This window comes from Spirosoma sp. KUDC1026, from assembly GCF_013375035.1.
GTDB lineage: Bacteria > Bacteroidota > Bacteroidia > Cytophagales > Spirosomataceae > Spirosoma.
This window is the reverse complement of the sequence record NZ_CP056032.1, coordinates 4,750,760-4,981,445: the sequence shown is the minus strand read 5'-3', so window position 1 is coordinate 4,981,445 and position 230,686 is coordinate 4,750,760. Positions and strand designations below refer to the sequence as shown.

At 53.1% G+C, this 230,686-nt stretch carries 195 protein-coding genes, 3 pseudogenes and 1 riboswitch (1 of these 199 only partly in view); of the genes and pseudogenes, 77 read left to right on the top strand and 121 right to left on the bottom strand.

Annotated features, from left to right (window positions below; genetic code table 11):
- The first annotated feature begins 22 nt into the window (after window positions 1-22).
- From HU175_RS20850 to HU175_RS20835, 4 genes are read left to right on the top strand one after another with little or no spacing between them, the layout of a single operon-like run.
- Window positions 23-370: a hypothetical protein gene (locus HU175_RS20850; protein WP_176568413.1), complete on the top strand. Its 348-nt coding sequence runs from the start codon at window positions 23-25 to the stop codon at window positions 368-370.
- A gap of 12 nt (window positions 371-382) precedes the next feature.
- The gene (locus HU175_RS20845) at window positions 383-676 is read left to right on the top strand and encodes a transposase (protein ID WP_176568412.1); all 294 of its coding nucleotides are present in this window, start codon (window positions 383-385) and stop codon (window positions 674-676) included.
- Window positions 677-720: 44 nt separating this feature from the next.
- Window positions 721-1,059 carry an IS3 family transposase gene (locus tag HU175_RS25140; RefSeq protein ID WP_176568411.1) on the top strand — a complete coding sequence of 113 codons (339 nt, stop codon included), beginning with the start codon at window positions 721-723 and terminating at the stop codon, window positions 1,057-1,059.
- Window positions 1,038-1,460, top strand: coding sequence for a DDE-type integrase/transposase/recombinase (locus tag HU175_RS20835; protein ID WP_176568410.1), 423 nt, complete (start codon window positions 1,038-1,040; stop codon window positions 1,458-1,460). The genes HU175_RS25140 and HU175_RS20835 overlap by 22 nt, the downstream gene beginning before the upstream one ends.
- On the opposite strand, the gene HU175_RS20830 is transcribed toward HU175_RS20835, so the two are convergent.
- On the bottom strand, window positions 1,440-2,327 hold the full coding sequence (locus HU175_RS20830) for an IS3 family transposase (RefSeq protein WP_176566243.1): 888 nt from the start codon (window positions 2,325-2,327) through the stop codon (window positions 1,440-1,442). The genes HU175_RS20835 and HU175_RS20830 overlap by 21 nt on opposite strands.
- 5 nt (window positions 2,328-2,332) lie before the next feature.
- The gene (locus HU175_RS20825) at window positions 2,333-2,644 is read right to left on the bottom strand and encodes a transposase (protein WP_176566244.1); all 312 of its coding nucleotides are present in this window, start codon (window positions 2,642-2,644) and stop codon (window positions 2,333-2,335) included.
- 67 nt (window positions 2,645-2,711) lie between these two features.
- Between HU175_RS20825 and HU175_RS20820 the strand changes: the two are divergent.
- A pseudogene (locus tag HU175_RS20820) lies at window positions 2,712-3,239 on the top strand (IS3 family transposase); the annotation flags it as partial.
- A 408-nt stretch (window positions 3,240-3,647) separates the two neighbouring features.
- Here HU175_RS20820 and HU175_RS20815 read toward each other — a convergent pair.
- Together HU175_RS20815 and HU175_RS20810 are read right to left on the bottom strand one after the other, a co-directional pair.
- On the bottom strand, window positions 3,648-4,790 hold the full coding sequence (locus HU175_RS20815) for an efflux RND transporter periplasmic adaptor subunit (protein WP_176568408.1): 1,143 nt from the start codon (window positions 4,788-4,790) through the stop codon (window positions 3,648-3,650).
- A complete protein-coding gene (locus HU175_RS20810) occupies window positions 4,771-8,079 on the bottom strand; it encodes an efflux RND transporter permease subunit (protein WP_176568407.1) in 3,309 nt (1,102 codons plus the stop codon). The genes HU175_RS20815 and HU175_RS20810 overlap by 20 nt, the downstream gene beginning before the upstream one ends.
- Window positions 8,080-8,452: 373 nt before the next feature.
- On the opposite strand from HU175_RS20810, the gene HU175_RS20805 reads away from it, so the two are divergent.
- A complete protein-coding gene (locus tag HU175_RS20805; RefSeq protein WP_218037009.1) occupies window positions 8,453-9,115 on the top strand; it encodes an NAD-dependent epimerase/dehydratase family protein in 663 nt (220 codons plus the stop codon).
- 121 nt (window positions 9,116-9,236) lie between these two features.
- Here the strand turns inward: HU175_RS20805 and HU175_RS20800 are convergent, their stop codons facing one another.
- Genes HU175_RS20800 through HU175_RS20790 form a run of 3 tightly spaced genes read right to left on the bottom strand, consistent with a single transcriptional unit; the run spans window position 9,237 to window position 15,104 of the window.
- The gene (locus tag HU175_RS20800) at window positions 9,237-10,370 is read right to left on the bottom strand and encodes an efflux RND transporter periplasmic adaptor subunit (protein WP_176568406.1); all 1,134 of its coding nucleotides are present in this window, start codon (window positions 10,368-10,370) and stop codon (window positions 9,237-9,239) included.
- Window positions 10,371-10,387: 17 nt separating this feature from the next.
- On the bottom strand, window positions 10,388-13,654 hold the full coding sequence (locus tag HU175_RS20795; protein ID WP_176568405.1) for an efflux RND transporter permease subunit: 3,267 nt from the start codon (window positions 13,652-13,654) through the stop codon (window positions 10,388-10,390).
- 10 nt (window positions 13,655-13,664) lie between these two features.
- Window positions 13,665-15,104: a TolC family protein gene (locus HU175_RS20790; protein WP_176568404.1), complete on the bottom strand. Its 1,440-nt coding sequence runs from the start codon at window positions 15,102-15,104 to the stop codon at window positions 13,665-13,667.
- 409 nt (window positions 15,105-15,513) lie between these two features.
- Here HU175_RS20790 and HU175_RS20785 point away from each other — a divergent pair, with 409 nt between their 5' ends.
- On the top strand, window positions 15,514-17,400 hold the full coding sequence (locus tag HU175_RS20785; protein ID WP_176568403.1) for a serine hydrolase domain-containing protein: 1,887 nt from the start codon (window positions 15,514-15,516) through the stop codon (window positions 17,398-17,400).
- Window positions 17,401-17,832: 432 nt separating this feature from the next.
- Here the strand turns inward: HU175_RS20785 and HU175_RS20780 are convergent, their stop codons facing one another.
- The 14 genes from HU175_RS20780 to thiM all read right to left on the bottom strand — a co-directional run bounded on the left by HU175_RS20780 (window position 17,833) and on the right by thiM (window position 29,420).
- Window positions 17,833-19,221, bottom strand: a complete 1,389-nt coding sequence (locus tag HU175_RS20780) for a sensor histidine kinase (RefSeq protein WP_176568402.1) — start codon at window positions 19,219-19,221, stop codon at window positions 17,833-17,835.
- A 2-nt stretch (window positions 19,222-19,223) separates the two neighbouring features.
- Window positions 19,224-19,898 carry a response regulator transcription factor gene (locus HU175_RS20775; protein WP_176568401.1) on the bottom strand — a complete coding sequence of 225 codons (675 nt, stop codon included), beginning with the start codon at window positions 19,896-19,898 and terminating at the stop codon, window positions 19,224-19,226.
- Between the two features lie 255 nt (window positions 19,899-20,153).
- A complete protein-coding gene (locus HU175_RS24890; RefSeq protein WP_228724438.1) occupies window positions 20,154-20,234 on the bottom strand; it encodes a DUF4180 domain-containing protein in 81 nt (26 codons plus the stop codon).
- Between the two features lie 258 nt (window positions 20,235-20,492).
- Window positions 20,493-21,080 carry a c-type cytochrome gene (locus HU175_RS20765; protein ID WP_176568400.1) on the bottom strand — a complete coding sequence of 196 codons (588 nt, stop codon included), beginning with the start codon at window positions 21,078-21,080 and terminating at the stop codon, window positions 20,493-20,495.
- Between the two features lie 81 nt (window positions 21,081-21,161).
- A complete protein-coding gene (locus HU175_RS20760) occupies window positions 21,162-21,644 on the bottom strand; it encodes a hypothetical protein (protein WP_176568399.1) in 483 nt (160 codons plus the stop codon).
- Between the two features lie 181 nt (window positions 21,645-21,825).
- Complete coding sequence (locus tag HU175_RS20755; protein ID WP_218037008.1) at window positions 21,826-22,353, bottom strand: GNAT family N-acetyltransferase; 528 nt, start codon at window positions 22,351-22,353, stop codon at window positions 21,826-21,828.
- A 261-nt stretch (window positions 22,354-22,614) separates the two neighbouring features.
- Window positions 22,615-22,872 (bottom strand): hypothetical protein, encoded by a 258-nt coding sequence (locus tag HU175_RS20750; protein ID WP_176568398.1) that lies wholly within the window; start codon window positions 22,870-22,872, stop codon window positions 22,615-22,617.
- Window positions 22,873-23,084: 212 nt separating this feature from the next.
- Complete coding sequence (locus HU175_RS20745; protein WP_176568397.1) at window positions 23,085-23,942, bottom strand: Rpn family recombination-promoting nuclease/putative transposase; 858 nt, start codon at window positions 23,940-23,942, stop codon at window positions 23,085-23,087.
- 322 nt (window positions 23,943-24,264) lie between these two features.
- Window positions 24,265-25,458 carry a retropepsin-like aspartic protease gene (locus HU175_RS20740; protein WP_176568396.1) on the bottom strand — a complete coding sequence of 398 codons (1,194 nt, stop codon included), beginning with the start codon at window positions 25,456-25,458 and terminating at the stop codon, window positions 24,265-24,267.
- A 365-nt stretch (window positions 25,459-25,823) separates the two neighbouring features.
- A complete protein-coding gene (locus HU175_RS20735; protein WP_176568395.1) occupies window positions 25,824-26,177 on the bottom strand; it encodes a hypothetical protein in 354 nt (117 codons plus the stop codon).
- A 343-nt stretch (window positions 26,178-26,520) separates the two neighbouring features.
- Complete coding sequence (tenA, locus tag HU175_RS20730; protein WP_176568394.1) at window positions 26,521-27,171, bottom strand: thiaminase II; 651 nt, start codon at window positions 27,169-27,171, stop codon at window positions 26,521-26,523.
- Window positions 27,172-27,179: 8 nt separating this feature from the next.
- The gene (thiD, locus tag HU175_RS20725; protein ID WP_176568393.1) at window positions 27,180-27,986 is read right to left on the bottom strand and encodes a bifunctional hydroxymethylpyrimidine kinase/phosphomethylpyrimidine kinase; all 807 of its coding nucleotides are present in this window, start codon (window positions 27,984-27,986) and stop codon (window positions 27,180-27,182) included.
- Window positions 27,946-28,617, bottom strand: a complete 672-nt coding sequence (gene thiE, locus HU175_RS20720) for a thiamine phosphate synthase (RefSeq protein ID WP_176568392.1) — start codon at window positions 28,615-28,617, stop codon at window positions 27,946-27,948. The genes thiD and thiE overlap by 41 nt, the downstream gene beginning before the upstream one ends.
- Entirely contained in the window at window positions 28,614-29,420 is an 807-nt protein-coding gene (thiM, locus tag HU175_RS20715) for a hydroxyethylthiazole kinase (RefSeq protein WP_176568391.1), read from the bottom strand. Before thiM ends, thiE begins: the two co-directional genes overlap by 4 nt.
- Before the next feature lie 65 nt (window positions 29,421-29,485).
- Window positions 29,486-29,587: riboswitch (TPP riboswitch) on the bottom strand.
- 89 nt (window positions 29,588-29,676) lie between these two features.
- On the opposite strand from thiM, the gene HU175_RS20710 reads away from it, so the two are divergent.
- Window positions 29,677-30,864, top strand: a complete 1,188-nt coding sequence (locus HU175_RS20710) for an ABC transporter substrate-binding protein (RefSeq protein ID WP_176568390.1) — start codon at window positions 29,677-29,679, stop codon at window positions 30,862-30,864.
- A gap of 126 nt (window positions 30,865-30,990) precedes the next feature.
- On the opposite strand, the gene HU175_RS20705 is transcribed toward HU175_RS20710, so the two are convergent.
- The 13 genes from HU175_RS20705 to modB form a co-directional block, all read right to left on the bottom strand.
- On the bottom strand, window positions 30,991-31,569 hold the full coding sequence (locus HU175_RS20705) for a nitroreductase (RefSeq protein WP_176568389.1): 579 nt from the start codon (window positions 31,567-31,569) through the stop codon (window positions 30,991-30,993).
- Between the two features lie 159 nt (window positions 31,570-31,728).
- Window positions 31,729-32,049, bottom strand: coding sequence for a quaternary ammonium compound efflux SMR transporter SugE (sugE, locus tag HU175_RS20700; RefSeq protein WP_176568388.1), 321 nt, complete (start codon window positions 32,047-32,049; stop codon window positions 31,729-31,731).
- A 170-nt stretch (window positions 32,050-32,219) separates the two neighbouring features.
- Window positions 32,220-32,909: a YdeI/OmpD-associated family protein gene (locus HU175_RS20695; protein ID WP_228724229.1), complete on the bottom strand. Its 690-nt coding sequence runs from the start codon at window positions 32,907-32,909 to the stop codon at window positions 32,220-32,222.
- A gap of 64 nt (window positions 32,910-32,973) precedes the next feature.
- Window positions 32,974-33,390 carry a DUF1761 domain-containing protein gene (locus tag HU175_RS20690; protein ID WP_176568387.1) on the bottom strand — a complete coding sequence of 139 codons (417 nt, stop codon included), beginning with the start codon at window positions 33,388-33,390 and terminating at the stop codon, window positions 32,974-32,976.
- An 80-nt stretch (window positions 33,391-33,470) separates the two neighbouring features.
- On the bottom strand, window positions 33,471-34,448 hold the full coding sequence (locus tag HU175_RS20685; RefSeq protein WP_176568386.1) for a helix-turn-helix transcriptional regulator: 978 nt from the start codon (window positions 34,446-34,448) through the stop codon (window positions 33,471-33,473).
- Window positions 34,449-34,664: 216 nt separating this feature from the next.
- Window positions 34,665-35,312, bottom strand: coding sequence for a cation transporter (locus HU175_RS20680; RefSeq protein WP_176568385.1), 648 nt, complete (start codon window positions 35,310-35,312; stop codon window positions 34,665-34,667).
- Between the two features lie 18 nt (window positions 35,313-35,330).
- Complete coding sequence (locus tag HU175_RS20675; protein ID WP_176568384.1) at window positions 35,331-37,523, bottom strand: TonB-dependent receptor; 2,193 nt, start codon at window positions 37,521-37,523, stop codon at window positions 35,331-35,333.
- Window positions 37,524-37,598: 75 nt separating this feature from the next.
- Window positions 37,599-37,913 (bottom strand): DUF6660 family protein, encoded by a 315-nt coding sequence (locus HU175_RS20670; RefSeq protein ID WP_176568383.1) that lies wholly within the window; start codon window positions 37,911-37,913, stop codon window positions 37,599-37,601.
- Window positions 37,914-38,201: 288 nt separating this feature from the next.
- Window positions 38,202-39,323 (bottom strand): glycoside hydrolase family 18 protein, encoded by a 1,122-nt coding sequence (locus HU175_RS20665; RefSeq protein WP_176568382.1) that lies wholly within the window; start codon window positions 39,321-39,323, stop codon window positions 38,202-38,204.
- Between the two features lie 111 nt (window positions 39,324-39,434).
- A complete protein-coding gene (locus HU175_RS20660) occupies window positions 39,435-41,453 on the bottom strand; it encodes a M13 family metallopeptidase (RefSeq protein ID WP_176568381.1) in 2,019 nt (672 codons plus the stop codon).
- 108 nt (window positions 41,454-41,561) lie between these two features.
- On the bottom strand, window positions 41,562-42,893 hold the full coding sequence (locus HU175_RS20655; RefSeq protein ID WP_176568380.1) for a chloride channel protein: 1,332 nt from the start codon (window positions 42,891-42,893) through the stop codon (window positions 41,562-41,564).
- Between the two features lie 11 nt (window positions 42,894-42,904).
- Window positions 42,905-43,714: an ATP-binding cassette domain-containing protein gene (locus HU175_RS20650; protein WP_176568379.1), complete on the bottom strand. Its 810-nt coding sequence runs from the start codon at window positions 43,712-43,714 to the stop codon at window positions 42,905-42,907.
- Entirely contained in the window at window positions 43,711-44,376 is a 666-nt protein-coding gene (modB, locus tag HU175_RS20645) for a molybdate ABC transporter permease subunit (RefSeq protein ID WP_176568378.1), read from the bottom strand. Before modB ends, HU175_RS20650 begins: the two co-directional genes overlap by 4 nt.
- 751 nt (window positions 44,377-45,127) lie before the next feature.
- On the opposite strand from modB, the gene HU175_RS20640 reads away from it, so the two are divergent.
- A complete protein-coding gene (locus HU175_RS20640) occupies window positions 45,128-45,928 on the top strand; it encodes an SDR family oxidoreductase (RefSeq protein WP_176568377.1) in 801 nt (266 codons plus the stop codon).
- A 28-nt stretch (window positions 45,929-45,956) separates the two neighbouring features.
- Here the strand turns inward: HU175_RS20640 and HU175_RS20635 are convergent, their stop codons facing one another.
- A complete protein-coding gene (locus tag HU175_RS20635; RefSeq protein ID WP_176568376.1) occupies window positions 45,957-46,403 on the bottom strand; it encodes a hypothetical protein in 447 nt (148 codons plus the stop codon).
- A 129-nt stretch (window positions 46,404-46,532) separates the two neighbouring features.
- Between HU175_RS20635 and HU175_RS20630 the strand changes: the two genes are divergently transcribed.
- Window positions 46,533-47,096, top strand: a complete 564-nt coding sequence (locus HU175_RS20630; protein ID WP_176568375.1) for a hypothetical protein — start codon at window positions 46,533-46,535, stop codon at window positions 47,094-47,096.
- A 217-nt stretch (window positions 47,097-47,313) separates the two neighbouring features.
- Here the strand turns inward: HU175_RS20630 and HU175_RS20625 are convergent, their stop codons facing one another.
- Both HU175_RS20625 and HU175_RS20620 read right to left on the bottom strand, forming a co-directional pair.
- Window positions 47,314-48,768 carry a RagB/SusD family nutrient uptake outer membrane protein gene (locus tag HU175_RS20625; RefSeq protein WP_176568374.1) on the bottom strand — a complete coding sequence of 485 codons (1,455 nt, stop codon included), beginning with the start codon at window positions 48,766-48,768 and terminating at the stop codon, window positions 47,314-47,316.
- Window positions 48,769-48,781: 13 nt separating this feature from the next.
- Window positions 48,782-51,982, bottom strand: a complete 3,201-nt coding sequence (locus HU175_RS20620; RefSeq protein WP_176568373.1) for a SusC/RagA family TonB-linked outer membrane protein — start codon at window positions 51,980-51,982, stop codon at window positions 48,782-48,784.
- A gap of 323 nt (window positions 51,983-52,305) precedes the next feature.
- Here HU175_RS20620 and HU175_RS20615 point away from each other — a divergent pair, with 323 nt between their 5' ends.
- Both HU175_RS20615 and HU175_RS20610 read left to right on the top strand, forming a co-directional pair.
- A complete protein-coding gene (locus tag HU175_RS20615) occupies window positions 52,306-52,704 on the top strand; it encodes a response regulator (RefSeq protein WP_176568372.1) in 399 nt (132 codons plus the stop codon).
- A 29-nt stretch (window positions 52,705-52,733) separates the two neighbouring features.
- On the top strand, window positions 52,734-53,270 hold the full coding sequence (locus HU175_RS20610; protein WP_176568371.1) for a GNAT family N-acetyltransferase: 537 nt from the start codon (window positions 52,734-52,736) through the stop codon (window positions 53,268-53,270).
- Here HU175_RS20610 and HU175_RS20605 read toward each other — a convergent pair.
- A complete protein-coding gene (locus HU175_RS20605) occupies window positions 53,267-53,890 on the bottom strand; it encodes a DUF2306 domain-containing protein (RefSeq protein WP_176568370.1) in 624 nt (207 codons plus the stop codon). The genes HU175_RS20610 and HU175_RS20605 overlap by 4 nt on opposite strands.
- 471 nt (window positions 53,891-54,361) lie before the next feature.
- Here HU175_RS20605 and HU175_RS20600 point away from each other — a divergent pair, with 471 nt between their 5' ends.
- Window positions 54,362-55,243, top strand: a complete 882-nt coding sequence (locus HU175_RS20600) for a cupin-like domain-containing protein (RefSeq protein ID WP_176568369.1) — start codon at window positions 54,362-54,364, stop codon at window positions 55,241-55,243.
- 82 nt (window positions 55,244-55,325) lie between these two features.
- Here HU175_RS20600 and HU175_RS20595 read toward each other — a convergent pair whose 3' ends face one another.
- The 3 genes from HU175_RS20595 to HU175_RS20585 form a co-directional block, all read right to left on the bottom strand.
- Window positions 55,326-56,126 (bottom strand): FkbM family methyltransferase, encoded by an 801-nt coding sequence (locus HU175_RS20595; RefSeq protein ID WP_176568368.1) that lies wholly within the window; start codon window positions 56,124-56,126, stop codon window positions 55,326-55,328.
- A gap of 158 nt (window positions 56,127-56,284) precedes the next feature.
- Window positions 56,285-57,430, bottom strand: a complete 1,146-nt coding sequence (locus tag HU175_RS20590; protein ID WP_176568367.1) for an FAD-dependent oxidoreductase — start codon at window positions 57,428-57,430, stop codon at window positions 56,285-56,287.
- A 21-nt stretch (window positions 57,431-57,451) separates the two neighbouring features.
- Entirely contained in the window at window positions 57,452-58,048 is a 597-nt protein-coding gene (locus HU175_RS20585; protein ID WP_176568366.1) for a TetR/AcrR family transcriptional regulator, read from the bottom strand.
- A 267-nt stretch (window positions 58,049-58,315) separates the two neighbouring features.
- Between HU175_RS20585 and HU175_RS20580 the strand changes: the two genes are divergently transcribed.
- Entirely contained in the window at window positions 58,316-60,658 is a 2,343-nt protein-coding gene (locus tag HU175_RS20580; protein WP_176568365.1) for a glycoside hydrolase family 3 protein, read from the top strand.
- 518 nt (window positions 60,659-61,176) lie between these two features.
- Here HU175_RS20580 and HU175_RS20575 read toward each other — a convergent pair.
- The gene (locus tag HU175_RS20575) at window positions 61,177-61,713 is read right to left on the bottom strand and encodes a DUF2911 domain-containing protein (protein ID WP_176568364.1); all 537 of its coding nucleotides are present in this window, start codon (window positions 61,711-61,713) and stop codon (window positions 61,177-61,179) included.
- A 100-nt stretch (window positions 61,714-61,813) separates the two neighbouring features.
- Window positions 61,814-61,981: a hypothetical protein gene (locus HU175_RS20570; protein ID WP_176568363.1), complete on the bottom strand. Its 168-nt coding sequence runs from the start codon at window positions 61,979-61,981 to the stop codon at window positions 61,814-61,816.
- Between the two features lie 211 nt (window positions 61,982-62,192).
- On the opposite strand from HU175_RS20570, the gene HU175_RS20565 reads away from it, so the two are divergent.
- A complete protein-coding gene (locus tag HU175_RS20565; RefSeq protein ID WP_176568362.1) occupies window positions 62,193-62,630 on the top strand; it encodes a hypothetical protein in 438 nt (145 codons plus the stop codon).
- 374 nt (window positions 62,631-63,004) lie between these two features.
- Here the strand turns inward: HU175_RS20565 and HU175_RS20560 are convergent, their stop codons facing one another.
- The 8 genes from HU175_RS20560 to HU175_RS20525 form a co-directional block, all read right to left on the bottom strand.
- Window positions 63,005-63,847, bottom strand: coding sequence for a ThuA domain-containing protein (locus tag HU175_RS20560; RefSeq protein ID WP_228724228.1), 843 nt, complete (start codon window positions 63,845-63,847; stop codon window positions 63,005-63,007).
- Between the two features lie 7 nt (window positions 63,848-63,854).
- Window positions 63,855-65,015, bottom strand: coding sequence for a Gfo/Idh/MocA family protein (locus HU175_RS20555; protein WP_176568361.1), 1,161 nt, complete (start codon window positions 65,013-65,015; stop codon window positions 63,855-63,857).
- Between the two features lie 113 nt (window positions 65,016-65,128).
- Window positions 65,129-66,547: a putative oxidoreductase C-terminal domain-containing protein gene (locus HU175_RS20550; protein WP_228724227.1), complete on the bottom strand. Its 1,419-nt coding sequence runs from the start codon at window positions 66,545-66,547 to the stop codon at window positions 65,129-65,131.
- Window positions 66,548-66,823: 276 nt separating this feature from the next.
- Window positions 66,824-68,242: a Gfo/Idh/MocA family protein gene (locus tag HU175_RS20545; RefSeq protein ID WP_176568360.1), complete on the bottom strand. Its 1,419-nt coding sequence runs from the start codon at window positions 68,240-68,242 to the stop codon at window positions 66,824-66,826.
- A gap of 116 nt (window positions 68,243-68,358) precedes the next feature.
- Window positions 68,359-68,856: a hypothetical protein gene (locus tag HU175_RS20540; RefSeq protein ID WP_176568359.1), complete on the bottom strand. Its 498-nt coding sequence runs from the start codon at window positions 68,854-68,856 to the stop codon at window positions 68,359-68,361.
- Window positions 68,857-68,992: 136 nt separating this feature from the next.
- Window positions 68,993-70,219, bottom strand: coding sequence for a mannonate dehydratase (gene uxuA, locus HU175_RS20535; RefSeq protein WP_176568358.1), 1,227 nt, complete (start codon window positions 70,217-70,219; stop codon window positions 68,993-68,995).
- Between the two features lie 14 nt (window positions 70,220-70,233).
- Window positions 70,234-71,337, bottom strand: a complete 1,104-nt coding sequence (locus tag HU175_RS20530; protein ID WP_228724226.1) for an aldose epimerase family protein — start codon at window positions 71,335-71,337, stop codon at window positions 70,234-70,236.
- Between the two features lie 241 nt (window positions 71,338-71,578).
- Window positions 71,579-72,562, bottom strand: coding sequence for a carboxypeptidase-like regulatory domain-containing protein (locus HU175_RS20525; RefSeq protein WP_176568356.1), 984 nt, complete (start codon window positions 72,560-72,562; stop codon window positions 71,579-71,581).
- Between the two features lie 233 nt (window positions 72,563-72,795).
- On the opposite strand from HU175_RS20525, the gene HU175_RS20520 reads away from it, so the two are divergent.
- On the top strand, window positions 72,796-74,193 hold the full coding sequence (locus tag HU175_RS20520) for a Gfo/Idh/MocA family protein (RefSeq protein ID WP_176568355.1): 1,398 nt from the start codon (window positions 72,796-72,798) through the stop codon (window positions 74,191-74,193).
- Between the two features lie 116 nt (window positions 74,194-74,309).
- Here HU175_RS20520 and HU175_RS20515 read toward each other — a convergent pair whose 3' ends face one another.
- Window positions 74,310-75,551, bottom strand: coding sequence for a DUF4249 domain-containing protein (locus HU175_RS20515; protein WP_176568354.1), 1,242 nt, complete (start codon window positions 75,549-75,551; stop codon window positions 74,310-74,312).
- A 17-nt stretch (window positions 75,552-75,568) separates the two neighbouring features.
- Window positions 75,569-77,965 (bottom strand): TonB-dependent receptor, encoded by a 2,397-nt coding sequence (locus HU175_RS20510; protein ID WP_176568353.1) that lies wholly within the window; start codon window positions 77,963-77,965, stop codon window positions 75,569-75,571.
- A gap of 283 nt (window positions 77,966-78,248) precedes the next feature.
- Between HU175_RS20510 and HU175_RS20505 the strand changes: the two genes are divergently transcribed.
- The 3 genes from HU175_RS20505 (at window position 78,249) to HU175_RS20495 (ending at window position 81,672) form a co-directional block, all read left to right on the top strand.
- On the top strand, window positions 78,249-79,130 hold the full coding sequence (locus tag HU175_RS20505) for an SMP-30/gluconolactonase/LRE family protein (RefSeq protein ID WP_228724225.1): 882 nt from the start codon (window positions 78,249-78,251) through the stop codon (window positions 79,128-79,130).
- Window positions 79,131-79,235: 105 nt separating this feature from the next.
- Window positions 79,236-80,759 (top strand): FAD/NAD(P)-binding protein, encoded by a 1,524-nt coding sequence (locus HU175_RS20500; protein ID WP_176568351.1) that lies wholly within the window; start codon window positions 79,236-79,238, stop codon window positions 80,757-80,759.
- Entirely contained in the window at window positions 80,743-81,672 is a 930-nt protein-coding gene (locus HU175_RS20495; RefSeq protein WP_176568350.1) for an AEC family transporter, read from the top strand. The genes HU175_RS20500 and HU175_RS20495 overlap by 17 nt, the downstream gene beginning before the upstream one ends.
- Window positions 81,673-81,682: 10 nt before the next feature.
- Here the strand turns inward: HU175_RS20495 and HU175_RS20490 are convergent, their stop codons facing one another.
- Window positions 81,683-81,952, bottom strand: a complete 270-nt coding sequence (locus HU175_RS20490; RefSeq protein ID WP_176568349.1) for a hypothetical protein — start codon at window positions 81,950-81,952, stop codon at window positions 81,683-81,685.
- Between the two features lie 257 nt (window positions 81,953-82,209).
- Between HU175_RS20490 and HU175_RS20485 the strand changes: the two genes are divergently transcribed.
- Window positions 82,210-83,160, top strand: a complete 951-nt coding sequence (locus HU175_RS20485) for a redoxin domain-containing protein (RefSeq protein ID WP_176568348.1) — start codon at window positions 82,210-82,212, stop codon at window positions 83,158-83,160.
- A gap of 78 nt (window positions 83,161-83,238) precedes the next feature.
- Window positions 83,239-83,934, top strand: a complete 696-nt coding sequence (locus tag HU175_RS20480) for a thioredoxin domain-containing protein (protein ID WP_176568347.1) — start codon at window positions 83,239-83,241, stop codon at window positions 83,932-83,934.
- A 123-nt stretch (window positions 83,935-84,057) separates the two neighbouring features.
- Here the strand turns inward: HU175_RS20480 and HU175_RS20475 are convergent, their stop codons facing one another.
- The 3 genes from HU175_RS20475 to HU175_RS20465 form a co-directional block, all read right to left on the bottom strand.
- Window positions 84,058-85,233, bottom strand: coding sequence for an MFS transporter (locus HU175_RS20475; protein WP_176568346.1), 1,176 nt, complete (start codon window positions 85,231-85,233; stop codon window positions 84,058-84,060).
- Window positions 85,234-85,342: 109 nt separating this feature from the next.
- On the bottom strand, window positions 85,343-86,218 hold the full coding sequence (locus tag HU175_RS20470) for a putative Ig domain-containing protein (protein WP_176568345.1): 876 nt from the start codon (window positions 86,216-86,218) through the stop codon (window positions 85,343-85,345).
- 276 nt (window positions 86,219-86,494) lie between these two features.
- Window positions 86,495-89,653: a putative Ig domain-containing protein gene (locus tag HU175_RS20465; RefSeq protein ID WP_176568344.1), complete on the bottom strand. Its 3,159-nt coding sequence runs from the start codon at window positions 89,651-89,653 to the stop codon at window positions 86,495-86,497.
- Window positions 89,654-89,931: 278 nt separating this feature from the next.
- On the opposite strand from HU175_RS20465, the gene HU175_RS20460 reads away from it, so the two are divergent.
- From HU175_RS20460 to HU175_RS20430, 7 genes are all read left to right on the top strand, one after another.
- Window positions 89,932-90,612, top strand: a complete 681-nt coding sequence (locus HU175_RS20460; RefSeq protein WP_176568343.1) for a sigma-70 family RNA polymerase sigma factor — start codon at window positions 89,932-89,934, stop codon at window positions 90,610-90,612.
- 24 nt (window positions 90,613-90,636) lie between these two features.
- The gene (locus HU175_RS20455) at window positions 90,637-91,656 is read left to right on the top strand and encodes a FecR family protein (RefSeq protein ID WP_176568342.1); all 1,020 of its coding nucleotides are present in this window, start codon (window positions 90,637-90,639) and stop codon (window positions 91,654-91,656) included.
- A complete protein-coding gene (locus tag HU175_RS20450) occupies window positions 91,653-95,120 on the top strand; it encodes a SusC/RagA family TonB-linked outer membrane protein (RefSeq protein WP_176568341.1) in 3,468 nt (1,155 codons plus the stop codon). Before HU175_RS20455 ends, HU175_RS20450 begins: the two co-directional genes overlap by 4 nt.
- 111 nt (window positions 95,121-95,231) lie before the next feature.
- Window positions 95,232-96,704 (top strand): RagB/SusD family nutrient uptake outer membrane protein, encoded by a 1,473-nt coding sequence (locus tag HU175_RS20445; protein ID WP_176568340.1) that lies wholly within the window; start codon window positions 95,232-95,234, stop codon window positions 96,702-96,704.
- Window positions 96,705-96,824: 120 nt separating this feature from the next.
- Window positions 96,825-97,547 (top strand): SGNH/GDSL hydrolase family protein, encoded by a 723-nt coding sequence (locus HU175_RS20440; protein WP_176568339.1) that lies wholly within the window; start codon window positions 96,825-96,827, stop codon window positions 97,545-97,547.
- Between the two features lie 12 nt (window positions 97,548-97,559).
- A complete protein-coding gene (locus HU175_RS20435; protein WP_228724224.1) occupies window positions 97,560-99,281 on the top strand; it encodes an FAD-dependent oxidoreductase in 1,722 nt (573 codons plus the stop codon).
- 232 nt (window positions 99,282-99,513) lie between these two features.
- A complete protein-coding gene (locus HU175_RS20430) occupies window positions 99,514-100,860 on the top strand; it encodes a transposase (RefSeq protein WP_176568338.1) in 1,347 nt (448 codons plus the stop codon).
- Between the two features lie 33 nt (window positions 100,861-100,893).
- Here HU175_RS20430 and HU175_RS20425 read toward each other — a convergent pair whose 3' ends face one another.
- Both HU175_RS20425 and HU175_RS20420 read right to left on the bottom strand, forming a co-directional pair.
- Window positions 100,894-101,427 carry a ferritin gene (locus HU175_RS20425; RefSeq protein WP_176568337.1) on the bottom strand — a complete coding sequence of 178 codons (534 nt, stop codon included), beginning with the start codon at window positions 101,425-101,427 and terminating at the stop codon, window positions 100,894-100,896.
- Between the two features lie 130 nt (window positions 101,428-101,557).
- Window positions 101,558-101,914 carry a DUF6686 family protein gene (locus tag HU175_RS20420; RefSeq protein ID WP_176568336.1) on the bottom strand — a complete coding sequence of 119 codons (357 nt, stop codon included), beginning with the start codon at window positions 101,912-101,914 and terminating at the stop codon, window positions 101,558-101,560.
- A 244-nt stretch (window positions 101,915-102,158) separates the two neighbouring features.
- Between HU175_RS20420 and HU175_RS20415 the strand changes: the two genes are divergently transcribed.
- On the top strand, window positions 102,159-103,985 hold the full coding sequence (locus HU175_RS20415; RefSeq protein ID WP_176568335.1) for a M61 family metallopeptidase: 1,827 nt from the start codon (window positions 102,159-102,161) through the stop codon (window positions 103,983-103,985).
- Window positions 103,986-104,008: 23 nt separating this feature from the next.
- Entirely contained in the window at window positions 104,009-104,803 is a 795-nt protein-coding gene (locus HU175_RS20410) for an SDR family NAD(P)-dependent oxidoreductase (protein WP_176568334.1), read from the top strand.
- Window positions 104,804-104,886: 83 nt separating this feature from the next.
- On the opposite strand, the gene HU175_RS20405 is transcribed toward HU175_RS20410, so the two are convergent.
- Entirely contained in the window at window positions 104,887-105,660 is a 774-nt protein-coding gene (locus tag HU175_RS20405) for an SGNH/GDSL hydrolase family protein (protein ID WP_176568333.1), read from the bottom strand.
- A gap of 397 nt (window positions 105,661-106,057) precedes the next feature.
- Between HU175_RS20405 and HU175_RS20400 the strand changes: the two genes are divergently transcribed.
- Window positions 106,058-108,622, top strand: a complete 2,565-nt coding sequence (locus HU175_RS20400) for a heme-binding protein (RefSeq protein WP_410528607.1) — start codon at window positions 106,058-106,060, stop codon at window positions 108,620-108,622.
- A gap of 88 nt (window positions 108,623-108,710) precedes the next feature.
- Here the strand turns inward: HU175_RS20400 and kbl are convergent, their stop codons facing one another.
- Window positions 108,711-109,919: a glycine C-acetyltransferase gene (gene kbl, locus HU175_RS20395; protein ID WP_176568332.1), complete on the bottom strand. Its 1,209-nt coding sequence runs from the start codon at window positions 109,917-109,919 to the stop codon at window positions 108,711-108,713.
- Between the two features lie 5 nt (window positions 109,920-109,924).
- The gene (locus HU175_RS20390; protein ID WP_176568331.1) at window positions 109,925-110,887 is read right to left on the bottom strand and encodes an NAD-dependent epimerase/dehydratase family protein; all 963 of its coding nucleotides are present in this window, start codon (window positions 110,885-110,887) and stop codon (window positions 109,925-109,927) included.
- Between the two features lie 445 nt (window positions 110,888-111,332).
- Between HU175_RS20390 and HU175_RS20385 the strand changes: the two genes are divergently transcribed.
- Window positions 111,333-111,593 (top strand): hypothetical protein, encoded by a 261-nt coding sequence (locus HU175_RS20385; RefSeq protein ID WP_176568330.1) that lies wholly within the window; start codon window positions 111,333-111,335, stop codon window positions 111,591-111,593.
- A 317-nt stretch (window positions 111,594-111,910) separates the two neighbouring features.
- On the opposite strand, the gene HU175_RS20380 is transcribed toward HU175_RS20385, so the two are convergent.
- The 7 genes from HU175_RS20380 to HU175_RS20350 all read right to left on the bottom strand — a co-directional run bounded on the left by HU175_RS20380 (window position 111,911) and on the right by HU175_RS20350 (window position 118,185).
- The gene (locus HU175_RS20380) at window positions 111,911-112,207 is read right to left on the bottom strand and encodes a nuclear transport factor 2 family protein (RefSeq protein WP_176568329.1); all 297 of its coding nucleotides are present in this window, start codon (window positions 112,205-112,207) and stop codon (window positions 111,911-111,913) included.
- A 70-nt stretch (window positions 112,208-112,277) separates the two neighbouring features.
- Complete coding sequence (locus tag HU175_RS20375) at window positions 112,278-113,015, bottom strand: SDR family oxidoreductase (RefSeq protein WP_176568328.1); 738 nt, start codon at window positions 113,013-113,015, stop codon at window positions 112,278-112,280.
- A gap of 71 nt (window positions 113,016-113,086) precedes the next feature.
- Window positions 113,087-113,965: a helix-turn-helix domain-containing protein gene (locus HU175_RS20370; protein WP_176568327.1), complete on the bottom strand. Its 879-nt coding sequence runs from the start codon at window positions 113,963-113,965 to the stop codon at window positions 113,087-113,089.
- Window positions 113,966-114,331: 366 nt separating this feature from the next.
- Complete coding sequence (locus tag HU175_RS20365) at window positions 114,332-115,486, bottom strand: serine hydrolase domain-containing protein (RefSeq protein ID WP_176568326.1); 1,155 nt, start codon at window positions 115,484-115,486, stop codon at window positions 114,332-114,334.
- A 182-nt stretch (window positions 115,487-115,668) separates the two neighbouring features.
- Window positions 115,669-116,448, bottom strand: a complete 780-nt coding sequence (locus tag HU175_RS20360; RefSeq protein ID WP_176568325.1) for a LytR/AlgR family response regulator transcription factor — start codon at window positions 116,446-116,448, stop codon at window positions 115,669-115,671.
- Window positions 116,449-116,560: 112 nt separating this feature from the next.
- A complete protein-coding gene (locus HU175_RS20355) occupies window positions 116,561-117,670 on the bottom strand; it encodes a sensor histidine kinase (RefSeq protein ID WP_176568324.1) in 1,110 nt (369 codons plus the stop codon).
- 158 nt (window positions 117,671-117,828) lie between these two features.
- Window positions 117,829-118,185, bottom strand: coding sequence for a T9SS type A sorting domain-containing protein (locus HU175_RS20350; protein WP_176568323.1), 357 nt, complete (start codon window positions 118,183-118,185; stop codon window positions 117,829-117,831).
- A gap of 286 nt (window positions 118,186-118,471) precedes the next feature.
- On the opposite strand from HU175_RS20350, the gene HU175_RS20345 reads away from it, so the two are divergent.
- Both HU175_RS20345 and HU175_RS20340 read left to right on the top strand, forming a co-directional pair.
- Window positions 118,472-119,851, top strand: coding sequence for a TlpA family protein disulfide reductase (locus HU175_RS20345; protein WP_176568322.1), 1,380 nt, complete (start codon window positions 118,472-118,474; stop codon window positions 119,849-119,851).
- Between the two features lie 78 nt (window positions 119,852-119,929).
- On the top strand, window positions 119,930-120,457 hold the full coding sequence (locus HU175_RS20340; RefSeq protein ID WP_228724437.1) for an Lrp/AsnC family transcriptional regulator: 528 nt from the start codon (window positions 119,930-119,932) through the stop codon (window positions 120,455-120,457).
- 8 nt (window positions 120,458-120,465) lie between these two features.
- Here HU175_RS20340 and HU175_RS20335 read toward each other — a convergent pair whose 3' ends face one another.
- A complete protein-coding gene (locus HU175_RS20335) occupies window positions 120,466-121,161 on the bottom strand; it encodes a trimeric intracellular cation channel family protein (RefSeq protein WP_317167760.1) in 696 nt (231 codons plus the stop codon).
- Window positions 121,162-121,281: 120 nt separating this feature from the next.
- Here HU175_RS20335 and HU175_RS20330 point away from each other — a divergent pair, with 120 nt between their 5' ends.
- Window positions 121,282-122,991 (top strand): amidohydrolase, encoded by a 1,710-nt coding sequence (locus HU175_RS20330; protein ID WP_176568321.1) that lies wholly within the window; start codon window positions 121,282-121,284, stop codon window positions 122,989-122,991.
- Window positions 122,992-123,247: 256 nt separating this feature from the next.
- Here HU175_RS20330 and HU175_RS20325 read toward each other — a convergent pair whose 3' ends face one another.
- Entirely contained in the window at window positions 123,248-124,930 is a 1,683-nt protein-coding gene (locus HU175_RS20325; protein ID WP_176568320.1) for a RagB/SusD family nutrient uptake outer membrane protein, read from the bottom strand.
- Window positions 124,931-124,952: 22 nt separating this feature from the next.
- Window positions 124,953-128,213 carry a SusC/RagA family TonB-linked outer membrane protein gene (locus HU175_RS20320; RefSeq protein WP_176568319.1) on the bottom strand — a complete coding sequence of 1,087 codons (3,261 nt, stop codon included), beginning with the start codon at window positions 128,211-128,213 and terminating at the stop codon, window positions 124,953-124,955.
- Window positions 128,214-128,517: 304 nt separating this feature from the next.
- On the opposite strand from HU175_RS20320, the gene HU175_RS20315 reads away from it, so the two are divergent.
- The 4 genes from HU175_RS20315 (at window position 128,518) to HU175_RS20300 (ending at window position 134,107) form a co-directional block, all read left to right on the top strand.
- A complete protein-coding gene (locus HU175_RS20315) occupies window positions 128,518-129,744 on the top strand; it encodes an FAD-dependent oxidoreductase (protein ID WP_176568318.1) in 1,227 nt (408 codons plus the stop codon).
- 224 nt (window positions 129,745-129,968) lie between these two features.
- The gene (locus tag HU175_RS20310) at window positions 129,969-131,735 is read left to right on the top strand and encodes a DUF885 family protein (protein ID WP_176568317.1); all 1,767 of its coding nucleotides are present in this window, start codon (window positions 129,969-129,971) and stop codon (window positions 131,733-131,735) included.
- 123 nt (window positions 131,736-131,858) lie between these two features.
- Window positions 131,859-132,989, top strand: coding sequence for an acetamidase/formamidase family protein (locus HU175_RS20305; protein ID WP_176568316.1), 1,131 nt, complete (start codon window positions 131,859-131,861; stop codon window positions 132,987-132,989).
- Between the two features lie 281 nt (window positions 132,990-133,270).
- The gene (locus tag HU175_RS20300) at window positions 133,271-134,107 is read left to right on the top strand and encodes an alpha/beta hydrolase (RefSeq protein ID WP_176568315.1); all 837 of its coding nucleotides are present in this window, start codon (window positions 133,271-133,273) and stop codon (window positions 134,105-134,107) included.
- A gap of 164 nt (window positions 134,108-134,271) precedes the next feature.
- Here the strand turns inward: HU175_RS20300 and HU175_RS20295 are convergent, their stop codons facing one another.
- The 3 genes from HU175_RS20295 to HU175_RS24990 all read right to left on the bottom strand — a co-directional run bounded on the left by HU175_RS20295 (window position 134,272) and on the right by HU175_RS24990 (window position 135,425).
- On the bottom strand, window positions 134,272-134,781 hold the full coding sequence (locus tag HU175_RS20295; protein ID WP_176568314.1) for a VOC family protein: 510 nt from the start codon (window positions 134,779-134,781) through the stop codon (window positions 134,272-134,274).
- A 29-nt stretch (window positions 134,782-134,810) separates the two neighbouring features.
- The gene (locus tag HU175_RS20290; protein ID WP_176568313.1) at window positions 134,811-135,188 is read right to left on the bottom strand and encodes a VOC family protein; all 378 of its coding nucleotides are present in this window, start codon (window positions 135,186-135,188) and stop codon (window positions 134,811-134,813) included.
- Between the two features lie 108 nt (window positions 135,189-135,296).
- Window positions 135,297-135,425 (bottom strand): hypothetical protein, encoded by a 129-nt coding sequence (locus HU175_RS24990; protein WP_255433056.1) that lies wholly within the window; start codon window positions 135,423-135,425, stop codon window positions 135,297-135,299.
- Window positions 135,426-136,004: 579 nt separating this feature from the next.
- Between HU175_RS24990 and HU175_RS20285 the strand changes: the two genes are divergently transcribed.
- Window positions 136,005-136,349, top strand: a complete 345-nt coding sequence (locus tag HU175_RS20285; RefSeq protein WP_228724223.1) for a hypothetical protein — start codon at window positions 136,005-136,007, stop codon at window positions 136,347-136,349.
- Window positions 136,350-136,526: 177 nt separating this feature from the next.
- Here HU175_RS20285 and HU175_RS20280 read toward each other — a convergent pair whose 3' ends face one another.
- Window positions 136,527-137,105, bottom strand: a complete 579-nt coding sequence (locus tag HU175_RS20280) for a YceI family protein (RefSeq protein WP_176568311.1) — start codon at window positions 137,103-137,105, stop codon at window positions 136,527-136,529.
- Window positions 137,106-137,249: 144 nt separating this feature from the next.
- Window positions 137,250-139,868 (bottom strand): TonB-dependent receptor domain-containing protein, encoded by a 2,619-nt coding sequence (locus tag HU175_RS20275; protein ID WP_176568310.1) that lies wholly within the window; start codon window positions 139,866-139,868, stop codon window positions 137,250-137,252.
- A gap of 251 nt (window positions 139,869-140,119) precedes the next feature.
- Between HU175_RS20275 and HU175_RS20270 the strand changes: the two genes are divergently transcribed.
- From HU175_RS20270 to HU175_RS20245, 6 genes are all read left to right on the top strand, one after another.
- The gene (locus tag HU175_RS20270) at window positions 140,120-141,184 is read left to right on the top strand and encodes a sensor histidine kinase (protein WP_176568309.1); all 1,065 of its coding nucleotides are present in this window, start codon (window positions 140,120-140,122) and stop codon (window positions 141,182-141,184) included.
- Window positions 141,181-141,939 carry a LytR/AlgR family response regulator transcription factor gene (locus tag HU175_RS20265; protein WP_176568308.1) on the top strand — a complete coding sequence of 253 codons (759 nt, stop codon included), beginning with the start codon at window positions 141,181-141,183 and terminating at the stop codon, window positions 141,937-141,939. The genes HU175_RS20270 and HU175_RS20265 overlap by 4 nt, the downstream gene beginning before the upstream one ends.
- 339 nt (window positions 141,940-142,278) lie before the next feature.
- Entirely contained in the window at window positions 142,279-142,647 is a 369-nt protein-coding gene (locus tag HU175_RS20260) for an endonuclease domain-containing protein (protein ID WP_176568307.1), read from the top strand.
- 492 nt (window positions 142,648-143,139) lie between these two features.
- The gene (locus tag HU175_RS20255; protein WP_176568306.1) at window positions 143,140-144,321 is read left to right on the top strand and encodes a glycosyltransferase family 2 protein; all 1,182 of its coding nucleotides are present in this window, start codon (window positions 143,140-143,142) and stop codon (window positions 144,319-144,321) included.
- On the top strand, window positions 144,314-144,964 hold the full coding sequence (locus HU175_RS20250) for a glycosyltransferase (protein ID WP_176568305.1): 651 nt from the start codon (window positions 144,314-144,316) through the stop codon (window positions 144,962-144,964). The genes HU175_RS20255 and HU175_RS20250 overlap by 8 nt, the downstream gene beginning before the upstream one ends.
- Before the next feature lie 270 nt (window positions 144,965-145,234).
- Complete coding sequence (locus HU175_RS20245) at window positions 145,235-146,464, top strand: glycosyltransferase family 4 protein (RefSeq protein ID WP_176568304.1); 1,230 nt, start codon at window positions 145,235-145,237, stop codon at window positions 146,462-146,464.
- A 12-nt stretch (window positions 146,465-146,476) separates the two neighbouring features.
- Here the strand turns inward: HU175_RS20245 and HU175_RS20240 are convergent, their stop codons facing one another.
- The 3 genes from HU175_RS20240 to HU175_RS20230 all read right to left on the bottom strand — a co-directional run bounded on the left by HU175_RS20240 (window position 146,477) and on the right by HU175_RS20230 (window position 151,340).
- Window positions 146,477-148,255, bottom strand: a complete 1,779-nt coding sequence (locus HU175_RS20240) for a tetratricopeptide repeat protein (RefSeq protein WP_176568303.1) — start codon at window positions 148,253-148,255, stop codon at window positions 146,477-146,479.
- A 114-nt stretch (window positions 148,256-148,369) separates the two neighbouring features.
- Entirely contained in the window at window positions 148,370-150,208 is a 1,839-nt protein-coding gene (locus HU175_RS20235; RefSeq protein ID WP_176568302.1) for an ABC transporter ATP-binding protein, read from the bottom strand.
- Window positions 150,195-151,340 (bottom strand): glycosyltransferase family 4 protein, encoded by a 1,146-nt coding sequence (locus tag HU175_RS20230; protein WP_176568301.1) that lies wholly within the window; start codon window positions 151,338-151,340, stop codon window positions 150,195-150,197. Before HU175_RS20230 ends, HU175_RS20235 begins: the two co-directional genes overlap by 14 nt.
- A 288-nt stretch (window positions 151,341-151,628) precedes the next feature.
- Between HU175_RS20230 and HU175_RS24985 the strand changes: the two genes are divergently transcribed.
- Both HU175_RS24985 and HU175_RS20225 read left to right on the top strand, forming a co-directional pair.
- Entirely contained in the window at window positions 151,629-151,751 is a 123-nt protein-coding gene (locus HU175_RS24985; RefSeq protein ID WP_255433055.1) for a hypothetical protein, read from the top strand.
- Between the two features lie 77 nt (window positions 151,752-151,828).
- Window positions 151,829-152,662 carry a glycosyltransferase family 4 protein gene (locus HU175_RS20225; RefSeq protein WP_176568300.1) on the top strand — a complete coding sequence of 278 codons (834 nt, stop codon included), beginning with the start codon at window positions 151,829-151,831 and terminating at the stop codon, window positions 152,660-152,662.
- A gap of 4 nt (window positions 152,663-152,666) precedes the next feature.
- Here the strand turns inward: HU175_RS20225 and HU175_RS20220 are convergent, their stop codons facing one another.
- Window positions 152,667-153,182: a hypothetical protein gene (locus tag HU175_RS20220; RefSeq protein WP_176568299.1), complete on the bottom strand. Its 516-nt coding sequence runs from the start codon at window positions 153,180-153,182 to the stop codon at window positions 152,667-152,669.
- A gap of 166 nt (window positions 153,183-153,348) precedes the next feature.
- Between HU175_RS20220 and HU175_RS20215 the strand changes: the two genes are divergently transcribed.
- Window positions 153,349-154,263 (top strand): ROK family protein, encoded by a 915-nt coding sequence (locus tag HU175_RS20215; RefSeq protein WP_176568298.1) that lies wholly within the window; start codon window positions 153,349-153,351, stop codon window positions 154,261-154,263.
- Window positions 154,264-154,412: 149 nt separating this feature from the next.
- A complete protein-coding gene (locus HU175_RS20210; protein ID WP_176568297.1) occupies window positions 154,413-154,979 on the top strand; it encodes an SIS domain-containing protein in 567 nt (188 codons plus the stop codon).
- Between the two features lie 83 nt (window positions 154,980-155,062).
- Here HU175_RS20210 and HU175_RS20205 read toward each other — a convergent pair whose 3' ends face one another.
- The 4 genes from HU175_RS20205 to HU175_RS20190 form a co-directional block, all read right to left on the bottom strand.
- Complete coding sequence (locus tag HU175_RS20205; protein WP_176568296.1) at window positions 155,063-156,418, bottom strand: GntP family permease; 1,356 nt, start codon at window positions 156,416-156,418, stop codon at window positions 155,063-155,065.
- A 5-nt stretch (window positions 156,419-156,423) separates the two neighbouring features.
- A complete protein-coding gene (locus HU175_RS20200) occupies window positions 156,424-157,755 on the bottom strand; it encodes a glycerate kinase (RefSeq protein ID WP_176568295.1) in 1,332 nt (443 codons plus the stop codon).
- Window positions 157,756-157,895: 140 nt separating this feature from the next.
- On the bottom strand, window positions 157,896-159,077 hold the full coding sequence (locus tag HU175_RS20195) for a DUF2235 domain-containing protein (RefSeq protein ID WP_176568294.1): 1,182 nt from the start codon (window positions 159,075-159,077) through the stop codon (window positions 157,896-157,898).
- A 142-nt stretch (window positions 159,078-159,219) separates the two neighbouring features.
- On the bottom strand, window positions 159,220-160,779 hold the full coding sequence (locus HU175_RS20190) for a M81 family metallopeptidase (protein ID WP_176568293.1): 1,560 nt from the start codon (window positions 160,777-160,779) through the stop codon (window positions 159,220-159,222).
- A 291-nt stretch (window positions 160,780-161,070) separates the two neighbouring features.
- On the opposite strand from HU175_RS20190, the gene HU175_RS20185 reads away from it, so the two are divergent.
- Window positions 161,071-162,672, top strand: coding sequence for a Na+/H+ antiporter (locus tag HU175_RS20185; RefSeq protein ID WP_176568292.1), 1,602 nt, complete (start codon window positions 161,071-161,073; stop codon window positions 162,670-162,672).
- Window positions 162,673-162,781: 109 nt separating this feature from the next.
- Here HU175_RS20185 and HU175_RS20180 read toward each other — a convergent pair whose 3' ends face one another.
- Together HU175_RS20180 and HU175_RS20175 are read right to left on the bottom strand one after the other, a co-directional pair.
- Window positions 162,782-163,195, bottom strand: coding sequence for a hypothetical protein (locus HU175_RS20180; protein WP_176568291.1), 414 nt, complete (start codon window positions 163,193-163,195; stop codon window positions 162,782-162,784).
- Window positions 163,196-163,281: 86 nt separating this feature from the next.
- On the bottom strand, window positions 163,282-163,998 hold the full coding sequence (locus tag HU175_RS20175) for an SDR family oxidoreductase (RefSeq protein ID WP_176569294.1): 717 nt from the start codon (window positions 163,996-163,998) through the stop codon (window positions 163,282-163,284).
- A gap of 192 nt (window positions 163,999-164,190) precedes the next feature.
- On the opposite strand from HU175_RS20175, the pseudogene HU175_RS20170 reads away from it, so the two are divergent.
- The 3 genes and pseudogenes from HU175_RS20170 (at window position 164,191) to HU175_RS20160 (ending at window position 167,118) form a co-directional block, all read left to right on the top strand.
- Window positions 164,191-165,812 (top strand): annotated as a pseudogene (locus HU175_RS20170) (NADP-dependent glyceraldehyde-3-phosphate dehydrogenase).
- Window positions 165,813-165,857: 45 nt separating this feature from the next.
- Entirely contained in the window at window positions 165,858-166,850 is a 993-nt protein-coding gene (locus tag HU175_RS20165) for an ABC transporter ATP-binding protein (RefSeq protein ID WP_176568290.1), read from the top strand.
- A gap of 58 nt (window positions 166,851-166,908) precedes the next feature.
- Entirely contained in the window at window positions 166,909-167,118 is a 210-nt protein-coding gene (locus tag HU175_RS20160; protein ID WP_176568289.1) for a hypothetical protein, read from the top strand.
- Window positions 167,119-167,203: 85 nt separating this feature from the next.
- On the opposite strand, the gene HU175_RS20155 is transcribed toward HU175_RS20160, so the two are convergent.
- The 9 genes from HU175_RS20155 to mnmA all read right to left on the bottom strand — a co-directional run bounded on the left by HU175_RS20155 (window position 167,204) and on the right by mnmA (window position 176,666).
- A complete protein-coding gene (locus HU175_RS20155) occupies window positions 167,204-168,166 on the bottom strand; it encodes an AAA family ATPase (protein WP_176568288.1) in 963 nt (320 codons plus the stop codon).
- Between the two features lie 84 nt (window positions 168,167-168,250).
- The gene (locus HU175_RS20150; protein WP_176568287.1) at window positions 168,251-169,633 is read right to left on the bottom strand and encodes a peptidylprolyl isomerase; all 1,383 of its coding nucleotides are present in this window, start codon (window positions 169,631-169,633) and stop codon (window positions 168,251-168,253) included.
- Between the two features lie 135 nt (window positions 169,634-169,768).
- A complete protein-coding gene (locus HU175_RS20145) occupies window positions 169,769-172,141 on the bottom strand; it encodes a peptidylprolyl isomerase (protein WP_176568286.1) in 2,373 nt (790 codons plus the stop codon).
- A 125-nt stretch (window positions 172,142-172,266) separates the two neighbouring features.
- Entirely contained in the window at window positions 172,267-172,974 is a 708-nt protein-coding gene (locus HU175_RS20140; RefSeq protein ID WP_176568285.1) for a hypothetical protein, read from the bottom strand.
- The gene (locus HU175_RS20135; RefSeq protein WP_176568284.1) at window positions 172,974-173,312 is read right to left on the bottom strand and encodes a n-acetylglutamate synthase; all 339 of its coding nucleotides are present in this window, start codon (window positions 173,310-173,312) and stop codon (window positions 172,974-172,976) included. Before HU175_RS20135 ends, HU175_RS20140 begins: the two co-directional genes overlap by 1 nt.
- 4 nt (window positions 173,313-173,316) lie before the next feature.
- Window positions 173,317-174,393 carry an agmatine/peptidylarginine deiminase gene (locus HU175_RS20130; RefSeq protein WP_176568283.1) on the bottom strand — a complete coding sequence of 359 codons (1,077 nt, stop codon included), beginning with the start codon at window positions 174,391-174,393 and terminating at the stop codon, window positions 173,317-173,319.
- 57 nt (window positions 174,394-174,450) lie between these two features.
- Window positions 174,451-175,122 carry an HAD family hydrolase gene (locus HU175_RS20125; protein WP_176568282.1) on the bottom strand — a complete coding sequence of 224 codons (672 nt, stop codon included), beginning with the start codon at window positions 175,120-175,122 and terminating at the stop codon, window positions 174,451-174,453.
- Between the two features lie 50 nt (window positions 175,123-175,172).
- Window positions 175,173-175,424 (bottom strand): hypothetical protein, encoded by a 252-nt coding sequence (locus HU175_RS20120; RefSeq protein ID WP_176568281.1) that lies wholly within the window; start codon window positions 175,422-175,424, stop codon window positions 175,173-175,175.
- Window positions 175,425-175,487: 63 nt separating this feature from the next.
- Complete coding sequence (gene mnmA / locus HU175_RS20115) at window positions 175,488-176,666, bottom strand: tRNA 2-thiouridine(34) synthase MnmA (protein WP_176568280.1); 1,179 nt, start codon at window positions 176,664-176,666, stop codon at window positions 175,488-175,490.
- Between the two features lie 192 nt (window positions 176,667-176,858).
- Between mnmA and HU175_RS20110 the strand changes: the two genes are divergently transcribed.
- From HU175_RS20110 to HU175_RS20100, 3 genes are all read left to right on the top strand, one after another.
- On the top strand, window positions 176,859-177,476 hold the full coding sequence (locus tag HU175_RS20110) for an N-(5'-phosphoribosyl)anthranilate isomerase (RefSeq protein WP_176568279.1): 618 nt from the start codon (window positions 176,859-176,861) through the stop codon (window positions 177,474-177,476).
- Between the two features lie 345 nt (window positions 177,477-177,821).
- Window positions 177,822-178,313 carry a PspC domain-containing protein gene (locus HU175_RS20105; RefSeq protein WP_176568278.1) on the top strand — a complete coding sequence of 164 codons (492 nt, stop codon included), beginning with the start codon at window positions 177,822-177,824 and terminating at the stop codon, window positions 178,311-178,313.
- 2 nt (window positions 178,314-178,315) lie between these two features.
- Window positions 178,316-179,350 carry a LiaI-LiaF-like domain-containing protein gene (locus tag HU175_RS20100; RefSeq protein WP_176568277.1) on the top strand — a complete coding sequence of 345 codons (1,035 nt, stop codon included), beginning with the start codon at window positions 178,316-178,318 and terminating at the stop codon, window positions 179,348-179,350.
- Between the two features lie 113 nt (window positions 179,351-179,463).
- Here the strand turns inward: HU175_RS20100 and HU175_RS20095 are convergent, their stop codons facing one another.
- The 10 genes from HU175_RS20095 to HU175_RS20050 form a co-directional block, all read right to left on the bottom strand.
- Window positions 179,464-179,919, bottom strand: a complete 456-nt coding sequence (locus tag HU175_RS20095; RefSeq protein WP_176568276.1) for a hypothetical protein — start codon at window positions 179,917-179,919, stop codon at window positions 179,464-179,466.
- 7 nt (window positions 179,920-179,926) lie between these two features.
- Complete coding sequence (locus tag HU175_RS20090; RefSeq protein ID WP_176568275.1) at window positions 179,927-180,391, bottom strand: hypothetical protein; 465 nt, start codon at window positions 180,389-180,391, stop codon at window positions 179,927-179,929.
- Between the two features lie 66 nt (window positions 180,392-180,457).
- Window positions 180,458-181,030 carry an RNA polymerase sigma factor gene (locus HU175_RS20085; RefSeq protein WP_176568274.1) on the bottom strand — a complete coding sequence of 191 codons (573 nt, stop codon included), beginning with the start codon at window positions 181,028-181,030 and terminating at the stop codon, window positions 180,458-180,460.
- Between the two features lie 79 nt (window positions 181,031-181,109).
- On the bottom strand, window positions 181,110-182,063 hold the full coding sequence (locus HU175_RS20080) for a transketolase family protein (RefSeq protein WP_176568273.1): 954 nt from the start codon (window positions 182,061-182,063) through the stop codon (window positions 181,110-181,112).
- 9 nt (window positions 182,064-182,072) lie between these two features.
- Window positions 182,073-182,642, bottom strand: coding sequence for a hypothetical protein (locus tag HU175_RS20075; protein ID WP_176568272.1), 570 nt, complete (start codon window positions 182,640-182,642; stop codon window positions 182,073-182,075).
- Window positions 182,639-183,565 (bottom strand): AAA family ATPase, encoded by a 927-nt coding sequence (locus HU175_RS20070; RefSeq protein WP_176568271.1) that lies wholly within the window; start codon window positions 183,563-183,565, stop codon window positions 182,639-182,641. The genes HU175_RS20075 and HU175_RS20070 overlap by 4 nt, the downstream gene beginning before the upstream one ends.
- 57 nt (window positions 183,566-183,622) lie before the next feature.
- Window positions 183,623-184,480 (bottom strand): transketolase, encoded by an 858-nt coding sequence (locus HU175_RS20065; RefSeq protein WP_176568270.1) that lies wholly within the window; start codon window positions 184,478-184,480, stop codon window positions 183,623-183,625.
- A 75-nt stretch (window positions 184,481-184,555) separates the two neighbouring features.
- Window positions 184,556-185,005, bottom strand: a complete 450-nt coding sequence (bcp, locus tag HU175_RS20060; RefSeq protein WP_176568269.1) for a thioredoxin-dependent thiol peroxidase — start codon at window positions 185,003-185,005, stop codon at window positions 184,556-184,558.
- Window positions 185,006-185,055: 50 nt separating this feature from the next.
- Window positions 185,056-187,149, bottom strand: coding sequence for a M23 family metallopeptidase (locus HU175_RS20055; RefSeq protein WP_410528568.1), 2,094 nt, complete (start codon window positions 187,147-187,149; stop codon window positions 185,056-185,058).
- 42 nt (window positions 187,150-187,191) lie between these two features.
- Window positions 187,192-187,803, bottom strand: coding sequence for a fumarylacetoacetate hydrolase family protein (locus HU175_RS20050; RefSeq protein ID WP_176568268.1), 612 nt, complete (start codon window positions 187,801-187,803; stop codon window positions 187,192-187,194).
- 207 nt (window positions 187,804-188,010) lie between these two features.
- On the opposite strand from HU175_RS20050, the gene HU175_RS20045 reads away from it, so the two are divergent.
- On the top strand, window positions 188,011-188,829 hold the full coding sequence (locus tag HU175_RS20045) for a M48 family metallopeptidase (RefSeq protein WP_176568267.1): 819 nt from the start codon (window positions 188,011-188,013) through the stop codon (window positions 188,827-188,829).
- 79 nt (window positions 188,830-188,908) lie between these two features.
- Here HU175_RS20045 and sucC read toward each other — a convergent pair whose 3' ends face one another.
- The gene (gene sucC / locus HU175_RS20040) at window positions 188,909-190,126 is read right to left on the bottom strand and encodes an ADP-forming succinate--CoA ligase subunit beta (protein ID WP_176568266.1); all 1,218 of its coding nucleotides are present in this window, start codon (window positions 190,124-190,126) and stop codon (window positions 188,909-188,911) included.
- A gap of 146 nt (window positions 190,127-190,272) precedes the next feature.
- Between sucC and HU175_RS20035 the strand changes: the two genes are divergently transcribed.
- Window positions 190,273-190,929: an ABC transporter ATP-binding protein gene (locus HU175_RS20035; protein WP_176568265.1), complete on the top strand. Its 657-nt coding sequence runs from the start codon at window positions 190,273-190,275 to the stop codon at window positions 190,927-190,929.
- A gap of 367 nt (window positions 190,930-191,296) precedes the next feature.
- Here the strand turns inward: HU175_RS20035 and groL are convergent, their stop codons facing one another.
- Both groL and groES read right to left on the bottom strand, forming a co-directional pair.
- Window positions 191,297-192,934: a chaperonin GroEL gene (gene groL, locus HU175_RS20030; RefSeq protein ID WP_176568264.1), complete on the bottom strand. Its 1,638-nt coding sequence runs from the start codon at window positions 192,932-192,934 to the stop codon at window positions 191,297-191,299.
- A gap of 102 nt (window positions 192,935-193,036) precedes the next feature.
- Window positions 193,037-193,333: a co-chaperone GroES gene (gene groES, locus HU175_RS20025; RefSeq protein WP_012925587.1), complete on the bottom strand. Its 297-nt coding sequence runs from the start codon at window positions 193,331-193,333 to the stop codon at window positions 193,037-193,039.
- A 247-nt stretch (window positions 193,334-193,580) separates the two neighbouring features.
- Between groES and HU175_RS20020 the strand changes: the two genes are divergently transcribed.
- Window positions 193,581-194,288: a hypothetical protein gene (locus tag HU175_RS20020; RefSeq protein WP_176568263.1), complete on the top strand. Its 708-nt coding sequence runs from the start codon at window positions 193,581-193,583 to the stop codon at window positions 194,286-194,288.
- Between the two features lie 65 nt (window positions 194,289-194,353).
- Here the strand turns inward: HU175_RS20020 and secG are convergent, their stop codons facing one another.
- The 7 genes from secG to HU175_RS19985 all read right to left on the bottom strand — a co-directional run bounded on the left by secG (window position 194,354) and on the right by HU175_RS19985 (window position 202,430).
- Window positions 194,354-194,773, bottom strand: coding sequence for a preprotein translocase subunit SecG (secG, locus tag HU175_RS20015; RefSeq protein WP_176568262.1), 420 nt, complete (start codon window positions 194,771-194,773; stop codon window positions 194,354-194,356).
- A 56-nt stretch (window positions 194,774-194,829) separates the two neighbouring features.
- Complete coding sequence (locus tag HU175_RS20010; RefSeq protein WP_176568261.1) at window positions 194,830-195,660, bottom strand: hypothetical protein; 831 nt, start codon at window positions 195,658-195,660, stop codon at window positions 194,830-194,832.
- Window positions 195,661-195,719: 59 nt separating this feature from the next.
- On the bottom strand, window positions 195,720-196,274 hold the full coding sequence (lptE, locus tag HU175_RS20005; RefSeq protein ID WP_176568260.1) for an LptE family protein: 555 nt from the start codon (window positions 196,272-196,274) through the stop codon (window positions 195,720-195,722).
- The gene (locus tag HU175_RS20000; protein WP_176568259.1) at window positions 196,264-197,616 is read right to left on the bottom strand and encodes a sigma-54 interaction domain-containing protein; all 1,353 of its coding nucleotides are present in this window, start codon (window positions 197,614-197,616) and stop codon (window positions 196,264-196,266) included. The genes lptE and HU175_RS20000 overlap by 11 nt, the downstream gene beginning before the upstream one ends.
- Before the next feature lie 5 nt (window positions 197,617-197,621).
- Window positions 197,622-198,065 (bottom strand): nucleotidyltransferase, encoded by a 444-nt coding sequence (locus HU175_RS19995; RefSeq protein WP_176568258.1) that lies wholly within the window; start codon window positions 198,063-198,065, stop codon window positions 197,622-197,624.
- Between the two features lie 170 nt (window positions 198,066-198,235).
- Entirely contained in the window at window positions 198,236-199,708 is a 1,473-nt protein-coding gene (miaB, locus tag HU175_RS19990; RefSeq protein WP_176568257.1) for a tRNA (N6-isopentenyl adenosine(37)-C2)-methylthiotransferase MiaB, read from the bottom strand.
- Between the two features lie 193 nt (window positions 199,709-199,901).
- Window positions 199,902-202,430 carry a BamA/TamA family outer membrane protein gene (locus tag HU175_RS19985; protein ID WP_176568256.1) on the bottom strand — a complete coding sequence of 843 codons (2,529 nt, stop codon included), beginning with the start codon at window positions 202,428-202,430 and terminating at the stop codon, window positions 199,902-199,904.
- Between the two features lie 56 nt (window positions 202,431-202,486).
- On the opposite strand from HU175_RS19985, the gene HU175_RS19980 reads away from it, so the two are divergent.
- The 17 genes and pseudogenes from HU175_RS19980 to HU175_RS19900 all read left to right on the top strand — a co-directional run bounded on the left by HU175_RS19980 (window position 202,487) and on the right by HU175_RS19900 (window position 225,340).
- Complete coding sequence (locus HU175_RS19980; protein WP_176568255.1) at window positions 202,487-203,242, top strand: TrmH family RNA methyltransferase; 756 nt, start codon at window positions 202,487-202,489, stop codon at window positions 203,240-203,242.
- Window positions 203,243-203,413: 171 nt separating this feature from the next.
- Window positions 203,414-204,019, top strand: coding sequence for an RNA polymerase sigma factor (locus HU175_RS19975; RefSeq protein ID WP_176568254.1), 606 nt, complete (start codon window positions 203,414-203,416; stop codon window positions 204,017-204,019).
- A gap of 226 nt (window positions 204,020-204,245) precedes the next feature.
- Complete coding sequence (locus HU175_RS19970) at window positions 204,246-205,382, top strand: FecR family protein (protein ID WP_176568253.1); 1,137 nt, start codon at window positions 204,246-204,248, stop codon at window positions 205,380-205,382.
- A 233-nt stretch (window positions 205,383-205,615) separates the two neighbouring features.
- Window positions 205,616-209,005, top strand: a complete 3,390-nt coding sequence (locus HU175_RS19965; RefSeq protein WP_228724222.1) for a SusC/RagA family TonB-linked outer membrane protein — start codon at window positions 205,616-205,618, stop codon at window positions 209,003-209,005.
- A 23-nt stretch (window positions 209,006-209,028) separates the two neighbouring features.
- The gene (locus HU175_RS19960; protein WP_176568251.1) at window positions 209,029-210,585 is read left to right on the top strand and encodes a SusD/RagB family nutrient-binding outer membrane lipoprotein; all 1,557 of its coding nucleotides are present in this window, start codon (window positions 209,029-209,031) and stop codon (window positions 210,583-210,585) included.
- Window positions 210,586-210,656: 71 nt separating this feature from the next.
- Window positions 210,657-211,112, top strand: a complete 456-nt coding sequence (locus HU175_RS19955; protein ID WP_176568250.1) for a RidA family protein — start codon at window positions 210,657-210,659, stop codon at window positions 211,110-211,112.
- 110 nt (window positions 211,113-211,222) lie between these two features.
- Complete coding sequence (locus HU175_RS19950) at window positions 211,223-212,449, top strand: aminotransferase class V-fold PLP-dependent enzyme (RefSeq protein WP_176568249.1); 1,227 nt, start codon at window positions 211,223-211,225, stop codon at window positions 212,447-212,449.
- A 56-nt stretch (window positions 212,450-212,505) separates the two neighbouring features.
- A pseudogene (locus HU175_RS19945) lies at window positions 212,506-213,752 on the top strand (amidohydrolase/deacetylase family metallohydrolase).
- Window positions 213,753-213,775: 23 nt separating this feature from the next.
- Window positions 213,776-215,566: a PQQ-dependent sugar dehydrogenase gene (locus tag HU175_RS19940; protein WP_176568248.1), complete on the top strand. Its 1,791-nt coding sequence runs from the start codon at window positions 213,776-213,778 to the stop codon at window positions 215,564-215,566.
- Window positions 215,567-215,589: 23 nt separating this feature from the next.
- Window positions 215,590-216,063, top strand: coding sequence for a RidA family protein (locus HU175_RS19935; protein WP_176568247.1), 474 nt, complete (start codon window positions 215,590-215,592; stop codon window positions 216,061-216,063).
- Between the two features lie 12 nt (window positions 216,064-216,075).
- Window positions 216,076-217,317 (top strand): aminotransferase class V-fold PLP-dependent enzyme, encoded by a 1,242-nt coding sequence (locus tag HU175_RS19930; RefSeq protein WP_176568246.1) that lies wholly within the window; start codon window positions 216,076-216,078, stop codon window positions 217,315-217,317.
- A gap of 103 nt (window positions 217,318-217,420) precedes the next feature.
- Entirely contained in the window at window positions 217,421-218,698 is a 1,278-nt protein-coding gene (locus HU175_RS19925) for an amidohydrolase/deacetylase family metallohydrolase (RefSeq protein ID WP_176568245.1), read from the top strand.
- A 418-nt stretch (window positions 218,699-219,116) separates the two neighbouring features.
- Entirely contained in the window at window positions 219,117-220,046 is a 930-nt protein-coding gene (locus HU175_RS19920) for an RraA family protein (protein WP_176568244.1), read from the top strand.
- Between the two features lie 34 nt (window positions 220,047-220,080).
- Window positions 220,081-221,187, top strand: a complete 1,107-nt coding sequence (locus tag HU175_RS19915) for a bile acid:sodium symporter family protein (RefSeq protein ID WP_176568243.1) — start codon at window positions 220,081-220,083, stop codon at window positions 221,185-221,187.
- 21 nt (window positions 221,188-221,208) lie between these two features.
- Entirely contained in the window at window positions 221,209-222,123 is a 915-nt protein-coding gene (locus tag HU175_RS19910; RefSeq protein WP_176568242.1) for an SMP-30/gluconolactonase/LRE family protein, read from the top strand.
- 27 nt (window positions 222,124-222,150) lie between these two features.
- Entirely contained in the window at window positions 222,151-224,001 is a 1,851-nt protein-coding gene (locus HU175_RS19905; protein WP_176568241.1) for a glycoside hydrolase family 9 protein, read from the top strand.
- 118 nt (window positions 224,002-224,119) lie between these two features.
- Window positions 224,120-225,340, top strand: a complete 1,221-nt coding sequence (locus HU175_RS19900) for a DUF5009 domain-containing protein (protein WP_176568240.1) — start codon at window positions 224,120-224,122, stop codon at window positions 225,338-225,340.
- A 77-nt stretch (window positions 225,341-225,417) separates the two neighbouring features.
- On the opposite strand, the gene HU175_RS19895 is transcribed toward HU175_RS19900, so the two are convergent.
- The 5 genes from HU175_RS19895 to HU175_RS19875 all read right to left on the bottom strand — a co-directional run.
- Entirely contained in the window at window positions 225,418-227,865 is a 2,448-nt protein-coding gene (locus HU175_RS19895) for a TonB-dependent receptor domain-containing protein (protein WP_176568239.1), read from the bottom strand.
- Window positions 227,866-228,013: 148 nt separating this feature from the next.
- The gene (locus HU175_RS19890; RefSeq protein ID WP_176568238.1) at window positions 228,014-228,712 is read right to left on the bottom strand and encodes a hypothetical protein; all 699 of its coding nucleotides are present in this window, start codon (window positions 228,710-228,712) and stop codon (window positions 228,014-228,016) included.
- A 33-nt stretch (window positions 228,713-228,745) separates the two neighbouring features.
- Window positions 228,746-229,513, bottom strand: a complete 768-nt coding sequence (locus tag HU175_RS19885; protein WP_176568237.1) for a DUF4097 family beta strand repeat-containing protein — start codon at window positions 229,511-229,513, stop codon at window positions 228,746-228,748.
- Window positions 229,514-229,539: 26 nt separating this feature from the next.
- Window positions 229,540-230,307, bottom strand: a complete 768-nt coding sequence (locus tag HU175_RS19880; RefSeq protein WP_176568236.1) for a HEAT repeat domain-containing protein — start codon at window positions 230,305-230,307, stop codon at window positions 229,540-229,542.
- Window positions 230,291-230,686, bottom strand: partial view of an RNA polymerase sigma factor gene (locus HU175_RS19875; RefSeq protein ID WP_176568235.1) — the 3' portion only. The gene runs 123 nt beyond the window's last position; the window shows 396 of its 519 coding nt (coding positions 124-519); its start codon lies beyond the right edge, outside the window; its stop codon occupies window positions 230,291-230,293. Before HU175_RS19875 ends, HU175_RS19880 begins: the two co-directional genes overlap by 17 nt.

Here is a 230,686-nt window from a genome sequence, read left to right as displayed (position 1 = left end):
CATCCTCCTATTCCTCACTTGTATGAAACATCTTTTCGTGATCCTTTCCCTGGTTGTCATCTCTACTTGGGGACATGCCCAACAAATCGATAGTTGTAGCTGCCAAGCCAATCTGAATGCTTTAATCCAAGTGGCCAAAAGTCGGTACGCGGGCTTTGAAGATAAGACGGCCAGTAAAGCCCTCAACCAATACATGCAACTACGCCAAACACTAGAGCAGCAATCTCGGCTTACTTCATCCAGCGCTTGCCTGACAATACTGGAAAAATATGTGGCCTTTTTCAAAGATGACCACTTTACCATTCACTACACTGACCAGGCAGCCGCTTCCCTGAGATGGTCGGGTTTATCGGCACACAAACTTGCTTAACTTAGCAAGGCTATGCAGCCAAAGAGAGCCCCAAAAACACGGCGCAAGTACGATGCCGATTTCAAAACTGAAGTCCTCAAAATGCTCGACAGCGGTCAGACAGCAGCTTATGTCGCCAACGCCCTGGGCGTGTCTGAGAACCTAATCTACCGCTGGAAAAGTGTGAATCAAGTGGGTAAAAAAGTGGTCGCTGGTCAAAGCGAACTGATTGCGGAGAACCAGCAGCTTAAGGATCGGGTACGCCAGTTGGAGACCGAGCGCGAAATCTTAAAAAAAGCCTTGAGCATTTTCAGCCGGGCGACCTGACGCTTTGCTACAATCTGATCGAGACACTGGCTGATGAGTTCAATGTGGAAACCCTGTGTGCTGTATTGGGCGTAAGTCGAACAGCTTATTACCGATACAAAAGGGGGCAGAGCTACCAGCCAACAGCTCATAAACAAGCTAAAAAGCAGTTGGTCGAAGACGTGTTTTGGGCGCACAAACGACGCTACGGGAGCCGCAGAATTGTAGCCGAGTTGCACGAGCAGGGCCATCAGGTAGGTCGGCAACAGGTACGATCATTAATGAAACTGGCTGACTTACAGTCAATTAAGCCAAAATCGTTTGTACCACGTACCACCGACATGGCAAGGGGTACTGGCCAAACCTGTTACTCGATCAACCGTTGCCTGTTTCTCCTGATTTAGTTTGGGTCAGTGACATCACGTACTTGCCCCTGGCCAACGGAGAATGGGCCTATTTGGGGAGTTGGATGGACTTATTTTCGCGCCGAATTGTCGGCTGGCGCATCAATGCCAATATGGAAGATGCCCTGATTTTGGTGCCACTGCGGGCAGCCCTGCAAACCCGTCAGCCAGCCGCTGGCCTTATCGTCCACTCTGATCGGGGTGGTCAATACATCTCCAATGAGGTGCAGGAACTGGTGAGTCTGTGGCGGATCAGGCCCAGCATGAGCCGGGCCGATGACCCTTACGATAATGCGTTTGCAGAGTCGTTTTGGAGCCGCCTAAAGGCGGAGTTATTGGAAGGTGGGTGCTTTTTGAGCGTGGACTGTCTTAGCCCCCTATTAGCTGGACAAATTTTCTGAAAAGGTTGTGTCGTAAATTACCTGTGCTTCCTCCCATTTCTGCTGAGGTGTTACAAAACCAATCGAACGATGAAGACGGTGATTGTTGTAATGGAAAAAATAACGCCCTAACATTTCTTTGGCCTCATAATAGCTGTCAAATACATTGCGCTCGATCACATCATGTTCTAGAATGCTGTGAAAAGCTTCAATGTACGAGTTCTCTTCAGGGGTGGCCACATGAGTGAATTCCTGCTTGATTTCGGAGCTTTTCAAAAAGTTACGTACCGAGTGAGCAATGAATTGACTGCCATTATCATTGCGCAAAATGACGCCCTTCAGTTCATGATTCCGGTTGATTCGTCGAAAAAGATTGATTAAGTCGATTTGACGAATACTGCCTTGGAATAGCCAATCCAGAATTTTGCGGCTATACACATCAATGACGCTCAACAGATAGTAATTCCGCCGTTCCCCTTCTACCCAGACGTATTTGATATCCCAGCACAGGTATTCCAAGGGCTTGGTCGCTTCGATTCGTCTGAATTTAACAAATTCCCGCTTGCCCATCGGTCGGATCACTTTGCCCAGAAGTAAATTATGCTCTTGCATGAGTCGATACACCTTTTTCTTATTGATTAAGTATTCTTTTTTCAACTCGTGGGTGATGTATTCGTAGCCAAGGGCATTGAACTCAACATCCAGCAGTTGCCGAATACTGACCACGACCAGTTGGTTGTCTACCCACGATCCATCCCGTTTCATGGTTACCTGGCTGGGGCGTGCTCCAGGTCTACCTGATTGTGGTTGGTAGTAAAACACGCTCCGAGGTACACTAAGCCACTGGCATAACAGGGTACGACTTACTTGATTTTCAAACTGTTTCATGAGTGCTAGCTTCTCCTGGAGTGAATAGGAGTTTTTTTTAGTAGCTCACTTTTGATCTCCAGTTCCAAAGCTTGTTTTGCTACAATCCGCTTCAGGCGTTCATTTTCTTCTTCGAGCACTCGAAGCTGGGGATCGACGCGTGCGTAAGAATCTTTGAGGCCTTCTTTGCCTTTACTCAAATACTTCAATTTCCACTTGCGCAGCAGCGAAGGAGATAGATTGTATTTTCGACAAGTCTCGGCATGGCCGTCACGAATGGCTTCCTGGACGATAGAATAGCGGTCATCGGGAGTAAAACTCCGCCTTAATTTGCTCATGGTATCTGAATGTAAAAGGACTAAACTGTTTTTACAATTTTGTCCAGTCATTCAGGGGGTTAAGACAATTTATCCCTATTTGCTGCGGGGGTTGGTCATTGTGCGGGTCCACCAAGTTTGGGCTACTGACATTACCTATGTACCCATGGCGACCGGATATATGTACCTGATGGCCATCATCGATCTGTATAGTCGATACGTATTAAGTTGGTCCGTTTCCAACACCATGGAGGCTGATTGGTGTTGTGGCGTGTTACGAAAGGCCTTAGGGAGCTATCCTCAACCCGAGATTTTTAACACCGATCAAGGCAGTCAATTTACCTCGGATGATTTTACAAGTGTCCTGCTCGATCAGAACATTCGCATCTCAATGGACGGCAAAGGGCGGGCATTGGACAACATATTCGTAGAGCGGCTTTGGCGAAGCGTAAAATATGAGGATATTTATCTGAAAGCCTACCAGGATGGCTGGCAGTTAGAGGCAGGCTTACAAGCTTATTTCGAGTTTTATAACTGTCGGCGCTTTCACCAGTCGCTGAATTATCGAACGCCTGAAGAGGTATTAAAGGGAATAAAAAGCAGTCAAACCAAGTAGGAAATCAGATCAACTAACAATTTCGTTATTCAGTAAAGTGGTCCAGTTCTAAGGGCGCAGTGTATCTAGCCCAAAAAATTTGTCTCACGAAACGCCCATTCAAAGTGACACTCTCTGTATAACACTCTGGAGCTATCATACTATATTTATTATTTTTTCAAATTGCCATCTCTCATATCTATGCCTCTTTTATGAGGTTAGGGCCGAGTATGTGAGCCCCGATTTGTCCCCTAATAGTAGTCCCTAAAAGGGAGTTTACCTGAAAGAGAAAAGTCTCCTTTAGAGGCTATAGGAGTTTCTAAAAGGCTTCCAGGCAACAAGCGTTTATTCGGCAGAACTCCTGTATAACGTAAAGGCCGCTCTCCATGAAAGCGGCCTTTACGTTATGCATAGAGAAATGTTCGGTATTTATTGCACGGTATTGCTAGCGGCTTTCGCTGGCGTAACGGGCGAGCCATCCCGAATCTCTTCGGTAGCCGTCGTTACGAGCTGGTCACCTTCGTTAAGTTTACCAAACACTTCCATTTTCTCGTCGGCTTCTAGACCCTTCTGCACTGGAATCCACTCGGCTTTATTGTTCGTTACTTTCACCACAAACACGCCCGTCGAGGAGTTGACAACAGCCGATTTAGGAACGATAAACGTACTGGTGCGCGTTGGCAGCGGAATACTAACTTCGGCGATCATACCGGGCAGCAATTTTTTGTTATTGTTGAGTACGTCAACTTCAACCCGCTCCGACCGGAGCCGTTTATCCAGCGCGCCTGCCTGCCGCTTCACCTGACCCGTAAACTTCCGGTCGGGGAAGGCCTTTACGCTGAAACTGACCGTTTCGTTCTGATCAACGTAACCCGTGTACGCTTCAGGCACCGAGATAACCAGACGGAGTCGTTTCTGCTCGGTCAGCACAAACAAGGGAAACTCTGACCCTTTGCCCGACGGGCCGATGTAAGCCCCCGTGCTGGCGTTCCGGGCGCTGATGACGCCGTTGAACGGAGCCCGGATTTGCAGGTATTGTCGCAGGTCGGCCACTTCCCGGTACGCGGAGCGGGCGGCCTCTAGCTGGGCCAGATCAGCGTTACGTTTGGCCAGGGCCTGGTCGACATCATTCTTCGAGACCGCTCCCGAGAACTTACTGGCTTCCAGAATCCGGTCATAGTTGGCTTTGCTGGCAATGGATAACGCTTCCTGGGCTTTCAGCTTCGACTGGGCCGAGGACAACTGCGCATTTAACTCGGGGGCTTCAGCAACCGCTAGTAATTGCCCCTGCGTTACCTCCGAGCCAATATCGACGTAGAGCGTTTTAATAAAGCCACTTACTTTGGCGTAAATGTCGACGTCCCGATACGCAACCAGTTCGCCCGGTACCTGTAAGGAAGATGACAGTTTACCTTTCTGGAGGGCGAATACTTCGGTGGCTTCCGGAGCGCTATCCGCTTCGGCCACGTCTGCCTTGCTTTCCTGCGAATGGCAACTGGTTAGTGACTGTACAACGAGAAAACTACCGACAACGAGCAGGTTACGAAAAGGGTTAGTTGTTAACCGGTTCATACGAGGAGGGAATGAAAAACTTGCTTTCTTTATCTTCAGGATCGAGTGATACCGACTGAGTCGACGTATTGCCCTGCACCCAGGCAAACACCAATGGCAGCATGTATAACGCAGCAAAGGTCGAGGCAATCAGGCCACCGATCACCGCCCGGCCCAGCGGAGCCGACTGCGAACCGCCTTCACCCAGACCCGACGCCATCGGAATCATACCGACCACCATGGCCACACTGGTCATCACAATCGGACGTAGGCGAACAGAGGCCGCTTCTTTGGCCGACAGCAGGGCGTTGCCGTTCCGCATCCGCAGTTCTTCGGCGTTGGTGACCAGGAGGACGGCGTTGGAGATAGATACACCCACCGACATGATCATGCCCATGTACGATTGCAGGTTCAGCGTTGAACCCGTCAGCAGCAATAAGGTGAGTGAACCCACCAATACGGCCGGAACGGTGCAGAGGACCACCAGCGACACCTTAAACGACTGGAAGTTAGCGGCCAGCATCAGGAAGATGACGACAATAGCCGTGAGCAGTCCTGTCTGAAGACTGTTGAGCGTATCGTTCAGTACCTGGCTCAGGCCCTGAATGCTAACGGTGAGGCCACGGGGCATCTCGCCCAGTGAGTCAATGGCTTTCTGCACGTCAGCAGCCGCCGTGCCCAGGTCCATATCGTTCAGATTAGCGGTAACTGACAGAATAGGGATAGCACCCAGATTGTCGTTTTCGCCGTTTGTGGTTCCTTTTTGCAGCGTCGCTACATCACTCAGCACCGGACGGTTGGTATTGGGCAGCACCGGAATTTCGCCCAGCTCATCAATACTATTCATCTTGTTTTCCGGCACCTGTACCTGAACACTGTAGCTCTGGCTTGATTTGGGATCGATCCAGACGCTTTTCTCAGTGTAGCGCGACGAGGACGTAGACGCAATCAGCGACCGCGAAATGGACGAGATGTCCGTACCCAACTGCGAGGCCCGGACCCGGTCAATGTTAACTTCAATCGTCGGGTAGTTCGTTGACTGACCAATCTGCACATCCCGCAGATACGGAATCTGCTTCAGTTTGGTAATGATCTTGTTCGCGTACTCTTGGTTCTGTTTCTTATTCTTGCCCACCAGCCGGACTTCAATCGGCGTGGGAGAGCCCTGGCTGAGAATCTTGTCGGTTAGTTCGATCGGTTCAAACGAGAGCTTAACGCCGGGTAGCTCTTTTTTCATCCGCGCCCGGAACTCGTCCTTCAACTCATCCATGTCCTTATCAAAGTCGTGTTTCAGGCTGACCTGTAAAACGCCTTCCTGCGGTCCGGCCATGAACAGGTAGATAGGGCTGGTGGAGAACTGCGCACCGTGCATCCCAACCATCGCCGATGTAATCTCGATGTTTTCCTTCCCGACGAGCTTGTTCAGTACGTCGAGGGTTTTCAGCATGGTCGTTTCGGTTTTTTCCAGGCGAGTACCGTCGGCGGCACGGATTCGAACCTGAAACTGCCCCGCATCATTCTTGGGCAATACGTCCCGGCCAATGATGGTAATGAGGATGCCGGCCAGGACGAGCCCCCCGATGACGTAGGTAATGACGATGGGTTTTCGAAAGGCCATCATGCCATCGAGGGCGTTGACAAACCGCATCCGAACCCGTTCGAAAAGGCCGATTTTTCCGTCGTTGTTCAGGTCGGCCCGATGCGCCAGTTTCTCTTTTTCGTGGAGAATATCGTCGTTCGTCTGTCGACCGTTGGCAATGCTGATGCCGTTGGCCTGGCTCAGATGACCGTTGATACCTTCGTGGCCGTTTGCCTTGCCGTTGCTTTTGTGCGGATGCTCTTTCATCATCCAGTTGGCCAGCACCGGTACCAGCGTCTGCGACATCAGGTACGAGGTCACCATAGCGAAACCAATCGCCAGCGCCAGCGGCAGGAACAACGCGCCGGGAATCCCCGTCATGGTGAAGGCGGGGGCAAACACGGCCAGGATACAGAATAGAATCAGCAGTTTGGAGAACGCAATTTCCTTACAGGCGTCCCAGATGGCCAGCGCTTTGGGTTTACCCATGTCCATATGCTGGTGAATATTCTCGATCGTTACGGTCGATTCATCGACCAGAATACCGATGGCCAGCGCCAACCCCGACAGGGTCATGATGTTGATCGTCTGCCCGAAGAGATATAGGAACAGCACCGACGCAATAATACAGGTCGGGATTGTGATGATTACAATCAGCGCCCCGCGCACATCGCCGAGGAAAAGCAGGACCATCAGACCCGTGAGGATGGCACCGATAGCCCCCTCCGTCAGCAGACTTTCCACGGAGTTAATGACGTAGACCGACTGGTCAAACGTATAGGTGAGCTTGACATCTTCCGGCAGTAGCGCCTGGAAGCGGGGCAGGGCGGCTTTCAGGTTCTGAACCACCTCCCAGGTGGAAGCATCGGCCGATTTGGTAATGGGCAGATAGACCGACCGCTTGCCGTTAACCAGTACGTATCCCTGCGTAATGTCGGCGCCGTCCTCAATGGTGGCTACGTCTTTCAGGAACAGGTTCTGTACCGAGCCGGTATACAGGGGGATATTACCGAAATCCTCGATGTTCTTAACGGTCGTGTTGGCAGGGGTAAAATAATTTAAGTCGCCCACCCGGACGTTACCAGCGGGGCTGGCCTGGTTATTTATCCGCAGGGCGGCTACCAACTGATCGGGGGTCAGATTGTGGGACCGCAGCAGGGCCGGATCGGCTTTGATAACAATAGACCGCGAGTTGCCCCCAAACGGGGCCGGAGCAACCAGACCCGGAATAGAGCTGAAACCCGCCCGGACGTAGACATTGGCCAGATCCTGTAGTTCGTTGTTGGTGCGTTTGGGGCTGCTTAGAACCAGTTGACCAACCGGCAGGGTAGAGGCATCGAAGCGGAGAATAAAGGGGGGCTGCGATCCCGGAGGGAAGATGGCCTGCGCCCGGTTGGAGTAGGCCGACACCTCGGCGGCCGCCTGCGCCATGTTGGTGCCCTGGTAGAACGACAGCTTGATCAGCGTCAGGCCCTGAATGTTCTTGGTCTCGATGCTCTTTACGCCCGATACGTAGAGCAGGAGATTAACGTACTGTTTACCAAAAAAAGATTCCATCTGGTTGGGCGTATAGCCTCCAAACGGCTGGGAAATGTAAATAACGGGCAGGTCGAGGTTAGGGAAAATGTCAACTTTGATGTTACGGACGGCATTGATCCCAAAAAAGAATAAACTCGCTACGACCACCAGAATTGTAATTGGTTTTCGCAGCGCGGAGCGAATTAAATTCATAACTCGGTTGAGTTGGGTTAATGGTTTTCAAGAGGAGTCCCCTGACTATATAGCCGGCGGGAAGAAAAGCCAATTTTTTCCAGGAACCGTTATATGACCAGTGATTCGATCCTAAAATTTACGAATTTATTCGGTAAAGCTGCGTTTATACGGCTGATGAGACCTGTCAATTTTGGATCTCACCGATGAAAAAGAACCTTACTTGGGGAGGACCGTTACGAATGGCTGGAAGCAGAAAGGACGTCTGAGCAAGGTGAAGTAGAACGTCGAAACAAAACAAGTAACGGCTTGCCGACGGAAATTCGGCCTTTAAAAAGCCTGGGGATCCGTTCTCTGTTGAGGAAGTCCCTGAATTACTAGCTGTACTAAAGCCATGAAGCTCTTGAAAATCATTCTAACCGGCGCGACCGGCTTTGTCGGGGAAGGTATTTTGCTGGCCTGCCTGGACAACCCGCAGATCGCCGAGGTTATGCTGCTGAACCGGCGGCATTACGACCTGACGCATACAAAACTAAAGGAGTGTTTGGTCCCCAATTTTATGACGCTGGAGGGCGTGATGGATCAACTGACAGGCTACGACGCCTGTTTTTACTGCGCCGGAATTAGCTCGGTGGGCCTGAATGAAGACAAGTACACCCACATTACGTACAATCTGACGATGCACGTTGCCAAAACGTTGCTGGCGCTGAATCCGTCGCTTGTCTTCAACTTTGTGTCGGGGAGCCACACCGACGGATCTGAACAGGGGCGGGTAATGTGGGCGCGGGTGAAAGGAAAGACGGAAAACGCGTTGATGCAGCTGCCCTTCAGGGCCGAATACAATTTCCGGCCGGCCGGTATGGTGGTTTATCCGGGGCAGAAAAACGCCAAAGCGATCTATAACCTGATTATTCGCATGTTGAAGTGGCTCTCGCCCCGGCGGGTTGTTACGTTGCAGGAACTGGCCCAGGCGATGATCAATGCCGTCCGGATCGGCAACGAAAAGCGAGTGCTCGAAATGGACGACATCAGAGCGCTGGCCCTGCAGAAGTTATAGGCGTTGCCTCGCCAGCCTGACAGTATGGAAGTTTTGCCGCCAGCAATGCCACGGTTCTTTATGACGCTTACGCAAGCCGTGGCATTGTTGGCAGAACCCTGCGGTAAATGAACGAGATCCGTTATTGATTCACGAGTTGTGTCTTAACGCTGGCCTGGTCGGCGATGTCTTCGCTGGCGGTTTTCAAAATGACGTCACCGGCTGTCAGATCACCAAATACCTGCGTCTGTCCAACAGCGTCGTCGCCTTTCTGGACCGTTACCCGGACTGCTTTGCCGCTGTCGATTTTCTGAACGTATGTCCGGTCCAGGGAACTGATAATGGCCGATTTGGGGACGTATAAACTCCCTTCGCCCGATGAACTGACGGGTAGTCGAACTGAAGCAAACATACCTGGTTTCAACTTGCCGCCCTTGTTGGGAAAGTCGATCTCGACCAGTTCCGAACGCGTTTCGGGCCGGACGTTATTAGCTACCCGGCTGATCTTACCCGTAAAGGTCTGGTTCCGGAAACTACGCACCGAAAACTGGACGGCCGCGCCCCGGTCAATGTCGCCCAGATACGCTTCCGGGACCGCAATCCGCAGCCGCAGTCGATCCAGCTGTTTGATTTTCAGGATAGGAACACCATTCTGGCCACCCGGTCCCACGAAGGCGCCCGGCGACAGGCGACGGTCGGTGATGACGCCCGTAAACGGAGCCGTTATCTTCAGGTAACTGACCAGTTGCTGCACCGACTTATAGTGCGCCTTAGCGGCTACTACGCCCAGACTATCCGAAATAGCTTTGGTCCGGGCGGTCTCCAGATCGACAGGTGAAATGGCCCCCAGGGTACGGCTGGTACGTAACACACGTAAGAAAATACCTTTGCTGGCTCCGAACGTGGCCTCGGCTGCTTTCACTTTTGAAAAAGCCTCGGTCAGGTTGGCGGTCAATTCAGGCGCTTCCAGTTCGGCCAGCACCTGGCCTTTTCGTACCTGATCGCCAATGTCGACATGCAGAGCTTTCACGTAGCTACTGACCCGCGGATACAGATCAGTCTCGTAGTAACTCTCCAGTTCCCCCGGCAGATTCAGTTCGGAAGTGGGCCGTGACGCAGCGACTTTGATGGTTTCGTAGCGGATTTCTTCGTCGACCGGTGCTTTGTCCATTTCACTTTTGTCGGTCGACGAGCTAGTACACTGACTAAAAAGAAAACCCAGGCTGCCGAGGAGAGCAACAACTAAACCTGGTCGAAGAAAAGAATATGAATGCATAAGGATTGGTCGGTTGATCAGTACGTAAGGGGAACGGCTGGGGATTCGGACAGCGAATTGGTCTTTCCGTCGTAGGTCGTACTGGCTGAATCGTCAGGGTCGAGCGAGGGCGAATCGAAGGTTGTTTTCCGCTGGACGGCCGCGAACACGACGGGCAGAACCAACAGGGCCGCGATGGTGGAAAAGAAGAGTCCGCCGATGACCGCTCGGCCGAGCGGAGCCGTTTGCTCACCCGATTCGCCCAGGCCCGACGCCATTGGAATCATCCCGGCAATCATGGCCAGCGCTGTCATCAGAATGGGACGTAGCCGCGCTGACCCGGCCACCCGGGCCGCCACCCGGGCGTCGCGGTAGCGCAGTCGCAGCGATTCGGCGTTGGTGACCAGCAGCAGCGCGTTGGCCACGGATACCCCCACCGACATGATAATGCCCATGTACGATTGCAGATTCAGCGTCTGCCCCGTTACCAGCAGCAGCGTTAGTGAACCCGCCAGCACGGCGGGTATGCTCACCAGCACGACACTGGCCACCTTGAACGACTGGTAGTTGGCCGCCAGCAGCAGGAAGATGACCACGATAGCCAGTCCCAGCCCAAATTGCAGGCTGCCCAGGGTTTCCTGAAGCAACTGAGCCAGTCCGCGCAGTTCGACCACGGAGCCTTTGGGGGGATCCCCGGCAGCCGTGATGGCTGCCTGCACATCGCGGGTGGCTGTGCCTAAATCCTGGTTGTCAATATTGGCCGATACCGTAATGATCCGGCGGGGGCCAATCCGGTCAAACTGGCCGGGTACGGTCGTTGGTGTGATCGTGGCTACGTCGCCTAGCGTTGGTCGGAGCTGCCCTTTCACCAGCGGAATCGCCTGAATGTCCGCAATAGATTTCATCTGGTCTTTCTCCAGTTGAATCTGTACCTGGTACGCAAAACCTTTCGACTGATCGAGCCACAGGTTTTTGGCCGTAAAGCGGCTGGACGCCGTAGCGGCTACCAGCGACTTAGAAATCTCATCGGTACTCAAACCCAGCTGGGCGGCTCGTTCACGATCTACCTGAATCGACACCGTCGGGTAGTTCAGCGGCTGATTGATCCGGAGATCGCGCAGGTAGGGAATCTCACGCAGGTGGGTCAGCAGCCGGTTGGCGTAATGCTGGCCTTCGGTGAGGTCTTTTCCGCCAACCAGAATTTCGATGGGCGTCTGCGCCCCCTGGCTCATGATCTTGTCGGTCAGGTCGATGGGTTCGAACGATAAGTGGACGTTCGGCATTTTCTGCTGTACCCGTTTCCGGATTTGCTCTTTCAGCCCATCCATCGATTCGACCGTGTACTCGTCGGATAGATTAACCTGCAAAACAGCTTCGTGTGGCCCTGCATTAAAGACGTAGAGCGCACTGGTACCGTAGCTGGATGGGGTCATACCTACGAAGGCCGATGAGATCGCTACGTTCTCGGGGCCAACGATGGCGTCGATCTGTTTAATAACCCGCTTGGTCAGCTCTTCAGTCCGTTCGATCCGTAAGCCCTGTGGCCCTACAATCCGGACCTGAAACTGGTGGGCGTGATTCTGGCGGGGCATCATATCCTGGCCAATCTGCGTGAACCCAACGCCGATCAGCAGGGCGCAAACCAGCGCGTAGACGCTGATAACCAGAATCCGTCGGGCCATCAACCCATCAAGCAGCCGCAGGTATCCCTGCTTGAATCGCTCGAAACCCGTTACCTTTTCTGAATGATCTTCTTCGTACTGTTCCTGTTGTCCTTCTGGCTGATGCGCTACGTCAGGCAACATGCTTTGCTCGTGCGGCTGAGCATGTTCATGGTGCTTCAGCCACCAGTTCGCCACAACCGGCACAAACACCTGTGATAATACGTAGGACACAATGATGGCAAACCCGACCGAGAGCGACAGCGGCAGGAACATGCCCCGTGGTACGCCAGTCATGAGAAAAGCCGGTGCAAAAACCGCCAGAATACATAACGTGATGAGCAGCAGCGGAAACGCCATCTCCCGGCAGGCATCCAGAATGGCGCGGGCCTTCGTTTTGTTGCCCATTTCCAGATGCTGGTGAATATTTTCAATCACGACCGTTGCCTGATCGACGAGAATACCGATGGCCAGCGCCAGACCGCTCAGGGTCATGATGTTGATGGTTTGCCCGGTCAGATTGAGCAGCAGAATGGCTCCCAGAATGGAAACCGGAATGGTCAGGATTACGATCAACGAACTACGCCAGTCGCCCAGAAAGAGCAGCACCATCAGCCCCGTCAGAATGGCTCCCAGGCCACCTTCAACGGCCAGACTGTGCACGGCCTGCGTGACGTAAACGGACTGGTCGAACTCGTACGTGAGCTGTACATCGTCCGGCAGCAGCGCTTTCATTTCGGGCAGCTTATTCTTGAGCGCATTGACGACGCTGATGGTGCTGGCGTCGGCGCTTTTGGTTACCGGGATATACACCGACCGCTTTCCGTTGACCAGCGCGTAGCCGACCATGATGTCGGTGGCATCCTCGACCGAGGCAACGTCGCGCAGAAACACGGTTGGTCCCACTCCTTTGCGCAGCGGAATATTCAGGAACTCAGACACCTTGTCGAGTACCGTATTGCTGGGCGTCATAACGGTGTAGTCACCCATCTGAACGCTGCCCGCGGGCGAAATCTGGTTGTTTTTGACGACTGCCTGCACAATTTCATCCGGCGTCAGCTCGTAGCTCCGCATCCGCTCGGGATCAACTTTTACAACCACGGTCCGTTCGTTACCACCGAATGGGGACGGGGCCGACGCGCCGGGAATCTGGGAAAACAACGGCCGGATGCGGGTAGAGGCTAAATCCTGCATCTCACCCAATGATGCCCGGCGGCTACTGAATACGAGCTGACCCACGGGCAGGCTGGAGGCATCGAAGCGGACAACCGTGGGCGGTACGGTGCCGGGGGGCAGGTAATTCATGACCCGGCTGACCTGATTGGCCACTTCGCCCGATACCTGCGCCATGTTTACGTCTTCGTAGAACGTGCATTTGACCAGACAAAGCCCCTGGATATTTTTTACCTCTACCGCCTTGATTCCCGACACGTAAAGCAGCTGGTTCTGGTAGCGGGTGGCAATAAAGCCTTCCATCTGAGCGGGTGTCATCCCGCCGTACGGTTGGGCAATGTAAATCGTGGGCAGGTTGAGCCGGGGAAAAATATCTACCGGAATCTGCAGCAGGGCCAGCACCGAAAACAGGATAAACCCCGCCAGTGCGACGATTACGGTAATGGGTTTAGCTAAAGCAGCTTTAATCATAACGGTTGAGTTAGCGGGGGAGTTGTTGGAGGAACGAGTCTAAATCGCCGGCCGTAGCCGCCCGCAGCAGCAAGGCGCGCCAGACACTGTTGGTGACCAGGGCCTGGTCTACTTCGGCCCGGTTAAGCAAAGCGCTCGTCTGGGTCAGGGCCTGAATATTGTCCAGCCCCGACTCGTAGCGGGCCTGCGACTGGATGAAAGCCTGTTTGGCACCGTTGAGCTGAAGCGGAGCCTGCTGCGCGCGGGCCTGCGCTAACTGAAGCTGCAGTACCGCGTTCTGACTGGCGGCCTGGATGCTCAGCGCCTGCTGGGCGTAGGTCTGCTGACTGGCGTTGATTCGTTCCTGCTGAGCTGACAGCGCGTATTTCGTACGCCACAAATCGGTCGGTCGCCAGATGGCCGTTACGCCCACAATGTAGTTGAACGAACGGAGCGGCAATCCCGCTCCCAGCGACGGATCAATGCGAAACGTACCGTCGGGCTGCGCCTGTTCGCTGATGCCGGAACCCCGGCCCTGTACTGAACCAAGCACCGAAATCGATGGCCGGGCTGAAGCTTTTAACAAGGTTTCGTTCGTACGGGCAAGGTCGATATTCTTCTGATAAACCCGCAGTTGTGGATGGAGCGCCGGGTTACTGCCGGGCGTGAGCAGCACCTGGGGGAGCTGGTTGTAAAAAACCATTGAGTCCAGTTGCGCAACCGGGTCTGGCTGGCCGATCAGTTCCGTCAGGCGAAGCACCTGCTGCTGCGCCAGTTGCTGGCTTTCCAGGATCTGCAGCCGGGCACGGGCCACTTCGGTATTCGCCACCGAACTGTCGATCCCCGGCCGGAGTCCGCCTTCGGTACTGGCCCGGATGATGCGCTGAAGCCCCTCGGCCCGCTGGAGATTAGCTGCTTGCAGGGCCACCGACTTCTGCGCGTTGAGTGCCAGCAGGTAGGCATCGCAGACCCGAATCTGATGGGTGAACAATTCGCCTTCGTAATCGGCCTGCGCCTGCTCAATGGATAAGCGGGCCTGGTTGCGTCGGGCCTGCCGGCGTCCAAACGTAATGGCCTCCCAATCGACAACCATCGACAGGCCGCTGGTCCAGGCCGGATCGCCCCGGAACCCGTCCGTACGTACTCCAGAGACGGGCAGCTGCAAGCCACCGTTGGAGACGTAAGCGCCCCGCACCTGATTGGACGTAGCGTTCAGTGCCTGTGCCTGCACACCCGCCTGGGGCAAAAGAGACTGGTTGAGCACCTGCGCATCGGCTTCGGCGGCTCGTATGGTCGCTAGTTTTCCGCGTAGACTCGGGTAGTTGGTGCGGGCCAGCTCCAGCGCTTTGTGGAGCGTGAGTACGTCCGTTCCGGTTGGGAAGGTCTGGCCCGACTGAGCCTGGGTGGTATTGTTCCAGCCAGTGCCGATCAGGGTTAGTAGCCCCCATAAGTATAGTATCCCCTTACTCATAAACCTGATAGAATGGATCAGGGACAAAGCTACCGGGCCACCATTAGGAGAATATTAGCCGTAGATTAGTTAATATTAGAATGAATCATCAGGCCCTGGCAGCGGTTATTGACGGCTAGGCTGGTTATAATGGTCTGTTTTTCAAGATAGATAGTTAAGGAGATCAAGAAAAGGAGCGTTTTTGAGAGACAAAGTCAACCCAGAACAGGCTACCCTTTTGTTGATGAGGTTCTGTGCATTTCTATAAGCTAATGGAAAAGCAACCAACTCATAGCAACTGACCAACGAATCGGTTGCCCAGTAAGAACCAGACGAGCTATTGACCATTTACTAATTTGAAAGCCACTCTCCGCATCAACCAGTGATGAGGCTCTGTATATTTAAAAAGCCGCTTTTGTCCTCATGCACTATGCCTACTTGGGTTATTTCCTGGCTGACGCCTTTACTGCTCTGGACGGTCTGGTTTAATGCCACCGCCCAGCCAGCGGACCTCTCCCTACCTGCTCATCAACTGAGTCGTCAAATTGATAGTATTCAGAAAGTCCACAAAATACCGGGGCTGCAAGTACTGGTCTTCACCAAAGATTCGCTGCTTTATCAGCGGTATGCAGGCTTCCGCAATAGCAAAGCCAAAACACCCGTCACCGCCCAAACCCTCTTTCCGGTAGCCTCCATTACCAAGAGTCTGGTCGCCGTGGCCGCCCTGATGCTGGTGCAGGAGGGTAAATTGACCCTCTCCGACGAGGTCGAAAAACTGGCGCCTGAAATCCAGATCGATAACCCCTGGCAAGCGACGGCTCCGGTTCGGATCGCTCATTTACTGGAACACACGGCGGGCTTTGATGACTGGTCCTTTAAAGCCTATGCCTACAATAACCCGAGGGTTTCCCTACCAGAAGGGATCCGCCTTAACCCCGAGTCCCGCCACTGCCGCTGGCAACCCGGTACATTCATGGCCTACAGCAATGCAGGAGCGCCCGTAGTGGCTCGCCTTATCGAGAAGAAAACAAAGCAGGAGTTTGAGTCCTTTGTCCGGCAGCGCATCTTCTTACCCCTGGGTATGCAACATGCCACCTTTCACCAGAATGGAGCAGCCCTAACGGACCTGGCTACGGGGTATGTGGGCGCTGACCAGCAGGAAGCTGCTTACTGGCACCTGTTGGCCAGACCATCGGGGGGGCTGAATGTGTCAGCCTTGGAGCTTATGCCGTTTGTGCAGATGCTGATGGGCCGGGGTGCCTTCCGGGGCCAGCAGCTGTTGGCCCCCGCCCTGGTGGATCGACTCGAAACGCCCCGCACCAGCTTAGCCAGCCAGGCGGGGTGTCAACAAGGTTACGGCCTGGGTACTTTTGTGACGGCTTACCAGGGTCACTTGCTGCACGGCCATGATGGGGCGGGCAAGGGCTTTCGGGCGCATTACCTCTACCACGCAGGACTGGACCGGGGGATCATTTTCCTGATCAACACCGATGGCCCGAGCTTCTTTGCGCTACGCGACGCTATTCTCCAGCGGGTGATGCAGTCGGTACCCCCACACCTTCCCCCGGCGTATGCCTTCTCGAAAGCACAAAAAGAGGCCTGGCTGGGGTATTACCGCCCAGGCTATTTTCGAACTGCCAAGACGGGCTGGTTTCTAGGCTTGACTGAACTGGCGCACGTCGAGGAGGAAAGGGGGCAGTTGATGCTCTACGATGGGCTGGGCAGTGAACCCACCCCACTCCGTCCAATCAGTCCTCAACAGGTGCTGCGATTGGAGAAGCGGGGCTACACCCCATCGCTGACGTTGGTGCACGACGAGACCAACCGGCCTGTGCTGGTGCGCGCATTCGGCGCCGGGTTAAGCGCGAATGCCCTTATCAAAACGTCACTGCTCGGGGCGTGGCTGCCTGTAGTGCTGGGACCCCTGTGCCTATTGCTCATCGTCCTTTGTGTTTTACTGGGCATAGGCTGGCTGGTTGGGGGTATCTGGCGGCAACGCCAAGGTCGCCGGTCAAGTGCCGTTCTGGTACGCACGAGTCTATTGGTGTATGGGCTGAGTTACCTGACGATGGTGCTTGTTTTGGCTGGGGGTGGTGATGAGTTAGGTGTACGCTCACTTCCATCGCTATTGGTGTTTGCGGGCTCGCTGCTGGGCCCCCTGGCGGCTTTAAGCGCGCTGATCAGTCTGCTTCGAAGCTACCAGCAGATTGCCAGCCGAAGCAGCTTAATTTTTATGATTATGGCCGTTAGTAGTGCCTTACTAGTAGTAGGTTACATGGGTGTTTGGGGTCTAATCGGCTTTCAAACCTGGGCCTAAGGGCGGTTGGTCGTTGCTCTTGACCGGACCTCATTCCCATTTTGTTTGCCGTTCAACGCTGGGGTACCGATGGCTATTTAGCTCGCTGATAGACGCCTTATTATTAGGCTTGCCAGGCGAATTTACTGGTACTTGGCTATAGGTGAACACCAAGAAAACTTGTCGTCAGGCTACCTAGCTTGAGCTTGTCAGCCAGTGTTAGAGCCAATTTGTCTTATTTGGCATATCCAATTTGCCATTACGCTGCGGCAGAGGCAGCACACAAAACACCCGAATTACAAAGAGATAAGCGGATAACGACCAACGTATCATGCTGATTGAAACAACGTATCAAACAGCTATCTCGTAAATCAATATTTTATTTCTAGCTTTTCCCTCGAGTCGTTAAGACATGATTCAGTTGATACTGCTAGTAGTAGGTAGGTGGGTTGATTAAGTTGGTTCGACGGGTAAAATTACCTCAGTGATGGTTCCCCCGCCGGGACGAGGATGGAATCGAAGCTGCCCCTGATGCAGCGTAATGATTCGGTAAGCGAGCGTCAGGCCAATACCAAAACCACCAATCATCTGCACGTTCGAGCCCCGTACCAGCGGCAGTAAAATCCGTTCTTCCTCGCCGGGTGCCAAACCGATTCCCTGATCGGCAATCTGAACACGGGCGCGCGCTTCGGTATCCATCTCCAACTGCAGCGTAATGGGTTGGCCGCTGGAGTATTTGGCCGCGTTATCCAGCAGATTGAGCAACGCCGTTTTGAGCAGATGGGCGTTACCCAGCACCGTAACGGGGGTGGGCTGTTCAAGAACACCATCACTGAATTGGACGGATAGCGACTGCCCCGGCCGCTGCTGCCCCAGCGTGTCGGCGGCATCAATGATGATGTCAATTAATTCGATGGGGTGCCGGTCAAGCTGTGCATCAACACCATCAATTCGGGCGAGTTGCAGGAGGCCGTTGGATAAAGCCGTCAGTTTGTCCAGTTCCGTAATGGCCTGGGTCATGCCTCGTTTGAGGGTATCAACGTCGGTATCGTAGAGCAGCGAGGTTTCCAGCCAGCCTTTGATAGTGGTCAGGGGCGTTCGAAGCTCGTGGGAGGCCTGGGCAATGAAGGACCGTTGATTCTCCACCAGGCGCTCCTGCCGGGTCAGCAGGTCGTTAAAAGCCTGAGCCAGCACGCCAACCTCGTCGCTAGGATTATCGGGCTTCAGGCGGAAGGTAGCCGCACTGGCGGTGGGGGTGTTGATCTGACCGATCAGGTTGTTAAGCGGCTTGAGCGCCTGTCGGGAAAAGAAATACCCCAGTAAAACGACCAGCCCGATGGCTACGGCATTACCAATGATGAACAGATCCCGTAAATTCCGCTGCCGTTGGTACCCGTCCTGATCGTAGGCCGTAACAATCGCGACGTACTCGCTGCCGTCGGGTGAGGGCGCAACGCCCGCGTAGGTCAGGGCGACGCCGTCCTTAGGGTACAGGTGGCCGGGACTCTCGTACTGAAACTTCACCAGTCGTTCACGCCGGACTCGCTGTCGAAAGGCTCGCTGAATCACAAAATCATCCGTTGTTTCACTACTGTAGATCAGGCTGTCGGCGGGGGAGTAAACAAATTCGGTCTGTTCGGGCATGGAAGAGATAACACTGCCCGCAACCATTCCGCGCAGCGTCAACAGTTGCTCAGTGACGCGGGCCTTGCGCTCAAGGCGGTCTTCGATGGAGCGTTGCCGGAAACTGGCGTAAGTACTATATACGTACACCGAAAAAATCAACAGCAGGCCAGCTACCAGCGAGGAAAACCACAGGATGAGTTTGTGTTTGATTGACATAATCAGCCCCGCAGAACATAGCCCATTCCCTTAACTGTGTGCAGTAACTTCTGACTGAAGTCTTTATCAATTTTCTTGCGCAGGTAATTGACGTACACTTCGATGACATTCGTATTGGTGTCGAAATGCAGATCCCATACTTTCTCGGCAATGTCGATCCGGCTGACGATCTTCCCTTTATTGATCATCAGGTATTCCAGCAGGGCGTACTCACGGGCGGTCAGTTCAATTAATTGTCCGGCGCGGTTTACAGTGTGGGCTTCGGTATCGAGGACGAGATCGGCTACACGCAGTACCGTTTTGATCCCCCTAAAGGCATTCGTTCGGCGGGCCAGCGCCTTGATCCGCAGCATCAGCTCGCGAAACTCAAACGGCTTGACCAGGTAATCGTCAGCCCCCGCGTCAAAGCCACTTTCCTTGTCGGCCAGACTATCCAGGGCTGTCAGCAACAGTACCGCCTGACGTGGGGAAGCCTGTTTGATATACCCGCACAGGGCAAAGCCGTTGATATAGGGGAGGTTAACATCCAGCACAATGACATCGTAACTGTTATTGTCGGCCAGCCGCTGACCCATCAGCCCGTCGTACGCCAGATCAACCTCGTAGCCTTCGCTCTCGATGCCTTTGCGGATGAAAGATGCCAGACTTACTTCATCTTCAACCAGTAATATTTTCATTAAGAAGGGTTAGGGTTCGTCTACCAGCTATTGTCTGCCGAAAAGAAGGCGCTCGGTCTGGCAGCTAAACCATAAAACTAAGGAAAGTATCAGCGTGTTTGACGGCCCTGTCGAATCCCCTGACTAACAGGCCGATGTGTTACGAGCTGGGCCGGGGCGGACTGTATAGCGTTTTTTGTGACAGTTCAGGCTTTTGCCGGCGTATCCCGTACAAAAGCCGACGATAGCCAGGCGAACGCGGTAGGTAGAAAACTTCTACAGGATTTCACCGGCAAGGCCCGTTTTCAGCGCGAAGAAATCTGACGTAAGATGCTGCTGATGGAGAATGATTCGCATCGTAGCCCTGGTAATACAGACTGCTCAACAGATCGGTGCCGTCTTCCGGTGTATAGATACGCCGAAACGATTTCGGCAAACCGGATGTCGGTGAGCAGGTGGAGATCGATCGTCATTAAAGGGAGTTATTAAACTGACTTTGCCGCCCTTTACAAGTACCTTACGTAGGTAGTTAAAACGAAAAAAATCAGCCGGGTATCGCTACTAAGAGTTGCTAACCCAGCTGAATTTGATTAGTGAAACAGCGATAAATTTCGCCTACCGGCCAGGAGGGATTGGAGCCGGAACAACGTTCGCTACGGGCTTTGTCGATTTGAGATAAGCAAAAATGGCTTTCAGGTCAGCATCCTTTATGTTGCGATAGTTAGTCCAGGGCATTGGTGGCAGTAACATTCGATTGGTTGCCAGCCCTTTTGCTTTTCCCTGGGTGAGTGCCTGTTTAAACTGCTCCTCTGTCCAGTTACCAATGCCCGTAGTAGGGTCAGATGTCAGATTGGCCGCAAACGACACGCCCCAGGGGCCTACCGCGGCTGTGTTATCGCCGTTGAACATTACCCAGTCTTTCATTGCGTCTGCATTCCGGGCTGGGAGAGGACGGTCAGCGGGATAACCCGACAGCAGTTGCTCAGCTACCGGTTCGGGCCCCTGAGCGCCCATCACTTTAGGCGAGTGACAATCGTTACAGCCCATTATACCGACCAGGTATTCTCCTCGTTTGATCAATGCCTGATCGGGAGGAATGTGGGCTACAACGGGAACAGACTTGGGTGTTTTTGTTGAGAAACCGGCTAGAAAAAGGATAGCTCCCAAAAGAATAACAAACGTGAATAGTACAGATGTCTTCATAAGAATAAGATAGATGAATGTGAGCGAATAAGAGATTATTAATTAAATAGTCAACGGTTTTTATGATTGAGTTTAGTTAGTTTATCGTTTCATGTGCTCGTCGTATTCTTCCTTTGACAAGACTCTTGTTCCCTGCCCAGCAACAAAATACCATTTGCCCTTCTGTTTGATATACGTTTCTGTGCGAACAACTCGTATCGGGAAATCGCCTTTTGTCGTAGCAAAAACGACGTCGAGGACAAAGTTTTTCACGGCCGCGTCCCCGTTGTAAATACGCAGAATAGTGGTGCCCGGCACAGGTTTGGCCGACTTAAATGTTGCCCCTTCCTCTTGGAATCCCTTTTTCCACTCATCGAAGCCGTAGGATATTCGTCCCTCTGGGCCGACGGCAATGTAGTCGTCGTTATTGAACCGAGTACTGTCATTTTTCCTGCTTAACAGCTCAATCGCTTTTCTATCTTCGGGAAAGGACGAATTGTCGTATTTGTTTGCAGGCGGGACTTGGGCATTTGCTTTTAAGGCAAAAAGCAGAACAAGGATTACTAAAACTGATTGTAGTGTCATTTTTTGTTGGCTGTTTGGCTATGTGTTGACTGAACAAAGGTTCTAGCGCGATAGGTACTGACCGTGATGCTACGTGCTAGAAATAAGCCCAGGCCAACCCGTATGCATTCGCTGAGTTGGGCCGGTAACTTTCCGGCGATACGTGCAACCTATTTTCTACGACACGGGTCACCAGGCTTTATTAATCGTTCTTCCAGGTTTGCCGTCTCACAGCATAAACCAATTCATCTATATATTCCCCATTTTTGTATAGCGTCCCTTTGAAATGGGCTTCCAATACGAAACCGTTCTTTTGAAGGGCTCGCTGGGACGCTACGTTCGTGCCGAATGGTCTGGCGAAAACCCTGTCTACATCATACGTGTCAAAGGCAAAGTCAACAATTCGGCGTATAGCTGCGCTGATAATACCTTTTCCCCAAAAAGGCTCGGCCAGCCAATAGCCAAGCTCTGCGTTCTTTCGGTGAATGTCCGTTTGAGGATGAATGCCAATCCCGCCAACCGCTTCTGTATCAACGTCTATCGCGAACAGGTGAATCGGGCTGTCTGCCGTGGCGAAGTCAATGAATGACAGCCCATCGGTTTCCGTGTACGGATGCGGAAACTTGTCGGTCATATTCTGGGCAATGTGCCGATTATTGGCGTACCGAACTAAACTGCCTAAGTCATTCTTTGTCCAGGGCCTCAGGTCAAATGCTATGCGTTGATTCATGGTGTAGGAATAGACACTGTATAAATACCAAAAGGAATTATACAGGAGCGTAAAGACTTAGCAAGAGGCAAAAAACCTTATCATTTGAAGGATTTTACTGGTCACCCGGGTTCTGGCTAACGAACAAAACGCTTATATATCGAGCCGGTCACCTTGTCGCCCGGAGCTTTGTTCACGCACAACTTTTTTGTTTCCAGCGTACACAGGGCTGATAGTGGGGAATTACCGACTATTCGTCGAAATCAGGTACTTAGAAGCTAATTAACCGACACTATCTCTGCGACTTATTTCTGCCTGCACGCTCTTCAGATTTCTTGAATATACGTTGCCCGATAAAACAGCACTAATCAGTAAAAGGATAGTCATTATAAAACCTCCTTGGTGGGTAGTGGACCAAACAGCAACGCCAACTAAACCACCAATGAACAGCGCAAATGGAGTTTTTTGTGAGTTCATCTTTTTCTCTTCCGACACCAATTCGTTAAGTGTCATTTGGGAATAGTCCTTATTGGAAAGCATAGAAGTATTGATCGTAAGAGGAGTTTGGAATATTGGGTAAGTTGTTGATAGTCAAACAAAAGACACTAAGCTCATATATTTAACTTCGCTCAAGGCTATTGGGAGCAGAAAGAGCCCAACGACCACAGGAGGCTGATAGCGAATTACGGACATGAACGGCAGGGCTATTGGCGTTGCTCTTGCAACTTGTACACTGTTGCCCGGAAGGTGACTTACGAGTTTCTGCTAATGCTTCGCTGGACTTCGAGTACGAAATCAATAGAAGTACCGATGTATTCTGCAATCTCCTCTATAGTAAGCTTTCCGCCTTTGAGCGCTTTAGTTACGGCTTCGGTTTCCTTTTGCTCAACAGCTTCTCGAATCTTTTGCTTTTCTGCTTTTACCGCTTCTGCGTTGGCTGCTGTTACACGAGCAAAATACGCTCGTTCTTCTGGAGTCATCTTCCGAGTGTCCAATTCGTCAATGGCACGTTTAAGCCATTCCTCATTCCAAAAAGCTGGATATTGTGTTGGTTCGGTCGTATGGAGCGTTTTCATGGTGTAAACCAGTTTCTCTAAATCGGTCTCTATCTCAGCCACTTGTTTGTTAAACTTAGCCAATTCTACCGTAATAAACGTCATCTGAGTGTCAATGATTTCACCTGTTTCGCTCCGTAGATTGGCAACCGTATGAAAATGAGCGGTTGGTAAAATGCTCTTCGCCAAAATGGCGATGGCATAGATTTTGGGCAAATTGGCATAATCAAACTCACCCCGTTCTACTACCGTATTGAATTTATGCAAGGCATAAAACTTCATCCGCTGAACAAAATGCGGAGCGAATCCTAACTGCATTTCCACAATGAACTGACTGCCATTTTCATCGGTACAGGCTAAATCAAAAATGCCGCTCCGGCTGTCAATGGTCAGCGCTTCAAACGCATTCTTATCAAAATGCACTTCTCGAATGGGCGTCTCTGATTTGATCAGTGCCTGCAAGGCCGTGCGTAGAAATAAGCTGTCAGCTTCGTTGCCAAAGGTTGCTTTGAATCCGTAATCGGAAATGATGGGAATATAAATACCGGTCTCCATGTAGCAAAGTTATTTCAAACAACCGGTTCACTGGTACTTACGATACTTTCCGCTTCCATCGAGCCGCAAGGAACGGAATATTACGTAACCTGCTAACGAACAAAAACCTAACTTTTGGGGTCTCGCTGTTTGTCTCACACAACATTACCGCTACGTTGTTGGCTATTTGCATCATCCAACGCCAACGGGGGTGATGAACAATAACCTATTTAACTGAACTATAAAGGTTTACAACCTTTATATTCTCGTTTGGTTGAACTGAACTTCCTCCCTCGGGACATGCGACTTTTCACTGAAACGGTAACAGACGCGGAACGAATACTCAACGCTTGCGTTGCAGACTGGACTGATAATGAAACCAATGGCTGGGCGCATCAAGCATCAAGATACCTTTCCGAAACGCCCGGCTACCAATTAGGCCATCTCTGATAACCTGACCAATAACTTCATCAGTACGAAATATAGCTGACTTCTTAAACGAATGATTCACGCCGTCGATGTGAATATCAATCCGCTTTATAAACTGCTTCCGGCTTACACGAATGAATTGGCCTACGGATGCTGAAAGAGAAAGATTTAGTTTTGTATCATAGTTGCCAATTTTGGTCAGCCCAGTAGGCGAAATGGATAGTTCATTACCTGCTCCCGTATCCAACATTATATTTAATTGATTGCCGGAAAGGCTACGGGTCAGCAACATCGGAAGACTACCACCAAGCAAATTGGCATTAGAGTTTGGTTTGTGGCTCGAACGACGTAGCGAGAAACGTTGGTTTGCGTAATCAATTGTTATAGCAAACTGCCGTAAAACATCCCAACCTAACAAGCCATCAATACCTGGAAAGGATAATCCGGCGGCAACAGCAGGCAAATTCTTTATTGTCAAGCCCCCCAGAATTAACGAATCCAGTAGTAATAATGAACCCGGTACGTTTTTACCGTCATAATTACTAAGAGTCATTTCAGTTAACTTTTTTGCACCCAATTGTTTGGCAAATCGGCGGGAAAGTAGTGTGCTTTGTGCTCCTGTGTCGAGGACTAGACGGCAAATCCGTCCATTTATCTGAACTTCAATTACTGGATGACTCTTGGGTCCAAGGTGAATAGGAAGTTCCAGGCTGTCAGTTTTTAGCTGATACTGTACGGGTAGCTGTTGAGCCAGCAGTTTAGCTGAGCTATAAAAACGGGTAGTAATGTGTAGTGAATCGGCAAGTTGCAAATAGCGCTGATAATGGCCCGGCCAGTAATAAAATTCATCCAATAGCAGACCCCATGCAGAAACCTGTTCTATTGAAGTGGTTTGAGCAGGCATGTTTAAAAGCTGCTGTTTAGCTAAGCTATCCCGCCCAAATAACCAGTGATTAACTGCTATCAGATATGTTGTTGTCAATGTATCGCCTACTGATTTTGACAAACCCCTGAAAGGTAAAAGCAGAAGGCAAACGGATAAGATAGTTTTTAACGGCACAGCATTAGTAAGAAAGATAAACAAAACATATAGAGTCAGTTCAGTCAAGGGTGTCACTTGTCAGTCGAGAGTCAGAAATGGAAGCCCAAAGCCCGGCTTGCCAACCGGGGTATTTCCTGTGTCTCAAACTACGTGGCAAACCCGAATTTTCAGCTTATCTAACCGGGGGCGTTTCTCGTCGGTCGGAGCCGGCCAATGAGCCGAAACGGCCTTATTAAAGACTTGGAAGCCGTCACACGGAAGCCTGCTACTACGTTATTGACTATTGGGACAACCCAACGACCCAGGGGATGGTGTGTAAGATAGCTCAACCTTCACATTCTTGTTCAGTTGGGATGGATACCCTCCCTCGGGATGTGCTCCCTGTTACCCAAAAGCTACCCCCGCGCAGAACGACCACAAACGTACTTTCGCTACTTCTTATATTTGAAAACCAAATAGCTCACAACCAACGGATAGTAAGTGCCATCACTAATCCGATAAGCCCCATTAGCACCTAATCGTTGGCACTCTTTGCGAAGTTGTAATTTTACTTCCTCATCTGTATTTAACGTAGGCCTGCTATTGACTGACAAAGCGACAACACCTAATTGCTCGATGTCTTGAGGGTTTTCCTTTTCTAAAAGGAAAACCCTAAGCGAAGACGTATCAGCCGGTAAATCTCCGCTAACTTGAGCAATTGACTTCGTTTGGGAAGTGACACAAGCAGATAAGCAGATGCTTATAAAAAGTGAAATAAGTGATAAGCGAACTAATGTACGTTTCATACTTGATTTCTAATAAGTTAACCTAAAAGGGGCAATTATCTTGTTAGCCAAAAGCCCGAATTTGAAGCCCCAGACCCGCCCAACCGGGGTGTCTGTGTTACCACTTGAAACCTGAAAATGGCAAACCGGAAGCTGCTTTTCGGGACGTGCGGCTTGGCGCCCCAACGCCAGCAAATGAGCAACTGCTTTAGGAAATCTCCCAGCATATAATTATACGCAAAACCACTCAATAGTCCTCGTCAAGACGCCGGAAGCTGTGTCTCAAAAACAGCCCCGGCTAGCACGCTACGCAAGATAAGGGCGTAGCCAGAAAGCCACCGTTGTGTTTATTGTATGGTAGTGCTTACACCTGCCACTCTTCTAACTGATACGCGTCGTTCCAGAAGTACCATTCCAGGCGGCTTGACTGCATGAAAGCGGCCTTCATTTGGTCGCGCTCGGTGGGGCTGGCCGATTCGGCAAGCTGGTCGGTGAGGGCGAGCATTTGGCTGACGACCCAGTCGAAGTCGTCACCGGCGTACGTGTCGATCCAGGCCTGGTAGGGGTTCTGAGGACTGGCCTGGGCATAGATGGACTTGCCTACCTCGCGGTAAATCCAAAAGCAGGGGAGCACGGCTGCCACGCCCACCGCCAGCGACTGGGTAGCCGCTGTCGCGAGCAGAAAATTGGTGTAGGCAAAGCAGGCTGGTTTCTTGCTGGTCTCCGGCTGGATATCGTAGAGCGCAAAATACTTTTCGTGCAGTATCCGCTCCACCCGGATAGCGTTAGTGGCAAACTCGGTGAATTGCAGAATATCGGCGGGTGCCGTGGCTTTGACGGCCAGTTGCGCTAGTGCCCGACTGAAATCAGTCAGGTAAAGGGCGTCCTGCTGGATGTAATACTGAAATTTAGTAGCGGGTAACGTACCGGCGGCCAGTTCCTGCACAAAGCCGTGGGAAAGAATGGTTTCGTACAGGGGCGTAATCTGCTGCCAGAGTTGATCGGTGAAGCGCATAAGAGAGTTTACTGCCAGTTGGAAAAGAAATGATGAACGGGGCCGTGACCGTGGCCGAGTTTGTAGGCTGCCCCCGCCTGTAACGTACCGGTGAGGTACGTTTTGGCTTGATCAACTGCGTCATGCAGGGGCAGGCCCTTTGCCAATCCGGCCGCAATGGCCGACGAGAGCGTACAGCCTGTGCCGTGTGAGTTGGGCGTAACGATACGTTGCGTCGGGAATAGGATTTGTTCGCCCGGCGACGGGCAAAGGATGTCCGTGCTGTCCCCGTCCAGTAGGTGCCCTCCTTTCACGAGTACCGCACCGGGGTACTGACTGCTTAGGTCATTGGCTGCCTGTCGTAAATCGTCAAAGGTCTCAAGCGTACGTCTCAGCAAAACACCCGCTTCGGGCAGGTTAGGCGTTATCACCGTTGCCATGGGCAGTAGGTAGGTTTTGAGCGCGTCGATGGCCTCGTCCTGCAGGAGTTTATCGCCACTGGTAGCCACCATGACCGGGTCGATGACGATGGTGTACACGTCGAAGGCGGTCAACGTATCGGCGATGGTTCGGATAATGTCGGGTGAGTGCAGCATACCGATCTTGACCGCGTTGGTACCAATGTCACTCAGGACAACTTTGATCTGTTCGGCCACAAAAGCGGGCGGGACGGGGTGAATGGCCGTAACGCCCAGTGTGTTTTGCGCCGTGAGGGCCGTAATAACCGACAGCCCGTAGCAGCCCAGCGCCGAAATCGTTTTCAGGTCGGCCTGGATGCCAGCGCCACCACCGCTGTCAGAGCCGGCAATTGTCAGAACCCGGGTGTATGTTTTCATAAGATTGAGCGAGTTGAATGAGTTGACGAGCCGCGTCGTAGGGCGACGGATGCCCACAAATAGCGGACACGACAGCCACCCCCGTTACGCCCGTTTGCCCAATGGACTGAAGGTTCGTAGCGTTGATACCACCGATGGCAAAAGTCGGCAGGTGGGTTTTTAAGCAGATGTCCCTTAACCCCAGCGCACCGAGTTCGCTGACGGTGTCGAGTTTAGTGGGCGTAGCGAAAATGGCCGCCACGCCCAGGTAGTCGATGTCGGCGTATGCCTGAGAAGCCAGCAGCTCGATCATGTTGTTGACCGACAGACCAATAAGCTTGTCCGGGCCGAGGAGCTTACGAACCAGCGGGTAGGGCATGTCGTCCTGACCGATGTGCACACCGTTAGCATCGATGGCCAGTGCTACGTCGATGCGGTCGTTGACGATCAGTCGGGCACCGTAGCGCTGCGTAATGGTTTTGAACGTAAGACCCAGTTCGACAAATGAACGAGTTGACATCGTTTTTTCGCGGAGCTGTACCCAGCGGATACCCGCCCGGCAGGCTTCTTCCACCACAAATGGTACCGTATGGCCCGCCCGCTGGCTGATGTCGCTGTCGGTGACCAGATACACGCGGTTGGTTGTGCTCACAGCTGTCCCAGTTTGAGGTGTGCCGCTACGTCCTGCGCAGTCAGTTGGTAGAGCGCATCCAGAAAATTGAGTTGCAGACTACCGGGGCCGGGCGACCGACGAGCGGCCAATTCTCCCGCCAGTCCCATCACGGCCATGCTGTGTACGGCCGCCTGGAAAGAGTTGGTGTTGACGGCGACAAATGCGCCGATTAGTGCCGTAGCGGTACAGCCCATGCCCGTTACCTTGGTCATCATGGGGTGACCATTGGCGACGGTCGCAACCTGATCAGCGCTGACGATATAATCCTCGGCTCCACTCACGACCACAACGCTGCCCAGTTCGGCGTTCAGTTGGAGGGCGCTGTCGAGTGCTGCCGATGAGCCATGTACGCTGTCGACTCCTTTGGTCCGGGCGTTCAGGCCAGCCAGCGCCATAATCTCCGACGCATTCCCCCGGATCACAGTAGGCGGGGCCAGGTCCAGTAGTTCCCGGCTGATCTGGTTGCGGTAGGGCGTAGCACCCACGCCAACGGGGTCAAAAACAATGGGTTTGCCCAGATTTCGGGCTACGTGGACGGCCTGGCGCATGCCTGCGACGAAATTCTGGTCCAGTGTGCCGATGTTGACCACCAGCGCGCTGGCAATGGTAACGAAATCAGCTACTTCTTCTTCGGCGTGCACCATAGCCGGAGAGGCTCCCAGCGCCAGCAGGGCGTTGGCTGTGTTGTTCATGACAACAAAATTGGTGATGCTTTGTACGAGGGGCGACTGCGAGCGAATCTGCTCAACGTCGTTCCAGATGGATTGGGGTGTTGCGGTCATACGGGTTGCGTTAACAGAGAAAATGCAACCTCAGGGGGAGAAAAGACCGCAGTCTGGCAGAGCAGCAAGCGGAGCTAACTTTTCCCTACGGCAGTACGAACTGCATCAGGTAATAAGGGTATTGTCTCAGTCGATCCGTTTGCAGATCGACACCCCTAAAGTTGTGCGGTAAAGGTACGTGAATTTTTGACAACCGATCAACCTGCTCTTGGCCAGAAGAGAAGCATTGGCTCAATCCTGTTACCTTTGGCACGCTATGCCTACCAAATTTTTCCCGTCTCTCCGCGCTATGTGGCTGCCCCTGTTCGTGTTGTCCTTTTTGCTCACGCACTGCCGCTCCCGCCAGACAACTGAACAAACACGGGTAACCGACAGCCGCCAAGCGAGTCCGTCGACGGGACAAGTTTCCATCCGACACGCCAAAGGCTTTTCGGTTGAGTACCTGCCTGGGTACAAACGGGTTCGTATTTTCAACTCGTCGGCCGCCGACAAAGACACGGCTACGTACGTACTGATTCCCCGGGGAGCCGCCAAACCGACGAATCTGCCAGTTGGTCAGGTGATCGAAACGCCCATTCGGAGCCTTGTTACGTTGTCATCGATGCACATTGGTTTACTCAGTTTCCTGAACGCCGAGAACGTATTGGTCGGCGTCGATAACGCGACGTATATTTCGTCGCCCCAGGTGACGAAGCGGGCGGCTGAAGGGAAAATCAAGGAGGTTGGTGGCGATCAGACGCTCAATGAAGAAGCCTTGATCGCCATGCACCCGGACCTGTTAATGGTATCGGGAAGCCCCACAGCGCAGCTCAATCGGTACCAGACATTAACCCGGGCGGGTGTGCCGGTGCTAATCAACTCCGAATGGCTGGAAACGACCCCGCTGGGCCGGGCGGAGTGGGTCAAGCTGGTGGCTGTGCTGCTGGATAAAGAAGCGCTGGTCAATCAGAAGTTTACCGAAGTCGAAACGGAGTATAATCGGCTAACGGCGATGACGAAGAACGTACCGAAAAAACCCAGTCTGATTGCGGGTATGAGCTATAAGGATGCCTGGTTTGTGCCCTACGGCGACAGTTACATGGCGCAATTTTTCCGGGATGCGGGCAGTACGTATCACTGGAACGACACGAAAGGGCAGGGGGGACTTGGTCTGAGTTTTGAAGCCGTTTATCCTGTCGCTCTCACCGCCGATTATTGGGTGAATGTAGGTACAGCTATCACCAAAGGGGATATCGTGGCGCAGGACGTTCGCTACGGCGATTTCAAAGCGTTCAAAACGGGGCAGGTATTTAACTACAACAAACGCGTGAACAAACAGGGGGCCAACGACTACTGGGAATCGGGCGCTGTCAACGCCCACCTTGTCCTCGCCGATCTGATCAAAATTCTGCACCCCGATCTATTGCCGGAACATAAGCTGGTTTATTACCAGCGGGTTAAATAAAGTCGTTACGTATTCTACTTTGTTTTTGTCATCCCGACGTCAGGAAGGATCTTCGGTAAGAGTAGTCAAAAAAGCCAGCTAGCGAAGATCCCTCCTGAGGTCGGGATGACAAAAAAGTGAAAAGAATTACGCTTCGACCCAGTTTACTTTTTCTTCGATGGGTTTGCGGATGGCGGGCTTAGGCTCGGCGTTATGATAGCCCATGTAGAAGAATCCCAGACATTTTTGATTGTCGTTGAGGCCCAGGAACTCGTGTAGTCGAGCCGGGCTGCTTGGCGAACTCCAGTAGGAACCAATCCCCAGGGCCGTTGTCGTGAGCCACATGTTCTGCACGGCGCAGGCTACGGCGGCTACTTCTTCCCATTCCGGCACTTTGTCGCTGTGTACGTCCATGATGATGGCCATGACACAGGCCGATTTCAGCACTTTGGTCCGTACACCTTCGTATTTCGCTTCCGAATAGGCTTCTGGCGCCGTTTGCGCTTTGTAGGCATCGCCGAAGAAATCGGCCAGTTTCTGTAGACCTTCACCCCGGAAAACAGTGAAGCGCCAGGGCTGAGTCAGGCGGTGCGTCGGCGCGTAGTTAGCGCTTTCGAGTACCTCTTCAATTAGCTCACGCGGAATTTCCTGATCGGTGTAGCTAGGTGGAAAAATACTCCGGCGGGTTTTGATAAGTTCGGTGATTGTGTCTGCGGATGTTGTCATATTACTACGTTAGTGTCTTACAGCCAGATGCTATTTCTGCTGAACCTTGAATAAACACCGGCGCGTTAGTTCGCGCAGTGCGATGGTTTTACCCCCGCTAAATTACGAGGAAAGTGGGAGGGGAGAAGCTGTCCGCAAAGATTCGGTGATCAGCCTGACCTACTGACCCGACGAAACCTTCATCAGAATAAGGCCCGCGACAATCAAAAGAGCGGCCAGAAACCGAGTCGCGTTAATCGGCTCGCCAAGCAGAAGAATGCCGACAATAAAGGCACCTACGGCACCAATGCCCGTCCAGATAACGTAAGATGTGCCCAGCGGCAGGGTTCGCATCGCCAAAGCCAGCAAACCAAAGCTGGCCATCATGGCAACAACGGTGATGAGGGAGGGGACGAGCCGGGTGAAGCCTTCCGACTGCTTCATAAAGTAGGCCCAGACGACTTCTAACAGACCCGCGAAAACTAAATAAACCCAGGACATGACCAAGACGGTTTTAGAGTAACCGGGCCGTCCCGAATGCGCTTCCCGCTCTGGGGGAGGTCGTCCTCCTGGTTTTTACTAACCTGTTGGTAAAGGGTGGCAGGCAATACAAAGTGCACACACTCCAGACAAAGAGGGGCAATTAGGAGCAACTGGAGCCATTCAGGTAGTTACGATCGATCAGTAGTCGCGCTCTGAGACGTCTCCTTCTCATCGGCGGTGGATCGTTTCTTCGTCCACAGAAAGTTTTTGGGCTTCTGGTTCTGATCAGCGGCTTCAACGAGATCAGCAATTCGCTTTTGCCGGGTCTCCGGCCGCTTAGCCAGCACCAGCCATTGTAGCAGATTCCGTCTGTCAGACCGGCATAAGCTCGAAAAATAACGTTCGGCGCTCGGCCTTGTCCGAAACGCGTCGGCCAGGTCGGCGGGAAGTACCAGCGCTTCCACCTCATCCAGAATTGTCCACGAGCCATTTCGCCTGGCAGTATCAAGGCTGTCAAAACCAGCTTTCGTCATCAGGCCGTTATCAACCAGTCGCTGAATACGTTCCTTGTTGACCTTCGACCACGTACTGACGGGTTTGCGCCGACTAAAAAACTGCCGATACCGTTCCGCATCGATGGGTTTTACCGTGCTGTCAATCCAGCCAAAGCAAAGCGCTTCCTCAACGGCTTCGCTGTAGGTGATCCCTGTAACAGCAGAGTTCTTCTTGTGGTAAACGAGCCAAATAAATTGCTTTGTGGCGTGGTGCTCATTAAGCCATTCCCGCCATTGCTGCCGGTTTGTGGGACAGAACGTTTCGATCTCCTGATCAGCCATTTGTTGTTGTGTTAGTTTCGACGTGCCGAACGTAACTGACATAAACGAAAATGAGGATAATGGTTTTTGTACAGCAGATGACAGAAAATAAATGTTACATCAACTACTAACGCATCGCGACCAGAATCATATTGACAAGGGCCATCCCAACCAGGTGATAACTACCCGTTATCAGGCCGTACAGGAAAGGCCGGGGGATGTTGGGATTGATAGCGATGTTGACGGTGTTGGCGAACAAGTAGCCAAGACCGACGATCAACGTAAACTGCAAGGCGTTGGCGTAAGACGTTACGTTCAACGCCTGCAAAAGAACGGCACAGGTTACGGTTATGATCAACGCGCAGACGGCCGGTCCAACAATGTAGAGCGGGTTCAGGCTTTGGGGCTCATTCGCGTCCCGGCCCAGGGAAATACGGTAGGGTTTCGGGAAAAGGAGCATATACCACAGAGAACCCAGCAGAAAATAAGGAACAAAAGCGGCCAGGACACTAAGCCAGTTGATGTCGGACAGTACGTTAAACATAGCTGAAAATGAGAGGTGAGAATTGTTGTCGTTTGACTTGACAAAGGTCACCCCATCCACTGACAGCCCTATGTCATAGGTCAATCGGGAGCGCAAAAAAAATCGTGTGCCCGCTGCGCCAGCTCACGCAACTGATCCCGCAGGGCGGGTGGTTCCAGGATGGTAACTGCCCCCGCGAACGGTAATAACCAAGTGGCCAGGTAAGGCATATCCCCGATCAGAAACGACATCTCCAGGCCACCGTCGGGCTGGGGTTGTTCGTCCGTCCAGCCATACTGATGTTTGGTATCGTGCAGGTGCTGTGCTAGGGCGGGCAGGACGGCTGCGGGCTGGAAATGAATAACGACTTTTTCTCTTGATCGCCGACTGGCTTCGGCGGCCCAGTACTGCTGCAACGTTTCGGGCCGGGCCGTAAAGACTTCCTCAGTAACGACCAGGTGCTTGATGCGGTCAAGCCGGAAATCCCGGAACGCCTGCCGCAGTCGGCAAAACGCCACGACGTGCCATTGCTGACTTAAATAAAGCCCAATGGGTTCTACGTCACGAACGGTGGGCATGCTTGAATCGGCGGCAAGGTAGTCCAGACGGACTACGCGCTGGTTAGTGATGGCCGTTACCAACTGCTGGTACGCATTAGGCCGGTTCGATTGCCCCGCTGCTCCCAGCACCTGAATGTGTGGGTCGAGGCTTTCGAGATGGTCGCGGTCGGCGCGACGTAACGCGGCCCGTAACTTATCCATAGCAGCCCCACTGAGTTGAGCCGTAGAGGCATCGGTAAGGCCAGCGGTCAGCTTTTCGGCCGTGAGCAGGGCAATGGCTTCCTCCCGCGTGAACATGACCGGCGGCAATCGGTAGCCGTCCAGCATCGCATAGCCTTTTCCGTCCTGGGTTACGATGGGAATTCCGGCTTGCTCAAGCGTCCTGATATCGCGATAAATGGTCCGTGTACTAACCGAAAAGCGCTTTGCCAGCTCCGTCGCCGTCAGGATTCGTTTTGTTTGCAGTAACGTCAGCAACGCCACCAGCCGGGAGAGTCGGGTTATTTCGGGATCAACCATTGGGCTAGCTGGGTACAGATTTGTGTTCTCAAATTACTCAATGATCTGTCAGTCAATAAAGCAGATTCTTAATGAAGTCTGACATGTTTAATCGACGTTCCGGTGACTGTAAGACGTTGGCAATTATCACCGCTACAACCTATTTGTTTCTGCGATTTGATGCCAGCCCAAAACGGTTATTGACTCATCTGGCCAACAGCCGTTTTGGGCTGATGATTAGCAGTGGTCGCAGCAGGTGGCGTTATCTTTTGCTTTCTCAAAACTTTCCTGGCCTTCTTTAAACGAAAACCAGGCCAGACCAAGCATACCGGCTGCATCGATGAAGGGCAGATGCACCAGCGCATAAAGGACACTTGACACGAGCAGAACCACCGACATGTATACGCATACCATCGTACATTTACCGTCGGCAATGATAGACGCCGAACGAAGCTGTTTACCCGTCCGAATTTTCCAACTGGCCAATAGGCGCATAATGACGATCGAAAGCACGGATACTATAATCCCGGCTACAGTTGTTTCAGGCTGTTGGGACTTCCATATGCTGATGCCGGCTCCCAGAAGCAGCCCCACAACCAGTACATAAAAACAGGAGCCGGTAATTTGGAGGGCCAGCTTTTCGGAGCGCCCCCGTTCGGCGCTGCCATACCGCCGTAAGCGGGTAATCATAGCCAGAATACCCAGACCTGAAATGACTTCGATAAAACTATCTACGCCAAAACCGGCCAGCGTCAGAGCCTCGTCGTGAGCGCCAAAATAGAGCGATACCAGTCCCTCTCCGATATTGTAAAGTACCGTAAAAACGGCCAGACCGGTGGCTATTTTCCAGCCGTTCTGTGTAGAAGTATTGAGCGTCGTTTCCATAACTAAACTACATGGAGATCAAAGAAATAATTTTAAACCGCCATTGGCGACAAATCCTTCGAGTGGGGCCCATACTTCCCGGAAGGAAGGCTGGTTTAGAGGGGGTAAAATTACGGCCTGGTAGCGGTCCTGTCGGATGTTTAGGATATTCTCGAAGTTGATAAACACACTGAATTTCTTCCAGCGCCGTTCCCCCATGACGCCCATCAGCCAGTAAGAACGCGACCAGTCGCCGGTCGAGAGCGGTTTACGGCTATAATAGTACGCTTCCAGCCCCAGGCGAAACTTACCTTCCAGCTCGTAGACGCCAACCAGATTTACCCGATGTTTGGCCGTAAGGGGCACCGGGCTATTGTACTCGACTCCGCTGTAACGTCGGCGGGTATCGACCAGACTGTAACCGGCGTAAAGATTGAAATCTTCGTAACCAATACGCAGGTTGGTTTCCAGGCCCCGGCTATCGATGGGGCCATCAGCGTTCGCGAATTGATAAACTGCATTCGATGAGCCTGTTGGAATGATAGCTGGAATGTCCAGCACCAACGCATGATTGAGCCGGGTGTAAAAGAACAACTGATTAATTGATACGTCCAGCCGATCGAACAGAGTAGTCCGGTAATTTAGATCGAAGTTGCCCCCAGTGGAGGTTTCCATCTGCGCGGTTGCCGGATCAATGGGGCGTACGTTGCGAAAAGCTACACTTTCGGCATCTTCGGTAAAGAGAGTAGGAGCTTTATAGCCTAGCCCACCGCCTAAGCGGGACGTTAATTTGTCTGAGAGTTTGACAAGCAACGACACGCGGGGCAGGGCGAAAAAGCCAAAGCGGTTATGGTAATCACCCCTAAGGCCGGTTTCCAGCGTTAGCCAGGAAGCGGCTTCGTAGCTGTTCTGCAAAAAACCACCAACTGTTGTATACTGGTAGTTCCGGTCCTGGTTGCTGCCTGTTTCGGTGAATTGTTCCGTCCATAGATTACCCCCGCCAATCCATTCTGAGCGCTCACCGGTATGCCTATAACTGACCTCGGAAAAGCTGGAAACCTGATACCCGGCAAACCGATAGTCTGGCTGGGTAAGAACCCGATTAAAATAGCTGACACTATTCTTGACTGTCAGCACTGAGCCAGCAAAACGCTTATCGAGCTGGAGCTGCGACGCCAGCCGATCCGAACGGTTTTGCTCAAAATAGCGATTTGTATTATCACGTCCCTCTTTTAGCACCTGCATATCGCCACCAATCCTGTTTTCCCAGTTGCCCATACCGCCCACGATCAGGGTCGTTGTGGGGTTGATGTAGAGATAAAGGCGTGGATTTACGGTATAACGTTCGTAGTTGGGTAGAGCCGAAAATCCCGTCTTTCCTGGATCATATTCGCGTTGCGTATTACGGGCGGCAAATAGAGTAATACCTGCTTTTTCCCACTTCTGTCCCCAGAAGCCACTTATATCGAGCCCCTGTGCCGTGGTTCCGTTGACCATGAAACTGAGTTCCCGTTCGTTGGTAGGTCGCTTAGTTACCAAATTAACCAGGCCCGCAATGGCTCCTCCGCCATAAAGTGTAGAAGCGGAGCCTTTTATTACTTCAACCTGTTGCAGATTCAGCGGAGGTATCTGCAGGATGCTCAGACCAGCGGCAAAGCCAGCATAAATAGGCAACCCATCCTGCAAAATCTGGGTGTAGCGACCATCTAAGCCCTGAATGCGGATGTTGGCGTTGGCCGAAACGGGCGACGTTTGCTGGACCTGAATACCGGTGCTCTCGTTGAGTTGCATTCGGATATCGCCCGGTCGCATATTGGCCTTTTCTGCCAGTTCTTCGCCCGTAATTACTTCAATACGAGTAGGGGTATCATCGATGGTACGATTGCTCCGGGTAGAGGTTACCACCACCTCATCGAGTTCTTCTCCCTCGGATGGGGTAAGCTGGATCACGAACGAGTTTGCTGAGTCTGCTACTATTATGCTGTCCGTTCTGCTGTTATAACCGACAAACGAACAAGTAAGCGCGTAGCGGCCCGGTCCTGGTGGTGTCAGCACGACTCTACCGGCTGAGTCTACCGGCATGCCGATGGTACCTGGCCTAAGTTCGACAGTGGCACCAGGTAATGGATTACGGGTTTCGGCATCCTGAACGGTTACCCGCAGGCTGGTTTGGCCCTTGGCTATAAGTATTACAGAGAGTGTCAGCCAGAGCGACACAATTAAAAATTTCATGGAACACAGTTGGTTTGATTAGTCAATAACTTCCTGACCCACGCAGAATGAGCAGGTAGCGAACAACAGTGATGACTAATCTAGCCGGGGTGGTTGCCAGATACGCTCCGGTACGTCGAGCGTGTGCGGAGTCTGGTACGAGGACATAATGGCTACCGTAATCAGAGTGTCTGACAGCGGGGCTTCCAGAAACTGGCGAGCCTGTGGAATAGTGAAACCGGAGCAGGCAGCACAAAGGCAGAACGGCGAACAGCGCTCGTCATGTTCATGCTGGTCAGTGTCTGGCAACGATGCCTGATTTGTAATGGGTTCTTCTGGGCAAAACGCTTCGCAGGGGAGCCCAGAAAGCACCAGTACGTACATTGCCAGAAGAAACATCCACCATTTCATAAAGCAAAGGTAGGTAATTAGTGATACCCTGTAACGGCAACCTGCCTGTATCTGCAATTGGGAAGCCTGTTAAAAACATGAACAGGTTCTATCAACGAGCGTAATAGAGAAAACAGGCCTGGCATCCGCTGAGTCTGATTAAGAACAATCAGTTTTTCGTGTTTTTCAGGCAAATAAAGGCCCGGATACGGGAGCTGGTCAAGACACCGGATTGGCAGGAGGGCTAGGTAGAATGCTGATCGTATATAGACCAAGGCAAGTTTTTACGAGACAGGTAAAATCGTCAGCTTATTTCAATTCCCGGTTGATCTCGCTCAGCAGATACGTTTTTGGGTCGTTGAAATACTCCCAGAACATGACGCCTGCCAGCCCTTGTTTTTTTACGTAGCGGCATTTCTCTTTGATGGATTGCTCGTCGTCGTAGGAGACGTAACGTTTCAGGTCGGCGTTGTAGAGGTAAGGGGCTTTGGCTTTCTTGTCCCAGTAGCGTTTGTAGGCCGGATTGGTCAGCAGGCTGTCTTTGATGAACGTATAACCACCCCCGCGCTCAACCTTCGCGATGGTGCGGGGCTCCTGCTTTGGATCATCGTTCTGCAACTGCCACGCCCGACCGTAGAACGCTACGCCCAGCACGAGTTTGTTGGCCGGAACGCCCGCTTTCTTGAACAGTTCGATGTTCCGTTCGCCAGACTGGCCTTTGTAGTCTTTGCTCGGGGTTGCCAGATTCGTGTGGTGCCCCGCCAGCGGACCGCCGGTAAAGTAGTCGTACGCCATGACGTTGACGTAGTCCATGTACTGCTGCGCCTGGCCCATGTTGGTATGCGTGAAGATTTCTTCGAAACCCGGCACGGCCGTCGTAACCAGATAGTCTTTGCCGGTTTGCTGCTTGAGCGCGTTCAACTGCTCCCGCAGGGATTTGAACATCAGCGTAAAGTTCTCTTTATCCTCGGGCCGGAATACGTTGTCCTCGCCTTTCATGCCCGGGTATTCCCAGTCGATATCGATCCCATCCAGCTGGTACTGCCGGACAATATCCACCGCCGACGCAGCAAAGGCCGTTCGTGACGTATCACTCAAGACGGCATCCGAAAAGTTTTCGCTCCAGGACCAGCCGCCAATCGAGATCAGAATTTTCAGGTCAGGATTGCGTTGTTTCAGCTCGTTCAGTTTTCGAAAATTAGTCGAGTCGGTGGCGAGGTTGGTCAACGTAGCGCGGTTATGCTGCACGTTGACGAAGGCGTAGTTGATGTGCGTCAGTTTCTCGGCCGCAATGTTGTCGGCGTCGATCAGGCCCCGGAAGCCGCCGACGTAGGCGAGCACGATAGGTTTGGTCGTCGGCTTTGGTTTAAAACCAGCGCTGAGTCCGGCAATCAGCAGGAGGACGGGAACGTAATGAAGAATACGATGCATAAAGAAAAGGTATAGACAGGAAACCAGGAAAACGGATGTTTGTCTGCACGAGTTGACTAGCGGGTTTTCCCGGAGCCAATTAGTCAATGACTAATTGGCTCCGGGAAAACCTTACCAGACCGTTATTCGGTTCTTTTCCGGTTTGTACATTTTGTCGCCGGGCTGTACGTTGAAGGCGTTGTAAAAAGGCGTGAAATTCATCAACGGTCCGTTGACGCGCCATTTAGCCGGGGAGTGTGGATTGGTGTTTACGTACATACCCATGTAGGCGTTCCGGGTTTTGACGCGCCAGATCCGGGCGATCGAAATAAAGAACCGCTGATCGGGGGTAAAGCCATCCAGTTTATCCGCGCTTTTGCCCTGCTCCGTCATTTTGAAGGCATCATAAGCAATGGCAACCCCCGCAATATCGGCGGTGTTTTCGCCTACAGTCAGGGCACCTTTTACGCGGACCGAGTCCAGTACGGTAAACTGATTATACTGGTCGATCACCTGCTGGGTTCTGGCTTTGAACTTCGCATAATCGGCTTTGGTCCACCAGTCTGTTACGTTGCCGTCCTTGTCGTACTGTGCCCCCTGATCATCGAACGAGTGCGTTATTTCGTGCCCAATCACCATGCCGATGCCGCCGTAATTCAGGGCATCGTCGGCGTTCACATCGAAGTAAGGCGCTTGCAGGATACCCGCCGGGAAGACGATTTCGTTGAGTGGAGGATTGTTGTAGGCCGTTACCGTGGGTGGGGTGGTATGCCATTCGGTTCGGTCGACTTTCTGCCCCACTTTAGCTACGTTGTAAGCATAATCATTCTTGTTGGTCGACAGGCGATTTTCGAAATAAGCGTCCCGCTTTATCGTCACCGTCGAATAGTCGCGCCACTTATCGGGGTAGCCAATTTTCTGGGTGAAGGCATACAGTTTTTCCTTCGCCTTTGTCTTGGTCGAATCACTCATCCAGTCCAGCCGGTTGATACGTACTTCAAACGCTTTCTTGAGGTTGTCGACCAGAACGGCTATCCGTTTCCGGGCTGCTTCCGGAAAGTATTTCTTTACGTACAGCTGGGCCAGCGCGTCACCAAGCGACCGGTCGACGGCCTGTGTCATTTCCTCCGCTCGTGTTTTCTTGACGGCCTGCCCGGTCAGCACTTTTGCGTAGGCAAACGAGGCATCGACAAACGGCTGACTCAGCAGGTCCGCGTAGTTAGTCAGTGCCTGGGCTTTCAGATAAACTTTCCAGTTCTGGAGAGGAACGGTTGCTACCATCGCGTTCAGCTTGTCGTAGTAGGCTGGCTGGCCAACGTTAACGGAGTCTGCTTGTACGCCCAGGTCGGTCAACAAGGTAGTCCAGTTCAGAGCAGGCTGTTTTTGCGACAAGTCGGCAATGGCCAGTTTGTTGTAATTGGCTTTTACGTCCCGGAGCTCGATGTTGGTTCGGTGTGCATCGGCCAGTTGTTTTTCAATGTCGTACGTTACGGCTGCGTTTTGGGCAGCGACAGACGGCTCCGCTCCCGTCAGCGCAAACAAGCGGGTGAGGTAAGTTTTGTACGCGTTCTGAATAGAAATCGTCGATGAATCGGTCTTGAAATAATACGCCCGTTCGGGCAGGCCGATACCCGTCTGAGAAAACTGAGCGATATTGATCGAACTCTGTTTGTCATCGGGACCAACGTAAAAACCGATGATAGAACCGTTGCCGGCTTTCTGCTCGTCGGCCACTAATTTCAGCAACGACGCGACATCTGCTACTGCATCGATGCGGGCAAGCAGGGGTTTGATGGGATCATAACCGCGTTTGTTGATCGCGGCTGTGTCCATACCCGACGCGTAAAAATCGCCTACCTGCTGTTCGATACTCCCCGCCGGATGCCGGGTTGTTGAAACGCTGTCCAGAATGCCCTGCAACCGTATCCGTTGCGGGTAATTCAGGAAGGAGTACGAACCGACGCCAGTCTGGCTGGGGGGTATCTGGACGGTATCATTCCAGATGCCATTGGCGTAGGTGAAAAAATCGTCCCCCGGTTTTTTCGATGGGTCAATGCCCGTCAGGACAACGCGCTTTGTTGTCGGCATAGAAGCGCGCTGGCAGGCGCTTGCTGACAAGAGGGCCATGGCTAAGTAGACCAGTTTTTTCATGGGTTGTATTGCTGTAGACCCGTCAAGATACACCGACTAATTCACATCAAGCCAACATGCTTCAATTTAAATTGGCACAGACGGGGCGGGTGACGAGTTAGGGCAGCACTACTTGTTCTGACGCCACCGCTTGAGCCAGTCGCGCAGGAGTAGGGGCAGGGGTGGGTAATCGTGCGTTTGTTCACGACTTGCTGAACTGATTTCCTGGCCCAGCTCGACCGGAATGGCCCGCGATTTAGGGGTGCTCAGCAGTTGTGACGTGTACAGACTCTGGTGCCCCGACATCAGAAAACTGATCACGCAGGATACTGCCGCGTATGGGGCCACCGTTGCCCCGAACAATTCAATGGCCAGGATGCTGGTAGCAATGGGGGAGTTCGTTGTGCCGGCCAGCAGGCTGACAAAGCCGATGGCGGCAAACGTAGCGCGGTCGGCTCCCACCAGATCCGCGTAGAAACTGCCAGCCGTCGCGCCAATGAACAGGATAGGCGTAATGACGCTGCCAATCCGGCTGATGCTTAACGTAATGATGGTGAACAGTGCTTTCAGCAGAAACGCATACCATAGCACCGGAACGCCCCGGATGGTATCTTCCATGAGATTGAGTCCCAGGCCCAGGTAGTCGCGGGAGAAGAGCAGCGCGAGCCCCACCAGCACCAGGCCGCCGATTAGCCCTTTCAGGGGGCGCCAGATCGGTATTCGGGCCGTCAGGGCGGTGCTGCGACGAATGGTACGAAGCAGCGCAAAGGCGCATAAACCGAAGAAAATTCCCCCGGCCAGCAACCGGATAAAAAACCCTTCTTCAAAGGCCGGCACGAAATCCAGCGGGTAATAGAAGAACGTAATGCCCAGCGCCGAGGATACCTGGTACGCCGTAATGGAGGCTACAAAAGCGGGCAGCAGGACGTCGTACAGGATGATGCCCACCGCCAGAATTTCAATGCCGAACAGCGCGCCAGCCAGGGGAGCCCCAAATACGCAGGCGAAACCAGCGCAGAAGCCACACAGCACCATCTTCCGGCGATCGACGTCATCGACGCGCAGCAGCGTCGCGATGACGCTACCGATGCCAGCACCAATCTGGGCACAGGGGCTTTCCTTCCCCGCCGAACCGCCCGTTCCCAGAATCAACGATACGTTAATGACTTTGGTCGGAATGAACGTTCCGTCGATTTTACCGTAGTTTTTGTTGATGGCTGAAATCAGCGCATCGGTGCCCAGGTGACGTTTCAGCACGAACTGGCTGAGCAGGTTGGCGGTAAAGAAACTAAGTGGCAACAGGTAAAACACGTGTTCGTGCTGATTTCCCAGTTCGATGATGTGGTGAATGAACAGAATAAACGCCGATGCGGCTCCACCAACGAGTACGCCAATCACGGTTGAAATAACCAACCATTTCAGGACGGAAAAAAAGAGAATCAGTTCGTCGTTCAGGCGCATAGGCAGCAAAGTTACCAGCTAATGTGAATTTGATCGCCCACTTTTAACTGCTGCCAGGATGGATTTTTGGCTCGTAGTTGTGTCGTCGCTGTTTCAAGCACCCACTGCCCGGTTGGGGGGTCAAAGTATAACCGCTCAATCCGTTCGCTGTTTGCAGAACCTGTCATCGCAACTACCGTCTCCGCCCGAATTCGGCCCTGATCGAGGTGAATGATCCGGTCGGCCAGTGCCCGTACGTCGGCCTCATGGTGACTGACCAGCAGGGTGGTCGTGCCCCAGCGCTGGTGGAGGTCGAGCAAGACCTGCCGGAGGGCCTGGGCCGACGTGGTATCCAGAGCCGCGAACGGCTCGTCCAGTAAGAGCAGCTGCGGCTGGCGAACCAGCGCCCGGGCCAGCGATACCCGCTGCCGCTGCCCACCCGATAAACGAATCGGTTTCTGGTCGATGAACGGCTGCAAACCGGTCTGGTCGATCAGTTCGTCGGCCAGTGACTGCTGACCGGGCGGGGTAACAAACCGGATATTCTCAAGCACGGTCATATTTGGAAATAGGGCTGAATCCTGAAAAACGTACCCGATTGAGCGATCCTGCGGACGTCGGTTGACGCGTTGCTGAGTATCCAGCCAGATGGCGTCCCCGACGGCGATACGTCCCTGTGTGGGTGTTTCCAGCCCCGACAACAGGCGTAAAATCGTTGTCTTTCCCGAGCCCGACGGACCAACCAGTGCCGTCAGGCTGCCCATTGGTAGTGACAACTGTACGTGCAGGGTACCCGAACCCTCTGCAAACAGGCGGGGGAGCGTCAAATCGGTCTGGATCATACCGTAACGCGTTTGTTGATGCTATAGACCAGCAACAAAATGACGAACGAAAGTGCCAGCAGCAGCGCAGCGTAGGCGTGAGCTGTATCAAAATGCAGCAGTTCAACCTCGTCGTAGATAGCAATAGATGCGACCCGTGTCTGACCGGGCAGGTTACCACCAATCATCAATACCAGACCAAACTCACCGATCGTGTGGGCAAAAGAAAGAACAATCCCCGTCAGCAGGGCCGGTTTGCAGTTGGGGAGCAGGACCCGCCAGAAGGTCCGTACCGGCGACTGGCCCAGCGTGTAAGCGGCCTCGCGCCAGGAGGCTGGCAGATTTTCCAGACCTGCCTGAATGGGGTGCACCATAAACGGTAAACTATAAAGCAGCGAAGCCACCACCAGCCCCTCAAAGGAAAAAACAAGCTGTATATCCAGGTGTCTTAAGAGCCAGGCACCCAGCGCACTGGTTGGGCTGAAGGCCAGCAGCAAATAGAAACCGACTACCGAGGGCGGCAGTACCAGCGGCAGACTGATCAGGGCTTCAAGTACCGATTTGCCCCGAAATTGATTCAGAGCCAGGCCACCCGCTACTGGCACGCCAATGATAAACAATACCAGTGTCGTAATACTGGCTAGCCGCAGCGTGAGCCAGATTGGTTCCCAGTCGATGGGCATAGGCAAGAAAGTCAGACGCAGAGCGGATAATAAACGCTCGTACCTGTGCAAAGTACGGGTTGCAGGCGCATATCGCAAAAAGTGCGGCTCGCAAGGCAAGACAATATGCGCCCTAACCAGATGGTTATTTTTCGAAGGAACCGGTTACCGGGATACCACAAAAAAAAAGCCTTACTTCTCCAGGTAAGGCTTTTGTACGGGTACTCCGTCTAGGTTAGTGAGGAAGCCGGTTGGCGGTACGCTATTAAAATTAACTCAAAAGCTCTGACACATTGCTGATAGCTATGATAAGGGCTATCAGCACACGTACACCCAGATTATCAGTCTATTACAGCTCCAATGTAAAGCTGCTAAGCGGGTGTTGGCCGTGTTAGAAGATTACCTGTATTAACTCAACAGCTACAGTGGCTGCAACAGAAAAAACGGTAGTCCAGGTAACTAGATTGGTAATGTCGATGGAACTTGTACGTGATGAGGTCATGGCGGTTTATAGTACGTCGGTGAATGGTTGAATCAAAGGTAACGAAAAATACTTAAGTAATTAGTGCTATGTGCGAAATTGATTTATTTTTAATCGTTTATAAGTCAGGTAGTTAAGTAGACTTTAGATGTTTGTGGGCTATCAGCGCTAACAACCAGACGAATGATCGAACGCATACAAACGATACCAGGCCGAGCTCATTCGCTGAATCGGTTTTGCGTCCGGAACGCTTAACTTCGTGCCCGCTCTTGAAAGCAGCGAACAAACGCCATGTCGAAAGTTATACTGATAACCGGGGCCTCTACCGGGCTGGGTGAACATATTGCCAGTTATCTGGTCAAGCAGGGACACATTGTATACGGCACCTCCCGTAGCATCGAACAACTCACCAAACCATTTCGTACGCTGAACCTGGATGTATGCAGTGAATCCAGTATTCAGGCTGCTATTCAGCGTATTTTGACGGAGCAGGGACGGCTGGACGTGCTGATTAACAACGCCGGGCTCGGTATTGCGGCTCCGGTTGAATCCTTGCCTATTGCTGACGTACAACGGGTGTTCGATACCAACGTGGTTGGCGTTATTCGGACCATTCAGGCGGTATTACCAACCATGCGGGCGCAGAGATCCGGGCTGATCATCAATGTCAGCTCGATTGCGGCAGAGGCAGGTTTGCCTTATCGCGGGGCTTATAGTGCCAGCAAAGCGGCTGTTGACCGACTCACTGAAGCGCTGCGGCTGGAACTGGCTCCGTTTGGTGTACAGGCTTGCTACGTTCAGCCTGGCGGCACCCGGACTGATATCAACAAAAACCGGCTGAAGGTGTCGCTGCCAGCCAATAGTGTCTATAAAAAGACCTTCGACCGCACCTACGAACTCATTGATGAGAGCGTTAGTCAGGGGATTGCGCCGGACGTATTCGGACCACTAATCGAAAAAATTATTCAGTCTCCCCAGGTCGAACGGGCGTATCGCGTCGGTAAACCGCTGGAAAAATTCTCGGTTCTCTTAAAACGCCTGCTGCCTACGGGGGTCTACGAGCGCATGATTAGAAAGCACTATGAGATGTAGGCGATTTGCGCCAGCCTGTCTCGCCGTGCTACAGGTAATAGCCCTTAAGTAATCGCATGGCCGAGCGTTCGTCCGGCGCGCAGGGCTGACAGAACGTACCAACCCCATTAACGGGGCCTTCGTACTGCCAGGAGAACCGCTTGACGTACTTACCAGGTCGATCGGTGATCATTAACGTAATGTCCAGCGGAACGGCGTATAAGGTTACACCATTGGGGAGTCCCAGCTTGAAAGCGGGTTTGCCGTTCAGGCTGCTTTTACCGAGGTACTTCACTTTAGCTTCTTTACGGTCGCGCCCATACACGTATGAGATAGTCGACGCTGTATTGTTCCGAACCCAGAACGAGAATTCTTCGTACCCGTCGGTGCCGGGTTTGCCAGTTGAGTAATTGGCAACCTGACCTGGCTGGGCCTGACCTGGCCGGGCTAGTGTAACCTGTCCAAGCAGCAGAAAAAAGGCGAAGATCGTTTTCATAACCGTCGATTGATATGGAATAAGTGACAGAAATCGCTCAGTATAACTGAAGCCAGCAATTTTTGTCACTGGTAGGTCATTCGTTGAGCATCGCTCACGCTGATTTACATCCTGTTCCCCGGTGTATTTATGAAACGACTACGTTGCGTATGTCCGCTCTGCCTTATCCTTACTTTGTTACTGGGCGTACCTGGTGTACGTGGTCAGTCCAAACCGCCAATTCCGTTACAGCACATCGTTTTCAAAGACAACGTACTGCCCAGTTTCATCGAGATGTTTGCCGGCAGAAAAAAGAGGGCTGTGCGGGTAAACCTACGGGAAGCAGAAGAAGGCTATACCTGTAATCTATCGGATGTGTATTTCCTCAACGAAATTATTGATCATCCGCCAACGCGCTGGGCTGTCTGGAAGGGTATTGTTGTGATTGTTGAATCAGCCGTGCGGGCAGACTCGATTTTTCAAATAACGGATACTGCACCGGTTGCGAATCTGATCAGCTATGGGGAACCGTTTATGGAGAAATATCAATCCGTTAATGACCTTGGAAACGGGCTGCTGATGATGGACGTCATACTCGTTCATGGCGGCCTAGAATGGCAATTCAGGGTAAAAAACGGTCGGGAAGAATGGTCCCGGAACAATCGTGGGTTTGATTCACGGGATATACCGCCCTTGCCGCCGACAAACGATTGATGCGTAAACGAACCGCCCGACTTGCTGGATAGCGAGCCGGGCGGTTCTTATATGAGTTTTACGAAGAGTTAAATCGGCCTCTTTTTTCGCTATTTACCACCCCCTGCCCCCTCCTAGAAAATTAGGAGGGGGAACATTCAGAAGTGACCTTTTTTATCCCCTCCTAGAACAGGAGGGGGTAGGCGGGGCGGCCCATGCCGGTGGTCAGAACACCCGCTCAATACCCCTGATTCTGCGGGAACGTAGTTGGATTATTGTACACATCAATTTCAGACTGCGGAATTGGGTAAAGAACCCGGTAAGCGGGCATGGTGATACCCGTTACTTTGATCGCTTCGACGGCGGTGCCCGTCCGGATGAGGTCGAACCAGCGGTCGCTTTCAAGGGCTAGTTCCAGCCGGCGCTCGGCAATGACGGCCGTCTGAAAAGCTTCTTTTGTGGGGAGCTGAGCGCTGGTGTACGTAGCGACCCCCGCCCGGGTCCGAACCCTGTTCAAGGCCATGAAGGCATCGCCGTTGGCCTGGTAGCCCACCTGGTTCAGGGCTTCGGCATAGAGTAGCAGCACGTCAGCGAAACGTAATACCGGAAAGTCGTTACCTACGTCGTTGGTTGAAGACAGTTCATCATAAAACTTTCGAGGAACGGCGTTGATACTGCTTGGTACCGGCACCTGAACGGTGAGCGGTAGCCGTTTGTCGCCAGTCGGGTAAGCCGCCCGCAGGGACGGTTCGATATTGTCGCCAATGCTGGTGCCGAACCAGGAGCCGTGCCCTTCGCCCAATAAACCACCTTTCCGGTACTTCACCGCAAACAGCAGTTCGGCGTTGTTCTTGTTCGTCACGGCAAAGACATCAGCCACGTTCGGTAATAGCTGATAGCGCGTGCCGGTAACCAGTTCGCGCAGCGTTGATACGGCCAGGTCGTATTTCTTTTCCGTTACGTACACTTTACCCAGCAGACCGCGCGCCGATCCCGACGTGGCCCGGCCAATGTCGTTGCCGGTATAACTGGCGGGCAGACCCGCTATTGCCGCCGTCAGGTCGGTTTCGATAGCGGCATAAATGGCCGCCACTTCGTTGCGGGTGTACGACCGGGCGTCGGCAGTAGTACCGGCCGTCAGAACCAGGGGTACCTTGCCCCACAGCCGGACCAGATTGAAATATGACAGGGCGCGGATAAACTGAGCTTCGCCCTTGTAACGCGCCTTAAGGGTAGCGTCCATTGTCACGGCATCGATCTTGTCCAGAATCAGGTTGCAGCGGTTGATACCCGTGTACAGGCTGCCCCAGGTATCGCGCAATACCGTATTCGTCGTTGGTTCAATAAACCGGTCGATGTTGTACCGCAAGCCAGAACCCGACGAAGGATCGTTGTCCAAGACGTTGTCGCTGCGGGCTTCGATGATTGTGTTGAACTCGCTGCCGTACTGGCTGGGGTTCTGTAAAGCATCATAGGCCCCGTTGACGGCATTATTGAAGTCGCTGGGTGTCCTGTAAAAATTATCCACGTTGGGCTGCGACAGGGGCGACAGATCAAGGAAGTCTTTGCGGCAAGCTGTTAGTATAAGCGTGACAAAGAGCAAAAGAGTGCCGCAACGGAAGTTGAAAGAGTGCCGCAACGGAAGTTGAAAGAGTGCTGCGCTACTTATTGACTGAAAGCGTGTTTTTTTCATGGCGCTGGGTGGGTTAGAAAGACAGGTTAAGACCAACCGACATCGTACGGGGCAGGGGATACGTACCGTAATCTTCCCCCGACGAAAGAGCGCTGTCCGGGCGGCTGTTTACCTCCGGGTTATAGCCCAGGTATTTAGTGAATGTGAACAGGTTTTGCCCCGTTACATAGATGCGCGCCCGGTTCATGTGCCAGCGCTGCATAAGCGTCGACGGAAGCGTGTAGCCCAGCGTGAGGGTGCGAATACGAACGTAGGAACCATCTTCAATGTGCCAGGTCGAGATCTCGCCGTTCGAACCCGACGCCAGTCGGTTGGCCCGGTTTACGATACCATTGCCCGGATTATCGGGCGACTGCCAGCGGTCGAGCGCTCCCCGGAACAGGTTGCCGTTACCTTCCAGGTTGTAGATATACCGCCGGATCAGGTTCAGGATCTTGTGACCCTGTACGCCCTGCACGGCAACGCCCAGATCGAAACCCCGGTAGGCCAGGTTGCTGTTGAAACCAAAGGTGAATTTGGGAAAATAGCTGCCCGTAATGGCCCGGTCACGGTTAAAGTCGATTGTTCCATTCCCATCCGTATCCCGGAACTTGAAATCGCCGGGGCGGGTCGTCGATACGTGCGGGTAAGCGTCAATCTCCGCCTGATTTTTGAAAACACCGTCGTTGATCATGGTGTAGTACTCACCAATCGGACGATCGATCTGCGTAATGAACTGCGCGCCCGCTACGCCACCCTGCGTAATGATCGGATCGCCGGCGGGGCCAAGTGCCTTGACGCGGTTGCGGTTACTGGCGAAGTTCAGGCTGCCGTCCCAGATCAGTTTGCCGAACGTCTGCCGGGTTCCCAGGGTGACTTCAATCCCTTTGTTGTTCACTTTGCCGATGTTCTGCAATTCGGTGCTGAAACCCGACGCGCGGGGGACCGGTACGTTCAGCAACAGGTCCGAGGTGTTAGCGTCATAATAGTCGACGGTCAGGTTCAGGCGGTTGCGCCAGAAACTCAAATCGAAGCCTACGTCGAGCATGGCTGTTTTTTCCCAGCGCAGCCGGTCGTTGGCCGAGTTGCCCGGAGCCAGCCCACTAACGATTGTCTCATTGCCCAGGATATAGTTCTGGTACGTCAGCAGGCTGACCGACCCGTAGTTGGGAATCTGAAAGTTACCCGTCAGGCCGTAGCTGGCCCGCAGTTTCAGGTCGCTCAGCCAGGTCGATGACTTCAGAAAAGACTCCTGCGAGATGTTCCAGCCTGCCGACACCGATGGGAAGTACCCCCAGCGATTGTCGCGCCCGAAGCGGGAGGAACCGTCCGCCCGGATCGCGCCCGAAAACAGGTACTTGCCGTTGTAATCGTACTGCACCCGGCCCAGGTACGACAGCAGCGACCACTCCTGAATGTCGGAACTTCCCGACGATACCTGCCCGGCGTTCAGCGTGTAGACCAGGTCGTTCGGGAAGTTGGTGGCCGTTAGTTCGTTGGCGATGCGCCGGTCTTTCTGGGCCGTAAAACCCGCCAGCGCCGACACGGTATGCGCTCCGAACGAGCGGTTGTAGTTCAGCGTATTCTCGACCAGCCAGTTCACAAAGTTCTGCGCCCGTGAGAAACCCGTTGGCGTCGATGGGCCTTTGCGGTCCCGGATCTCGAGCGTTGAGGGCCGGTAGTAATCCCGCTGGAAGCTGTTTACATCAGTCCCCAGATTGAGCCGGTAGGAGAGGCCATCAATGATGTCGTACTGCGCGTACGTATTGCCCAATATCCGGATCTGGCTCAGTTTGTCGGACACCTGATTGGCAATAGCTACCGGGTTCAGAATCGACGTAGCGCCGTAGCCCCAGGCGTTGCCACCAAAATTGTACGAGCCGTCAGCGTTGGTTGCCGGCCAGATCGGCGCGAGCTGCAGCGCCAGACCAACCACCCCTTCGCCCAGATACGGACCTTCTGCCTTCACCAGATCGTGGTAGCCGTACGTTGGGTTGAGGTTCGCACCGACCGTCAGCCGCCCTGTTTTAATTTCGACATTGGCGCGGGCGCTGTACCGTTTGTAGCCCGAACTGATAACTACCCCCCGCTGGTTGAGGTAGTTGCCCGATACGTAGAATCTAACATTGTCTTTACCGCCAGAGATGGAGATCGTATGATTCTGGATGGGCGCTGACCGAAAAATAGCATCCTGCCAGTCGGTATCGGTTAGATTTGCCTGCCCGTTCAGGTACGGAACAATTTCGGGCTGAATTAACGTACTGGGGGCCCCCACGCCCCGGTTGCGGATGTCGTTCGAGTCGGTGGGCTTGCCGGTTGGGTTGCGATCGAGGTAGGCGTTGTTTTTCGCTTCGTAGCTCAACTGAGCGTATTCGTAGGCGTTAAGCAGGTCGATCTTTTTTGATACCTGCTGCACCCCCACGTACGTATCGTAGTTCACGACCGTCTTGCCTTCCTTGCCCCGTTTGGTAGTTAGCAGCACCACGCCATTGGACCCCCGCGATCCGTAGATGGCCGCGGCCGACGCATCTTTCAGGACTTCGATGCTCTCGATATCGTCGGTGTTGAGCGTACTCAGGACGTTGATCGGGTTGTCGGGAAACTGCGTGTTCGTGCTGCCGGTGGCAAACTTGGTATCGCGCGAAAGCGGAATTCCATCGACTACGTAGAGCGGATCGTTCCCCGCGCTGATGGACCCCGTGCCGCGTACCCGAACCGACAGGGCTGCACCGGGCGCGCCCGAGGTCTGCGTTACCTGCACCCCGGCAATTTTGGCCGCCAGCGCCTGGTCGAAGCTGGGCACGGGCTGGTTCGCCAGATCCTTCGCCCGAACGGAGCCGATCGATGTGGTGATGTCGCGCCGGTTCTGCACGCCGTAGCCCACAACGACAACTTCGCTCAGGGCGTTGTCAGTAGCAGTCAGTCTGGCATCAACCACGCTGCGATTGCCAACGGTGACTTCCAGTGGCTGATAGCCAATAAAGGAAAATACCAGCACCGTACCGCCCGCGGGCAGATTGAGCTGGTATTTACCCGCGGCATCGGTAGTGGCTCCCACCGAGGTTCCTTTAACCTGAACCGTTGTTCCGGCCAGTTTCTCGCCGTTGGCGGCATCGGTGACGGTGCCCGTAATGAGCGTTTGTGCCAGGCTGACCTGCGCCAGAAGGAGCAGGAGGGCTACACTTGCCCAGAGGTGGATGCCGCGCCGGACTTTTATGCGTAATGGTACAAGCATACTGATTGAGTTAACTGATGAATACCTGATTAGCAAATTTTCTACTGGCTGGATCAGCAGCACAATATTACGTGCTAGACGAGCATAGAATTGAAAAATTTTAATGCGATTTTTAAATTGGCGACCATAGCTGTCAGTTCGGACTAATGGCCCGGAAAGAAACTGACTACATCCAGCAAGCAAAAGGGGGCAGAACGACGACGAACGTAACAATCCGGTTGATTTTTCGCTTGTACGAATAGTAAGGCTGCATCCGGATTGCTTTCTGTATGGTAAGTACGATAGTTGAGTGGTGTAAGACGAGCGATTGATCAATACGACCTATGAAACAGAAAGCGACCATCTGGCTGGTTGACGATGACCAAAACGTTGTTGATGTCATTCAACGGGCATTTCAGCGGGAGAACCTGAGTTGCCAGGTTATGAGCTTTCCGGACGGCTCCTCGTTGATGCAGCAATTGTCTCACAGTGACCACTTGCCTTCGTTACTGGTGGTCGATTATTACCTGCCGGGTGATGATGGCCTGAAAATTATTGAAGCACTAAAGGCAAATCCGGATACCAGTACGCTGAAAACGGTGCTGTTCAGCCAGAGCCTGAACAACGAGATTGTGTCAAAAGCGCAGGACATGAACGTATATCAGGTAACCCCTAAACCGACCAGCTTCAAAGAATGGCGTGATTTTGCCGATGAGCTTTGCCTGGCGGGTTATTTCGTCTAACTGTCCGGTTTCGTTATCTTACCGGGGTTATGACGATCCGTTTTGCTACCCTCGCCGATGCGCCTGCCCTGCTGGCTATCTACGCCCCTTACGTCGCCGATTCGTTTGTGTCTCTGGAGTATGAGGTGCCGTCGCTGACGGAGTTTACCCGGCGAATTGAAACCATTCAGCAGCAGCTGCCGTATCTGGTTGCCGAAGCAGACGGACATGTGCTGGGCTACGCGTACGCGTCGAAGCACCACGACCGGGCCGGGTATCAATGGTCGGTCGATACGTCGGTGTATATTCATGCTGACGGCCACCGGCAGGGTATTGGTCGGCAGCTCTACGACCATCTGTTTGATTTCCTTCGGCGGCAGGGGTATTATACCGCATACGCGGGCATTACGATCCCGAATCCAAAAAGTGATTTCTTCCACCGGTCAATGGGTTTCGACCTCGTCGGAACGTACCATAACGTCGGTTACAAGATGGGTGCCTGGCGGAGCGTATCCTGGTTCCAGTATACCCTGCAACCGTATCCGATCAATCCAACTCCACCTTTGTCAGTCCACGAGATTGTCTAACCAAACCTGAGCTGGTGCTTTCGGCGAACGAAGAACCACTCGGCCACAACCAGATTGGGTACCCAGCAGAGCCAGGCTACAATGCGGTAGGCCACAGGAAACGGGAGATGAAATACCGCCAGTTCCAGCGGCAGGATGATGCGTAACGTAACGGCCGCCAGCGTGAGGGCGTAACTCCGGTACATCCACTGCTGATGCAGCCGCAACTCGCCCCGCCGAACTGTCGCGTAGGCCTGCCAGGTGGTGTAGAACCAAGCCACGGCCAGACCGGCAAAGCCTGCTGCCGCAATCCAGCCCGTATCGGCAAACCAAGAAATGTAAAACGCTACGGCGCTGGCTATCAGAATACTGACAACGTATACCTTACCAAGTTGCCGGTGCAGCGCCAGTCGACGCGCCCGCATCCGGGTCGAAAACTGAATTGGTCCCAGCACCAGTGCCGTTGCCCCCAGCAGAACGTGCGTCCAGAAGGCAAGCCGCCAGAGCAGACTCCCCAGCGGTTTGTGTTGCAGAAAACCATCGTGCAGGCCGGGCACAAAGAACGTCAGCGCGTAGATCGCAACGGCGACAATCAGGAAATAACCAACGTAGTTAAACGTCTTTCTGACGAGGGTAAGCATGGTACTGGCGTTTGTATCAGCTAAAGTAAATAGCGCTACTTAACTACGGGGTTGAAAAGCGACAAAGCGGTGGTTTTCCGGGATAGACAGGGAATAGAGACGGATAAAGTAGGCGCTTCAGGAAAAGTAGTAGATGAAAGGGGACGGTCGGGCATGGCTTCCCTTTTTCGTTTCTGAGAGTAATTAGCACTGATGTCCCTTATTGTTTTCGTATAGTTTACTGCTCTGATTGCTAAGAACCGAATGAGTCAGGTCAGAACTATACTGTCGTTTACCAGTTCCGAGAAACTATTAAAACAATACTATTCAAACAAAATGGCTCAATTGGAAGGCTATAGAGTTTGCTGATTATCAGGAGTGAATACAAGCAGACTGCTATGATGGAAAATTTTAATTCTGGAGTGACAAAAGCGATAAAACTCATTCTTATAAGAAGAAAGTAATCTTGAAAAATTATACTTAATCTAGTGTATGGTTACAACAGAAGTAACTAATCGGCAGACCGTTAGGAAGGTCGACAAGCGAAGCAATCTTTCCCGCCAGGAGTTGCTGGAACAATACATTGAACCCGAACTGCCCGTTGTTGTAACCGATGCCACCCGAGATTGGTCGGCGATGGGAAAACTGACGCCCGATTTCTTTAAGAAGGCGTATGGCCACATGACGAAGGAGATCAAAGGAAAAACCTACACGCTGTCGCAGTACGTCGACATGATGATGGAGTCGACGCCCGAAAATCCAGCGCCCTACCCGTTCAACCTCAATATCAAAAACCATTGTCCTGAATTGCTGGACGATCTGAAACCGGAGATCATCTACGGCAAATCGGACCGGATCAACCACCCGCTGCTGCCTAATTTTATGCTGCACGGGACTGATATCTACGAGTTCTTTTTCGGGGGAAACGGGGCTAGTTTTCCGTTTCTGCACGTCGATGCGCTGTACCTGCATACGCAGATCACCCAGCTTTACGGCTCGAAAGAATTTATTCTTTTCCCACCCGAGCAGGCTGCGTTCATGTATCCCCGGCCTGACAACGACAAAATCTCCCAGGTCGACGTATTTAATCCCGACTACGAGAAATTCCCCCTATTCCAGAACGTAGAGCCGATTCGGGTAATCGTGGAAGAGGGCGAAACTATCCTGTTTCCGACAAAATGGTGGCATACAACCCGGATTCATGAACCATGTATTTCACTGGGCCGGGTGCAGCTGAACGCGGGTAACTGGGACGATTTTACCCGCGACAACTACAAATCCTGGCAGCAGTACCGGCCTGGTATCGCCAAACCCGCCCTGCTATACGCTAAAACGCTGGGAAAACTGATGGACATCCAGGAGAAGTTTAACTGATCCGGTTGCATCAATAAAAACGCGGGCGGCCTGATTCCAATGGGAACGGGCCGCCCGCGTTACGTTTGTGGTATAAAGATGACTAGTTCAATCCCAACTCCTGCGCTTTAAGCGTCTCATACACGTCCCGCCGGACAAACGTGCGTTTGAGGTTTTCCGTTGAATGCACGAGTACGTAGCCCGCTTTTTTCAGTTTATCGCAGGATTTTTTGATCCGGAAATGGAAGAGTTTGTCTTTGGTGTTGAATACCTCGTCAAATTCGACCAGAATGACCTTGACGTCCAGCTTGTCGTCCACGATGGTGTCGATCACGGTATATTCGGCCCCTTCGATTTCCATCTTAACCAGATCGACCGATTGATGACCGAGTTGTTTCATCAGATTGCTCAACCGATCAACAGGCGCTTCGATGTACTTACCCGTGTCCTGAAACAGATAAACCGAGTGGGAAGGGTAGTCGTCGCGGTCGGGGGCAAAAAACTTGAGCTTCGTTTTGGCATCCCACACGCCGACCTCCACGAACGTTATGGCGTCCACCTGCTCTTTGTTAACGCGGTACGTAAACGGAATGCTGGTATGAATAGAAAACGGCTGGTTCCGGCTGGCGTATTCTTTCAGCTTCTCAAAATGGTGAATGCCCTCGGGCATTGGGTCGAAGATGTACACGCGCGAATCGAACCGGTATTTTAGTTCTGTATCGAAGGAGATGTCCTCGCCCGCACCGATGCAGTAACAGACCGAGTCGGGAGTAAGGAAGTTCTCCGGTACGTGGTAACCGTGAAAGGTGGAGCCCACGTGGGTTAAATTACGCAGCGGCTGAACGCCCTGTTGCGGATGAATACCGATAATTTTTTTGGTAACGCTCGTGATCGTTTTCAGCATAAGTACATGAAAAACCAGGTGGACCAATACCGCGTGACGTATGCCGGTTATCGACTTGCTGTAGGCGGTAACAATTGGTTTATTCTTCTCTATGGGACATCACCTAATCAGATAAGTCACGTACAATCTGATATTTAACGTCACTTCCTGTTCACGAATCAGGCCGTTACCAGCAGTAGCATATTCATCAGGCCATCGGCCGAATGGAGGGAGGCTGTTTGCTGTAACGTAATGCCGCCGATATCGGCAAATCGGAGCAGCATCTGCTGTTCGTAGGCTGCAATGGCCATTTTCGTGCTTGTAAAGTTCTCATCAGTCAGGCAGCGGCTCAGCTCCAGTGCGTCGAGCATAGCCATGTTGACGCCTTCACCGGCGTAGGGCGGCATGAGGTGAGCCGCATCGCCCAGCATGGTCAGGTTGGGCAGGCTTTCCCACTGCTGGTCCAGGGGCATGCAGTACTGCGGACGGGGCGTAAAGGGCGTTGTTGCTCCATCGATCAGCTCCAGCCAGATTGGGTTCCAGTCGCCAAACATCTGCTCGAACCAGGTCCGGACCTGCGCCTTATGGCTAAAATCAATGCTGCTGCTACCTACCCAGTCTTCATCCGTTTTGCAGCCCGTATAGAAGACCAGACTCCCGTCGCCTTTGGAACTGACAATAATCGTTTTCTCGTCGCTAATGGCAAAAATTTTACCGCCCTTCAGCAACTCGTGGACAGCCGGTGCGTTGATCGCTGAGTTGTATACCGTGCCTTCCACGATGGTAACACCCGAATAGAATGGGCGGATGGACGTAACGAGTGGCCGGAGCTTTGAGTTGGCTCCGTCGGCGGCAATGACCAGGTCGGCCACCGCCGACGTATCATTCTGAAAGTTGATCTGCCAGCCATCACCCAGCGGTTTCATATCCATCAGGTGGCTGTTCCAGACAACCGTACCGGGCAGGAGCGAATCCAGCAGGATGTCGCGCAGGGGACCGCGATCAATTTCGGGCCGACTGGCGTCCTTATTCTCGTTCGTGTGGTCGTCCAGATGGATGGTAGCGTCCGCATCCACAATACGGACCCGGTCGGCACCAGGGCGGTGATTCGTAACAAAGGCGTCCATCAGTCCAGCGGCTTGCAAGGCCATTAGGCCCGATTCTTCGTGCAGGTCAAGTGTAGCGCCCTGCACCCGGGCGTCCCGGTTGAGATCACGCTCGTATACGTGCACATCAGCACCTTTTTGTTGCAGGAGTCGGGCCAGGGTAAGGCCGCCAGGGCCTCCGCCAACGATGGCTATTTTTTTGTTTGTTACGGTACTCATGGTCTTACTTGTTTTATAAGATTATCGGCGTAATCCATTGATAACGACCTGGCAGCAGGCCCGTATAGTTTTTTCAGTAATGATTTGTTGGGGGCGGTCGAGGTAGTCGAAATATTCGCTGACGAGGTCAAGCAAGGGGGCAAAGAGCAGCGCTCGGTAGACGTCAAACGGAAAATCGGGAATAATTCCTGCCTGACTGTGCCGGCTCAAAAACTGGTGGATGGGCACAAAATGATGCGCCTGCTCGATGTTGCGTTCCTGATAGGCTTTGTTCAGCAGGGGCGATGATTTGCCGTACTGCATCAGAACAAAAGCGTGTCGGTTGGCTGTCAGGTAGCTGAAGCTGTTGAGCCAGATTGTCTGCACACCTTCGGTAAAGTCCATGGTTTCGTCGAAGCCCGTCAGGATGGCGGTTTCGTAAGCGTCGAGAACCTCTTCAATAAACAGCTTGATGAGCAGATCCTCCTTGTTTTCGTACTTCAGGTAGATCGTGCGAGGAGATATATTCGCTTCTTTTGCCAACCGCTGCATGCTCAGGTTCTCCAGCCCTTCGTCGGCAATCAACTGAAGAGCCACGGCTACAATCGCCTGTTCTTTTTCTTCGCTTCTGGGTCGCATAAAATGGACATGGGTTAAATCATTATTGACTTAACAAATATAGTAAGTAAACGTTCATTTATATTACATTTTTTGACAAAACGAATTGTAAGGTACCCTGGACCAATGAATCGGTTGAGTATGGGGCGTAGGTTGAAAAGCGCTGAGGGTGGGAGTCTGACCTATAGCGATGTTAGCCGGATGGTTGTTGTTAAGTAACCACTCGTTTAGGTTGATTTGCGTTCGATTTTTGGATAAGTTGCCAAACTGTGCTAAACCTATTTCGTAATGATCCGTACAATTACGTTGGCTGTCCTGATTAGTGGATGTCTGTCAACTGTCAGCTGGTCCCAGACTGGCTTTCCCAGTGGAGTGAAAAATGGTAGTATTCTTACATTTTCTTCCGAGGGTGTGCCAACGATGGCGTACTCAACCCAATCGGGATTGAAAATACTGTCGATCGGCGGGCGGGCCTTCAAAGACCTGAACCGCAATGGTAAACTCGACCCCTACGAGGACTGGCGGCAACCGGTTGAGGTACGCGCCAAAGACCTGGCGTCGAAGATGAGCATCGAGCAGATTGCCGGGCTGATGCTATACAGTAAACACCAGCCCATCCCGGCGGCAGCGGGCGGTCCTTTCGCCGGCACATACGGTGGAAAGGTCTTTGCGCAGAGTGGTGCTAACCCCGCCGACCTCTCCGATCAGCAGCGCGAGTTTCTAACCAAAGACAACCTACGACATGTCCTGATTACGTCGGTGCAGAGCCCAGCCATCGCAGCCGAATGGAACAACAATGCGCAGGCGCTGGTCGAAGGTATGGGCCTGGGTATCCCGATCAACAGCAGCTCTGACCCGCGCCACGGTACCCGGGCCGATGCGGAGTACAATGCTGGTGCTGGTGGGACGATTTCGATGTGGCCCGGCTCAGTTGGTTTGGCCGCTACGTTCGATCCAGCCGTTGCCAAACAGTTTGGTCAGATTGCCGCGATGGAGTACCGGGCGCTGGGTATTGCTACGGCCCTCTCGCCCCAGGTCGATCTGGCGACTGACCCGCGCTGGTATCGGTTCAGCGGTACGTTCGGCGAGGACCCACGTCTGACGACCGACCTGACCCGCGCTTATATCGACGGCTTTCAAACGTCGACCGGGAAAAAGGAGATTAAGGACGGATGGGGCTATACCAGCGTCAACGCGATGGTGAAACACTGGCCGGGTGGTGGCTCGGGCGAAGCGGGGCGCGATGCGCACTATGGCTATGGTAAATACGCGGTTTATCCGGGAAACAACTTCGATGCGCACCTGCTGCCGTTTACCGAGGGCGCGTTTAAACTAAATGGGAAAACCAGTAAAGCCGCAGCCGTGATGCCGTACTACACGATCTCGTTCGGACAGGATAAGAAGAACGGCGAGAACGTGGGTAACAGCTACAACAAATACCTGATCAACGATCTGTTACGTGGTCAGTACAAGTATGATGGCGTTGTCTGTACCGACTGGAACATTACGGCCGACGAAACAGCGGTAGACGTTTTCCTGACCGGTAAGCCCTGGGGGGTGGAGAAAATGACGGTGGGTGAACGGCATTACAAAATCCTGCTGGCGGGGGCCGACCAATTTGGCGGAAACAACGATGCGGGACCAGTGATGGAAGCCTATAAGCTTGGGGTTCGCGATATGGGGGAGGCCGCCATGCGCGCCCGGCTGGAGAAATCGGCGGTACGTTTGTTACAGAATATGTTTCGGACGGGGCTGTTCGAAAACCCCTATCTCAATCCGGTGGAGTCCCAGCGAGTGGTGGGGCAGTCCGAATTTATGCAGGCTGGCTACCAGGCGCAGCTGAAATCGGTGGTGATGTTGAAAAACAAGGGGAACGTATTGCCGCTGGCAAAGGGGAAAAAGGTATACATTCCCAAGCGTTTTACGCCCGCTGGTCGCAACTTCCTGGGGATGGAAACACCCGAGAAACTGGAGTTGCCAGTTAGCCTGGCCATCGCGCAGAAATACTTTACGGTGACGGACAAACCCGAGGAGGCTGATTTCGCACTGGCCTTTATCCGGAGTCCGGACTCGGGCGGTGGCTACAGCCAAGAGGATGCCAAAGCTGGTGGCACGGGCTACGTTCCGGTCAGTCTGCAATACAACGATTATACCGCACAGGATAGCCGGGACCCAAGCATCGCCGGTGGTGACCCACTGGAGAAATTTACGAACCGGACGTACAAGGGTAAAACTGCGAAGACGATCAACAGCCGGGATCTTGACATGGTGACGGAGACATACGCCAAGATGAACGGGAAACCAGTGATTACGATCATTCAACTGGCTAACCCGACCGTCTGCCGGGAGTTCGAACCGCAATCGCGGGCAATTCTGGCGCATTTCAGCGTACAAGATCAGGCGTTGCTGGAGATTCTGACCGGCGTAAGCGAACCGTCGGCGCTGTTACCGCTGGTGATGCCTGCCGATATGAAAGCCGTTGAAGTGCAGGCCGAGGACGTGCCGCGCGACGTAACACCCTACGTCGACTCGGAGAAGCACCGCTATGACTTCGGTTATGGCCTTAACTGGAAAGGCGTCATTCAAGACAAGCGTACCGCTACGTACCAAAAGCCGGCGTTGCGGAAATAAAGCGAGGTTTGGCTAAAAGAAGAAAGACTGACAACAGTCATTCTTACGGCTTTTCTATTACTACAGCGTTTTACCCAACCTCAACCCTTAAAATTTGCTATTTACCACCCCCCGGCCCCCAGGGTTGTTAAGTTCTCTGATTGGGTCTACTACTTACCAAATTTCCTTCGGCTAGCCTTACCCCCCGCCCCCTAAAGGGGGAGGAAATTGCGCATAATCTTCTCCCCCTTTAGGGGGCGGGGGGTATAGCCAACCAGAACTTAACAGCCCTGCCCTAACCCCCTCCTAAAACAGGAGGGGGAGATTAGAAGAGATTGCTGCTGACACTCCCCCGCCTGTTTTAGGAGGGGGACGGGGGTGGTAAATAGCGGCAAACTAAGACAAATTCATTGCCGCGTAAAACCCTTAAAAGAGTGGCCAGTAAGGAGGGAGCACCGAGTTTTTAAGACGTAAAAGGGGGAAGAAAAAAGATTATTTCTAGTCTTTCTTCTTCCCCCTTTTACGTCGACGAGCAAAAACTACTTGAGGGCTACAGGGACTTCAACATCGCCCCATTTCAGCGCGAAGCCATTTTTGGTGACATCGTATTTCAGGCGCTCGTTCATTGACGACGATTTCTTAGGCGTAACCATGACGCGCAGGGCATCCTGACCTTCGTCGTACTTGTAAGCACCCCACTGCTTAGCGGTTTTGTTGAAGATCACCGTCCACTGATTCTCGGTTGGAATCGTGAAGAGGGCGTATTTACCCGCCGGGAGCGTTTTACCTTCTACTTTGATGTCTTTGCTGGTTTCGAAGGTGGTGGCATCGTTGGCACCGGCCCGCCATACTTTCCCGTATTTTTCCAGGGCCTGCGATCCTTCGGGGCCAAAGAGCGTCCGGCCTTTCACGGCTGGACTGCCGTAGTTGATCGTAATATCCGATCCGGCTACTTTACCGGTAGCTGTAGCGGGTGGGCTGGGGACTTCTTTTTTCTCCTGCGCCCACGTGAGTGTGGTCAGGAAAAAGCCGGTTAAAAGCAGCGTAAGGGCTGTCAGTGTGCGTGTTGTTTTCATTAGGTTTGACTGGTTATCGCGCCAATATCAGCAATTATTTCAATAGAATCTTGCCCCGACGCTGTCTTCTTAGTGTACGAACCGGCTTGATTCGCTACGTTCACAAATGAACAACAAGTTTGGCGTGCTGCCCCTGGCTGGCGGTAACTATGGCGTCCGGCAGTTGGTCGAACGGCAGGTGCTGCGAAATGATCCGGCCCGGTCGAATAAACCCTTGTTCGATCAGCCGAATTGCGCGCGCAAAATCAACCGGATGCTGGTAAATCATGGACGTAATGATGTTAATCCCCTGCCTGGGAAGAAATCCACTCGCCAAAAAATGAGAAAGGGTTGCTTCCGTTACGTCATTGCCGTACGGAAAAGTTTAACAGACTTGCAACGGTGGCTAAATAAACCGGTGTCTTTATTCTTGACCTTAGGTTCCGAGCCTCACCGGCGCGGAATGTGATAGTCGGTCAAGATCGCACTAATCAGTCGCTATGAAAGCAATCGGATGGCTTGTTCTGCTTGGGCTCAGTGTCAGCGCCTGTAACCGGATTATCGATTCGCAGCCAGCCCCCGTTGACTCCGAAGAGACGGTTCCCACCAGCGCCATCCGGCCGGTCATCAGCCGGTATCCGCAGGCGACGGACCTGGTCTTTACCGCGCTGGAAAAGAATCAGGTTTGGCGCGTTACGTTTCAGCAGCAGGCCATGCACTACCAGGCCGTCACCAATCAGCAACTACTGCTGACGGCCTACCAGCTGGCTCCTGCGGTCTCGCCTGATTCGTTACGTGCTACACTGAAGAACACCCTTATCGACGGAGGAACTTTATCGAACATCAGACGGCAGGACTATTCCTGGTACCGGGATGTTGAGCCCATAAATAACGGGGCGGTTTTACTGGCTGATTACGTATGGCGGGGTAACACGTAAACGGTCCGCTGGACCAGCGCGGATGTGTTCGGTCAGATGACGTACCGCACCGAATTAATACCCCGACGCAGCTCGATTATTACACCGTTACATTGGCCGATTTGCCCCTCCCGATTCAGCAATCACTAGCCGAACAGCAAATCGGCTTCACGCGGGCAAGAGTACAAACCGACGGACAAGGGCAGAAGCTGTATACGCTTACCGTGCTGCAACCTAACAAGACGCAAACATCTCCCCCTTTAGGGGGCGGGGGAGGTTTACCCAGAACTTAACGGCTTTGCCCTTTATGAAATATGGGTGTCATTCTGGCAAGAAATAACCCAAACCAACTTACCGGATTTGCTTCTAAAGAATTAGAGTTCTCTTGTCATACATTACCGAATGGGTGTATCGCGCGAGTCGGCGTAGGCATTGGCGAAATTGATCTTTTTCACCTGCCCCACCACGTAGCGGAGTCCCTGAAAGATGTGCTGGACAAACTGCGGATTTTCGTAGTCCTGTTTGTCGTGGCCGAGGGTAGTGCACCAGGTATGGCCCCCGTCGAAATTGTAATACCAGACCGACGGGTACAACTGCCCGAACGAACCCCGAAACTGCTGGACCTTCTCGGGTTCTTCGCCGTCGAGTGAGTTTATGTCGCTAGCCATGACCACCGTAGGGCCGGGCGACATCTCTTTAATGAAATAGAACTCGTCTTCCCGCTCCCAGGCCGGCGGAATGCCCTGTGTGGACGGATGCTTCGTATCAATCACCTGCACCCGAAACTTTTGAAAACGAGGGTGCCAGGCAAACGTACCGCCGATCATGCGTTTGAACCAAGCCCAGTTACGCTCCGTACCCACGACGGAGTGAATGCCCACGAAGCCGCCCCCCGCTTCGATGTAGCGCCGGAACGCCAGCCGTTGGGCGTCGGTATCAAACACGTCGTTGTTGGTACTAGGAAAAATGATGACCGTATAATTCTGCAGATTTGATTCAACGAAAACGCCGGGCTGGTCAGCCACTTCCACCTGGAAACCGTGCTGCTGCCCCAGCTTCTGGATGCACTGAACGGCAAACGGAATGTTATCGTGGACGTAGCCTTTACCGTTTTTGGTGTAGACCAGCACCCGGACTTTTTTCCAGTTGATGTCGTCTCTGGGTGGCATTTCTCCGGCCGTGACGAGATTCCAGGTCAACAGCATAGGCAGCAGAATGATCAGACACTGGCTCATCATACGTTCGCTATTTTTTAAGGTTGATCGTTTCGGCCTGCTTCTGCGCCTTCAGGGCCAGTTCGGTCGCCAGGAAACAGTGCTCCTGCGACATGGCCGTTTCGGTACGGTTCAGTACGTCGTCAACGAGTAGTTGGCCGTAAGGCAGATTTTCCTTACTGCAATCGATATAGCGCGTTTCTTTTTTGTCCGTAATGAACAGGTGATTGCCTCCCTCGCGTCCGCCGGGATCGATGTTCTTGCGAATCTCGATGTAACCGTCGGTGCCCAGGATCGTCAGGCGACCATCGCCCCAGCTTTTCAGGCCGTCGGGGGTAAACCAGTCGACGCGGATGTAGCCCATGCCACCATTACCCCGCATCATTACGTCGCCAAAGTCCTCAAACTTTGGGTGCTGCGGGAAATGAAGGTTGCCTACCTGCGAGGCAACGATGTCGGCCTGGGTCGAGCCGGTGAAATACAGGAACTGGTCGAACTGATGCGAGCCAATGTCGCAGATGATACCGCCAAATCGTTTCTTGTCGAAAAACCAGTCGGGCCGCGACGAGAGCGTGATACGGTGCGGTCCCAGACCAATGGTTTGAATGACGTTGCCAATGGCGCCGGCTTTGACCAGTTCACCCGCTTTCACGGTGGCTCTATTTTCGAAGCGCTCACTGTACATGATCGAGTAAATACGCTTGGTAGCCTTCTGTACGCGACGTACCTCGGCGAGCTGGTCCAGGGTCGTGATACCGGGTTTGTCAGACATGTAATCTTTTCCCGCTTTCATTACCCGGATACCCAGGGGCTCCCGCTCGTCGGGAATGATCGAACTGAGAACCAGCTGGATAGACGTATCGTCCAGAATTTCCTTTTCACTGCGGGCCTGTTTCGCGTTGGGGTATCGCTTGGCAAAGGGGGCGGTCAGGTCGGGCTCCTGCGCATAGAATGATACGAGTTCGCCACCACCCCGGATGACGGCTTCAACCTGCCCGTAGATATGGCCGTGGTTCATCCCGATGACCGCAAACCGAATTCGGTTGGCTAACGGAGCACTAGACAGAATAGAAAACGAAGCCTCACCTGGCTGGTTCTCGCCTGGCTGGACGAGCGTAGGAAGGGTAGGCGAAACAGCCAGACCGGCGGCCATTTTTGCTGAATCTTTTAAAAACTGACGTCGAAGAGGCATAGGTAAAGAGCGAAAGAATGAATGAGTGAAAGAGCGAAAGAGAAAATCAAAGAGTGAAAGAGCGGCTGATTGCGTTGGCGCGAGCTAATGCCTAGCGAGCTGCTTTCGCTCTTTCATCGCAACGGCGACCCGGTCTTACTCTCTTTCGCTAGCTTCAATGCTTGTGTTGTCGTGTAATACTTGGCGATCATGTTCGGCACTTCCCAGGCGGGGAGCTTACCGGCCTGCAGGTAATTCAGGAAATTTTCGGTAACCTGACTGAAGTGGGCTTCGTGACCAACGTTGTACTTCTCCGGGATAGTTACCTCCCAGCCTTTATTGTTCTTCTTCACCGAAACGCCCGGATAGCGCTGCTGGAGCGTATTGACAGCTGCGGTCAGGCCGCTTTCGTAGGCGGCATCGGTGGATGCCGGCTCAATGTAGAGGGCCGGTTTATACTTCTGTTCGGCTCCCTGCCGGATCACTAGGTTGGCTTTGGTGCCACGCATGATGGAGTAGTGCGTGTCGCCACCACCCTCCGGGGCCTTATACGCCCAGGTTACTGATACTTTCGCGTTGACACCCCGCAGTTGATAATTGATCTCGCCATTGCTGTAGATTTTGAGGAGAGAATCGTTGACTACGTCCCGTTTCAGATAATCCGGGAAGTCGAGCAGGTTGGTGATGGTTTTGAACTGACTGCGCGTCATATCCGTCGTCCACCGCCGGGCTGAATTCAGGCGAATATCTTTCTTGTAATCGATGATTTGCTCGGGAAAACACTCCCACTGCACCAGGTCAACAAGGTGTGTCGTTACGTCGACGATACCTTCGCCCTGCTGCGTTACGTCCATGAACCAACCTGGACGTTGGAGAACGCTGCCCGACACGTACTTATAGAAATGGTGGACGCTTTCCTTCGTCACCGCCGGATTGTCGGGCGTACCTTTTTCGAGCATCCCAAACACAGAGGGGATCATCGAGAGTTCACGCTGCAACAGGGTTGTAATCTCCGACCGCTCGGTCATGGTGTCGTAGAGCAGGACTTTTTTCTGGGCGGCCGTCGTAAACGTAGTCCGCAGCTGGTCGAAGTCCCGCGCGTCAATCACCATCGGTTTGTCAGCTAACACGTTAAACCCGGCGTCAATGGATTTTTGAATGTACTCGGTCTTTTTCTGGTTGTTGCCCGCAATGACAACAACATTCCCCGCTGTCGCGCCCGACCGTTTGTCTGCCAGCATTTTTTCGAGGTAGTCAGGACCGATGTACACCTTCTCGTCCCAGCTCGTCGGTTTGTCAGCGCGTTTGTTATACGACTGAATCCGGGCTAGATGCAGTTTGACGTCGGGTGTCTCCGGGGCATACACCTGCACGACTGGGCTAACCTGAGGATACATACTTTTCTGCACGAGAGCCGCGTGGAAATGACCGGGATCTAACGTAACGAGCCGAACCGTAGCATTTGGGGGGGCGGTTTGCTGCGCCGACGCACCCAGTGCAGTCATGAGCGGAATGAGCATGAACGGAGTACGAAGAAAAGAATTGCGTGTCATGTAGCTTGTTTTCAGAGTTGTGTAGGAGCGGGGTTTGATAGAATCTACCTCACCGGCATTCTCTCTCCTAGAATATAGTCTTGTAGGGGCATAACGAGGGTTTGCTCGGTTTGCTCTGACCACCCCCCAGCCCCCTCCTAGAAAATTAGGAGGGGGAGAGTAAAAGGTCACTTCTGCATGTCCCCCTCCTAAAACAGGAGGGGGCAGGGTGTGGTCAGAACAAACCTCGACACGATTAGCCTTTAAGAAAGGGGCTAGGGAACTGCCGTAGATTACCTACTTCCCAAGCGTATTCTTCTGGTTAGCGGCCAGCTTAATGGCGTACTCCTTACGTTGGGGCCGGGATAGGAGTTGATTGGCTTCGGGATCGTTTTTGAACTGTTCCTTCTTCGGGTCCCAGTATAGTTTCCGGTTCAATTTCATGGCGGCATGGTGCAGCAGGCAGGCTGAGCAGGAACGGTGTCCGATTTCGGCGGGAGCGATGGGCTGCTTGCGGCTCACAACACTCTCCAGCCAGTTGCCATGATGCTCCTTGCTGACAGCTAGGTGAACTTCGTTCGGACCAATGACCGATGTTAGTAATTTAGGATCGCTGGCGTCCAGTTTCTTAGCCGCCTGCTGCTTGGCCACCGGATCGCTGGCCGTAACCGACCCATCGCCCCGCGACACGAAAATCCAGCCGTCTGTACCCTCGAACTTGATGCCGTTCGGAATTTCGTTGCTCACGATCATGTGAACACCGTTATCGTACAGCGCTTCCGTCCGGAAAATACCGTGAACATCCCAAAGCCCTGACTTCGGGAAATCAGCTTTCCCCCAGATTTCGACCGGACCAGTATGTTCCGTATTCATGGCCCAGTGCGCGCAGTCGATATGGTGCGATCCCCAGCCCGTAATCATGCCCGCGCCAAACTGCTCGCAGCGGAGCCAGCCCGGCCGGTCGTAACCCACTTGGGGATGAACCCGCTTTTCGGTGTAGTAAACATCCGGCGTGGTGCCCAGCCACATATCATAGTTCAGATTCTTGGGAACGGGCATCTGCGCTTCTTCATCGCCCGAGGGGTCGCCGGGAAGCCCGACGTACACCGTTTTGAGCTGCCCGATCCGGCCGTTACGTACCAGCTCGGCCGCGTAGCGGAACTGCTCCGACGACCGCTGCTGACTACCCACCTGCACAATCTGCTTCGACTGGTTAACGGCATCGGCCATCATGCGCCCTTCGGCAATGGTCAGCGATGCCGGTTTCTGCATGTACACGTCCTTCTTCGCCCGAACCGCATCGATTACGATAGGCGCGTGCCAGTGGTCGGGGGTGCTGACCAGAACAGCGTCGATATCCTTGTTATTAAGTAGCTCGCGGTAGTCCGTGTACACCCGGACGCCGTCGTACTCCTTTCCTGTCTTTTTGGTGTAATAGTCGTTGACAAGTTTCTTGGCGTCCTCCGCCCGGATGCTGTCCAGATCGCAGACGGCCATGACGCGCGCATTGTCGTACTGCCAGACGCCCGGCAGATCATGGCCCCGCGAGATGCGGCCGGTACCAATGGCTCCTACGTTGATTCGATTACTGGGGGCATTTTTACCAAATACCGAAGCCGGTACAATAGTGGGGAAGCCGCTGATGACAGTCGTGGCCAGTGCGCTGGTTCTCAGAAAACTGCGCCGGGTGATGGTTGAATCGGAGATCGGTTTCATAGACCGTGTCGTTTAGGAGATATACCTAAAAGAAACAAACGGTCACGGTCTACTAGCAGCGGATTGAATAGAACGGTTAAGAGGGGAACGTAACGCGTAGTAAAGCCAAACTACTGTTATTCTTTTCCCCGGCGACAGAGCTGCACGGATTCTTCCAGCTTCTGCTTAATCTGCTTCACCAGCGATTCATCGGTCGTGTCCAGCCCGAACGAGGTGTTGTTGTCTTTGCCTTTCTCTTTGTCGTCAGTGGTATATGAGCCGGAGAAACCACCTATGTTCATTGCCATACTCACTTTGTCGGCTGGAACATCTAACAGAAGTTTGTATTGCCCGTTTGCTTCTTTCTTGTAGCTCACTTTTCGAACGTCACTCAGCAACCAACCCATATTTATGTTGACCGAGCCGTCTTTATCCTTATCGGCAACTGCCATGTTCATCTGGCATCCTTTGAACGTAAACGTAGCCGCATTGTCTTTGTCGGTTACCAGTTTGGCAAAATGCTTTTCGAGCCAGGCCCCATTTTTGGCTAGCGTCTGGGCGTGACTGGTTGGCGTCAACAGCAGAGAGAAGCAGACGAAGGCGATACCAGCAAGAAGTTTGGTAGGGAGCGACATCACGAATAGAAAAGGTTTAGATGTGTACCTGATTGATATAGCTTTAGATAGGCAGTTCTTTTTCGCTGGCTGTTTACACCAAAACACCGCTCGGTATTTTAAAACGAAATTGATTTTCGGCTGTAGTCGACAACAGTTACGATTGATTCCCCAAGCTGTGCGTAATACCCATCTCCAGCCCCCGTATCTCGGCCAATCCACGCAGTCGCCCGATGGCTGAGTAACCAGGATACGTCTTTTTGTGGAGATCGTCGAGCATCTGGTGACCGTGGTCGGGACGCATGGGAATCGACGGGGTGCCAACACCCGTTTTAATCCGTCGCTGTTGTTCGAGAACAATGGCTTTGACAACGGCGTACATATCCACATCGCCCGCCAGGTGGTCGGCTTCGTAAAAGGAATCATACCATACGGTCTTCTTTGGACCTTCCCGTTTGGTCGTGCGCAGGTGGAGAAAATGAATCCGTTCGCCGAAGCGCTCAATCATTCCCGGTAGATCGTTGTCGGGTCGGATACCCAGCGAGCCGGTACAGAACGTAATGCCGTTGGCCGGTACGTCGCAGGCGGCCATGAGCTGAGCCAGGTCGGCTTCGGTGCTGACCACGCGGGGTAATCCCAGCAGCGGCATCGGCGGATCGTCGGGGTGAATGCAAAGATTGATTCCTACTTCCTGCGCCACCGGGGCGACCTGCTGAACGAAATAGTATAGGTTATTGCGTAGCTCCGCGTCACCAATCTGGGCGTATTCGTCGAGCAGGCTCTGGAACGTATTGAGCGTAAAGCTTTCTTCCGAACCGGGCAGACCGAGCAGGATCGTGTTCTTCAATTCGGCAACACGTTCCGGCGACAGCATCGTAAACTGCTCGTTCGCCCTGGCGGTGACTTCCGGTTTATAATCGGTTGAGGCTTCCGGTCGCTTCAGGATAAACAGATCAAAAACGGCGAAATCGTTCCAGACGAACTGCAATGCCTGCGAGCCGTCGGGCATAACGTAGTTCAGGTTGGTCCGCGACCAGTCCAGTACCGGCATGAAGTTGTAACACACCGTCTGGATGCCACAGGCGGCCAGGTTTCGCAGCGATTGCTGGTAATTGGCGATGTACGTATCGCGCTCGGGCTTGCCCTTTTTGATTGCTTCGTGCACGGGTAAGCTTTCGACCACCGCCCAGTGTAACGGTACGTATTGATCGTTATCCGCTTCGATCAGTTGCTGGCGCTCCCGGATGGCATCGACCGGCCAGACCTCACCAACCGGAATCGGGTGCAGCGCCGTCACGACGCCGGTGCAACCCGCCTGACGAATGTCCATTAGCGATACCGGGTCATTCGGCCCGAACCACCGCATTGTTTGTAACATACCCATGGGTATCGTTGACGTTATTTAGTAGATAGTTTGTAAACGGTTGTTGACTGGAAGCGCTCGCCGGGACGGAGTGTCGTTGTCGGGAAATCGGGGTGATTCGGCGAATCGGGGAAGTGCTGGGTTTCCAGGCACAACCCGTACCGGCTCGCGAATGCGACCCCCTCCTTGCCGGTCTTATTGCCTTTCAGGTTGTTGCCCGTGTAGAACTGAACGGCTGGCTCGGTGGTGTACATCGTCAACAGACGACCGCTAGTCGGTTCGTAAACCGTAGCGCCCAGTTTCAGCTTGTTCGATTGATCCGGAAAAATCCAGCAGTGGTCAAACCCTTTGGCGTAGTGGAGCTGCACGTTAGCGGGCTGCTGACCGGTCGTGTCGTTGATGTGCTTCCCGACGACGGTAGGCTGGTTGAAATCGAAGGCTGTACCCTTAACGGCCAATCGTTCGCCGGTTGGAATCTGCCCTTTGTCGGTTGCCAGTACCTGATCGGCGTTGATCATCACCTCGTGCTGCTGAATATCCTGCTTCATCCCACTCAGGTTAAAATAAGTGTGATTCGTCAGATTGACGACGGTTGGCTTGTCGGTTGTGGCCTGGTAATCGATACGTAAGGCATTGTCTTTCTGAAGGGTGTACGTAACATCGACCGACAGCGTACCGGGGTAGCCCTCCTCGCCGTCGGGGGAGGTGTAATGCAGTTTAACCGCCGGTTCTGCGCCGTCAACGGGCGTAGCGGCCCAGAGTTTCTTGTCGAAGCCTTGCGGGCCACCGTGAATATGATTCGTGTTGTTGTTAGCCGCCAGCGTATAGGTTGTACCGTCCAGCGTGAATTTCGCTTTGCCAATGCGGTTCGCAAATCGCCCAACGATGGGGCCGAAGTTGGGCGTACCGGCCAGATAATCGGCAAAAGTTGGGACACCCAGTACAATGTTTTCCTGCTTGCCTTGCCGGTCGGGAGCCGTCCAGGAAACGATGTAGCCGCCGTAGTTGGTGATCTGAACTGTCATGCCAGCCGCGTTACGTAATGTGAACAACTGGGCTTCGCGTCCGTCGGGAAACTTGCCAAAAACGGTCTGATCAACACCCGCCTTCTGGGCGAGTGTCTGTTGTGAATCGAGCATAAAAAAGAGGACAGTACTGACGAATGAGAGCTGACGAAGAAGGTTGGAGATACCAGGCATGAATAAAGAAAGATGGATGATACGGTAAGCTAAATTCCGTTCATTACTACTGATGGCAGGGAAGCGGGCCGAGTTATGTCGGCCCGATAGAGTCCCTGGCCTTACTGTTTGACGAGGGGTTACCACTTAGTCGATTCCAGTAGGTGAGTTGGTCAACATAGTCCTGGCTGTAGCGCACCTGTTACTCGTAGAACACGACCCTGGCCCCGAACTTAAAGACGTTTCCTACCATAGCCTTGTTGGGGAACGCGGATCCGTCCGAAATACAAACCCATTGCCATTTGTTGCGAAACTTTGTCCAGTAATACCCTTTGCCAATTTGGTCATATTCTTTTTCCCTGGTCATACGGATAAGCGGACAATCCGATTTTTGCTTTTTCAGCGACTGATTTTTGTAAATGAATTCGTTGTGGCAGATAAACTCAAGGCCGATAAAAATACCTTCCACAGGGAACGGAACATTGTATTTTTCTACCGATAGCGCAATGTCATGGGACAAAGGAGTGATGCTGACAATAATGTCTTTGGGTAACAAATCGTTACCGGGCAAGCCGGTTTCCGGATCGTAACGCATAATCCGAATTCGGGCTTTCGAGCTCCCCTGTCCTGGATTAGAAGCTTTCAGGTCGAACAGCAACCGGGAAAGCAATCCTTCCTTCCCCTCGTTGTTTTTGTAATAGTTGACAAACACCTGGTTGTCTGATATGCCGCCAGCCGCCATACCTCGTTTTGAGTTCGGAGGGTAATGGTAGAAACCTATCTCCTTCGTCCTTTTTCTAGTGCCGGGTTTAACAACAAATTCCTTCAGTATAACCGTATCAGGGCTGAGGGCAAGTCGATTCATCCGGTCCTGATCGAGCAGATCAAAGGCAACTTTGAGCGGTTTATAACCCACGCAGGATATAGCCAGCGTATCTCCGCTACGCGTACTTCCCCACTCGAAATAACCTTCTTCGTCTGCGTGTATACCTGCGCCCGTCTGCGTTGACGCTATGCTTACATAAGGGACTTCTTTTTGGGTAAGTCGGTCCACTACGGTGCAACGAACGACCTGTCCGAACAACTGGGCAGGCTGATGGCATATAAGACCAATAATCAGGATGAAATAAAGAGTAATAGGGGGCTCGATACGCTTCTTTATTGTGAACCGTGCTGATGGAGGCATAAATAAATTATGAAAATTTGTGCATTTAAGTGCGTAAGTAGGTGGTGGGGTTTTGCATTCTTGTCGGTCGCACGAAAAAAGGAAGAAAAGGCTAAAGAAAATGGTGATAGTTGCAGTAAATTTCATTGGGTAATTCGGGGCTGGTTGACATCATTAGGTAGGGTTGTTACGGTTGCAGTATGTTCCCCGCCGATTTGCCTTTACTAGGAAAACTATCGCAATCTGATTGTCTGATGAAGGATTTCACGCTTAATCGCCGTCATTTTTTGCAGGGTACGTCGGCCGCACTCGCGCTATCGGCGCTGGAAGGTAACGCTATGGCCGCTGATTTACTGGCCCAGGACACTACGATGGCCCCGCTGCGGGTGGCGCTGATCGGTACCGGCTGGTACGGCAAAAGTGATCTGTTCCGTCTGATTCAGGTGGCCCCCGTTGAGGTTATTGCGCTCTGCGATGTCGACAAAAACCAACTGGACGGCGCGGCTAAACTCGTGAGTCAGCGCCAGAAATCAGGCAAAACGCCCAAACTCTACGGCGACTACCGGAAGCTGCTAGCCGAAAATAAACTGGATATTGTGCTGGTCGGTACTCCCGATCACTGGCATGCACTACAGGCCATTGAGGCCATGAAATCCGGAGCCAACGTGTACGTGCAGAAACCTATCAGTGTGGACGTTATGGAAGGGGAGGCTATGGTCGCTGCCGCCCGGAAATACAAGCGCGTGGTGCAGGTCGGGACGCAGCGTAAAAGTACGCCACACCTGATCGACGCCAAGAAAACGGTCGTGGATGCTGGGCTACTGGGTAATATAAAGCACGTAGAAATGTGCTGCTATTATCACATGCGCAACAACGGGAATCCACCCGTGGAACCCGTACCCGCTTTTCTGGACTACGAAATGTGGACCGGTCCCGCGCCCCTGCGTCCGTACGATGGTTTGCCGCACATTCGCTGGTGGCGGACGTTCAAGGAATATGGCAACGGAATCATGGGCGATATGTGCATCCACATGTTTGACACCGTACGCTGGATGTTGAAGCTGGGCTGGCCTAACCGGATCAGCTCAACGGGCGGCATCTACGTGCAGAAAGACGGAAAATCCAACATCACCGATACGCAGTCGGCCCTGTTCGAGTATGATGATCTGAACTGCGTCTGGCAGCACCGCAGCTGGGGAACGCCCAACAACCCGGACTATCCCTGGTCATTTACGCTGTACGGCGATAAGGGAACGCTCTGGGCCAGTACAATGAGTTACGACTTCATTCCTGAAGGCAAAGACGGGCCAACGAAAGGAGAGAAGATTCATAAGGACGTCGTCTACGAGAAGGAGAAATATCCCGAAGACGTAACCGAAGACCGGATTGAACTGAATGCCGCTCCGGCCACGCGCCTGCACATGCTCGATTTCCTGAAAGCCATCGAAACCAACGGCCGACCTGTTGCCGACATTGAGGAGGGGCACATTTCGACCGCAAGTTGCCTGCTGGCCAACCTGTCGATGGAGATAGGACGTCCGGTAGTATATGATCCGAAGAAACGCGAGGTCGTAGGGGATCCGGAAGCGACCAAACTGCTGAAACGACCCTACCGCCAGCCCTGGCAGCACCCTGACCCAAAGACGGTGTAGAGGACAGTTTTTTTATTTCTTTGTCATCCCGACCAAAGGAGGGATCTTCGTTAGCAAACAGGTTTAGTTGACTTTACAGAAGATCCCTCCTTTGGTCGGGATGACAAAAAACACGTCTACTCCCGCCAGCCGGCAGGTTTGAATGGTGTACGGCCGTCGTTAGGGGAGCAGATGGCCGTATAGGGCTGGTTAGCGCCCTGAACGACGATGGCTGGGACGGCCGGGAACGTTGGTTCCGGAATGGGATTCCGGCCGTTCAGGGCGCGGAACAGTTCGGGCGGGATACCCTGCGTATCCTTGCGGTCTATCCAGTAGCGGGTCGTGGCTACGGCAGAGGCTGTAAACACACCGAACACAATTTCCCGGTCGTTGACGCTGTTTTTGACGTTGCCCACCGATGCCGTGGGTGGCGTGTCGACGATGCCGCCCGTATTCTCAGTCTGATCCTGAAGCTGTTTGTAAAACTGATAAGCCGAGGGGGTAAGTCCTGCCTGCCGGATCTCAACCAGACAGGGACTTATCTGATAGAATGGAATCTGCGCGACGCGTTTCCCCAGGATAGGACCACCATTGGTGTAGGTATCCGAAAAAACACTTAGTTTATAACTGGGGATAATGGCCCAGCACTGCGTCCGGCAGTTGTAGTCGTATGTAAACGGCTTAATAGCCGGGGGCGTTGATGGATAATAGAAACAGTCCTCCAGCAACGAATCGCCCAGCGCGAAATAGCGAATACCATTAACCGATGTCCTGATCAAGACGTTGTTGATGGAATAAATACCGTTGGTACACGTACGGCACCAGTCCTGCTTTTCCCATAATTTCCAGGTCCAGCGATAGAAATTAGTTTGCCCGGCGGGGTCCTGCGTATCGATGTAGATATCGTGAGCCGCCCGGAAGCCGTCCACCTCAATTGGTGCTAAACTGGTTGGGTTAAACTGGGCCCGGACCCGGTCGATGGGCGGTACGTCGGGCATAACCTGCTGATCGGAGACGTAGCGTGTGCCGTCGGTGAGCGTAAACCGCAGCTGATAGGCGTGGCCGATCTGCCCCTTGAAATCAGAAGGTAGCTGGTAACGACCGTCCAGCGTCTCGTGGGCCGCAACAACCTGGTTTGAATCAACAACTACTTCTACGGTGGCTTTAGTCAGCGGAAACGAAGCCGGCCGACCACTGACCGGGTCCGATTCCGAGCGGGTCAGCAGGATGACCTGCGATTCGTCCAGGTTGGTGATGGTGCCATCGACGACAACAACGTCCAGTACGCCGGGCAGGGTCTGGTCGATGGGGTCGACACAGCCGGTCAGGGCCAGCAACAGCGGCAACCAGCGTAGGGAAAGCAGACGAAAGAAACGCATGGGGTAAGAACGCTGGGTTAATGAAACTGAAAATTGTAGGTCAGGCTGGGAATTGGGGCCGCGAAGATGCTCAGGCGGTACGGGTTCGTGGCCTGCCCTTCGGTCCGGTAAAAGATGGAATAGACGTTTCGACGACCGTATAGATTATACACCGTAAAGGTCCAGTGGCCCTGCCAGCGCCGGTTCTTCAGGCCGGGATTATAAATATTCCAGGCAAAGTCCAGCCGGTGATAGTCGGGCAGCCGGCTCTGGTTCCGCTCGTTGTAGAACGGGTAGTTCCGGTTCTGGTAGCGGATAAAGCCCTCCGGTGACGTATACGGCCGACCCGTGCTGTAGGCAAAATTAAACGAGAAACTATGGTGTTTCCCCTGGTTGATGGTCAGGCTGGCGTTCAGGCTGTGCGGCCGGTCGTAGTTGGCGCGGTACCAGTCCCCCCCGTTAATCCGCTGCTGGAACGTAGCCCCCTGATTCACCTGATTTAGCGTTCGGGAGTAGGTATAATTGACCCAGCCCGTCAGTTCACCTTTTTTCTTGGCGACCATCAGTTCCAGCCCATAGGCCTTGCTGCGTCCGTCCAGTAGCTGCGTTTCGGGATAGGCCTGCAACAGAAAATCGGCGCCTGGTTTGTAATCCAGAATGTGCTGCGTACTGCGCCAGTAGATCTCCGCCGAGAGTTCAAAAATGTTGTTCCTGGAATTGTGCGAGTATCCCGCCGACCACAGCTGACTCACCTGCGGCCGGATGTGGGCGTCCGATGTTTTCCAGCGCGAGGTGGGCAGGGGCGTTGTCGTATTGGTGATAACCTGCAGATACTGCCGCATCAGGTTATAGCCAAACTTGACCGACGAGTTGGGCGACAGGGCGTAGCGTAGACCCAGCCGGGGTTCAAAACCACCGTACTGCGCGCTTACCTGCCCGGTCCCGTACCGGATCGAATCCACTACGGTCGACGCATCAAAACCGGCTTCGCTAATGCTATACTGACGAACAACAGATGGGCCAAGCGTCAGAAAATGGGAGTAACGTAACCCCGCCGAAATGGCCAGTTTATCGGTGACGCTGATCTCGTCTTCGGCGTGCAGGGCCAGTTCCAGCGCGTTTTCCAGCGGTGTTTTCCGATAATCGACCGACGGGCTGCCGTTGGGGAGCAGCTCCCCTGGATTGATCTGGTAATGCGTGCCGCTAATGCCCAGTTCGATCTTCTGGTTCGTCAGCTGGTAGTTCAGGTTCGACTTGATCTGCCGCTGCAGCAGCGATTGCTTCAGCACCACCTGATTACCCGTGCTGTCTTCGGTCGATATGATTCTGGGAACGTAACGGGCAACCAGCGCCGTCGTCTGCAGGTTCAGCTGGGGCGTAAAGGAATGAAACCAGCGTACCATGCCGTTGGCGGTCTGCTGGGCGTACTGCGTATTGATGGCGTTCACGTTGGCCAGACTACCCAGCAGATTCGTCTGGAACTGGTCGGCACTGTAGTAACCCATGGCCGTTACGGTGTTGCGATCATCGACCCGCCAGAATAGCTTGGCCGTACCGTCGCCAAACTTAGCCCGGATGTCGGTAAGCCGGTCGGACACCAGCCGCAGCAGAAAATCGTTGAACGCACCCCGCCCCGACACCAGCAGGCCCAGTTTGCCTTTGATCAGTGGGGTTTCAATAGTCAGCCGGTTAGCTACCTGACTTACCCCCCCGTCGAGTTTGGTCTGGTTCAGGTCGGGATTGCGCAGGTTGACGTCGAGGACCGAAGCCGCCCGGCCCCCGTAACGGGCCGGTACGTTACCCTTGTACAGATCAAGTCCGCTGACAGCGTCGGGCGGAAAGACCGAGAACAGCCCGAACATGTGGGTGGGGTTGAAAATGGGCGTATCGTCGAGCAGAATCAGGTTCTGATCCGTAGTGCCCCCCCGGATGTTGACCCCGTTGGCGGCCTCGCCCACGCTGCTGACGCCGGGCAGCATCTGCAGACTGCGCAGAATATCAGTTTCGCCCAGAGCCGCGGGCATTTTCCTGATGGCCGTCATGCTGATCTGGCTGACACCCAGCAGGGGCTGGCGAACGTTCCGGTCAAAACCTTTGCTGGTAACGGCTACTTCTTCCAACTGGCTGGCTACGGAGGCCAGGGCAATGGTCAGGGATTTATTGTCGTGAACGGAAAGGACTTCGCGGTAGGGGACGTAGCCCACGTAGCGCACCACGAGTACGTGTCGGCCGGGACTGACGTTAATGGAAAAACGGCCGTTTGCATCCGTGTAGGTACCTTTTGCCGACTTCTCGTAGTCCAGCACGATAGCCGCCCGGACGAGCGGTTGCCGCGTGGTGGAATCGATTACCGTACCAGAAAGCAAATAAGGAATCTGGGCGTGGTTTTCCAGCGCGCAGACGAGCAGACATAACCCCAGTAAGAAGTATTTCATAAACATTAAGTCCCATCCAGACGTAGTATAACTGGATAAACGTGTTGTCTTACCCATGACAGTCTCGCGATGTAGCCGGACGAAAGTTGACTAATTCGCTCGCTCCTGCCTGTGACTAAAGTAGAACAGGATACTGCTACTACTTAAGCAAAGGAAATGAGTGAGTTACTCATTAAACAGCGGTCGCTCCGGCCGAATTATCGAATCCTAACCTGGTTTTAATAGACTCCTGTCTGGTATGCACGCTTATTGCATTATTAGCCTTTTTTTGAGTTCGCTGCTTATGACTACTACCACTCCGCAGCCCGTTTCCGTAGCCTATACGGCGGAAGGGGATTCGGCGAATCTGATCGCGCCGGGGGCTACGCTGCAACGCGTGTCCGACCAGTTTTCATTTACCGAAGGCCCTGCCGTCGATAAAGACGGTACTGTGTACTTCACCGATCAGCCCAACAACAAAATCTGGCGCTACGGGACCGACGGTACGCTGAGCCTGTTCATGGACAATGCCGGTCGCTCGAACGGCATGTATTTTGACGCAGCCGGTAACCTGATTTCCTGCGCCGACGCCAACAATGAACTCTGGTCAATCAGCCCGGACAAAAAAGTGACGGTGCTGATGTCGGGTTATAACGGCAAACGGCTCAACGGTCCGAACGACGTATGGGTAGACGCCAAAGGAAATTCATATTTCACCGACCCGCTCTACAAGCGGGACTACTGGACCCACAGCGGTCCCGAAGTTGACGGGCAGAACCTGTTTTTTCTGCCCAAAGGCAAGAAAGAACCCGTCCTGATTGACGGAAACTACAAACGGCCCAACGGAATCATCGGTACGCCCGACGGCAAAACGCTGTACGTAGCCGACATTGGCGACAGCAAAACCTACAAATACCAGATCAATGGGGATGGTAGCCTGAGCAACCGCCAGTTGTTCACCAATCAGGGATCCGATGGGATGACGCTGGACGAAAAAGGAAACGTGTATCTGACCGGAAAAGGCGTTATGGTCTACAATCCGGCGGGTGAACTGATCCTGACGATTCCCGTGCCGGAAGGCTGGACGGGAAACATTTGCTTTGCCGGTAAAGACCGAAAAACGCTGTTCATAACCGCATCAAAATCGGTCTACACGCTGGCGATGCAGGTGGCGGGCGCTCGATAAACGCCAACAATCAGGGCCAACAAGGGGTTGCTTCTAATGACTGTAAACAACCCCGCGTCAGGCCATGTCGGCACAACGTCGCCATGGCCTGACGTTTTTTTTTGCATGAATCCGAAAACTATCGTTATCGTGGGTGGAGGGGCCTGTGGCGTTGCTACATTTGCCCACCTTGTCCTGAAACTCGTTGTTGAACCCGGAGCTGATCCGGTTTCGTTTGTAGTCGTTGAAAAACGGGAGGAAATAGGTCCCGGCCTGGCCTACGGGACGGGTCAGAAGGGGCATCTGCTCAATACATCGGCCGGGCTGATGGGCATCTTTGCCGAAGAACCTGACCACTTTGTGGAGTGGATGGCCGGGCGGAAAGATTTCATCGACGAACACTTTCCCGAAACGGAAACCCACGCCGATGGCTACCCACCCCGTCAGCTCTACGGCGTTTATCTGAAAGATGTGTTTGATGAGTATGTAGCGCTGGCCCGTCAGCATCAGATGACCGTCGACATCTACCAGGAGTTGGCTATCGATGCCGACCTGACCGACAATCAGGTGAGTGTTACGCTGGAGTCCGGCCGTTTAATTCCGGCGGATGTACTTGTGCTGGCGACGGGAACGCCCCGACCCAATAATTTTACGTCCCTGGAATCATCCCCCAATTACCTGGATTCGCCCTGGCCAGCCGGACGGATTTTGAACACAATTGAGGATAAAGACGCGTCGGTCTGTATCCTGGGGGCCAGCCTGACAGCGCTGGACGCGGTTATTACGTTGGTCAATAATGGCCACCGCGGTCCCATCAAGATGTATTCGAAAGACGGACTGCTGCCCCGCGCGCAGTCGCCGAAGGAAGTACCATTCGATCGGCAGGTGCTGACACTGGCTAACATCCGCAAAGTAATTCGGGAGAACAAACGGCCATTGCAGACCAAAGACTTGTTCCGGTTGTTTCAGGAAGAAGTGGAACGCGTAGAAGGACCGCAGGACTGGAAACGATTCCGGCGCGTGGGCCGGTCGCAGCTCGAACTGATCAACGAGGACATAGCCCTGGCCGAGAAAGGAAAAAGTATTTTCCAGAATATCCTGTACTCAACCCGCTATATCTCGTTTGAGACCTGGCAGCTTCTGCCTCCCGATCAGCGGAAGCTGTTTTTTAAATGGCTGAAACCCTACTCTGATATCAACCGGCACGCGATTCCTTTGCAGAATGCCTACAAACTCCGGGATTTGCTGGCGTCGGGGCAATTGACCGTAACGGCCTACTCCGACAAGATCGACTGGAACGAGGAAACGAAACGGTTTACGCTCACGACCGAAAAAGGGCATACCGACGAGGCCGACTACGTAATCAACGCTACCGGGCCTGCCATGAACATCGAAAAAATGGATGTGCCTATTTTGCAGCAGATGCTGAAAAAAGGCTACCTGCTGCCCTGCGACGCGGGTGGGGTAGAGGCTGACGTCAACACCATGCAGGTATGCGTTCCTGACACAAAGGATGCGCCGGTATACGGCATTGGCCACGTACTGGTCGGCGAGTTGTTCGACACGAACGCCGTCTGGTTCAACGTCGAACAGGTCGACCCAATGACTACATCCATCCTCAAACGCCTGACGCATGAACGTACTAAATGAACTGCTGACCAGCGTCGTGCCGCTGTACGGCTTTATCATTCTGGGGTACGTGGCGAATCGATGGCTTGGTCTGGAAAGTAAGCCGATTTCCAAGTTGCTGCTTTACGTCCTGATTCCGCTGGTTATTTTCGATAACATTCTGAAAGCCGAAATGACCCAGCTGGCCGTGGCCATGTCCATCATTTTTCTGCTGGCGGCACTGATGAATATTCCTGGCCAGTTAGCCGGACGCTTTTTCGGAAAGGACCTGAACCAGGATCTGCTGAACTGTTCGTATTCGTATTTCAACATTGGCTGGTTCGGCATTCCGGTGGTGATGGCGCTGTTTGGCGAAGAGAAAATGCCGCTGATCATCAGTGCCTACATGGGCAACGTTCTGTACGGTGACACCGTCGGCTACTATCTGGTATCGCGCAGCAAAGACCTGCCCGTCAGCGACTCCATTAAGAACGTCCTCAAGATTCCGGCGATTTACGCCCTGATCGTTGCGATTGTTGCCAACGTAATGGGATTTAAGATGCCGGAAAGTCTGGAGCCCGTCACGAAAGGGGCAAGCTGGACGCTGTCGGCGCTAGGCATGATGATCATTGGGATAACGCTGACGCAAGTTAAGTTCAAGGAAGTCGATTATAAACAATTCAGTAAGCTGATGGCCGTGCGCTACGTAGCGGCCGCTGCGCTGCTGGGGGCACTGGTCTGGCTGGAATCCGTACTGATTGGCCAACTCGAAGGCGAAGAACAGAAACTGATGCTGTTGATGGCCACGTTTCCCATTGCCGCTAATCTGGTCGTCTTTGCGTCCTTTCTGGACACTGAAACGGAGAACGCGTCGGTGCTGGTGGCGTTTTCATCCATTATTTCGCTGGTGCTTGTACCGGTTGGCTGTCTGCTGCTGTTTCAAAACGGGGGCTAGCCAGTCAGATTCATTGTTGGATTTCAACACGGGGACTCGGAGAACACGGAAGTTTTTGGAGGTGAGTTTTGCTGCCAGAGGAGGCAGTACCTGACGGTTGATAAAGCAAAATCATTCTCATGTGTGGAAAAGCCTTGTCGGTTGTATCTTGTTGAAAAACAGCACCAGCCGATGAAACAACGAATACTGTATCTCTTTTTCCTTGTTCTGGCGTCAGCAATAGCGCGCGGGCAAGGTTTTGTTGAAGTACCTTTTCAGATCGTTGATACGTTTGGGCCATTTTCGCCCGGTTACCTCACTGTTAATTTAGTACCTCTGGCCCAGGCGAAATCCAAACGATCATATCATCTGCTAAAAGGAATTCCCGGTTCCTGGAAAGGGACAAAACAGGGACTTATTCCGCTAGATAATAACCAGTATACATTTCAGCGTAGTAAAGCTGGAGAGATTACTGGTGAGGAGTATAAGGACTTTCAGGCGGAGAGCCATTGGTCAACTTTGCCCCGGGAGCTGTCATGGTCCCCGATTCGGTGCTATGTGTACGCCGTAACCGGTGTTGATGAACAGAGCCGGTTTCAGGTGTTGATTGATAGCAATAATAATCTGGATGTAAGCGACGAGGAGCCGTTTGAATCTGCTGCCTACTCGAACATGTTCAACTCCCCCGAAACGGGCACTATCCGTCTGATTCAATTTGAGCGGTACCTGAACAGGAAAGTAGTTAAGGCGACCTCGAAGCTGGCAATCTGGCGCTCGGCAGACGAAATTAAAATTAGTTTTCCGCTTTATGCGCAGGCTACCTTCCCGGAGTCGGGCGAACGGATAGCGGTTGTCGCTACGAACTGCGCTAATCCCAACTTTATCAATTCCGTTGCTACCGTATTGACTGATAGTATGATGCAGCGGGCTAAAGAGCCTGGCAAACGTGTGTGGACGAGAGGAATGAGTAAGGAAGGAGAGTACTTGTCAATAAATCAGGAAACCTATAAATACGCGGGTGTTGATCTATTAAGGCAGGTCATTCGGCTGAAGAAAATGAACCGGAATGATACGTTGTATTCGACACAGCGGGGATTTTTGGCCCCACCATTTACGGCGGTTGAGTTTACAACCCAAAAGCCGCTGTCGCTGTCCAGTTTGCGGGGCAAATACGTATTACTCGATTTTTGGGGAACCTGGTGCACCCCCTGTCGGGCTGAAATGCCGAGTTTGAAGCGGGCTTATGAGCAGTTCGATCGAAGCCAGGTCGAGTTTGTTGGCATTGTCACGAACGATACGCCGGAAAAGCTGCGCCAGTATCTCGATCAGGAGAAAATTACCTGGCCGCAACTTCACTCCGATGAGGCCGATAAAATAGCGGAAGCGTATCAGGTAAACAGTTACCCGACAACGGTACTGCTGGACCCCCAGGGTAAAGTGGTATTGACCCATATTAGTGGCCAAAACCTGCCACAAGTGCTTTATCAGCTGACAAAGTCCAAGAACTGAACGGATTGATAACCAGGATGCGACAACTTATGCCGAACTTGCGTTATCAAAAAACACATGCTACAAACCCACATGACCATGAGAATCTTATTGTTTGTCACAGTATTGCTGCTGGGGCGCTTTGGTTACGCCCAGACCGTAGCACCCGATACGTTTGCCCTGGCTCTGAAGAAGGTGCAGAAACCACAGCTGATTGATGTGCGGACACCCGCTGAGTTTGGCGACGGCCACCTGCCGAACGCAACTAACATCAACTCGCAGGGCGCAGACTTTACGCAGTCGTTGAGCAAACTGGACAAAAATCAACCCGTTTACGTCTACTGCATGTCGGGCGGACGTAGCAAAGGGGCGGTCGAGAAACTTCACGAGTTGGGCTACGATCAGGTCTATGAACTGAAAGGCGGCTACCTCAAATGGGCGTCGCGGATGATGCCGGTCGAGGGCGTAAATCGATCGACGGACAAAGCTCAGTGGTCGACGGCCCGGTTCGACAGCCTGATTCAGGCGCAACCGCTGGTCCTGGTCGATGTGTACGCCCGCTGGTGCGCACCCTGCAAAAAGATGATGCCGCTGGTCGATAAATTAGGGGAAGAAATGACCGGCAAGCTAGCGGTTGTCAAGTTCAACGCCGATACCGAAAAGGCAATGCTGGCGGCTTACAAAGTCGAAGACCTGCCTACATTGCTGGTATTCCGGAACGGCAAGCTGGAGAAACGGGAGATTGGTTTCCACGACGAAGCTGCGCTACGTGCCCTGCTGACATCTGGAAACTAATACGGACAAAAGCGACTGATAGTCGGCTGACATTGAATGCTGGTAATGTGTATGAAGCGTTGCCAGCGTTCCTGACCCCATCAATAAAAATGAGTTCTGAACGATGGGAATCCGGCCCATTGTTCAGGGCTCATTTTTATTGATGGCCCAGAGACCCAGCAGCGGGCCGGGCAGCAATACGTAGAATAACGTTGCCGAAAAGCCAAACTGCTGCGTGAGCCACGCCATTAACTGGATAGAGACAACCGTCAGCAGGAAACCCAGGCTGGTTAACAGCGTCAGGATGCTACCCCGTTTTTCAACGGGCGCACCACTGGCAACCAGGGCCGAAAACTGGGGTGAGTCACCTGCCGCGGCTGCTCCCCACAGCAGGAGAAAAAAGGCAAAGATCGGGAGCGGTACTCGCAACGCAGCCGGAAACAGGATGATACAAAGACCGGAGGTAAGAAGGAAGGCCCACGCTACCCGGCGACTACCAATCTGCAGCGCCCGATAACCACCGCCCACGCACCCCAGTAGTCCGGCGGCAATAGCCATAAAGGCCAGAAGAGACGGATTCGCGGCTGTGTCAGGATGCATTGTGTTGTAAAGGGTAACGATTACCGGCAGAAAGGCCCAGAACGTATACAGCTCCCACATGTGACCGAAATAACCCAGCATCGCAGGCCGGAACGCCGAAGGGCGAAACAGCTCGGTTACGGTACTAAATCGAAAAGATAATCGCTGAGCGAGGACCGGTTTGGCAGGTACGACAGCCGCTAATAAAATTCCGCCACTTATCGCCAGACCGCTGACGGCCAGGGTCAGTGTTCGGTAGGGGAGGCTGGTTCCCAGTCCACGTAACAGGTGCGGAAAGGCCGTGCCTAAAACCAGGGCGCCAACCAGAAAACCCATGGCCCGGCCCAGCACCGGCCTGAACCAGTCGGCGGCAATCTTCATCCCCACCGGATAGACTCCCGCCAGAAAAAAACCGGTCAGAAACCGGCTTGCCAGTAACGGTTCAGCCCGGAGAGGGAAGAGCAGCCAGCCTGCGTTGGCCCCAGCTGCCAGAATAACCGAAACCAGGAAAACCCAGGTGCTGGGAAAGCGGTCGGGGAGAGCCAGCAGGGCATAGAGTAACGTACCACTCACAAAGCCAATCTGCACCGCCGACGTAATCCAGCCGTTGATGCCCGGCGCGTTCAACAGGGGCATGAGATCCGGGAGAATGGCATTTCCCGCGAACCACAGCGACGTACCCGCAAACTGGGACAGTACGATAACGACTAAGCCGGTGGTCGAAACAGAGGCTGAAGACATGACCAAAGATACGGCAACGCGGGCGGTTGGCTCACAAACCGGTGATCATAAAAAAAGCGGAACCGGTTTATACGGGTTCCGCCTGATTACTATCTCGCTATCGCTGCGGCTACTGCTTAACGATCTTAACCGTTTTGAACTGGGCTGCATCAGTTACCTGGAGCAGATACGTACCGGGCGTGCGGCCCAGGTTAACCCGTTGCCGACCACTTGTCTCCGTTACGTCCAGCGACTGTTCGCTGAGGGACTTGCCCTGACTGTCCAGCAAACGCATATGAACGGACTTGCCCTGCACGCCCGACACCTCGACTTCGACCTGTTCGTTGAGTGTTGGGTTACCCAGCACCTGCACCCGCAGCGTGTTTTCCACTTTGGCACTGAGCAGGCCGCAATAGCCCGGCAGATCGAACGTGAACTGGGTTGTTTTGCCGCTCTGCATAGCCTTGATCAGAAGCGGCTCGGGGGTGTTCAACCGACTTGTTTCAATAGTTCCGGCTACGTCGGTTGGGGCTGTACGTTTCACCCCGATCGCCGAGAACGTAATGGGCGTACCATCGCCCTCAGTCGTCCGGAATGTGATCGCGCCGGTAGCGCAGTCGCACTGCGGAGCTTCCAGTACCAGCGGTTTAGTAACGGCAGGAAGGACGGTAATCGTAAATGTGGTTTGTTCAGTTGGATCGATCGCTTTGATCGTAATCGGGTAAGTCCCCGGCTGGGTTGGTGTGCCCGAAATCCGGCGGGTTTTGGCGTTAAAGCTCAATCCGGCGGGTAAACCCAGAACCGGGTTGCCCGACGCGTCCCGGGCAACCCGGGCCAGGGCGCTGGCTGGAAGCTGGTACACAAAATCGCTGCCCCGGCGGGAAGTCTGATCGGCCAGATAGACTTTGCCCGAAAAAGTCTGGGCGTGTCCTGCCAGCGAAAGACCGGTAAGGGTCAATGTCAGCAGTGCTATTGTTCTGAGGTTGTGTATTGAGGAGAACGACATAAGCTACGGAGAACGCTTCTGGATAAAGTGAGGCAGTTTTTATAACGCAATATGCACATTTTGAGCCAGATAGTTATCTGGTGGTCGATTATTTCAACAAAGGATTACCTAGGTACTGTTTGTTTTGGTTCAGGGGTAAATAAAGTACAATACGATCTATTTTTTTGTCAATAGACGTGGGCTTTTAGGGGCGTGGGTGATTTCGAGAGTACCGGTAAAGCAAAAAGGCTGAGCCAGCTTTCGCTAACCCAGCCTTCGGCCTAACTATTGGCCTGCTTATTGCTTAATGATCTTCACCGTTTTGAGTTGCGTAGCATCACCGGCCTGCAGGAAATACATACCGGGCGAATGACCCAGGTTGACCCGCTGACGCTGGCTGGTGCCGTTTACGTCCAGCAACTCCTCGCTGAGCGATTTGCCCAGTGCGTCCAGCACGCGTAACTGCAACGTCTGTCCCTGAATGCCCGTTACGTCAACATCTACGTGATCATTGCTGGTTGGGTTGCCCAGCACCTGAATCTGAAGCGACTGTTCTGAAACCGCCAGACGGGCGCCCGACGAGCAGGGCGCCGGACGTACCCATTCGAGCGTTACTTCCGAAGCCGGCTCACCTACGTAACGAGCCCGCAACGTGAACGGCTTCACGTCACCCGCCGTCCGGAGATCGTAGTTGAATACGTGAGTTGGGTTGGTGCTCCAGCCCGTAATTCCCGGAACCGAATAGTACTCAACCGTTTTACCCGCGGCTGCATTGGCCACCTGGAACGTAAAGACACCCGTAGCACAGTCATAGGCTGGGGCAATCAGCGCGAAGGCGCCACCCGTTGGTGGGGGCGTCGTGCCGCCACAGGCAGCGGCCAGATCGAAGGTATAGCTTACGCTGATACCACTCTGCGTGGCGGTAATAACTATTGGTTTAGGATCCCCCCGCAGGCCCGGTTCAACGACACCGTTCGGGTTGGTGGGTGCGTCGCGGCTGATACCAATCGCAAAGTACGTAATCGGCGTACCGTCGCCGTTGATCGTCCGGAATGAGATTGCGCCCGTCGAACAGTTATACAGCGGAGCAATCAGCGCCAGTGGCTGAGCCGCATCAGTCGTCACAACAATGATATCGAACATCGCCTGGGCCGACAGGTTACCCGGATCGGTAGCCGTCACGATAACCGGGAACGTACCAACCTGGGTTGGCGTACCCGAAATCCGGCGGGTTGTTGCGTTGAAGGTCAGCCCTTCTGGCAGACCCGACACCGAATACGTCAGCGCGTCGCCGTTTGGATCCGAGAAGGTGGTTGCAGGAATCAGATAGGCAAATGCCACGCCCCGGCGCGCAAACTGGTTTTCCAGTGGCGTAGCCAGAACAGGTGGCTGGTTACCGTTCGATCCCTGGCAGTACACCCGGAAGTTGAAGACGTACGTAACGACCTGACCATTCTGCCGGGCTTTCAGTTCTACCGTTTTCGAGTTCTGATCGGCCAGGACGGGCGCGTCCAGGAACTGATTTGGATTCGGACTCCAGTCGGTAATACCAATGCCCTGGTACTCGATCGGCGAACCATCGCCACCGGTCGTCTGGAACATAATAGCTCCGGTCTGGCAATTGAACTTGGGCTCAACCAGCGCCAGCGGCTGAGCAATAGCCTGAATGGCCTTGTCGGCCTGAATGAATCCGTAACCCGTGCGGTAATCAAAACCGGCGTCGAACCCCGCCGTCAGTGGGTCGTCCATGTCCAGCGCCGTCTGCTGCATAAGTGTCAGGACACTGCTGCGGATCAGATTGTTGCCCGCTTTCTGCTGCATCAGGGCTGCCACGGCGGCTGCGTGTGGAGCGGCTGCCGACGTACCGAAGAAATTGGGAAAACCGTCGCCCTCATAATCCGAACCGAAGAACGTGTTGTTACCACCGTCAACCGAGGTGATTTCCGGTTTCTGACGATACTCTGGCTGAGCCAGACGGTTACCGGCCGCGTCGAACAGCATGGGCGTTCCTCCCGCCGACGAGAACGACTCAACCCGTGGGGTTGTCAGGTTTACGTTGAATGCCGGCGTGTTGTAGTACGGAGCCGCGGCTACACTGATACAGCCCGCGGCCATGTTGTGTCCGTACGACGCGCCACTGTTTGTATTGAACTCAACAACGCTGGTGCTGCTGCCAAAGTTAACCCACTTGATACGTCCCGGATCGGGTCCGTCGTATTTGACGATGTACACCTCAAGGTCAACCGCACTCGTGGTCGAGTTGGTGTAGGTGCCCGTTACTTCGACCGGATCACCACTGGCAATGTTATTGGCTACGCCACTTAATACCAGTGTATTACCCCGATAGACTAAAATATCCATATCGGTTGTGGCCCCAGTGCCGCCACTTACCGAGCGGAACGGCTGATCCCACTGCAGAACAAGCCGGAGCGTACCCCGGGCCGGTACGGTAATGCGCTGGCTGTATTTGCCCCCAAAATTATGCGCATAACCGAGTACGTTTGTCGCGTTGCCCGGTGCTGAAACCAGCGGACCCGGCATATACTCTTTTTCGTAGGAGGCCCGTGCCCGGTTCCCGGCCGACGAGAAATATGATACCCGGGAGTCGTTGGTAACTACTTCGTTAACCGCCTGACCGACGATGCCATCCTGGAAGAAGGGCTCGGCCAGGTAGATGATGTCATCCACGATGATATTGCAGCCGGCAGCCGCCAGGTTTTTGATGCCCTGCGCAAAGCCTGCCTGCCCCCGGTTGGCGGTGTTGAAGGCAATAGCCGCGCCCGGCGCTACGTCGTGTACGATCTCGGCCATTGCCCGCCCTTCGTCCGACGCGCCCGCCACGAGGTAATCATCAAGTACCTGCACACCGGCGGCTGGCAGGTCGCCCGAGGCTACACCAGCGGCAGCGCCACCGAGGTAATTGTACGAGTCCGAAATGACGCCAACTTTTGAGCCGCTACCATCAACACCTAGGGTCTGGCGGGCAATATCAGCGCGCAGGGCCTTGTCGCCCTGTGACGTAACCTTTCCGACGTTCAGATCGGGCTTGTAAAACGGATGCGCGTAGGTCAGCGTGCTGACGTTTTTTAGCTGATCCAGTTTGTCGATGGGCATGTAGCCAAAGATCATACCTTTAAACGCGACGCCCTGCCGCAGGCCAAGTGCCTGTAACTGGGCGAGGAGCGCCTGACCGTTGCGGTCGCTGGCTGCGGCTTCGATGGCTACGGCACCATCAATGATGACGTACTCGTTCTGAACTTCCGAATTGCGGTCGGGAGGGAGAACGGCCCCGTTCGCACTTTGCTGAAGATTCAGCAGATCGGGAGTGAGTTTGGCCGCCCGGGAAGCCGATTTTAACGCGTTCGGGTTTTGTGCTTGGGTTAGGAAGGGGGATGCTGTCAGAGCAAGCGCCAGGAAGGCTGCCGATCCCCATCCTCTAAGTAGAGGTTTTAACATAGAATAAATTGATGTGTTTTTGGGTTAGTTTAAAATAATCTATCGTACGAACGGTCGTAGACCTCGCTAAAGTAATGGCTGAACAAATATCTTGGTAGCAAAATGTTATGAAATATGAATTAATGTGACAAATGGCAGATAAAATTTACCGAAACGCGGGAGAAAGGTGCTGTTTACAGCGAACGGACAGTATTTTGCACTTTATGAATAAAAAATAAAAATTGATTGGGGGATATGGCTGACTTCCTTGTCTTATAGACACTAAACCCCTTTCACCAATGTCCGCCAATGCTTTCCCCTTTGGGCGACCTGCTGATACCAGCAGCAATGAACCGGTGCCCCTCGTCCGGTTGGATCCGGACGTGCCGCCAACACCACTGCCCGACAGTGAACTGTTTATCCGGAAAGCATTTGAGACAGATGCCCAATTAGGCTGCGAGCTGCTGTTCCGGCAGTATTTCGCTCCTTTATGCAGCCACGCCATCCGATTCGTATATGACCGGCAGGTCGCCGAAGACATTGTTGCCGACATCTTCTATACGTTTTACACAAAAGTCCTTTACCAGCAGGTAAAAGGATCGTACCGGGCCTACCTCTACCAGGCCGTACGAAACCGCGCCTACAACAGCCTGCGCTGGGAACTGGGCCGGCAGGAGAGGCTGCCCGATGGGCTCGATCAGGCCGATACGGAGGCTGCCCAGCCCGATCGGCTGATGCAGCAGGACGAATTGTACTGGGGACTGGAGCAGGCCGTGCAGCAATTGTCGCCCCAGCGGCAGCGTGTTTTTCTGATGAGCCGGTTCGAGGGGAAATCCTACAAAGAAATCGCGCAGGCCATGAACCTCGCCCCCAAGACGGTCGAAAACCACCTGCTGCAGGCTATTGCCACCATTCGCCAGATTCTGCGGCAACAAAATCTGATCAGCTGGGGACTAATTCTTTTTACCGCGCTATCGTAGCGATCAACGATACTCTATCTAACTATGGAACCTCCTAAGGAGTTGGTGTTCAGTTATTTTTCTGGTAATGCTACGCCGGTGCAGCAGCGGGTTATCGGAGATTGGCTGGCTCGCCCCGAAAATCAGGAAACCTATTTCGCCTGGCTCGATGAGTGGGAACGTCGGTTTCCCCAGTACGTACCTGATACGGCTGAACAACTAGTACAGTTTCAGCAGCGGCTTGAGCGCCCATCGGCCCTGTCTGATCAGTCCCTACGGCCGGTGGCGGACAAAGGGCATGTGCGCTGGCGTCCGGGGCGCTGGCTGGTAGCCGCTTCCATACTACTGGCCTGCTGTACGACGGGCTGGCTCCTCCGCGATCATCTGCTGTACAAAACCATCAGTACCCAGACACATCAGCTTCGGTCGCTGGAACTGCCCGATGGGTCGACAGTAGCGCTGAACAGCCAGTCTACGCTGCGGATTCCCCGTCTGGGCTACGGCTGGCTGTCACGCCGGGTCCTTCTGACGGGCGATGCGGTCTTTGACGTGAAGCATCTGCCCAACGACCAGACGTTTGTGGTACAGACCGCCGATGGGCTCGCCGTCGAAGTGCTCGGAACGGAGTTTTCGGTACGGAGCCGCCATTCCCGGGCCGAGGTTGTTCTCCGCCGGGGCCGCGTCAATCTACACTACGCAGCCGATCAGCAGCCTGCCCAGATACTGGCGATGAAGCCCGGCGACCGGGTAACGCTGAACGAGGAGAGCGGGCTGCAGTTGCAGGCGAAGGCCGATACGGCCCGGTTTGCGCAATGGCGTTACCGGTCGTTCAGTTTTAATGCCACGCCCCTGGGCGACGTAGCGAGGCAGATACAGCATGTCTTTGGCGTGACCGTACAACTGACCGATCCTGCCCTAGCCCGGCGAACCCTGACCGGAACGATTCGGGCGGGCTCGTCGAACGAACTGGCCGAAGCCCTGGCCGAACTCCTGAATCTGCGCGTCAACCAGCGCGGGCAAACACTCGTCTTTTCTAGTCCTACTGAACCCCAATTGACCCAATGAGAAAAACAGTACCACTTACACTGGCTACCGGCTGGTTGCTGGGTATGAGCTATGGCTACGCCGTTGCTCAGCCGCTGGTATTTGCCCGAAGCACAAATCGGGTGGGCGTGCAGGCTGGCTTAGCCAAAAATGCTATTCCGGCGGGCCAGTCGCTGAAACAAACCTTGTTGCAGTTAAAGACGCACTACCAGGCAGACATCCTGTTCGAGGAAACCGTCGTGTCCGGGATGATGCCGACCTCATCCGCGGAGTCGATTGACCTGAGCGCCCGGCTGGAAACGAATCTGAATGCGCTCTTGAAACCATACGGCCTGCGGTTTAAAAAGCTGCGGTCGGGCGCATACCTGATTCTGGGGCCAAAAGGAAGCGATAAACCACTGGGGAATGCAGCGACTGCCGCATCAGCTGGCCCTGTCCTGCTGCCCGGTTTGCAGACGCTGTCGGTTGGCCCGGTAGCGGAAACGGTTTCTACCGACGTTCGGATAACGGGACGCGTGACGGGCGAAGCCAACGAAGGGCTGCCGGGCGTAACGGTGCTGGTGAAAGGAACGACCCGAGGCACGACCACCGACTCGGATGGCCGTTACCAACTAAATGCGCCAGAGGGAGCCACAACGCTGGTCTTTAGTTTTGTGGGGTACGTTAGTCAGGAGCTGACCATCAGCAACCGGTCGTCTATTAATGTGCAGCTACAGCCCGACACAAAAGCACTGAACGAGGTTGTTGTTGTCGGGTATGGTCAGGTGAAGAAAAGCGACCTGACGGGAGCCGTAGCGACAGTGCCCGTGGAGGAAATCAAAAAAGTGGCCGTTACGTCGCTCGACCAGGCCCTGCAGGGCCGGGCGGCTGGCGTTCAGATCACACAGAATTCGGGCCAGCCGGGCGGTAGCACGACCATCCGGATTCGGGGTGGCAACTCGATTCAGGGGGATAACGAGCCGCTGTACGTCATCGACGGGATTCCGTTCAAAAACGACGGTGCGAACAGCGGGTCCAGCTTTAACGTACTGAGTACGCTGAATCCCAGTGATATTGAGACAATGACGGTCTTGAAGGATGCTTCCTCAACGGCGATTTATGGATCGCGGGGAGCGAATGGCGTCGTTATTATTACGACCAAGCGGGGCAAGGCGGGTAAGTCGACGGTCAATTTTGAAACCTATTACGGCATTCAGCAGGTGCGCCGGAAGTACCCGGTGCTGAACGGTCGCGAATACGCCCAGTTTGTAAACGACGCGAATACGAACGAAGGGCGCCCTGCCGTGTACACCCCCGAGCAGGTAGCGGGGTTCGGCGAGGGAACCGACTGGCAGAACGAAATCTTTCAGCAGGCGCCGATCCAGAACTACCAGCTGTCGATGAGTGGTGGGGACGAACGTACGCAGTACGCCATCGGGGGCGGTTACTTCCGGCAGGACGGTGTCGTGGTCAATTCCAACTTCGATCGCTATTCGTTCCGGGTGAACCTGGATCGGAAGCTGAACAACAAAATCAAGATCGGTAATAACCTGACCGTGAACCGTACCGTAACGAATCAGTCGCGTACGGATGCCGACCTGGGAAGCGCGGGCGTGGTAACGATTGCGGCCCTGCAATTTCCACCCATTCTGCCGGTACGTAATCCCGACGGAACGTACCTGATCACAAATCCGGCGCTGAACTTCACGGCCGATAACCCGGTGGCGCTGGCGCGCGATGGGAAGAATCGAAATACCGCCTACCGCGTCTTTGGCAACGTCTTCGGCGATTATCAACCCATTGATGGGCTAAATCTGCGGGTATCGCTTGGTATCGACGGCATTTTGCAGAAGCAGGACTCGTATTCGCCCCGCTCCGTATCGAGCGGACTGGCGCAGGGGGGAGCCGCCAGTATTTTCAATTCGCAGTCCATCACCTGGCTGAACGAGAACCTGCTGACCTACAGCCGCACCATCGGCGAAGTGCATTCCATCAACGTATTGGCAGGCTTCACGCAACAGGCGAGTCGATACGAAAGCAGCGCGGCTTCGGCGCGAAACTTCGTGAACGATAATCTGGGCTCGGGCAACCTGGGCTCGGGTTCGGTACCGCTGACGCCCTCGTCAAACATCGGCACCTGGGGCCTGCAATCGTATCTCGGCCGGATTAATTATGGCTACAAAGATCGGTACCTGCTGACCGCTTCGTTCCGGGCGGACGGGTCATCGCGTTTCGGCGCGAACAAACGCTATGGCTATTTCCCCTCGGCAGCGCTGGCCTGGCGCGTATCGGAAGAGCCTTTCCTGAAAAACGTTGCCGTGCTGAGCGACCTGAAACTGCGGGCAACCTACGGGCTGACGGGTAACCAGGACGGCATCGGCAATTATCCGTCCTACTCGCTGCTATCCACGCAGAACTACGTATTCGGTAATACCGTATCGACTGGTCTGGGACCAGGCCAGATTGCCAATCCGGACTTGTCTTGGGAAACAACGACCCAGGCGGATATGGGGGTGGACGTTGGCGTCTTGAACAACCGCATTACACTGACGGCCGACGTGTATCTGAAACGCACCCGCGATCTGCTGCTGGCCGTGACGATTCCCAGTACGTCGGGCTATTCAAGCGCCATCAAGAATCTGGGTCGGGTGCAGAACAAGGGACTGGAGTTGAGCATTTCGTCGCGGAACATCGACGGTGCCTTTAAATGGAACACGGACCTGAACATCGCTATGAACCGGAACAAGGTGCTCGATATTGGTGGAGCACCCCAGATTTTTGCCGGTAGCGTAGCCAATATCGGGCAGAACATCAACTCCGGTATTATCCGAGTAGGAGAACCACTAGGTTCGTTCTTTGGCTACGTAACCAATGGCCTGTACCAGAGCACCGAAGAACTGACGGCCCTGGCTGACCCGCAGGCGCGTAAACCGGGTGACCGCAAGTACCTCGACCTGAACGGCGATAAGAAAATCGACGACAACGACCGAACCATCATCGGGCGGGCGCAACCTAAATTCATTGGCGGGTTCAACAACACCTTCTCCTACAAGGGACTGGAACTGACGGTATTCTTCCAGGGCGTCTACGGGAATAATATTCTGAACGCGAACCGCTTCGAACTGGAATACCTGAACGCAACGACCAATCAGGATCGCGACGTACTGAACCGCTGGACGCCAACCAACACGAATACCGACGTCCCGCGCGCGTCGACCACACGTCCGGCCAACCGCATCTCGACCCGGCAGATTGAGGACGGTTCGTACCTGCGGCTGAAAAATCTGCAACTGGCCTATAATCTGCCAACGTCGGTCATTGACAAGCTGAAGCTCCAGTCGGTGCGGGTGTATGCAACGGCGCAGAACTTCCTGACCTGGACAAACTACTCAGGCTACGATCCGGAAGTGAACCGCTTCGGGCAGGACAGTCGGAGTCAGGGCTTCGATTACGCCAGCTACCCAGCGGCCAAAACGTTTCTGTTCGGTCTTAACGTGGGATTTTAATCAAAGAGCGAAAGTGTGATACCGGGCCGCCGGAGCGGAGCGAAAGAGCGTTCCATACGGTGCCTAGTTGCTCTCAACGTGTTTTCACGATAACTCTTAACTGATACAGACATGAAGTTGCTAACGATACGAACTACGACTGCCTCTCGAAAACTTTCGCTCTTTCTCTCGTTCACTCTTTCGCTCTTTGCCCTGACCGCCTGCGAGGTGCTGGAGCAGACGCCCGAGTCGAACTTTACGCCCACGAACTTTTACAAGAATGCTGACGATGCTAAGGCGGCCGTGAGCGCCGTCTATGATCCGCTGAACTCGGCCAATATGTACGGGCAGATTATGTGGATTCTGCAGGATCAGGCGACAGATGATGCCGAGTGGGGGAACGGTCGCTCTACGGCAAACCAGCCCAAAAACGACCTGGATAAATTTACGTTCACCCCCGCCACCAGTACGTTTCAGTCGATCTGGGGTACGCTCTACAATGGCATCAACCGGTCTAACACGGTGCTGACGCGGGTGCCGGGTATTGCGATGGACGAAAATCTGAAAGCGCAGTACCTGGCCGAGGCTAAGTTTATGCGGGGCTTCTATTACTTCACGCTGGTCCGGCTGTTTGGCGGTGTTCCCGTCATCACGTCGGAAACGACGTCGCTGGTTAACTTGAACGTAGCGCGGGCGTCGGTGGATGACGTGTACAAGCAGATCATTCAGGATTTCACCGACGCCGAAAGTGTGCTGCCCGTAACGTACTCGACCGTCGATCGGGGCCGGGCGACGAAAGGGGCCGCGAAGACGTTTCTGGCCAAAGTGTACCTGACGCGCCAGGATTGGGCGAATGCGTCGGCGAAGGCAAAAGAAGTAATGGACCTGAACACCTACGATCTGTGGGCCACCTACGCCGAAGCGTTTCTGATTGCGAACAAGAACGGCAAAGAAGCCATTTTCGAGATGCAGGCCCTAAGCGGGGGCAACGGCGAAGGAAGCTGGATGCAGGGGTATATGCGGCCTAACTTCGACCGGATTAACGGGATTGCGGGTTTCGGCGATGATCCCCCAACGGAAAGTATTTACCGGGCCTATCGCGCCGATGACCGGCGACGTAGCGTCAACCTGCGGCTCTACACGGCTACCAGCACCCCCGCAGCCCCGGCCAGCATCTTGTTTCCCTGTTACGTGAACAAGTACCTGGACCCCACGGCCACCAGCAACAGCGATGGCGGAAACAACTTTCCCATCGAACGCTACTCCGATGTGCTGCTGATGTACGCGGAAGCGCTGAACGAGCAGGGCGCGAATAACCCTGCGGCCTACGCAGCCGTCAATCGCGTACGGAGTCGGGCGGGGCTACCTAACCTGACCGCGAACCTGAGTCAGGCGCAGTTTCGCGATAGCCTGCTGCTGGAACGTCGTCTGGAACTGGCTTTCGAAGGCCACCGCTGGTACGATCTGGTACGTACCAAACGGCTGATCAGTGCTGTCAAGGCGCAGAACCCAACGCTGCAGGTCGAAGAGCGTCACTACCTCTACCCAATCCCCCAAACCGAACGCGACGTCAATCCACAGCTAACGCAAAATCAAGGATATTAGGAGGAAAGGGAGGAAGGAGGAAGGGGAGGAAAGGCGGCTGGCGCGTTCTTCGCGGATTCTACCCTATTCCTTTTTTCTTTCCTCCCCTTCTTCCCCCTCCTCCCTTTCCTCCTTCCCAATATGCTCCGTCGATCCTTTTTACAACGCTCATTGGTTGCCGCTCCGCTGATCTGGTCGGGTGAAGAGTTGGCGGGTTCGTCCGTTTCGGCTGGGGTGACCCCCGAGATTATCAATGCGGGCGTTGGTGGTAATAACACCGTCGATCTGCTATCCCGGATGGATGGCGATTGTCTGGCGCAGCGCCCCGAACTGACCATTCTGATGGCGGGCACGAATGATGTGAACAGTAAGAAATACGTACCGCTGCCCGACTACGAGCGAAACCTGCGCACGATGGTAAAAAAGCTGTTAGACGTAAAAAGTCAGGTGATGCTGATGACGATTCTGCCCGTTTACGAACCCTACCTGATGACCCGGCATGATCCGGCGTTCTACCAGCCCGACGGTCACGCAGCCCGAAAAATGGCTATGAATGACACGATCCAAAAAGTAGCTGCAGACAACCGCCTGCCTTTACTGGACATGCACCACATTTTCAACACCGTGGGTAACATTGGACTGGACGCCAGCAGCCTGCTGAAAAACGAAGCCAACAGCAACAAGACCGACGGGGTGCACCCCACGCCCGATGGCTACCGGACGATGGCCGTTGTTATCTACACGTTTCTTGTCCAGAACAAGCTACTCAAAAACCGCATCGTCTGCTTTGGTGACAGCATCACAAAAGGGGATGATCAGGGCCGGAATTATCCGGCTTACCTGCAACAATTAGTCACTGTCTGATTCAGTAAACCCATGACATTTCTTCCGCATTTCGTTCACCACCGTATTCGTCGTGCCAGCAAAAACTGGATGGCGGCTGGCTGCCTGTTTGGCGTAAGTCTGTTCTCGCCCGCATTCTCACCTGTTTCAACGTCGGTCCCGTTGGTACGTCCGGCCGCCGTTCGGCAGGCTGATGTAATTATTTATGGAGGTACGTCGGCGGCTATTACGGCGGCCGTGCAGGTCAAAAAAATGGGTAAGTCCGTCATCGTCGTGTCGCCCGACAAACACCTGGGTGGTCTATCGTCGGGCGGGCTGGGCTTTACCGATACGGGAAATAAGGAAGTAATTGGCGGACTGGCCCGCGAATTTTATCAGCGTCTGTATCAGCATTACCAGCAACCGGCTTCCTGGCAATGGCAAAAGAAAGAAGAGTACGGCAACAAAGGCCAGGGGACGCCCGCTATTGACGGTAGCTCCCGGACGATGTGGATTTTCGAACCCCACGCGGCCGAACAAGTATTTGAGGATTTCGTGAAGGAATACAAGCTGACTATTTACCGCGATGAGTGGTTGGATCGCTCGCCCAAGGGGCTGGTTAAACGGAACGGCGCTATCCAGTCGTTCCGCACGCTGAACGGGAATGAGTACCGGGGCAAGATGTTTATCGACGTTACGTACGAAGGTGATTTGATGGCAGCTGCTGGTGTGAAATACGCTGTCGGGCGGGAGGCCAACAGCGTCTACGGCGAAAAATGGGATGGCGTCCAGACGGAAGTTTTCCAGCACGGGCACCATTTTAAAACCAACGTTAGCCCCTATAAGATAGCGGGCGATCCGAAGAGCGGTCTGTTGCCCGAAGTGTCGGCTGAAGCACCGGGGGAATACGGCGCGGGCGACGACAAAATTCAGGCGTACTGCTTCCGGATGTGCCTGAGCAACCACCCCGACAATCGGGTGCCGTTTGCCAAACCGGCGGGCTATAACGCCGATCGATACGAGCTGTTAGCGCGGGTATTTGCGTCGGGCTGGCGCGAAACTTTCAATAAGTATGATCCGATCCCCAACCGGAAGACTGACACGAATAACCACGGTCCGTTCAGTACGGATTACATTGGTAAGAACTACGATTATCCCGAAGCGACGTACGAACGACGTAAAGCCATCATCAAGGACCATGAGTTGTACCAGAAAGGACTGATGTATTTCCTGCAAAACGACCCGCGCGTTCCGGCCGATGTGCACGAGAAAATGCAACAGTGGGGCCTGCCTAAAGACGAATTTAAAGACAACGGCGGCTGGCCCCACCAACTGTACATTCGTGAAGCCCGGCGTATGATCAGCGATTTTGTGATGAAAGAAGCCGACGCCCTCGGAAAAACCACGGTTCCCGAACCGGTCGGCATGGGATCGTATGCCCTGGATGCGCACAATGCTCAGCGTTACGTTAAAAAAGATGGTTTCGTGCAGAACGAAGGCGACATCGGCGTACACCCTGACAAGCCTTATTCCATTGCCTACAAGTCGATTGTACCGAAGGAAAGCGAGTGCAAGAATCTGTTTGTGCCAGTCTGTCTGTCGAGCACCCACATCGCCTTCGGATCAATCCGGATGGAGCCGGTCTTTATGATTTTAGGGCAATCGGCGGCAACGGCGGCCGTGCTGGCCATGCAGAACAACGTAACGCCCCAGCAACTGCCGTATGCTACGCTGGAAAAAGCTCTGCTGGCGGATAAGCAACGGTTGACTTTTTAAGGAGGAAGGGAAAAAACGAGCGTCAGCATTCTTTCCTTCTCTCCTGCTTTCCTCCTTCCCTTCCTCCTTCTCCTTGTTCCTTTCTCCCCTTCATGATGTAAGCTATCCGTTTCGGGAGGCCCCAAAAACGAAACATGAGTCATCCCTAATTTTAGGGAGCTGATTAATAAAGAACCTCCTTTCTTAGCTTTGAGCATCACCACAACGCCAAAGCCAGAAAGGAGGTCTTTTTATGTCCAGGACATACCCCCAAAAAAACAACTTTGTTTCCCCAAAGTCAACCGCGGCTTCCTTTTTACTTAACCGCGCCCAGCTTTACCTGCTACCCCTTCAGAACCAATTGTTCGAGCGGCTCGACAAACGACTCGTGGTCACCTTCAAGGAGCTGTTTCGAGCCATTCTCTTGTTTCGTAACACCAAAATGGGACTGCTGTTGAGTGAGTTAGGTAGCTATGTGGCCGGCTTTGCTCATGCACCAGCGGGCACCAAACGAATTAGCAATCTGCTGCGATCTCCCCACTGGCAAGCTGAGCTGATCGATACATTCTTCTTCGAGCGAGCTCAACAACGCATCAGCCAACTGATACAGAATAAAATACGGCCCTTATGTTTGTGGGATGACAGTCGACTGGAGAAGCCTGAAAGCTGGTTTGCCGAAGGACTCTGTCCGGTGGAAAGCAGCAAAGCCAAGCGACTCACCAAGATCAAGAAAGGCTTCTATAAACGACCCTCGGGCCGCATCTGTGTGCCAGGCTTTCACTGGACGGGTGTCTTACTGTCCGGGTTAGGCCAGGTGCCCAGCGTAGTACAGATGAGTTGGTGGACTTCCCGGGGCAAGCAAAAAGAACTGGCTACCAATATCATGTACCGCATGCTTAAGAAGCTCCAGGCTTCACTGCCCCAACCTGTGTTACATGTGCTGGATCGGGGCTACGCCAACAGCTGGACTATTGAATGGATGCTTCACTTTCAACAAGATTTTCTGATACGTTGGAAGAAAAACCATTTGTTGATTCACGCCGAGAAAGGTACTAAACAAACCCATCTCTTAGCGCGCAGTTGTGTGGCCCAGGGGCGTAAGCTGCTGCGCGACAAAGAGCGTAAGATCACCAAACACGTCAGTGTGGGCTGGTTGGCCGTTGAGCATCCTGATTTTAAGGGAACGACTTTGTGGCTGGTTGTGGTACGGGATAAAAAGCAACTGCAACCCCCGATGTACCTATTAAGTTCGGTCGGCATTGATTCGGTGAGAGATGCCTGGTCATTGGTGCACAGCTATATGCACCGCTGGCAGATCGAGCAAGCCTTCCGGGTGGGAAAGGCCGAATTGGGGATGGAATCACCTCGGTTGAGGCTCTGGGTGAATCGACTAAAGTTACTGGGAATAGTGAGCTTGGTGTATGATTTCCTGCTGTCCTTACTACGAAACTGGCCAGGCTGGGTACCTATTTTTCTGAAACGGTGGGTGCCCCGGACAGGCAATCGGCACCGAACTGCTTCGGTGCCGATTTATCGATTACGCTTAGCCATCGCCAATGCGTTGATGGTCGCTTTCGCTATCAATCAAAATTCGGGATGACTCATGTTTTCACGTTAACAGGAATCCTGTCTATTATTCTCCGTACACGTTACCGTCATAGGTAACGCTGGATACTTTTTTGTCCAGGTAGTAGAGCTGATCGGCTGGGATCTGATTGAACAGATCCAGGCAGCGACGAGCGATGTATTCTTCTTCCATCTGTTCTTTTACGTACCATTTCAGCAACTCAGCCGTAGCGTAGTCGTTTTCGCGGTGGCAGGCCCCCATCAGGCGATTGATCGAACCTGTTACTGCAATTTCCTGATCCAGAGCGGCTTCGAAAACCGACCGCAGTGAATCGAACTCCTGGTCAACGGCAGGAATAGCCGGCGAGAACGCCGTACCGCCCTGGTCGCAGAGATAATGAAACAATTTCATGCCGTGCTCACGCTCTTCTTCCGACTGTTTGTAGAAGAAGCCAGCGCTGTAATCAAAGCCATTCCGGTCGCACCAGCCGGCCATAGCCAAATATTTTGAAGACGATGTAAACTCCATTTGAATTTGCTGGTTCAGCAGTTGTTCAATGGCTTCTTTCATCGATGTGCGGAGTCTGATTAAATCTTTCATACTGTTATATATCGGTTCGGATATTTCGTTCTTGATGTGACAAAGTAACTACAAAAAAACCAGCCCTGTTTTAGCGCTGGTTTCAAAAACTGAAATATATAGACAGTCTAAATAATACTTACTCAGCTACTTAGTTGGCAGAAAGTTCGCAGCCGCATTCGCGCAGCAGGCTATTTAATTCGAGCATAAGCCGGGCGCCGTCGAGCAGTTCGCGCAGATGGACGATCTCACAAAGCGTTAAGACAAAGCACAGTTCGGTCCGGGGCATGGACAGAATTTCCAGGTCGTGCGAGTCGTCGGTACTCATGGCCATCTGGCGAAGATCAACCGTTTCGACCATGCGTTTGAACTGCAGATAATCCTGGGCAGAGAACGCCGTATGAGTCCCCCAGAACTCCAGAATCAGCCGGTTTGTAACGTCACATTGATAGATCGCTCCGTTTTTCGTCCGAAAGAGTTCCTGCCAGGTTGTTGCGTTACTAGTCACAATAATTGTCTGTTCTGCTGATCTGTTTATGCAAATATACACAGCACCTCTTTTCAAACGATGACTCGTTTAGAAAAATTCCAAATAAACGTAAGCGTATCCTGCCGGCTTGTCGGTTGTAGAGCCAATTAACAGCAAAAGCACATCATGCACTGGCGGGATTCAGACGCAGAAAGCCGGTTTATGGGCTTAATTTGTGTATGTTTCCGGTGCAGTCACTGCCTGTCGCTTTACCAACTCGATCATGTTCTTTCGGTTTACTTTTCTGGCCTGCCTGATGCTGGTCAGTTTGCTTCGGTACGTAGCCGCTTTTGGCCAGAATACCGCTAATTATCGGTTCGACGTTCGAATGGAGAATCCCGCTTCTCACCAGTATCACGTTACGTTCCGCTGCCCTGCCGGGAAGATGGATCAACTGGACGTGAAAATGCCGGCCTGGACACCTGGTTATTACCAGATGATGAACTACGCGGCCAACGTTGGAAACGTCCAGGCGACTGACGAAATGGGGAAAGCGCTGGCCTGGAAAAAGACGGGCAACAACACCTGGCAGGTACAGACCAGACAGGCGAAAACGCTGGTGATGACCTACGACGTAACGGCCACGCGCAACTTCGTCGCCAGCCCCTTTCTGGACGAGAACAAGGGCTATATTTCACCGGCGGGGGTGTTTATGTACGTAAAAGACCAGTTGCAGCAGCCCGTTACGGTAACGGTTCATCCCGATAAAAACTGGAGTCCAATCGTCGCAACGGGACTGGATTCGGTGGCCGGTCAGGCGCATACGTTCATGGCTCCCAACTATGACATTCTCTATGATAGCCCCATCCTGATGGGCAAGCTGGAATCGCTGCCGTCGTTTACGGTACGGGGGATTCCTCATTATTTCGTGGGCTACAACATGGGGCCGTTCGACCACGCCCGGTTCATGGCCGACCTGAAAAAGATCGTGGAAAGTAGCGCGGACATCATTGATGACATTCCCTACAAACACTACACTTTTCTGGCCATCGGGCCGGGTGGGGGTGGTATCGAGCATCTGAACTCGACGTCGATCAGCTTTACGGGAAAGGGCCTCGATACGCCCGAAGGCCGATTCCGCATGTACAGCTTCCTGGCTCACGAGTATTTTCACCATTACAACGTCAAGCGCATCCGGCCAATCAACCTGGGGCCGTTTGATTATGAGAACGAGAACCGCACCAACATGCTCTGGGTATCGGAGGGCTTTACGGTCTACTACGAGTATCTGGCGTTACGTCGGGCGGGGCTGCTGACACAGGACGAACTGCTGACGAACCTGCAGAACCAGATTCAAAACTTTGAAAACAAACCCGGCCGCTTATTTCAGTCAGCAACGCAGGCCAGCTACGATACCTGGGCGGACGGCCCTTTCGGGCGCACCGGCGACGAGGCTTACAAAACCATTTCGTATTACGAGAAAGGTCCATTGCTGGGTACGTTGCTGGATTTCGCCATCCGGAATGCCACCCACAACAAAAAATCGCTGGACAACGTCATGCGGACTCTGTACCAGGAGTATTACGCAAAACAAAACCGGGGATTCACGGACGCGGAGTTTCAGAAAGTCTGCGAAACGATTGCTGGTACGTCGCTGAAAGAAATCTTTACTTATGCGTCAACGACCAGACCCGTCGATTATCGGAAATTCCTGGCTTATGCGGGCTTGACCTTAACCGAGAAGCCGAAGGAACTGCCGGGCGGCTGGCTGGGGCTATCAGTTCGGGAGAAAGCAGACAGCGTGCTCGTAACCGACGTAGAGTGGAACTCCCCCGCCTGGAAAGCCGGTATCCGAACTGGTGCAGTAATTCGTACGCTCAACCAGCAACCAGCTAAAGCGGCTCAGATTCAAGAACTGAGCAAAAGGAAATCGGCGGGCGAATTAGTTACGATGGCGCTCATTCAGAACAATAAGCCGGAAGAAAAAATAATCAAACTGGGGGTGAAAACTATCCGGAATTTTCAACTGACCAAAGACCCGTCGCCAACCGCTTTGCAGGCCGCTATTTTGGCCGACTGGTCGCGGGGGAGGGGTAAAGGCGATGAATAACAAACTAAAAAACCAGTTAACTCATGGACTTACAAATTGCGGGTAAAGTTGCCTTTGTCAGCGGTTCAACAGCGGGTATTGGCTTTGCCACCGCCAAGCGGCTAGTACAGGAAGGGGCTCAGGTGATCATCAATGGCCGGACACAGGCAGGTGTCGATACCGCCGTTGCGGAATTGAGCGCTCTGGTGCCCGATGCGAACGTATCAGGGATTGCCGCCGATTTCTCAAAAGCGGATGAGGTCCAGCGGTTGATTGATCAACTACCGACCATCGATATTCTGGTCAACAACGCCGGGATATTTGAGCCCAAGCCCTTCGTTGACATTCCGGATGAAGACTGGTTTCGCTTCTTCGAGGTAAACGTGATGAGCGGTATTCGGCTGGCCCGGCATTGCCTCCCGACGATGCTGGACCAGAACTGGGGCCGGATCATTTTCGTCTCCAGTGAGTCTGCCGTGTTCATTCCCAGCGAGATGATTCACTACGGTATGACGAAAACCGCCCAACTGGCTGTTAGTCGAGGGCTGGCCGAACTGACGACGGGCACGAACGTAACGGTGAACGCCATTCTGCCCGGACCAACCAAATCGAAAGGCGTGGGCGGATTTCTGGACGAGTTGTCGAAAGCCGGAAACAAAACTGTTGACGAGGTAGAACAGGAATTCTTCCAGACGATGCGCCCCACGTCCCTGATTCAGCGGTTTGCGTCGGTGGAGGAAATCGCCGACACGATTGCGTACTACGTTAGTGGGTTAGCTTCGGCCACGAACGGCGCGGCCATCCGGGTCGAGGGCGGGCTGATCCGGTCGATTCTTTAAGGCGAAAAATTGAGTAAGTCTCCTGATGCATTGACGGCTTAGAAGCGGTGCATAGGGGCAATTTGCATTCGGCTTTCTCTGTTCTACCGATACTTCTTAAGGAATGTAAGCTGGCTGCTTACCTGCTTTATCCATTCCCGCGCCATCAGTTCATGGGCGAATACGGTCGGATGAATACCATCCCAGATCCAGTAATCAATGGGGGCTTTCGTCAGCGCTTTGTCGAACAGGGCGGGATAATCAACGAGTATGGCATTGAATTCGGCGGCTAGTTTTCGGACAATACCTTGTCGTTGTGCCGTGTCATCACGCCAGCGTTCCCAGTTTTCGCTACGTTGTCCGACGGGATAGACGAAGGGAAGCCCTAGAACAAACAGGCAGGCTGCGTGCTGGTTTCGACTGTCGGTAAGCAGCCCCCGATACGTGGATTCGAACTGTTCCAGGCTGGTCGCTTCGGCTGGTTTGTTGACAACCAAATCCGTATCGTTGATCCCAACCAACAGGCTGAGAACATCGGGTTTGAGAGCAAGCGTATCAACCGACCAGCGTTTCTGCAGATCAGTAACGGTATTGCCGCTAATACCCCGGTTATAAAAGCTAAATCCACTCTCCGGAAAATCAGCGCCTATGCGGCTAGCTATGGAAAATGCGTACCCATGACCCATAATATGGTTTGGGTCTGTGGTGCGCCCTCGGTTACCATCCGTGATGGAGTCGCCCTGAAACAGAAAAACAAGTCCTTTTTCGGCGCGAGGTTCAGGCATCGGTACGGGGGCAGCGACCAGCAGTGGTTCGGCTGCTAAACCGGCCAATGCCGACGATTTGAGAAAGGCACGTCTTGAGGTGTTGGATGACATAGAAAATTTCAGCCTTAGGGGATCAAAAGTGGTCCAGCCGGTTCGCACCAGGTAGTATTTCGGGGTATTTTGATGTATACTTGCCTGAATATATATCAAGAATCGATCATAGGGCTGGCAGGTTTTGCTTTGTCAGATAACGCGGTTATTTGGGGAACTTGCTCCGTAAAAGTACCACGCGATAGCCGTAAGAGTTTGTCCGGGCATGTGTTCGAATGCAGAAAAAGGAAAGATTTGTACCGCATTCGTCAAGTAGGTATCGAGTTTGGTTTTGTTTTCAAGTAGTTAATCAGGTTTATTGAATAAAAAAGCAAATATGTTTCGGTTGATAGGGATAGTCGGTGCGGCCCTCTGGGTGATGGCGGGCATGGTGACTAAACAGTCATCGTCCCCACGAATGAATGGAAGTCTGTTTCGGGAAGGTTCTGATACGTTGTTGAAAGCCGCCAGCTGGCCCAACGAATTGATGATGAACGCCTTTACCGGGCCATCACTGACACCCAGCCCGGCCTGTATGGCAGTAGCGCCTACGGGTGAAGTGTTTGTGGGGGTTGATAAAATGGGATCGCTCGGGAAAGAACCCGGTAAAGGAAGTATCGTCAGGCTGGTTGATGCCGATAACGACGGGCGGGTAGATCGTCATACTGAATTTGCGCAGGTCGATAATCCACGGGGAATTCTGCCGCTGGGCGACCGGCTGCTGGTGCTGCACACCACCTTTTCGCCCGAAACTAAAAAAGCGACTGGCATGGACCTGGTTGTTTTTGAGGATAAAAACCAGGATGGCGTCGCCGACGGGCCATCTAAGCCCCTGATTCAGCACATTAGCAACGTGAATTTTATCCAGAGTCGCGGGACAGACCATGCGACCAATGGTATCCGGATGGGTATCGACGGCTGGGTCTATATTGCAGTAGGCGATTTTGGCTTCTACAAAGCAATCGACCGGTCGGGTAAAGAACTCACCATGCTCGGGGGCGGTATTGTTCGAGTTCGGCCCGACGGTACCGAAATGGAAATCTACACGCATGGCACCCGTAACATTTACGACGTCGCAATCGACCCGTACATGAACACCTTCACCCGCGACAATACGAATGATGGAGGAGGCTGGAACATCCGGTTTTCGCACCATATCCAATCGGGTGAGTATGGTTACCCCGTTCTGTTCAAGCACTTTACCGACGAAATTATTCCGGCCCTGGTGGATGTGGGTGGTGGATCGGGGACTGGCTCGCTCTACATGGATGAGCCTTCCTGGCCCGAAAAATATAACCGCGTGCCTATGATGGCCGACTGGGGCCGCAACCAGCTGTATCTGCACCGGGTTACGAGCGACGGGCCCAGCTTTGTGCAGAAAGAGGAAGAGTTTATCAAACTGCCCCAGATTACCGACGTGGACGTAGACGGATCAGGACGGATGTACCTGGCTGCCTGGGATGGAGCGGGTTATACCGGAAATCCCGGCAAAGGCTACGTGGCGCGGGTCATTCCAAAAGACTGGCAGTACGTTCCGTTCGGGAATGTCAAGAAAATGTCGGTCAAGAAACTGGCCGATCTGCTGAAGTCCGGCAGTGCCGTAGCCCGGTTGGCGGCTCAGCAGGAATTATTGAGCCGTACCGATGGGAAAACGCAGAAAACGGTCTGGGCGATTGTTACGGACAAACGGGTGTCGCTGCCGGGCCGCATTGCCGCCATGTATACGTATGCTCAGCTGGCCGGTGCTGATGGAACCGGGAATCTGGTGCGGCTGGCTGCCGACGAAACGATGCAGGAATACGCCCTGCGGGCTCTAGCCGACCGTAAAGCATTTGTTGCCAACGTACCGCTTGAGCCGTTTCTGACGGGATTGACCAGTACGTCGCCCCGCGTGCAAACGGCCGCCATTATTGGGATCGGTCGTCTGGGAAAGGCCGAAGCAGCTCAGGCCCTGTTAAAAACTGTTGTACCAGCTACGTTTGTGGCTCCGGCACCAGGCACCGAAGGGCCCCATGCTACGCCCAATTCATCCATTGTTCCGGCCCACCTGGCGGTTCGGGCGCTGGTCAGCCTTCGGGCGGTAGACGCCTGTGTAAACGCGCTCAGTACGAATCAGTCGACCCTGGCTCTCTGGGCATTGCGCTACATGCACGATCCCAAAGCGGTGAATGGCCTCCTGGCGGCTTATGCAAAAACAACTGATGCTGCGCAGAAGCAGCAACTGTTGACTACGCTGGCCCGATTGTATAAGAAGGAAGCGGACTATGACGGTTCCTGGTGGTGGAGCACGCGTCCGGATACCCACGGCCCCTACTACCGGGGCATCGAGTGGGAGTCGTCACCAGTGATCAAAAACTTGTTGGTTGGCGAATGGCAAAAAAGCGATCAGAAGCAGTTTTTCACCGATCTGAACAGCCGCCTTCGTCTGGAAATACCTGAATTTGGCGTGGAAGAAACCGTTGTTGCTAAAGAAGAACCAAAGGTCGATCTGGAAAAAATAAAGAATAAAAAAGGACAGATCGGTGAAGCATCGATTGAAGACGTGATGCTGGCGATGGCTAAAATCAAAGGCGAAGCGGCTGTGGGCAAAACCTTGTTTACGCAGCAGGGGTGCGTTGCCTGTCATAGCCTCAGCAAAAACGAACCCATGAAAGGGCCGTTTATGGGACAGATTGGCTCGATTATGACCCGCGAGCAAATTGCGGAGTCGATCCTCAAACCGGATGCATCCATTTCGCAGGGTTTTGCTACGGTATTCATTACAGCCAAGGGTAATAAAAGTTACACCGGCTTTGTTACGGAAGAATCGGCCAGCCGGATCGTCATGCGCGACATAACCGGACAGGTGTACACAATCAAGGCGTCGGACGTGGTTTCCCGGAAAGAGATGGAAAACTCCATGATGCCTACGGGCCTGGCCAATGCCTTGTCCTACGAAGAATTTGCGTCATTGATTACGTTCCTATCCCAGCAGAAGAAGTAAACACGAAACCCCCTAACGACAACAGCCCGGCCAGATGGCCGGGCTGTTGTCGTTAGGGGGTTTCGGAATAATACGGTATAGGGCAGGATTACTTAGCGGTTTCGGCTGTGTGGAGCACGCCCAGTTCCTGGCCAACTTTGGTGAAAGCGGCTACGGCGCGTTCCAGGTGTTCCTGCTCGTGACCCGCCGAAATCTGCACCCGAATCCGGGCTTTGCCGTTGGGTACGACCGGGTAGAAGAAACCGATGACGTAAATGCCTTCTTCCAGCAGCCGGGCAGCAAACTCCTGCGCCAGTGGGGCTTCATACAGCATAATTGGCACGATCGGGTGCTCGCCGGGCAGAATGTCAAAACCGGCCGCGGTCATGGCCTCCCGGAAATAGCGGGTATTGTTTTCCAGTTTGTCGCGCAATGCGGTCGATGCTTGCAGCATGTCCAGCACTTTCAGCGACGCGCCTACGATGGTTGGGGCCAGCGTATTAGAAAACAGGTACGGACGCGACCGCTGACGCAGCAAATCAACAATCTCTTTCCGGGCCGCCGTAAATCCCCCCGACGCGCCACCAAGCGCTTTACCGTACGTACCGGTGATGATGTCAATCCGCCCGAATACGTTCCGGAATTCGGGTGTACCACGGCCGGTCTTGCCCACAAAACCGCTGGCGTGGCATTCATCGACCATCACCATCGCGTTGTACTGATCGGCCAGATCACAGATTTTGTCGAGCTGGGCAATCGTGCCGTCCATCGAGAAAACCCCGTCGGTTACGATCAGGGTCCGGCGGGCCGACGATGCCGCCTGCAACTGGGTTTCCAGATCGGCCATGTCGTTGTGCTTGTAGCGAAACCGTTTCGCCTTGCTCAGCCGAATTCCGTCAATGATCGACGCGTGGTTCAGCTCGTCTGAAATGATGGCGTCCTGCTCGCCCAGCAGCGGTTCAAATATTCCACCATTGGCATCGAATGCGGCTGCGTACAGAATACAATCTTCGGCCCCGACGAACTCGGCTGTTTTCTGCTCAAGTTCTTTATGGATATCCTGCGTACCGCAGATAAACCGCACTGACGACATACCAAACCCGTGGCTGTCGAGGGTCTGGTGGGCCGCTTCGATCACATCCGGATCGGACGACAGACCGAGGTAGTTATTGGCGCAGAAGTTCAGCACTTCCCGGCCGTCGCGCACGGCGATCACCGACGACTGGGGCGATACAATGATCCGTTCGGACTTGTAGAGTCCCGCTTCTTTGATGCTGTTCAGTTCCTGCTGAAGTTGTTCTTTGATGGATCCGTACATGGGATTTATGGGATTGAGACCAGCGGCTGGTAGACGGCGGTCAGGTTTGAAATCATCTCCTGGGTCATGCGGGACAGATCGAAGGCCGGTTTCCAGCCCCAGTCCTGCCGGGCTACTGAATCGTCGATGGTTTTGGGCCACGACTCGGCAATAGCCTGTCGAAAGTCAGGTTTATAGTACGTAACAAAATCCGGAAAATGGGCTTGGATGGAAGCCGTCTGTTCGGCAGGAGTGAAACTCATCCCTGCCAGGTTATACGACGTCCGAACGCTGATCTGCTCGGCGGGGGCATCCATCAGTTCCAGCGTGGCTCGGAGAGCGTCGTCCATGTAGATCATGGGCAGACGGGTATCAGCGTTCAGAAAGCAATCGAACGACTGGCCCTGCACGGCGGCATGATAAATCGCCACGGCATAATCGGTGGTACCACCGCCCGGCATCGACTCGTAGCTGATGACGCCCGGATACCGCAGCGAGCGTATGTCGAGCCCATAACGTTTGTGATAGTACATCGACCAGTTTTCGGCGGCTACCTTGCTGATGCCGTATACGGTAGTGGGGTCCAGATAGGCGTTCTGTGGCGTATCGTATTTAGGCGCATGTTCGCCGAAAGCCGCAATCGAACTGGGAACGAACACTTTCCGAATGTTGTGCAGTCGGGAGACCTCCAGTACGTTGAGCAGGGTCTGCATATTCAGGTTCCAGGACCCGATCGGATCGCTTTCGCCCTTTGCCGATAGGATTGCGGCCAAGTGATAGATCTGGGTTATCCGATACCGCCGAACAACTTCGGTCAGAGCCTCGGGCTGGGTTGCGTCCAGTAGCGTAAACAGACCAGAGTCGTTGGCTGGTTTTCGTAGGTCAGCCGCAATAACATTGCTGCTGCCAAATTGATCCCGTAAGCGGGGGAGAAGGGCAGTACCGATTTGCCCGTTAGCTCCAATGATTAAAACAGTTTCGCGCTGCATCACCAGGTTAAATAAGATTGTGAATACGAACGGATTGAAAAGAAATAATAACGCTTATTAATTGTAAGTGTTATTTCCGGTGCAAAGTTACTTTTGCCAATAATAAAAAGAGATGTCTTGGATAAGTAAGTAAATATTGTGGTTCATGGGGTAAAAACGCGTGAAATTTTCTAAAACGTAAGTCTTGTTAAGTGTTATTTAGGAAAATTTTTGGTCTACTTTTTAACGGTTTAGTACTATTTTCTGTTTCGCTGAACTGTTCTTCCGTGCGCAATTAAACTGGCCTTTCCGGATTTTATGAAATATAAAGATGGCGCCGGCCGATCAGGCAAAAAAAGCTTCTGAGCTAGGGTAAAAAATGACCGGCTTAACTGAGCCTGCTACGTTGTCTGACCGATCGAACTGCCTGCCTGCTTAATGAGTTAGGAGGCAATATATCAAGACAATGGCACAACAAAACCACCATACGGAGTACATTATCACCCAGCAGGCATACGACAACGCCTACAGCAGTTTACCGGAACAGGGTACCGACAATCAGATCGCTCAATCAACGAAAGTCGTGGCTAAGCAGTACCGGCTGAATGTGAGTAATACGGTCCACGCGGGCAAATGGAGTATGTGGGCGATCAGCGAAGAATCGTTCGAGTTTACCTGGCAGAACGGTGCCTGGCAGCCACCCCAAAACCTGGTTGTGCTGAAATAGACTGGCGACAATCGGTGAAAACTAATGTGGGTATATGATTTACCACATGTAGAAGTCATATCAGGCACCGTATATTCGATAGAAAACGTCAACACTGTCAACCTGCGTGGATCCGTCAATTAGTTGACTGCTGATACAGATAGGTTTTCCTGGAAATGTATTCGTAATCCCGTTGGGAAACTAAGGCTCGTTTTAGATAAGCGCATCGCTATACTAGATTCCCTGTATAGCGATGCGCTCAGTACGATTTGTGACGTTAATTCTGGCTATGGTTTGATGACAAACGCTTTTAATTCGGCCATTTTTCCGTCGCGAAATCACCATATATCGCAGTATAAATAGGTTGTCGTTCCTCCGCTTTCGTCCTTCAGATTGATGGTACCAACTGCGGTAACAAAATCGCCCTCGGCAATCAGGTTATCAACTATAAATATTGGCGGTTCTGCGTAGGCGGTTACCATCCACTGCCGAACCGCTTCCTTTCCCTGCAGGGTCTGCTCACCTACAAATACCCATTCGGTATCTTCGGTGCAGTGAGCCAGAAAACCCTCATTGTCGCCAGCCGTAACGGCCGCGTTTGCCTTTTCTAATGTTGCTTTATTAATCTCAATCATCTTCGTCTGGCGTTTAATCAAAGAATCTTTTCAATTAAGAGCCGGGAACAGCGGCTACGTTATTCCCGATCTACCACGGGCAAGTGGCTGGCTCCGGGAAATATTCTTCGCTGATAAACCGGCCACTCGGGCCGCTCTGATCAATCAGCGCATACTTCGCAATACGTTGCCCGGCTTCCTGAACGGTGCTTGTGCCCTGATGACCCGTAAAGTCGGTCTGGGTGTAGCCAGGACAAACCATGTTCACTTTAAACGGGCTGTTACGAAGCTCGTAGGCCAGGTTGATCGTGTACATGTTCAGGGCTGATTTGCTCGATTGATAAACCGCTAATTTGTTGTCGTAGCTGCTCCCCAACGTATCGGCCGCCAGGGTAAGCGAGGCCATTGCAGACGTTAAGTTAACAATGCGGGGTTCAGGAGCTTGCCGGAGCAGATCAATAAACGCCTGCGTAACCCGAACCACGCCGAACAGGTTGGTATCATATACGGCTTCGAATTGATCAATTGAGGCCGTCAGCGCCGACTGCGGAAATCCCCCTGAAATCCCCGCGTTGTTGACCAGTACGTCCAGGACCGGTGTTTTCTCGCCGATCAAAGTACGGGCTGCCTGAACTGATTCGGGATCGGTAACGTCCAGCTGGACGACTTCGACCTGATTAATGCCGTTCTTTTTAAGTGTTTCGGCTGCGGCCAGCCCACTTTCCAGATTGCGGCTCCCCAGATACACAAAGAATCCGTTCTGGGCGAGCTGTCTTACTACTTCCAGGCCAATACCTTTGTTGGCTCCGGTGACTAATGCTGATTTCATCCTGATAACGACGTTAAAACTACTCTGGCAAAAGTAGATAGCCCTAAACGGGTCGATAGGGACAAATCATCTCAATGTATGGACAAATTCTGCCGCTCCGCCAGAAAGGTACTGACGTTCTTGCCCGTTCTCTTTTTGAACAGCCGGGAGAAATAAGCTGGATCGTTGAAGCCCAGTTCGTAAGCCAGTTCTTTGATCGATGGGGCGGAGTACTGGAGTTTCCGCTGGGCTTCCTGGATGAGCCGGTTAGTGATCCACTCTTTCGGCGAAAGTCCCGAAAACTCTTTCACCAGAGTGTACAAACTGCCGGGAGTCATGGCCAGTTCGTCCGCAATGGTATGTACATCGTGCTGCTCGGTGAGGTGCGTTTCTACGGCCAGCTTGAAGGCAATGTACTTTGACTGCCTGGGATTGGCCGTAGCGCCGGACTGGTTATGGGCGAAATAAGCACTGTTAAACTCAGTCAACAACGCGTTTACATACGCCAGAATAACCGCAGCATGCTGCTGCTTGCCGGGCGTATGCACTAATTGAAACAAAATAGACAGGGTTGCTTTGACCCGCTGCCTGGCAGCCGGATCGAACGTAATGGCGTTTGTGTTGGCTGGATTGACCAGAAACGGGTAAGCCTGCGGCAGCAAAGACAGTGTATTCTCATCAAAGCTGATCTTATACTGTTGGTTGTTTTTGTCAGGGGCTGCATGCGCGAAAACCTGGTTGGGTAACCCAAAAATCACCTGGCTATCGGCAACCGTTCTGTCCTGAAAATCGATCTGACAGGTTTCCGACCCCCGGTCCATAAACATAAAATAGTAGTAGGCCAGCTTATGGGGCTGAAGCAGGGTTGGTAGGACAGCTTCGGGTAGTGGAATAGCACAGTTTTCATTGATCATGAGTGGAACCTGATCATGATGCCTGATTTTATCGAGTACTCCTTTGGTGTCCTGCACAGCTCGTTGGAGGCTAAATGTTTAGAAAGGACCAGATGGTGGGGCTTATCTCCCCTAAACAACATATTAACGCTCTCAACTGGCAGCTGAATTCAATTAGTTCAATGGGCTGTGATTTTACGCGGAGAAAGTCGGGGAGACAACGTACTGAGAGGCAGGAGCAGACACAAGTGCCTCGAAGAATAAAGATCTGTGCTTTACGTAAAAGAAAAGCCTTACCCTGGGCAAGGTAAGGCTGAAGAAACATAACAGACTATAAACGCCGATCCGGACGATTTATTGTGTACTGTGAATCATAATGAATCTTATTTTTCACTTTTTTGATTCACGCGGCTAGGTAAGATGCCCACGAACCTGACTGAATACCTATTTGTACCACGCGTCGAAAGCGGCTACTACGTCAGTCCATACGCTCGTGTTTGGCTTTGGGTCGGAATTTACCAACACCGCTACGTAGACTTCATTCTCGAAACCAAACAACCAGGCGCCGACTTCACCCGCGTTATTTGATGCAGGATAGCCCCCATTTTTCTCGATGTACTTAAGACCCGTACCGGTCATGATGTTCGCATTATCGTAGCCCAGTGTGTCCCGGCGCATGGCATCCGCCACATTTTTGGGGAGGATTTTGTACGTATGGTGCAAGGCGTTCATGAACGTTGCCATTTGCAGTGCTGACATATTCCAGCCGCGCTCAGCGTTAGTCAGACTCATATCGCCCCAGTCGGTACCGTTACCGTTGGGCGCTGCCCATTTGTAGCACAAGGCCGGATTGGCATCCGTGGGCTTGCAGGCCATGTTGGGAGCGATGCCAATTTTATCGAATACGTTGAGCTGGCAGTAGTTCATGTACGCATCGGTGTATTCCTGCGCCTGCTTCTGCTCGACCTCACTGATTTTCTGGGCGGATGCATTATCCGGCATTGGCGTAATGGAATAACCTCCGGCTACATTCGGAATCAGAAACCGCATGAGAGCAAAGTTCATATTCTGGTAGCTAAAGGTCAGCCGGGAGGAAGTAGCGCCTACGATCATGGCCGCCTTCAGCGACCCGTAGTCTGAGAGTACATTTTTGGGGAAGCCACTGCGCATGGCCAGTAGCTGCCGGAAGGTTATGGTTTTGATGCTGCTGTGCAGGGGCCAGTGTTTAGGAAGGTACGACCATACGGGCGAATCGACGCTGACATTTTTGGCGTTCAGGGCATGCAGCAGAGCCGCAGCCGTCACGGTTTTGCTGACGCTGGCAACGTTGATTTTGTCGCCAATGTCCATCTTGCGCTCCGGCGCATCGGCAGCCCGTCGAGCATTTCCTCCGGCACGGGAGGCTCGTAAGGAACCATCGGCAAAGACGACAATCTGGTATCCCATCACGTCGGGTTTAATGCGCGCTTCGATGTCATTGGCCAGGGCATCAACATCGAGTGTTGTTCCGTTTTTGCCAACGTCAGCGGTTGGCTGACAGGCATTCAATAAGGTAGCAAGAGCTGCTGCTGTAATGGCAGAACTAATAAATGATTTCATAGCTAGTGTGGTCTTTGTTTAACCGGAACAAAGCTAGCTAGGGATTCAGGGGTCAGACAAGCGCATAATCTCTTGTTATACAGACAGTTTTTACTGTTTTTCTGGCTGCGTAAAACTACGTTGGTTTTCGGTTGGCAATACGCTTCATTGATCGGAGTTCTACTCGCAGCTGACTTAAATAGCTACTTGCCGAGCCAGTCTTTGAAATCCGTCAGGCGATGGATGCTGACAAATACTTCCTGTCGGGTAGGGGGCTGTAGGTCCAGTTTTACCTTCCCCGCCGAATAGGTCTGGATATTCCGCAGGGCGCTACGGGCTACCAGAAACTGCCGGTTAACCCGAAAGAACTGCGATGGATTCAGCAGCCCCACCAACTGATCGAGACTGTAGTCGAGCGGCAGAAACTGGCCTTCTTTGGTCATTAGAAACGTAGCCTTCTCTTCCGAATAGAAATAAGCAATGTCGGTCGTTTCGACGCTGCGGATGCGGGTGCCGATGCTGACCATAAATCGCTCTTTGAACGTTGGCGGTGGCTCCCTGAACTGCTGCATCACGTGCATGAGCTGCGTCAGATCCGGACTAACGGCGGCACTACGTAGCGTCTTGTATTTATTGAGCGCGTTGATCAGTTCGTCTTCGTCAACCGGTTTGAGCAGGTAATCGATGCTGTTGACCTTGAACGCCTTGATCATATACTCATCGTAGGCCGTCGTGAAAATGATGGGTGCGGTTAGATTGATCTGATCGAAGATCGAAAAGGCCAGTCCGTCTTCCAGGTGAATATCCATCAGCACCAGGTCGAGCCCCGGCGCCGGGCTGTTGCTTTGCTTGGTAAACCAATCGACGGATTCGCGCACCGACGGGAGTTGAGCTAGTACCTGGATGGATGAGTCGTAGTTTTTCAGCATCCGTTCAAGCTGGCGGGCAGAACGGGCTTCGTCTTCAATGATAAGTACGTTCATGGGTAAAGAGAGAAAGAGCGAAAGAATGAAAGAGCGATGGTTGACATGTGAAACCGTTTTCGGTAAGGAGCGAAGTCATCTGGATGGTATCGCTCTTTCATTCTTTCGCTCTTTAAGTTAAAAGGGGAATGTTTACGATAAAGGAATTCCCCTCCTGGCTGACCGTGACGGGTTGGTCGGTGAGGAGGGTATAGCGGTTGACAATGTTCCGGAGGCCTACGCCGGTCGACGGTTCGGGCTGATCTCTCGCCTGAATAGGGTTTTCGACAACCAGCCAGTCACCCTGCGTGTAGATACGTACCAGGAGCCGCTCCTGAAGCGACATGCGGTTGTGCTTCACCGCGTTTTCAACGAGCAGCTGTAACGTGAGTGGCGCAATCCAGTACCGGAGCTGGTCTTCCGGGGGAACGTCAATCTGCACCTCGAACTTATTCTCGAACCGGATCTGGAGCAGGAACGTGTAAGCCTGAATAAAGTCGAGTTCGGTTTTCAGAAGCACCTTGTCCTGATCACGTTGTTCCAGAATGTAGCGGTATGCTTTGGACAGTCGTTTGATGAACTGTTCGGATAGGTTAACGTCCTCGTGAATGAGGGAGGTCAAAATGCTCAGGCTGTTGAAGAGGAAGTGCGGGCTTAGTTGATTTTTTAACGCTTCGAACTGACTCAACAGGGCTTCTTTCTCCAGTCGCTCGGCCTTCAATTGCACATCCCGGAGCTGCTGAAACGCCCGCATGCTAATGGTCAGGTAAAATGCGGACAGCATAATGACGACCGAAAAAACGTTGTGAGCCCGCTCAATATACGTCAGCACCTCGGGCGTGAAGGGTGACGGTTTTGACTGGGTTGCTGATGGTGGCCAGATCAGGTGGATGACGAACGCAATGGCGTCGAGCACCAGGTGAAGCGTCTGGGTAAATAGCAGGGCCAGAACAAGTGAAACAACAAAGGTCAGGAAAAAGGATTTGCCGTTGAGTTCCGTTAAAAAATCGTTGCCCAGCCAGCGACTCAGCTGTCGCTGGCACCAGTCGGCTACGGTGATGCTGACGTAATATAGACCCAGATTGATGAGCACAAAGACAGCAATGAAAGGCAGAATATGAATAATAGCCGACCAGCTACGGGCCGAATCCGGCAGGTTGATGTAGAGCAATAAAGGCGTAAAAAGGCCCAGCAAATACAGGGCGATCTGCCACTTTTGAGCCGAGGTAAGCCGAGTTTGCATAAAAGCAGGTTAGAGCGTAGCGGTAAAGTTACCCGTCAGGGGGCAGTAAGGAACGAAAGCCGTATAGGGTTGTCCGACTACTCACTGCCGAAACTGTCGAAACCGGCATTCACGCCGGTTTCGACAAGCAATCTATACAGGGCTTTGGCACGTGATTCTTAGTCCTGCACGACGAAGCTCACGTTCGGATTGGCCTGCACCACAAACGTTTTGGTCAGCGTCTGGTGGTTCGTGTTCAGCGTCAGCTGATACATTCCCGTGCCCAGGTTGGAAATATCGAACTGCTGCTGTAAGCCTTTCTGAAGCGACACGGTCGTGTTGTACAGCACATGCCCGTTGGCATCCCGGATCGACAGGTCGCCCTTGTCCTGAGCTGGCTGAACGTAGAGTTTAATTTTCTGGTCGGTTGTCATAACCAGATGCGTTGCTGAAACGGTTGGGTTGACATCAGCTGTGTGAGCAAACGATGCGGTTCCGGCTACCAGACCCAGCATCAGCGTAAGTACTTTTTTCATGGCTTGTATTGGTTGTTTGTTTTTCTCGTTTGAGCGATCCGGCGGGCTGACTACCTGTCATTTCGTCGTTTCGATGAGTCAAAGTTGCACGGACAAACACGGGCCTGAAAACCAAAGACGATGAGCGTTCGAGTTGGCTGGATGAGTGTATTTTTTGGGGGATGAATGATGGACAGGAATACGTCTACTTGTCGTATTTCCCTGTTGTTCCAATCAGAAGGCGTGGTTAGAATGACTAGAGCACAACCTTTTGGGAAGCAGAGCAATACCACAAAAGAGCTTCTGCATGAAAAGAATCGGAATCATCCTGGGTTTTATCTGGCTCTGCCAGGTTGGTTTCGCCCAAACGACGATACGTGTGGTCCTGGAAGGGAAGCTCAACGGGCAGACCTATCTGGAATACGTAGACCGCTTCGGCAACAATCAGCTTACGATTTTAACCCCTTATCATCGAGAGGTACAGTGGTCAACCGACCAGCCTATCTTCTTGCGGGATGCTGACTACCGAAGTCAGGCTGTGTATTTCCTGACGCCTGGTACATCATATACCTTGACCAAAGGAACCAACCGCTTTCTGACGGCCAAAACGTCGGCGCGTGAGGCCGACGCCGTCGCGAATTGCCATCAAATTTACCTGGCGGCTCAACCGGCTCAGGAAGATGGCCAAGAGTATTTACTGGGTCCTGTCTACAGTAAGCTCACGTTTGCGCAACGGGCTGATCGACTACGGGAGCGTTACCAGAGTCGTCTGGCTTTTCTGAATCAGTACGCCCAGCAGCACCACATAAGTTTACCGCAATTGAACCCCTGGAGGGACTACTTTTTTTATCAGTATACTCGTGGATTACTGTTTCATCCGCCGGTTCAGATTCCCCGTGATTCGGTCAATAAGTACGTCCGTCTCTTTCAGGATGACACCAAACTGTACATTCCTGACTATCGAGCCGCGGCTACACGTTTAGTTCAGGTCATGAGCAGTGCCCCGTCGGGTACGATCAACTTTTCTGCTGCATATCAGTCCGCCATTCGTTCATTGACCGGAGCCACCCGCGATTACGTGCTGTTTGATCTGATGAAACTCCTGAGCCAGTCCAAACAGGACAAATTGCCGAATCCTGACTTTGACCTAGCCCTGGCTACCCGCCTGCTTCCACAATTCAAGGTTGACTGTCAGCAGGCATCGTACGTTCAATACATTGACGAGTTGATCAACGTGGCCACGGCAGCGCGCAAACCCGTTCCGAACGAGACGAAATTACGTGATGCGTCAGGACGTTTGCTAACCTGGAACGAGCTGTTGGCCGCTCAGCGGGGACGCGTCGTCTACGTAGATTTCTGGGCGAGTTGGTGTGCGCCCTGCCGGGCGGAGTTACCCGCATCGCACCAGCTACGTAACGCGCTGCCTGATAAGAAGATAACGTTCGTTTACGTGTCGATGGACGAAGACCCCAACGCCTGGTCAAACGCTGTTCGGCAGGTGGGACTGGCACAGGCCCCCAGCTATCTGCTAACCAACTCTTTTCAGTCTGCGTTGGCCAAACGGTACCAGATGAAAGCAATTCCTCGTTACTTACTCTTCGATCAGAAAGGCAAACTGGTTTCGGCAAATGCGAAGCGCCCCAGCAACAAGTTGCTGCGGGCTGAACTGGAACGTTTGATGCAATAGCTTGGTCTGCGCTAACGCCTTCCGAATCACGAGTAAAGCCGCTGCGTCGGGCTAACCGATTCATGCTTTGTGCGTAAAATGATCGGCTTTGCCAAAGTCCAGCCTAACTTTGTCCGATTACCGACCTTCCGCAATTTTATGGACGCTCTGGACGATACCGACAAGAAACTCCTGCGCCTGCTCCAGCAGGACGCCAAGCTGACTACGAAAGAGCTGGCTGCTCAGCTGGGACTGACGCTCTCGCCCGTTTATGAGCGAATCAAACGGCTGGAAGGTCTTGGCTTCATCAAACAGTACGTAGCGGTGCTGGACAAAGGCATGCTGGGGCAACCCATCACGACGTTCTGCCAGGTGTCTATGCGCTACCACGACAAAGCGTTCATCGACAAGTTTGAGGAGGAAGTACAAAAACTGGAAGAAGTACAGGAATGCTACCACATGGCCGGTCAGGTTGATTTTCTGCTCAAAATCCACGTGGGTAGCCTGAGCGATTACCATGATTTCGTGAAGTACAAACTGTCTCAGATCGAGAACATCGGCGTGCTGAACAGTACGTTCGTGCTGAAGGAAATCAAGCACAATCTGGGATACCACATTCCCGAATAAGGTATCCGCTACACATTGATGCGGGGCAGCGACCAGTTGTTGCGGATGGCGAGCAGGCGAAAGATGGTGATCGTGCCAGCCGAAACGATAAAGTTCAGCGTGGGATCAATCTGCATCGACCAGCCAATCTGGTAAACAATGACGCCGGCCAGGCAGGGCGTAGCATACAGCTGCCGGTCGAAAATAACCGGCAAATCGTTGACCAAAGTATCCCGAATAACCCTACCGAAGAGCGCTGAGATAATGCCCAGCAGCATAGCCGCCCAGTTGTTAACGCCGTGTGCCAGCGCTTTCTGCATCCCGAGAATAGCGTAAATGCCAATCCCCAGCGTATCGAAAAGCAGCAGGGGGCGGTGCAACAGACCCAGCCACCACTTCCGGCAGAAGACGGCCACGACAACGCTGGCAATAATGACGATCAGGTAGTTAGGGTCGCGAATCCAGGCAATCGGATACGCTCCCATGATGATATCGCGAACTGTTCCACCGCCGATGGCCGTCAGAAACGCGACGAAGAATATACCGAACAGATCGTGGTACATTTTTTTGCGCAGGGCCGAGAGCGCGCCTGAAATAGCAAAAACACTCGTGCCGACTAGGTCGGTCAGATACCAGATGGTCATGGTGAGCGAGCGCCAGCTTGAAGCACTCGCTACAAAAATAGGCCAGTGAATCCGCGTCTCCAGCGTCAACTGGCAGAACATGAAACAAAATAGCTTCCGGAGACCTCTCGAAATTTTTTAGGGTATCTGTCTATGGATGCTTTTTGCCGTATATTTAGCCTGTTGAAAGCCTGATTGTACTTATAAAATTTTGCAACAAGTATGAAGTATGGAATAAGTTTACTTGGAGGGGTATTGATAATGCCACTGCTGTTGTTTGGGCAGGCAAAGAAAGTTAAGTCTACCGATAGCCGGCTCGACAAGCTCAAAGCCGAAGCCGTGGCCGCCGTCGAAGCCAACAAAGTACAGGCGCAGCAGATCAACGATATGTTGTTCAGCTTCTCCGAACTGGGTTTCCAGGAGGAAGAGTCATTCAAATATCTGACGAATCTGCTCGAAAAAGAAGGGTTTACAGTACAGAAAGGAGTTTCGGGTATTCCGACGGCCTGGATCGCTACGTGGGGATCAGGCAAACCGCTGATCGCTGTTGGGTCGGACATTGACTGCATTCCGAAAGCCAGCCAGAAACCCGGTGTTGCCTACAAAGATCCGATTGTGGAAGGGGCACCCGGCCACGGCGAAGGCCACAACTCCGGCCAGGCGCTCAACATCGTGGCGGTGCTGGCGGTCAAAAAATTGATGGAACGCGAGAAAATTCCTGGTACGCTGATGCTCTGGCCCGGCGTTGCCGAAGAACTCGTCGGCACCAAAGCGTTCTACGTACGGGATGGCTATTTCAAAGATGTGGACGCCTGCATTTTTACCCACGTCGGTAACAACCTGGCCGTGTCGTGGGGCGACAACGGGAATAACGGTCTGGTATCCGTAAAATTCAATTTTGAAGGGCAGGCGGCTCACGCGGCCGGTGCCCCCTGGCGCGGACGTAGTGCCCTGGATGCCGTCGAGCTGATGAACATCGGCTGGAACTTCCGGCGCGAACATCTCGAACTAACCCAGCGCTCGCACTACGTTGTGTCGGACGGGGGCGATCAGCCGAACGTAGTGCCGTCGAAAGCGGCTGTCTGGTACTACTTCCGCGAGCGAACCTATCCCAAGATCAAGAAACTGTTCGAGACGGGCGTGAAGATTGCCGAAGGGGCGGCCATGATGACCGATACCAAATTCACCTATGAAATTCTGGGGTCGGCCTGGCCGGTACATACCAATCGTCCGATTGCGGCTGCTATGTACGACAACATCAAAAAGGTGGGTCTGCCCACCTGGTCGGATGACGACCAACTGCTGGCCCGGGCCTCGCAGCTGGAGCTACAGGCGCCCAAAGCCGAAGGGCTGGCCATGAAACTGGATTCGGTTGGCTTGCCTACCTCGTCGGCTCCGGTGGTGATGATGGGTGGTCAGGCCATGACCCCGATGGGCGGTGGCTCCGATGACATTGCCGACATCTCGTGGTCGCTGCCAACGGTGGTGTTACGTTACCCCAGCAACATTCCGGGACTACCGGGTCACCACTGGGCCAACGCGATTTCGATGGCCACGCCCATCGCGCACAAAGGAATTGTGGCTGGGGCAAAGGCCGAAGCCATGACGCTGCTGGACATGCTCATGAAACCCGAGATCATCAAGGAGGCCTGGGCGTATTACAAAGATGAGCAGACGAAAGATATCAAGTACGAGCCGCTCATTACGTCGAAAGAGAAGCCTGCTATCTATCTCAACCAGAAGATCATGGCCGAGTTCAAACCGAAGCTGGAGCCATTCTACTACGATCCAGGCAAATACAAAACGTACCTGGAACAACTGAAAATTACGTACCCAACCGTGCGTGACGATCAGCGGGAAGCGGTGAAAAAACAGATTGCCAAAGAAAAATCGACGGCGGCTAAGCTTTCCTCGTCGCGGTCGGGCGAATAATTTCCGACTATCCTCATACCAGCAGGCGCAGCAACACGATGGGAGTTTTCTCATCACGTTGCTGCGCTTTTGCGTAAGTAGCGTAGCGTAACATGTTCACTATAGGTTGATGGTTGAGCTGTTGGTATTGGTAGACGATAAGACGGCGCCTGACGAGGTACTGACAATGAATTGAACAGCCAAGAACCAGGACAATAAAAAGAGGGTACCAGCAAACGCCAGTACCCTCTACCATTCTATTATCTATGAGTTGTTATTAAAAGTTTGGGTTCTTGGTGGTTACGCTGGATGGTGTAGGATTTAATATTGCTTCATCTGCCGGTACATCCCAGTAATCAAGGAAGTTGTAGTTAATCGTTACGTTCTTGTTGACCGCACCGGCTGACGTTACGACGGTATTACCGTAGCTGCCACCACCATTCGCAATGTCGTACGTCCATCCCCAGCGACGACTGTCGTAGAAGGCAAGTCCGCGGCTGAACAGTGATACCCGTCGTTCGCGCGTCAGCTCGGTCAGTGCTTTGGCCAGCGTCAGGCTGGTGCCCGCTACGGCAGCAACGCCCGCGCCCTGGTAAGTACGAACGGCATCAACCGATTTCAGGCCCGTCTCGATGTTGTTCAGGCGCATATTCGCTTCGGCCATCATCAGCGTGTTCTCCTCGTAGCTACCAGCGATGTACAATTCATAAGCACCCACGGTCCGGCTGCCGTACACATACACACCTGCGGCACCATTTCCTCCATCGATCAGGTTATACCGCGTGGTATATATGTAATTGTTCTTGTACGTGGTAGCCGTGCCGAAGTTGTTAGACAGGCGCTTGTCGCCCGCGTTGAAATTCTGAATAAACCGCTCGCTGATCTTGAACGTCGTGCCGCTGTTTGGTCCGGTTGTCAGCGAAGCTACGGTTCCGCCGGTGGCAGAGAAGAATGAGTTAGCCGCCGTGCTACGACCCGTAAACACTTTGTCGCCCGACTGAATTCCGTTGGTAGTCAGCGTCAGAACCGTATTCCAGTCGGCCGCTGTCATCGCTGTGGTCGACGACTTCGTAATCGTTGCGTTCGGATTGCTGTTGACAAACGGAGCCAGTTTGTTGACCAGAATATTTCGGGCCAGCATCGTATTGATGTTCCGTTTCCACATGTCCACTGTTGGAATACCACCGTGACCTACCTGGTTAGCCGCCGGAATTAACTCGCCCAGGACAGTCTGGTAATCGGTGTCACTAGTGATGCTTCCCAGCGTCGTAGCGGCCTTGTTAAAATACGTGTTCGACTGGTTGATGATGGCATCATGCAGCACGTAGTTGCCATTTGTTGTACCGGCCGCATCGTTGATCAGACCGGCGTAGTACATCGAGCCGATTGACGCGTAGGCGTAGCCTTTCCACCAGTACGCCCAGGCTTTGACCGTATTGACCCGTGAGGCTGCATCCCCGGCGAACTTGATCCCGTCGACCAGGCTCAGCACCTGGTTACAGGCATTGTTCAGGGCGTACATATTCAGCCATTGGTAATAGAGCGGGTTGTTCCCTGCACCGGTAGCCGCCCGACTGTTGTACGACCGAATAATGCCGATTTGGGGAGAGGGATTCGTGACTTTGGTGCCGTCGTCCAGAATAATGTAGTCTGGCTGACCGATGGTGGTTACCTGGTTATTGGACGCATCAGCGCCGACCATGTCGCCCATCAGTTCGCTGTAGCCCCAGGGCAGTGAGAAGTAGCTGTCTCCCAGCCAGCCGTCGCCGTTGGCGAAACCGTTGATGTAAACGGCCCCCTGTGCGAAATCGATCAGGCCGATTTCCGTGTTGATGTTGGCCGAAACCGTTGGGGCGTTGGGGTTACCAACGTCTAACTGGTCTTTGCAGGAGACTGCACCCAACAGGAGAGTCGTTAAACAAACGGTGGTGAGAAATTTATTGGTATTGCCGAGTTTCATGGTTGCAAAAGAGTTGAATAGATTAGAATCCAATGTTCAGGCCGACCTGATACGACTTCGTGTTGGGCAGGGTGCTGTGGTCTACACCCCGGTCGAATGACGAGTTAGAGGTACCCGAACTGATTTCCGGATCATACCCGGTGTACTTGGTCCAGGTCAGGATGTTCCGGCCCGTCAGCACCAGCTGGCATTTGTTGAGGTAGGGCAACTTAACGACCTTAGCCAGATCGAAAGCCAGCGAAATATTACGCAGCCGTACGAAGGAAGCATCTTCCAGGAAGTAATCTTTGGTGGCGTTGTTGCCAGCGCCCCGCAGGCTACCCCACAGGCCGTAGTAGGCGCTGGACCAGTAAGCCGAATACGCACCCGTTTTGCCGTCGATAGTTACCGGCTTGCTGAAATCGCCACTGATGCCATCCCGGTACATCCACTCTTTCGTTTGGTTATAAAGGTGGCTACCGTACACCCAGTCAAACTGGAAGTTCAGGGTCAGGAAATCCCGGAAACTAACTCCGTTAATGAACGACGCGTTGAATTTTGGGTTAGGGTTTGCCAGCGCGTAGGTTTCGTTCGTAAACTGAATCTGATACGTTCGTTTGTCGACCACCCGGCCATCAACGAGGGTGTAGTTGCCTTCGTTAGCTGCCGTGATGTACCGCTGGCCTTCCTGGTTGGTATAATCCAGGCTCGTCAGCGCCTTGTAGCCGTAAATCTGTCCAATCTGCTGACCAGGCGTCAGTACCAGCGCCGTGCTACCCGCGTTTGATGTCAGGATAATGTCGGCACCGCCCGAGATGGCGTCGATTCGAGAAACCTGATGGCCGAAGTTCGTCGTGAAATCCCATTTCAGGTTTTTGGAATTGTAAACAGGCAAGGTCAGCGAGAATTGAACCCCATTTGACGACATGTTGATAGCGTTGGTTAACTGACCTGTCGAACCGGTGGATGGCGGTACGCTGACCGTATAGATGACGTTCTCGCTCTTGCGCTTCCAGTAAGTGAATGAGCCTGAAATTGCGCTCAGCCATGCCCGGCCAGCGTTACCGCCTACCGTGAAGTCTGTACCCATTTCCAGTTCTTTTGATACTTCTACCTTCAGGTTGGGGTTGTTATTGGTCGTTGGAACCGAGTAAACCAGTCCTGAGCCCAGGTTCTGCTGATTCAGCACCGGATACCGGTCAAAAGCACCCGGCTGAATACCCGCTTCACCATAGGCCGCCCGCAGTTTAAAATAAGGGACGTAGTTGGTCAGTGTGCTGTTCTTGAAGAACGACAGCGGTGCGATATGGCCGTCGAAGTGCGGGAACGTGAATGGGGTAGAGCCACCGCCAAACGCCGACGACCAGTCGCTCCGGAAACCTGCTGTTACGCCACCATAGTCGCCGAAATCAACTTTCTGGTTGACCAGGTAGCCGTACGTAACGAATGGTTTTACGTAGTCTAACGCTACCGCCTGCGAGGACGTCGAGCTGATGTTATACGGTGGCGCCAGGCCCAGCCCTAAACCATACGTATCATACTCGGAGTACTTGTTCTTACGATAGTCGAACGAAACCTGCGTACTGGTCTGGACAGGAACATTGATGTGAAAATCGTTCTGGAAATCAGTACGGATGTAGGCTGTTCCCAGGAAATTCTGGAAAGTCGTGTTGTACTGATAGTTGTCGATTTCTCCCTTGTTGTTGGGCGCGTAGTTGCTCGAATACGTATTGTAGTACGCCGAGTTGGTATTGCTCGACTGGTTATAGTACGTCCAGCGGGCGTTTTCTGTCCGGTAGTTGATGCCGTATTTGGCGTCCAGTTCCAGAAACTTGTTGATCTTATAATTGGCGTCGAAGTTCTGAAGAACGTCAATCTTGTTGTCCAGCCCGTCCGTGTATTGCAGGTTGTAGTACGGGTTACTGGCGTTGATACTCACGAAGTCGGCTCGCTGGATACGTGGATAGTTACCGTCGGGTAATTTCGCTGTTAGGTCAAAGAAAGGCGACGTGTTCAGGAAGCCATACACCGAACCGATGTTCCCAAGGGTGTTCCCCTGACCGTAGTACGTGCCACCGGCTGCACCCAGACCTGGCTTCATCGTGTTTTTGGTGTACACCAGCTGCGTTGTCGATCGGATGGTGAAGCCCTTGAACAGTTCGGTACCCACGTTGGCCGAGAGGTTACTGCGGTCAATGTAGCCATTCTTCAGGATGGGTGTTACATTGTGGTTATTGGCCACCGAGATGTTGAAATCGCTTTTTTCCGAAGCTCCTGATACGTTGATCGTATTATTGGTTGTCGTTCCAGTCTGGAATACCTGCTTAAAATGATCGTAGTATTTCAGGTTGGCGTTGTAGGGCTTACTGGCGTCGTTGCGGATGTCCTGGATGGCGTACCGCGTAGCACCGCCGTACTGATACGAGATACCAGTCAGCGAACCCAGGTCATTGATTGACAGAATCTTGCCCGTTGCGTCAACGATGTTGTTGTTGGCATCGGTTAGGTAGGGGTGCAGCTCGGCTTTGTGGACGTTCCCCGTGTTGAGGAACTCGTTCGTCGAATAGCTGGTCGTGTAATTAACCGACACCCGGCCTTTCTTGCCTTTTTTGGTGAATATCTGGATCACCCCGTTGGCACCCTGTGCGCCGTAAATCGAGGCCGACGCAGCGCCCTGGGCCACTTCAATACGGTCGACATTGCTCAGATCGAGCGAGTTGATATCGGTAGCGGCTACCTGTACCCCATCAACCATGATCAGCGGTTTGGTACCACCTTGCACCGAGTTGATGCCGCGCAGCAGAATGTTGACGGGGTCGCCGGGATTACCACTGACCGACGAGATTTGTGCACCGGGAATCTTACCGATCAGGGCCTGGTCAATTGAGGCCTGGGGCGTCTGGGGCAGGTTCTTACCCGAAACACTTTCTACGGCAATACCCAGCTTGGCCTTGCTTGTTTCCACACCGCTACCCGTCACGACGACTTCGGTCAGGAGCTGAGAGTCAGACACCAAACTCACGTTCAGTTCGGATTCGTTCCCGATTCTGATTTCCTGGGTTTTGACCCCTACGTAACTGAATACCAGCACAGCCCCTTTATTGTCTGGAATAGTTAGGTCGTAAATACCGGCCGCATCTGTTGTTGCGCCCCGGGTTGTTCCTTTAATGACAACCGATACGCCGGGCAGGGGGGCGCCATCTTCGGCTGACGTAACTTTACCAATGATTCTCCGCCCCTGCGCCCAGGCCGTAAGGCCGGAAGTGCATATCAGAAGCAGGCTAAAGAGTAAGAATTTCCTCATGAGTTTAAACAAAATTGTATTTTGGTAAGAAATGAATTGGGTAAGTACAATTACAGGTGTTATTGATTTGATTAATAGGTAGCAAGTAAAATATCATTTGTATAAATGATATTTTGACAAATCTAAATTCCGATTATTTGCTTTTTAAGGCCCAAACATATTTTTAATTGTATTTTAAATGTTATAAAGAGTAAGTAATAGCTACTGGTGGTATCTACGTAAAACAGATCAGCTGCATACAGCTCAGGCGGTAATAGGTACAACTGGAAGCCTTTTTTAGGGGATATATGATGAGTATAGGCGTATGACAACCAATTACACCCAGACGGAAAATACGTACCAGACCACCTGCTGCATTGTGGGCGGTGGCCCCGCCGGTATGATGCTTGGTTTCCTACTGGCTCGGGCGGGGGTAGCTGTTACCGTACTGGAAAAACACGCTGATTTCCTGCGCGATTTCCGGGGGGATACCATCCACCCGACTACGCTGGAACTCTTATATGAGCTTGGGCTGATTGACGAATTTCTGCAGCAGCCTCATCAGGAGCTGCACCGGGTCAGTCTGGCGGCTGGCCCCCGCGTGGTGCCAATGGCCGAGTTTTCGGATCTGCCGGTACACAAACCATTCATTGTCTTTATGCCGCAGTGGGACTTCCTGAATTTCCTCAGCGCAAAGGCCAGACAATTTCCCTCGTTTACGCTCCTGATGGAAACCGAAATGACTGACCTGATCTCAACGGGTGGGAAAATAACGGGTGTGCGGGCATCGTCGCCCACAGGGGAGGTTATTATCAGGGCCGATCTGGTAGTCGGCACCGACGGACGTCATTCGCGGGTGCGGGAGAAGGCCGGTATGATCGTTCAGGATTTCGGCGCTCCGATCGACGTACTCTGGATGCGGATCTCTAAAGATACGGCCCTGACGGAGCAGGCACTCGCGTATGTGTACGGTGGAAAATTTATGGTGCTCATCGACCGGCACGACTACTTTCAATGTGGTTACCTCATCCCTAAGGGACAGTTCAACGCCGTCAAACAGCAGGGCTTGCCCGCGCTGCAGGAAAATATTCTTAAACTGGCTCCCTTCGTCGGGGAGTACGTCCGTGAACTTGATTCCTGGGATAAAATCAGCTTGCTGACCGTTAAAATTGATCGGCTGAAGAAATGGTACCGGCCGGGTTTGCTATGCATTGGCGATGCCGCCCATGCCATGTCGCCCGCCGGGGGCGTTGGCGTGAATCTGGCTATTCAGGATGCCGTGGCTGCGGCCCGTTATCTGGCGGGACCGCTGCAGAAAGGGAATGTTAGTGATACCGTTTTCGAGCGAATCCAACGGCGTCGAACGTTTCCGGTACGGGTCATTCAGCGGGCGCAGATTTTTGCTCATCGGTACATTGCTAACGCGGAGGGCGGGTCAATTCCGCCATTTGTTTTCTGGCTGATGGACCACGTACCGGCGCTGCGTCGGCTCATCGGGCGCATGGTCGGGATGGGGCCGCGCCCGGAATTTATTCAGGATCGGCGCCGGTAATCAGCCGAGGGCATAACTGGAAGCAGAATAGACGTAACAGGCTGAAAATCTAGCCGGAAGACATGGTAAAATAATATCAGTTTTCGCGAAGGCGGCACGGAGTGGATGAGAGCGATTCGTGTATTTTTGGTTGAATAGCTTTGCCGCGCCTAACCCATTCCTGCTGATGCATTCGCTCTTTCGCTCATTCATTCATTGTTACCTGACCTAATCCATTCGCTACGATGCTCAAACGATTACGCTTTATCCAACTAAAAACCGTACTAGCGACCGTCATTACATTCCTGACGTATCTATCGACGACCGCTCAGCCCAGACCTGCCCCCCTCGCCAACGTCAACCCGCAGACCAGCGATGTGCATTTCCTGATGACGCAGTACAGCGCCGATCGGGGCAGCCTGAACCGATTTTATACTATTGAAAACTCGCCCGAGCGCCGGGAACGGTTTCAGAAGCTGAATACCGACTACCTGCAGCAGCTTGAAAAAATGAATTTCAACCAGCTCTCCGTCGATAGTCAGGTGGATTACGTTCTGTTTCAACGGACCATCCAGGTCGACCAGCGCGAACTGGCCGAGGAAGCGGCTGAGGTTGAAAAAATTAAGGCCTGGTTTCCGTTTGCCGACAAGTTCTACACCCTGGAAAAACTTCGTCGGCGGGGTACGACCATGAACGGCGAACAGGTCGCCCGCGATCTGACGCTCTGGGGCCGTGAGATCGCCGAAGCGCGTAGAGCCGCCGAGAAGCTGGATAAGATCGATCCGGCGCTGGCCCAGCGGGCAGAAGGTACGGCCAACGGGCTCCGGGCAGCTCTGAAAAGCGTCTATGAGTTCTACAATAACTATGATCCCCTGTTTACGTGGTGGGTACCCGAGCCATACCGCAAAACCGATAGTCTGCTGGCGGGCTACGCAGCCCTTTTTGGTAAAAAAGCCAAGGTACCCCCACCAGTCAAAGAAGATGGCAGCGGCATTGTTGGGGTGGCTGTTGGCCGCGACGCTCTGATGCAGCAACTGGCGTTCGAATACATACCGTACTCGCCCGAGGAACTGATCGAAATTGCCAACAAGGAGTTTGCCTGGTGCGACCGCGAACTGTTGAAGGCCTCCCGCGAGATGGGTTTCGGCGACAACTGGAAAGCCGCGCAGGAGAAGGTGAAAAACAGCATCGTTCCGGTAGGGAAACAGCCGGAGCTAATTCTGCGCCTGTACAATGAATCCATCGCGTTTCTCAAGCAGAAAGACCTGATCACGATTCCGCCCATTGCCGAGGAGACCTGGCGCATGAACATGATGACAGCCGAGCGGCAGAAGGTGAGTCCGTTCTTCCTGGGTGGCGAAACGATTCTGATTTCGTACCCCACGCCGAGCATGTCGCACGAAGACAAGCTAATGAGCATGCGGGGGAATAACCCTCATTTCTCGCGGGCAACGGTGCATCACGAACTCATCGCGGGGCACCACCTGCAGGGGTTTATGAACAACCGCTACAAGACGTATCGTCGCTTCCGGACGCCGTTCTGGACCGAAGGCTGGTCGCTCTACTGGGAAATGGTACTGTGGGATATGAACTTCCCCCAGTCGCCCGAAGATCGGATCGGGATGCTGTTCTGGCGGATGCACCGCTGCGCCCGAATCATTTTCTCGCTCAACTACCACCTGGGTAAATGGGGACCGCAGCAGTGCATCGACTTCCTGGTGGATCGGGTAGGGCACGAACGCGCCAATGCAGAAGGCGAAGTACGCCGGTCATTCGTGGGCGGCTACGAACCGCTGTACCAACTAGCCTACATGACGGGTGGCTTTCAGTTCTACGCTCTGAAAAAAGAACTGGTCGACAGCGGCAAGATGACCTATAAACAGTTCCACGACTCGATTATGCAGATGAACTCGATGCCTGTCGAACTGATCCGCGCTATCCTGACAAATCAGAAACTCGACCGGGATTTCAAAACGAAGTGGCGCTTCTACGCCATCGATGCGAAGAAATAATTGGCGATCGATAACTGCGGGAAGACTCAAGCCGAAAGAGGCATAACCCTATGTCTTTCGGCTTGGGTCTTCCCGCAGTTGTTGGTATTTTTTCGATGCACATTACCTTTAGTCAACAACCTGATGACAACATCCCGACGTTCTTTTTTGGACAGGAGTACCCGAAGTGGCCTGGCCCTGCTCTCAACGAGTGGGTTACCCGCCGGTGCATTTTCTATTGAATCGAGTACCCCGGCCGCTACGTCTTCGCGGATCAAACCCGATCACGTCGTGCGGTCGTTGCCGGAAAATATGGTCTATGGCTACTTCGGCGCCGACGTGCCGCCTGTGGCCAGAGTAAAAGACGGAGACGTAGTGGAAATTCAGACGGTTAATCCATCGGGGGTTAGCCGGACGAATCCAGAGGAGTTTTATCAGAAAAATAACCTGCCCATCGATTCACACGCGCAGGAGGTGATCGCAATCATGAAGACTGTGAAACCCGAACCATCTGGCATCCGGGGACATATGCTGACGGGGCCAGTGTACATTGAGGGGGCTGAACCGGGTGATAGTCTGGAAATTCGCATTCTGGATCTGACCCTCCCGGCCGACTTTGGGGTCAACAGTGTCTGGCCGGGCGGGGGCGGCATTCCTGATGCCGTCAAAACGCGTGAGACATTCGTGTACCGGTACGACAGCAAACGGAAAACTGCTACGCTGGTGGATGGCGTATCGGTTCCGCTCAAGCCATTTCTGGGCGTTATGGCTTTATCGCCCCCGGCTGACATGGGTCGCCAGAGTTCGATCCCACCCAATTTTTTCGGCGGTAATCTGGACATCAAGCACCTGACCAAAGGCACCACACTGCATCTGCCCGTATCGGTCGCTGGTGGGTTATTCACAACCGGCGATGGACACGGAGCGCAGGGAAATGGGGAGGTGAGTGGCGTTGCCATTGAAACGGCCCTGACACTGACTGCCAGGTTTATCGTGCACAAAGGCAAATCGCTGAAGAGCCCCCGCGCCGAAACGCCGACGCACTTTATTGCCGTTGGGCTGGATAAGGATCTAAACAAAGCCATGAAGAACGCGTTGTCCGAAGCCGTTACGTTCATCAGTACTGAACTGGGCTTTACGTTCAATCAGGCGCTTTCGATCGCCAGCACCGCCGTCGATTTTGAGGTGAGCCAGGTCGTTGACCAGACCCTGGGTGTTCATGCCATGATTCCGAAAGCCATTTTTACAAAAAAGAAGTTTGAGTATTGGACGTAGGATTTTCAGGGGCTGGAGGAAGAATCGGGTCTGTTCTTCTGTTATCTACCACCCCCTGCCCCCTCCTAGAAAATTAGGAGGGGGAGGTTATAAGGTCACTTCTGCTTGTTCCCCTCCTGTTGTAGGAGGGGCTAGGGGTGGTAAGAGCAAACACTTATAAGATTAGGGGGTTAGATGGACTGCACATGGATTAGTATAGTCAGCCGGCTGTTTACTTTTGTGGACGTGTACTACGGGCCGGTATCTGTCGACAGTGGCCCGATTAGCCAATAAACGAACCAATGAATTTCCTACGCACTGCGCTTCTGATGAGCCTGATCGGCTGCCTGGCAACACCCCTCTGGGCGGCTAAGGTTGATACCGTTACTACCTATAGCGAGTCGATGAAAAAGAATATCAAAGCGGTGGTAATAACGCCCGATAATTACGCGAAGGTTCGTAGTTTGCCGGTGGTTTATCTGCTGCATGGCTACAGCGGTAATTATGCAAACTGGATTAAGAAAGTCCCTGCCTTGAGTCAGGCTGTCGACACGCAGGAGTTGATTATTGTCTGCCCCGACGGTGATTATTCCAGCTGGTACTTCGATAGTCCCGTCGACTCGACATCCCGCTATGAAACCTACGTAGCCCGCGAACTGGTAAACTGGATCGACAGTCGTTACAAAACCATCCGCGACCGGTCGGGGCGGGCCATTACGGGGCTTAGCATGGGTGGACACGGGGCTCTTTATCTGGCGTTTCGGCACCAGGAGATGTTCGGGGCGGCCGGGAGTATGAGTGGCGGGGTCGACATCCGGCCATTTCCCAATAACTGGGAGATTGCTAAACGGCTGGGTACGTATGCAAAGGAACCGGAAAACTGGGAACGGAACACGGTCATCAATATGCTCTACATGCTGACGCCGAACGCCTTATCACTGATCATCGACTGCGGAACGAGCGACTTTTTTTACCGGGCCAATACGAACCTGCACGAGAAACTACTGGAGCGTAACATTGCCCATAGCTTCATCAGCCGACCCGGCGCTCACGACTGGAATTACTGGAGCGACGCCATTACGTACCAGCTCCTGTTTATGCGGCATTTCTTCGAGCAGCCGACCATTAAAAAGTCATGATGCGGATAAGCGCAGTGGAGCACCGGAGCAGGTCGAAACGTATTTGAGGCTGGTGAAAACAGCTTTTTCGGCAACTATGCCAGAGTAATTAAGGGTGCGGACTCAAATCCTGGCATAGCTGCCGAAAGGCTTGTGGAAATATGTGTGTAATTGGTACTAACCCATCAGCTGGCTTTCTTCATTTGGTCGATAGCGCCCCAGCCTTCCGGTGTGATGCCCATAATCTCGGTTGCCACACCTAGCCTGTGGTAGGTGTCAAAGAAAGCCATCCGGGCAATGGGATGGTCTACTTCACTAATCTGTTTATACCCTTGTTCGCGCAGGTCACTGGTAACCCGGTCAAACTCGTCAACCGGCAACCGAAAGGCAAGATGCTGCGTGCCACCGGCTGGGTACCGGTCGAGGTAATCCTGGAACATGCTTTGGCCGGAAACAGGCTGGATAAGCTCGACGAACGTACCGCCGTTATACGTCTGGGTAGTCAGCCATTCGCCCACTACGATCTGGCCGTAATACGTCATGCCGATATCCTGCGCGCGAACATGCTCGGGCTCGGGAAAACCAGCAATGCCTAACGCATTCGATAGAAACTGTACGGCCGCGTGGATGTCGGGGACTACCCAGCCGATTTGCGCCAGCTCAAGTCCGGCGACAGGGTTATTGGTGCTGCTCATAGTTCGTTGAGTCGTCGTTCGTCAGCGGTTTATTGAGTGGGTTCCCATAGTTCAATACTATTGCCCTCCGGGTCTAGTATATGGACGAACTTACCGTAATCGTACGTTTCTATCTGGTCGATGATCGTTACGCCGTCGATTGTCAGTTGCTCAACCAACGCAACCAGATCATCCACCCGGTAATTGATCATAAAGTCCTTTTTCGACGGCTCGAAATACTGAGTATCTCGCGCAAACGTGTTCCAGGTGGTAGAACCGGTTTTACCCGGATCATCGGATTGCTGCCAGTCGAAGGTGGCACCGTATTCGCTACTATCGATTCCCAGGTTTTTCGCATACCAGCCTCTCATTTTCTGAGGATCATCGCATTTGAAGAAGATGCCGCCAATACCGGTTACTTTTTTCATAGGGGTGATTTAGTCATTGTGAAAATAAAACATAGGCCCCCGCCAAAAAGGCAACGTCTGCACGGGGTATGATGCAATAGCGCCAATCAGGAAAGCCCCACGCCTGCCTTAACGAATAAGTTGCTGGAAAGAAAAGTCAGGGTGGCGCATGTCTACTTCGTTCGCACCTGATTGACGTTGTGCTTCTGTGGCATAAGCTACCATTTTTTGTTCATACTCGTTGAGAGATGCCTGCATACTTTCGTGGTTTTGCTGATAAGCTCTCGAATAAAACCAAGGCATCCATCAGGCCGGTATTTACGCCCTGACCAGCGAAGGGCGGCTTTCACCGGAAGGGAGATCGAGCAGATCAAACACGGTCCAGGAAAACACCAGACCTAAATGACTTCCAGTTGATTCTTTGTGTAAAAAAACAACGGACCTTAAAACTCGACCGTTGTACGCCAACGTCTTTTTTTGTTGTACCAAAAGCTTGTAGTGCCTGGGTAAATTCCTGAAAAGGTCGGATTTTACGCAGCGTGCCGATCAACGGTGGGGCGAATTGGGGAGCGATAGGGGCGGATACCTGCGCAGCATTACGTAAGGCAGGCCTGCCGTGTCGTCAGGGGGGATACAATCGTTTCATTGGGGGTGTGTAGCAGGAATCTGCAGGGCACAAACATAGAATTAATCTGTCCTAACCATCCCGTAAAGCCAAACATCGGCATGGATTTACCGGTTAAATTAAGTAACAGAGACTCTACGCTTATGAAAACAATTCAATCAGTAACAGCTACACTTTTAATGCTGGCCGTACTCAGCTCATGCTCGCCAAAGATGCAATTTCAGAATTCATCTATTGTGCCAGGTGCCTCAGGAAACGTAACCGTGAAGCAGGACAAAAACAAAAATTATACTATCCATTTGGATGTGGTCAACCTGGCACCGCCCGATAAGCTGGATCCGCCCCAGAATGCTTATCTGGTCTGGATGGAAAGTGACAACAACTCACTAAAGAAATTAGGCCAGATTACCACTTCGACGGGGCTGTTCTCCAAGACGTTCAAGGCCGATCTGACGGTGGTAGAAACGGTAAAACCCGACCGCGTTTTTATCACGGCCGAGCGCAGTTCCGATACCCAATATCCTGATGGGCCTGTTGTGCTGACAACCAAGCGCTAAACGTCGTCGGGTCATACAACAGATTTCCCAGATGCGGTAAGCCATGATCGATTGTACAACACGTAATCGTTGCCCTTACCGTAGTAGAGAGAAACAAAAAGCGCTGTGCTGGCGGGATAATCCCGCTGCACAGCGCTTCTGATTGTATAGCAGCCTGTTACGCTGGTCGGCGTAAAACTAGCTCTGCTTATTGAACTCGCCAGCGGCTTTGATTTCGATTTCGTCGCCAACAACGGCGGTGTTTGACGAACCTACACCAAAGTCGCTCCGTTTCAGCGTACCGCTGAGTTTCAGACCAGCTTTGTCCTGTTTGCCACGTGGGCTGTCCATTGTAACGGGTCCGGTCAGGACGGCATCCAACGTAACGGGTTTAGTTACCCCGTGCATCGTCAGGTTGCCCATCAGTTTGTATTTCTTACCCTCTACTTTCTGGAAAGACGTGCTTTTAAAAGTCAGCGTTGGATACTTGGCGGTATCGAACCAGTCGGCGGTTTTTAGGTGACCGTCGCGCCGTTCGTTATCCGTGTCAATGCTGTTCACGTCGGCGGTCAATTCAAGGACGGCATCCGACAGATCGGGTTTCGACGAAGTGATCTTGGCGTCGAACGTTTTAAAATTGCCGTCTACGTCGGTCAGCATCATGTGCGTAACACCAAAGCCAACTTTGGCGTGGGCTTTGTCTACGTTCCAGGTTGTTTGCGCATTGGCTGTCGTGATAGCCAGCAGGGTCGCGACAGAAAAAAGGAGTGACTTCATGTGTATGATTGGAATTGGATTGGGTAAAAATACTGAAATAGGTAAAATCTGCAACATCTAAACATCTGTTATCCGTACTTATTTATGAGTAGTCAACTGTTGCTGGCAAAGACTATACAGAATACGTGCGGATAAACACATGATTTACCGGGGGCGACCGCCAGCCGGAGCGCCCTGCTGTTGAGCACCACCCGCTCCGGTATCACTGCCACCTTCACCGCCCTTTACGTCGTCGTTATTGACCGAACGGGCTTTCCGGCGGGGCTCTTCAAAGCTCATTTTACCAATCCGGTAATTGAAGGTGATTTTCACGTTCTGATTGTACAACCGGTTGACGTTAACCTGCGACAGCAGGGGTGAGTCCAGGTTGGTCCGCATGACAACGCCATTGCCCAGAAAGTTCTCGGCGGCAATACCGATGCTGCCCCGTTTGTTGGCCAGATCTTTCCGAACGCCCAGCGAGTACATATAAAAACTACCCATCGTGCCCTGCAACTGCGGCTGGGGGCCGCGGAAGAAGCTGAACAACTGCGCGCTCCAGCCTTTATTCAACTGCAACTGGCTCATCAACCGACCTCCCAGACTGACCCCCGAATTGCTGATCGTGATGGAGCGGCCGTCGGCACCCGGCGTCAGGCCCTGCATGTAGACGTAGTACCCGTCAATACCGCCGTTGAGACTCCATTTCGGGGTCAGGTTGGTGTTGAAGAAAACGTTGGCGCCATACGTCCGCTGCACCCCGATGTTCTGGTAGGTCGTGATCAGACCACCGGCCAGCGTATCGGACGGAATCCGGATCTGCGAAATGGCGTTGTCGGTCAAACGGCCGAAGACGGCTGCGTTGAGGTACGTCTTTTTGATGGTCGAGCTCCAGCTCAGTTCCATGTTGTCGGTCAGTTCGGGGCGCAGCGTCGGGTTGCCAATCTGAATATTCTGTGGGTTGGCTGCATTCGGGTTCGGGTTCAGCTGCTGCAGACCCGGCCGCTGAATCCGGCGATTGTAGGCGATTTTCATCGTGCCACCCCCTTTAATACTCTTGGAGATATTGATGCTGGGCACCAGGTTACCGTAGCTGGGAATATTCAGCGGAACGTTCTCGTTGGCAGTGGCCGAAATACTGGTCCGTTCGTAGCGCGTGCCCACCTTGAACGTGTACTTGCTGGGCGTTACGTAGGTGTAGGAGACGTACCCTGCGCCGATATTCTGGTCGTAGTTGAGCGAGCCCGGCGGGTTGCCGGGGTCGAGCGCTACTCCTTCCGAAAGGCCACCGATCAGGTACCGATACCGGCTGTCGACCTGCCGCATAATGGCCTTCCCGCCAAACTCCAGGAGTTGATTTTTGCGAAGGGGCGTCTGGTAATCGGTCTGGATCGTAATTTCCTGGTTCGTGTTGTTGTTGATGTTCTGCTGGCGACCCGTCAGCGTTCCTGCCTGGTTGAGAATATCAGCGTAGAAATTGTTCGTCAGACCCGTGCGGCTGTATTGCGTCGAAATGCTCCATTCCTGCTGGGGCTTGAACGTTCGGATGTAATCCAGATTCATATCTACTGAATTTGATAGATCCCGGCGGTCAACATCACGGTTCGTTACGCTCTGCAATACGTCGCCAATATAGGCGCTGGTTAGCTGGTTTTGCTGCTGCACGAAGTTGCGCGTACCGTAGCGGATCCCGGCCGACAGCGACTGATTCTTACCCAGATCGTAGTCGATGCCCATGGTATACTGGCCAAAGAGGGGTTTGTCGAAGGCCGATGCCTGCTGTGAGGTACGTTGCTGCTGCGTGCCGACCAGCGTGGTCTGTTCCAGCGTCGACGAGGCCCGGTTGTACATGGCCCGGCCAAAACCGCCGAGCGTAATGCCCAGCTTGCCCTGTCGGTAGGAACCATTCAGACCCAGGTTTGAGGCCCGCAGGCCAGCCCCGGCGTCGACGTTCAGCGTCAGGCCGTGGAGCGTATTTTTCTTGGTAATGATGTTGATGATTCCGGCGGCACCTTCGGCGTCGTACTTGGCCGATGGGCTGGTGATTACCTCTACCGACTTGATCATGTCGGCGGGCAGCTGTTTCAGCGCGTCGGCTACGTTTGATGCCACAATCGTCGAGGGCTTGTTATTGATCAGCACACGGATGTTGCTGCTGCCCCGCAGGCTTACGTTCCCATCCAGGTCGACCGACAGCATCGGCACGCGCTTCAGAATGTCGCTGGCGTCTCCGCCTTTGGCCGTAATGTCTTTGTCAGCATTGAAAACCAATCGGTCTACCTTCTCTTCGATCAGGGCGGCCTGGCCGGTGACGACAACCTCACCCAGTGTTCGTACGTCGGCAGGAAGCTGAACCGAACCCAGGTTAATCTCGGTGCCTTTGGCAATAGTGAATGGCTTGGACTCCCGGTTTTTGTAGCCGATAAACGAGTACTGAAGCCGGTAGTCGCCCGGCGCCAGTTTGGTCATCGAGAAGCTGCCTTTGGCGTCGGACGTAGTACCATCGATGGGTTTATTGGTTTTCGTGTTGATGAGCGCAATGGTCGCAAACTCAACCGGCTTGCCCGTCGTGGAGTCGACCAGCATCCCGGTTATCCTGCCGTTGCCTTTGGGCGCGTCATCGGCAACGCCCGTAAACTCTTTCTTTTGCCGCTCGTTGTTGCCGCCCATGCCCGGAGGACCGCCAGGACCACCACCCGGAGGGCCAAACTGAGCCTGGGCGAGTTGCGCCAGCCCGACGAGCAGGCCGAGGGTTAACAAAAACGGGGGCATGTGCTTTTTCATTGGTAGCATCGGAGATTGATGGACCAAAACAACAGTCGGTTGATGAACCCAGAAAATACAATAGACAGAGGCCAGAAATGTGTCGGCAGATTGCCGGTTTTAACCGATGAAACGGGTCTGGCTGATACTGGCTGAAAAGCGGCTTCGTTCGTCGGTCAGAACGGCTTGCTCATCGGCAAAATCGGGAGAACCGGCGATTGGCGGCACTGAACTGATAAAATTCCGGTAAACTTGCTTCTTTCCAACGGACTATGGCTGTTTCTCTGTTTTCCCGTCGTTACGTTACCGCACTGATCCATGTACTGGGGTGGGGGTTGCTGGGCTACCTGCTCTTCTTTGCCCAGAGTTTCAGCTTCACCTTTAAGCTGTCTCCCCTGTTCTGGATCCGCCAGTTCATCTTTTTCTGCCTGATCGTCGCGACCTTTTACCTGAACGCCCGCATTCTGGTACCCCGGCTGCTGCGGCTCAATCACACAGGACAGTACCTGCTGGCCGTAACGGGTATCATCCTGTTTATTACGCTGGTGGTGGGTGGCCTTGAGTTCTGGTTCGATCTACCCGTCATGTTTCACCGGATGTTTCACCCTGACGGCAAAGGTGAACCAAGATACTACGGCTGGGTGCAGCCTACGCTGGTCACGATTCTGCTGGTACTGGGTATTAGTACTAGCATGAGCCTGCTACAGAAATGGCAGCAGGACGCCAATCTGCGCCTGGCGCTCGAACAGGCCAAAACAACCTCGGAGCTGTCATTCCTGAAGGCCCAGATCAATCCGCATTTCTTTTTTAATACGCTCAATAACATCTACGCCCTGACCGCGCTCGACGTCGAACTGGCGCAGGAGGCTCTGCACCGGCTCTCGCGGATGATGCGCTACGTCCTCTACGAAACCCAGTCGGGCACGACCCTGCTGAGTAAGGAGCTGGCGTTCGTCAACGATTATATCCAACTCATGCAGCTACGTCTGACCGACAAGGTGACCGTATCGGTTAATACGCCGGAATTGGTGCGGGAGCAGGCCATCGCGCCCATGCTGCTGCTGCCGTTCGTGGAAAATGCGTTCAAGCATGGGGTAAGTACGCTGTTGCCCAGCCGGATTTCCATCACCATTCAGCAGACACCGGAACAACTGGTGCTGGACGTGCGGAATACACTGCTGACCGACAAAACGCTCTCCCTGGAAACCGGCGGCATCGGCCTGACCAACACCCGGCGACGGCTGGATCTGCTGTATCCAGGACAATATGACCTGCTCATCAACGAGCATACCGCCGACGATGAATATCAGGTACAGCTAACCGTTCATTTGTCATGATACTTACCTGTATTGCGGTCGACGACGAACCGCTGGCGCTGGGGCTGGTTTGCTCCTTCATCGAAAAAACGCCTTTTCTGCAACTGGCAGGCCGGTTCAGCAGCGCCATCGAAGCACTGCAGGCTATGCTGCACCAACCGGTAGATGTAGTATTTCTGGACATCCAGATGCCCGACCTGACCGGGCTGGAGCTGGCCCGGGTACTGGACCGGTCGACGCGGGGTACCCCGGCCACGCGGGTGATTTTCACGACGGCCTTCGATCAGTTTGCGCTCGATGGTTTCCGGGTCGACGCACTTGATTACCTGCTGAAGCCCTTCAACTACGCCGAATTTCTGCGGTCGGCTACCAAAGCGCAGCACTACTTCGAACTGCGCCAGCGACAGGATGTGCCCGTGACTACGCTTCTCCCGGCTGCCCCCGTTACTACGTCGGAGGACTATCTGTTTCTGAAAGTTGAGTACCAGCTGGTCCGGGTGGCCTACCGCGACATTCTGTATATGGAAGGGCTGAAAGACTACGTAAAAGTGTATCGGCAGAGCGACCCCAAACCGCTGCTGGCCCTGACGAGTTTGAAAGCGCTCGAAGAGAAACTGCCGGTTGCGCAGTTCATGCGGGTACACCGGTCGTTCATCGTCGCCCTGGATCAGATCAACGCCGTCACGCGTAACTCCGTCCAGATCGGCTCGGCCACCATCCCCGTCAGCGATCAGTATAAAGATGCGTTTGGTACGTTTATCAGCCGGTGGATGTAGAAAAGTAGGTAGACGTTAGCTGTTGATCTCGCTCCGGCAGGGGGTACGGGGAGAAGAGCCGTATTGATTACCACCCCCCCGGCCCCCTCCGCACCGGCGGCTCGGCCACAACAGGAGGGGGAGGTTAAAAAAGGCTACTTCTGCTTGTTCCCCTCCTGTTTTAGGAGGGCCGCCGGTGCGGAGGGGCTAGGGGTGGTCAAAGCAAACTCTTATACGATTATCCTGCGACGGTGTATCCTTCAGAACAGGAGGGGGCAGAGAGAAGAAATTAGCGTAAATTGGCCCGCTTTCCTGTTTTAGGCGTTTCGCTGTTACGGAAGGATAACCTACGAGGTGACCATGCACGAAGGGCAGTTGAATAATCTGAAAATTTTAAAGCCTGTCCGACAAGCGCTACGTAATGAAGCAACGGAGGCCGAAAAACGGTTGTGGCAATACTTAAAAGGAAGCCAATTGGGTGGCCGGAAATTTCGGCGACAGCATAGCCTTGGCCTGTTTATCCTGGACTTCTACTGTCCTGCAGAGCGAATAGCAGTCGAGCTGGATGGTCTTGTGCATGATCAGCTCGACGTCAGGTCTTATGACGAGGAACGGCAAAAGGCCATTGAGTCGCTGGGCATAACCGTGCTTCGCTTTCCCAATGAGGCTGTTTTTCTTGACATTGATCAGGTTCTGAAGACGATTCGACTGCAGTTTAAAGCGGATTGACTACCCCCCGCCCCCCTCCTAGAAAATTAGGAGGGGGATCTGAAAAGGGCACCTCTACCAGTTTTCCTGACGCTATGGCGAACCGTTAGAAAAGTAGGAGGGGGAGGTTGGAGAGGTTACTTCTGCATGTTCTCCTCTTTTAAGCTAATCTTTTATGGGTTTCATGTGGAGGTGGATTTGGCTTATTTTGCCGTCAACTACCACCCCCCGGCCCCCTCCTAGAAAATTAGGAGGGGGGGCGAAAGGTCACCCCTGCTTGTTCCCCTCCTGTTTTAGGAGGGGCTAGGGGTGGTAAGAGCGAAACTCCTATAAAATCAGCTTCTAAAACAGGAGGGGGATTGGAAAAGGTTACTTCTGCTTGTTCCCCTCCTAAAACAGGAGGGGCGGCCCGTGCCGGTGGTTAGGGGCTCCTTCTACAAGATTAGGTTTTGAGGGAAGTAGAACAACACGATAGTTAAAGCATTAAAAACACAGAACAACCCTGATCGGCAAATGACGTTTTCCTTACTGGTCGGCTTAAAGAATAACCTGGTTTATACGCAGTACTTCTATACGCAGACCCGCCTGCTGTACCCGAACATCGAGCTAGTCTTCGTTAGCTTTAACAGCACCGACGGTACGCACCAGTGGCTCGACTCGTTGCAGGACAAGCGCGTAAGGTACTACTACGAAGAGCGGGACCGGACCCTGTCGGATACGTATAACAAGTGCATTGAACTGGCGACGTCCGACTACGTGGTCTTTGCGCACAATGACATGGTACTGGCTCCCGGCTTTATTGAACAACTGACGGCTCTGCAAACCGACGAACAAGTACTGTTTTACACTACCGTCGAGCCACCTATCTTCGCGGATGACCCGCGCCCCGGCAAAATCGTCCGGGATTTCGGGGCCGACGTGGCTATGTTTCAGCGGGATGCGTTCTTCCAGTTTGCGCAGGCTGAGCAGCAACGTAATGAGCAGGCGAGCCAGACGGCTGTTACGACCAGTAAAGGTATTTTCTTCCTGTCCGCGTCGCGAAACTTACTGCTGGACATCGGCGGGCTGGACCCGCTGTTCAACCCGATGTTCTGTGAGGACGACGATTTGCTGTTGCGGTTTGGTCTGAAAGGCGTGGAGATGGTGGTTGGCCTGAATGTGCTGTGTTATCACTTCGTCAGCAAGACGTCCCGATTTTCAGAGGAGTACGTTAACCGGACCCGGCAAATCGAGTTGCAATCCAACCGGAACTTTGTCCGTAAATGGGGCTTCCGGAATAGCGATCATAGTAAACACAAGTACGATATTGGCCTGATCCTGACTAACGGTACGGTGGCCGCCTTGTGGGAACTGGAACCCTGGGTATCGACGATCTACACAGACCTCGATCCGGCGGCCTATATCCTGGAAGAACAGCCCACGACAGCCGTTGACCTGACAAAGAAAATCAAGCCGCTGACGGCGGAACGTAACAGTGGGGTGCTGGTTTCGATTGATGCCGGGAAAGCCCCGCTCGACCAGATCACGTTCCTGTCGGAGATTATATACAACCGGATCAACAAGCCAAAATCAGCCCTTAAAAAGTTCTGGTATCGTTTGTTTCCAGCGTTTACCTGGCGTGGGTACCGAATCCGGATCATTGACCCAACGACGCACGAAACGCGTCTGATTCATAAAAAACTGACGTATGCTTGACCGATTACTTGCCCGTCGTATCCGGCTGTCGTACGGGATCACCGTCTGCAACGAGGCCGTGGAACTGGAACGGCTGATTCTTTTTTTGCTGCTGCACAAAGACCCAAACGATCAGATCGTGGTGTTGCAGGACATCACCCAACCCGACGGGTGGGTAACCGACGTACTACATCGCTACCGGGATAAATTAACGCACCAAAGCGCGCGGCTTGATGGCGATTTCGCTACGTTCAAGAACAACCTCCTGGCGGTGGCGACGGGCGATTACCTGTTTCAGATCGACGCCGATGAACTACCCCGCGAAAGCCTGCTCCATTCGCTGAAAAGTGAACTGCGCAAACAACGCAAGAGCGACTGTCTGGCCGTTCCCCGCATCAATCTGGTGAAAGGACTAACACCGGAATGGATTGCTGCCTGGCAGTGGCAGGTCGATGACCGGGGGCGAATCAACTACCCGGATTATCAGGTGCGCATCTTTAAGCTTAATCAGGGAATTCACTGGAAAAATAGGGTGCATGAAGAACTGGACGGGCACAAGAGTTGCCATTTCCTGCCAGCCGAAACGGATGAATTTTGCCTCATGCACCCCAAAGACATTGAGCGGCAGAAAAAGCAGAATGAGTTTTACCAGCGACTTGGGTAGAGCCGGGGGAGTATGCTTTGATAGGAGTAACTATATAGATTTCCTTTAAGTCGCGTTTTTGTCATCCCGACCTCAGGAGGGATCTTCGATAGCCGGTAGCTTTTCTTACATCTACCGAAGATCCCTCCTGAGGTCGGGATGACAAAAGCAGGGTAGACTTATATTGACTGGGAGCTTGACTTGTACGGTTCGTTACCGCTGACGATGCTCCTGTTTGTGCTGCCGCTGGAATGGCATAGAACACACGACGTTATCCCTTAGCTTTGCCGGATGAAGAAAATAGCGTTTGTGGTGCAGCGGTACGGTGTTGAGGTCAACGGAGGAGCGGAATACTATTGCCGGATCATGGCCGAGCGGCTGGCAGCTACCTATGAAGTCGACGTGCTGACCAGCTGCGCGCTGGAATACGTTACCTGGGCCAACTGGTACCCGGCCGAAACCGTAACTATCAACGGCGTGCGGGTTCATCGGTTTGCGACGAAGCACGAACGGCTGGTGAAGCAGGCATCGCGCGCGGAACACAAACTCAAAAAATGGTCCCAGCCCGAACAGTGGCAGGGCCTGAACCGGCTCAAAATGTGGGGACGGGCGCTGGTGGGCAAGAGCATCCGACGCTACAGCCGGTTGTGGGCGAAATACCAGGGCCCGTACACGCCCGAGATGATTACCTACCTGAAACGCAATCACCAGCAGTACGACGCGCTGATTTTTATTACGTACCTCTATTACCCGACCATTGCCGGGCTGAACGTAGCGCCCCGTAAGTCAATCTTTATCCCGACGGCGCACGATGAAATCCCGATTTACCTGCCCGTGTTCCGGCCGCTGTTTCAGAAGCCGCGTGCCATCCTGTTCCTGACCCCCGCCGAACGCAGCTTCGTGCACCAGCTATTCAAGAATGACGCCATCGAGAACGATGTCGTGGGGGTGGGCATCGAACCGGCCAAGGCGCTGGCCGAACAACCTGTCAGTGAAATACTGGGTACCGATGCCGACTATCTGCTGTACATCGGACGGATTGACACGGCGAAAGGCTGCGACACGATGTTTGACTTCTTTACGCGGTATAAAGCCGAGCATCCGTCGCCGGTAAAGCTGGTGCTGGTGGGACAGGCGTTCATGCTCATTCCGGAGCACCCCGACCTGCTACCGGTTGGCTTCGTGGACGAGCCGGTGAAAGCGAGCCTGCTGCAATACGCCAAAGCCCTGATCATGCCCTCGCCTTACGAAAGCCTGTCGATGGTGACGCTGGAAAGTTTTGCCGTTGGCATTCCCGTCATCGCTACGTCCGAATGCGCCGTCTTACGCGACCATATCGTGGGCAGCCGGGCGGGACTGCTGTACCGAAGCTACGAGGAGTTTGAAACCGCTGTTGATCAGATGCTGACCCAGGATTCGTCCGAAATGGCCGAGTACGGCCGCGCCTACGTCCGGCAGTACTACACCTGGGAAACCGTACTAGAAAAGTTTGATAGGGCGGTGGATTACGTGGCGGGGTAGATTGTAAGTATCTTACTTAAAAGGAAGATGAGAGATTACTATTTCTATATTTTCTCCCCCGCTCTTCAATTGATCTTTGATGTGATAATTGAAGGCAGCTGCCCACTCATCTGGTCGTTCTACTTTAGGTCCTAAAGTTATCTTTTTTATTGATGGAACAATATCTACTAGCTCAATGTAAACTTTAGGAGGGTTTTCTTCTTTTTCTATCTTTTTTGTGAAACCGACTCCCTGTACGACTAATCTTACCTCATTTTCGTATTGATACTCTGAGCTCTTGAATAAATAAGCTATATCATTCAGTAAATTAGTTACGCTGTTTTTTTGATTTTCACTTAAATTTTTGACTTTGCTTTTTAACTCATTCATAAGAAGATTCAATTGCTTTTCTGTTGATTTCTTCTTTCCTGGAATTATAAATGAATTTTTTGATAAATACGCTACGTTGTAGAAGGTAAATTGTTCTTCATCTTGTGACTGAACTTCTGATTTTGTGCCTGTCGGGCTTATTTGTTCTTTTAAGTTGTCAACAAATTCCCTTTTGTAGATAGTTAAGGCGCAACCTTTAGCTTCTGCTAGAGCTTCCTTGCCATACATACGCCATAAGGTTAAATCATTATGTTTATTGTCAGCTACAAAGCTTCCGATAAATGGCCTTTCTACAAATAATTTAGCCATTGTCTCATCAGCGCTGAACTTCGATATTCCGTAAGAAAGATAGTTAAATAACTCCCGGCCCTCAGATGTGTCGTTTAGAAAAGCGCCTTCCGATAAACGAAATGGGCTATTACCTAATATCATTGACCTAGCGCCTGATAAACTAGTATAATGTGTCAAACACGTATTTTCAAATAGCAGCAGTCGTTTAATTTTGTTTACTATACTATCAATTTCATCATACCAAGCATTCTCTATTCTTTTCTTTAGCTCACTAATACTGGATAAAGAAACCTGTGTATAGTAGTCATCAGAATTATTAGTTAGACTAACATAGCGCTCATAGTCAGCAATTGCTTTTTGGTATTCTTTCTTACTGGACCACGTAATAGCTCTGTTATAAAAGGCATACGATTCGTTTGAGTCTAATCGAATGGCTTCGGTGTAGTCTGAAATGGCTTTGTCATATTCACCCTTCTCAGCCCAAGCATTACCTCTATTATTGTAAAAAGTCGCTTTTGGATCTAATCGGATAGCTTCAGTGTAATCTGAAATCGCTTTGTTATATTCTTTCTTTCCATACCATGCTAGTCCTCGATTTCCAAAAGCATATGCTTCGCTTGAGTCTAATCGAATGGCTTCGGTGTAATCTGAAATGGCTTTGTCATATTCACCCTTCTCAGCCCAAACAAGACCTCGATTAACATATCTATTTGCTTTTGGATCTAATCGGATAGCTTCAGTGTAATCTGAAATCGCTTTGTTATATTCTTTCTTTCCATACCATGCTAGTCCTCGATTTCCAAAAGCATATGCTTCGCTTGAGTCTAATCGAATGGCTTCGGTATAGTCTGAAATCGCTTTGTTATATTCACTCTTGCCGTACCAAGCATTACCTCTCGACAGATAACTTATTGCCAATTGAGGATCAATATCTATCGATTTTTGCGCGTAAGAAAAAGCTGCTTCTGTCTCATTTAATCTTGCATGAGCTCTTGCTCTCCAAGCATACAAAGCAGCATTTGTGTATTGTATGAGACAGTCATCATTTAGGAGGTTAATAATTTCTTGATATTTTTTCTCTTCGAACAGTTGTTTGGCTTGATGGATGATTTGTTCTAGTATCGGTTTCATACATGTATGTTTGGCAGGTAAGGGAGCGCACTATTAGATGTACTTTATTAGATAAAAGTATTATCAGTAAAGTATACATGCTAACTGAATTACCCCTTATTACGATACATGGCTCTACCCCAACACTTCCTGAATGTTATTCAACCGTTTGTAGATGCTATCGTCGCGGTTGATGAGTTCGTAGTGGTTGCCACGCTCCACGATTTCTCCGCCTTCCATAATCAGGATTTCGTCGGCTTCCTTGATGGTGCTCAGGCGGTGGGCGATTACCAGGGTCGTGCGCCCTTCCATCAGGTTGTTTAGCGCTTCCTGCACGGATTTTTCGGATTCGACATCCAGCGCTGATGTCGCTTCGTCCAGAATCAGGATTGACGGCTTTTTGAACACGGCGCGGGCGATACTTAGCCGCTGTCGCTGTCCGCCACTCAGGCGGATACCCCGGTCGCCGATGTTGGTGTTGTAGCCATCTTCGGTATCCATGATAAACGAATGGGCGTTAGCGACTTTGGCCGCGGCTATTACGTCCTCCAGTTTGGCGTCCGGCTGACCGAGGGCGATGTTGTTAAAGATCGAGTCGTTGAACAGAATGATTTCCTGCGTTACGAAACTCATCTGCTTCCGTAACGACTCCATTGTGTAGTCGCTTACGTCGATACCATCGATCGTAACGCTGCCCTGCGTCGGTTCGTAGAAACGCGGAATCAGGTCGGCGATGGTCGATTTACCCACGCCCGAGGGACCAACCAGCGCAATTTTACGTCCCTTCTCCATCCGGAAATTAATGTTTTTCAGGACGGGTTTATCCCCGTACTGGAAGCTGACGTTTTTGAAAACGACCTCCCGGTGGAATCCTTTGAGCGGGACGGCGGTTGGTTTGTCCTCAATCTCGATCGGTTTGTCGAGCAATTCCAGAATACGCTCACCGGCGGCCTGTCCCTGCTGAATGTTCGTGATGGCCACCACCATCGCCTTAGCGGGGCGAATCACCTGCGAGAAAATAGCGATGAACGCAATGAACGAGCTGGCCTGCAGGTTGCCCTCGCTGTTCAGCACCAGACTACCTCCGTAAACCAGAATGCAGGCCACGATAAAGACGCCCGACGCTTCGGAGAAGGCAGGGGCCAGCTCCCGGCGTTTGAAGCCTTCCAGGCTGGCCTTGCGGTAAAAATCGTTTTCGGCGCTGAAGCGACTCAGTACAAACGGCGTCGCATTAAAGGAGCGGATAATCCGCATGCCCATCAGCGTTTCGTCCATCAGCGTCAGCATCCGCCCCATCGATGACTGTACGTCCTGGGCTTCTTTCTTGAGCCGTTTCGTCACGGCGGCAATGCCCACGGCCGAGATTGGGATGATCACCAACGTAAAGAGCATCAGTTTAGTCGAAATCAGGAAAAGGGCCGTGAAATAGCCGATCAGCATGTACGGCTCTTTGAAGACAACCTCGATCGAACTGCCCGCTACGCTCTCAATGACATAGACGTCGCCGTTGAGCCGGGAGAGCAGGTCTCCTTTGTGTTCTTTGGTAAAATAGCCCAGGTGCAGGTTGTTGATCTTGGCAAACAGGGCTTCCCGCAGTCGCTTGACGAGCAGCGTTCGGACACCCAGCAGGCACTGCTGCGCCAGGAAGCGAAACAGGTTGGTCATTACCACCGCTACGACGATCATCCCCGCGAGGAAATACAGCGCGTAGACCGGGTTGGTCGTTTTGAACTGGTAGATCAGGTGGTAGAAAACGTCCTTGAAGTAATTCCCGGTCAGATGGAAGTCCGGCATTGTCGCGTACTTGGCGGCATCGGCCGTGTTGATCGGATCAAACAGGAAGTTGAGCAGCGGAATGATCAACGCAAACTGGAAGACGTTGAAAAAAACGCTGATAATCGTGAAGAAAAAGAACGGGACAATAAACTTTCCATAAGGCTTGGCGTACGCCATCAGCCGTCTATAAACCTTCATTCGTTGGTGTTAACGTATACAATTCTCGTCGGTCCGCCGTAAGAACGGAGGGCGCAGGCTGAAGTACCGCGGGTAATTCCGGAAGCAAAGATCGGTATACTTCCAGATATTTCCGGGCCGAGTCTTCCCAATTGAACGTAGCGCTGTACGCTTTCATTGCTTCCCGGATGCGGTTTCCGGCGTTTTGGTAGTGCAGCATCCCGGATTGGAAATCGTCGTGCATATTGTCGAAATCATGGAAATAGAACGCGAGATCCTTCCCGATTTCCGTCATGGCCGTGTGTTTCGACAGGAACACCGGTTTACCCACCGACATGGCTTCGGTGATGGGCAGACCAAATCCTTCAGCGAGCGACGGCATCACCACGGCCTGGCAGTTGTGGTAGTACCACGATTTTTCGTTCTCCGAAATTTCGTTGACCAGGTGCGTCCGGTCACCAACGTTCAGATCCGACGCCTGCTGCCGGATGAAATGAGCGTATTCCTTGTCCTCGTGCCGGCCGGCCAGCACCAGTTCCATGTAGGGGTTGCTCTGCAGCAGGGGCAGAATCCGGTGCTGGTTCTTCTTACGGGTAACGGCGCCAATGTTGAACAGAAACGGTACGCGGGGGCGGTACGATTTCTCGTCCAGCGTTGGTTTGGGAAGACCGTTGGTGCCGTTGTAGATGACATGCACGGGCCGGTTGCCCACGTCGCAGTGGGTCAGCACGTCGTTGCGAGTAAACTCCGAAATGCAGACAATGGCGTCGCTGCGGTTGATGTTTTCTTGTAAATGGCTGAGGTAACGCTCTTTCTTCCGGTCCGGTTTGTCTTCGTACAGGAAGTTCAGATCGTGGATCGTCAGCAGGACTTTTATTTTCCTGTTCCGGCGGGGAACGTAATTTGAATTCTGGTAGGTACAGTGCCAGAGCTGATACTGACTGACCGACGGCATAAAGAACTTTTGCAGCGAGTGTTGGGGGAGAGCGGATACCGACGGCCCGAAAGCTGACGATACGTGGCGGGGTATAAACACCGACATTTTTTCCTGCTCGAGCTGTTGCTGAATCGCTCTACCCAGGTTGAGGCAAAAGTAGTACAGGCCTGTGTTGGCGTACTTCATGCGCTCGCAGTCAAAAATAATCTGGTGCATATCGAAATCGCTTTACTACGTTGGTTAGCTTAAAAGAAAAGTTTAAAACGAGCGTCACGGCGAGAATAAATGCACGCTTGTATGAGATCACTATACATAACGGTTCGTTTATGATAGTGAGTCTCAGACCGGGTAGAAGGGTTGGAATACTGCCGGAACATATTTATCCCGGAGTAAAATACCGACTCAAACCTGATAATGTTGCATTTTTTAACAAAATCTGAGGATATGCACGCTCTAAACCTGCAATTTTGAGGTATGTCTCAATTCATATTGGATTGCAACCTGATGAAGTATGTACATTCGGGGTTGTACCATTATTGTCATAATCTTGGCGTCCACGTCAATAAGCTACTCGAAGCAGAGCATCAGCCGCTGATGCAGATGTACCTGCCCCCCGCCGAAAAGTAACATTCGATCCTGAACCTTATCACCTGGTCGAAGAACGATGGCACAAGCTGTTCCGGCCGTTCCTGAAGGACTGCCGGGTGTGGCACGCGCCGTTCCAGTCCGGCCGGATTTTACCCAATAAGAAGCGTCACCCGAAGCTGAAGGTCGTGCTGACCGTTCACGACCTGAACGTCCTGCACGAAGGAAAGCCCGAGCCGGTGCAGCAAAAAAGCCTGGCCCACACGCAGTCGCTGATCGACCAGAGCGACGCCATTGTCTGCATTTCCGAATTCACGAAAAGCGACGTTCTGGCTCATTGCCGCGTTGGCGACAAACCCGTTTATGTCATCTACAACGGCCTCAACAAAGCGCCGGATCAGGTAGGGGAACCTACTGGGTACCGACCCTCCGGCGAATTTTTGCTGGGTATTGGCTACCAGAACAAGAAAAAGAACTTCCACGTTCTGCTGCCCCTGCTCCAGTCGAACCCCGACCTCGAACTGCTGCTGGCCGGTCACCACGACGACCCGGCTTACGTCGATCAGATGCGGCAGTCTGCGCAGGCGATGGGGGTAAGCGAACGGCTGCACCTGCTCGGAACGGTATCGGAGGCCGATAAAGCCTGGTACCTGAAACACTGCAAAGCGTTCCTGCACCCCTCGCTGGCCGAAGGCTTCGGGCTGCCCGTTATCGAAGCCATGCAGTTCGGCAAACCCGTGTTTTTATCGACGGCCACGTCGCTGCCCGAGATAGGGGGGGATGCCGCTTTTTACTTTCCGAATTTTGACGCCGAAACTGTACAGAAAACGTTCGAGCAGGGCATGAACAGCTACGATACGTCGCGGGCCGGAGCCATTATCTGCAATGCCGCCCGGTTTACCTGGGAGGAAAGCGCCCGGCAATACCTGGCTGTTTACCGCTCGCTGATGTAGCCGTTTACCGCTCCCAGCGCAGCCCCGCTGGCTGAAACTGGATACCCCGGTCGGCCTGACCAGCAAACCGCAGCCGGACGGACATGGTACGGGCTTTTCTGAGCCGATTCAGTAACCGTTCGGCATCGTCAAAAAAGACGATGTTTGCCCGACCATTGGCGGCCGCCGACAGGGCAACGGAAACCGGTCGCTGCTGGTCGAACTGGATCTGCGCACTGCCGTTCTGAAAGCTCCGCGTGAACAGGCCCTTAGTAGCTTCCAGGTACAGGTAGGTCTCTCCGCTACGGCTGCGAATCCCCAGTGTTACGTTCTTCTTCTGGGTATACGGGTACGCAAACTGAATCGCATTTACCGACCGTAAGGTGGCTTTCGTGCTGCCCCCTTTCTGCGTATACTGCCAGCCCTGCGTGGGTTGCTGTTGATTACCTATCTGCCGATTTGCCGCCGTGGGAGTACTGGGTGAGCGTTGACAAATGCTGGTAGCTAGGAACAGGAACTGGAGGAAAAGGGTGCTGATCATATTGGGTTGGCTGATGACTGCCTGCAAGAAACAGACTGTAGGCTTAACGTGTACATACCTGAATAGCTCTCAGTCCATTATCAGTAGGTAGTACCTTGTTTTTGCTTTGAATAGTGCAAATAAAAAGTAGCTGGTTAATTTTTATTTGTACGGAGCACGGCAAAGGATGAACTACCTAGGCATTGAAATTGGCGGTACGAAAATCCAGGTTCGGGCAGAGGATGAACAGGGGCAACTGCTTGCTCTGGAGCGATTCAACGCCTATCCGACAGCCACCCGGATCCGGCAGCAGCTTACTGACGTCATTCAGCAACTTCAGCAACAGATCCGATTTGATGCCGTCGGGGTTGGCTTTGGTGGGCCGGTCGATTACCGGATCGGTCAGATCTGCCAATCGTTTCACGTCGATGGCTGGCACGAGTTTTCGCTGACGGACTGGCTAAGTAACCTCACCAATTGCCCCGTTTATGCCGACAACGATGCCAACGTGGCAACACTGGGAGAAGCCATGCGGGGTGCAGGTCGGTCGTATGAGCAGGTCTACTACGTGACCATTGGCAGCGGAGTCGGCAGCGGTTACGTCCGGATGGGGGAGGTCATCCACGGACGAACGCCCGGCGAGTGGGAAATTGGTCACCTTCGGCTTGACCCGACGGGTACAACCTTGCAGGACGTAGCGTCCGGCTGGGGTGTCGATGAGCGTATTCGGCAGGCCGTAGCTACTCATCCGAACTCTGTACTTAGTCAGGCCGCCCTACAGGACCCTGGCCACGAAGCCCGACACCTGGGGGCTGCCCTGGCGCAGGGAGACGCCTTTGCTGAGCGGATTTTCGCTGATACCGTTCAGCCGCTGGCCTGGGCTTTTTCGCACGTCATGCATCTGGTCCACCCCGACGTCTTGATTTTGGGCGGTGGGGTAACGAACCTGGGCGAGTGTCTGCGTCAGGCTATCGAGGAGCAGGTGGCTCGTTACGTCATGCCGGCATTCCATCCGCTACCGCCCATCCTGCTTAGTGAACTCGCCGAACAGGTCGTACCCATCGGCGCCATCGAATGGGCGAAGTATAATGTGAAGGGGTGATGTGGTTTTGTGTAAAGATCTGATTACTTGAGTAGTTTCTTTGTCATCCCTCCTTGGGTCGGGATGACAAGAGTCTCTGATAAAAGCGGTCTGATCCTTCGTCAGAAAGACAAGAGGGGACAAAAAGAAAAGAGCTTTTTCAAAAGATCATGGAAGGATATATCTCGGATTACCTAATCCGCCAACAGCAGATGCTGGCGGCTTTACCAACCCGGCAGTTAAGCGATTTAATCACCCTGTTCCGGAAAGCTTGGGAAGAAGACCGGCAGATTTTCGTATTCGGGAACGGCGGGAGCGCGGCCAATGCCTCGCACTTCATCACCGACCTGAGCAAGGGCGCGTCGGATAAGATGAGCAAACGATTCCGGGGTATGTCGCTGAACGACAACATGGCCTGGATGACTGCGCTGGGAAATGACTACGCCTACGAGGATATTTTCGTGCGCCAGCTGATGAACTTTGCCCAGCCGGGCGATCTGATGATGACTATGAGCGTCAGCGGCAACTCCCCGAACCTGGTCAAAGCGGTCGACTGGTGCCGGACGAACGGGGTGCACAGTGTAGCGCTGGTGGGCGGGCAGCGGGGCAGACTAGCCGAGATGGCCGACACCGTAGTAGCCGTCGATGACACGCACTATGGCCGCGTTGAAGATGCTCACATGAGTATCTGCCACCTGATCTGCTACGCATTCATGGAACTGAACGAAGCGATATAATCAAGCAGAAACTCTGATAACACTGGGGCTCTGATTGTCATCTTTGCAGAGTCGCTGTGCTTGATAACGTAAGGAGTGCTAGTTTAGACGAGCCACGTAAACAGCATCCAGATCAGAAGCTGCACCGTGACGCCCATCAGCAACGTAGCGATGCTGTAGACCTTTAGCGTAGCCGCCGTTTCCAGGTTGGAGAAGCGGCTGATCACCCAGAAATACGCGTCGTTGGCGTGGCTGATCGTCATGCTGCCGGCGCCCATACTCAGGATGGTGAGCGTAAGAGCCGTTGGGGAGTCCAGCCCCAGATCCGCGAGCAGGGGTGTAATCAGCGACGAGGTTGTGATGACCGCCACCGTCGACGAGCCCTGGGCCGTTTTCAGGATGCTGGCAATCAGGAACGGAAAGAAAATGCCCAGCGAGAGGCCGCCGAGTAAGTCGCCCAGGTTTTTACCCATGCCCGTTGCCTGGAGCATCTCGCCAAACATGCCCCCGGCTGCAATGATGGCGAGAATCATACCCGCCTTGTCGACCCCGTCGGTCAGCCAGTGCGACAGGTCCTGCCGGTTCTGCTGCCGGATAAGCAGGAGTGAAATCACGACGCCAACCCCCAGCGCCATGACTGGATCACCAACGAACGAGAGCAGTTGCAGTAGCAGGCTCTCCTCAACTTCAGTCGGCAAGGTGTACAGCATCACGATTGACTTGCTGGCAATCAACGCAATGGGTAACACGACGGGCAGGAATGACAGCCAGGCGGGTGGCAGGTGGTCGACCACTACGTCGTCGGTTTCGGGTGCGAGGTATTCGTGGGTGATGCTACGTCCCCGCCACATGCTCCAGGCGTAGCCCACCAGCGCGGCCGGGATGGATAGCCCCAGTCCCCAGAGCATTACCCGACCCAGATCGCCCCCCGCGGTGCCAACAGCCGTTGCCACGGCGGCAGCCGTAATGCCCGGATGTGGAGGAACCAGGCAATGAACGGCGTAGAGCGACGTCGCGAGTGCAGCCGCCATGACCGGCATCCGATGGTGCGTTTTCCGGACGAGCGAGTGGTTCAGTCCGCTCAGGATAATAAAGCCGCTGTCGCAGAAAATAGGAAAGCCGATGATAAAGCCGGTCAGGGCAATAGCGGCTGGTGCGTTCTTCTCATTCACCAGCCGTAGAATTCGGTTCGCCATGCTCATCGTCGCGCCTGTCTTTTCCAGAATGACGCCCAGTGTCGTCCCCAGAATAATGAGCAGGCCGATTTTCTCCATCGTGTGGCCGAAGCCAAGTTTAAGCGTGCCGACCAGCGTGCCCAGGGGCAGTCCACTCAACAGACCAACGCCCAGCGCAGCCAGCAGCAAGGCAAAAAAGGCGTTTACTTTTCGGTAGGCCGTGATCCAGATGATGAACCCGATACTGGCAAGCAGCAGAAAAAGGAGGTAGTACGTGTTTGTCATCGGCGTTACGTAACGATAGCCAGCATAAGGTCCATGACATTCGTCTGGGTGGGGCCGGTTATCAGCAGACTGTCCGTCTGGTTAAAAAAATGATAGGCGTCCTGATTCGACAGGTAGGTGTCAATAGATAGATTTTTCTGGTTCACCAGCGTTAGCGTATCAGTATCTACCAGCGCCCCGGTGGCATCTGTCGGGCCATCCGTACCATCGGTGCCTCCGCTCAATAGGGTCAGGGGGCGCGGGAAAGGAGAAAGGTGCGCCAGCTCGTTCAGGGCGGCCAAGGCGAAATGCTGGTTACGTCCGCCCTTGCCGGTACCCGTTACGTTGACCGTCGTTTCGCCCCCCTGAATGATACAAAGGGGGGGCGCTCCCTGATACTGAGCCGCCTGCCGGACCAGCATCTGTGCTTCGGTAACGGCGTCGCCCGTTATTGGTTCTGGAACGATGTGGGTCTGGTAGCCAAGCGACTGCGCCTGTTGGGCCGCTGCCTGCACAGCTACCCGGTTGCTGCCAATGATCGTGCTGGTTGCGCGGTCGAACAACGCATCGCCGGGTTTGGGTGTTTCGGGGATTTGACCGTTCAGCCCATTTTCCAGGTGTTGCCGAATGGGGGTAGGTACCTGTGGAATTAGCCCGTAAGCGGCTAAAATGGCGTGGGCATCCTGAAACGTAGACGCATCCGCAACCGTGGGGCCGCTGGCGATGACGCTCAGATCATCGGACGTAACGTCGCTGATGAGGAAAGAGAAAATCCGGGCGCCCCCGCAATGCCGTACCAACTGCCCGCCTTTGATGGCCGAGAGGTGTTTCCGAACAGTATTGATTTCGTCGATGGCGGCCCCGGATTTGATCAGCAGATCAAACGTTTTCTGTACATCGGGCAGGGTCAGGCCCGGCGGTACGTCGCACCACAGGGCCGACGCGCCACCACTGATCAGGCAAATCACGAGGTCGTCCGGCGTAGCCTGACGCAAGAGCGCTACCGTCTGTTCGACGGCCCGCACGCCGTTTTCATCCGGCACCGGGTGCGCAGATTCCTGAATCCGTATCCGCTCGCAGGGGAGCGAATGGCCGTACTTGGTTGTTACCAGCCCGTCGGTGATAAGGTCGCCCAGCACCTGTTCCGTAGCCACCGCCATGGCCGCCGAGGCTTTACCCGCACCAATGACATACAGATTCCTGAACGACGATCGGGGGATGAAGTCTCCGCCCAACCGTAAAATCCCGTTGGTCACCGACAGATGCTGGGGAAGCAGGGTGGCTGGCTGAACGGCTCTTATGGCCGCTGTAAAAATCTGAATTGCGTGCTGTCTTGCCTTCTCCGAACGAATTGCCACGGCTTACCTGGGATTGAGACGGCAGTTTACTAAACGTTTGCCGGTCAGCCAATGAATCCACCCCCATTTGTGGAAATACGCTTGCGTTCTGACTCTACTCAGGCAAGCAGTGGATACGTAACACGGTGCTGGTGAAGCCGTCAGAAGTTTGGCTCACAGGCCGCGCCCTTCAGGTTGTCGTCGAGTGTGTAAGCAGTTTTGCAGATTCTGGACTCGACGCGCTTACGGGCGCTGTTGGCAATGACTACGTCAACGCCTGCCTCGGCGCATAACTCGGTAATAGGACGACGGCAGCCTGCAAACAGGAGCTTTTTGATCAGTTTCTTCCGTTCATCGCGCAACTCGCCGTAAAACGAGTCGGCGTTGATCCGGCGGTTGATGTAGGCTTCATCGAAGGCCAGGCCATGCCGTTTGGCGCGATCAATCATCCAGAGCAGGGTATTGTCCGACAAGCCCGCGTCGGCATAGCCACCCCCAATATTGCTGTGAATACCCGCAAACCAGACCTGCTCCAGAATCTGCCCGGCGGGTGCGTTCGGGTCTTTCTTCCAGAGCGTGGGCAGAAACGCCTTCCGGTTTTCGTCGATGGCCAGCGCGTGATACGCACTACGTACCCGCGTGTTGAGCTGCACGTTCAGGAAGCGGTACCTACCCAGCAGCCATCGCTCTACCCAGGTGTTCAGCATTGTGAGATACCGAAAGCGATAGCGGGGCAACGGCAGCGGAATACCCAGACTACCCACCGTGTCCCAGACACCAATCATTTCGATGTCGGGTTCGTAGCAGTCGGTATGTGCTTTGTAGTCGTTGATAACGGCTTTCTGCTTCTCGTCCGTAGCCGAGGTTTTGTACGCCATATACTGCTGCTTGATGCTCTGGAGTTCTTTGGGGATTTCTTCGGTGCGGGTTTCGGCGACATGGCCGGTGGCGGCCGAGGTGGTTGCTTTGGCCAACTGCTGCTGATTCAGTGACTTGTCAATTCCAAAGCGACCAATCAAACCCGATAGGCTACGGACCGTATAAGCCCCCCGGCTAAAACCGAAAAGGTAAATTTTGTCGCCCGGCTCGTAGTGTTCCGCAATGAATCCGTAGCAGTCGAACAGATTTTTGATCAATCCTTTTCCCGTCAGGCCGCCCGTCCACCGGTCGAGACTGTTGCCGGTACCGACGCCGGGATCATAGAAGATTCTCTGGTCCGGATTCTCGGCCAGGGCCAGCGCGCGGGCCAGCTTGACGACATTGGTAGGAACCAGGCTTCCGCGGTCGAGTTGCTCGGGGTCATTCCAAGTACCGTCCGAACAGATAATGATTTTTTTGCTCATGGGTCAATCTATTTTCCAGAGCAAAATGTAAGCGGTAAGTCGCTGATTTTGTGCGCGATTGTTAGCGAACGTGCTAGAAATTGAGCAGGCGTAGCAAACAACCAGCAACGGATGTCTGCTACGCCTGCTGTAAAGAAAATAATTACTTCGCCGAACCGGAAAGGGGCACCATTTTGGCCGATAGATCGGGCGTTTTCATGTCCTTGTCGAAGGGGAACATGGGGTGCTGAATTCGTTTGTAAGGCAGCCGGAACAGGTCCTGGTCGACACCGCCCGGCGTTAGGGCCATGATCCAGTCGGCACGCATGTTGTAAAGTTCGGGTTCGAGGTAGCCAATTTTCACGACGACAACATCCGCCTTGCGGGGTTCCAGGCCCAGGCGGGTGAAATCCTTTTCCTTGTGGTACGGCTTCCGCTTTTGGGTGACGATTACGTGTACGCTGCCGACTTTGATGACGGCTTCGATCTCGGCGTCTTTGTCGCCTTTCTCAATCGATTCGACCGTGCCTTTGATGGGAACGGGGGGCGCAAACCGGTGATCGACGGCGGCTCCAACCGTTCCCTCCACCTGACCACCAACACCGGCCGCCAGCGCTTTCTGGATCATTTCTGGTCCGGGAATAGATGCATAAATCAGCGTGGGACCATCCGCTTTCTGAAATTCCGGCCGTTTTAGAATCTGCGTCAACGTCCAGGTTACGTCACCCGCACCACCTGCCGTTGGGTTGTCGCCCGTGTCGCTGATAAAGTACGGATGTTTGGGACTGGCCAGGGCCTTTGCCAGTGCCTCGTCCAGCGTACCGGTGGGGGCAACGAAATCAAATTTCGACCGGACATCCCAGAAGGCAGTGGCCAGCTTTTCGGCGGCTTTGGTCACCTTTTCCTGATCGTCGCCGGTCACCATCACGGCCGCGTGGTTGCGGGGCTCATCGGCCCAGGCATACCCAATCCAGATACCCGCGTCCACAATGCCGTCCTGATTGTCGGCGATGGGGGCCACTTGCTGGTACAGGCTCTTGCCTGGTTCGATGCGGGTACTTGTTTTTTCGCCCGGCAGCAGGATCGGTACGGTAATCAAGGCTTTGTAGGCCGGTTTACCTTTGCCGCTTTTCAGGCGGTTGATCAGATTCGTAACGGCCCGCTCTTTGGTTTGCATCGCGTCTTCGTGGGGAGCCATCCGGTAGCAGGTCATCAGGTCAGTATTCTGCGCCAGCCGCCAGGAAACGTTGCCGTGCAGATCCATCGACGTAGAGATCAGTGTTTTATAGCCCACTACGTCCCGGATACGGGTAATCAGGTCACCCTCGGGATCGTCCAGACCTTTCACGCTCATAGCCCCGTGAATGTCAAAATACAGACCATCATAAGGGCCGTATTTCTTGAGCGAGTCCAGCATTTTGTGCACGAGTGACTCATAGGCTTCGCGGGTGACAGCGCCACCGGGCAGGGATTTACCGACGACGGTCGGCACCCAGCGGGCCTGTTTGCGCAGGGGCGACGTACCCAGGATCAGAAACGGGTAGGCGTTGAATACCTCACCGCTGTAACGGGCATGGAAGGCTTCTTCATGAGTTTCGGCCGGGGAGAACGTGCTGGACTCGATACCCAGACCGGCGATGGCAATACGGGGGAGGGGCGTTTGGGCAAAGGTTTCACTTACGACGAGGAGACAGGCCGTAAGCCAGAGAAGGCTGTGTTTCATGCCTACAAGTTAGAGTCTGTACTGTTGCAGACAAATATTTTGAAATAATCTATGTGAAGCCGGTCTATTTATGCTATAAATTCAATGTGGTATCCAATGTTTGTACTGGTCTGTCCCGCTGGTTTAGAAAAGCTGATAACCGGATGCGGGCAGCGAACAGTGAGTTTGTTGGCTTCGCTTTTTCTCGTAAGTTGCCAACGATCCACAAATCCGGACGCGGCACCAGGTCGCATAAATTTGCCAATAGAGCATTGATTCCGGGATGTTGTCCGGACGGGTTGACCAATACGTATGCACGAGACAATCTTACTATTTCTGGCCCTGCTGCTGATTGTATCCTTGCTGGTCATGCTGGCGCAGCGGCTGAACATATCCTACCCAATCTTTCTGGTATTGGGTGGATTAGTCATCAGCTTTATTCCGGGGCTGCCCCGTATCGATCTTGATCCCGATATTATTTTTCTGATTTTTCTGCCACCCCTGCTGTACGAAGCGGCTTGGTTTACGTCATGGAAGGAGTTCTGGAAGTGGCGCCGGATCATTTCCATGCTGGCGTTCGGGCTGGTTATCATTACGTCCTGCGTGGTGGCCTTCGTGTCGAACGCGCTGATTCCGGGGTTTACGCTGGCGCTGGGTTTTTTGCTGGGCGGGATTATTTCACCGCCCGATGCCGTGGCCGCTACGTCGGTTCTGAAAGGCATCAAAGTACCCAGGGTGGTGACGGCCATTCTGGAAGGGGAAAGCCTGATCAACGATGCCTCCAGCTTAACGGTGTTCCGGTTTGCGCTGGCGGCTGTGCTGTCCGGTTCGTTCGTGTTTCACGAAGCGGCCACCAGCTTCATGATGCTGACGGTTATGGGTGTCATGATCGGGCTGGCCGTTGCGCACGTGTTTTACGCCATTCACCGCTGGTTACCGACCACGTCCAGCATCGACACAGCGCTGACGTTTGTAGCACCCTATTTGATGTACCTCACCGCGGAACAGTTTCATTATTCGGGCGTAATGGCTGTGGTCAGCGGGGGGCTCTTTCTGTCGTTCCGAAATCATGAGTTTTTCACCCATAGCAGCCGCCTGCAGGCCTTAAACGCCTGGGCCACGGTCTCGTTTGTACTCAATGGGGTTGTCTTTATTCTGATCGGGCTTGAACTGCCGACGATTGTGGAGGGACTAGGCGATTATTCAAAAGTCGAAGCCATTAAATACGGCCTGATCATTAGTGCTATTGTGATCGTGACCCGGTTGCTGGTGGCGCAGTTAAGTGCCCTGTTCACGCGTCTGGTTAGTCGCTGGATTTCGGTAAGCGATGCGAAACCCGGCTGGCGAAACCCGGTCATTATTGGCTGGGCTGGTATGCGCGGTGTGGTCTCGCTGGCGTCGGCGCTGTCCATTCCGTTACTGGCCGAAGATGGAACTCCCTTTCCGCAGCGAAATCTGATTCTGTTCATTACGTTCGTCGTGATTCTGGTAACGCTGGTGTTGCAGGGGCTGACCCTGCCGCTGATCATTCGCTGGGTCAACCCGCGGGAGCGAGAAGGTACCGTTCGGGAGGAAGAACAGGATGCTACGGTTCGGCTGAAGCTGCTCAATGTATCGCTGACGTATCTGAATGAACACTACGCCGTAGAAACGGAAAAGAACGAACTGGTCGCCAACCTGAAAACCCGAATGGAAAGCGACGTTCACCTAACCAACGAGCGGCTGGATTCATTGGAAGACTGCCGCCGGGATAACACGATTGATCGATTCCGGGAGGTGGTGATAGATGTAATCGAAGTACAGCGTAAAGAGCTGTATCGGCTTGGTCGCGAAACGGAATTCAGCGATGAAGTTATCCGCCGGCACGAAGCCCAGCTTGACCTGGAAGAGGAGAAGATCAGCAAAGATGAATAAGGTGGTTATCCCGATCATATTGACCTGCGATGCTACAGACCGCTCGCTGAATCAGCTGTAACCTATAAAAAAACGACCAGCACAGATAAAATGCTGGTCGTTTCGTGTTTTACCGGGCGGCTTTTACCCGTCTGGTGTTGCCGCCCCACTGAACGGCTACGTCCATCGTCTTGGTACTCATCGTTCCTACGGAAGTCCCTTGCACACTAACGTTAACCAACGAATCCGCGTTGGGATTGGGTGTGAGGCCAAACGTGTACGTACCGAGGTCAAACGATCCCGGAGTCTCTGTGACGGTTAGTACGGCCGACAGATGGGTGTTATCCAGTCGGCTCGTTGTGAACTTCATGGAATAGGCTCCGTCTGGTAGCGTTTGGACTACCGAGCCTGACTGGAGTGAAGTCAACGGATAAACACCGGTAAGGCCAACGGTGAGGTCTGTTTCGGGAACGGGGTCGCTTTTTTTACAACCGCTCACTAAAGTGAATAGGGACGCGGTAGCCAGGAATAAGTACTGTTTCATAGCGCGAGTATACACATAGACATGAATACTCCTGCCCACCCAGCGTCTTTCTTCTTACGTCTTTCCTCTGTAATTTCCTTGAACCATCACTTCCCACCGGGGACCGTTGGGCGAACCTCGATTTTGCTGGGAAGAGTGCGGGCTGGCATTTTGATCAGATCGGCTACCAGTTGACCGATGTCCTCGGGCTGTATTTTCCAGGCGTCTTTTTCACTGGGCTGGTGATCGTTGAAGTGCGACGCGACCGAACCCGGCATGATTGTCGTCACTTTGATGCCTTCGCTGCGTAGGTCGAGCATAATAGCCTGCGTGAAGCCGACAAGTCCAAACTTGCTGGCGTTATACGCCGAACCCTTCTCGAAGAAGTTGGTGCCCGCCAGACTGGCAATCGTAATGAAGTATCCTTTGCTGTCTTTCAGCGCGTCGAGTGCCGCCTTCGCGCTGTAAAACACCCCCGTCAGGTTGATATCGATGGTTTCGTGCCATTGCTCCGGCGTCAGTTCCTGGATAGGGGCGAAGTGACCCACGCCCGCGTTGGCGATTACATAATCCAGCTGGCCCCATTTGTCAAGAATAGCCGAGACGGCTTTCTCCTGTGATGCCAGATCGCGGACGTCGGCCATGATGCCTAGTGCGGCATCCGGTCTGATTTTATTGAGCGACATAGCAGCCTCGTCGGCCGCTTCCTGTGACCGGCTGGTGATCGCTACGTTGATGCCCTGGTTAATAAGTACTTCGGCGATGCCGTAACCGATGCCTTTCGAACCGCCCGTAATGAGGGCGACTTTGTTTGTTTCTGCCATGATAAACGTAAACAGATGAGTAATGGGAGAACACCCATGCTGGGCTACCTGGACAACCGCCGAACCGTTGGTAAGGTTTAGGGGGATGAGTAGGGCAGTACGTAGCAAAACCGTAATACCTGAAGCGTTGGATTTCGTTAACCGATTCACGACGTTTGCTACCGTTCTCATGCAACCATCAATGTAGCAGTTATGAATAATGACCAGCTTGCCCGGCTTTTCCCCACAGCCAATCAAATTCCCGCCGATTACCAGATTGAACCCATTCACCAGCGCGAGTACCTCATCAACGGCGAAATGCGCCGGTGGGACGGGGCCGTATCGGAGGTGTACTCGCCCGTTTGCATTGCCGCCGAAGATGGTACATTACAGCGAAAGCTGGTAGGCAGCTTCCCGGTAACGACACCAAAAGAAGCTATGGAAGCGCTGGAAGCGGCCGTGGCGGCTTATGACAACGGGCGCGGTGAGTGGCCCATGATGTCCGTGGCGGGTCGGATCGCCTGCATGGAAACTTTCGTGGGTAAAATGCTGGAGCAGAAAAAGCTGGTCGTTAACCTCATTATGTGGGAGATCGGGAAAAATCTGGCCGACGCAACCAAGGAGTTCGACCGGACGATCAATTACATTTACGATACCATCGACTCGCTTAAAGATATGGACCGGGCCAGTTCACGGTTCCGGATTGAAGAGGGCATTATCGGGCAGATTCGACGGGCGCCCTTAGGCGTGGTGTTGGCGATGGGGCCGTTCAACTACCCCCTCAACGAGACGTACACGACGTTGATTCCAAGTATCCTGATGGGGAATACTATTCTCTTCAAGACACCGAAACACGGCTCGCTGCTGCACTATCCACTCCTGGAAGCCTTCCGGACCAGCTTTCCCAAGGGTGTCGTGAACTCGCTCTACGGTCGCGGAGCCGACGTAGTGCCGCCGGTGATGGGATCGGGAAAGGTGAACGTACTGACGCTGATTGGCTCCAGTAAAGTAGCCGACCAGTTGCAGCGGCAACACCCTAAACTAAACCGTTTGCGGTCGATTCTGAGTCTGGATGCTAAGAACGCTGCCATCATCCTGCCCGACGCGGATCTGGATGTGGCCGTGAAAGAATGTCTGCTTGGATCGCTCTCCTTCAACGGGCAGCGGTGCACGGCGATCAAGATCATTTGGGTGCATCAATCCATTGCCGATGCGTTTCTGCAAAAATTCAGTGCCGAAGTGAGTAAACAGAAACCCGGTATGCCCTGGGACGAAGGTGTTCAGATTACGCCCCTGCCCGAACCACACAAACCCGACTATCTGGCCGAATGCATCCAGGATGCCGAAGCTGGGGGCGCTACGGTGATGAACGAAGGGGGGGCCTGGTAGCTGAATCGCTGTTCAAACCCGCCGTGGTCTATCCCGTTAAGGAAGGTATGAAGCTCTACCGCGAGGAGCAGTTTGGTCCGGTCATTCCGGTGGTGCCGTTCGAGGACGTCGAAGCCTTTATCGATTACCTCATTACCGATGATCACGGAATGCAGGCTAGTATCTTCGGCAGCGATCCTGATAAAATTGCCGAGCTGATCGACCCGCTGGTGAGCTTGGTTTGCCGGGTCAACATCAACGCCCAGTGCCAGCGGGGACCTGATACGTTCCCATTCACCGGGCGGAAAGATTCGGCCGAAGGGACGCTGTCGGTGGAAGATGCGCTGCGTTCGTTCTCGATCCGGGCCGTTGTTGCTACGAAGGATACGCAGTCGAATAAGGATATTCTGAACGACATCGTGGGCGAGCACAAATCCGGCTTCCTAAGCACGAATTTTATTTTCTAACGTATTAATCGAGATGGGCAACAGAGTTGCCCATCCCTTTCTGATTTGCTTACTGTTACCAATCTTACAAAAACATTTAACGAGGTTGCTGCCGTTCGGGACGTATCGTTTACGCTGGAACCGGGGCGGGTGATGGCGCTGGTAGGAGCCAGCGGGTCGGGGAAAAGTACACTGTTGAGTCTACTGGCCGGACTCCTGGATGCCGATGGGGGAGACGTGCGGGTCGACGGCGAGCGCGTTCCCGGGCCATCCGAAAAGCTCATTCCTGGCCACCCGGCCATCCGGCTGGTGCACCAAGAGTACCAGCTCATGCCGAACGTATCGATTCGGGAAAATATCAGCTACGCCCTTCGTTTTTTTGAGAGAACTTACCGCGATTTCCGGACGGACGAGTTGTTACGGCTGTGCCGCCTGACGGGGGTAAAGGACCGACTGCCGCGTCAGGTGTCGGGGGGAGAGAAACAACGTACTGCCATTGCCCGCGCCATCGCTGACAAACCCGCCATTCTGCTGCTGGACGAGCCTTTCAGCCACCTCGATCTGCCCAACCGCCTGATGGTGCGCGAACTGTTATTTGAGTTGATACAGCAGGAGAAAACAGCCTGTCTGTTCGTAACGCATGATGCTTCCGACGCGCTGTCCATCGCCGATACGCTGGGCATTCTGCAGGATGGAGAGTTGATCCAGCTGGACGAGCCCAGAACGGTCTATCGTCAGCCCGCAACGGCCTACGCGGCTGGTCTGACCGGTTTGGTGAATATTCTGACGGCCGAACAGGTTTCCCGTTTAGGCCTCTCTGTTCGTGAAGCGGGCAATACGCTGTACGTCCTGCGTCCGGAACGGATTCAACTCCGTGACGATTCGCCGGTAACCGGACTTATTCAGGCTATTTTCTTTAAAGGCAGCCACGTTGAGGTGGAGATCAATATAGGGGAGACGACCAGTCTGCGAGCTATTACCACAAACGATGATCTTGTAGTAGGCCAGCCCATCGGTCTGGTTGTTGACGAGAAGAGTCTATGGCCGGTCCGGTCCTGACTATTTTTAAACCCGACGACGTTTAGAGAGTTGTGTAATCAACCAAATCACAAACGTTATGGACTATAAACAAACTGAAGGCGAACGCCAGACCGATACGGCGCAGGACCCCACTAAAGGATTTCTGGTAGGGGAAGAAACCGAAGACGTGGATGCATCCGGGGTTGACGACAAATCAAACGGTAACGTCGACGATTACCTCGGTAAGACCAATAACGAAAACAGGGATAAAGAGGAAGAAGGGGATAAAGAGGAAGAAGGGGAGTAAAGGGAAGAAGGGGAGGAAGGAGAAAAGGATCGTGTTGAATTCCTTTTCTCCTTCCTCCCCTTCTTCCCTTTACTCCCTTTTTTTTCTACATCATCCGCTTGACGAGTTGCTCGACGGAGATGCCTTCGGCTTCGGCTTTGAAATTACGCACAACCCGGTGGCGCAGAATGGGCAATGCAACGGCTTTGACGTCTTCGATATCAGGCGAGTACTTGCCGTTCAGCAGGGCGTTGCATTTGGCGGCCAGTATCAGAGCCTGTGAGGCCCGCGGCCCGGCACCCCATTCGAGGTACTGGTTCGCGTCTGAGGAAGCCAGTTCAGTATTCGGGCGCGTTTTGTGCACCAGCTTAACGGCATACTCAATAACATTATCGACCACCGGCACCCGGCGTACCAGTTGCTGAAACTCCCGGATCTCGTCGCCCGAAATGACCCGCTGTACGTCCGGCCGTTTGTCGGACGTAGTGCTCTTGACGATGTCCAGCTCCGACTGATACGACGGATAATCCAGATACACGTTGAACATAAATCGGTCTAGCTGCGCTTCGGGCAGTGGGTACGTACCTTCCTGCTCGATTGGGTTCTGCGTAGCCAGTACGAAGAACGGACGGCCCAGGTCGTATTTCTGCCCTGCAATCGTTACAGAATACTCCTGCATGGCTTCCAGCAGCGCCGACTGGGTTTTGGGCGGGGTCCGGTTGATCTCATCGGCCAGAATGATGTTGGCAAATACCGGTCCTTTAATGAACTTGAAATTCCGTTCCTGATCCAGCGTTTCCGAGCCAAGAATGTCCGACGGCATCAGGTCAGGCGTAAACTGAATCCGGTTGAAATCCAGATGCAGCGCATTGGCAATCGTCTGGATCAGCAGGGTCTTCGCCAGGCCCGGCACCCCGACCAGCAAACAGTGGCCCTGGCAGAAAATGGCGGTCAGCAACAGGCGGACGGTTTCGTCCTGACCAATGACAACCTTTGAGATTTCAGTTTTAAGCTTCTGATACGAGTTGGCCAGGGCTTCTGCAGCCGCGACATCTGATGAGTAAGGCACAGAGAATACGTTTAAACGGTTATGGTTTCAGGTTGACGCTGATCAGTAAATCAAACAAAAAACCAAACAGAAACCTACAGAAACTTATCGACCTCCACTACTGCCGAGACTGGCTGCGTTATCCTGCGACGTACCGAAAATCTTACAGTTCTGAAACTCAGGATCAACCGATATATAGACATCAGCGATCGATTTCTTGAACCAGTCGTCGATAGCGCGGTTCTTTTTGTTGGTCAGGACAATTGTCTGTAGTTTTTCGAAATCTGACTTGAAATCGGCGGTATGCGGAGGAGTCTTGCTTTTGAAATACAGCAGACGAACGGCGCTTTTGCCATCTTCGGTCCGGTAAGGAAGGGGAGCCGAAATGCTGCCCACTTTCATCGTATCAAGCATGCTGAACATCGAATATTCCATCGAACCGTCCATCGCCAGCCGGCTACCACCCGATTGGGGGTCGCGGAGCAGACCACCCGCATCGGCCGTAGCTTTATCGTCGGAGAAATCATGGGCCGCTTTCTCGAATTTCAGCGTATCAATCTGAATCAGGTTACGCAGGCTGTCCAGGTATTTGGTTGGGCCGGTCAGGTCAAGGCGGTTGTAATCAGGACGCAGCAGGATGTGACGCGCGTGGTACTCAGCCCCGCGGGTTTCCAGAAGCTGAATCAGGTGAAGACCAAAATCTGACTCGATTACGTCAGATAGTTCATTAGGTTTGAGCTTGAGCGCAGCGCCTTCGAAGGGAGCCACCATCATGCCGCGTTTCGCGAAGCCAAGGTCACCACCATTCTGGGCTGAACCAACGTCTTCTGAGTTTTCCTTCGCCAGTTTGGCGAAATCTTCACCCGCTTCAACCCGTTTTTTCAGGTCCATCAGCCGTTGCCGCAGAACGTCTTTCTGCTCTTTGGTTGGCTTGGCGTACCGAACGATCTGGCCCACTTCAACCTCGGCGGGCATGTACGGCAGACTGTCTTTCGGAATAGCGTCAAAGAACTTACGAACCTCACGGGGAGTGATTTTTACATCGGTCGTAATTTTCTGCTGCATTTTCTGAACGATCTTCTGATCTTTCACCTGCTGCCGCAGTTCGCTTTTCAGCATTTCCAGGCTTTTGCCATAGGCTTCAACAATGTTCTTCTCCGAGCCAAACTGCTGGGCCATATAGGCCATCCGCTGATCGAGTTCGCTGTCAACCAGCTTTTCTTCCACAACGACGGAGTCAATCTCGGCTTTGGCCAGCATCATTTTGTTGATGACAAGGCTCTCCAGCAACTGGCACCGCTGCGGGGGAGTCTGATTCTGACTGACGTACGACTGAATAGCCTCTTCCAGATCAGACCGAAGCACGTAGTAGTTATCGACTTTGGCAATAATTTTATTCAAACTAACTTCCTGCCGCTGGGCAACAGCTGGTACCGTCAGCAACCAGCCTATCAGGAGAAGCAGTCCACTACTAAAAAGAGTTTTCATGTGTTAAAGATACGTACCGAACGGGTACTATACTGTGGTTTAACGAATTTTAAGAGACTAAACCGGCTAGTTATTAAACGCCCTCCGGCGAACAGAATTGCTTCACGCTGAACGGTCTAGGAATAAACGGTCGTATTATTTGGCTAATTTCAGAATTTCGCTCTCGTTGACCTGAACGGGATACTTCTGGCGCAGCTGAGTGAGCCACTGCTCTTCGAGTTCAGCCTGGTAGTCGTTGATTACTTTGCCCCGTGCTTCGGCAAATGTCTGCTGACGAGTTGGCTCAATCCGATTGATGATAACGGCTACCGCTTTACCCGAGGGGTGCAACAGGGTTGTGCCGGCTTTCCACTGATTAATGCTGTCCAGATACGGGTTTGCGCCCTGGGCAAACATACCCTCCGAAATGCTGACCGCAGGCTCGTCGCCCGATTGCGGATTGCGGCTGTTCAGAACTTTGACAATGTCGGCTTTGGCGGTAGAGAAATACTGGAACGCAACCCGGCGCTGGGCAATGCCCGCACCCGCGGCCGACTCGCCGGGGCGGGCCCCCTGGTAATCTTTCTCCGTGATGCGGCTCAGCGATATGCCGTTCTGCTGGAGAAAGTTAACGACCGTCCGGATACGACCCGCCGAGACAGAATCACGCTCTGACCCATCGTGCGAACCGCTTACTTCAACGATATAGTCGGGATTGCGGGTCATCGTTACCAATACTTCGAGCAGGCCCTCCCGCAAAGCAGACGTTATTGCCGTCTGGCCTTTGTCGTACGACAGGCTGGAGGTTGTCCGGCGAAGCTGATAGGGTGGCCGGCCAGCTAACAGATCAGTTGCCTGCTTCAGCAGGGCGTCATTCTGAGCAACCACAATCGTAGCCGCGGCCCGTTCGGGGAAACGATACCGGTGTTTGTTCTGCTCGAATACCATCCGCTGCCCCGTCGAATCGTTCATGGAGCGTTCCCAGACGTTTTGTTCCATAACCTGTGAGAGCAGTACGCCATCCCGAATTTCGCCAAGCAGGGCCCGGAATTCAGGCGACTTCTTATCCAGGTTCGCTTCTTCCGTGGCAATGAGCTGATCGCCTACGTAGCGGTCGAACAACCGGCGCATCGCCACGGCTGGCGATCCCGTTACGTTTGTCTGGGCGGGCTGAGCCGCACTGTTCTGCATGGCCGGGTTGCGCGGTGGCTGCTGCTTTTGCCGAACGTAGTCGAAGAATCGATTGACCGTATAAGGCTGATCGGCGATAGTGACAATGGCTTTGTCCTGAAGCGTTGGCGGCAAGACCTCCGGGTAACGCCACTGACCCCGCAGCAAGCTGCTGTCGGCCTGCGTCAGCGCTTCGTTAAAAACCGACGTTACTTCTTTAACGGCGTATTCTTTCTGGAGCCGCTGGATGGTTGCCTGGCGTAGTACGTCGGCACGGGTATCGGTCGTTACTCGTTGCCGCAGGGCGGGACCGAGGGTCGCGTACGAATCAAGCGGTTTGCGCTCGACAAGCTTAATAATGTGCCAGCCGTAGTTCGTCCGGACAGGTTTCGACAGTTCGCCCGGTTTCGTGAGTGCGTAGGAAGCATCTTCAAAAGCAGTTACCTGACGACCCGTTTCAAACGAAGGCAGTAAACCTCCGTTCATTCGTGAGGTGAGGTCATCGGAGGTTTCGCGGGCAACAGCTTCAAACGATTCGCCTTTCTGGAGTCGCGCATAAATGGCCTCAATACGGTCCTGGGCTGCTTTCTGACCGGCTTCGTCGGCGCTGGGGCTGATCCGGATCAGAATATGCGCTACTCGAACCCGGCCCCGGCTGGGTCGTTTGTCATTGACTTTGATGAGGTGATAGCCAAAGCGCGTCCGGACGGGAGCCGAAATGCCGCCGACGGGTGTTGTATAGGCTGCCGTTTCGAGCGGATAGATTACCGAGAACGTGGTAAAATACCCCAGGTTACCGCCCTTCTGCGCGGTTGCCTGGTCGGCGGAGTTCTGGCGAGCAACCTGCGCAAAATCCTGCCCACCCTGAATCTGTTTCCGAACATCAAGCGCTTTGTCGTAAGCGGCTGACGTATCGGAAGGGGTAGCATTCTCGCTTACCGGAATCAGGATATGCGATACGTTGACTTCTTCCTGCATCCGTTGGTAGGCTTCGGCAGACAGGGATTCGACCAGTACCCGGTCGGTCATGTACGACTGCGCCAATTGCTTCCGGTAAGTCGCCATTTCCTCCCGAAAATCTTCGGTGGTATCGCGCTTTTCGTTTTCAGCGGCCAGCACTTTCAGCTTCAGATTCGTGTACAGGTCAAGGTATTGCCGTACATCAGTATGTTGAGCCGAGTCCGCCGAAAGTTGGTTTTTGGTGAAGGACTGAAAAAAGTCGTCAGTTGTAAAAGTCTTGCTGCCCAGCGTCATGATGACAGCCTGTTTGGGAGCGGGCGTTTGCTGAACGACTGGCGCGGCTGTTTTGCAGGCTGTTACGAAAAGGGCCAGCAGCATACCGCCTGTGAGTTGGCGCATAGCGTCAGAGAATTAGGGTACGATAGCGATAAAACAGCGACGTAGCGAAAATCATTCGTTTGATAAGCGGGCTGGCCTACGTCTGATGGCCCGCGCTTATGGTTAGCAACGATTCACGCCCGGCCTTATTGACGACCGGGGCGGATTTTTGCCGTTTTCAATCTAAGGTCGTACGTCAGCTCATAGGCAAACGAATCCTGCAGATGACGACCCGAAAACTGAGCCGGTACGTTAATCAGGCGTTGTTTGCTCCGGCGTAACTCGGCCTCGGAAATTTCAAGGCTGCTCTGTCCAATCAGATCATCCTTATCCAGCCGATCCAGCAGACTCACCCCAACGCCCGACGCGGCCATTCCGGCTGCTACGTACTTAAGGGGAGTCAGCAGTTCGGTAGCCGACAGCAGCAGCATGGCTGGCGCACTCACGACGTTATGCACCCGCCGAACCTGATCCAGCAACTGCCGGGTTTTCTGATAATCATCAACTTCCAGCAGCACGACACTGGCAATCAATTTTCCGTTACGTGGTATGGATAGATTGATTGGGGGAGCAACACTATCCCTGGCCGACTGCAGGTCGATTTGCTGACCTTTGCGCACGGACTGAATGCCCCAGCCGCCATTCACCACCGCAACGGCCTTGTTTTGAGCGTCGTAGCTGGTCAGCGTATAGGCCAGCATTAGTTCGTCGCGTCCGCTGATTGTCTCCTCCAGATTGATTGCTTTCAGCGAGCGGGGCGTCAGTTGAGCCGTCAGGCTTGACGAACGCGAACAGGCCGACAGGGCTAGCACTGAGATCGCGAGTGCAAAAAACCGGTTCAAATACGTCTGCATCAGGCGGGAACTTCGTCAACAATCGATTCGCCCGACGAGCGGTCCCCACTGGTCCACTGCCAGGATTCGTGCAGCCGCAGCCGGCCATCCGGCAGGCGTTCGGGTACCGAATGACACTGGCCGGTCATCAGTTCGTTCTGCTTGTTGACGTGCTGATAGCGCATGTCGAGGCTATAATCGTCCAGCACCGTAGCAATCAGGAATCCTTTCACAATGGCGCCACCAGCGTACTCTGCCCAGACCAGTTGGTCCTGCTGATGATAGTGAAACAGCGTATCGCCAGACACTTCGCCATTGGCGGTGTTCGTAACGGAGCGAAAAAGTTTGTTGTTGTACATAGCTTTACACGGCTGGCTCCTGCTGACTCAGGCAGTGAAAACTACCCAGGCCCCAGACAATATCGGTCGAGTCGATACCAACAACCTTCCGACCGGGGAAGTATGGGGTCAGGATATCCAGTGCACGCTGGTCGTTGGCGCAGCGGAACGTAGGAACCAGAACCGAACCGTTGGTGATCAGGAAATTAGCGTACGAAGCCGGTAGCCGCAGCCCATCACTCACCACCGGATCGGGCATGGGCAGCTCGACTATGTTAAGCTGCTTGCCGTTTGGCAGCCGCATCTCGCGCAGTTCGCGGTGAATTTCCTGCAGGAACGGGTAGTTATCGTCGTTGGCATTAGGCTCGTAAGCGGCTACAACGGTGTCTTCGTTTACAAAGCGTACCGTATCGTCGATGTGTCCATCGGTATCATCGCCCACAATACCTTCTTCCACCCACAACACCTGCTGAACCCCGTAGAAATCGCAGAGGTATTTCTCGATGTCGCCCTGCGTCAGGTGGCTGTTCCGGTTCTGATTCAGCAGGCAGGCCCGGCTGGTTAGTACCGTTCCCGCTCCGTTAAACTCCACCGACCCTCCTTCCATGACTATTCCAGGCGTTACGTAGTCTAAGCCACGATACTGCGCAATCGCCACCGGAATCAGATCGTCACGATCATAAGGAGGGTACTTGCCCCCCCAGGCGTTATAACCCCAGTTGATAACCATCCGCTCGTTACGTTCCGGATTGATTAGAAAAGCAGGGCCATGATCGCGGCACCAGGAATCGTTGGTGGGTTGGGGCAGGAGCGTAATCCGGCTCATATCGGCCCCAGCCGCCAGTAGCCGAAGTTTGGCCGCCTGCATCACGATGTCGTTGTGCGCGTTAATGCAGACCTGTTCGCTCTCGGCAATGGCTTTGATAAACTCAATGTACGCCGGGAACATCAGCTCTTGCCGCTCGAATGTCCAGGAGGCTTCGGTATGGGGCCAGCTGAGCCAGGTTGCTACGTGGGGGTGCCACTCAGCCGGAAAGAAAAAACCCTCGCGGGCGGGAATGAATTCGTTGGAATCGAGTTGAATCGATGAAGACTGCGTCATAAACGGATCGACGATTGAACGGCAAAAGTACAAAATCTGACGGGCTCGACGCGCCAATTATGGTTCAATCAGTTTCCGGATGGTATCGACCGTCAGACCCGTAAAGTCATCAATAATGAGCGAAGCTCCTGTCGTGGCTAGTTCATCGTGCGTATGCGTGGTCGCCAGCGCAACAACGGGCATGCCCGCCCGCAAACCGGCTTCGATACCCGCAAAGGCATCTTCAAATACAACGCAGCGGGCGGGTTCAACGCCAACCCGTTCGGCAGCCGTCAGGTATATCTCGGGGTTCGGTTTGCCATGCTTGACCATACTGGCATCGACAACCGCGTCAAAATAGAAGCGAATCGTCAGCCCGTCGAGTGTGAAACCGAGGTTACTGACCGGGGCGGACGTACCAACGGCCGTACGAACGTTAGCGGCTCTCAGGGCCTGCAGAAACTCAACCAAGCCCGGCGTAGGCGCGAGGTGCGGTTTGTAGAGCTCCCGGTACGTACCTTCTTTCGCTTCGGTAAATAACTCGAGCTCGTCGGGCTGCATCGTGCGCTGGAACAGGTAAGCCAGTGCATCTGCTGATACGCGTCCGTTGATGTTTGCTACGTACTGTTCCTTGCTGAGTTGATAACCGTGATTATCGGCAAATTTGATCCAGGCGTTAATGTGGTAATCGGTATTGTTGACCAATACGCCGTCCATGTCAAACAGGGTAGCAAATGGAGTTGCAGGCATAGAAATAAGAAGTAGTGAAAAAGAGATGTAGTCGGAATAGAAAGCGGGAATCAGCGCTCGGATGAATTCTCCTGCACAGGGAGCACATCACCCGCCAGGACAGCCGCTTCGTGCAGCAGTTCTGTTGCGATCAGCTCGTCAGTAAACTCTTCGATACGTTCGTCAACGGCATCCAGGCAGTCTTCGCTTTTGAGCTCATCGGCGTTCATGCCAATCAGCAAACGGGCCGTGTAGAGCACATTCAGCGAAAAGCGCAGCGGATGCAGTGTATGACTATGACGGGTTGTGGTGTCAGTTTGCATGAAATCCGTTAACCTTTTTTAGTAAGCATGAACGGCCCAACAAGTGCTGAGCCGTTCGTCAGATTATACCGTAGCAGTTACCTGCGTCGCTGTACTTACAGACTGTTCCGCCTGTTGCAGGTCCGACTGGCGCAGTTCCGACTGCCGAAAACTTTTCATGATCCAGCCACCGCCGATTACGTCGTCACCTTCGTAGAAAACAGCCGCCTGACCCGGTGCAATGGCTGAAACACCTTCGTGGAAAAGTACTTCGATTTTATCGCCCGACTGCGAAATGGTAGCGGGGGTGCCATCGTGTTTGTACCGTACTTTCGTCGACGTTTCGATCGGCTGTTCGATGGACGCGTATTTCTGCAGGTTGAGTTTGCTCACAATCATACCATCGCGGTACAGATCTTTGTCGACGCCCAGCACGACTTCGTTCGTGTCTTTCCGAATCTCGGTCACGAACATCGGTTGCCCAAACGCCATGCCTAGTCCTTTCCGCTGACCGATGGTGTAGAACGGATAGCCCTGGTGTTTACCCAGCACTTTGCCAGTACCTTCCATCACGAAATTGCCACCCGCTACTTCGGCTTCCAGGCCCGGCACGCGCCGTTTTAGAAAACCCCGGTAGTCATTGTCGGGAACGAAGCAGATTTCGTACGACTCTGACTTGGTGACCAGTTCGATGAAGCCCCGGTCTTTGGCCATCTCCCGGATTTCCGATTTGCGCAGGTGTCCCAGCGGCAGTTTCGTGCGGCTCAGACTCTCCTGCGAAACGCCCCACAACACGTACGACTGATCTTTCAGCGTGTCGACGCCTTTCGAAATGACGTAGCGGTCGTTCTCATTGCGGATGTTCGCGTAGTGCCCGGTCGCAATGAATTCGCAATCGAGTCGGTCGGCCCGGCGCAACAGCGCATCCCATTTAATGTGGGTATTACACAAAACGCAGGGGTTCGGCGTCCGGCCTTCGATGTATTCACCCGTGAAGTGGTCGATGACGTAATCACCGAACTCATTCCGAATGTCCAGAATATAGTGAGGGAAACCGAGGTTGACAGCGATGTTACGTGCGTCGTTGATGCTGTCAAGGCTGCAGCAGCCCGTTTCTTTCTTGGTACCGCCCGACGATGCGTAGTCCCAGGTTTTCATGGTCATCCCAATGACCTCGTAACCTTCTTCGTGCAGCATGACGGCTGCCAGTGAAGAATCAATGCCGCCACTCATGGCGACCAGAATTCGTCCGTGTTTGCTCATAATTGATCCGACCAGGGGTCAAAGCCCTGCGATTTACTGAAAAGATGCCGTAAAGGTACGGCCTAAAAAGAGAACAGCGTTGCCGGTCTGCTTAGTTTCCAAGGGCTGCGTACCTTTGCCCAAAACATAAACTGGAGCTTGCGTAGTATTTGGACTGAATGAGCTTTCCAGAGTTAACAAGGACTATAAGGCATGCTGAAAACGCTGGTAAAAATTTCGAACGTAACGAACCTGAGCGACGCTCGTTACTGCGCCGGGATGGGGGTTGATATGCTGGGTTTTTCGATGGACGAAGACGCCCCTGATTACGTTGATCCGAAAAAATTTAACGAGATAAAATCGTGGGTAGCCGGTGTTCAGATCGTTGGCGAAACAACAGCCATCGACCCCGAGCAGATCGAACAACTGCTAACTACGTACCAGCCCGATCTGCTGCAGGTTGAGGAAGTGGCTTTACTGCCCTACCTGGGGTCGTACGGTAAGCCGCTAATTCTGCGAATCGACGTATCGCAGATTACGCTTGACCAACTGGATATGCTGGCGTATACCGGTATCGACAGCGCCGAATATATGTTGCTGGACGGTACCGCCCCGGTCCACCTGGACGATGACTTGAAGCAGTCGCTGCAACGACTGGCGGGACGGTATCCGGTTCTGCTCGGTACCGGCATTTCGGTCGACAATGTCCACGCCCTGCTCGACGAACTCCCTGTAAAAGGTATCGCGCTACGTGGTGGCGAGGAAGAGCGCCCCGGCAACAAAGAGTTCGGCGAACTGATGGATATCCTCGAAGCGATAGAGGAGGAGTAAAGTCTGGGGGTTTATGGCGTGGGGCACGGGGTAAAGGGTTTGGGACTGCGCGATTGGGGCGTAGGGTAAGGGGCAAGGGACTGAGCGATTGGAATAAGAGAACGAAGTCAAAATAGGCAACGGGAAGAGAATCATAGGACGAGTTCAACAACATCCCAAGCCCCTCCACCTCTAACCCCATGCCCTCAACCCCAAGCCCAAATCCCACTACTATGCATTACCTACTATCATTGAAAACACACATCCATCCAGACGCGCGTCCACTCTTCCAAATCCGTGTAAAGAACAAAGCTATGTGCTGTAGGTTTACATCAGTTTAAACGACCAGGGAACTGGTTAAACGCTATGACACATCGATTAGAACGCATTGCCGACGAGGCTATCGTTGGTGGTGTTGCAGCCGGGCTGGCTCGCTATTTCGGCATAAATCGCACTCTGGTGCGACTCATTTTTCTGATTGGCATACCTTTACCCGGTTTCCCGGCCTTCATAATTTATGCTATCTTGTGGATCGTGATGCCGAAACAGTCAAGCGGTGCATCCGTCTATCAATCGTCTGCCTACGCAAATCCTTTTTTCACCATGAATCCTTATAATCCGAATCGACCTGCTTCTCCTGACCGCAGCATTATTGGCGGTATTGTCCTGATCGTCCTGGGCGTCCTGTTCCTCCTCGATCGTTATTTCGACATTGAACTTGGTGACCTGTGGCCGTTTATGCTGATCGCTGGCGGCTTGTGGCTCATATTCCGCGACCGGATCAAGCCGCCGTATAATCCCAACGATACCTATAACCCAAACAATAATACCCCACCAACGCCACCCAGCTCGCTCTAGCCATGAAACCACGTAACGGATTATTCTGGGGTATATTTCTGCTGACGTTGGGAATCCTGTTTCTGGCGCGTCGGAATGATTGGCTGGACGTAAACTGGCACACACTGGTCGATTTTTGGCCCGTGCTGCTGATTCTGGCCGGGGTGAACGTCATTCTGGAACGTCGGGGCAACCCGGCTGCTTTTGTCACGACGGTGATGCTGGCTGTTGCTGTGCCGGTTACGTTATTCGGACTCTTTTCCCCGAACCGGGATCGGTCCGAGTACGGGTTCCGCTGGGATAATGACAATGAGGATAACGACGGTAATGCTGACGAGGACGAGTCGGATGCTGATGATGAAGATGCCAACGACGACTACCAATCCGAACGTAACAAACGTCGGTTGGAAGGGGATGGCGTAAAGACCAATACGTTTGCCGAACCCATGCAGGAAGATACGCGCGAAGCGGTGTTCAAACTGGCGGGTGGTGCTGGTCGGTTTATCATTAGTAATCCATCCAGCGAGCTGATCAAGGTAGATACGCGAAATAGTATCGGTAATTATTCGATGTCGGTGGAGCGGGATGCAACGACACGCATTCCGACAATTGAACTGATGCCGACGAAAGAAAATCAGACGATTGATCTGAAAGACGGCAACTACGAAAATCGGGTCGATGTGCACCTTAACACCAAACCCGTCTGGACAATGGACGTAGGCCTGGGGGCTGGCCAAGGGGAGCTGGATCTGAGCGCCTATGCCGTTAAGCAATTAAAGGTTGAGGGGGGCGCCATCGACATTGATCTAAAAATGGGGGCCAAAGCCGATCAATCGGATGTGAAGCTTGACGTGGGTGCTGCGTCGGTAACCATTCGCGTACCGAAAGAAGTGGGCTGTAAAATCAAGAAAGATGGAGCCCTGAATCTGAACCAGCTCGATGACTTCACCGACGTTGGTGGGGGGGAATACTTAAGTCCCGGCTACGATGCCGCGAAAAAGAAGATGTTGATTCGCTTCGATGGCGGCATCTCCAGCTTCAAAGTAGTTCGGTACTAAGGGTAACTACTCCGTACAAAAAATCCCGCTCCAGACATTCCAGAGCGGGATTTTTTGTTGTTTGTCATTCCTCCTAGCGGCTACGCGTCCCGGTCGGAATGACAGAAAAAAAGCTAGTCATTCGGGTTGTTGAGCCGGTTCAGCAGCATTTTATTGAAATACTGCTCTGTCTTGTACAGCTCCGTCAGTTGGCCTGGACTGATTACTTTCAGGAATCGGGACATGTACTCCTGATCCAGGTCTGCCAGTTTCTGCTTCGTAGCGTTCATCTCACGCAATCCGTTAACCAATTGATTGTCGTTCATGCCGGTTCGCGACGGATCGTTATTCAATTGCCGGATTCGCCGGTTCAGTTCCTGTTTCTTGGCATTGTATTCGTTGTACACCGCCCAGAACTGCGGAGCCTGATCTGTGGTCAGATTCAGTCGGTTCGTAATCAGACCAATCTTTGCGGATTCTATTTTCTGGCGGCCTCCTGGGTCGTTTTGTGCACCGGCCATGTGAACGGTCAAGAGCAAACCCAGCGCCAAACCCATCCATGCGTGTCTCATTGTCGTAAAAATTGCCATCTGCTAATCAGGAACCAATATTCTGCGTGTTTGTCAGGTTCTGCTCCTCAATGAGCCGCTGAATATCAGCCGGGGCTACGTTAAGGAATTGAATCGCCGTAGTATCACTACCAAGTGAGGAGTGAATTTGTTGCGAGTCGGCCAGCTCGTACGGGTCAACTCCCTGATCGTCAAGGTACGCGGCAATCACCTCGTCGCTAACACCTACCAGGGCGTCGTTACCCAGCGACTCCTGCCGTTGAGGCAGCGTTTGCCACACCAGAACAGCGATCAGACTGGCCCCCGCCAGCGAGGCCGCTGTACGCTGCCACGACCAGCTTATGGAAAAAGCCGGTTTAGGTTTCCGCGTTGCCCGCGCCTGCACACGCGAGGGTAGCTGATCAAAATACCCATCCGGAACCGTAAATGGCTGCTGCCGAAGCGGATGCTCAGGGGGTAATTCGTCGAGTCTGAAAGGATTTTTCTCGTTCATAATCTATCGGGCACAAGTCACACAATCTGCCTTCTTCCTGGTTTGACAACCGGAAGAAGCCGGGGTTTAATCGGTTGTGTCTGTTTTCGTTAGATACTCCTCAATTTTTTTGACCGCAAAGTGATACGATGCTTTCAGGGCACCCACCGACGTACCGGTAATTTCCGCAATATCTTCGTATTTCATATCATCGAAATACTTCATGTTGAAGACCAGCCGCTGTTTGTCGGGTAGCTTCAGCAATGCCTTCTGTAACTTGATCTGTACATCTTCGCCACTGAGTTCGCTGCCGGACGTAACGTAATCGGCGTTGGTTTCCAGCTTCTCCATCAGCTCGCCTTCTACATCGCCAATGGGCAGAAAAAAGCGCCGGCGTTTCTTATTCAGGAAGTTCAGACACTCGTTGGTCGCAATGCGGTATATCCACGTATATAACTGACTGTCACCCCGGAACTGTTCCAGACTGTTCCAGACTTTTATGAACGTCTCCTGCACCAGATCGTCGGCATCATCGTGGTCAATAACCATTTTCCGGATGTGCCAGTAAATTTTCTGCTGGTACTTGCGCACCAGCAGATTAAAGGCATAGTTCCGGCTCGACGGATCGCGGTATTTAGTGAGGATTTCTTCGTCAGTCATTATCAATCAAATGGAACTGGCAATGGGCAGTTCTCGTCTGTTAGCAGGAATAAGTTGATTCCCTGCCGGAATCATGGCGCTATTTTCGTGCCATGACTTTTTTCACCGACTCAACGATTTTGTCGGCCGTCAGCCCGTATTTCTCCATCAGTTGGTCGGGCGTACCGCTTTCGCCAAACGTATCATGTACCCCCACCATCTCCAGCGGAGCTGGATAGTTACGGGCCAGAACCTGCGCTACGCTGTCACCCAGGCCGCCGTTCAGCATGTGTTCTTCGGCTGAAACTGCACAACCCGTTTTCTTCACCGATGCCAGAATCGCTTCTTCGTCTAACGGTTTAATCGTGTGAATATTGATGATGTCGGCTTCAATTCCTTCCGCAGCCAGGATTTCACCGGCTTTGATGGCTTCCCAGACCAGGTGACCCGTCGCGAAGATGGAAACGGCGGTACCTTCGTTGACGTGCCACGCTTTACCAATCTCAAATTTCTGATCGGCAGGGGTAAATACGGGGATAACCGGACGACCAAAACGCAGGTAAACCGGACCTTCATGCTCGGCAATCGCCAGGGTAGCCGCTTTGGTCTGGTTGTAGTCGCAGGGGTTGATGACGGTCATGTTAGGCAGCATTTTCATCATGCCCAGATCTTCCAGAATCTGGTGTGTAGCGCCGTCTTCCCCTAACGTAACACCCGCGTGCGATGCGCAGATTTTTACATTCTTATTCGAATACGCGACCGATTGGCGAATCTGGTCGTATACCCGGCCCGTCGCGAAGTTGGCGAACGTGGTCGCGAAGGGAACAAAGCCGCCAATGGTCAGGCCAGCCGATACGCCGATCATGTTAGCCTCGGCGATACCGCACTGCACAAAACGCTCCGGATTTTCCTTAATGAAGGTTTCCAGTTTGAGCGACCCGGCCAGATCGGCCGTCAGTGCAACGATTTTTGGGTTTGAGCGGCCCAGTTCAGCAATACCCGCGCCGAAGCCCGAGCGTGTATCTTTCTTTTCTGTGTATTCGAATTTTTTCATGTTTCGTAATCAGTTCGCCGAAGCGAGGGTTTGCAATTTAGTTAGAAAATAGTGGGCACTCGGGTAATTCGGGTGGGCAGCCGCCCGCTCGATGGAGAAGCCGTTACGGTGCATATTCTTTGCCAGTAAAACTTTACTCTTACGATACCGGGCGAACGCTTTGGCCGTTCTTCCCATATCGATCATCGTAGTAATGGCATCGCTGTCTTCTTCCGGCAACTCAATTGTTGTTAACACACCTAGAAACTGGCTTAGGGCGTGCGAATCGGCAAGATACCAGTTCTCAAACTCCTTAACGGCGACAATAACTGTTTGGTCCGGGAACGGGCTGATTTGTTGCTTGGTCAACGTAATGCAGGCATCTGTGTCCAAATCAACCAAGACAATAATGCGCTCTGCACCTCGGTCAAGAAGAATCTGGCGGTGCTTATTAATACGCTCTGCCTCATATTCTTTTTTACCACCGGCTTGGGTGACGCCAACCAATTCAAGATCGTATTGAGCGATGAGTTGGCGAAATTCAACTGTGTCGAGAATAAATGGTTCAGATTCTCCTTCGCAGATAATACCCAGTTTCACCACGGTATGCCCCCTCCAAGAGCATTGGAAAGCCAGGCTTCATCCATTGGCAAATCATGCAAATCCATTCCTTTTACTTGTTTGATCTGCGTAGCTCCATCCCGTTTATCAACCAAAATTATTTCATCTGTAGTCAACTGGGAAACCAGCGATTGCGAGTGCGTATTCAGCCAGATAAAATGACCGAATTCCTCGCAGGCGTAGCGACAGAGATTCACAAACTCAGCAATGACTTTAGGATTGAGACCATTTTCCGGTTCTTCTGTACACAAAAACTGTGGCTTATCACTCTGGTAGATAGCTGTTAATAAGGCTAAAATGTTATACGTTCCGTCAGAGATTAAGTCTTTAGTAAAGTACCCCGGTGAAGATTTTTCAAACCAGTGTAGTTCATCCCGATCATCTACTTCAACTACTTCAAAACCTGGAACGAAGAGCTCAAGCCATTCGAAGACTTCTTCTTTTAGTGTCTCGTTCGTGAGGATACGTTTTAGCACAACTTCTAAGTTGCCTGCCGATAATGACAGACGACTTTTGTCTTTTATTGGATATTTTTCTACCTCTTTATTTTTTACGAACAAATGGCAGAAGTTGACAAATTGCTTGTAACCTGCGTTATTATGAGCGTCATTCGTTTTAGGTAACGCGCCTGTATTATACAGCGTCACTATATCGAGAGCACATTCAGTCCTGAAATCAGATTCCCTACTTTGTCTTCTGATGATGGAGTCCTTGCCTCCAAACATTCCGAATAATATAGACTCAGAAATATCTTTGCGTAATACTAAAAACTCCAAAGCCTCGAAAATATTCGACTTGCCGGAACCGTTGGGGCCGACAAAGACCGTGAACGGATTCGGCTCAATGAGCTCGATCCGTTCAATGGACTTGAAATTTTCGATGACCAAGCGTTGGATCTTCATGGGTGACTCGCAGCGTTACGTCTCTTTTCTTACGTCTTACCTCTTTCGTCTAATAGACTAATAATCAGAGTAGCCTACTGACAGCGGCAGCTGATTCATGGCTTGCTGCACTTGCTCGGCATTCGGTGCTACGCCGTGCCATTTGTAGTTGCCCACCATGTAATCGACGCCGTAGCCCATTTCGGTGTGCATTAGAATCAGGGTTGGTACGTCAGGATTTTCCTGCGCTTTTTTCAGCGTCCGGATTACGTCATTCATATCGTTACCCTGCATCTCGTCAATGTGCCAGCCAAACGCCCGGTACTTGGCCGCCAAATCGCGGTTATCGTTTACGTACTCGGTTTTGCCATCAATCTGCGCCAGGTTATAGTCAACAACGGCGGTCAGGTTACCCAGTTTTTTGTTGGGCGCAAACTGAGCGGCTTCCCAGATCTGGCCTTCCTGCTGCTCGCCGTCGCCCATCAGTACGTAAACGTGTTTGTCGTCGCCGTTCAGTTTTTTGGCGTAGGCAGCACCGGCGGCAACCGACAGGCCCTGTCCCAATGAACCCGATGCGATCCGGACACCGGGCAGGTGCTCGGCCGTGGTGGGGTGGCCCTGAAGCCGGCTGTCCAGTTTCCGGAACGTAGCCAGTTCAGCGATCGGGAAGTAACCCGCCCGCGCCAGTACCGAATAAAAAACTGGCGAAATGTGTCCGTTCGACAGGAAGAAAATGTCTTCGTCGATGCCGTCCATATCGAAAACAGGTTTGCCATCGGCGTCCATTTTGCGACGCATGACGTCGAAATACAGGCCCACCAGAAAATCGGTGCAGCCCAGCGAACCGCCGGGGTGACCGGAGTTAACGGCGGCTACCATGCGGACGATGTCCCGCCGGACGGCGGTTGCAACTTGTTCGAGTTGTTGAATTTCCATAAGTTAGATCAGGTACGGATGCCTACGTCCGTATGGGGTTACTACGAAGGTGAGAAAAGCGGAATAGGCTCCGCGTTACTGTAAAAGCTGTGCAGCGTGCTGCTTGGTATCAACTTTGGTGATTATCTCGGCAATAATACCATTTTCATCGATGACAAAAGTAGTTCGGACAATACCCATGAACTTCCGACCGTACATCGACTTCTCCTGCCAAACGCCGTATGCCTCAACAAGCTGCTGATCCGTATCGGCAAGTAACGGAAAAGGCAGGCTGTATTTACCGACAAATTTCTGGTGCGAAGCCGCGCTGTCGGTGCTAACGCCCAGTACTTCATACCCAGCCGACTGGAGGGCTTCGTAGTTGTCGCGCAGGCTGCAGGCCTGGGCTGTACAACCCGGTGTATCGTCTTTGGGGTAAAAATACAGGACCACTTTTTTGCCCCGAAAGTCTGACAGACTAATAGGTTGCCCGTTCTGGTCGGTACTGGTAAAGTTAGGGGCAGGATCGCCAACAGCTAAGCTCATAGAAATAGAAAGAAAAATCGTCCGGAATAATACCGATTTCGAATAAATGATTACCGTCTTCGGCGGCTTCTGACAGGTGCTTTTTTCTTCACCACCGCCCGTTTCTCGCCGATGATTTTACTGGCGGAACCAATGTTCCCAACCCGGTCTTTCACCTGAACCAGAACCTCGTCTCCGATTTCGAACGGCGTTTCCGGGTCCAGTTTGTCCGACCAGATCAGGGCGCGTTTGTAATCGTACTGCATCAGTACCCACTCGCCGTTGACCAGCGCCCGGAAATCGGCAATGCCCGACAGGTTGTCTCGTATCCGCGCCGTAATACCGGCGGGCGTAGCGCTTAGAATCTCGACCGTCGGTGGCGTAGCATCCGTAATCAACTGGAAACGTCCCAGCGACCGGGTTTTAAATTCGATACGTCCTTTGTTCCATTTGCCCCCCACAAAACTCGGCCGGCCGCCACTCACCCAATAGGCTTTGGTCCGCATGGTATCAATCGCGATGGGATAATTTGGCGTATGCTCAATAGTCAGGAAATCGTTCAGCGGGATGATCGACTGATTAACTTCCAGACCCCCGCCCGGCATGTCCCGTACGCTCAAATGCAACGTATCGAACAGGGTGCGTGGGCTAAATTCCAGCCGGTTACCGCCCTCGGTTACGGTTTCGGCCTTGCCGGGATAAATCTGTTTCTTGAAATGCGTCCGCACCGACCGCTGACCAAAAACAACCGAATCCGGCAGCGATTTCCGTAAATCGATCAGGTAAACCGCCTGATTATTTTTGGCGTAGCTGGCGGGTAAATCCGTCGAGGTACGACCGATAAAGAGTTTGGCAACGGGTGGATTCGCGGCCGGTACGTTTTTAACCGTTAGCTTCAATACGTTCTCGTCCGTCACAATCGTTGCCGTTGGCTGCCCGGTGATGGGGGAGGGAGCGGGGGCAACTTCATCGTCTTCCTCTTCTGGGTTGACCAGCGAATCAGTCTGTAAAGCGGTTGGTGGCGTAGCCGCAACTTCGGGTTGAATCGTAAAGGTGAGCTGGGCCGACTGATCAAATGCGTCGAACAACGTTAAGGTAACCTGGTGCGGCTTACCATCCAGCAGGGGCAAACGACCCCGGTAAGCGGCATTGCTGGGTAGTTTGTACAGATTTAGAATGTTGCCATCGGCAACGTAACCCCGGTGGTAACGCTGGCCGGTTGTCTGCTCAACTTCGTAGTTTTCGTGCAGGTTCATGTAGCGAGTCTGCTCGTTCGGAAAACTGTTCATGTTGTAGGCAAACACTTCCCGTCCGTCGAGCTTAATCTCCAGGCAGCTAATCCCGTTGCGGTAGGGCGAGCCACTTGTTTTATCGTACGCCAGTACTTCCATACCAATCAGGCCCGATGCCGTGATCGGCTGCGTAATAACATACGTACCGTCGGGCCGACGCGTTGGCACGAGGCTGATCCGTTGGTACTCGCCATTGACCCGCGACGTAGCCGTCATTGTCTTCAGGGCTACCCGCTCGAAGTAGGGCGGCACTTCATCCTTGATTTCGGGAAAGCCGTACAGTAGTGGATTGATCAGATTGTCCTTGGCATCGCGCACTTCAAAGTGCAGGTGCGGGCCTCCTGAACCGCCTGTGTTACCTGAGGCTGCAACGACATCTCCTTTTTTTACCGGAAACTGATCGGGTTTGAAACGCAGGTCGATCTCGAACGTTTTGCGGGCATACTGTTGCGCCCGCAGGTACGTACCGAGCGTGTCTTTCAGCGTCTTCAGATGGCCATACACCGTCGTCAACCCGTTGGGATGCTTGATGAAGATTACGTTGCCGTAGCCGCCCGTAAACACGGCAATCCGCGATATGTACCCATCAGCAGCCGCGTGAACATCCAGCCCTTCCCGCCCGCCCGTGCGAATGTCGATTCCAGCGTGGAAGTGATTTGGCCGCAGGTCGCCCATCCCGCCCGACAGCGAGTTGAGGTTGCCCGGCATAATGGGAAACAGAAAATAACCGGGTGGTACCATCGAACCCGCCAGTTTGCTGGACGGCACGACGGGCGTATTACCCGGCGACTGCGGTGGTGTACCGGTCTGGCCGAATACGGCCCCGAGACCGAGCCAGCCGATGACCAGACTATAAACTAAGAATCGTTTCAAAAGCAATAAATTTGAAGCCACAGAGGACGTAACGAACAGGCGTTATTTTACGTCAATCTCCAGCATTTTTCGGTCTTCGATGTAAGCAGTAAGCCGATCGCCAATCTGCACGGGGCCAACCCCCTTCGGCGTACCCGTGAACAGAATGTCGCCCTGCTGCAGCAGAAAGTATTTTGAGACAAACGAGATCAGGTAATCAACCTTGAACAGCATCAGGCTGGTGTTGCCCAGTTGGCGGGTTTCGCCGTTGAGATCCAGCCGGAAGTTCAGGTCCTGTAGATCAGCAAAATCCGTCTTTGGAATAAAGCCCGAAACAGGAGCGGAGCCGTTAAACCCTTTGGCCAGCTCCCAGGGAAGCCCTTTCGCTTTCAGTTTGCTCTGTACATCGCGGGCTGTGAAGTCAACGCCGATGCCGATTTCATCGTAGTATTTATGGGCGAACTTCTCATCAATATTTTTGCCGACCCGGTTAATCTTCACCAGAATCTCTACTTCATAGTGAACGTCGTTCGAGAAGCTGGGGTAGAAGAATGGTTCGTTTTTTAGCGGAAGAGCCGTTTCTGGTTTCAGAAAAATGACTGGATCGTCGGGTTGTTCATTGTTAAGTTCCTGAATATGCTCAACGTAATTGCGGCCAACGCAAATGATTTTCATGTTAATAAAAGCTGGGTAAACCTGCGTTTGTGGGATCGACTACCAATATTCTGACCCGTGATTAAACGAATCAGACTGCCGCAAATCTAAGGCTTAAAGACAGCTTGGAAGAACCCGTACGGGAAAATTTAAACAAATTCGGTTCGTTACGGGTCATGTACTGACAGAAAACCATTCCAAATAAATACTCAGAAAAATCAGGTAAAAATGAAAAAAGCACTCATAGGCATGTTGGTCCTGGGCATCGCAATCAGTAGTTGCGAACGCGTTCCTATCACCAATCGGCGCCAGCTTACTTTTGTTCCAAATGATCAGATGCTGGCCTTGAGCAGTACGCAGTACAAACAGTTCATCGATACCAGCACCGTGGTACGTAACGGCGACGCCGAGATGGTAAAACGGGTCGGTATGCGAATTCGACAGGCCGTTGAAAAGTATATGAACGAGAACGGTTACGCCAAACGACTGGAAGGCTTCAACTGGGAATATAATCTGGTGCAGGACCCACAGGTAAACGCCTGGTGTATGCCCGGTGGAAAGATCGTGGTTTATACCGGGATTTTGCCGTATACCAAAAACGAAGCTGGTCTGGCAACCGTAATGGGCCACGAGGTATCGCACGCTATCGCCGAACATGGCAACGAACGGATGAGCGAAAGCTTAGTAGCGAATGGACTGCTGCAGGTTGGACAGGCTTATATTGGCTCTCAGGCCCAGCAAAGCACTACAACCAAAGCGCTGTTCATGCAGGCCGTGGGCGCTACCCTGCCGGCTGCGTATCAGGTTGGTCGTGCTTTACCCCACGGCCGGAGCCAGGAATTGGAAGCCGACCATCTGGGGCTGATTTTTATGGCAATGGCAGGCTATGACCCACGGGAAGCCGTACCGTTCTGGCAGCGTATGGCGCAGGCGGGTGGCGGTAACAAACCACCAGAGTTTCTGTCGACCCACCCCTCGGATCAGCGCCGGATCAACGACCTGCAAAAGCTGATGCCTGAAGCACTGAAATACTATACCGGTCGTTAGTTAGTCCACTACGTCCTGAAACAGAGAGGGCACCTTCGCGCGAAGGTGCCCTCTCTGTTTATCACAAGAAACGTATTGCTTACAGATTAGCAACAACCTGTTTTACTTTCTCAGCGGCTTCTTTCAGTTCAACGGCCGACTGTACTTTCAGACCTGATTCGTCGATGATTTTAGCGCCTTCGGCTGCGTTGGTTCCCTGCAGACGAACGATGATCGGAACAGGAATGTCGCCAATCGCTTTGTACGCTTCAACAACCCCCGTTGCTACGCGGTCGCAGCGAACGATACCACCGAAGATGTTGATCAGAATGGCTTTTACATTTGGATCTTTCAGGATAATGCGGAAACCGGCTTCCACCGTTTTCGCATTGGCACCACCACCTACGTCGAGGAAGTTGGCCGGCTCACCACCCGATAGTTTGATGATGTCCATCGTTGCCATCGCCAGACCAGCACCGTTCACCATACAACCAACGTTACCGTCCAGTTTGACGTAGTTCAGGTCGTTGGACGACGCTTCTACTTCGAGAGGGTCTTCTTCGGCTACGTCGCGCAGGTTCGCCAGATCCGGATGACGATACAAGGCGTTGTCGTCCAGATTCACTTTCGCGTCAACTGCCAGGATTTTATTGTCCGACGTTTTCAGCACTGGGTTAATCTCGAACATCGACGCGTCGGTGTCCACGTACGCTTTATAGAGGGAGGTCACAAATTTGACCATCTCTTTGAACGCTTCGCCTTCCAGACCCAGTCCAAACGCTACTTTGCGCGCCTGGAAAGGCTGCAGACCAACGGCCGGATCAATCCACTCTTTAACGATTTTCTCGGGCGTATTTTCGGCAACTTCCTCGATGTCCATACCACCTTCGGTGCTGGCCATAATGACGTTGCAGGCTTTAGACCGGTCGAGCAGGATGCTGATATACATCTCTTTCGGCTCCGAAGCGCCAGGGTAGAATACGTCCTGAGCCACCAGAACTTTGTTTACTTTGCGGCCTTCAGGACCCGTCTGGTGGGTAACCAGTACGTTGCCGATCAGATTTTTGGCGATATCCCGAACGTCGTCAACGGATTTAGCCAGGGCAACACCCCGCTGTTCCGAACCGACAATTTTGCCCTTACCGCGTCCACCGGCGTGAATCTGTGATTTAACGACCACAAACTTCGACCCGGACTGCGCCATAATCTGTTTGGCGGCTTCTACGGCTTTCTCGGGTGACTCGGCAACAATGCCTTCCTGAATACGGACGCCGTATTTCTTCAGAATTTCTTTACCCTGATACTCGTGTATGTTCATGACAACTGCAACAAGGAGTGTTGGAAATCGTATTTTTGTGGGCAAAGTAAGTGAATTATCTTGGCTTTGTCGTTGCAGGAGGGCACTTTGTCCAATAGTCCACTGTCTTTAAGGCTCCAGCGTGTCATTATATAAATCGTTTTAGCTTGTCTCTACTCAAAACTACCGCCCTGCGCCGGCAATACGGCGAGCTGCCCGTCCTGAAAGGAATCGATCTCGCGGTCGAGCCGGGTGAAGTGGTATCCATCGTTGGCGCGTCGGGGGCCGGGAAAACGACCCTGCTTCAGATTCTGGGAACACTCGATCGCCCTGATTCCGGCGAACTGCACATTGCCGGCGAGAACGTATTCGCGCTGAACGACCGGCAGCTGGCCCGTTTCCGAAATGAGCAGATCGGGTTTGTCTTCCAGTTCAATAACCTGCTGCCCGAATTTACGGCGCTGGAAAATGTCTGCCTGCCGGGCTACATTGCGAAGAAAGATGAGAAAGCTGTCCGGCAACGGGCGGAGTCGCTGCTGACGACGCTGGGCCTGCAGCACCGGCTCAATCACCTGCCATCGCAAATGTCGGGGGGAGAACAGCAACGGGCGGCCGTAGCGAGGGCACTGATCAACGAACCGGCCATTGTTTTCGCCGACGAACCCAGCGGAAACCTGGATTCACACAACGCCGAAGAATTGCATCAACTCTTCTTCCAACTCCGTGACGAGTTCGGTCAGACGTTCATTATCGTAACTCACAATGAAGCGCTGGCGGCTCTGGCGGACCGTACGGTAACTATTCGGGACGGTGTTATAATTTAGGTACATATACTCAAAACCAGCCTAAATGTTTTGGTTTTTCAAAATTTTAATCGTTTGAAAATCAAAGAGTTAATTTCTTTGATTAAAATTATTTTAAAGTGGTGAATTAATTTTCGAGATTTTTGTTTTATAATTGTATCGAAAAGAAAAGTTTTTCATAACGTTGAGTAAATCAGAAAGCCAAGAGAGTATCTCGCTTGGCTTTTTTTATTGCCCAAAATTTGGCGTTTAAAATTGCTCAGTCGCTTAGTTAAACGTACTCCGAATGATGCATAACCATCAGACAGACATTCTTTTAAGAAAGGCATAAACATAAAAAAACCCCGGCCGTTGGACCGGGGGTTTTTTTAATCGTTGGGGCTGAGACTTACATCATGCCGCCCATGCCACCGCCCATTCCAGGAGCACCGCCACCGGCTGGAGCTTCTTCTGGTTCGTCAGCGATCACACATTCGGTCGTCAGCAGCAGACCGGCAATCGACGCTGCATTTTCCAGCGCCAGACGGGTTACTTTCTTCGGATCGATTACACCAGCAGCGAACAGATCTTCAAAGCTGTCGTTTTTAGCGTTGTAGCCAAAACCACCCTGACCATCTTTCACTTTGTTGACGATAACTGAACCTTCGCCACCAGCGTTGGCAACGATTGTGCGCAGCGGAGATTCCAGAGCAACACGGATGATGTTAACACCGGTTTTTTCGTCTTCGTTGATCGTATTAACGTTGTCCAGAGACGAGATCGCCCGGATCAGGGCAATACCACCACCCGTTACGATACCTTCTTCAACGGCAGCGCGGGTTGCGTGCAGCGCATCGTCAACGCGGTCTTTCTTTTCTTTCATTTCTACTTCGGTAGCAGCACCGATGTAGAGGATAGCTACACCACCCGACAGTTTTGCCAGACGCTCCTGCAGTTTTTCACGGTCGTAATCCGACGTCGTGTTTTCGATCTGCGCTTTGATCTGGTTAACCCGGCCTGTGATATCTTCTTTCTGACCAACACCGTTAACAATCGTGGTGTTGTCTTTGTCGATCAGGATTTTTTCAGCCTGACCTAAGTAATCGATCGACGCGTTTTCCAGTTTGAAACCACGCTCTTCGCTGATCACCTGACCGCCGGTCAGGATAGCAATATCTTCCAGCATCGCTTTCCGACGGTCGCCAAAACCAGGAGCTTTCACGGCGGCAACTTTCAGCGCACCCCGGATTTTGTTAACAACCAGCGTAGCCAGTGCTTCACCATCGACATCTTCAGCGATGATCAGCAGGGGACGGCCGGTTTGAGCAACCTGCTCCAGAACGGGCAGCAGCTCTTTCATCGACGATACTTTCTTTTCCGAAATCAGGATGAACGGACGGTCCAGATCAACCTCCATTTTCTCCGTGTTCGTGACGAAGTAAGGTGACAGGTAACCGCGGTCGAACTGCATACCTTCAACGGTTTTAACTTCCGTTTCGGTACCACGTGCTTCTTCAACCGTGATCACACCTTCTTTACCTACTTTTTTCATGGCTTCGGCAATCATGGTACCGATTTCGTCATCGTGGTTAGCCGAGATAGTAGCTACCTGCGCGATTTTACCGAAATCATCACCAACGGTTTGTGCCTGCTCAGCCAGATTAGCCGTTACAGCCGTTACCGCTTTGTCGATACCCCGTTTCAGGTCCATTGGGTTGGCTCCAGCGGCTACGTTTTTCGCGCCGATCGAGTAGATCGCCTGCGCCAGAACGGTAGCTGTGGTCGTACCGTCACCAGCTGAATCAGCTGTTTTCGACGCTACTTCTTTCACCAGTTGAGCGCCCATGTTTTCCATGGCGTCTTTCAGTTCAATTTCTTTAGCAACCGTTACACCATCTTTGGTGATGGCTGGCGAGCCAAATTTTTTGTCCAGAATTACGTTCCGGCCTTTAGGACCCAGGGTTACTTTCACCGCGTCGGCCAGGGTATCAACACCCTTTTTGATACGCTCGCGGGCTTCGGTATCGAAAAATATTTTCTTAGCCATTGTTGGTTAATGATAAATTATGGATGATTAGAAAAAAGAGATAAGATGTAAGAAAAAAGATACGTGTGTCTTTCGTCTGTACTCTACTGGTCTTTTTCTAGTTTACAGAATTGCGAAAATGTCAGATTCGCGCATGATGAGGTACTCTTTTCCGTCTACGGTGATTTCCGTACCAGCGTATTTGCCATACAGTACCGTATCGCCTACCTGAACCGTCAGTGGCTCATCTTTCTTACCTGCACCAACGGCTACGACCGTACCACGCTGGGGTTTTTCCTTTGCCGTATCAGGAATGATGATCCCGAACGAGGTTTTTTCTTCTGCCGGAGCGGCTTCTACCAGCACCCGGTCGGCCAGCGGTTTCACGTTCACTTTAACGCTTTCCGTTTCTGCTACCATGATTGAGAGTTGATTAAGGTTACTGTTTTTTGTTTGGTTCGTTAAACGACACTGTCCCGTTGCCAATTACTGTGCCAACCGCTAACTCTGTCATAATTGCCGGTTTTTGGCTGACATTTTGCTAGTTTTTAACTCACGGTTACTTCGTGTTGCTCGCAACTAAATTTTGCGAATAGAATTTGGTTGTGCCTGCTGCTTTCCGTAGATTGATCTAGTGTATTCGTCAACACAACCTGCTCAATACTGCATGAAAAAACTGACCTCCGATTGGTTCACGCAAAACTGGCTTGACGCTGAATACCAGAAATATGTCGTAATGGCATATCTCCAGTCCGTTCAGCAGAACTTCACGGCAAACAAACTCGTCCCGGACCTGCCTGATTTACAAAACCATTACGAGACAGGTGTCCGTTTTTCGCGGGGCAAAGGTACGTTAAATGCTGCGTTTCCCAAGCGAATCAGTCGGGTAACTGGTCCACCGCCCCGGATTGAATACAAATCCGAAAGCGCTGACGATCCGTTACTGACGGAAATCGATACCGTAATCAATTTTGCCCTGCCCCGGTTTCAGCGGATGGTCTCCGAGGGGCAGCAGCGCTGGGCCGACATTGCCGGTAACCTGACGCTGGCCCCCATCGGGCTTATGCCGCTGCATCCCGCCGAAGGGTATCTGCTGGTGCACACGGGCAGCGGAAACGAAACGCAGGTGTATTCGTTTGCCATGACGTTCTACTCCGATCGGGAGCCGGGCGGACGGATGGTACGTCTAACGTATGTCGAAGCCGTGCGCAAAAGCCTGGCGACTACGTTCGAGAACATAAAACTTGATCTAATCCGGCGGCATCGGCACCTGCCCAATCCAGCTACGTTCATGCTGGAAAGCCAGCATATGTACCCGATGCAGGAAACCCTGCTGCCCATTGCCCGACAACTGCTGGCGCAAGCTGTAGCCTGAAACGACGACAAACAAAAAAGCCGCTCCAGTACTGGAACGGCCTCTTTGCGTATCGAAAAAAGATCTTATTTCTGCGGGGTAAGCGCTGACGTCGAAGCACCTGGCGTTTGTGCACCTGGCGCTGCCTGACTAGGTGCGGCACCCGTAGCAGCACTAGGGGCTGGAGCGGCAGCACCTGGAGTTGGGGCAGCTGCGCCTGGTAACGTCTGAGTTTGAGCGCGGTCAACGTTTACGCTGTTGATGCCACCTCCCTGCGTACGGTCGACCAGCATATACGAAGCCAGCGACAGGACCATCAGGCCGATACCCAGGCCCCAGGTGATTTGCTCCAGGAGGTCAGTCGTTTTCTTAACGCCCATGAGCTGATTGGAGCCAAGTCCGCCAAATTCACCCGTCAAACCACCACCTTTGGAGTTCTGAACAAGCACAATCAGAATCAACAGGACTGTAATAATGCAAATGATGACAATAGTTGTCGTTACCATGAAAGAAGGTTCTAAAAAATTCGGTTAATGCTTTGCTGTTGGATAGAAGCAGTTAATCAGTTACCTGAGCTGGTTCGTGCCGCTTCTATTTCAGAGATTTTTGCCGCAAAGTACGCTTTTTTTGCGGGACTTTTAACTATCAGTTGCTGATAGATTTCAATGGCTTTGTCGGTTTTTCCCTGTTTCAGCAAAATTTTTGCAAAAGTTTCGGTTACCAGACCGTTAGTAGCTGGCTGATTACGCTTGGTTAAGTCTTCCTGATTGAAGGATTCTCCCGATTTCAATCCCACGCGGGAGATGCTGGGTTCGGCTTTGATGAAGCTATCGATTAAGTCAAACTGCTGCTGGCGCTGCTGGGCCAGTAAATCTGGCTCCGAAGGGGCTGGTTCAACGGCGACGATCTGAGAAAGTCCTTCCTGTAGCTGAGTTTCGGTTAGTGTTGGATCTTCGGGTTGGGGTACTGTCTGGGGTTCGGCAGCGGTAAAATAACTGGGCAATTGAAGTAATGTTAATCGAGGAATGGTGGCATTCAGGCCTGTTTTTGCCTTAAACAGAGCATAACTTTCCTGCTGGTAGTCGTCAGGAATGGCGACATGACCGGCCGCTAGTTCATTCAGCTTCGACAGTAGATTTTCTGACCACTGAAATTCGTTATCGATCAGCTTCCGCAGCGCGTTACGGCTCAGCGCATGCACAGCCGCCTGCCGAATGCTCGACACCGCCTGAGGTCGAATATGCGCCGAGGCAACCTTGGCCGTCAGCGTATATAGGGCCTGGCAGTAGGGATACGTCTGTATACTGTCCTGCAACTGCGAAAAATCGGTTGGGGTAAGATCGTCGGGGTGGGTTACCCAGTAGGAAAAGGTCTCTTTATCAAGTGCCTGCATAAGAGAGGGAGCGCTACGGTGATTCGCCGGTGGCAAGGTACGTTTTTTACGATTCCGATCTACCAGTCAGCCGCAGTCTTGTTAAAAACGTCGAGAACGATCTGATCCAGAATGATCGGTACAATACGGCTTTCGTTCTGGCTCAGGGTCTGGTTTTGCGGAAAGTCTTGGTAGAAGGAAAAAGGCTGCTCGAAGTTTTTCGTTTCGTCCTTGTTGTTGTAAAAGCGCACTGTTACAGTGATCTGCAACCGGTTAACCCCCGCCTGATCCTGCGCTGTCGGGGCAACCGCCAGCAGTTCGTAGCCAGTGATATTGCCCTCCAGCAGCATATCGCCGTTGGCGGGCAGTACTTTCAGGTTAGTATAGCGCTGGTAGTACTCCCGCAGCTTTTCGTTGAACGTCAGGGGCAGGTTGGCAGGCCCCCCGGCGGTAGCCAGCGTAAAGTTGTTAATCGTTACGCTCTTAATGTCAGGGGAAAGGGTGGTACCCGAAAATGAGTAGATCCCACAGCCGGATAACGATGTTGCCAGCGCCAGTATCAGCAAAAAATAAAGGGGGCTTGGGTAACGTAACACTACACCACGGCGCCGTAACCGGACCCGATTAGTCTTCATCAATTTCGTACTGCTTAATTTTTCGGTATAACGTTCGTTCGGAAATACCAAGCGCCTGAGCAGCATATTTCCGTTTGTTGTTGTTGCGTCGAAGCGCTTTCAGGATCATCTCTTTCTCCTGCCGTTCGAGCGAGAGCGAATCATCTTCTTCCGTCTCGTGGGTAACATCTTCCACCTCCGTTACGTCGTTGATATCGCCGTCAACCTCATCGTAGATCTGAACGGGGGGATGACTACCGTACGTTTCTGACGGGGGCGGAGTTTCGGAACGATTGACTGGGCTTCCTGACGGAAGTAACCGGGCCAGATTTGTATCACCCGCCGGCCGATTGTCGCCGTCGGACGGAATAGAATCGAACAGATCTTTATGATTGTTCAGAATCTGCCGACCATCCTGTTCGCTGCCCAAGACGTCGCGGACGAGTCGCTTCAAATCGTTAACGTCCCGGCGCATATCGAAGAGAACTTTATACAATAGTTCACGCTCGGAAATGCCGTCGCTGCCGTTCGTATGTGGAAACAGCGCCAGTGTCTGGCTGGTTGGCTGCGACTGAGGCAGGTAGCGGGCCAGTGTATCAGCTTCGATGGGTTTGTTCTGTTCCGATTCCAGAATAGATACCTGCTCGGCGATGTTTTTCAGCTGCCGGATATTACCGGGGAACGGAAAACTCATCAGGACCTGCTTGGCGCCATCGGTCAATTGCAGCGGTTTAATGCGATACCGCTCGGCAAAATCGGTCGTGAATTTCCGGAACAGTAGTTCGATATCCGTGCCACGTTCACGCAGGGGTGGTACGAAAATAGGGACGGTGTTAAGCCGGTAATACAGGTCTTCCCGGAATTTACCCTTGGCGACAGCATCCATTAGGTTGACGTTTGTGGCGGCAACAACCCGTACATCCGTCTTTTGTGTCTTGGAAGAACCGACGCGGATGAACTCGCCGTTTTCCAGCACGCGCAGGAGCCGGGCCTGCGTACCGAGCGGCATCTCGCCGATTTCATCCAGGAAAATGGTACCGCCGTTCGTTGTTTCGAAGTAGCCTTTGCGAGCGTCGACGGCACCCGTAAACGAGCCTTTTTCATGACCGAACAGCTCCGAGTCGATGGTGCCTTCCGGAATAGCTCCGCAGTTGATGGCAATAAACTGGCCATGTTTCCGGGCGCTCAGGCTATGAATAATTTTCGAAAATGATTCTTTACCACTGCCGCTCTCGCCTGTAATCAGGACCGTCAGATCGGTGGCCGCCACCTGCATCGCTACGTTGATGGCGTAGTTGAGAGCAGGTGCGTTCCCGATTATACCGAAGCGCTGTTTGACGCTTTGAATTTCTTGATTGTTCATTCGTGTTAGGGCAGATTCTCTAAATCACCAATGTCTTTTCCTCGACCCGTTGCTGCTTTATTGATTTTTAAATCATTGATGTGAATGAAGTTTACCAACAGGCCGTCAAGGTTTGCTTTTACACTTCTGGAAAAGCAGACATCAAACGTCAAACCAGTTACAGAAGTAAGAATGTCTATACGATTCGGTTCGTAACCAAGCTGAATAACTATATCTTCCTGCTGTAAATCAATTGTTGTAAGCCCTATAGATGCAAAGCCAAAGTCTTCCAATACCTGGATGACTCGTTTTGCATTATTCGTAGAAATTGCAATCCACAGGTCGATGTCACCCGTAAACCTTGGTCGTCCATGAAAGGCTACCGCATAACCACCAACGACCAGATATTCAACTTCGTGAACGTTTAATAATTCGATAAACTCTCTGAAATCCTGGTTGAGCGACAGCATATTGTTTGCGTAACTGTTCAACGGCCGAAATTCGTTCGGTTGGGCTTTTCGTTAACCAGTATACATGCGCAGGCGGGTCTTCTGTCTGCTTACGTATGATAAAGGCCGACTTATCTAATCGTTCCATTTCGTTTTTGATCGTCTGGATTCCATCACAAAGCTAGATGCCGTTACACCACTTCGCCCCGTAGTGTAGCCGACGTGCATTCGGTAACCAGCACGTTGACGTACTGACCTTTCTGGAAGTTGCCTTTTGGGAATACGACCATTTTGTTCTGGTCATTCCGGCCACAGAGGAAATCGTCTGAACGTTTGGACGGGCCTTCAATCAATACACGCTGAACCTGACCGATATGCCGCTGGTTCCGGGCCGACGAATGCTGCAGCTGCTTGGCGATAATCTCGTTCAATCGACGCTTTTTAACGTCCTCCGGAATGTCGTCCGCGTATTTTTTTGCCGCCAGGGTACCCGGCCGCTCCGAGTAGGCAAACATGTACGCGTAATCGTACGTCACGTAATCCATCAGCGACAGCGACTCTTGGTGTTCTTCTTCCGTTTCGGTGCAGAAGCCCGAAATCATGTCAGTCGAGATGCCACAATCTTCACCCAGAATCCGACGGATGCTGTTGATTTTTTCGATGTACCAGGGCCGGTCGTACGTCCGGTTCATCAGCTTCAGTACCCGGCTGTTGCCACTCTGCGCAGGCAGGTGGATATAATTACAGATGTTATCATAGCGACCCATTGTGTAGAGCACATCGTCTGTAATGTCTTTCGGATGTGAGGTCGAAAAGCGAACCCGCAGGTCGGGGTGAATCCGGGCCACCATTTCAAGCAGGTGAGCGAAGGTCGTGAGCGAGGGGGCTGGGGTTTGGGGCGTAGGATTCTGTATAGATTTTACGTCGGGCCCTTCGCCCTCATCCCCCTGCCATTTATACGAATCCACATTCTGCCCGAGGAGAGTTACTTCGCGGTAGCCCCGGTCGAACAGGTCCTGTGCTTCACGGACGATGCTGTGTGGGTCGCGGCTACGTTCCCGGCCCCGCGTGAACGGCACAACGCAGAAACTGCACATATTGTCGCAGCCCCGCATGATTGACACAAAGGCTGTTACGCCGTTGGAATTCAGACGTATAGGGGAAATATCGGCGTAGGTTTCCTCCCGAGAAAGAAACACGTTCACCGCTTTCTGCCCCGACTCCGCTTCCTCAACCAGCTTCGGAATGTCACGGTACGCATCGGGCCCGGCCACGATATCGACGACTTTCTCTTCTTCCAGCAGTTTCGTTTTCAGGCGCTCGGCCATACAACCCAGCATCCCTACCAGCAGTTCGGGTTTTTGCCGTTTCAGGCCGGTCAGGTGTTTGAGCCGATGGCGCACTTTCTGCTCAGCGTTGTCGCGGATGGCGCAGGTATTCAGAAAAATCAGATCGGCGTCTTCAGCGGTAGACGTTGTGGCGAAGCCCGCATTCCGCATGACGGCCGCGACGATCTCGCTATCAGCGAAGTTCATCTGGCAGCCGTAGCTTTCGATGTACAGGCGTTTTTTGCCGACAGCTAGTTCTTCCTCCGAAGTACGGGGAAGATCAATTTCTTCTTTATCAGTCGGTTGTAAGATAGCTAGATCGGTGAAGCGTTCCATATGGACTATATTAAGCCAGGGCAGAACAGCAGATAACCCACGTAATGCGAGTTGTCTGTTGGTAACGACGGGCTGTCAGTTTCAAAATTGAATAACAAATTTACGAGAAAGGCCGGAAAGTTCTGCCAAAATGACAGCTTCAGGCCGTTAATTTCTCTTAAAAGAGATCAATTAGAACGTAGTAATTGAGGTTTTAAAACGGATAGCCAATCCCGAAATTGATTGTCAATGGGTTAGGGCCGCTCGACAATTGACGTAGTGAAAACTTGGGCAGCAAAAAACGTTCGTCAACCAGCTCGCCATTTTTGAGATACTGACGGGCGGGGTCCCAAACCTTGATCCCCCCGTCGAACCGAATCACGAAAAAGGAGAAATCGACGCGGAGCCCTACTCCGGTTCCTACGGCAATCTGGGGAACGAATGTGCTGAGTTTGAAGACATCACCGTAGCGGTTCGGGTTGTCACGAATTGTCCAGACGTTACCCGCATCCACGAACAGTGCCCCATTAATGTCGCCCCCGAAGTGAAACAACCGGCCACGGAGTTCGGCGGATGCTTCGATGAGCATATCGCCCGGCTTTTCGAAGGTATAGGCAAACTGTTGCGGATACCGTGGATTCAGTATCGGTGTACGAGGCTGACCGATTGGGAACTGTGGTAATTCAGCCCCCGGTCCTAATCGGCGTGGCAGCCAGCCCCGGATACTGTTGCTACCGCCCGCAAAGAACAGTTTTTCGTAGGGGGCCGTCTGCCCTGGTCCGTATCCGTACACCAGCCCCGTATTGAACCGGAACGCTAATGTGGTACGCGTCTTGATCGGTACGTAGTGTCGATAATCGAAACTGAATCGTAGAAATTTATAGAACTGCAGTCCCGTTACGCTCGTATCGCTCCAGCGCTCAATAGTACGATTAGAGAAAAGATTAAGCGTTGTTCCGCCCGATTCCACAGCGCTACGAAAAAAGTTAGACCGGCGATTCTGCCCCTGCACGTTGGTATTATAAGTGTACGCAAAGCTGAAACTGGAGCTTAGCGAGCGCCGGAAGCTGAGGTAAACGGTACTTCCCAAGGCCTGCTGCTGTTTAAGTTGCTCCTGAAAAGCCTTACCAAAGTCAGTGTCGAAGCTGGCGTTAATCAGGTTGATGTCAGCGATCAAAAGACTGAACTGCTTGGCGGGTGTCGTTTGCCAGTTGTAGGCCATCGTACTCCGCAGCAACGACCGTTTATAGTCCGGCCGGATCGTGTTGTTAAAGCTGATACTAAGCTGAGTTCGTGGATTGTACGAGTTGAAGCGGAAGCGCCAGCGACCGGGAAACAGCATCTGCGGAAAAATCAGCGACGTAATGGCTCCGAACTCATTCGAAGGATAAGGTTTCTGGCTGCCCGCCTGATCGGTGGCAAAGCCGGTCTGGTATTCAAGGCCGTAACGAACGGTCGCTTCGAAGGTTTCCAGCCCGCCAAACAGATTGCGCACCCGGAACGTAACGTTCGTAAACGGGCCGGGCTGTGCCTGCGATAGGACAAAGAGTCCTCCTTCAAGCGTTGTTTCGTATTTGTCGAGTGGCGTAGCCGTAATCAGCGTACGTAGCTGTCGGTTTGTCGAATCGACGAAGTTGAGGTTGATGAGCTTAAACTGGTTGAGCAGGAAGAGGTTCCGCTGCGTGTTCCGGTAATTGCTCTGGCTGTATAAGGCACCGGGCCGAAGCAGAATTTTGCCGTCTAACAGCCGCGTTGATATATTTCGTTTCTCCAGAAAATAAGTAACCCCGTTCCGGGTCACCGTATCCAGGCGGCTGATCTGTGTTGCTAAAGCAGCCACATCGGCATCGGCGTTGGGACTAATCCGGACGTCGACGTCGCCAAAGTGAAAGATCGGATGGGCAAGCTGGTTCGGCGGATTGAGAATGTCTACTCGTACGCTGACAGGGCGCCGAACAGCACTGTCGGCCGCCAGTCGGTCGAGGCTATTCCGGTTGGTGTCGACATCGGTTGCGCGGATGTACTGGCGGGAAAACAGGTAATAGCCCTGGTCACGCAGTAATGACTCAATTCTGACCCGTTCGGCAGCCATATTGTCGACATCGTATCGATCGCCGACGCGAAGCTGACTGGCGTTGAGCGACGCGCGCACCAGCGAATCCACGCGGGGATCGGCGATGGAATACAGGATTGTCCGGAGATGGAACCCGGCATTTTCTTTTATCTGGTAGTTGGCCCGAATCTGTCGCCGACGTAACGTATCAAGCGAGTAACTGGTCTGCGCGTTAAAGAATCCCTTGTCAACCAGGAACCGCTGCATCTTGGCAGCATTTGTCCTTGCATCGCTTTCAACAAAATAAGAGGGCTGCTCCCCCAGGTTCCGCATGAGCCAGTTGCCTTCTTCGGCTTTCTGGCGCAATCGCTTTGCTTCGCGGCTAAACCGACGATTAAGGCGCTTTAAGGCTTTGGGCTGATCGGCCAGTTGCTGACTTTGCTGCTCGAATTCGTTAGTTTTGGCCTCCAGTTCCCGCAAAACAGCGTCGTGGTTGTAGGAACGGAGCCCAAGCTGGTAAAACCAGAGGGGAGGGGTGATCGGAAGCCCCAGAATCCGGCGGTTGGGTTTCTGGGGAATCAGGCTTTCGAGCTGCTCGTCCGAAATGGCGTCGTTACCCCGAATGATCTGAGCGGTGAGCAGATAGCGGTTATTGCCGAACTGTCGGGAACTAACGCAGGCCGAGAACATGACCGTTAGCACCAGACCGAGACATAACGTGAGCCTTACTGATTGACCGTTTATCAATGTTATCTAAGAATCAAATCAAATATATACAGTCGCTGCATCAGAAAAAATACCGGCAGCAGCATGGTGCGTTTCTGGTTGAAGGCGCCAAGAGCGTTCAGGAAGTATTGCAGTCCGATTTTCAGACAGAGCTGCTGATTGCAACCGAAACGTTTTACAAAGAAAACAGCCACCTCACAGACGGCCAACGAACCCCCGTTGAAATTGCATCGGTCGCCGATCTCGAACGGGCCGGTACCCTGGAAAGCAACAATGCCGCTATCGCCGTTGTTAGAACGAAAGAAAACCGGCCGTTAGCCGTAACCGATCACGAACTGGTCCTGATTCTGGACGATATCCGGGATCCGGGCAACCTGGGCACCATCCTGCGGATTGCGGACTGGTACGGGATTCGAAAAATTATCTGCTCCGAAACAACAACGGATGTGTATAACCCGAAAGTAATTTCGGCCAGTAAAGGCTCGTTTACCCGCGTTGCCTGGTGGTACGGTGATATCGTGACCTTTTTACGCGAGCAGCCGTCGAAACAATCGGTATACGGCGCTTTTCTGGGCGGAGAGAACGTGCACCAGCTTGCGTTCTCGAAAGGGGGCTACCTGATCATGGGTAACGAATCGAACGGGATTCGCCCGGTGGTCGAGCCGTACGTAACCCAGCGGGTCACGATCCCGCGTTACGGGGAAGCCGAGTCGCTGAACGTAGGTATCGCCACCGCTATTCTGCTGGACAACTGGCGCCGGGAAACAGCGCAGTAAAAAATCTTTGAGAGTCAGCGTATTACTTACGTACATGCTGCAAGCCTAGAAGCGGTATTTTCTTACGGTATAGACAAGCCGTAACCATATTAATGTTTGTTTATTGCCGGATAGGCGGGTGTTTTGTTGGCTAATCCTTATTTTTACGTTCATTCTTTAAAATAAGTTGCGTTGAATCGTCAGCATCTAATCGAGGAAAACCAGCATCTACTATCTCTCTGGCAGCAGGCGCAGGCGGGAGATAAGATGGCTTTTTGTCGGTTGGCTGAATCACAGTACCGGTCTATGTTTCGGTACGCTACCAATTTCACGTCGGATACGGACTTTATTAAGGATACGATTCAGGAGGTGTTCATCAACATCTGGGAGAAGCGCCAGACCATCACGATCCAGTTTGTTGCCGTTTATTTCTTCAAATCGCTGCGAAATCAGCTTTTTCAGGAATTTCGCCGGAGTAAACCCAGCCTTTCCTCTTTGGAAGCCGACGAGCTGGGCGAGCTGTCGGACTGGCAGACCATCGAAGGCAACATTACGCAGGAGGAAAGCGAATCGGAGAGTCAGCTTAAACTCCGGCAGGCGGTCGATTTGCTGCCCAAGCGCCAGCAGGAAGTCGTTTTTCTGAAGTTCTACAAAAATCTGGACAACGAACAGATTGCCGACCTGATGGAAATTAACCGACAATCAGTCGCCAACCTCCTGTATCGGGCGCTTACTGCGCTTAAGGGACAGCTTTCTTCGTCCATCGGCTTTCTGTTCGCCATTATTCAGACGCTATAGGCAGTTAATATGCTATCTTATTAAAAGCCTATTTAATAGGTTAATAATTAAATTTTTGGGGCTGCCGTCCTGGAAAAGTTATAGCCTAATTGCGTTTATTTTTCGGTCAATTGTTGATTGATATTTGCCTGATTAAAAAATTTTCGAAATAAAATTTCAGGAAGGTGAGTATTGGCCAATAGGTTCTGCATCCTTAAAGAAACAAGCGGGGTATCTCCCGGCTGGTATGCACGACTACCGACAATACGAACCTGAGGAATTAGCCGCTGATGTCTCGTTTCAGCGATGGAAGCTGTACGAGGCACCCGTCGAGCGCGAATTTTGGGAAAACTGGCTCCGGGAAAATCCGGACAAGCAGGACCTGATCGACAAAGCCCAGAGTGTGTTGCTTTCGCTGAACACTTTATATCAGCAGCCGCTTGCCGACGAGTCGCTGCTTTCTGATGATGATGTAAAAACGGAAATCAACCGTCTCTATCAGTCGCTGGCGGATCGGGAAGCCGACCGGTCTCCGCGCTGGGTCGTTCAACGGTCTTTCCAATCGTGGCAGTACGGCATTGCCGCTGGTGTTGCTCTGGTGCTGGGTGTCATAGGCTGGTATGCGTTCTCTCAACTGGATTCGCGTCAGGCAATAACACCAACGTATGGTGCTTTGACAAAACGGGTTGCCTCGCCCTGGAAGACGATTAGTAACACGACGGATAAACCGATGCAGGTTCAACTGCCCGACGAAAGTACGGTAGCACTCAAACCGAACAGCCAGGTGCGGTATCCAGAGCAGTTCACAAAGAACGAACGTGATGTGTATCTGCTGGGCGAAGCTTTTTTTGACGTAACGAAAGACCCGAACAAACCTTTCTACGTGCATACCGACGTCCTGACGACGAAAGTGCTGGGGACCAGTTTTACGGTTCAGGCTAACCAAGGACAGAAAGTGGGTAAAGTTATTGTCAGTACGGGCCGGGTTGCTGTCTCGAAGCAGGTAGAAGGAAATGAGTTGCCCCTGAAAACCAGCAGACTGGAAGGCGATGTAGTCCTGACGCCGAATCAGCAGGTAACCGTTTCGGAGGCTAGCAGCCGGTTGGTTGTCAGCCTGGTCGATGAGCCGAGTTTACTGGACCCGTCCATCAAGGAAAAATTTTTCCGATATCGGAAAACGGCGATGGCCGAGGTCTTCGCCGAACTGGAGGAAGCTTATGGAGTTGACATCAGTTTTGACAGGGAAGCGCTGAAGAACTGCTACCTGACCGCTTCGATCGTTGACGAACCCTTATACGATAAACTGGACCTGATCTGCCGTACCATCAACGCTACGTATCGGCGGGTCGGTACGCAGATCATCATTGAAGGCAGTGGTTGCTAGTAACTTGATAATTAACCGTATAGAACGAAACGTGCCTATGTAAATAACACTCTTTCCGCTTAAAAAAGAAAGGTCAGAGATGCGCCAACACCCCTGACCCTGGTTTCGCCCCCTGTCTCCTCACAAGACATCCGCCTACGCGGAGAAGGACTCCTTGTGCCGAATTTTTTAATCCGACAAAAGCCAAAACTATGTTAAAAAGACTACTTGTTCAAAAAACAATACCGAGAGTCTTGGTCACGAGCTTATGCCTGACCCTGTTTGCCGCCCTCTTTACCACGATTACCCACGCCTATGATCTGAACGCGCAGAAGATTCTGGATCGCAAGGTAAGCGTTCAACTCACTAACGCTGATATTGACAAGTTGTTAGAAAAAATTGGCGCAACCGCCCAGGTGAAGTTTATGTACACCTCTCAGGTGTTCAACAATGTGCGGAAGCAGAACTATAAATTTACCAACGAACCCCTGGCCGAAGTACTGGATAAAGTCCTGACTCCCTACCAGGTATCGTACGAAGTTTTTCAGGAACGTATCATTCTGAAACGGCAGGTATCAACCTCGGAAGTTAAGTCAACCAGCCAGCTGGAAGCACCAAAACGTAAACTGACGGGCTTCGTCCTGGACGAAAATGGGACGGGGCTGCCGGGCGTGAGTGTTGTCGTGAAGGCAAGCCAGCGCGGAACAACCACGGCTGCTGACGGATCGTACGCGATCGAAATAACCGAAGACAATGCCGTTCTGGTATTCAGCTTCGTTGGGTATAAGCGTCAGGAAGTTACGGTGGGTAACCAGACCGAGCTGTCGGTGAATCTGACTCCCGAAGCCAGCACCCTGAACGAAGTGGTCGTAACAGCGCTCGGTATCTCAAAAGAGAAAAAAGCCCTGGCCTACGCCGTGACCGAAGTAAAAGGCAGCGAATTCACCCAGGCGCGCGAACTGAACGTAGCCAACGCCCTGACCGGTAAAATTGCCGGGGTAAACGCAACGGGTATGGCAACTGGTCCTGGTGGTTCCAGCCGTATCGTCATCCGCGGTAACGGTTCGCTGAATGGAAACAACCAGCCTTTGTACGTAATCAACGGGATGCCGATGGACAACAGCACCCCCGGTGGTACTACCGCCGACGGGAACGGCATGAACGTTGACCGGGGCGATGGGATCGGTGGTATCAACCCCGACGATATTGAGTCGATCAGCGTCCTGAAAGGTGGCCCGGCGGCTGCTCTGTACGGGGCTCGTGCGTCGAACGGCGTTATCCTGATCACGACGAAAAAAGGTCGCGGTCAGAAAGGGGTTGGCATAGAAGTGAACAGCACGACCTCGTTCGAAGATCTGGCCGTGATTCCAAACTGGCAGTACCAGTATGGTCAGGGTGTTGATGGGGTAAAACCAACGACGCTGACGCAGGCCAAGAGTACGGGCCGTCTGTCGTATGGTGCACCCATGGATGGTCAGCCTTACATGCAGGTTGACGGACAACTACACCCTTATTCTCCCCAGAAAGACAATCTGAAAAACTTCTACCGGACGGGCAGCAACTACATCAACTCGGTTGCGTTCACGGGTGGTAACGAAGTCGTTAATTTCCGTCTGGGGCTGAACAACACGCAGGCCAACAGCATTGTACCAAATTCGTCGTTTGCCCGTCGGATTGCCAACCTGAACCTGAACGCGTTCCTGGGGAAAAAACTGTCGGTTGAAGCCGTATTCCAGTATAACCTGGAAACCGCCACCAACCGTCCGAAAGTTGGGTACGCCGACATGAACCCTCACTGGGCTACGTACCTGATTGCCAATACGGTTGACATCCGTACGCTGGCTCCTGGTTACGACGCTACAACGGGAAAAGAGCTGGAATGGAACCCCGTACCAGCGGCACCGAACCCCTACTTCGTCGTTAACAAATTCAAGAACGACGACCGGAAAAACCGCTTCATCGGTCAGGGAAGTATCCGGTATAATATTCTGGACAATCTGTTCATTAAAGGCAGTGTCAGCCAGGATTTCTACAGCTTCCAGTCGGAGTACATCCAGCCGACCAACAATGCCTACCAGCCATTGGGTACCTACGAAGCCCGTAAAACCAGCTCGTCGGAAACCAACGGCCTGCTGACGCTGAATTACAACAAAACCTTCGCGGGTGATCTGGGTTTCACGGCCCTGCTGGGAGGTAACTTACAGCAGTCGCTCTACGACCAGACGACGATTGCGGGTAGCGAATTCGCGATTCCGTATTTCTACAGCTACACCAACCTGGCTACCTCAACGACGACGCCAACGTATTACAAAAGCGCGATCAACTCGCTGTTCGCGTCGACGGACTTCAGCTACAAGAACGTAGCTTACCTGACCCTGTCGGGTCGGCAGGACTGGTTCTCGGTCCTGAACCCCAAAAGCAACAGCATTTTCTACCCATCGGTAGGGGGTTCGTTCATCCTGTCGGACGCGGTTCGGCTGCCAAAAGCGGTAAGCTTCGCCAAACTGCGGGCATCGTGGGCGCAGGTAGGTGGTGCTACGGTGAGCCCATACCAGATCTATCAGTATTATTCGTTGCAGCAGGGTGGTCACAACGGCCGTCCGGTCGAAGGGCTGGCTTCGTCGCAGATGCCGAATCCCGATCTGAAACCGCTGACCTCAACGACTTACGAAGGGGGTATCGAAGCCCGCTTCCTGAACAACCGTTTAGGTCTTGACCTGACCTTGTACAATCGCCGGACCACCAACGACATCGTAACCACGAACATTGCCCTGTCGTCGGGTTATACGTCGGCCCTGCTGAACGTAGGCGCCCTGAGCAATAAAGGTGTCGAATTGCTGCTGACCGGAACACCGGTTAAAAACGGCGGTTTTGTGTGGGACGTAAGCTACAACCTGGCGTATAACCGGAGCAAAATTGAGCAACTGGCCGAGGGTCTGACGAGCATCGACATCGGTACGGGCGTAGGAGGTGGTGTGGTACGTAACGTACTGGGTCGGCCATACGGAACGATCTGGGGCTACCGCAAGAAAACCGACGCGGCTGGTAACGTAGTATTCAACACGGCCAGCGGTTACGCGGTCCGCGGTGATCTGGAAGAAATCGGTCAGGGAACTCCTCCGCTCACGATGGGGATCACCAACAACTTCCGCTATAAGAATTTCTCGCTGAACTTCTTGATTGACGGTAAGTTCGGTAGCATCGTTTACTCGAACCTGTACCAGTACGCCTACCGCTTTGGTCTGCCACAGGAAACCCTGCCCGGTCGCGAAACCGGCGTGACCGTAACGGGTGTAACCCCAGAAGGAGCACCCTTTACCAAATTCTGGAAGAAAGAAGACGTAGATACGTACTACGACAACGACAAGAACTACACGGCGATGTTCATGTTCAACAACGACTTCGTCAAGCTGCGTCAGATTATCCTGAGCTACAACCTCCCCGTCAGCAAGTTCCCCTTCCTGAAACTGCAGGCAGCGTCGATCTCGATCGTTGGTCGTAACCTGGCTATCCTGTACAAAGACAAGAAGAACCAGTACTTCGATCCGGAGTCGGGCTATACGAGCAGCAACGCACAGGGCCTGGAAGCCTTTGGCGTACCAAGAACACGTAGCCTGGGTGTGAACCTGACGGTTAAATTCTAATCTACTAACCCTCTTACGGCAACATGAAACGTCTGATTTATAAAATATTAGCTGCGGCTCCCTTATTCCTCCTGTCTGCCTGTGACAAAGGCTTTGAGGAAATGAACGTAGACCCTAATAAATATTCGGCTGTTATTCCAGAGTACCTGTTTACCCGGGCGCAACTGGATGGGGTGAGCACCAACTTTACGGGAGCCGCTTACCTGACCATTGGCGGTTCGATGCAGCACTTCTCGACGTATAAGGAAGTGCCAGCCGCCGGTGATAAATACTTCAACTTCTCGTATTCGCAGGGTAACTGGAATGCGTATGCAGGTACGGGCGCCGGATCGGGTGCGGTTACGTCGATCGTACAGGTGATGGACGCGGTGGCGGGTAATCCGGCAAACGTCAACAAACTGTCGGCGGCCCGGATCTGGAAGGCCTACATCTTTCATCGCCTGACGGATCTGTACGGTGATATTCCGTATTTCGACGCTGGAAAAGCCCTGTCAGACAAGAACTACGCACCCAAATACGATGCGCAGCAGGTCATCTACGCCGATCTGCTGAAAGAGCTGGACGAGTCGATTGCGGCTTTTGATGCCTCGAAAGCAACCTTTGGTAACGCCGATCTGATGTTTGGCGGTGACGTGACCAAGTGGAAGAAGTTCGGGTATTCGCTGATGCTGCGCCTGGGTATGCGCCTAACGCAGGTTGATCCAGCACTGGCTAAGACCTGGGTCGAGAAAGCAATTGCCGGTGGCGTTATTCTGGACGACGCCGACCGGGCGGTTATTGCCTATGTGGATGGATCGCAGGTGGCAAGCCGGAACTTCATTGCCAACGGCCTGCTCAGCACCGACTACATTACGCCGGGCGGTGATAACGTAGAGGGTGGAAAGTTCGCGAAAACGCTGATCGACTACCTGAAAACGACCAAAGACCCTCGTCTGAACGTAATTTCGGTTGTGTGGACTGCCAACGGCTCAACCTTCACGGCTGATACCACAACGGCTCTGCAACAAGGAATGCCGAACGCTGCCTATAACAGCCTGCCTTCCAACTTTAACTCGTTCTCGGAACCCAACCCGAACACGATCCTGCGGTACAACTCCCCGCTGGTTGTGATGGGTAATGCCGAAATGAACCTGTTGCTGGCCGAGGCTGCGGTACGGGGCTGGAACAGCGGAACAACGGCGGCAACGGCGTACAACAACGCCGTTCGGGCAGGGATGCGTCAGTGGTCGCTGTTTGGTGCGGGTGGGGTGATCTCCGATGCCCGGATCAACCTGTACCTGGTCAACAACCCGTACAAAACGACGGGGACAACCGCGCAGCAGATCGAGCAGATCTCGACGCAGAAATGGGTGGCTCTGTTCCTGGAAGACGAATACGAAATCTTCGCAAACTGGCGACGTACCGGCTATCCAAACCTGACGCCAACCAACTACCCAGGTAACCTGACGGGCGGCAAAATCCCAACCCGCTTCGTGATTCCTGATTCGGAAGAGACCTACAACCGGACCAACTTCCTCGAAGCACGTACCCGGCAGGGCGGCACCAATACCCTGTCCAGCACAGTATGGTGGGATAAATAAGCGAATCCAGCCTGTCTGAAAACGCAACAAAACCACAGTAAACAGTTCATCAAGCGGTTATGTCTCGTCCAATGAAAGCACAACGCCGATCGATTCTCAAGCGTCTGATGACCAGCTTTGCCGGTATAGGCATCGCCAGCGAAGCCGTTGCTCGTCCTCTGGAGCAATCTGTACCTGAAGCGATGGGTGTCGTTACCACCGATGATGTGCCACTGTATTCCAGCGTCAAGAAGCTCGGCAATCTGCTGTTCCTCTTCGGCATTGGCGCTCACTTCGAAGGCGACGTGAAAGCGCATACCGACCACGTCCTGAACGAACTGGAGAAAGAGCTCGTCAAAGCTGGCTCGTCGATGGAGAAGGTGCTGAAAGTATCTGTCTTTCTGCACGACCCCAACGATTACAAAGCCATGAACGACGTGTATAAAGGCCGGTTCGGCAGCAAGCCACCCGTACGTACCACAGTAGCGGTACGCGGGGGTGTTCCCGGCGATTCACTGGTTGAGATTGACTGCATTGCCCATCTGTAAACGGATTGGCTGAGCGCTCTGAACTTCACCAGTCAGAGCGCTCAGCTTTTCAACTTATCCCACCCCCTTCCCTTTTCTCTGATCTCTTACCCATTAACACATAACTGGTTATGCTCAGTAGACGTACATTGATTAAACATCTGTCGGCTATGCCGATGGTTGGCGGTTTGTTTGGTGGAGTAGCCGCTCCCTTGACCACGGCACTGGCTGCCCCTGCCGTAGCTGCCCCGCGTAACCTCGTGAAAGAACTGGGTATTCGGACGTTCATCAACGCGGCAGGTACGTATACCGCCATGACGGGTTCGCTCATGGAGGAGGACGTAGTAAACACGATTCTGGCGTCGTCGAAAGAATTCATGATGCTGGACGACGTACAGACAAAAGTAGGCGAGAAGATTGCCGCCATCACCCACGCTGAATCAGCGGTAGTTACGGCGGGCTGTTTCTCGGCTATGACGTTGGGCCTGGCCGGTGTACTGACCGGTATGGACCCGAAAAAAGTTGAGCAACTGCCGCACCTGGAAGGTACCGGTATGAAATCGGAAGTGATTGCGCAGAAAGCCCATGACATCGGTTACTCGCACGCGCTGACGAACACGGGCTGTACCATCATTCAGGTGGAAACCATCGAGGACGTCGAGAAAGCCATCAGCGATAAAACCGCCCTGCTGTGGTTCCTGAACATCCAGTCCGACAAAGGCAAAATTCAGCATCAGGACTGGGTCGCGCTAGGCAAGAAGCACAACATCCCAACCATGATCGACATTGCGGCTGATGTCCCGCCGGTTGAAAACCTCTGGAAATTCCACGACATTGGCTTTGATCTGGTCTGCGTCTCGGGCGGTAAAGCCATGCGGGGGCCGCAGAGCGCGGGTATCCTGATGGGGAAAAAGAAATACATCGAGGCCGCCCGGCTCAGCATGCCCCCTCGTGGTGCGACCATCGGTCGGGGTATGAAGGTGAACAAAGAAGAGATTCTGGGTATGTACGTTGCCCTGGAAAAATTCGTGGCCCGCGATCAGGATAAGGACTGGAAAATGCTGGAGGAACGCGCGGCCACCATTGCCAACGCGGCCAAGAGCGTGAAAGGCGTAACGGTTGAGTCGTTCGCCCCGGCGCTGGGTAACCACACACCCACGCTGCGCCTGACCTGGGATGCGAGTAAAGTGAAAACGACCCCCAAAGCCCTGCAGGAGGGCCTGCGGAACGGTGACCCATCTATCGAAGTGGTGGGTGAGCCAAACGGCATCAGCATGACCGCCTGGATGCTCAAACCCGGTGAGGACAAAATTGTCGCCAGTCGGCTCAAGGAAGAGCTGATGAAAGCGGCCGTATAAACAAAAAGCAGCGTACCGGCTCCGGCACACACCGGAGCTGGTACGTACCTAAACCTATGAAAAAAATTCTTGCCTTCCTCTTCGTCGTCTGTCTGATGACTACGCCAGTCATTGCGCAGGAATACACGATTCTGATCAAAGGCGGCCGGCTCATTGATCCAAAGAATAACATTAACGCCTTGATGGACGTCGCTATCAAAGACGGCAAAATTGCCGCAGTAGCTACGTCTATCGATCCGAAGCAGGCCAAACAGGTGGTCGATGCCAAAGGCATGTACGTAACACCCGGCCTGATTGATATCCACGGACACGTTTTTTACGGTACCGAGCCCAATCACTATCTCAGTAATGGTGCCGTGGCCGTAGCCCCCGACGGCTTTACCTTCCGGGTGGGTGTAACGACCATTGTGGATGCTGGCGGGCTGGCTGGAAATCGTTCGATACGTTTAAGAAGAACATTATTTTCAATTCAAAAACGCGGGTTCTCTCGTTTTTGAATATTGTGGGCGAGGGGATGCGGGGTGGTCGCTTCGAGCAGGATACCACCGACATGGACCCGAAAATGGCCGCTAAAGTCGCGCTGGAAAACAAGAACGACGTAGTGGGTTTTAAAGTCGCGCATTTCAACGGCCCAAGCTGGGCTCCTGTCGATCACGCCGTAGAGGCCGGCAAGTTGTCGGGTATGCCCGTTATGATTGATTTTGGCGGTAGTACCCCGCCCTTGCCGCTGGAAGAGTTGTTCATGAAACACCTGCGTCCGGGCGACATTTTTACCCACGCCTACACGCTGCTGGGTGATAACGTCCGGGAAACTATCGTGGACGAAGCGACCAAAACCGTCAAGCCCTTTGCCTGGGAAGCGCGCAAAAAAGGAATCGTGTTCGACGTGGGCTACGGTGGAGCCAGTTTCAACTATACGCAGGCTATTCCCGCTCTGAAAGCCAAGTTTTATCCAACGACAATTAGTACCGACCTGCATACGGGGAGCATGAATGGCTCAATGAAAGACATCCTGAGTATCATGTCCAAATTCGTCGTGATGGGTGAGGATGTACCGGGTGTTATTAAAGCCGTTACCTGGGCGCCCGCGCAGGTCATCAACCGCGAAAATCTGGGTCACCTGTCCATAGGAGCCATCGCCGACGTTGCAATCCTGAGTATGCGTCAGGGCAATTTTGGCTTTTACGACAAGACCGGCTACAAGATGACAGGTAAGCAGAAATTCGAGTGCGAAATGACCATTAAGGGCGGTAAGATCGTCTACGACCTGAACGGAATCGTCAGCCCGCTGAGCATGAATTAAACGGACCGAAACGTAAGTTTACTATGTCAAACTATTACCTGAAAGGACTGGCGTTCAGCTTACTGCTCCTGGCCGGTTTTACCCAGCGACAATCGTCGAACGGGTTGCCCGTGCAGACGAACGAAAATGGTGGTCTGTTTCTGCCCGAAGGCTTCGAAGCCACGGTGGTGGTCGATAGCCTGCCCGGTCGTGCCCGGCATCTGGCCGTGAACGAGAACGGCGACATCTACGTAAAAGCTCGCTTTGCCCGCGACAAGGACGAATCGGTCATTGCTCTGCGGGATACGAACGGCGACGGTCGTGCCGACATTATCAAGCAGTTTGGCGGTCTGGCCCGGGAGCGGGCGTACGGAACGGCCATGCGGATTTATAACGGCTACCTGTATTTCAGTTCGGAACTATACGTTTACCGCTACAAACTGAAGCCCGGGCAACTGGTGCCTGATAGCCCGATGGAAGTGGTCCTGACCGACGACCACGAACACGGCATGCACGAGCACATTGCCAAACCCGTTACGTTCGACAATGACGGACATATGTACGTAGCGTTTGGGGCCGCGTCGAATGGCTGTCAGGAAAAAAACCGGATGCCTGGCTCGATGGGTATCGACCCCTGTCCGATGCTGGAGGATCACGGCGGTATCTGGCAGTTCGACGCCAACAAAACCAACCAGACTCAGAAAGACGGAAAGCGGTACGCCACCGGCCTGCGCAGCGTTGTGGCAATGGACTGGAATTTTGCCAACAATAGCCTGTATACCTTACAGCATGGCCGCGATGATTTCCTGATGCTGTGGGCCGAGAAATACTCGCCCTGGCAGAGTGCCGTCTTGCCGTCTGAAGAACTGTTCCAGGTGAAAGAAGGCATGGACGGCGGCTGGCCGTACTGCTACTACGACCAGGTGCAGGGTAAGAAACTACTCAATCCCGAATACGGGGGTGATGGTAAAACCGTAGGCCGCTGCGACAAATGCGAAAAACCGCTGATCGGTTTCCCGGCGCACTGGGCACCCAACGATATTCTGTTCTACCGGGGTAACAGTGCCCAAAACGGCTATCCCGAGCGGTACAAAGATGGGGCATTCGTTGCCTTTCACGGCTCCACCAACCGCGCTCCTTATCCGCAGGCGGGTTATTTTATTGCTTTCCTACCCGCCAAAAACGGGGCTATTGCTACGGACTGGGAGGTCTTTGCCGACGGCTTTGCGGGTATAGATCCCATCGTCAACGTAAGCGATGCTGTGTATCGGCCAATGGGTATTGCCATGGGACCAGATGGCTCACTCTACGTTGCCGAAACCGAAAAGGGCAAAATCTGGCGCGTCACCTACAAGGGCGACAAGAAGAATTTCGGTACGGCTCAACTGGCGCAGATGGAGAAGCGCAAAACGATGTCGAATATCCGCAACCCGGATGAGATCAAAGACAATCTGGATCTAGGCAAACCCGTAGCGGGGGGTAAAGTGTACGGTATTTACTGCGCGGCCTGTCACCAGCGTAACGGTATGGGCGACTCGCAGCGATTCCCACCCCTGGCGGGCTCGGAATGGGTAACCGGCGAAAAAAAGAAGCTCATTACCGTTCTGATGAAAGGGCTGGAAGGACCAATCGAGGTGAAAGGGCAATCTTATAATAACGTCATGCCGCAGCACAGCTTCCTGAAAGACGAAGAGCTTGCCGAAGTTCTGACACACATCCGGACAAACTTTGGCAATACTGCCGACGCTGTTTCGGCCGCCGAAGTCAACGAGGTTCGGCGCGCGCTGTTTCCCAAAGCACCCACAAAGAAAGCTCTAGTAAAACGTAAAAAGTAATCATTAACTGTTCCATTAATTCTATGAAAACTGAACGTCGTTCCATCCTCAAACGTCTTTTCGCATCGGCTGCCGGTGTTGTTGGTTTAGGTGCCGCGTCCAAAGCAATTGCCGCACCCGCTGAATCGTCGGCAATGCCTCAGAAAGAAGTATTTAACGTACAGACGGTTGATGATGTGCCGCTGTTTTCGGGCTCGACCAAATTCGGTAACCTGGTGTTCGTCGCCGGAAAAGGATACCACAAAGAAGGCGATATCAAAGTTCACACCGAAGAGGTGCTGAAAGAGCTGGAGAAAGAACTGATCAAAGCCGGTTCGTCGATGGAGAAAGTCCTGAAAGTATCGGTATTCCTGCACGATCTGAACGACTACAAAGGCATGAACGAAGTCTACAAAGGCCGGTTCGGCAGCAAGCCTCCCGTACGGACGACGGTAGCCGTTTACGGGGGTGTTCCGGGTGATTCGCTGGTGGAAATGGACTGCATTGCTTACATCTAAATTCAACTAGCTATGCTAAGCAGACGTAACGTAATCAAGCATCTGTCGAGCGCTCCCCTCGTGGGGGGCGCCCTGATTGGTGGAGCCCCCCTGGCCGTTGCAGGAGTCGACAGTGATTCGTCGGAGACGGCAGCTGCCCCCAAACGTGATCTGTTCAAGGAACTGGGCGTCCGGACGTTTATCAATGCCGCCGGTACGCTAACCTACATGACGGGGTCACTGATGCAGGATGAAGTACTCGACGCCATCAACTACGGCGCTAAGGAGTTTTGCCTGCTCGACGAACTGCAGGATAAGGTAGGCCTGAAGATCGCCCAGATGACCCACGCCGAATCCGCCGTCGTTACGTCGGGAGCTTTCTCGGCCATGACACTCGGCCTGGCGGGTATTCTGACTGGCATGGATCAGAAGAAGGTCGAAATGCTGCCACATCTGGCGGGTACCGGCATGAAAACCGAAGTGATCTGCCAGAAAGCGCACGACATTGTCTACAACCACGCGCTAACTAATACCGGCTGTAAGATTATTCAGGTGGAAACGGCGGAGGACGTCGAAAAGGCGATCAACGAACGTACCGCGCTGATGCACTTCCTGCACATCGAAGCCGACAAGGGCAAGATCATGCACGAGGAGTGGGTGGCATTGGGCAAGAAGCACAACATTCCAACTTCCATCGACATTGCCGCCGACGTACCACCGGTTCAGAACCTGTGGCGCTTCAACGACATGGGCTTCAGCTTCGTCGTGATTTCGGGGGGTAAAGCCATGCGGGGACCGCAGAGCGCCGGTCTGCTGATGGGCAAAAAAGATATCGTTTCGGCCGCCCGGTTGCACATGCCACCCCGCGGGTTCAACATTGGTCGGGGTATGAAGGTGAACAAGGAAGAGATTCTGGGCATGTACGTCGCCCTGGAAAAGTTCATCAACGAGGACCACGACAAGCTCTGGAAAACCTGGGAAGATGGCGTGGCTCACATCGACAACAGCGTCAAAACCGTGAGTGGCGTTCAGACCGAGGTACGCGTACCACCGCTGGGTAACCATACACCCACCCTGAAAATCTCCTGGGACCCGGCGAAGCTGAAAATCGCCAGCAAGGACCTGCAGGAAGCGCTGCGTAAAGGCGATCCGTCGATTGAAGTAGGGGGCGGTGGCCCGAACAACATCAACGTAACGGTCTGGATGATGAAACCCGGTCAGGAAAAGATCGTGGCAAAGCGGCTGAAAGAAGAACTGTCGAAAGCAACGGCCTAGGATCAGGGAACCTCATTGGTATTGACGGGTGTCAACGTGCTGGTCAACACCGATAGGGAAACCGCTGGTCTGTAAGAAACGCTTCATGCTTACAACCCCTCCGATGAAAAAACGAACCCTTACCCTGTTCATTCTCTGTTGTCTGGCGGGCTATTTTTCGTTCGCGCAGTCGTACAGCATTGTTATTAAAGGCGGGCATGTTATTGATCCTAAAAATAACATCGACGGCATTATGGACGTCGCCATCACCGATGGTAAGATCGTTCAGGTAGCAAAAAGTATCGATTCAAAAGGGGCCCGGCAGGTTGTCGACGCCAAGGGACTGTACGTAACGCCCGGCCTGATCGACATGCACACGCACGTGTTTTTCGGCACGAATCTTAACCAGACATACAGCAACGGGCCGAATGCGCTGCCGCCCGATGGCTTTACGTTCCGAAATGGCGTAACGACAATTGTTGATGCGGGTTGTACAGGCTGGCGGGATTTCGAAACGTTCAAGAAACAAACCGTCGACCTCTCGAAAACCCGCGTATTGACCCTACTGAACATCGTCGGCAACGGCATGCGCGGAGGGCAGTTTGAGCAGCAGGTTGATGACATGGACGCCCAGCAAACGGCGGACATGGCCAAAAAATACCCCGAGCAGATTGTGGGTGTTAAACTGGCCCACTTCAACGGCCACGACTGGACCCCAACTGATCGGGCCGTGGAAGCCGGTAAACTGGCGAATATTCCGGTTATGATCGACTTTGGCGGTAGCACGCCCACCCTGTCTATTCAAGAACTGTTTCTGAACAAACTGCGGCCGGGCGACATCTTTACGCACTGCTTTGGGCAGCTGAAAACCCGCGAAGCCATCGTCGACGTAGCCGGCAACAAAGTGAAACCCTTTGTTTGGGAGGCTCAGAAAAAAGGCGTCATTTTCGACGTGGGCTATGGTGGTATCAGCTTTGCCTTCTCGCAGGCCATCCCCGCGATCAAGGAAGGGTTCTATCCCAACACCATCAGCACCGATATTCATACCGGCAGCATGAACAACGCCATGAAAGACATGCTCAACGTTATGTCGAAATTTCTGGCGATGGGTATGAAACTGCCGAATGTGATCAAAGCCAGCACCTGGGCACCCGCGCAGGCGATCAAGCGCCCCGAACTGGGTAGTTTGTCGGTTGGTTCAGAAGCCGACGTCGCAATCCTGAAACTGCACGAAGGCAAGTTTGAGGTGCGTGATGCGGGTACGTTCGGCTTTTTCGATTATACCGGCTACAAGATCACGGGTAAGGAAAAACTGGAATGCGAGATGACCATCCGTAAAGGAAAAATTGTGTACGATCTAAATGGCATCGCCAATCCGGTTTATGTAACCCAGGGACCCTAGTACAGCGTAAACGTTAGCGGCCTATTCTCCTAATTACCACCCCCTGCCCCCTCCTAAAACAGGAGGGGGGGGATAGAAGGAAAGCTGCTGACTCTTACTCTACTGGTTTGTAGGTTAGTACTGTGGAAATTTGCGCTAGCTCCCCCGTCGCCCCCTCCTACTTCAGGAAGGGGAGGATTCTGCAGGGACCCATTCAATAACCCCCTCCTGTTTTAGCCGGGCCGCCGGTGCGGAGGGGGCAGGGGGTGGTAACTAGTGAAATACTCAAATTACCTCTTTACGAAACCAAAACAAGAGTAGGATTGAAGCGGGGTTTGTCTGGGTAAACCGCCGACAAGCACAAATGTGAATAGCTGAATGAAATGCTCACACCTGTAAATGACAGTGCCCTACTACCAATCATTAATTTTTTTGACGAATGCGCGTTAGTTTTTTAGCAGTACCACTCTTTGTAGTAAGTATTCTTGGCGGATGGTCGGCGCAGGGACAAACCATGGCCAAGGACGAACTGACGTACCTGACCGCCGAATGGAAAGGGGAGCGGTTCCCGGATGGGCGGCCCAAGGTGCCGGACGATCTGATTCAGCGGTCGAAGAAGATCGGTATTGAAGAAGCCTGGACCGTGCTGCGGAACGAAGGTTATACCTGTCAGTTTGAGCGAGGCTGGAAAATCATTCATGACGATCAGCCCATTGCCGGTCGCGCCGTAACGGCCATGTTCATGCCTAGCCGACCCGATGTGGAGAAGGCCATCAAAGACCGGGGGGTGAAGCAGGGCCGTACTGGCAATACCAACGCCTGGCCGATTGATCAGCTGACCAAAGGGGATGTTTACGTAGCAGATTGCTTCGGTAAACTGACCGACGGTACACTGATCGGCGACAACCTGGGCAACTCAATTTACGCCAAATCGGGCAATGGCGTCGTGTTCGACGCAGCGGCCCGTGATCTGGAAGGGTTGAAGCAGATTAACGGTTTCAACGCCTACGTACGTGACTGGGACCCGTCGTATCTGAAAGACGTGGTTCTGATGGGACTGAATACGCCCATCCGCATCGGGCAGGCCATCGTGATGCCCGGTGATCTGGTACTGGCCCGGAGTCAGGGGGTAATTTTTATCCCGGCTCACCTGGCTGAGAAGGTAATTGTGACCGCTGAATTTATTGCGCTGCGGGATAAGTTCGGCCACGCTATGCTGAAGTCGGGTAAGTACACCACGGGGCAAATCGACAACCAGTGGACTGACGCGATTCGGAACGATTTCCTGGCGTGGTTGAAAAACAATCCGGGCGAAATTCCCATGACACGGGAGCAACTGGACGCCTACATGAAAAACCGGACCTGGTAAACAGGTTCTACTTCCTAAACCTTGAAACATAAAGATGTATAAAGTAGCATTGGGCGTTGCCGCTGCCGGTTTCCTGGTGGCGCTCGGTATGACATTGATGGGACAGATAGCCCTGGCTGGTCCGGCGTTTATCGGGGCCTTCCTGGCCCTGGCAATCGGATTCCGTGGTTTCGAGAGTCTGAAAGGGTTTGCCTACACCGTAACGATTTTCGCGGCTGTTACCACCGCGCTCTATTACCCACAGTATTTCGTGTCGGTCGGTGATTTTAAATTCAGTTCGCTCATTACCCCACTGATTCAGTTAATCATGTTCGGGATGGGCACGTCGATGGGCGTCGAGGATTTTGTGGGTGTCGTTAAGATGCCGAAAGGCGTCGTGATCGGCGTATTTAGTCACTTCCTGATCATGCCTGCCGTGGGTTTTGCCATTGCCAGCATGAGCGGCTTTGAACCCGAAATTGCGGCTGGTATTATCCTGATCGGCTGCTCGCCGAACGGCATGGCCTCGAACGTAATCTCGTACCTGGCAAAAGCCAATCTGGCGTTGTCCATTACCATCACTGCCTTCTCGACCCTCTTGGCACCGTTTATGACGCCGATGCTGATGAAGTTCTATGCCGGAGCGCTGGTTGACATTGAGGTGCTGGACATGATGTGGGACATTACCAAAATGGTCATTATTCCTATCGGTGCGGGCTTACTGTTTAATAAATTTCTGAGTGGTAAAGCCAAATGGCTGGACGATGCTATGCCGCTAGTGTCGATGTTCGGGATTGCCTTTATCATCGTTATCATCACCGCGGCTGGTCGTGAAAGCCTGCTGAATATCGGACCCGCGTTAATTCTGCTGGTATTGCTGCACAATTTGACTGGCTACTTCCTGGGCTACTGGTCAGGACGTCTATTCAGGATGAGTGAGCGTGACTGCCGGACGATGGCTATCGAAGTAGGCATGCAGAACGGTGGTCTGGCGTCGGGTCTGGCGAAGGAAATGGGAAAAATTGCGACCGTTGGCCTGGCTCCGGCCGTTTTTGGGCCACTTATGAACATCACCGGTTCTATCTTAGCGTCCTGGTGGCATCGCAAAGTGCCGAAGGAAGAAAATCCGGAGACGCAGCAACCAGTGGTCGAACGGGTGTAAATGAAGAATTAAAACAAGGGTATGAAACGTAACGAGTTCATCGGTAAGAGGCTGTCCGTCATGGTGACAGCCTCCTTGCTTTCTATTGGTTTTGGCCTTACGGCCGCTGTCAGCCCAACGGCTGATGACTTATTCAAAGCCAGCATCTTTACGCCGGTCAACAGTTTTACCAAAGGGGTGGAAGGTCCCGCTGTTGATAAAAAAGGAACAATTTACGCCGTCAATTTTGCCAAAGAAGGCACTATTGGGCAGGTAACGCCAGCGGGCGAGGGTAGTGTATTTGTCGAACTGCCCGAAGGTAGCGTAGGTAATGGCATTCGCTTCAACAAAAAAGGGGAGATGTTCATTGCGGATTATCCGAAGCACAATATTCTGAAGGTGAACATGACCACCAAGCAGGTGAGCGTGTTTGCCCACGAGTCGCGGATGAATCAGCCCAACGACGTAGCGATCGACGATAACGACCGGCTCTACGCCAGCGACCCAAACTGGAAAGAAAACACGGGTAACCTCTGGCGCATCGATCCGGATGGCAAAGTAACCCTGCTCGAAGCCAACATGGGTACGACGAACGGAGTCGAGGTGAGTCCTGATAACAAGCGTCTGTACGTGAATGAATCCGTCCAGCGCAAGGTCTGGGTATACGACCTGAAAAATGGCCAGCTCAGCAACAAGCGCATCCTGCTCGAATTTCCTGATTTTGGTATGGACGGTATGCGCTGCGACAAAAAAGGCAATCTCTACATTGCCCGGCACGGCAAAGGCGTTGTCGCCATTGTATCACCAGCGGGTAAAGTGCTCCGTGAGGTTACGCTGACCGGCAAGCTGCCCTCCAACGTAACGTTTGGCGGCAAAGACAACAAGACGGTGTACGTAACCCTGCAGGATCAGGGCAATCTGGAAAGTTTCCGCACCGATACGCCCGGTCGTCAGTAATCTCTTGTCGTAGCAACTCCTCATCCAATGACTGCCCGAATAGCTTCCCGGTCGCGATTTGTCTTGTTCGTTAGCCTGCTTGTCAGCACGATAGTCGTACGGGCACAATCCGTGAAGGTACTGACGAATCAGGTTGGCTATGAGCATGATCTGCCTAAGCGGGCGGTCATCCTGGCCGATCGGCAACTGGAAATTACCCGGTTTCAGGTAATCAATACTGAAACGGGCGGGGTGGTTTTTTCGGGCAAGCCCGTATTCAGCGGACCGGTAAACAAATGGAAAAACTGGGTATTCTGGACCGTCGATTTCGGTGCAATGCAGAAAGAGGGCCAGTACCAGTTACAGGTAAGCTTGCCCAATCGAAGCGTTACGTCGCACCCCTTTGAGGTGGGCAAAAATGTACTGGAGCAGCATACGCTGTCGGACGTGATCTACTATTTCAAGGGGCAGCGTAGTTCCGGCCTGCTTGACAAAGCGGATCACCACCTACCGCTGAAGACCTCCGCCAACCAGGACACGGTTGATGCGCACGGTGGCTGGTACGATGCTTCTGGTGATTACGGCAAACATCTGTCGCACCTGTCGTTCTCTTCGTATTTCAACCCGCAGCAGATCACGCTGACGGCCTGGAGCCTGTTCAAGACGTATCAGCAGTTGCAGAAACGGAAAGGCAACGACTTCCGACAATATAACCGCCGGCTGTTTGACGAAGCGATGTACGGTGCTGATTTTCTAGTCAGAATGCAGGTACCCAACGGCTCGTTCTACCGCTCGGTAGGGGCTCCCGGACCGGGTAAACTGCCCAAAGACCGGCTGATGCAGGCCGAAAGCAAAGGCTACCGGATCAAACAGTCGCAGGAGCAGTCGTTTCAGGACCGGATGACCGATGGTAACTGGCGCAGCTACCAAGTCAGCTACCGCTCCGGCGGTGGCATGGCGATTGCCGCGCTGGCCATGGCGGCTACGTATGCTGAAACGGGCGATTTTACGAAAGCACAATACCTGGCCGCGGCCGAACGGGCGTTTGCGTTCCTGGAAAAGGAAAACACGAACATGACCAACGACGGTAAGGAAAACATTCTGGACGATTACTGCGCCCTGCTCGCGGCCACCGAACTCTACCGAACCACTGAAAAACCAAAGTACCAGCAGGTGGCTGAGAAGCGTACCCAGCAGCTGCTGAAACGCCTGAGCACCTGGAAAACGTACCGTGATTACTGGCGCGCCGATGAACAGGATCGGCCATTTTTTCACCCGTCGGATGCGGGGCTACCCGTGATTAGTCTGCTGGAATACTACCCACTGGCGACCCACGATACACAGATCGCTATCAAAAAAGCAGTCAAACGGTCGCTCTCGTTCGAGCTGGCCATTACGCAGGAGGTAGCTAACCCCTTCGGCTATAGTCGCCAGCTGACGCAGGATACGCTGGGCGTTCGAAAGAGTGCGTTTTTCTTTCCACACGGGAGCGAGGCATCACCCTGGTGGCAGGGTGAAAACGCCCGGCTGGGCTCGATGGCCGCTGCCGCCCGATTAGCTGCGCCTATGTATAAAACCGACAAAGCCTTCAGCGACAGTCTGCAACGGTTTGCGCTCGACCAGCTCAACTGGATTCTAGGGCTGAACCCCTACGACGCATCCATGCTGCAGGGGACGGGCTATAATAACCCAGCCTATGGCTTCTTCGGCACGTTCGAGTACACCAATGCGCCGGGTGGTATTGTGAACGGCATTACGTCCGGACTGGATAATGAAGACGATATTGATTTCAACCTGGCATACAAAACGACCGGGAAAGATTATGACTGGCGATGGGCAGAGCAGTGGTTACCCCACGCAGCCTGGTATCTGTTTGCCATTGCCATCGACAAGCCGTAAGTAAGACGTACCTTAACAGAGCTTTCGGCGAAAACGATGCCAGGGTTAAAGTAATTGCCCATTTGACCCTGGCCTGGTTCTCGCCGAAAGTCCTGATCAATTCAACCGCTAACCGCTTATGCAGACCGTTCCTACTGCCGCCGATCCTCTTTCCAAACCAGCTCCGCTAGTCTCGCGGGTGGGTGCTATCGACGTGCTCCGTGGGCTGACCATGGTGCTGATGATCTTCGTTAATGACCTTTGGTCGCTGACGGATATTCCGGCCTGGCTGGAACACGTCGAGCGGGGTGTTGATGGGATCGGGCTGGCCGACGTTGTCTTTCCGGCCTTTCTGTTTATTGTCGGCCTGTCGCTGCCCTTTGCTATCCAGGCCCGCCGGGCGAAGGGAGATAACAACGGACAACTGGTCGGTCATGTGCTGAGCCGGACGGTGGGTCTGCTGACGATGGGCGTGTTTCTGGTCAACGGCGAATCCATCAACGAAGCCGCCACGGGCATGCCGCGCCTTATGTGGAACGTACTGGCTTGCGTCTGCTTTATCCTGATCTGGAATCTCTATCCCAAAACGATGCCCGCCTGGCTGCGTACTACGTTGAAAGGGCTGGGTATCACCGTGCTGGTTGCCATGGCGTTTGTGTACCGGGGCGAAGGCGAACCCGTTTCCCGCTTCGCGACGCACTGGTGGGGAATTCTTGGCCTCATCGGCTGGTCATATCTGGCGGCTGCTCTGGTAACGGTCTTTGCCCATGACCGACTTGTCGTATTAGTCATTGCCTGGGTAGCTTTTGCGGTATTGAGCATGGCCGATCAGGCGCACCTCCTGCCTGCAGCGGTTTCGTTCATTCCCAGCGCCATCAGCGGGGGAACGCTGGCCGGACTAAGCATGGGGGGAGTCGTGGTGGGTACGCTCTTTCAGCATTACCGTCGTCTGGGCGACAACCGGCAGATGACCCTGGTCTTTGTTGCCATTTCGCTTATCCTGATTGGCTGTTCTGTACTGACCCGGCCGTACTGGGGTCTGTCTAAACTAGGTGCTACGCCAGCCTGGCTATTCCTGTGCAGCGCTTTCACGATCCTGGCGTTTATGGTTATCTACTGGCTGGTGGACGTGTACGGCAAAAAGAACTGGTTTTCGTTGATCAAACCCGCCGGAACCGATACGCTGCTCTGTTACCTGATGCCGTATTTCGCCTATGCCCTGACAACGGCGCTGTCTGTTCACCTGCCTGCCCGACTGCTGACGGGGGGCATCGGCCTGCTCCAGTCGGTTCTGTTCGCTTTACTCTGTGTCTGGGTAGCCGGACGCCTGAGCAAACTGGGCATCCGGCTGAAACTGTAAGATTGTCTGACTGACAGAGGGTTCAGGTGATAGGATATTCTATTACCTGAACCCTCTATTTATTCACTACGCCCTAATCACCGGCTACCGGCGTCGTCATTGCTGATTTTCTTGCTTTGCTTCCCGCCCGAACTCATCTGGCCGAAACGCCATTCGAAGGCAATCCGCGCCGAACGACTGACAAAGAAAGAACGCGTTTCTGCCGCGAAGGTCGGCGCGGATTGGGTAAGTGTTTGTGCTACACCCCGGTTGAACGGGTTGTTCACACCCAGCGTCAGGCTTGCCTTTTTCGCCATCAGTTCCCGCTTGAGCGCGAAACCGTACCAGTAAAAACTTGATCCGCGCCCCTGCAGACTGATCCAGCCCGAGTTGAAATTCCCGTTTGCCTGGAAAGTGTAATCATGCGGGAGTTTGTAGGTGCTGCTGATATTGAAATTGCCCACCAATCCAGTATTGCTTTGGTTCAGGCCGGGGCTGCGCAGATCGACGTAGCGCAGATCCATTCCGCCGTTCAAGGTCCAGACTTTCGACGCCTGACCGGACAGGTTCAGGTTCAGTCCGTAGGCCGTACGCCGGGCGATATTCTGGGGCTTGCTCAGCGAAACGCCGGCTTCATCGACTGTGCGGACGTATTCGATGGCGTTGTTGGTCATGCGCCAGTAAAAGGCCGAGTTGATCGACAGGCCCGCTTTGGTCGATACGCTGTGCCCAAGCTCAACGGCATGATTAAGTTCGGGGTTGAGGTACGGGTTGCCCGTCTGCAGGTTTCGGGGGTCGCTGGCATTGACCCAGGGGTTGAGGAACCAGAGCTGTGGACGCTGAATGCGTTGCGTGTAACTGGCCTTGACGGTATGCGAGCCAATTCCTTTGGAGACCATCAGGCTGGGGATCAGGTTGGTGTACTGACTGGATAAATTAGTCTGCGTGGTCATGAAGTTACCCGCAATGAGCGTGCGTTCAAGCCGGGCCCCCAGGTTGAGTGTCCATTTCGACCGGGCTTCGATACGCAGAGCACCGTAGCCCGCATAAATCTGCTGGTTGTAATCAAAATCGTTCGACTGGCCCGGGTCGACAACGAAAGGCAACCGACCATCAACCGACTGCTCGACCCGGTATTCGCTGCCAATGTCGCGCCGAATGGCCTTCAGGCCCGTTTCCAGCTTGAACCGGGTGGTGTCCCGTGCCGTACGAATCTGGAAAGGATACGTGTAATCGGCCTGCAACGTGTATTCTTTGTTGCGACTGTAATTGGTGCTATGCTGGCGGAAAATAAGCTGCGCGGTCTCGTCCAGCGTATAGCGGTCAGCATCATAAAAATAATTGTCGGGCATCCGGCTGTATTGGGTCAGCAGGCTGAATTCCGCTGGCGCTACGCCCGGCCGGGCGTCTTTAGAACGGTGGAAAGTTTTGGTGTACCCCAGATCAAACTGGCTGTTGCCATAAGGGTTGCTCAGTCGGATGTCGTTGCGGAACTGCTGCAGTACGTTCCCCGCCGGATCGGTCAGCCGATTGATGACAGAACTGTTGTTGGGGTAATACCCACCCCAGGCGTTGGCCGAAAAGTTGATCCGACTCGTTGAATCCGGGTCATAGTCCAGACTGAACTCCCCATAACCTCCCGTGCCCGTATTGTCGGCGGAACTGTTCTGGGACAAGTAATTCAGCGGAACGCCGTCCGCTAACGTTGTCCGTAGCGTCTGGGCTTCCCGGATGTTGCGGAACTGATACCCGTTGGCCGACAGCGAAAGACCCAGTTTCTTGGTCTTACCTGCAAACTTCGTGTTCAGGCTGCGATTCAGCGTGCCCGCCGACGCCATAACCGAGCCATTGAATCCCTGCAGCGCTTTTTTGGTGATGATGTTAATGACACCGGCGGCTCCTTCGGCGTCGTACTTGGCGCCGGGGCTGGTGATGACCTCCACCGACTTGATGTTGTCGGCGGGCATCTGCCTGAGGGCGTCGGCCAGGTTGCGGGCCATCATCGCCGAGGGCTTGCCGTTGATCAGAACCCGAATGTTGCTGTTCCCGCGCATCTGAATGTTTCCCTCCAGGTCCAGGCTGAGCGAAGGGACTTTGCGAAGTACGTCGGCGGCTGATCCTCCCACGTTGGAAACGTCCTTTTCGGCATTGTAGACCAGCCGGTCCCCTTTTTCTTCGATTAGTGCTTTCTGGGCGGCTACCGTTACTTCGCCCAGCGTCTGGCTTTCCGAACGTAAGCGGATCGGCCCCAGCGTAACCGCAGACTGAGTGATTGTCGTGGCCTGCGTTTTGGTTCGGTAGCCGACTGACGAGAGCGTAAGTGTATAGCTGCCGGGGGCTACTGCTACGGTAAAAGCCCCTGAGCTGTCGGTGGTTGTCCCGGCAATCAGCGCAGCGGCATCCCGCACGGCGATGGTCGCGAAAGGGACAGGTCGGCTGGTTACCGAGTCGATGAGTGAGCCGGTAAGTTGGCCAGATGGGCCGGATTGGGCAACAGCATCCCCAACCCATAGCGCTAGTGCGGCTAAGGCGATAAAACGTTTCATAAACGGTTGATAACGGATTGTGAAAAGGCTGGCGAAGAGGGGGCTGCTGTCAGCCGAGGCCCAAGGCTAACAGAGAGACTTTATCAGCGATTTTGTCTAAGGAGTGAACAAAATCAGAAACGTTGCACGGGGATTGGTGCGGGATGGATTATTTTTCTTTGCGCAGGAATACGTTGTTGCTGATCGATTCCAGCCGGACCTGGGGACCACCACTCAGCAGGGTGCCTTCCAGCAGATAACCTACGATGGGATTCTTGGGGCGTTTGTCGGCAAACTGAATCGACAGGTCGGAATACGCTTCGCCCGTGATGGTTTTCATGGCTACGTTAGCCCCTTTAGAACCAGGCCAGCTCACGTCCACGTACCCACTGATGGACTTGGCCGAGACCGGGCCCATAGCCCCCTGAATGTCGATGTTGGCGTTGATGGTCTCGACCTGCAGGGCGGCTTTGTGGGGTAAAAAAACTTCGTACTGGATGGTGCTGCAAACGGAATAGGATTCGCCGTTGCTACGGGTCTGCCAGGTCGATTTGCTGCCGGGGCAATCCTCCGCTTTCCCCTGCTTGATCAGTTCCTTGTCGAAATCAGTCGTTACGCTAATGGTTTGATCCGTCGATCCGGTTTCCACCCGCAGGGCGTCGTTGAGTTTGTTGTTGTTGATCGTTACCGTGATCTGCACCGATACGGTCGCCTTGTCCCAGTACCGGACCTTGATATTATCGCCGAATTTCAGGTTGAGGTGGACTGCCTGTCCAGCCGTCAACGGCAACGTTTTAGTGATGACTTTCTGAGAAAAAACCGGTTTGGCCAGAAAGAAAATTAACAACAGAAGCAGAGTGTTTTTCATGGTGATAGAGAGAAAAGGGTAGGCGATGAGCGCTTATTTCTGTTTACGGATGTAGATGTCGCTGTTGATCGTTTTAAGCTGTAGATCGACACCTCCGCCGTTGGTTGCCCCGTTGATCTGGTGACCACCACCCATGCGCGTCATGCCGTCTTTTTTGGTCATGCCCAGGTCAAAATCCGTGTACATCTCACCGTGAATGGAGCTTAGTTTTAGATTCGCCCTGGTTGATGCGGGCATGGTAATATCAATAGCGCCGTTAACCGTTGACATGGCCGTTGGCTTGCTCTGGTTCAGGGACGAGTAGACCACTTTGATCTCTCCGCTGATCGTGTTGGCCACGACGGGACCCGTTACGTCCACCAGATTGAGTCCCACGTTGTTGGTGCGAAGCTCCAGGTCGCCTTCTACGTTCTGAATCGTAATATCGCCCGTAGTCCAGTTGGTCTGCTCGTACAGAATAGCGGCTTTCTGAGGGACGCGAATCGTATAGGGTAAACTTTTGCGGGAAGCTTTTTCAATCCGGACGTTTCCGCCCTCGCTGGTTACCGACAGGCCAAGTCCCGTATTGTCGACGGCCGAGTTGTAGAGAGGTCGCAGCCCTTTGGCGCGCTCTGGTGGCGCTTCCAGCTTGGCTGAACTCTGGATGATCACCTCGCTGCCATTGTACCCTTCTATCTTCAGGTTACTGGCATCCAGTTGGATGGTAATCTTGCCGGTAGGGGCGAGTTTTGTTTTAAATTCCTGGGCGTAGAGCGACCAGTGACCCAGGCAGAGGATGCCGGCCAGCAACACTTTTTTCATGATAGTACGTAATTAGTTGATAAGATTTATGAATGCGCCGAGGCCATCAGGACGCCAGCGCCTTCCTGGGCCTTAAGCCGGACAATGTCGAGAACCTGCTGGTTGCGGGCCAGCCGCTGCATATCGGTAGCGGCCCGTCGTTCTTTGATCGCCACCAGTGACTCAATGAGTGTCAGTTGCACATTCGGATCTTTCTGAATCCGAAGCGATTGAATTAAGGCTTCGCGGACGCCTTCTTCGTTCTCGTAGTGCATGAGTGCCTGGCAGGCGGCCAGCCGAACGTTAACATTTGCGTCGAAATTAAGCGTATTGATCAGGAGCTGGGTAATCTCCCGGTCTGCCTGGTCCAGTTCATAGCTCTGGTTGACGGCCTGAATCCGGTCGCTGGCCGAGGTATGCGCCATGGCATCGAACGCCAGTACTTTCTTGATCGAAGTCGCCTGTGCGGGCATACCGCTGGCCTCCTGGTCTGGGTCTGGTTGGTTATAGAGCCAGCCAGCCGCAAAACCAATCAGTAACAGCGTCACACTAGCCGCCAGCCGCAACCCCCAACTGGTTAGCTGCCGGATTTTTGCACGGGGTCTCGCTGCCTGACGCTCCAGAGGGGCAAACAAATCCGTCGATGACTGCTGCGCCTGGGCATCGCTGAAGTGATTGAACAGCGGGGCGTGCTGACGTAACTCAGTCGGCACTTGCTCAGGGTAACGAAAGTAGTCGCGTAATACGTTCTCTTCAGCTACGGTTGTCTCACCGGCGTAATACCGGTTCAGCAACTCCTCAATAGTTGGCTTCATAATCGTTTAGTCTGGTATAGCCGTCCCGTAGTCGCTGGCGGGCGCGGGACAACGTAACGCGGATGGTATTGATCGAGAGTCCGGTTACCTGTTCAATTTCTTCAAAAGAATATTCCTCAACGTCGCGCAGGTGGAGAACGAGTTTCTGATTCTCGGGTAATTCGTCAATCAGCCGCCGGATTTGCGTGGCGCTGTCGGCAAGTTCGATCTGTCGGTGGGGCGATAGCTGTTCCGTGGCCAGGCTGCCCAAATCGGCCTGGTTATCGGCTTTTTGCCGACCGTGGGCTTTCATCCGATCCAGGCACAGGTTTTTGGTCATTTGTACAGCCAGGGCTTCCACACTCTGATACGTGTCTAGTTGCTGACGGTTTGACCATAG

What these genes read in the sequence shown, in the direction of transcription:
- HU175_RS20850 (WP_176568413.1), top strand. Translation starts at nt 23, where the DNA reads ATGAAACATCTTTTCGTGATCCTTTCCCTGGTTGTCATCTCTACTTGG.
- HU175_RS20845 (WP_176568412.1), top strand. Translation starts at nt 383, where the DNA reads ATGCAGCCAAAGAGAGCCCCAAAAACACGGCGCAAGTACGATGCCGAT.
- HU175_RS20830 (WP_176566243.1), bottom strand. Translation starts at nt 2,327, where the DNA reads ATGAAACAGTTTGAAAATCAAGTAAGTCGTACCCTGTTATGCCAGTGG.
- HU175_RS20825 (WP_176566244.1), bottom strand. Translation starts at nt 2,644, where the DNA reads ATGAGCAAATTAAGGCGGAGTTTTACTCCCGATGACCGCTATTCTATC.
- HU175_RS20815 (WP_176568408.1), bottom strand. Translation starts at nt 4,790, where the DNA reads ATGAACCGGTTAACAACTAACCCTTTTCGTAACCTGCTCGTTGTCGGT.
- HU175_RS20810 (WP_176568407.1), bottom strand. Translation starts at nt 8,079, where the DNA reads ATGAATTTAATTCGCTCCGCGCTGCGAAAACCAATTACAATTCTGGTG.
- HU175_RS20805 (WP_218037009.1), top strand. Translation starts at nt 8,453, where the DNA reads ATGAAGCTCTTGAAAATCATTCTAACCGGCGCGACCGGCTTTGTCGGG.
- HU175_RS20800 (WP_176568406.1), bottom strand. Translation starts at nt 10,370, where the DNA reads ATGCATTCATATTCTTTTCTTCGACCAGGTTTAGTTGTTGCTCTCCTC.
- HU175_RS20795 (WP_176568405.1), bottom strand. Translation starts at nt 13,654, where the DNA reads ATGATTAAAGCTGCTTTAGCTAAACCCATTACCGTAATCGTCGCACTG.
- HU175_RS20790 (WP_176568404.1), bottom strand. Translation starts at nt 15,104, where the DNA reads ATGAGTAAGGGGATACTATACTTATGGGGGCTACTAACCCTGATCGGC.
- HU175_RS20785 (WP_176568403.1), top strand. Translation starts at nt 15,514, where the DNA reads ATGCCTACTTGGGTTATTTCCTGGCTGACGCCTTTACTGCTCTGGACG.
- HU175_RS20780 (WP_176568402.1), bottom strand. Translation starts at nt 19,221, where the DNA reads ATGTCAATCAAACACAAACTCATCCTGTGGTTTTCCTCGCTGGTAGCT.
- HU175_RS20775 (WP_176568401.1), bottom strand. Translation starts at nt 19,898, where the DNA reads ATGAAAATATTACTGGTTGAAGATGAAGTAAGTCTGGCATCTTTCATC.
- HU175_RS24890 (WP_228724438.1), bottom strand. Translation starts at nt 20,234, where the DNA reads ATGCGAATCATTCTCCATCAGCAGCATCTTACGTCAGATTTCTTCGCG.
- HU175_RS20765 (WP_176568400.1), bottom strand. Translation starts at nt 21,080, where the DNA reads ATGAAGACATCTGTACTATTCACGTTTGTTATTCTTTTGGGAGCTATC.
- HU175_RS20760 (WP_176568399.1), bottom strand. Translation starts at nt 21,644, where the DNA reads ATGACACTACAATCAGTTTTAGTAATCCTTGTTCTGCTTTTTGCCTTA.
- HU175_RS20755 (WP_218037008.1), bottom strand. Translation starts at nt 22,353, where the DNA reads ATGAATCAACGCATAGCATTTGACCTGAGGCCCTGGACAAAGAATGAC.
- HU175_RS20750 (WP_176568398.1), bottom strand. Translation starts at nt 22,872, where the DNA reads ATGCTTTCCAATAAGGACTATTCCCAAATGACACTTAACGAATTGGTG.
- HU175_RS20745 (WP_176568397.1), bottom strand. Translation starts at nt 23,942, where the DNA reads ATGGAGACCGGTATTTATATTCCCATCATTTCCGATTACGGATTCAAA.
- HU175_RS20735 (WP_176568395.1), bottom strand. Translation starts at nt 26,177, where the DNA reads ATGAAACGTACATTAGTTCGCTTATCACTTATTTCACTTTTTATAAGC.
- tenA (WP_176568394.1), bottom strand. Translation starts at nt 27,171, where the DNA reads ATGCGCTTCACCGATCAACTCTGGCAGCAGATTACGCCCCTGTACGAA.
- thiD (WP_176568393.1), bottom strand. Translation starts at nt 27,986, where the DNA reads ATGAAAACATACACCCGGGTTCTGACAATTGCCGGCTCTGACAGCGGT.
- thiM (WP_176568391.1), bottom strand. Translation starts at nt 29,420, where the DNA reads ATGACCGCAACACCCCAATCCATCTGGAACGACGTTGAGCAGATTCGC.
- HU175_RS20710 (WP_176568390.1), top strand. Translation starts at nt 29,677, where the DNA reads ATGCCTACCAAATTTTTCCCGTCTCTCCGCGCTATGTGGCTGCCCCTG.
- HU175_RS20705 (WP_176568389.1), bottom strand. Translation starts at nt 31,569, where the DNA reads ATGACAACATCCGCAGACACAATCACCGAACTTATCAAAACCCGCCGG.
- sugE (WP_176568388.1), bottom strand. Translation starts at nt 32,049, where the DNA reads ATGTCCTGGGTTTATTTAGTTTTCGCGGGTCTGTTAGAAGTCGTCTGG.
- HU175_RS20695 (WP_228724229.1), bottom strand. Translation starts at nt 32,909, where the DNA reads ATGTCAGTTACGTTCGGCACGTCGAAACTAACACAACAACAAATGGCT.
- HU175_RS20690 (WP_176568387.1), bottom strand. Translation starts at nt 33,390, where the DNA reads ATGTTTAACGTACTGTCCGACATCAACTGGCTTAGTGTCCTGGCCGCT.
- HU175_RS20685 (WP_176568386.1), bottom strand. Translation starts at nt 34,448, where the DNA reads ATGGTTGATCCCGAAATAACCCGACTCTCCCGGCTGGTGGCGTTGCTG.
- HU175_RS20680 (WP_176568385.1), bottom strand. Translation starts at nt 35,312, where the DNA reads ATGGAAACGACGCTCAATACTTCTACACAGAACGGCTGGAAAATAGCC.
- HU175_RS20675 (WP_176568384.1), bottom strand. Translation starts at nt 37,523, where the DNA reads ATGAAATTTTTAATTGTGTCGCTCTGGCTGACACTCTCTGTAATACTT.
- HU175_RS20670 (WP_176568383.1), bottom strand. Translation starts at nt 37,913, where the DNA reads ATGAAATGGTGGATGTTTCTTCTGGCAATGTACGTACTGGTGCTTTCT.
- HU175_RS20665 (WP_176568382.1), bottom strand. Translation starts at nt 39,323, where the DNA reads ATGCATCGTATTCTTCATTACGTTCCCGTCCTCCTGCTGATTGCCGGA.
- HU175_RS20660 (WP_176568381.1), bottom strand. Translation starts at nt 41,453, where the DNA reads ATGAAAAAACTGGTCTACTTAGCCATGGCCCTCTTGTCAGCAAGCGCC.
- HU175_RS20655 (WP_176568380.1), bottom strand. Translation starts at nt 42,893, where the DNA reads ATGCGCCTGAACGACGAACTGATTCTCTTTTTTTCCGTCCTGAAATGG.
- HU175_RS20650 (WP_176568379.1), bottom strand. Translation starts at nt 43,714, where the DNA reads ATGATCCAGACCGATTTGACGCTCCCCCGCCTGTTTGCAGAGGGTTCG.
- modB (WP_176568378.1), bottom strand. Translation starts at nt 44,376, where the DNA reads ATGCCCATCGACTGGGAACCAATCTGGCTCACGCTGCGGCTAGCCAGT.
- HU175_RS20640 (WP_176568377.1), top strand. Translation starts at nt 45,128, where the DNA reads ATGTCGAAAGTTATACTGATAACCGGGGCCTCTACCGGGCTGGGTGAA.
- HU175_RS20635 (WP_176568376.1), bottom strand. Translation starts at nt 46,403, where the DNA reads ATGAAAACGATCTTCGCCTTTTTTCTGCTGCTTGGACAGGTTACACTA.
- HU175_RS20630 (WP_176568375.1), top strand. Translation starts at nt 46,533, where the DNA reads ATGAAACGACTACGTTGCGTATGTCCGCTCTGCCTTATCCTTACTTTG.
- HU175_RS20625 (WP_176568374.1), bottom strand. Translation starts at nt 48,768, where the DNA reads ATGAAAAAAACACGCTTTCAGTCAATAAGTAGCGCAGCACTCTTTCAA.
- HU175_RS20620 (WP_176568373.1), bottom strand. Translation starts at nt 51,982, where the DNA reads ATGCTTGTACCATTACGCATAAAAGTCCGGCGCGGCATCCACCTCTGG.
- HU175_RS20615 (WP_176568372.1), top strand. Translation starts at nt 52,306, where the DNA reads ATGAAACAGAAAGCGACCATCTGGCTGGTTGACGATGACCAAAACGTT.
- HU175_RS20610 (WP_176568371.1), top strand. Translation starts at nt 52,734, where the DNA reads ATGACGATCCGTTTTGCTACCCTCGCCGATGCGCCTGCCCTGCTGGCT.
- HU175_RS20605 (WP_176568370.1), bottom strand. Translation starts at nt 53,890, where the DNA reads ATGCTTACCCTCGTCAGAAAGACGTTTAACTACGTTGGTTATTTCCTG.
- HU175_RS20600 (WP_176568369.1), top strand. Translation starts at nt 54,362, where the DNA reads ATGGTTACAACAGAAGTAACTAATCGGCAGACCGTTAGGAAGGTCGAC.
- HU175_RS20595 (WP_176568368.1), bottom strand. Translation starts at nt 56,126, where the DNA reads ATGCTGAAAACGATCACGAGCGTTACCAAAAAAATTATCGGTATTCAT.
- HU175_RS20590 (WP_176568367.1), bottom strand. Translation starts at nt 57,430, where the DNA reads ATGAGTACCGTAACAAACAAAAAAATAGCCATCGTTGGCGGAGGCCCT.
- HU175_RS20585 (WP_176568366.1), bottom strand. Translation starts at nt 58,048, where the DNA reads ATGCGACCCAGAAGCGAAGAAAAAGAACAGGCGATTGTAGCCGTGGCT.
- HU175_RS20580 (WP_176568365.1), top strand. Translation starts at nt 58,316, where the DNA reads ATGATCCGTACAATTACGTTGGCTGTCCTGATTAGTGGATGTCTGTCA.
- HU175_RS20575 (WP_176568364.1), bottom strand. Translation starts at nt 61,713, where the DNA reads ATGAAAACAACACGCACACTGACAGCCCTTACGCTGCTTTTAACCGGC.
- HU175_RS20570 (WP_176568363.1), bottom strand. Translation starts at nt 61,981, where the DNA reads ATGATTTACCAGCATCCGGTTGATTTTGCGCGCGCAATTCGGCTGATC.
- HU175_RS20565 (WP_176568362.1), top strand. Translation starts at nt 62,193, where the DNA reads ATGAAAGCAATCGGATGGCTTGTTCTGCTTGGGCTCAGTGTCAGCGCC.
- HU175_RS20560 (WP_228724228.1), bottom strand. Translation starts at nt 63,847, where the DNA reads ATGATGAGCCAGTGTCTGATCATTCTGCTGCCTATGCTGTTGACCTGG.
- HU175_RS20555 (WP_176568361.1), bottom strand. Translation starts at nt 65,015, where the DNA reads ATGCCTCTTCGACGTCAGTTTTTAAAAGATTCAGCAAAAATGGCCGCC.
- HU175_RS20550 (WP_228724227.1), bottom strand. Translation starts at nt 66,547, where the DNA reads ATGACACGCAATTCTTTTCTTCGTACTCCGTTCATGCTCATTCCGCTC.
- HU175_RS20545 (WP_176568360.1), bottom strand. Translation starts at nt 68,242, where the DNA reads ATGAAACCGATCTCCGATTCAACCATCACCCGGCGCAGTTTTCTGAGA.
- HU175_RS20540 (WP_176568359.1), bottom strand. Translation starts at nt 68,856, where the DNA reads ATGTCGCTCCCTACCAAACTTCTTGCTGGTATCGCCTTCGTCTGCTTC.
- uxuA (WP_176568358.1), bottom strand. Translation starts at nt 70,219, where the DNA reads ATGGGTATGTTACAAACAATGCGGTGGTTCGGGCCGAATGACCCGGTA.
- HU175_RS20530 (WP_228724226.1), bottom strand. Translation starts at nt 71,337, where the DNA reads ATGCTCGATTCACAACAGACACTCGCCCAGAAGGCGGGTGTTGATCAG.
- HU175_RS20525 (WP_176568356.1), bottom strand. Translation starts at nt 72,562, where the DNA reads ATGCCTCCATCAGCACGGTTCACAATAAAGAAGCGTATCGAGCCCCCT.
- HU175_RS20520 (WP_176568355.1), top strand. Translation starts at nt 72,796, where the DNA reads ATGAAGGATTTCACGCTTAATCGCCGTCATTTTTTGCAGGGTACGTCG.
- HU175_RS20515 (WP_176568354.1), bottom strand. Translation starts at nt 75,551, where the DNA reads ATGCGTTTCTTTCGTCTGCTTTCCCTACGCTGGTTGCCGCTGTTGCTG.
- HU175_RS20510 (WP_176568353.1), bottom strand. Translation starts at nt 77,965, where the DNA reads ATGAAATACTTCTTACTGGGGTTATGTCTGCTCGTCTGCGCGCTGGAA.
- HU175_RS20505 (WP_228724225.1), top strand. Translation starts at nt 78,249, where the DNA reads ATGACTACTACCACTCCGCAGCCCGTTTCCGTAGCCTATACGGCGGAA.
- HU175_RS20500 (WP_176568351.1), top strand. Translation starts at nt 79,236, where the DNA reads ATGAATCCGAAAACTATCGTTATCGTGGGTGGAGGGGCCTGTGGCGTT.
- HU175_RS20495 (WP_176568350.1), top strand. Translation starts at nt 80,743, where the DNA reads ATGAACGTACTAAATGAACTGCTGACCAGCGTCGTGCCGCTGTACGGC.
- HU175_RS20490 (WP_176568349.1), bottom strand. Translation starts at nt 81,952, where the DNA reads ATGGCCCAAACGTATCAACGATCTGAAAAGGTACTTCAACAAAACCTT.
- HU175_RS20480 (WP_176568347.1), top strand. Translation starts at nt 83,239, where the DNA reads ATGAGAATCTTATTGTTTGTCACAGTATTGCTGCTGGGGCGCTTTGGT.
- HU175_RS20475 (WP_176568346.1), bottom strand. Translation starts at nt 85,233, where the DNA reads ATGTCTTCAGCCTCTGTTTCGACCACCGGCTTAGTCGTTATCGTACTG.
- HU175_RS20470 (WP_176568345.1), bottom strand. Translation starts at nt 86,218, where the DNA reads ATGTCGTTCTCCTCAATACACAACCTCAGAACAATAGCACTGCTGACA.
- HU175_RS20465 (WP_176568344.1), bottom strand. Translation starts at nt 89,653, where the DNA reads ATGTTAAAACCTCTACTTAGAGGATGGGGATCGGCAGCCTTCCTGGCG.
- HU175_RS20460 (WP_176568343.1), top strand. Translation starts at nt 89,932, where the DNA reads ATGTCCGCCAATGCTTTCCCCTTTGGGCGACCTGCTGATACCAGCAGC.
- HU175_RS20455 (WP_176568342.1), top strand. Translation starts at nt 90,637, where the DNA reads ATGGAACCTCCTAAGGAGTTGGTGTTCAGTTATTTTTCTGGTAATGCT.
- HU175_RS20450 (WP_176568341.1), top strand. Translation starts at nt 91,653, where the DNA reads ATGAGAAAAACAGTACCACTTACACTGGCTACCGGCTGGTTGCTGGGT.
- HU175_RS20445 (WP_176568340.1), top strand. Translation starts at nt 95,232, where the DNA reads ATGAAGTTGCTAACGATACGAACTACGACTGCCTCTCGAAAACTTTCG.
- HU175_RS20440 (WP_176568339.1), top strand. Translation starts at nt 96,825, where the DNA reads ATGCTCCGTCGATCCTTTTTACAACGCTCATTGGTTGCCGCTCCGCTG.
- HU175_RS20435 (WP_228724224.1), top strand. Translation starts at nt 97,560, where the DNA reads ATGACATTTCTTCCGCATTTCGTTCACCACCGTATTCGTCGTGCCAGC.
- HU175_RS20430 (WP_176568338.1), top strand. Translation starts at nt 99,514, where the DNA reads ATGTCCAGGACATACCCCCAAAAAAACAACTTTGTTTCCCCAAAGTCA.
- HU175_RS20425 (WP_176568337.1), bottom strand. Translation starts at nt 101,427, where the DNA reads ATGAAAGATTTAATCAGACTCCGCACATCGATGAAAGAAGCCATTGAA.
- HU175_RS20415 (WP_176568335.1), top strand. Translation starts at nt 102,159, where the DNA reads ATGTTCTTTCGGTTTACTTTTCTGGCCTGCCTGATGCTGGTCAGTTTG.
- HU175_RS20410 (WP_176568334.1), top strand. Translation starts at nt 104,009, where the DNA reads ATGGACTTACAAATTGCGGGTAAAGTTGCCTTTGTCAGCGGTTCAACA.
- HU175_RS20405 (WP_176568333.1), bottom strand. Translation starts at nt 105,660, where the DNA reads ATGTCATCCAACACCTCAAGACGTGCCTTTCTCAAATCGTCGGCATTG.
- HU175_RS20400 (WP_410528607.1), top strand. Translation starts at nt 106,058, where the DNA reads ATGAATGGAAGTCTGTTTCGGGAAGGTTCTGATACGTTGTTGAAAGCC.
- kbl (WP_176568332.1), bottom strand. Translation starts at nt 109,919, where the DNA reads ATGTACGGATCCATCAAAGAACAACTTCAGCAGGAACTGAACAGCATC.
- HU175_RS20390 (WP_176568331.1), bottom strand. Translation starts at nt 110,887, where the DNA reads ATGCAGCGCGAAACTGTTTTAATCATTGGAGCTAACGGGCAAATCGGT.
- HU175_RS20385 (WP_176568330.1), top strand. Translation starts at nt 111,333, where the DNA reads ATGGCACAACAAAACCACCATACGGAGTACATTATCACCCAGCAGGCA.
- HU175_RS20380 (WP_176568329.1), bottom strand. Translation starts at nt 112,207, where the DNA reads ATGATTGAGATTAATAAAGCAACATTAGAAAAGGCAAACGCGGCCGTT.
- HU175_RS20375 (WP_176568328.1), bottom strand. Translation starts at nt 113,015, where the DNA reads ATGAAATCAGCATTAGTCACCGGAGCCAACAAAGGTATTGGCCTGGAA.
- HU175_RS20365 (WP_176568326.1), bottom strand. Translation starts at nt 115,486, where the DNA reads ATGAAATCATTTATTAGTTCTGCCATTACAGCAGCAGCTCTTGCTACC.
- HU175_RS20360 (WP_176568325.1), bottom strand. Translation starts at nt 116,448, where the DNA reads ATGAACGTACTTATCATTGAAGACGAAGCCCGTTCTGCCCGCCAGCTT.
- HU175_RS20355 (WP_176568324.1), bottom strand. Translation starts at nt 117,670, where the DNA reads ATGCAAACTCGGCTTACCTCGGCTCAAAAGTGGCAGATCGCCCTGTAT.
- HU175_RS20350 (WP_176568323.1), bottom strand. Translation starts at nt 118,185, where the DNA reads ATGAAAAAAGTACTTACGCTGATGCTGGGTCTGGTAGCCGGAACCGCA.
- HU175_RS20345 (WP_176568322.1), top strand. Translation starts at nt 118,472, where the DNA reads ATGAAAAGAATCGGAATCATCCTGGGTTTTATCTGGCTCTGCCAGGTT.
- HU175_RS20340 (WP_228724437.1), top strand. Translation starts at nt 119,930, where the DNA reads ATGATCGGCTTTGCCAAAGTCCAGCCTAACTTTGTCCGATTACCGACC.
- HU175_RS20335 (WP_317167760.1), bottom strand. Translation starts at nt 121,161, where the DNA reads ATGTTCTGCCAGTTGACGCTGGAGACGCGGATTCACTGGCCTATTTTT.
- HU175_RS20330 (WP_176568321.1), top strand. Translation starts at nt 121,282, where the DNA reads ATGAAGTATGGAATAAGTTTACTTGGAGGGGTATTGATAATGCCACTG.
- HU175_RS20325 (WP_176568320.1), bottom strand. Translation starts at nt 124,930, where the DNA reads ATGAAACTCGGCAATACCAATAAATTTCTCACCACCGTTTGTTTAACG.
- HU175_RS20320 (WP_176568319.1), bottom strand. Translation starts at nt 128,213, where the DNA reads ATGAGGAAATTCTTACTCTTTAGCCTGCTTCTGATATGCACTTCCGGC.
- HU175_RS20315 (WP_176568318.1), top strand. Translation starts at nt 128,518, where the DNA reads ATGACAACCAATTACACCCAGACGGAAAATACGTACCAGACCACCTGC.
- HU175_RS20310 (WP_176568317.1), top strand. Translation starts at nt 129,969, where the DNA reads ATGCTCAAACGATTACGCTTTATCCAACTAAAAACCGTACTAGCGACC.
- HU175_RS20305 (WP_176568316.1), top strand. Translation starts at nt 131,859, where the DNA reads ATGACAACATCCCGACGTTCTTTTTTGGACAGGAGTACCCGAAGTGGC.
- HU175_RS20300 (WP_176568315.1), top strand. Translation starts at nt 133,271, where the DNA reads ATGAATTTCCTACGCACTGCGCTTCTGATGAGCCTGATCGGCTGCCTG.
- HU175_RS20295 (WP_176568314.1), bottom strand. Translation starts at nt 134,781, where the DNA reads ATGAGCAGCACCAATAACCCTGTCGCCGGACTTGAGCTGGCGCAAATC.
- HU175_RS20290 (WP_176568313.1), bottom strand. Translation starts at nt 135,188, where the DNA reads ATGAAAAAAGTAACCGGTATTGGCGGCATCTTCTTCAAATGCGATGAT.
- HU175_RS24990 (WP_255433056.1), bottom strand. Translation starts at nt 135,425, where the DNA reads ATGCAGGCATCTCTCAACGAGTATGAACAAAAAATGGTAGCTTATGCC.
- HU175_RS20285 (WP_228724223.1), top strand. Translation starts at nt 136,005, where the DNA reads ATGCAATTTCAGAATTCATCTATTGTGCCAGGTGCCTCAGGAAACGTA.
- HU175_RS20280 (WP_176568311.1), bottom strand. Translation starts at nt 137,105, where the DNA reads ATGAAGTCACTCCTTTTTTCTGTCGCGACCCTGCTGGCTATCACGACA.
- HU175_RS20275 (WP_176568310.1), bottom strand. Translation starts at nt 139,868, where the DNA reads ATGAAAAAGCACATGCCCCCGTTTTTGTTAACCCTCGGCCTGCTCGTC.
- HU175_RS20270 (WP_176568309.1), top strand. Translation starts at nt 140,120, where the DNA reads ATGGCTGTTTCTCTGTTTTCCCGTCGTTACGTTACCGCACTGATCCAT.
- HU175_RS20265 (WP_176568308.1), top strand. Translation starts at nt 141,181, where the DNA reads ATGATACTTACCTGTATTGCGGTCGACGACGAACCGCTGGCGCTGGGG.
- HU175_RS20260 (WP_176568307.1), top strand. Translation starts at nt 142,279, where the DNA reads ATGCACGAAGGGCAGTTGAATAATCTGAAAATTTTAAAGCCTGTCCGA.
- HU175_RS20255 (WP_176568306.1), top strand. Translation starts at nt 143,140, where the DNA reads ATGACGTTTTCCTTACTGGTCGGCTTAAAGAATAACCTGGTTTATACG.
- HU175_RS20250 (WP_176568305.1), top strand. Translation starts at nt 144,314, where the DNA reads ATGCTTGACCGATTACTTGCCCGTCGTATCCGGCTGTCGTACGGGATC.
- HU175_RS20245 (WP_176568304.1), top strand. Translation starts at nt 145,235, where the DNA reads ATGAAGAAAATAGCGTTTGTGGTGCAGCGGTACGGTGTTGAGGTCAAC.
- HU175_RS20240 (WP_176568303.1), bottom strand. Translation starts at nt 148,255, where the DNA reads ATGAAACCGATACTAGAACAAATCATCCATCAAGCCAAACAACTGTTC.
- HU175_RS20235 (WP_176568302.1), bottom strand. Translation starts at nt 150,208, where the DNA reads ATGAAGGTTTATAGACGGCTGATGGCGTACGCCAAGCCTTATGGAAAG.
- HU175_RS20230 (WP_176568301.1), bottom strand. Translation starts at nt 151,340, where the DNA reads ATGCACCAGATTATTTTTGACTGCGAGCGCATGAAGTACGCCAACACA.
- HU175_RS24985 (WP_255433055.1), top strand. Translation starts at nt 151,629, where the DNA reads ATGAAGTATGTACATTCGGGGTTGTACCATTATTGTCATAATCTTGGC.
- HU175_RS20220 (WP_176568299.1), bottom strand. Translation starts at nt 153,182, where the DNA reads ATGATCAGCACCCTTTTCCTCCAGTTCCTGTTCCTAGCTACCAGCATT.
- HU175_RS20215 (WP_176568298.1), top strand. Translation starts at nt 153,349, where the DNA reads ATGAACTACCTAGGCATTGAAATTGGCGGTACGAAAATCCAGGTTCGG.
- HU175_RS20210 (WP_176568297.1), top strand. Translation starts at nt 154,413, where the DNA reads ATGGAAGGATATATCTCGGATTACCTAATCCGCCAACAGCAGATGCTG.
- HU175_RS20205 (WP_176568296.1), bottom strand. Translation starts at nt 156,418, where the DNA reads ATGACAAACACGTACTACCTCCTTTTTCTGCTGCTTGCCAGTATCGGG.
- HU175_RS20195 (WP_176568294.1), bottom strand. Translation starts at nt 159,077, where the DNA reads ATGAGCAAAAAAATCATTATCTGTTCGGACGGTACTTGGAATGACCCC.
- HU175_RS20190 (WP_176568293.1), bottom strand. Translation starts at nt 160,779, where the DNA reads ATGAAACACAGCCTTCTCTGGCTTACGGCCTGTCTCCTCGTCGTAAGT.
- HU175_RS20185 (WP_176568292.1), top strand. Translation starts at nt 161,071, where the DNA reads ATGCACGAGACAATCTTACTATTTCTGGCCCTGCTGCTGATTGTATCC.
- HU175_RS20180 (WP_176568291.1), bottom strand. Translation starts at nt 163,195, where the DNA reads ATGAAACAGTACTTATTCCTGGCTACCGCGTCCCTATTCACTTTAGTG.
- HU175_RS20175 (WP_176569294.1), bottom strand. Translation starts at nt 163,998, where the DNA reads ATGGCAGAAACAAACAAAGTCGCCCTCATTACGGGCGGTTCGAAAGGC.
- HU175_RS20160 (WP_176568289.1), top strand. Translation starts at nt 166,909, where the DNA reads ATGGACTATAAACAAACTGAAGGCGAACGCCAGACCGATACGGCGCAG.
- HU175_RS20150 (WP_176568287.1), bottom strand. Translation starts at nt 169,633, where the DNA reads ATGAAAACTCTTTTTAGTAGTGGACTGCTTCTCCTGATAGGCTGGTTG.
- HU175_RS20145 (WP_176568286.1), bottom strand. Translation starts at nt 172,141, where the DNA reads ATGCGCCAACTCACAGGCGGTATGCTGCTGGCCCTTTTCGTAACAGCC.
- HU175_RS20140 (WP_176568285.1), bottom strand. Translation starts at nt 172,974, where the DNA reads ATGCAGACGTATTTGAACCGGTTTTTTGCACTCGCGATCTCAGTGCTA.
- HU175_RS20135 (WP_176568284.1), bottom strand. Translation starts at nt 173,312, where the DNA reads ATGTACAACAACAAACTTTTTCGCTCCGTTACGAACACCGCCAATGGC.
- HU175_RS20130 (WP_176568283.1), bottom strand. Translation starts at nt 174,393, where the DNA reads ATGACGCAGTCTTCATCGATTCAACTCGATTCCAACGAATTCATTCCC.
- HU175_RS20125 (WP_176568282.1), bottom strand. Translation starts at nt 175,122, where the DNA reads ATGCCTGCAACTCCATTTGCTACCCTGTTTGACATGGACGGCGTATTG.
- HU175_RS20120 (WP_176568281.1), bottom strand. Translation starts at nt 175,424, where the DNA reads ATGCAAACTGACACCACAACCCGTCATAGTCATACACTGCATCCGCTG.
- mnmA (WP_176568280.1), bottom strand. Translation starts at nt 176,666, where the DNA reads ATGAGCAAACACGGACGAATTCTGGTCGCCATGAGTGGCGGCATTGAT.
- HU175_RS20110 (WP_176568279.1), top strand. Translation starts at nt 176,859, where the DNA reads ATGCTGAAAACGCTGGTAAAAATTTCGAACGTAACGAACCTGAGCGAC.
- HU175_RS20105 (WP_176568278.1), top strand. Translation starts at nt 177,822, where the DNA reads ATGACACATCGATTAGAACGCATTGCCGACGAGGCTATCGTTGGTGGT.
- HU175_RS20100 (WP_176568277.1), top strand. Translation starts at nt 178,316, where the DNA reads ATGAAACCACGTAACGGATTATTCTGGGGTATATTTCTGCTGACGTTG.
- HU175_RS20095 (WP_176568276.1), bottom strand. Translation starts at nt 179,919, where the DNA reads ATGGCAATTTTTACGACAATGAGACACGCATGGATGGGTTTGGCGCTG.
- HU175_RS20090 (WP_176568275.1), bottom strand. Translation starts at nt 180,391, where the DNA reads ATGAACGAGAAAAATCCTTTCAGACTCGACGAATTACCCCCTGAGCAT.
- HU175_RS20085 (WP_176568274.1), bottom strand. Translation starts at nt 181,030, where the DNA reads ATGACTGACGAAGAAATCCTCACTAAATACCGCGATCCGTCGAGCCGG.
- HU175_RS20080 (WP_176568273.1), bottom strand. Translation starts at nt 182,063, where the DNA reads ATGAAAAAATTCGAATACACAGAAAAGAAAGATACACGCTCGGGCTTC.
- HU175_RS20070 (WP_176568271.1), bottom strand. Translation starts at nt 183,565, where the DNA reads ATGAAGATCCAACGCTTGGTCATCGAAAATTTCAAGTCCATTGAACGG.
- HU175_RS20065 (WP_176568270.1), bottom strand. Translation starts at nt 184,480, where the DNA reads ATGGAAATTCAACAACTCGAACAAGTTGCAACCGCCGTCCGGCGGGAC.
- bcp (WP_176568269.1), bottom strand. Translation starts at nt 185,005, where the DNA reads ATGAGCTTAGCTGTTGGCGATCCTGCCCCTAACTTTACCAGTACCGAC.
- HU175_RS20050 (WP_176568268.1), bottom strand. Translation starts at nt 187,803, where the DNA reads ATGAAAATCATTTGCGTTGGCCGCAATTACGTTGAGCATATTCAGGAA.
- HU175_RS20045 (WP_176568267.1), top strand. Translation starts at nt 188,011, where the DNA reads ATGAAAAAAGCACTCATAGGCATGTTGGTCCTGGGCATCGCAATCAGT.
- sucC (WP_176568266.1), bottom strand. Translation starts at nt 190,126, where the DNA reads ATGAACATACACGAGTATCAGGGTAAAGAAATTCTGAAGAAATACGGC.
- groL (WP_176568264.1), bottom strand. Translation starts at nt 192,934, where the DNA reads ATGGCTAAGAAAATATTTTTCGATACCGAAGCCCGCGAGCGTATCAAA.
- groES (WP_012925587.1), bottom strand. Translation starts at nt 193,333, where the DNA reads ATGGTAGCAGAAACGGAAAGCGTTAAAGTGAACGTGAAACCGCTGGCC.
- HU175_RS20020 (WP_176568263.1), top strand. Translation starts at nt 193,581, where the DNA reads ATGAAAAAACTGACCTCCGATTGGTTCACGCAAAACTGGCTTGACGCT.
- secG (WP_176568262.1), bottom strand. Translation starts at nt 194,773, where the DNA reads ATGGTAACGACAACTATTGTCATCATTTGCATTATTACAGTCCTGTTG.
- HU175_RS20010 (WP_176568261.1), bottom strand. Translation starts at nt 195,660, where the DNA reads ATGCAGGCACTTGATAAAGAGACCTTTTCCTACTGGGTAACCCACCCC.
- lptE (WP_176568260.1), bottom strand. Translation starts at nt 196,274, where the DNA reads ATGAAGACTAATCGGGTCCGGTTACGGCGCCGTGGTGTAGTGTTACGT.
- HU175_RS20000 (WP_176568259.1), bottom strand. Translation starts at nt 197,616, where the DNA reads ATGAACAATCAAGAAATTCAAAGCGTCAAACAGCGCTTCGGTATAATC.
- HU175_RS19995 (WP_176568258.1), bottom strand. Translation starts at nt 198,065, where the DNA reads ATGCTGTCGCTCAACCAGGATTTCAGAGAGTTTATCGAATTATTAAAC.
- miaB (WP_176568257.1), bottom strand. Translation starts at nt 199,708, where the DNA reads ATGGAACGCTTCACCGATCTAGCTATCTTACAACCGACTGATAAAGAA.
- HU175_RS19985 (WP_176568256.1), bottom strand. Translation starts at nt 202,430, where the DNA reads ATGTTCTCGGCCTGCGTTAGTTCCCGACAGTTCGGCAATAACCGCTAT.
- HU175_RS19980 (WP_176568255.1), top strand. Translation starts at nt 202,487, where the DNA reads ATGTTATCTAAGAATCAAATCAAATATATACAGTCGCTGCATCAGAAA.
- HU175_RS19970 (WP_176568253.1), top strand. Translation starts at nt 204,246, where the DNA reads ATGCACGACTACCGACAATACGAACCTGAGGAATTAGCCGCTGATGTC.
- HU175_RS19960 (WP_176568251.1), top strand. Translation starts at nt 209,029, where the DNA reads ATGAAACGTCTGATTTATAAAATATTAGCTGCGGCTCCCTTATTCCTC.
- HU175_RS19955 (WP_176568250.1), top strand. Translation starts at nt 210,657, where the DNA reads ATGAAAGCACAACGCCGATCGATTCTCAAGCGTCTGATGACCAGCTTT.
- HU175_RS19950 (WP_176568249.1), top strand. Translation starts at nt 211,223, where the DNA reads ATGCTCAGTAGACGTACATTGATTAAACATCTGTCGGCTATGCCGATG.
- HU175_RS19940 (WP_176568248.1), top strand. Translation starts at nt 213,776, where the DNA reads ATGTCAAACTATTACCTGAAAGGACTGGCGTTCAGCTTACTGCTCCTG.
- HU175_RS19935 (WP_176568247.1), top strand. Translation starts at nt 215,590, where the DNA reads ATGAAAACTGAACGTCGTTCCATCCTCAAACGTCTTTTCGCATCGGCT.
- HU175_RS19930 (WP_176568246.1), top strand. Translation starts at nt 216,076, where the DNA reads ATGCTAAGCAGACGTAACGTAATCAAGCATCTGTCGAGCGCTCCCCTC.
- HU175_RS19925 (WP_176568245.1), top strand. Translation starts at nt 217,421, where the DNA reads ATGAAAAAACGAACCCTTACCCTGTTCATTCTCTGTTGTCTGGCGGGC.
- HU175_RS19920 (WP_176568244.1), top strand. Translation starts at nt 219,117, where the DNA reads ATGCGCGTTAGTTTTTTAGCAGTACCACTCTTTGTAGTAAGTATTCTT.
- HU175_RS19915 (WP_176568243.1), top strand. Translation starts at nt 220,081, where the DNA reads ATGTATAAAGTAGCATTGGGCGTTGCCGCTGCCGGTTTCCTGGTGGCG.
- HU175_RS19910 (WP_176568242.1), top strand. Translation starts at nt 221,209, where the DNA reads ATGAAACGTAACGAGTTCATCGGTAAGAGGCTGTCCGTCATGGTGACA.
- HU175_RS19905 (WP_176568241.1), top strand. Translation starts at nt 222,151, where the DNA reads ATGACTGCCCGAATAGCTTCCCGGTCGCGATTTGTCTTGTTCGTTAGC.
- HU175_RS19900 (WP_176568240.1), top strand. Translation starts at nt 224,120, where the DNA reads ATGCAGACCGTTCCTACTGCCGCCGATCCTCTTTCCAAACCAGCTCCG.
- HU175_RS19895 (WP_176568239.1), bottom strand. Translation starts at nt 227,865, where the DNA reads ATGAAACGTTTTATCGCCTTAGCCGCACTAGCGCTATGGGTTGGGGAT.
- HU175_RS19890 (WP_176568238.1), bottom strand. Translation starts at nt 228,712, where the DNA reads ATGAAAAACACTCTGCTTCTGTTGTTAATTTTCTTTCTGGCCAAACCG.
- HU175_RS19885 (WP_176568237.1), bottom strand. Translation starts at nt 229,513, where the DNA reads ATGAAAAAAGTGTTGCTGGCCGGCATCCTCTGCCTGGGTCACTGGTCG.
- HU175_RS19880 (WP_176568236.1), bottom strand. Translation starts at nt 230,307, where the DNA reads ATGAAGCCAACTATTGAGGAGTTGCTGAACCGGTATTACGCCGGTGAG.